General features: G+C 59.6%; 189 protein-coding genes, 4 tRNA genes, 3 rRNA genes and 5 pseudogenes (2 of these 201 only partly in view). 96 read left to right on the top strand and 105 right to left on the bottom strand.

The features are described 5' to 3' along the window. From mutL to ACA044_RS02845, 9 genes are all read left to right on the top strand, one after another. Window positions 1-1,845, top strand: partial view of a DNA mismatch repair endonuclease MutL gene (mutL, locus tag ACA044_RS02805; protein WP_429431857.1) — the 3' portion only. The gene continues 66 nt to the left of window position 1, outside the view; 1,845 of the gene's 1,911 nt are visible here — the last part of the coding sequence; the start codon falls outside the window, past its left edge; the stop codon is at window positions 1,843-1,845. Then, window positions 1,845-2,816 carry a tRNA (adenosine(37)-N6)-dimethylallyltransferase MiaA gene (gene miaA / locus ACA044_RS02810; RefSeq protein ID WP_497445066.1) on the top strand — a complete coding sequence of 324 codons (972 nt, stop codon included), beginning with the start codon at window positions 1,845-1,847 and terminating at the stop codon, window positions 2,814-2,816. The genes mutL and miaA overlap by 1 nt, the downstream gene beginning before the upstream one ends. Window positions 2,817-2,910: 94 nt before the next feature. Continuing rightward, on the top strand, window positions 2,911-3,171 hold the full coding sequence (gene hfq, locus ACA044_RS02815; RefSeq protein ID WP_007902656.1) for an RNA chaperone Hfq: 261 nt from the start codon (window positions 2,911-2,913) through the stop codon (window positions 3,169-3,171). Between the two features lie 12 nt (window positions 3,172-3,183). Continuing rightward, entirely contained in the window at window positions 3,184-4,485 is a 1,302-nt protein-coding gene (gene hflX, locus ACA044_RS02820; protein WP_008009827.1) for a ribosome rescue GTPase HflX, read from the top strand. A gap of 96 nt (window positions 4,486-4,581) precedes the next feature. After that, window positions 4,582-5,754 carry an FtsH protease activity modulator HflK gene (gene hflK, locus ACA044_RS02825; protein ID WP_008009825.1) on the top strand — a complete coding sequence of 391 codons (1,173 nt, stop codon included), beginning with the start codon at window positions 4,582-4,584 and terminating at the stop codon, window positions 5,752-5,754. Next, window positions 5,754-6,623 carry a protease modulator HflC gene (hflC, locus tag ACA044_RS02830; protein ID WP_038978712.1) on the top strand — a complete coding sequence of 290 codons (870 nt, stop codon included), beginning with the start codon at window positions 5,754-5,756 and terminating at the stop codon, window positions 6,621-6,623. Before hflK ends, hflC begins: the two co-directional genes overlap by 1 nt. 315 nt (window positions 6,624-6,938) lie before the next feature. Further along, a complete protein-coding gene (locus ACA044_RS02835; protein ID WP_497445067.1) occupies window positions 6,939-8,126 on the top strand; it encodes an ATP phosphoribosyltransferase regulatory subunit in 1,188 nt (395 codons plus the stop codon). 54 nt (window positions 8,127-8,180) lie between these two features. Next, a complete protein-coding gene (locus tag ACA044_RS02840) occupies window positions 8,181-9,473 on the top strand; it encodes an adenylosuccinate synthase (RefSeq protein WP_105340473.1) in 1,293 nt (430 codons plus the stop codon). Window positions 9,474-9,622: 149 nt separating this feature from the next. After that, window positions 9,623-11,557, top strand: coding sequence for a methyl-accepting chemotaxis protein (locus ACA044_RS02845; protein ID WP_497445068.1), 1,935 nt, complete (start codon window positions 9,623-9,625; stop codon window positions 11,555-11,557). A 96-nt stretch (window positions 11,558-11,653) separates the two neighbouring features. Here ACA044_RS02845 and ACA044_RS02850 read toward each other — a convergent pair whose 3' ends face one another. The 4 genes from ACA044_RS02850 to ACA044_RS02865 form a co-directional block, all read right to left on the bottom strand. Beyond that, entirely contained in the window at window positions 11,654-13,219 is a 1,566-nt protein-coding gene (locus tag ACA044_RS02850) for an ABC transporter permease (RefSeq protein ID WP_497445069.1), read from the bottom strand. Then, window positions 13,219-14,229 (bottom strand): iron ABC transporter substrate-binding protein, encoded by a 1,011-nt coding sequence (locus ACA044_RS02855; RefSeq protein WP_497445070.1) that lies wholly within the window; start codon window positions 14,227-14,229, stop codon window positions 13,219-13,221. The genes ACA044_RS02850 and ACA044_RS02855 overlap by 1 nt, the downstream gene beginning before the upstream one ends. A gap of 252 nt (window positions 14,230-14,481) precedes the next feature. Next, window positions 14,482-14,568, bottom strand: a tRNA-Leu gene (locus ACA044_RS02860). Window positions 14,569-14,734: 166 nt separating this feature from the next. Then, window positions 14,735-14,821, bottom strand: a tRNA-Leu gene (locus tag ACA044_RS02865). 226 nt (window positions 14,822-15,047) lie between these two features. Here ACA044_RS02865 and rnr point away from each other — a divergent pair. The 7 genes from rnr (at window position 15,048) to dnaB (ending at window position 22,353) form a co-directional block, all read left to right on the top strand. Then, window positions 15,048-17,678: a ribonuclease R gene (gene rnr / locus ACA044_RS02870; RefSeq protein WP_497445071.1), complete on the top strand. Its 2,631-nt coding sequence runs from the start codon at window positions 15,048-15,050 to the stop codon at window positions 17,676-17,678. Next, window positions 17,675-18,436, top strand: coding sequence for a 23S rRNA (guanosine(2251)-2'-O)-methyltransferase RlmB (gene rlmB, locus ACA044_RS02875; RefSeq protein ID WP_237884316.1), 762 nt, complete (start codon window positions 17,675-17,677; stop codon window positions 18,434-18,436). Before rnr ends, rlmB begins: the two co-directional genes overlap by 4 nt. Window positions 18,437-18,755: 319 nt before the next feature. After that, complete coding sequence (gene rpsF / locus ACA044_RS02880) at window positions 18,756-19,178, top strand: 30S ribosomal protein S6 (protein WP_095052890.1); 423 nt, start codon at window positions 18,756-18,758, stop codon at window positions 19,176-19,178. Window positions 19,179-19,206: 28 nt separating this feature from the next. Beyond that, complete coding sequence (gene rpsR, locus ACA044_RS02885) at window positions 19,207-19,437, top strand: 30S ribosomal protein S18 (protein WP_002551829.1); 231 nt, start codon at window positions 19,207-19,209, stop codon at window positions 19,435-19,437. Between the two features lie 36 nt (window positions 19,438-19,473). Continuing rightward, window positions 19,474-20,367: a hypothetical protein gene (locus ACA044_RS02890; protein WP_497445072.1), complete on the top strand. Its 894-nt coding sequence runs from the start codon at window positions 19,474-19,476 to the stop codon at window positions 20,365-20,367. A 19-nt stretch (window positions 20,368-20,386) separates the two neighbouring features. Next, window positions 20,387-20,833 carry a 50S ribosomal protein L9 gene (gene rplI / locus ACA044_RS02895; protein WP_003197251.1) on the top strand — a complete coding sequence of 149 codons (447 nt, stop codon included), beginning with the start codon at window positions 20,387-20,389 and terminating at the stop codon, window positions 20,831-20,833. Window positions 20,834-20,955: 122 nt separating this feature from the next. After that, window positions 20,956-22,353 carry a replicative DNA helicase gene (dnaB, locus tag ACA044_RS02900; RefSeq protein ID WP_019691515.1) on the top strand — a complete coding sequence of 466 codons (1,398 nt, stop codon included), beginning with the start codon at window positions 20,956-20,958 and terminating at the stop codon, window positions 22,351-22,353. Between the two features lie 119 nt (window positions 22,354-22,472). On the opposite strand, the gene ACA044_RS02905 is transcribed toward dnaB, so the two are convergent. Further along, a complete protein-coding gene (locus tag ACA044_RS02905) occupies window positions 22,473-25,070 on the bottom strand; it encodes a hypothetical protein (RefSeq protein WP_497445073.1) in 2,598 nt (865 codons plus the stop codon). Between the two features lie 198 nt (window positions 25,071-25,268). After that, on the bottom strand, window positions 25,269-27,842 hold the full coding sequence (locus ACA044_RS02910; RefSeq protein ID WP_497445074.1) for a hypothetical protein: 2,574 nt from the start codon (window positions 27,840-27,842) through the stop codon (window positions 25,269-25,271). A 230-nt stretch (window positions 27,843-28,072) separates the two neighbouring features. Here ACA044_RS02910 and ACA044_RS02915 point away from each other — a divergent pair, with 230 nt between their 5' ends. The 8 genes and pseudogenes from ACA044_RS02915 (at window position 28,073) to ACA044_RS02950 (ending at window position 40,465) form a co-directional block, all read left to right on the top strand. Next, window positions 28,073-30,376, top strand: coding sequence for a YgiQ family radical SAM protein (locus tag ACA044_RS02915; RefSeq protein WP_497445075.1), 2,304 nt, complete (start codon window positions 28,073-28,075; stop codon window positions 30,374-30,376). Window positions 30,377-30,586: 210 nt separating this feature from the next. Continuing rightward, window positions 30,587-31,497: pseudogene (gene ssp4 / locus ACA044_RS02920) on the top strand (Ssp4 family T6SS effector). Beyond that, the gene (locus ACA044_RS02925; RefSeq protein ID WP_497445076.1) at window positions 31,494-31,955 is read left to right on the top strand and encodes a hypothetical protein; all 462 of its coding nucleotides are present in this window, start codon (window positions 31,494-31,496) and stop codon (window positions 31,953-31,955) included. Before ssp4 (ACA044_RS02920) ends, ACA044_RS02925 begins: the two are co-directional and overlap by 4 nt. 216 nt (window positions 31,956-32,171) lie before the next feature. After that, a complete protein-coding gene (gene ssp4 / locus ACA044_RS02930; RefSeq protein WP_497445077.1) occupies window positions 32,172-33,092 on the top strand; it encodes an Ssp4 family T6SS effector in 921 nt (306 codons plus the stop codon). Continuing rightward, window positions 33,089-33,538, top strand: coding sequence for a hypothetical protein (locus ACA044_RS02935; RefSeq protein WP_497445078.1), 450 nt, complete (start codon window positions 33,089-33,091; stop codon window positions 33,536-33,538). Before ssp4 (ACA044_RS02930) ends, ACA044_RS02935 begins: the two co-directional genes overlap by 4 nt. 186 nt (window positions 33,539-33,724) lie before the next feature. After that, window positions 33,725-37,000 carry a transglutaminase family protein gene (locus ACA044_RS02940; protein ID WP_497445079.1) on the top strand — a complete coding sequence of 1,092 codons (3,276 nt, stop codon included), beginning with the start codon at window positions 33,725-33,727 and terminating at the stop codon, window positions 36,998-37,000. Window positions 37,001-37,088: 88 nt separating this feature from the next. Further along, window positions 37,089-39,575, top strand: a complete 2,487-nt coding sequence (locus ACA044_RS02945) for a circularly permuted type 2 ATP-grasp protein (protein WP_497445080.1) — start codon at window positions 37,089-37,091, stop codon at window positions 39,573-39,575. Then, entirely contained in the window at window positions 39,575-40,465 is an 891-nt protein-coding gene (locus tag ACA044_RS02950) for a transglutaminase family protein (protein ID WP_497445081.1), read from the top strand. The genes ACA044_RS02945 and ACA044_RS02950 overlap by 1 nt, the downstream gene beginning before the upstream one ends. 221 nt (window positions 40,466-40,686) lie before the next feature. On the opposite strand, the gene ACA044_RS02955 is transcribed toward ACA044_RS02950, so the two are convergent. Further along, window positions 40,687-40,875 carry a hypothetical protein gene (locus ACA044_RS02955; RefSeq protein WP_007902706.1) on the bottom strand — a complete coding sequence of 63 codons (189 nt, stop codon included), beginning with the start codon at window positions 40,873-40,875 and terminating at the stop codon, window positions 40,687-40,689. Window positions 40,876-40,943: 68 nt separating this feature from the next. Continuing rightward, entirely contained in the window at window positions 40,944-41,531 is a 588-nt protein-coding gene (locus ACA044_RS02960) for a cytokinin riboside 5'-monophosphate phosphoribohydrolase (protein ID WP_497445082.1), read from the bottom strand. Window positions 41,532-41,875: 344 nt separating this feature from the next. On the opposite strand from ACA044_RS02960, the gene azu reads away from it, so the two are divergent. Continuing rightward, window positions 41,876-42,322 carry an azurin gene (gene azu, locus ACA044_RS02965; RefSeq protein WP_497445083.1) on the top strand — a complete coding sequence of 149 codons (447 nt, stop codon included), beginning with the start codon at window positions 41,876-41,878 and terminating at the stop codon, window positions 42,320-42,322. A 190-nt stretch (window positions 42,323-42,512) separates the two neighbouring features. Here the strand turns inward: azu and nadE are convergent, their stop codons facing one another. From nadE to ACA044_RS02990, 5 genes are all read right to left on the bottom strand, one after another. After that, window positions 42,513-43,340 carry an NAD(+) synthase gene (nadE, locus tag ACA044_RS02970; protein ID WP_497445084.1) on the bottom strand — a complete coding sequence of 276 codons (828 nt, stop codon included), beginning with the start codon at window positions 43,338-43,340 and terminating at the stop codon, window positions 42,513-42,515. Window positions 43,341-43,344: 4 nt separating this feature from the next. Further along, window positions 43,345-44,580 carry a nicotinate phosphoribosyltransferase gene (gene pncB / locus ACA044_RS02975; protein ID WP_497445085.1) on the bottom strand — a complete coding sequence of 412 codons (1,236 nt, stop codon included), beginning with the start codon at window positions 44,578-44,580 and terminating at the stop codon, window positions 43,345-43,347. Between the two features lie 149 nt (window positions 44,581-44,729). Next, window positions 44,730-44,915, bottom strand: coding sequence for a hypothetical protein (locus ACA044_RS02980; protein ID WP_497445086.1), 186 nt, complete (start codon window positions 44,913-44,915; stop codon window positions 44,730-44,732). Continuing rightward, a complete protein-coding gene (locus ACA044_RS02985) occupies window positions 44,908-45,177 on the bottom strand; it encodes a hypothetical protein (protein WP_497445087.1) in 270 nt (89 codons plus the stop codon). The genes ACA044_RS02980 and ACA044_RS02985 overlap by 8 nt, the downstream gene beginning before the upstream one ends. Window positions 45,178-45,314: 137 nt before the next feature. After that, window positions 45,315-46,775, bottom strand: a complete 1,461-nt coding sequence (locus ACA044_RS02990) for an alanine/glycine:cation symporter family protein (protein ID WP_497445088.1) — start codon at window positions 46,773-46,775, stop codon at window positions 45,315-45,317. A gap of 175 nt (window positions 46,776-46,950) precedes the next feature. On the opposite strand from ACA044_RS02990, the gene ACA044_RS02995 reads away from it, so the two are divergent. Then, entirely contained in the window at window positions 46,951-47,760 is an 810-nt protein-coding gene (locus ACA044_RS02995) for a helix-turn-helix domain-containing protein (RefSeq protein ID WP_497445089.1), read from the top strand. Between the two features lie 127 nt (window positions 47,761-47,887). Here ACA044_RS02995 and ACA044_RS03000 read toward each other — a convergent pair whose 3' ends face one another. Continuing rightward, window positions 47,888-48,799: a LysR family transcriptional regulator gene (locus tag ACA044_RS03000; RefSeq protein ID WP_497445090.1), complete on the bottom strand. Its 912-nt coding sequence runs from the start codon at window positions 48,797-48,799 to the stop codon at window positions 47,888-47,890. A 184-nt stretch (window positions 48,800-48,983) separates the two neighbouring features. Here ACA044_RS03000 and amaB point away from each other — a divergent pair, with 184 nt between their 5' ends. From amaB to ACA044_RS03040, 8 genes are all read left to right on the top strand, one after another. Beyond that, window positions 48,984-50,474 carry an L-piperidine-6-carboxylate dehydrogenase gene (gene amaB / locus ACA044_RS03005; RefSeq protein WP_497445091.1) on the top strand — a complete coding sequence of 497 codons (1,491 nt, stop codon included), beginning with the start codon at window positions 48,984-48,986 and terminating at the stop codon, window positions 50,472-50,474. A gap of 156 nt (window positions 50,475-50,630) precedes the next feature. Beyond that, window positions 50,631-51,914: an L-pipecolate oxidase gene (gene amaA, locus ACA044_RS03010; protein WP_497445092.1), complete on the top strand. Its 1,284-nt coding sequence runs from the start codon at window positions 50,631-50,633 to the stop codon at window positions 51,912-51,914. A 362-nt stretch (window positions 51,915-52,276) separates the two neighbouring features. Continuing rightward, a complete protein-coding gene (locus ACA044_RS03015; RefSeq protein ID WP_497445093.1) occupies window positions 52,277-53,410 on the top strand; it encodes a branched-chain amino acid ABC transporter substrate-binding protein in 1,134 nt (377 codons plus the stop codon). Between the two features lie 168 nt (window positions 53,411-53,578). Continuing rightward, window positions 53,579-54,493: an ABC transporter permease subunit gene (locus ACA044_RS03020; RefSeq protein WP_008068915.1), complete on the top strand. Its 915-nt coding sequence runs from the start codon at window positions 53,579-53,581 to the stop codon at window positions 54,491-54,493. Between the two features lie 3 nt (window positions 54,494-54,496). Then, the gene (gene livM / locus ACA044_RS03025; protein WP_497445094.1) at window positions 54,497-55,780 is read left to right on the top strand and encodes a high-affinity branched-chain amino acid ABC transporter permease LivM; all 1,284 of its coding nucleotides are present in this window, start codon (window positions 54,497-54,499) and stop codon (window positions 55,778-55,780) included. Continuing rightward, entirely contained in the window at window positions 55,777-56,652 is an 876-nt protein-coding gene (locus ACA044_RS03030) for an ABC transporter ATP-binding protein (RefSeq protein WP_497445095.1), read from the top strand. The genes livM and ACA044_RS03030 overlap by 4 nt, the downstream gene beginning before the upstream one ends. Then, window positions 56,649-57,365: an ABC transporter ATP-binding protein gene (locus ACA044_RS03035; RefSeq protein WP_497445096.1), complete on the top strand. Its 717-nt coding sequence runs from the start codon at window positions 56,649-56,651 to the stop codon at window positions 57,363-57,365. Before ACA044_RS03030 ends, ACA044_RS03035 begins: the two co-directional genes overlap by 4 nt. 831 nt (window positions 57,366-58,196) lie before the next feature. Then, entirely contained in the window at window positions 58,197-58,964 is a 768-nt protein-coding gene (locus tag ACA044_RS03040; RefSeq protein WP_497445097.1) for an SDR family oxidoreductase, read from the top strand. Window positions 58,965-59,084: 120 nt separating this feature from the next. On the opposite strand, the gene ACA044_RS03045 is transcribed toward ACA044_RS03040, so the two are convergent. From ACA044_RS03045 to ACA044_RS03075, 7 genes are all read right to left on the bottom strand, one after another. Beyond that, on the bottom strand, window positions 59,085-60,212 hold the full coding sequence (locus ACA044_RS03045) for an AGE family epimerase/isomerase (RefSeq protein ID WP_497445098.1): 1,128 nt from the start codon (window positions 60,210-60,212) through the stop codon (window positions 59,085-59,087). Between the two features lie 201 nt (window positions 60,213-60,413). Next, window positions 60,414-60,986 (bottom strand): HupE/UreJ family protein, encoded by a 573-nt coding sequence (locus ACA044_RS03050; protein ID WP_497445099.1) that lies wholly within the window; start codon window positions 60,984-60,986, stop codon window positions 60,414-60,416. A 34-nt stretch (window positions 60,987-61,020) separates the two neighbouring features. Next, a complete protein-coding gene (ureG, locus tag ACA044_RS03055; RefSeq protein WP_053116815.1) occupies window positions 61,021-61,635 on the bottom strand; it encodes an urease accessory protein UreG in 615 nt (204 codons plus the stop codon). A gap of 23 nt (window positions 61,636-61,658) precedes the next feature. Further along, window positions 61,659-62,333 carry an urease accessory protein UreF gene (locus tag ACA044_RS03060; RefSeq protein WP_497445100.1) on the bottom strand — a complete coding sequence of 225 codons (675 nt, stop codon included), beginning with the start codon at window positions 62,331-62,333 and terminating at the stop codon, window positions 61,659-61,661. After that, on the bottom strand, window positions 62,330-62,830 hold the full coding sequence (ureE, locus tag ACA044_RS03065; RefSeq protein ID WP_497445101.1) for an urease accessory protein UreE: 501 nt from the start codon (window positions 62,828-62,830) through the stop codon (window positions 62,330-62,332). The genes ACA044_RS03060 and ureE overlap by 4 nt, the downstream gene beginning before the upstream one ends. Before the next feature lie 273 nt (window positions 62,831-63,103). Then, on the bottom strand, window positions 63,104-63,736 hold the full coding sequence (locus tag ACA044_RS03070) for a TetR family transcriptional regulator (protein ID WP_497445102.1): 633 nt from the start codon (window positions 63,734-63,736) through the stop codon (window positions 63,104-63,106). A 158-nt stretch (window positions 63,737-63,894) separates the two neighbouring features. Beyond that, window positions 63,895-64,323, bottom strand: coding sequence for a hypothetical protein (locus ACA044_RS03075; protein WP_497445103.1), 429 nt, complete (start codon window positions 64,321-64,323; stop codon window positions 63,895-63,897). 447 nt (window positions 64,324-64,770) lie between these two features. Between ACA044_RS03075 and ACA044_RS03080 the strand changes: the two genes are divergently transcribed. Then, complete coding sequence (locus tag ACA044_RS03080) at window positions 64,771-66,846, top strand: AsmA family protein (RefSeq protein ID WP_497445104.1); 2,076 nt, start codon at window positions 64,771-64,773, stop codon at window positions 66,844-66,846. A 101-nt stretch (window positions 66,847-66,947) separates the two neighbouring features. On the opposite strand, the gene ACA044_RS03085 is transcribed toward ACA044_RS03080, so the two are convergent. Beyond that, window positions 66,948-67,478 carry a ferritin-like domain-containing protein gene (locus ACA044_RS03085; protein ID WP_497445105.1) on the bottom strand — a complete coding sequence of 177 codons (531 nt, stop codon included), beginning with the start codon at window positions 67,476-67,478 and terminating at the stop codon, window positions 66,948-66,950. Window positions 67,479-67,737: 259 nt separating this feature from the next. After that, window positions 67,738-68,649, bottom strand: a complete 912-nt coding sequence (locus ACA044_RS03090; protein ID WP_497445106.1) for a LysR substrate-binding domain-containing protein — start codon at window positions 68,647-68,649, stop codon at window positions 67,738-67,740. A 122-nt stretch (window positions 68,650-68,771) separates the two neighbouring features. Between ACA044_RS03090 and ACA044_RS03095 the strand changes: the two genes are divergently transcribed. From ACA044_RS03095 to ACA044_RS03105, 3 genes are all read left to right on the top strand, one after another. Further along, the gene (locus ACA044_RS03095; protein ID WP_497445107.1) at window positions 68,772-69,410 is read left to right on the top strand and encodes an FMN-dependent NADH-azoreductase; all 639 of its coding nucleotides are present in this window, start codon (window positions 68,772-68,774) and stop codon (window positions 69,408-69,410) included. Further along, entirely contained in the window at window positions 69,411-69,716 is a 306-nt protein-coding gene (locus tag ACA044_RS03100) for a DMT family transporter (RefSeq protein WP_497445108.1), read from the top strand. Between the two features lie 106 nt (window positions 69,717-69,822). Then, window positions 69,823-70,713: an alpha/beta fold hydrolase gene (locus tag ACA044_RS03105; protein ID WP_497445109.1), complete on the top strand. Its 891-nt coding sequence runs from the start codon at window positions 69,823-69,825 to the stop codon at window positions 70,711-70,713. A 101-nt stretch (window positions 70,714-70,814) separates the two neighbouring features. Here ACA044_RS03105 and ACA044_RS03110 read toward each other — a convergent pair whose 3' ends face one another. Continuing rightward, window positions 70,815-71,690 carry a DMT family transporter gene (locus tag ACA044_RS03110; protein ID WP_497445110.1) on the bottom strand — a complete coding sequence of 292 codons (876 nt, stop codon included), beginning with the start codon at window positions 71,688-71,690 and terminating at the stop codon, window positions 70,815-70,817. Window positions 71,691-71,787: 97 nt separating this feature from the next. On the opposite strand from ACA044_RS03110, the gene ACA044_RS03115 reads away from it, so the two are divergent. From ACA044_RS03115 to ACA044_RS03125, 3 genes are all read left to right on the top strand, one after another. After that, window positions 71,788-72,576: an AraC family transcriptional regulator gene (locus ACA044_RS03115; RefSeq protein WP_497445111.1), complete on the top strand. Its 789-nt coding sequence runs from the start codon at window positions 71,788-71,790 to the stop codon at window positions 72,574-72,576. A 72-nt stretch (window positions 72,577-72,648) separates the two neighbouring features. After that, window positions 72,649-72,954 carry a PsiF family protein gene (locus tag ACA044_RS03120; protein WP_038978747.1) on the top strand — a complete coding sequence of 102 codons (306 nt, stop codon included), beginning with the start codon at window positions 72,649-72,651 and terminating at the stop codon, window positions 72,952-72,954. Window positions 72,955-73,187: 233 nt separating this feature from the next. Beyond that, window positions 73,188-74,201, top strand: coding sequence for an AI-2E family transporter (locus tag ACA044_RS03125; protein ID WP_497445112.1), 1,014 nt, complete (start codon window positions 73,188-73,190; stop codon window positions 74,199-74,201). Between the two features lie 131 nt (window positions 74,202-74,332). Here the strand turns inward: ACA044_RS03125 and ACA044_RS03130 are convergent, their stop codons facing one another. Continuing rightward, the gene (locus tag ACA044_RS03130; protein ID WP_497445113.1) at window positions 74,333-75,607 is read right to left on the bottom strand and encodes an Hsp70 family protein; all 1,275 of its coding nucleotides are present in this window, start codon (window positions 75,605-75,607) and stop codon (window positions 74,333-74,335) included. Between the two features lie 296 nt (window positions 75,608-75,903). On the opposite strand from ACA044_RS03130, the gene ACA044_RS03135 reads away from it, so the two are divergent. Further along, window positions 75,904-76,851, top strand: coding sequence for a DnaJ C-terminal domain-containing protein (locus ACA044_RS03135; RefSeq protein ID WP_497445114.1), 948 nt, complete (start codon window positions 75,904-75,906; stop codon window positions 76,849-76,851). Between the two features lie 24 nt (window positions 76,852-76,875). Beyond that, window positions 76,876-77,181, top strand: a complete 306-nt coding sequence (locus ACA044_RS03140) for a chaperone modulator CbpM (RefSeq protein ID WP_497445115.1) — start codon at window positions 76,876-76,878, stop codon at window positions 77,179-77,181. A 155-nt stretch (window positions 77,182-77,336) separates the two neighbouring features. Here ACA044_RS03140 and ACA044_RS03145 read toward each other — a convergent pair whose 3' ends face one another. The 26 genes and pseudogenes from ACA044_RS03145 to cbiE form a co-directional block, all read right to left on the bottom strand. Then, on the bottom strand, window positions 77,337-78,464 hold the full coding sequence (locus ACA044_RS03145) for a sensor histidine kinase (protein WP_497445116.1): 1,128 nt from the start codon (window positions 78,462-78,464) through the stop codon (window positions 77,337-77,339). A 213-nt stretch (window positions 78,465-78,677) separates the two neighbouring features. Next, entirely contained in the window at window positions 78,678-80,378 is a 1,701-nt protein-coding gene (gene ureC, locus ACA044_RS03150; RefSeq protein ID WP_497445117.1) for an urease subunit alpha, read from the bottom strand. 140 nt (window positions 80,379-80,518) lie between these two features. Then, window positions 80,519-80,824 carry an urease subunit beta gene (locus ACA044_RS03155; protein ID WP_497445118.1) on the bottom strand — a complete coding sequence of 102 codons (306 nt, stop codon included), beginning with the start codon at window positions 80,822-80,824 and terminating at the stop codon, window positions 80,519-80,521. Then, on the bottom strand, window positions 80,824-81,357 hold the full coding sequence (locus ACA044_RS03160) for a GNAT family N-acetyltransferase (protein WP_497445119.1): 534 nt from the start codon (window positions 81,355-81,357) through the stop codon (window positions 80,824-80,826). The genes ACA044_RS03155 and ACA044_RS03160 overlap by 1 nt, the downstream gene beginning before the upstream one ends. A 6-nt stretch (window positions 81,358-81,363) precedes the next feature. After that, a complete protein-coding gene (locus tag ACA044_RS03165) occupies window positions 81,364-81,897 on the bottom strand; it encodes a GNAT family N-acetyltransferase (protein WP_497445120.1) in 534 nt (177 codons plus the stop codon). A 9-nt stretch (window positions 81,898-81,906) separates the two neighbouring features. Beyond that, window positions 81,907-82,209 (bottom strand): urease subunit gamma, encoded by a 303-nt coding sequence (ureA, locus tag ACA044_RS03170; protein WP_007937143.1) that lies wholly within the window; start codon window positions 82,207-82,209, stop codon window positions 81,907-81,909. Between the two features lie 158 nt (window positions 82,210-82,367). Next, window positions 82,368-83,207 carry an urease accessory protein UreD gene (locus tag ACA044_RS03175; protein WP_497445121.1) on the bottom strand — a complete coding sequence of 280 codons (840 nt, stop codon included), beginning with the start codon at window positions 83,205-83,207 and terminating at the stop codon, window positions 82,368-82,370. A gap of 30 nt (window positions 83,208-83,237) precedes the next feature. Beyond that, window positions 83,238-83,936 carry an urea ABC transporter ATP-binding subunit UrtE gene (gene urtE, locus ACA044_RS03180; protein ID WP_007907370.1) on the bottom strand — a complete coding sequence of 233 codons (699 nt, stop codon included), beginning with the start codon at window positions 83,934-83,936 and terminating at the stop codon, window positions 83,238-83,240. A gap of 142 nt (window positions 83,937-84,078) precedes the next feature. Continuing rightward, the gene (gene urtD / locus ACA044_RS03185) at window positions 84,079-84,948 is read right to left on the bottom strand and encodes an urea ABC transporter ATP-binding protein UrtD (RefSeq protein WP_497445122.1); all 870 of its coding nucleotides are present in this window, start codon (window positions 84,946-84,948) and stop codon (window positions 84,079-84,081) included. Continuing rightward, window positions 84,945-86,024 (bottom strand): urea ABC transporter permease subunit UrtC, encoded by a 1,080-nt coding sequence (gene urtC / locus ACA044_RS03190; RefSeq protein WP_497445123.1) that lies wholly within the window; start codon window positions 86,022-86,024, stop codon window positions 84,945-84,947. The genes urtD and urtC overlap by 4 nt, the downstream gene beginning before the upstream one ends. Further along, window positions 86,024-87,526, bottom strand: coding sequence for an urea ABC transporter permease subunit UrtB (gene urtB / locus ACA044_RS03195; protein WP_497445124.1), 1,503 nt, complete (start codon window positions 87,524-87,526; stop codon window positions 86,024-86,026). Before urtB ends, urtC begins: the two co-directional genes overlap by 1 nt. Before the next feature lie 246 nt (window positions 87,527-87,772). After that, a complete protein-coding gene (gene urtA, locus ACA044_RS03200; protein WP_497445125.1) occupies window positions 87,773-89,038 on the bottom strand; it encodes an urea ABC transporter substrate-binding protein in 1,266 nt (421 codons plus the stop codon). Window positions 89,039-89,551: 513 nt separating this feature from the next. Continuing rightward, window positions 89,552-89,800, bottom strand: a pseudogene (locus ACA044_RS03205) (DUF6124 family protein); the annotation flags it as partial. Between the two features lie 539 nt (window positions 89,801-90,339). After that, entirely contained in the window at window positions 90,340-91,350 is a 1,011-nt protein-coding gene (locus ACA044_RS03210) for a FecCD family ABC transporter permease (protein ID WP_497445126.1), read from the bottom strand. After that, window positions 91,347-92,306 (bottom strand): ABC transporter substrate-binding protein, encoded by a 960-nt coding sequence (locus ACA044_RS03215; protein ID WP_497445127.1) that lies wholly within the window; start codon window positions 92,304-92,306, stop codon window positions 91,347-91,349. Before ACA044_RS03215 ends, ACA044_RS03210 begins: the two co-directional genes overlap by 4 nt. After that, window positions 92,303-93,091, bottom strand: coding sequence for an ABC transporter ATP-binding protein (locus ACA044_RS03220; RefSeq protein WP_497445128.1), 789 nt, complete (start codon window positions 93,089-93,091; stop codon window positions 92,303-92,305). The genes ACA044_RS03215 and ACA044_RS03220 overlap by 4 nt, the downstream gene beginning before the upstream one ends. Before the next feature lie 190 nt (window positions 93,092-93,281). Further along, window positions 93,282-94,661, bottom strand: coding sequence for a PepSY-associated TM helix domain-containing protein (locus ACA044_RS03225; RefSeq protein WP_497445129.1), 1,380 nt, complete (start codon window positions 94,659-94,661; stop codon window positions 93,282-93,284). Between the two features lie 127 nt (window positions 94,662-94,788). Then, the gene (locus ACA044_RS03230; RefSeq protein WP_497445130.1) at window positions 94,789-96,906 is read right to left on the bottom strand and encodes a TonB-dependent copper receptor; all 2,118 of its coding nucleotides are present in this window, start codon (window positions 96,904-96,906) and stop codon (window positions 94,789-94,791) included. A gap of 279 nt (window positions 96,907-97,185) precedes the next feature. After that, entirely contained in the window at window positions 97,186-97,665 is a 480-nt protein-coding gene (locus ACA044_RS03235) for a DUF2946 domain-containing protein (RefSeq protein WP_497445131.1), read from the bottom strand. 21 nt (window positions 97,666-97,686) lie between these two features. Continuing rightward, the gene (locus ACA044_RS03240; protein ID WP_497445132.1) at window positions 97,687-98,166 is read right to left on the bottom strand and encodes a copper chaperone PCu(A)C; all 480 of its coding nucleotides are present in this window, start codon (window positions 98,164-98,166) and stop codon (window positions 97,687-97,689) included. A 48-nt stretch (window positions 98,167-98,214) separates the two neighbouring features. Further along, window positions 98,215-98,613 (bottom strand): DUF2946 domain-containing protein, encoded by a 399-nt coding sequence (locus ACA044_RS03245; RefSeq protein ID WP_497445133.1) that lies wholly within the window; start codon window positions 98,611-98,613, stop codon window positions 98,215-98,217. 115 nt (window positions 98,614-98,728) lie between these two features. After that, window positions 98,729-99,052 (bottom strand): helix-turn-helix domain-containing transcriptional regulator, encoded by a 324-nt coding sequence (locus ACA044_RS03250; RefSeq protein WP_030128266.1) that lies wholly within the window; start codon window positions 99,050-99,052, stop codon window positions 98,729-98,731. A gap of 4 nt (window positions 99,053-99,056) precedes the next feature. Continuing rightward, a pseudogene (locus ACA044_RS03255) lies at window positions 99,057-99,393 on the bottom strand (type II toxin-antitoxin system RelE/ParE family toxin). Window positions 99,394-99,449: 56 nt separating this feature from the next. Beyond that, the gene (locus ACA044_RS03260) at window positions 99,450-100,175 is read right to left on the bottom strand and encodes a cobalt-precorrin-6A reductase (RefSeq protein WP_497445134.1); all 726 of its coding nucleotides are present in this window, start codon (window positions 100,173-100,175) and stop codon (window positions 99,450-99,452) included. Continuing rightward, entirely contained in the window at window positions 100,172-101,269 is a 1,098-nt protein-coding gene (locus tag ACA044_RS03265) for a cobalt-precorrin-5B (C(1))-methyltransferase (protein ID WP_497445135.1), read from the bottom strand. Before ACA044_RS03265 ends, ACA044_RS03260 begins: the two co-directional genes overlap by 4 nt. Next, the gene (cbiE, locus tag ACA044_RS03270) at window positions 101,262-102,473 is read right to left on the bottom strand and encodes a precorrin-6y C5,15-methyltransferase (decarboxylating) subunit CbiE (RefSeq protein ID WP_497445136.1); all 1,212 of its coding nucleotides are present in this window, start codon (window positions 102,471-102,473) and stop codon (window positions 101,262-101,264) included. Before cbiE ends, ACA044_RS03265 begins: the two co-directional genes overlap by 8 nt. 144 nt (window positions 102,474-102,617) lie before the next feature. Here cbiE and cobG point away from each other — a divergent pair, with 144 nt between their 5' ends. The 5 genes from cobG to ACA044_RS03295 all read left to right on the top strand — a co-directional run bounded on the left by cobG (window position 102,618) and on the right by ACA044_RS03295 (window position 114,447). Next, on the top strand, window positions 102,618-103,919 hold the full coding sequence (gene cobG, locus ACA044_RS03275; RefSeq protein ID WP_497445137.1) for a precorrin-3B synthase: 1,302 nt from the start codon (window positions 102,618-102,620) through the stop codon (window positions 103,917-103,919). Beyond that, complete coding sequence (locus ACA044_RS03280; RefSeq protein ID WP_007937188.1) at window positions 103,912-104,538, top strand: precorrin-8X methylmutase; 627 nt, start codon at window positions 103,912-103,914, stop codon at window positions 104,536-104,538. The genes cobG and ACA044_RS03280 overlap by 8 nt, the downstream gene beginning before the upstream one ends. Beyond that, on the top strand, window positions 104,538-105,269 hold the full coding sequence (locus tag ACA044_RS03285; RefSeq protein WP_497447156.1) for a precorrin-2 C(20)-methyltransferase: 732 nt from the start codon (window positions 104,538-104,540) through the stop codon (window positions 105,267-105,269). Before ACA044_RS03280 ends, ACA044_RS03285 begins: the two co-directional genes overlap by 1 nt. Then, window positions 105,269-106,972: a precorrin-3B C(17)-methyltransferase gene (cobJ, locus tag ACA044_RS03290; protein WP_497445138.1), complete on the top strand. Its 1,704-nt coding sequence runs from the start codon at window positions 105,269-105,271 to the stop codon at window positions 106,970-106,972. Before ACA044_RS03285 ends, cobJ begins: the two co-directional genes overlap by 1 nt. A 383-nt stretch (window positions 106,973-107,355) precedes the next feature. Beyond that, window positions 107,356-114,447, top strand: coding sequence for a TcdA/TcdB pore-forming domain-containing protein (locus ACA044_RS03295; protein WP_497445139.1), 7,092 nt, complete (start codon window positions 107,356-107,358; stop codon window positions 114,445-114,447). A gap of 104 nt (window positions 114,448-114,551) precedes the next feature. On the opposite strand, the gene ACA044_RS03300 is transcribed toward ACA044_RS03295, so the two are convergent. From ACA044_RS03300 to gcbA, 14 genes are all read right to left on the bottom strand, one after another. Further along, window positions 114,552-115,148 carry a MarC family protein gene (locus ACA044_RS03300; RefSeq protein ID WP_497445140.1) on the bottom strand — a complete coding sequence of 199 codons (597 nt, stop codon included), beginning with the start codon at window positions 115,146-115,148 and terminating at the stop codon, window positions 114,552-114,554. 63 nt (window positions 115,149-115,211) lie between these two features. Beyond that, window positions 115,212-117,989, bottom strand: a complete 2,778-nt coding sequence (locus tag ACA044_RS03305) for a hybrid sensor histidine kinase/response regulator (RefSeq protein ID WP_497445141.1) — start codon at window positions 117,987-117,989, stop codon at window positions 115,212-115,214. Between the two features lie 98 nt (window positions 117,990-118,087). Then, window positions 118,088-119,383 (bottom strand): phosphoribosylamine--glycine ligase, encoded by a 1,296-nt coding sequence (purD, locus tag ACA044_RS03310; protein ID WP_497445142.1) that lies wholly within the window; start codon window positions 119,381-119,383, stop codon window positions 118,088-118,090. 189 nt (window positions 119,384-119,572) lie between these two features. Further along, complete coding sequence (purH, locus tag ACA044_RS03315) at window positions 119,573-121,180, bottom strand: bifunctional phosphoribosylaminoimidazolecarboxamide formyltransferase/IMP cyclohydrolase (protein ID WP_497445143.1); 1,608 nt, start codon at window positions 121,178-121,180, stop codon at window positions 119,573-119,575. 81 nt (window positions 121,181-121,261) lie between these two features. After that, window positions 121,262-121,582: a DNA-binding transcriptional regulator Fis gene (fis, locus tag ACA044_RS03320; protein WP_007945216.1), complete on the bottom strand. Its 321-nt coding sequence runs from the start codon at window positions 121,580-121,582 to the stop codon at window positions 121,262-121,264. Further along, window positions 121,579-122,589, bottom strand: a complete 1,011-nt coding sequence (gene dusB, locus ACA044_RS03325; protein ID WP_497445144.1) for a tRNA dihydrouridine synthase DusB — start codon at window positions 122,587-122,589, stop codon at window positions 121,579-121,581. Before dusB ends, fis begins: the two co-directional genes overlap by 4 nt. Window positions 122,590-122,774: 185 nt before the next feature. Next, window positions 122,775-123,995: a DUF3426 domain-containing protein gene (locus tag ACA044_RS03330; RefSeq protein WP_497445145.1), complete on the bottom strand. Its 1,221-nt coding sequence runs from the start codon at window positions 123,993-123,995 to the stop codon at window positions 122,775-122,777. Between the two features lie 30 nt (window positions 123,996-124,025). Beyond that, window positions 124,026-124,904, bottom strand: coding sequence for a 50S ribosomal protein L11 methyltransferase (gene prmA, locus ACA044_RS03335; RefSeq protein ID WP_497445146.1), 879 nt, complete (start codon window positions 124,902-124,904; stop codon window positions 124,026-124,028). 280 nt (window positions 124,905-125,184) lie between these two features. Beyond that, complete coding sequence (gene accC, locus ACA044_RS03340; protein WP_454845170.1) at window positions 125,185-126,543, bottom strand: acetyl-CoA carboxylase biotin carboxylase subunit; 1,359 nt, start codon at window positions 126,541-126,543, stop codon at window positions 125,185-125,187. 17 nt (window positions 126,544-126,560) lie between these two features. Beyond that, complete coding sequence (gene accB, locus ACA044_RS03345) at window positions 126,561-127,022, bottom strand: acetyl-CoA carboxylase biotin carboxyl carrier protein (protein WP_497445147.1); 462 nt, start codon at window positions 127,020-127,022, stop codon at window positions 126,561-126,563. A 48-nt stretch (window positions 127,023-127,070) separates the two neighbouring features. Next, window positions 127,071-127,523 carry a type II 3-dehydroquinate dehydratase gene (aroQ, locus tag ACA044_RS03350; RefSeq protein ID WP_007937215.1) on the bottom strand — a complete coding sequence of 151 codons (453 nt, stop codon included), beginning with the start codon at window positions 127,521-127,523 and terminating at the stop codon, window positions 127,071-127,073. A 132-nt stretch (window positions 127,524-127,655) separates the two neighbouring features. Continuing rightward, complete coding sequence (locus tag ACA044_RS03355) at window positions 127,656-129,395, bottom strand: protein-disulfide reductase DsbD (RefSeq protein ID WP_497445148.1); 1,740 nt, start codon at window positions 129,393-129,395, stop codon at window positions 127,656-127,658. Window positions 129,396-129,575: 180 nt separating this feature from the next. Next, a complete protein-coding gene (locus ACA044_RS03360; RefSeq protein ID WP_497445149.1) occupies window positions 129,576-131,522 on the bottom strand; it encodes a methyl-accepting chemotaxis protein in 1,947 nt (648 codons plus the stop codon). A 51-nt stretch (window positions 131,523-131,573) separates the two neighbouring features. Beyond that, entirely contained in the window at window positions 131,574-133,244 is a 1,671-nt protein-coding gene (gene gcbA, locus ACA044_RS03365) for a diguanylate cyclase GcbA (protein ID WP_497445150.1), read from the bottom strand. A gap of 463 nt (window positions 133,245-133,707) precedes the next feature. On the opposite strand from gcbA, the gene ACA044_RS03370 reads away from it, so the two are divergent. The 6 genes from ACA044_RS03370 to ACA044_RS03395 all read left to right on the top strand — a co-directional run bounded on the left by ACA044_RS03370 (window position 133,708) and on the right by ACA044_RS03395 (window position 140,480). Continuing rightward, window positions 133,708-134,775: a DUF2333 family protein gene (locus ACA044_RS03370; protein WP_497445151.1), complete on the top strand. Its 1,068-nt coding sequence runs from the start codon at window positions 133,708-133,710 to the stop codon at window positions 134,773-134,775. 3 nt (window positions 134,776-134,778) lie between these two features. After that, a complete protein-coding gene (locus tag ACA044_RS03375) occupies window positions 134,779-135,348 on the top strand; it encodes an NUDIX hydrolase (protein ID WP_497445152.1) in 570 nt (189 codons plus the stop codon). 274 nt (window positions 135,349-135,622) lie between these two features. After that, entirely contained in the window at window positions 135,623-135,994 is a 372-nt protein-coding gene (locus tag ACA044_RS03380; protein WP_105340398.1) for a translation initiation factor Sui1, read from the top strand. 222 nt (window positions 135,995-136,216) lie between these two features. Continuing rightward, on the top strand, window positions 136,217-138,130 hold the full coding sequence (speA, locus tag ACA044_RS03385) for an arginine decarboxylase (RefSeq protein ID WP_497445153.1): 1,914 nt from the start codon (window positions 136,217-136,219) through the stop codon (window positions 138,128-138,130). 233 nt (window positions 138,131-138,363) lie between these two features. Continuing rightward, complete coding sequence (locus tag ACA044_RS03390; protein ID WP_497445154.1) at window positions 138,364-139,686, top strand: contractile injection system protein, VgrG/Pvc8 family; 1,323 nt, start codon at window positions 138,364-138,366, stop codon at window positions 139,684-139,686. Continuing rightward, on the top strand, window positions 139,683-140,480 hold the full coding sequence (locus ACA044_RS03395) for a DUF4123 domain-containing protein (protein ID WP_497445155.1): 798 nt from the start codon (window positions 139,683-139,685) through the stop codon (window positions 140,478-140,480). The genes ACA044_RS03390 and ACA044_RS03395 overlap by 4 nt, the downstream gene beginning before the upstream one ends. Before the next feature lie 24 nt (window positions 140,481-140,504). Here ACA044_RS03395 and ACA044_RS03400 read toward each other — a convergent pair whose 3' ends face one another. Beyond that, a complete protein-coding gene (locus tag ACA044_RS03400) occupies window positions 140,505-141,845 on the bottom strand; it encodes an MATE family efflux transporter (protein WP_497445156.1) in 1,341 nt (446 codons plus the stop codon). A 234-nt stretch (window positions 141,846-142,079) separates the two neighbouring features. Next, entirely contained in the window at window positions 142,080-142,373 is a 294-nt protein-coding gene (locus ACA044_RS03405) for a hypothetical protein (RefSeq protein ID WP_008011267.1), read from the bottom strand. A 191-nt stretch (window positions 142,374-142,564) separates the two neighbouring features. On the opposite strand from ACA044_RS03405, the gene ACA044_RS03410 reads away from it, so the two are divergent. From ACA044_RS03410 to ACA044_RS03430, 5 genes are all read left to right on the top strand, one after another. Then, a complete protein-coding gene (locus ACA044_RS03410; protein ID WP_305423773.1) occupies window positions 142,565-142,867 on the top strand; it encodes a MazG-like family protein in 303 nt (100 codons plus the stop codon). Beyond that, a complete protein-coding gene (locus tag ACA044_RS03415; protein WP_497445157.1) occupies window positions 142,867-143,616 on the top strand; it encodes a methyltransferase domain-containing protein in 750 nt (249 codons plus the stop codon). Before ACA044_RS03410 ends, ACA044_RS03415 begins: the two co-directional genes overlap by 1 nt. Before the next feature lie 12 nt (window positions 143,617-143,628). Continuing rightward, window positions 143,629-144,267 carry a DUF4136 domain-containing protein gene (locus ACA044_RS03420; protein WP_497445158.1) on the top strand — a complete coding sequence of 213 codons (639 nt, stop codon included), beginning with the start codon at window positions 143,629-143,631 and terminating at the stop codon, window positions 144,265-144,267. Between the two features lie 53 nt (window positions 144,268-144,320). Beyond that, window positions 144,321-144,878, top strand: coding sequence for a DUF4136 domain-containing protein (locus ACA044_RS03425; RefSeq protein ID WP_497445159.1), 558 nt, complete (start codon window positions 144,321-144,323; stop codon window positions 144,876-144,878). A 311-nt stretch (window positions 144,879-145,189) separates the two neighbouring features. Then, window positions 145,190-147,172, top strand: coding sequence for a pilus assembly protein TadG-related protein (locus ACA044_RS03430; RefSeq protein WP_497445160.1), 1,983 nt, complete (start codon window positions 145,190-145,192; stop codon window positions 147,170-147,172). Here the strand turns inward: ACA044_RS03430 and ACA044_RS03435 are convergent. Both ACA044_RS03435 and ACA044_RS03440 read right to left on the bottom strand, forming a co-directional pair. Then, window positions 147,142-149,910 carry an ATP-binding protein gene (locus tag ACA044_RS03435; RefSeq protein WP_497445161.1) on the bottom strand — a complete coding sequence of 923 codons (2,769 nt, stop codon included), beginning with the start codon at window positions 149,908-149,910 and terminating at the stop codon, window positions 147,142-147,144. The genes ACA044_RS03430 and ACA044_RS03435 overlap by 31 nt on opposite strands. Continuing rightward, on the bottom strand, window positions 149,907-150,347 hold the full coding sequence (locus ACA044_RS03440; protein ID WP_497445162.1) for a TadE/TadG family type IV pilus assembly protein: 441 nt from the start codon (window positions 150,345-150,347) through the stop codon (window positions 149,907-149,909). Before ACA044_RS03440 ends, ACA044_RS03435 begins: the two co-directional genes overlap by 4 nt. A 75-nt stretch (window positions 150,348-150,422) precedes the next feature. Between ACA044_RS03440 and ACA044_RS03445 the strand changes: the two genes are divergently transcribed. From ACA044_RS03445 to ACA044_RS03455, 3 genes are all read left to right on the top strand, one after another. After that, the gene (locus ACA044_RS03445) at window positions 150,423-150,893 is read left to right on the top strand and encodes a prepilin peptidase (protein WP_497445163.1); all 471 of its coding nucleotides are present in this window, start codon (window positions 150,423-150,425) and stop codon (window positions 150,891-150,893) included. A gap of 114 nt (window positions 150,894-151,007) precedes the next feature. Continuing rightward, a complete protein-coding gene (locus tag ACA044_RS03450; protein WP_497445164.1) occupies window positions 151,008-151,796 on the top strand; it encodes a response regulator in 789 nt (262 codons plus the stop codon). An 804-nt stretch (window positions 151,797-152,600) separates the two neighbouring features. Next, the gene (locus ACA044_RS03455) at window positions 152,601-152,876 is read left to right on the top strand and encodes a DUF6124 family protein (RefSeq protein WP_497445165.1); all 276 of its coding nucleotides are present in this window, start codon (window positions 152,601-152,603) and stop codon (window positions 152,874-152,876) included. A 186-nt stretch (window positions 152,877-153,062) separates the two neighbouring features. On the opposite strand, the gene ACA044_RS03460 is transcribed toward ACA044_RS03455, so the two are convergent. From ACA044_RS03460 to cpaB, 5 genes are all read right to left on the bottom strand, one after another. After that, complete coding sequence (locus tag ACA044_RS03460) at window positions 153,063-153,953, bottom strand: type II secretion system F family protein (protein WP_497445166.1); 891 nt, start codon at window positions 153,951-153,953, stop codon at window positions 153,063-153,065. Beyond that, window positions 153,950-154,834, bottom strand: a complete 885-nt coding sequence (locus ACA044_RS03465) for a type II secretion system F family protein (RefSeq protein WP_497445167.1) — start codon at window positions 154,832-154,834, stop codon at window positions 153,950-153,952. Before ACA044_RS03465 ends, ACA044_RS03460 begins: the two co-directional genes overlap by 4 nt. 11 nt (window positions 154,835-154,845) lie before the next feature. Beyond that, window positions 154,846-156,126, bottom strand: coding sequence for a TadA family conjugal transfer-associated ATPase (locus ACA044_RS03470; RefSeq protein ID WP_497445168.1), 1,281 nt, complete (start codon window positions 156,124-156,126; stop codon window positions 154,846-154,848). Continuing rightward, entirely contained in the window at window positions 156,123-157,328 is a 1,206-nt protein-coding gene (locus ACA044_RS03475; RefSeq protein ID WP_497445169.1) for a CpaE/TadZ family protein, read from the bottom strand. Before ACA044_RS03475 ends, ACA044_RS03470 begins: the two co-directional genes overlap by 4 nt. A gap of 89 nt (window positions 157,329-157,417) precedes the next feature. Further along, window positions 157,418-158,347: a Flp pilus assembly protein CpaB gene (cpaB, locus tag ACA044_RS03480; RefSeq protein ID WP_497445170.1), complete on the bottom strand. Its 930-nt coding sequence runs from the start codon at window positions 158,345-158,347 to the stop codon at window positions 157,418-157,420. Window positions 158,348-158,672: 325 nt separating this feature from the next. On the opposite strand from cpaB, the gene ACA044_RS03485 reads away from it, so the two are divergent. Beyond that, window positions 158,673-158,870, top strand: coding sequence for a Flp family type IVb pilin (locus tag ACA044_RS03485; RefSeq protein WP_497445171.1), 198 nt, complete (start codon window positions 158,673-158,675; stop codon window positions 158,868-158,870). Between the two features lie 85 nt (window positions 158,871-158,955). Beyond that, a complete protein-coding gene (locus ACA044_RS03490) occupies window positions 158,956-159,366 on the top strand; it encodes a response regulator (RefSeq protein ID WP_497445172.1) in 411 nt (136 codons plus the stop codon). Between the two features lie 166 nt (window positions 159,367-159,532). Here ACA044_RS03490 and ACA044_RS03495 read toward each other — a convergent pair whose 3' ends face one another. Together ACA044_RS03495 and ACA044_RS03500 are read right to left on the bottom strand one after the other, a co-directional pair. After that, window positions 159,533-160,387, bottom strand: a complete 855-nt coding sequence (locus ACA044_RS03495) for a MaoC family dehydratase (RefSeq protein WP_497445173.1) — start codon at window positions 160,385-160,387, stop codon at window positions 159,533-159,535. A gap of 2 nt (window positions 160,388-160,389) precedes the next feature. Continuing rightward, window positions 160,390-161,742 (bottom strand): 3-oxoacyl-ACP reductase, encoded by a 1,353-nt coding sequence (locus tag ACA044_RS03500; RefSeq protein ID WP_497445174.1) that lies wholly within the window; start codon window positions 161,740-161,742, stop codon window positions 160,390-160,392. A 184-nt stretch (window positions 161,743-161,926) separates the two neighbouring features. Between ACA044_RS03500 and ACA044_RS03505 the strand changes: the two genes are divergently transcribed. Next, window positions 161,927-163,204 (top strand): acetyl-CoA C-acetyltransferase, encoded by a 1,278-nt coding sequence (locus tag ACA044_RS03505; RefSeq protein WP_497445175.1) that lies wholly within the window; start codon window positions 161,927-161,929, stop codon window positions 163,202-163,204. A gap of 15 nt (window positions 163,205-163,219) precedes the next feature. Here ACA044_RS03505 and ACA044_RS03510 read toward each other — a convergent pair whose 3' ends face one another. Continuing rightward, complete coding sequence (locus ACA044_RS03510) at window positions 163,220-164,248, bottom strand: bile acid:sodium symporter family protein (RefSeq protein WP_497445176.1); 1,029 nt, start codon at window positions 164,246-164,248, stop codon at window positions 163,220-163,222. A gap of 84 nt (window positions 164,249-164,332) precedes the next feature. Between ACA044_RS03510 and ACA044_RS03515 the strand changes: the two genes are divergently transcribed. Then, the gene (locus ACA044_RS03515; RefSeq protein WP_497445177.1) at window positions 164,333-165,124 is read left to right on the top strand and encodes an AraC family transcriptional regulator; all 792 of its coding nucleotides are present in this window, start codon (window positions 164,333-164,335) and stop codon (window positions 165,122-165,124) included. A gap of 162 nt (window positions 165,125-165,286) precedes the next feature. Here ACA044_RS03515 and ACA044_RS03520 read toward each other — a convergent pair whose 3' ends face one another. Beyond that, window positions 165,287-166,054: a methyl-accepting chemotaxis protein gene (locus ACA044_RS03520; protein WP_497447157.1), complete on the bottom strand. Its 768-nt coding sequence runs from the start codon at window positions 166,052-166,054 to the stop codon at window positions 165,287-165,289. Window positions 166,055-166,144: 90 nt separating this feature from the next. Further along, window positions 166,145-167,233 (bottom strand): annotated as a pseudogene (locus ACA044_RS03525) (cache domain-containing protein); the annotation flags it as partial. A 447-nt stretch (window positions 167,234-167,680) separates the two neighbouring features. On the opposite strand from ACA044_RS03525, the gene ACA044_RS03530 reads away from it, so the two are divergent. Further along, window positions 167,681-168,574 carry a PA4780 family RIO1-like protein kinase gene (locus ACA044_RS03530; protein WP_497445178.1) on the top strand — a complete coding sequence of 298 codons (894 nt, stop codon included), beginning with the start codon at window positions 167,681-167,683 and terminating at the stop codon, window positions 168,572-168,574. Window positions 168,575-169,021: 447 nt separating this feature from the next. Here the strand turns inward: ACA044_RS03530 and cueR are convergent, their stop codons facing one another. The 3 genes from cueR to ACA044_RS03545 all read right to left on the bottom strand — a co-directional run bounded on the left by cueR (window position 169,022) and on the right by ACA044_RS03545 (window position 172,380). Further along, window positions 169,022-169,435, bottom strand: coding sequence for a Cu(I)-responsive transcriptional regulator (cueR, locus tag ACA044_RS03535; RefSeq protein ID WP_320392347.1), 414 nt, complete (start codon window positions 169,433-169,435; stop codon window positions 169,022-169,024). Then, window positions 169,432-171,825 carry a heavy metal translocating P-type ATPase gene (locus ACA044_RS03540; RefSeq protein WP_497445179.1) on the bottom strand — a complete coding sequence of 798 codons (2,394 nt, stop codon included), beginning with the start codon at window positions 171,823-171,825 and terminating at the stop codon, window positions 169,432-169,434. Before ACA044_RS03540 ends, cueR begins: the two co-directional genes overlap by 4 nt. A gap of 171 nt (window positions 171,826-171,996) precedes the next feature. Then, entirely contained in the window at window positions 171,997-172,380 is a 384-nt protein-coding gene (locus ACA044_RS03545) for a hypothetical protein (protein ID WP_497445180.1), read from the bottom strand. 159 nt (window positions 172,381-172,539) lie between these two features. Here ACA044_RS03545 and ACA044_RS03550 point away from each other — a divergent pair, with 159 nt between their 5' ends. Together ACA044_RS03550 and ACA044_RS03555 are read left to right on the top strand one after the other, a co-directional pair. Beyond that, window positions 172,540-172,737, top strand: a complete 198-nt coding sequence (locus ACA044_RS03550) for a heavy-metal-associated domain-containing protein (RefSeq protein ID WP_497445181.1) — start codon at window positions 172,540-172,542, stop codon at window positions 172,735-172,737. A 107-nt stretch (window positions 172,738-172,844) separates the two neighbouring features. After that, on the top strand, window positions 172,845-174,041 hold the full coding sequence (locus tag ACA044_RS03555) for a multidrug effflux MFS transporter (RefSeq protein ID WP_497445182.1): 1,197 nt from the start codon (window positions 172,845-172,847) through the stop codon (window positions 174,039-174,041). 8 nt (window positions 174,042-174,049) lie between these two features. Here ACA044_RS03555 and ACA044_RS03560 read toward each other — a convergent pair whose 3' ends face one another. Then, complete coding sequence (locus ACA044_RS03560) at window positions 174,050-174,220, bottom strand: hypothetical protein (protein WP_497445183.1); 171 nt, start codon at window positions 174,218-174,220, stop codon at window positions 174,050-174,052. Between the two features lie 128 nt (window positions 174,221-174,348). On the opposite strand from ACA044_RS03560, the pseudogene ACA044_RS03565 reads away from it, so the two are divergent. From ACA044_RS03565 to ACA044_RS03575, 3 genes and pseudogenes are all read left to right on the top strand, one after another. After that, window positions 174,349-174,558: pseudogene (locus ACA044_RS03565) on the top strand (LysR family transcriptional regulator); the annotation flags it as partial. A 315-nt stretch (window positions 174,559-174,873) separates the two neighbouring features. Continuing rightward, window positions 174,874-175,608 carry an ArsR/SmtB family transcription factor gene (locus ACA044_RS03570; RefSeq protein WP_497445184.1) on the top strand — a complete coding sequence of 245 codons (735 nt, stop codon included), beginning with the start codon at window positions 174,874-174,876 and terminating at the stop codon, window positions 175,606-175,608. 136 nt (window positions 175,609-175,744) lie between these two features. Next, entirely contained in the window at window positions 175,745-177,124 is a 1,380-nt protein-coding gene (locus ACA044_RS03575; protein WP_497445185.1) for an MFS transporter, read from the top strand. Window positions 177,125-177,231: 107 nt separating this feature from the next. On the opposite strand, the gene ACA044_RS03580 is transcribed toward ACA044_RS03575, so the two are convergent. The 6 genes from ACA044_RS03580 to ACA044_RS03605 all read right to left on the bottom strand — a co-directional run bounded on the left by ACA044_RS03580 (window position 177,232) and on the right by ACA044_RS03605 (window position 183,411). Continuing rightward, the gene (locus tag ACA044_RS03580) at window positions 177,232-178,185 is read right to left on the bottom strand and encodes an adenosine deaminase (RefSeq protein WP_497445186.1); all 954 of its coding nucleotides are present in this window, start codon (window positions 178,183-178,185) and stop codon (window positions 177,232-177,234) included. Window positions 178,186-178,266: 81 nt separating this feature from the next. Further along, window positions 178,267-179,232 carry an isopenicillin N synthase family dioxygenase gene (locus tag ACA044_RS03585; protein ID WP_497445187.1) on the bottom strand — a complete coding sequence of 322 codons (966 nt, stop codon included), beginning with the start codon at window positions 179,230-179,232 and terminating at the stop codon, window positions 178,267-178,269. Between the two features lie 143 nt (window positions 179,233-179,375). Continuing rightward, window positions 179,376-180,458, bottom strand: a complete 1,083-nt coding sequence (locus ACA044_RS03590; RefSeq protein ID WP_497445188.1) for a BMP family ABC transporter substrate-binding protein — start codon at window positions 180,456-180,458, stop codon at window positions 179,376-179,378. A 277-nt stretch (window positions 180,459-180,735) separates the two neighbouring features. Beyond that, the gene (locus tag ACA044_RS03595; RefSeq protein ID WP_497445189.1) at window positions 180,736-182,094 is read right to left on the bottom strand and encodes an 8-oxoguanine deaminase; all 1,359 of its coding nucleotides are present in this window, start codon (window positions 182,092-182,094) and stop codon (window positions 180,736-180,738) included. Window positions 182,095-182,348: 254 nt separating this feature from the next. Continuing rightward, a complete protein-coding gene (locus tag ACA044_RS03600; RefSeq protein WP_497445190.1) occupies window positions 182,349-183,035 on the bottom strand; it encodes an SDR family oxidoreductase in 687 nt (228 codons plus the stop codon). Between the two features lie 25 nt (window positions 183,036-183,060). Continuing rightward, window positions 183,061-183,411 (bottom strand): MerR family transcriptional regulator, encoded by a 351-nt coding sequence (locus ACA044_RS03605; RefSeq protein ID WP_497445191.1) that lies wholly within the window; start codon window positions 183,409-183,411, stop codon window positions 183,061-183,063. Between the two features lie 82 nt (window positions 183,412-183,493). Here ACA044_RS03605 and ACA044_RS03610 point away from each other — a divergent pair, with 82 nt between their 5' ends. Next, a complete protein-coding gene (locus ACA044_RS03610) occupies window positions 183,494-183,958 on the top strand; it encodes a hypothetical protein (protein WP_497445192.1) in 465 nt (154 codons plus the stop codon). 54 nt (window positions 183,959-184,012) lie between these two features. On the opposite strand, the gene ACA044_RS03615 is transcribed toward ACA044_RS03610, so the two are convergent. The 6 genes from ACA044_RS03615 to ACA044_RS03640 all read right to left on the bottom strand — a co-directional run bounded on the left by ACA044_RS03615 (window position 184,013) and on the right by ACA044_RS03640 (window position 190,541). Further along, window positions 184,013-184,939, bottom strand: coding sequence for an ABC transporter permease (locus ACA044_RS03615; protein ID WP_497445193.1), 927 nt, complete (start codon window positions 184,937-184,939; stop codon window positions 184,013-184,015). Further along, the gene (locus ACA044_RS03620; protein ID WP_497445194.1) at window positions 184,939-186,045 is read right to left on the bottom strand and encodes an ABC transporter permease; all 1,107 of its coding nucleotides are present in this window, start codon (window positions 186,043-186,045) and stop codon (window positions 184,939-184,941) included. Before ACA044_RS03620 ends, ACA044_RS03615 begins: the two co-directional genes overlap by 1 nt. An 11-nt stretch (window positions 186,046-186,056) precedes the next feature. Then, entirely contained in the window at window positions 186,057-187,622 is a 1,566-nt protein-coding gene (locus ACA044_RS03625; RefSeq protein WP_497445195.1) for an ABC transporter ATP-binding protein, read from the bottom strand. Between the two features lie 546 nt (window positions 187,623-188,168). Continuing rightward, window positions 188,169-188,750: an IMPACT family protein gene (locus tag ACA044_RS03630; protein ID WP_497445196.1), complete on the bottom strand. Its 582-nt coding sequence runs from the start codon at window positions 188,748-188,750 to the stop codon at window positions 188,169-188,171. Window positions 188,751-188,757: 7 nt separating this feature from the next. Further along, a complete protein-coding gene (locus tag ACA044_RS03635; protein ID WP_497445197.1) occupies window positions 188,758-189,408 on the bottom strand; it encodes a TetR/AcrR family transcriptional regulator in 651 nt (216 codons plus the stop codon). Between the two features lie 212 nt (window positions 189,409-189,620). Next, window positions 189,621-190,541 (bottom strand): LysR family transcriptional regulator, encoded by a 921-nt coding sequence (locus ACA044_RS03640; RefSeq protein WP_461968381.1) that lies wholly within the window; start codon window positions 190,539-190,541, stop codon window positions 189,621-189,623. A gap of 140 nt (window positions 190,542-190,681) precedes the next feature. Here ACA044_RS03640 and aptA point away from each other — a divergent pair, with 140 nt between their 5' ends. The 13 genes from aptA (at window position 190,682) to yfiB (ending at window position 211,304) form a co-directional block, all read left to right on the top strand. Then, a complete protein-coding gene (aptA, locus tag ACA044_RS03645) occupies window positions 190,682-192,031 on the top strand; it encodes an omega-aminotransferase AptA (protein WP_497445198.1) in 1,350 nt (449 codons plus the stop codon). A gap of 64 nt (window positions 192,032-192,095) precedes the next feature. Next, window positions 192,096-193,589, top strand: coding sequence for a CoA-acylating methylmalonate-semialdehyde dehydrogenase (locus ACA044_RS03650; protein ID WP_497445199.1), 1,494 nt, complete (start codon window positions 192,096-192,098; stop codon window positions 193,587-193,589). A gap of 637 nt (window positions 193,590-194,226) precedes the next feature. Beyond that, window positions 194,227-195,765: ribosomal RNA gene (locus ACA044_RS03655) — 16S ribosomal RNA — on the top strand. A gap of 82 nt (window positions 195,766-195,847) precedes the next feature. Then, a tRNA-Ile gene (locus ACA044_RS03660) sits at window positions 195,848-195,924 on the top strand. 30 nt (window positions 195,925-195,954) lie between these two features. Next, a tRNA-Ala gene (locus ACA044_RS03665) sits at window positions 195,955-196,030 on the top strand. A 236-nt stretch (window positions 196,031-196,266) separates the two neighbouring features. Further along, a 23S ribosomal RNA gene (locus ACA044_RS03670) occupies window positions 196,267-199,158 on the top strand. A 161-nt stretch (window positions 199,159-199,319) separates the two neighbouring features. Further along, window positions 199,320-199,435, top strand: a 5S ribosomal RNA gene (gene rrf, locus ACA044_RS03675). Together the 16S, 23S and 5S rRNA genes with 2 tRNA genes alongside form the textbook arrangement of a ribosomal RNA operon. A gap of 156 nt (window positions 199,436-199,591) precedes the next feature. Then, window positions 199,592-203,041: an exodeoxyribonuclease V subunit gamma gene (recC, locus tag ACA044_RS03680; RefSeq protein WP_497445200.1), complete on the top strand. Its 3,450-nt coding sequence runs from the start codon at window positions 199,592-199,594 to the stop codon at window positions 203,039-203,041. After that, window positions 203,041-206,730: an exodeoxyribonuclease V subunit beta gene (recB, locus tag ACA044_RS03685; protein WP_497445201.1), complete on the top strand. Its 3,690-nt coding sequence runs from the start codon at window positions 203,041-203,043 to the stop codon at window positions 206,728-206,730. The genes recC and recB overlap by 1 nt, the downstream gene beginning before the upstream one ends. Continuing rightward, window positions 206,727-208,835, top strand: coding sequence for an exodeoxyribonuclease V subunit alpha (gene recD / locus ACA044_RS03690; RefSeq protein WP_497445202.1), 2,109 nt, complete (start codon window positions 206,727-206,729; stop codon window positions 208,833-208,835). The genes recB and recD overlap by 4 nt, the downstream gene beginning before the upstream one ends. 119 nt (window positions 208,836-208,954) lie before the next feature. Further along, complete coding sequence (gene yfiR, locus ACA044_RS03695; protein WP_497445203.1) at window positions 208,955-209,530, top strand: regulatory sequestration protein YfiR; 576 nt, start codon at window positions 208,955-208,957, stop codon at window positions 209,528-209,530. Beyond that, a complete protein-coding gene (gene dgcN / locus ACA044_RS03700) occupies window positions 209,527-210,795 on the top strand; it encodes a diguanylate cyclase DgcN/YfiN (protein WP_497445204.1) in 1,269 nt (422 codons plus the stop codon). Before yfiR ends, dgcN begins: the two co-directional genes overlap by 4 nt. 5 nt (window positions 210,796-210,800) lie before the next feature. Further along, entirely contained in the window at window positions 210,801-211,304 is a 504-nt protein-coding gene (gene yfiB / locus ACA044_RS03705; RefSeq protein WP_497445205.1) for an outer membrane lipoprotein YfiB, read from the top strand. On the opposite strand, the gene ACA044_RS03710 is transcribed toward yfiB, so the two are convergent. After that, the gene (locus tag ACA044_RS03710; protein WP_497445206.1) at window positions 211,301-212,248 is read right to left on the bottom strand and encodes a LysR family transcriptional regulator; all 948 of its coding nucleotides are present in this window, start codon (window positions 212,246-212,248) and stop codon (window positions 211,301-211,303) included. The genes yfiB and ACA044_RS03710 overlap by 4 nt on opposite strands. A gap of 162 nt (window positions 212,249-212,410) precedes the next feature. Between ACA044_RS03710 and ACA044_RS03715 the strand changes: the two genes are divergently transcribed. Beyond that, entirely contained in the window at window positions 212,411-213,928 is a 1,518-nt protein-coding gene (locus tag ACA044_RS03715) for a CoA-acylating methylmalonate-semialdehyde dehydrogenase (protein WP_497445207.1), read from the top strand. A gap of 10 nt (window positions 213,929-213,938) precedes the next feature. Continuing rightward, window positions 213,939-214,826, top strand: coding sequence for a 3-hydroxyisobutyrate dehydrogenase (mmsB, locus tag ACA044_RS03720; RefSeq protein WP_497445208.1), 888 nt, complete (start codon window positions 213,939-213,941; stop codon window positions 214,824-214,826). 268 nt (window positions 214,827-215,094) lie between these two features. On the opposite strand, the gene ACA044_RS03725 is transcribed toward mmsB, so the two are convergent. The 4 genes from ACA044_RS03725 to ACA044_RS03740 form a co-directional block, all read right to left on the bottom strand. Continuing rightward, complete coding sequence (locus tag ACA044_RS03725) at window positions 215,095-215,439, bottom strand: cupin domain-containing protein (protein WP_046038617.1); 345 nt, start codon at window positions 215,437-215,439, stop codon at window positions 215,095-215,097. A gap of 107 nt (window positions 215,440-215,546) precedes the next feature. Continuing rightward, on the bottom strand, window positions 215,547-215,918 hold the full coding sequence (locus ACA044_RS03730) for a MerR family transcriptional regulator (RefSeq protein ID WP_497445209.1): 372 nt from the start codon (window positions 215,916-215,918) through the stop codon (window positions 215,547-215,549). Window positions 215,919-215,967: 49 nt separating this feature from the next. Next, entirely contained in the window at window positions 215,968-216,543 is a 576-nt protein-coding gene (locus ACA044_RS03735) for an NAD(P)H-dependent oxidoreductase (RefSeq protein ID WP_497445210.1), read from the bottom strand. A gap of 45 nt (window positions 216,544-216,588) precedes the next feature. Further along, complete coding sequence (locus tag ACA044_RS03740; RefSeq protein ID WP_497445211.1) at window positions 216,589-217,473, bottom strand: LysR substrate-binding domain-containing protein; 885 nt, start codon at window positions 217,471-217,473, stop codon at window positions 216,589-216,591. A gap of 226 nt (window positions 217,474-217,699) precedes the next feature. On the opposite strand from ACA044_RS03740, the gene ACA044_RS03745 reads away from it, so the two are divergent. Then, on the top strand, window positions 217,700-218,464 hold the full coding sequence (locus ACA044_RS03745) for a sulfite exporter TauE/SafE family protein (protein ID WP_497445212.1): 765 nt from the start codon (window positions 217,700-217,702) through the stop codon (window positions 218,462-218,464). Here the strand turns inward: ACA044_RS03745 and ACA044_RS03750 are convergent. Then, a complete protein-coding gene (locus ACA044_RS03750) occupies window positions 218,454-218,768 on the bottom strand; it encodes a putative quinol monooxygenase (protein ID WP_497445213.1) in 315 nt (104 codons plus the stop codon). The genes ACA044_RS03745 and ACA044_RS03750 overlap by 11 nt on opposite strands. A 160-nt stretch (window positions 218,769-218,928) precedes the next feature. On the opposite strand from ACA044_RS03750, the gene mdaB reads away from it, so the two are divergent. From mdaB to ACA044_RS03765, 3 genes are all read left to right on the top strand, one after another. Beyond that, on the top strand, window positions 218,929-219,519 hold the full coding sequence (mdaB, locus tag ACA044_RS03755) for an NADPH:quinone oxidoreductase MdaB (protein WP_497445214.1): 591 nt from the start codon (window positions 218,929-218,931) through the stop codon (window positions 219,517-219,519). Between the two features lie 210 nt (window positions 219,520-219,729). Continuing rightward, window positions 219,730-220,641: a LysR substrate-binding domain-containing protein gene (locus tag ACA044_RS03760; RefSeq protein ID WP_497445215.1), complete on the top strand. Its 912-nt coding sequence runs from the start codon at window positions 219,730-219,732 to the stop codon at window positions 220,639-220,641. A gap of 211 nt (window positions 220,642-220,852) precedes the next feature. Continuing rightward, the gene (locus tag ACA044_RS03765; RefSeq protein ID WP_497445216.1) at window positions 220,853-221,470 is read left to right on the top strand and encodes a Fic/DOC family protein; all 618 of its coding nucleotides are present in this window, start codon (window positions 220,853-220,855) and stop codon (window positions 221,468-221,470) included. 34 nt (window positions 221,471-221,504) lie between these two features. Here the strand turns inward: ACA044_RS03765 and ACA044_RS03770 are convergent, their stop codons facing one another. Continuing rightward, complete coding sequence (locus ACA044_RS03770; RefSeq protein ID WP_497445217.1) at window positions 221,505-221,666, bottom strand: hypothetical protein; 162 nt, start codon at window positions 221,664-221,666, stop codon at window positions 221,505-221,507. 207 nt (window positions 221,667-221,873) lie between these two features. On the opposite strand from ACA044_RS03770, the gene ACA044_RS03775 reads away from it, so the two are divergent. Then, a complete protein-coding gene (locus ACA044_RS03775; protein ID WP_497445218.1) occupies window positions 221,874-223,319 on the top strand; it encodes a SulP family inorganic anion transporter in 1,446 nt (481 codons plus the stop codon). Between the two features lie 140 nt (window positions 223,320-223,459). Next, window positions 223,460-224,194, top strand: coding sequence for a hypothetical protein (locus tag ACA044_RS03780; RefSeq protein WP_497445219.1), 735 nt, complete (start codon window positions 223,460-223,462; stop codon window positions 224,192-224,194). Between the two features lie 99 nt (window positions 224,195-224,293). Here the strand turns inward: ACA044_RS03780 and ACA044_RS03785 are convergent, their stop codons facing one another. After that, entirely contained in the window at window positions 224,294-224,431 is a 138-nt protein-coding gene (locus ACA044_RS03785; protein ID WP_497445220.1) for a hypothetical protein, read from the bottom strand. Between the two features lie 29 nt (window positions 224,432-224,460). Between ACA044_RS03785 and ACA044_RS03790 the strand changes: the two genes are divergently transcribed. Together ACA044_RS03790 and ACA044_RS03795 are read left to right on the top strand one after the other, a co-directional pair. Next, the gene (locus ACA044_RS03790; RefSeq protein WP_497445221.1) at window positions 224,461-225,918 is read left to right on the top strand and encodes an N-acyl-D-amino-acid deacylase family protein; all 1,458 of its coding nucleotides are present in this window, start codon (window positions 224,461-224,463) and stop codon (window positions 225,916-225,918) included. 187 nt (window positions 225,919-226,105) lie between these two features. Next, window positions 226,106-226,474 carry a glyoxalase superfamily protein gene (locus ACA044_RS03795; RefSeq protein WP_497445222.1) on the top strand — a complete coding sequence of 123 codons (369 nt, stop codon included), beginning with the start codon at window positions 226,106-226,108 and terminating at the stop codon, window positions 226,472-226,474. Window positions 226,475-226,518: 44 nt separating this feature from the next. Here the strand turns inward: ACA044_RS03795 and ACA044_RS03800 are convergent, their stop codons facing one another. Together ACA044_RS03800 and ACA044_RS03805 are read right to left on the bottom strand one after the other, a co-directional pair. Then, window positions 226,519-229,329 (bottom strand): RHS repeat-associated core domain-containing protein, encoded by a 2,811-nt coding sequence (locus tag ACA044_RS03800; RefSeq protein ID WP_497445223.1) that lies wholly within the window; start codon window positions 229,327-229,329, stop codon window positions 226,519-226,521. Beyond that, window positions 229,326-230,686, bottom strand: partial view of a SpvB/TcaC N-terminal domain-containing protein gene (locus ACA044_RS03805; protein WP_497445224.1) — the 3' portion only. It continues 3,142 nt past the right edge of the window; only the last 1,361 of its 4,503 coding nucleotides appear in the window; its start codon lies beyond the right edge, outside the window — the gene reads right to left on this strand; the stop codon is at window positions 229,326-229,328. The genes ACA044_RS03800 and ACA044_RS03805 overlap by 4 nt, the downstream gene beginning before the upstream one ends.

Genomic DNA, 230,686 nt, shown 5'->3' on the forward strand with positions numbered 1-230,686 from the left:
GCCGCCGGTGAGGTGGTTGAACGCCCGGCCTCGGTGATCAAGGAGTTGCTGGAAAACAGCCTCGATTCCGGCGCCAAACGCATTGATGTCGATGTGGAGCAGGGCGGCGTCAAGCTGCTGCGGGTGCGCGACGATGGCAGCGGCATTTCTGCCGATGACCTGCCCCTGGCCCTGGCCCGTCACGCCACCAGCAAGATTCGTAATCTGGAAGACCTCGAACAGGTGATGAGCCTGGGGTTTCGCGGTGAGGCGCTGGCGTCCATCAGCTCCGTCGCGCGCCTGACCCTGACGTCCCGCACTCGCGATGCCGATCAGGCCTGGCAAGTGGAAACCGAAGGCCGGGACATGGCGCCTCGCGTGCAACCGGCGGCCCATCCGGTGGGCACTTCGGTGGAAGTGCGCGATTTGTTCTTCAATACCCCGGCGCGACGCAAATTTCTCAAGACCGAAAAAACCGAATTCGATCACCTGCAAGAAGTGATCAAGCGTCTGGCGCTGGCGCGGTTCGATGTGGCGTTCCATCTGCGCCACAACGGCAAGACCATCCTCAGCCTGCACGAAGCCCATGACGACGCGGCCCGCGCCCGACGTGTGGCGGCGATCTGCGGGGCGGGTTTTCTGGAGCAGGCGCTGCCGATCGAAATCGAACGCAATGGCTTGCACTTGTGGGGCTGGGTCGGGTTGCCGACCTTCAACCGCAGCCAGGCGGACTTGCAGTACTTCTTTGTGAATGGCCGCGCTGTGCGCGACAAACTGGTGGCCCACGCGGTGCGCCAGGCTTATCGCGACGTGCTGTTCAATGGTCGGCATCCGACGTTCGTGCTGTTTTTCGAAGTCGATCCGGCAGGCGTCGACGTCAACGTGCACCCGACCAAGCACGAAGTGCGCTTTCGCGACGGGCGCATGGTTCACGACTTCCTTTATGGCACCTTGCACCGTGCCCTCGGCGATGTGCGACCGGAAGACCATCTGGCCGCGCCTGTCGCGACGGCCATGGTCCGGCCGACCGGCATCGAGGCCGGCGAGTTCGGCCCTCAGGGCGAAATGCGTCTGGCGGCCAATGCGTTGCTGGAACAGCCTCAGGCACAACCGTCGTTCAATACGCCGGCTGGCTCGGGTGCTGGCGCCGGTTATCAGTATCAATACACGCCGCGGCCTCAGTCCGGCGTGCCCGTCGCCGAAGCCCAGGCGGCCTACCGCGAGTTCTTCGCGCCGTTGCCCGAGGCCAACGCGGTTGCGCTGCCGGCCGGGCAGGACGACATTCCGCCGCTGGGTTACGCGTTGGCGCAGCTCAAGGGCATTTATATTCTTTCGGAAAACGCTCAAGGCCTGGTGCTGGTGGACATGCACGCCGCCCACGAGCGAATCATGTACGAACGCCTGAAAATCGCCATGGCCAGCGAAGGCCTGAGCGGCCAGCCGTTGCTGGTGCCGGAATCCCTGGCGGTCAGTCAGCGTGAAGCCGATTGCGCCGAAGAGCACGTCGCCTGGTTTCAGCGTCTGGGCTTTGAGTTGCAGCGCCTTGGCCCGGAATCCCTGGCGATCCGGCAAATCCCCGCCTTGCTGAAACAGGCTGAGGCCAATCGACTGGTCAGCGACGTTCTGGCGGATTTGATGGAATACGGCACCAGCGACCGGATTCAGGCACACCTGAACGAACTGCTCGGCACCATGGCTTGCCATGGTGCGATTCGCGCGAATCGGCGTCTGGCCTTGCCGGAAATGAACGGTCTGCTGCGGGACATGGAAAACACCGAACGCAGCGGTCAATGCAACCATGGCCGACCGACCTGGACCCAATTGGGCCTGGACGATCTGGACAAACTGTTTTTGCGCGGTCGTTGATGAGCCAGTTCCCTCCTGCGATTTTCCTGATGGGGCCGACGGCTGCCGGCAAGACCGACCTGGCCATCGAACTCACCAAGGTCCTGCCCTGCGAGCTGATCAGCGTCGATTCGGCGCTGGTTTACCGTGGCATGGACATTGGCACCGCCAAGCCTTCCAAAGCGTTGTTGGCCGAATTTCCGCATCGGTTGATCGATATTCTCGACCCGGCCGAGAGTTATTCGGCTGCGGATTTTCGTCGTGATGCGCTCGAGGCCATGGCCGAGATCACCGCGCGGGGCAAGATTCCGCTGCTGGTAGGCGGCACAATGCTCTACTACAAGGCTTTGCTGGAAGGTCTGGCCGACATGCCGGCGGCCGATCCGGACGTGCGTGCGCAAATCGAAGAAGAGGCTGCACGCCTTGGCTGGCAAGCCCTGCACGATCAATTGGCGGTCATCGATCCGCAATCCGCAGCGCGAATTCATCCGAACGATCCGCAGCGCCTCAGTCGCGCGCTGGAAGTTTATCGTGTCAGTGGTCAGAGCATGACTGAGCTACGCTTGCGACAATCTGCGCAAAGTACTGAAGCAGCCGCTTCGGGACTGCAACAATTGCCCTATACTGTCGCGAACTTGGCTATCGCCCCGGCAAATCGCCAGGTACTGCACGAGCGTATTAAACAAAGATTCACAAATATGTTGGAACAGGGATTCATCGAAGAGGTCGTAGCCCTGCGAGATAGAGGTGACCTGCATTCAGGGTTGCCGTCTATACGTGCTGTGGGTTATCGACAAGTCTGGGATTACCTGGATGGCAAGCTGACGCAAGCCGAGATGCAGGAGCGTGGAATCATTGCCACGCGCCAATTGGCAAAGCGCCAGTTCACCTGGCTGCGCAGTTGGGCTGATTTACACTGGTTGGACAGCCTCGATTGCGACAATCTGCCGCGCGCCTTGAAATACCTTGGGACCATCTCCATATTGAGCTGAGTCCTTGCAATTGCCGTCTATCCTTGGGGGTGTGACGGCCCCAAGCCATCTGTTTACCTATTTTTTATATTGAATCCTTAAAGGAGTGCGGCACATGTCAAAAGGGCATTCGCTACAAGACCCTTACTTGAATACTTTACGTAAAGAGAAAGTGGGGGTTTCCATCTACCTGGTCAACGGGATCAAACTGCAAGGCACGATCGAGTCTTTCGACCAGTTCGTTATCCTGCTGAAAAACACCGTTAGCCAAATGGTTTACAAACACGCTATCTCTACAGTGGTGCCGGTTCGTCCAATTCGTCTGCCTAGCGCAACCGAATCCGAAGCAGGTGACGCTGAGCCAGGTAACGCCTGATAGGAGTCTCCTTTGTTCTTTGAGCGCCACGGTGGTGGTGAACGGGCAATTCTCGTTCACTTGGATGGTCAGGACCCTGAGGCGCGCGAAGATCCGCAGGAGTTTCAGGAGTTGGCAATTTCGGCTGGCGCCGAGACCGTCGCGTTTTTTAACGTGCCGCGTCATCGGCCAACCGCCAAAACCCTGATTAGCAGTGGCAAGGTCGAAGAATTACGCGACCTGGTCAGCGCCGAACAGGTCGATCTGGTGATTTTCAATCACATCCTCACGCCCAGTCAGGAGCGTAACCTCGAACGTATTTTCGAGTGTCGCGTGATTGACCGCACGGGTTTGATTCTCGATATCTTCGCCCAACGCGCCCGCACCCATGAAGGCAAGCTCCAGGTCGAACTGGCCCAGCTTGAACACATGAGTACGCGGCTGGTTCGTGGCTGGACTCACCTTGAGCGGCAGAAGGGCGGTATCGGTCTGCGCGGCCCGGGTGAAACCCAGCTGGAAACCGACCGGCGCCTGTTGCGGGTTCGCCTGCGGCAGATCAAGGGGCGCCTGGAAAAGGTCCGCAGCCAGCGCGAGCAATCTCGTCGCGGGCGCAAACGTGCTGACATCCCGACGGTTTCACTGGTGGGTTATACCAACGCCGGCAAATCGACGCTGTTCAACTCGGTCACCGATTCCGACGTCTTCGCCGCCGACCAGCTATTCGCTACCCTCGACCCGACCCTTCGCCGACTCGAACTCGATGACCTCGGGCCGATCGTACTGGCTGACACCGTGGGTTTCATTCGCCACCTGCCGCACAAACTGGTCGAGGCATTTCGGGCTACGCTCGAAGAGTCGAGCAACTCCGACTTGTTGCTGCATGTGATCGATGCGCATGAGCCTGAGCGGATGGCCCAGATTGAACAGGTCATGGTGGTGCTCGGGGAGATCGGGGCACAAGACTTGCCGATCCTTGAGGTATACAACAAACTCGATTTGCTCGAGGGTGTTGAGCCGCAGATCCAGCGCGATGCCGATGGCAAACCGCAACGGGTCTGGTTGTCGGCCAAGGACGGTACGGGTCTGGACCTGCTCAAGCAGGCTGTGGCCGAACTGTTAGGCAGTGATTTGTTTGTTGGCACCTTGCGCTTGCCGCAACGTTTTGCTCGACTGCGTGCGCAGTTTTTCGAACTCGGTGCGGTGCAAAAAGAAGAACACGACGAAGAAGGCATCAGCTTGCTGGCCGTTCGTTTGCCACGGATCGAATTGAATCGACTCGTGAGTCGCGAAGGTCTGCAACCGATGGAATTCATCGAGCAACACACTTTGCAATAAAAGCCTGAGAAAGCGGTTGTGCCGCGGTGACAGGCATTCTGTAGCATTGGTCGGCGCGCCGTGGGTGCGTCTTTGCTTTATCAGATGGAGAGCGCTATGGCTTGGAATGAGCCGGGTGGCAACTCGAATAATCAGGATCCTTGGGGTGGCAAGCGCCGCAATAACGGCGACCGCAAGGGACCACCGGATCTCGACGAGGCCTTCCGAAAGCTGCAGGAAAGCCTGAACGGGTTGTTCGGTGGTGGTAAAAAACGCGGTGACGAGGGCGGTGGTTCGGGCAAGAGTGGCGGCTTTGGCGGCCTGCTCGGCATCGGCTTGGTCGTGCTGGCGGCTGTGTGGCTGTACAGCGCTGTCTACGTGGTCGACGAGCAGGAGCAAGCCGTAGTGCTGCGCTTCGGCAAATACTATGAAACCGTCGGCCCGGGCCTGAACATCTATTTCCCGCCGATTGATCGCAAGTACATGGAAAACGTCACGCGTGAGCGTGCCTATACCAAGCAGGGTCAAATGCTGACTGAAGACGAGAACATCGTCGAAGTACCGCTGACCGTGCAGTACAAGATCAGCAACCTGCAAGACTTCGTGCTGAACGTCGATCAGCCGGAAATCAGCCTGCAGCATGCGACCGACAGTGCCTTGCGTCACGTGGTGGGTTCTACCGCCATGGATCAGGTGCTGACCGAAGGTCGTGAATTGATGGCCAGCGAAATCAAGGAGCGTCTGCAACGCTTCCTCGATACCTATCGCACCGGTATCACCGTCACCCAGGTCAACGTACAGAGCGCAGCTGCACCGCGCGAAGTTCAGGAAGCCTTCGACGACGTGATCCGCGCCCGTGAAGACGAGCAGCGTTCGCGCAACCAGGCTGAAACCTACGCCAACGGCGTCGTGCCGGAAGCCCGTGGTCAGGCCCAGCGCATCCTCGAGGATGCCAATGGTTACCGCGACGAGACCGTCTCCCGCGCCAAGGGTGAGGCCGATCGCTTCACCAAGCTGGTGGCCGAGTATCGCAAAGCCCCTGAAGTCACCCGCCAGCGTCTGTACCTGGACACCATGCAGGAAATCTTCAGCAACACCAGCAAGGTTCTCGTGACCGGCAACAAGAATGGCCAGAACAATCTGCTGTACTTGCCGCTGGACAAGATGATCGACAGTGGTCGCAGCCCCGGCGCTCCAGTGACCGGCGCAGCAGCCAGCAGCAATGAAGTGAATGCGCGTGCGGCAGCTGATCTGCAGCAACAGCAAGCACGTACCAGGGAGAGTCGCTGATGAGCAATAAATCGCTGATCGCCCTTATTATCGGCGTCGTCGTGGCGATCGTTGCCTGGAACTGCTTCTACATCGTGGCTCAGACCGAGCGCGCGGTGATGCTGCAGTTCGGTCGCGTGGTCCAGGCCGATGTTCAGCCGGGCCTGCACGTGAAAGTGCCTTATGTGAACAAGGTGCGCAAATTCGACGCGCGCCTGATGACACTGGATGCACCGACACAGCGCTTCCTGACGCTGGAAAAGAAAGCCGTAATGGTCGATGCCTACGCCAAGTGGCGCGTGAAAGATGCCGAGCGCTTCTACACCGCGACTTCCGGCCTCAAGCAGATTGCCGACGAGCGTCTTTCCCGTCGTCTGGAATCGGGCCTGCGTGACCAGTTCGGTAAGCGCACCCTGCACGAAGTAGTGTCCGGTGAGCGTGATGCGCTGATGGCAGACATCACCAATTCGCTGAACAAGATGGCGGAAAAAGAGCTGGGCATTGAAGTTGTCGATGTCCGGGTCAAAACCATCGACCTGCCGAAGGAAGTGAACCGCAGCGTGTTCGAACGTATGAGCACCGAGCGTGAGCGTGAAGCTCGCGAGCACCGCGCCAAGGGTAACGAGCTGGCTGAAGGCATCCGTGCCGACGCCGACCGTCAACGCCGCGTGTTGCTGGCTGAAGCCTATCGTGAATCTGAAGAGGTTCGCGGTGACGGTGATGCCCAGGCTGCTGCGATCTACTCCAAGGCATACGGTCAGGATCAGGAGTTCTACGCGTTCTACCGTAGCCTGCGTGCCTACCGTGAAAGCTTCGCGAACAAATCCGACGTCATGGTCCTGGACCCGGGCAGCGACTTCTTCCGTTACCTGGAAAAAGCCAAGCCTTGATACAGCGTTGACCTGAATCATCCCCCGCCTGGCGGCTAAAACCTCGGGCGGGGTGATCCTTTGGGAAAACGTGTGTATGATGCGGCAGCCGGGAAATTCCCGGCTTTTTTGCGTCTGCACGTTTGATTGCTGTTTTTATGCAGGCGCCCGAGTTGAATGACTCGACAGGTTTTTCGAGGAAAGTGGTTGGCGAAGCCGATTTCAGGCTTTTCGCCCCGTTGTTCATGCGCGTGGTTTGCACATGAGCCGATCATTTTCTGCTTCACTCAAGGCTCGCCCAAAGGCTTGTCGCCCGGATCATAGGGGAATGGCGTAATGGCAACGGTAGACCGCTGGCTGCTGCCAGATGGCATCGAAGAAGTACTGCCACCAGAAGCTGCGCGCATCGAAGTGGCGCGTCGCCAGGTGTTGGATCTGTTCCAGAGCTGGGGTTACGAGTTTGTCGTGACTCCCCATATCGAGTACCTGGAATCCCTGCTGACCGGCGCGGGCTCGGACCTCGATCTGCGTACCTTCAAGGTCATCGACCCGCAGTCGGGCCGGCAGATGGGGTTCCGTGCCGACATCACGCCGCAAGTGGCGCGCATCGATGCGCACACCCTGCGTCGCGAAGGCCCGAGTCGTCTGTGCTATGCCGGTAGCGTGCTGCATGCTCAGCCACGTGCCTTGTCGTCCTCGCGCAGCCCGATTCAGCTGGGTGCCGAGCTGTACGGTGATGCCAGCCCGAGCAGCGACGTGGAAGTCATCAGCCTGATGCTGGCCATGCTGCAACTGGCCGATGTGCCGGATGTGCACATGGACCTCGGTCATGTCGGTATCTATCGCGGCCTGGCCCGCGCCGCCGGTTTGTCCGGCGAAGTCGAACAACAGTTGTTCGATGCGTTGCAACGTAAAGCCATCGATGAGGTCATTACCTTGACCGAAGGCTTGCCTGCCGATCTGTCGGGCATGCTGCGGGCACTGGTCGACCTGTGTGGCGGTCGTGAAGTATTGAATGCTGCCCGCGAGCGTCTGGCCAATGCGCCGGCCCCCGTGCTGGCGGCCTTGGACGATGTGCTGGCGATTGCCGAGCGTTTGTCCGCGCGTTTCCCGGAATTACCGCTGTACTTTGACCTGGGTGAGTTGCGCGGTTACCACTACCACACCGGTGTGGTATTCGCGGTGTTCGTGCCGGGTGTTGGCCAGTCCATTGCTCAGGGCGGTCGTTACGACGACATCGGCGCCGACTTCGGTCGCGCTCGTCCGGCAACCGGTTTTTCTACCGATTTGAAAACCCTGGTGACCCTGGGGCGTGCTGAGATCGAGCTACCGACTGGCGGTATCTGGATGCCTGACAGTACGGATGCAGCACTCTGGCAGCAGGTTTGCCAGTTGCGCAGTGAGGGTCAGCGTGTCGTTCAGGCATTGCCTGGGCAACCTTTGGCCGCCGCCCGTGAAGCGGACTGCGACCGGCAATTGATTCAGCAGAACGGGCTTTGGCAAGTATTGCCGCTGGCTTCTTGAGTTTTCCTGCCGGCCGCCGCCGGCACCAAGTTTGCGCGAATGAGGACAAGTGTTATGGGTAAGAATGTCGTAGTCCTGGGCACCCAATGGGGTGATGAGGGCAAAGGCAAGATCGTTGATCTGCTGACCGAACATGCTGCCGCCGTAGTGCGCTACCAAGGTGGCCACAACGCTGGCCACACCCTGGTGATCGACGGCGAAAAAACCGTCTTGCACCTGATCCCGTCGGGCGTGCTGCGCGAAGGCGTGCAGTGCCTGATCGGTAACGGCGTGGTGGTTGCACCCGACGCCCTGCTGCGGGAAATCATCAAGCTGGAAGAGAAAGGCGTACCGGTGCGCGAGCGCCTGCGTATCAGCCCGTCCTGCCCGCTGATCCTGTCCTACCACGTAGCGCTGGACCAGGCCCGTGAAAAGGCCCGTGGCGAGCTGAAGATCGGTACCACCGGTCGCGGCATCGGCCCGGCTTACGAAGACAAGGTTGCCCGTCGCGGTCTGCGCATCGGTGACCTGTTCCATCGCGAGCGTTTCGCCGCCAAGCTGGGCGAGTTGCTGGATTACCACAACTTCGTACTGGTCAATTACTACAAAGAGCCAGCGATCGACTTCCAGAAGACACTCGACGAGTGCATGGAATACGCCGAGCTGCTCAAGCCGATGATGCTCGACGTCACCGCCGAACTGCATAACCTGCGTCGCGACGGCAAAGACATCATGTTCGAAGGCGCCCAAGGCTCCCTGCTGGACATCGACCATGGCACCTACCCGTACGTGACCAGCTCCAACACCACTGCGGGCGGCATCGCCACCGGTTCGGGTTTTGGTCCGATGTACCTGGATTACATCCTCGGCATCACCAAGGCTTACACCACTCGCGTGGGTTCGGGTCCGTTCCCGACTGAGCTGTTCGATGACGTGGGTGCTTTCCTGGCCAAGCGTGGCCACGAGTTCGGTGCTACTACCGGCCGTGCCCGTCGTTGCGGCTGGTTCGACGCCGTCATCCTGCGTCGCGCCATCGACGTCAACAGCATTTCGGGCCTGTGCCTGACCAAGCTGGACGTGCTGGACGGTCTGGAAACCATCAACATCTGTGTTGGCTACAAGAACCAGGATGGTGCAGTGATCGACGCACCGACTGACGCCGACAGCTACATCGGCCTGGAGCCGGTGTACGAGCAAATGCCAGGCTGGACCGAATCCACCGTCGGTGCCAAGACCCTGGAAGAGCTGCCTCAGGCTGCACGCAATTACATCAAACGCGTCGAAGAGTTGGTCGGTGCGCCGATCGACATTATTTCGACGGGCCCGGACCGCAACGAAACCATCGTTCTGCGTCATCCGTTCGCTTAATAAGTCGTTGATGTAAAACACAAAGGCCCCTTCATCGGGGCCTTTGTCGTTTATGCCCGTGGGCCGGCATGACCTTTGCAGATAACATTAAAAAAAGCATCGCTTCTGGCGTGCTATCAATTTAATGGCGCAAAGCAGAGGGATTTCCAGTGTCGGCCGTTCTCTCACTGTTACAAAGCCGTCTCTTGCGGCCTGTGTTCGTTACCCTTGGTATCGCTCTTTTGGTGCAGGTGCTGGTGGCCGTCGCTCTGACGCGGAGCACGGTGACTGCGCTGGAAGCCGATTTGGGTGTGCGGCTGGATGCCGATAGCCAAAAGCTCTCCGGTGAGCTTGAGCAGGCAGGGCGTGAAGTCACCTCGAGCCTGGATAACCTGTCCGCCAGTACCCGTCAGCGACTGACCGCCGGGCTGTCTTCACGTCTGAAGGACGAGCAGGCACAGCTGCGTGCGACGCTGGAGAAGGGCCTGAAGGATTCTGCCAACGAGATGGCGCAACTTCTGGCCTCGGTCGCACCCCGCGCCATGTGGGACAGCGACATTCCCACCCTGTCCGAATTCGCCCGTCGTGCCCAGCGCAATCCCAACGTGTTGTTCGTGATCTACGACGACGCCACGGGCCAGCACCTGACGCGCTACCTCAACCGGGAGAACCCGATCAACAAGGCGCTCCTGGAGAAAGGTCAGGGCGAACGGGCGCTGGACAAGGTGCTGGATGCGGCGAAGAACGATCCGTCGGTCTACTACCTCGAAGCCTCGATCAACCCCAATGGGGTGGAGATCGGTAAGGTACTGATGGGTGTCTCGACCGCCTCCGTGGAAACCGATCTGGCGGCGCTGGACAAGCGTTTCTCGGCGCTGATCGCCAGCAGCGATCAATTGGTGGGTGACAGCCTCAAAGGCGCGGCGGCTGATAGCGCAACGGCGATGCGTGGGCGTCTGCAATCGGCGCAGTCCACCGCCTCTGAAATGAAATCCAACACCACCGGCGCCGTGCAGGAGGCCGCGGGGGCTCTGCGCTGGCGCATCGGCATGGGCCTGGCGGTGGTGGGTTTCGGTGTGCTGCTATTGCTGGCAGTGGTGTTGGGGCGTCGAGTGGTCAATCGCCTGAAAATGCTGATCGCCGCCATGGATGACTTGGCGGCAGGTGAGGGCGATCTGACCAAGCGCGTGCAGATCAACAGTCAGGATGAGATCGGCGACATGGCCTCGGCGGTGAATCGCTTTGTGGATAAGTTGCAGCCGATCGTCCGTGAAGCGGGCGATGTGGCCCAGCGTACCGGCGTGGAAATCGGCGCCATGACCTTGCGCAACGCCGGTGCCGATGCCGCGGCTGGCATGCAGCGCGATGAAGTGGCTGAAAGCTTGCGCGCGTTGTCGCAGATGGCTGACGAAGCCCAGTCTGAGAGCCACGCCATGCAGGCCGCTTTGCAGCAGGTGGTGGGTATTCGCCAGGCCACGGATGAGAACACTCGGACCTCGGCGAAAGTCGGCAGTCTCATCGAGGCATTGGCCGGACAAGTCGACACCGGCGCGAAAGTCATCGAGCGTCTGGCGCAGCAGAGTGAACAGATTGAAGTGGTGCTGACGGTGATTCATGGGATCGCCGAGCAAACTAACTTGTTGGCGCTGAACGCGGCCATTGAGGCTGCGCGTGCCGGCGAGACCGGTCGCGGGTTTGCCGTGGTGGCGGACGAGGTGCGGGCGCTGGCGAGCAAGACTCAGAGCTCGACCGGCGATATTCAGGCGCATATCGTTGCGTTGCAGCAGGGCGCGCGCGAGGCCGTCGCGGCAATCGGGCAGGCCGGACGTCAGGCCAGCGAAGGGTTGCTGGTGTTGCGCGACAGTGCGCGGTTGCAGCAGTCAATGCAGGCGTCCGTCGAGCAGGTGCATGCGGCGATCGGTCTGGCGACCCAGGCGGCGGCACATCAGGCGCAAGGTGCACAGGCAGTGCGTGGACGGGTTGAGACCATTCATGCTCAGGCTGAGAAGGCTGCTCAGGCGGTGGTGGAAACCACGGCCAGCGGCAAAGTGCTGGATGGTTTGGCGGCGCAGTTGAAGGCGAGCCTGGGGCAGTTCAGGGCTTAGGTTTCTCGTTCGCAGGTCTGGTGCCTTCGCGGGCAAGCCTCGCTCCTACAGGAATTGCGCAATCCTTGTAGGGGCGAGGCTTGCCCGCGAAGCTTTTCAGCGGCTCAAATACATCCGCGTCGTCAGCAGATACACCGGCAACCCCGACACTAATATCAACAACGCCGCATAAGGTGCCGCCGCCGCAAACTCCACGTTCGCGGTGTGTGCCCAGACTTGCGTCGCTAACGTATTGAGCCCGGTCGGACTCAGCAACAGCGTCGCGGTCAGTTCCTTCATGGCATCCAGAAACACTAGCGCAAACGCGGCACCCAGCGCCGGGAAGATGATCGGCAGTGTCACCCGGCAAAACGCGCTGAAGGACGACGCTCCCAGCGTGCGTGCAGCCTCTTCCAGCTGCGGTGCAGCTTTGTTCAATGCCGTACGAATCGGCGCCTGAGCCAGTGGCAGAAACAACAGCGCATAAGCGATCAGCAGCAACGCCGACGTCTGATACAGCACGGGTACATAGTGCAGGGCGAAATACACCAGCGTCAGGGCTATCACCAGCCCTGGCAGCGCATGCAGCAGATACGGCAGGCGCTCGGCCCAGATTGCCAATTGACCTTTGTAGCGAACCACCAGCAATCCCACCGGAACGGCCAATACCAGACACAACGCTGCGCCACCCAGTGACAACGCCAGGGAAGAGAGCAGCGCCTCGCTGATCGCGGCCACTGGGAATGCCGCCGATGAGCCTACGGCAAGCCAATACACCAGCATGCCCAGCGGAATGCCGCTGCCAATAATCGCCAGTATCAGGCAGTAAACTTGTCCAGCGACTGTCCATGGTCCCAGACGAACCTGTTCCGCATGTCGTGCCGCGCCTTGGCCGGTGCGCACATGTCGGCCCTTGCCGCGCACTCGCAACTCCAGCCATAGCAGCACCAGGCACAGCGCCAGCAGCACCGCCGAAAGCATCGCTGCGTTAGCGTTGCTGAATTCCAGCTCGAACTGTTGGTAGATCGCTGTCGTGAAAGTCTGCAGGCCGATGATCGACAGCGCACCGAACTCCACCAGCATGTGCAGCGCAATCAGCAGCGAACCGGCCAGCAGTGACGGCCAGAGCAGGGGCAGAGTAATGTTGAAGAACACGCCCCAGCGATTCTGCCCCAGAGTCCGTGCAGACTCCTCCAGGGATGAATCGAGATTGCGCAGGGTTGCCGCCACCGGCAGAAAAATCAGCGGATATTTGGACAGGGTCATCACCAGAATTGCCCCGCCCAGGCCTTCGAAGTGAGCACTCAGGGAGACCCAGGTAAAGCTGCTGACAAATGCCGGCACTGCGAACGGCAGGCACAGGATCACGCCCCATAACCGTCGCCCCGGCAGATTGCTGCGTTCCAGCAGCCAGGCGAGTGACAAACCAATCACACCGCAAGCCAGCGTGACGCCCGCCATCAGCGCCAGCGTATTGCGCAGCAGGCCAAACACGTAGGGCCGCCACAACAGATGCAGCGCCTCGGCCCAGCCGGCTTGCCAGGTCTTGAGGCCGACATAGGCCAGTGGCAGGAGGCTGAGCAATACCAGCAGCAACACTGGCAGCAGCAACCAGATCGACGGCCGCTTGCGCCGAGGCATGTAGCCCCCGCGCAAAGCGGGGGCGGATAACGATGCGCTCATCAGTTCAAGCCAACGTCACGTTCCAGGTCCAGGGCTTCTTCGGCGTTGCCGAGGTCGGCTGGCGTGACTTTCGGCGCTTGCAGCTCATTGAATGGCTTGAGGCCGCGATCCGATTCCATGCCTTTATGCAGCGGGTATTCGGCGGTGGTCTGGGTGATCACGCGCTGACCTTCTTCGCTGGCCATGTAGGCAAGCAATTGCTGGGCTTCTTTTGGATGTTTGCTGGATTTCAGTACGGCGGCGCTGGAGACGGTGATCAGTCCGCCGACGTCGCCATCGGTGAAGTAATGCAGTTTCGAGTCGAGTTGGCCTTTCTCACGCTGCAAGGCGAACCAGTAATAGTTGTTCACCAGCACGGTGGCAACTTCGCCGTTTTCCACGGCTTTCAGCGCGACCATGTTGTTGCTGTAGGTCTTGCCGAACGCCCGCAGGCCGGTGAGCCATTCTTCGGCGGCGTCCATGCCATGGAGCTTGATGATTGCTACGGCCTGTTCCTGGAAGGCGCCGCTGGTCGGCACGAAGCCGACTTTGCCTTGCCATTTCGGATCGGAGAATTCCATCACCGACTTGGGCAAGTCTTTTTCATCGATCAGCTTGGGGTTGAAGGCGACGACGCGGACCCGTGCAGTGATGCCGATCCAGGTGCCGTTGCTGGCGACGTAGTCTTTGGGCAGAACGGCGAGAGTGGCGGCATCGGTCTGTGCCAGCAGGCCTTGTTCGCCAAGTTTGTTCAGTGGTGGAGATTCTTCGGTGTAGATCACGTCGGCGGGGGAGCGATCGCCTTCTTCGACGATCTGGCTGGCGAGCTGATTGCTGCTGCCCTTGCGCACATTGACGTGAATCCCGGTCTTGGCTTCGAAGGCTTGGGCAACGGCGTCGCCGACTTCCTTGTGTTGACCGTTATAGAGTGTCAGGGGGGCCGGGTCGGCGGCTTGGGTGAGGGAGGTGGCGAGTGTCAGGCCGAGCAGGGTGATGGTCAGGCCGCGGCGCAGGGTATTTCGAAACATCATTCGCAGGGTTCCTCACTGTCGCATTGCAAAAACTTGTAACAATGATAAACGATATTGTTTCTCAAGTGCGTCTTGCGGGGCTGGGGAGGGTTTGCTAGAGCGGCTCCTGTAGCAGCAGGCTTCGCCAGCTGCTACAGGGGCGCGTGGACTTTTTGAGTGGGGAGGTGGTTCTGGTTTTTAAGAAGCCAGAAACGCAAAAACCCGCTTTCGCGGGTTTTTGTGAAATTCAAGATCGTGACCTTGAATTTGAATTGGTGCCCAGAAGAAGACTCGAACTTCCACGACCTTGCGGTCACCAGCACCTGAAGCTGGCGTGTCTACCAATTTCACCATCTGGGCAGTATCTTCAGCGTTGCCGCTGTTGATGTGGCGCACTATACGGAGAGCATTTTGATCTGTAAACCCCTGATTTAGTTTTAATAAATCAGATGTTTAGAATGCAAAAAACCCGCTTTCGCGGGTTTTTGTAAGAGCTTTGAAATTGATCTAATCTCAAGCTCGAAATTGGTGCCCAGAAGAAGACTCGAACTTCCACGACCTTGCGGTCACCAGCACCTGAAGCTGGCGTGTCTACCAATTTCACCATCTGGGCAGTATCGGCGCCGCTAGTGCGTCGTCGATGGCGCGCACTATACGGAGCGTCTTTTTAACTGTAAACCCCTGTCGTCAAAAAAACCTGGAAAATTTCACCGACGGCATTCAAATCAGCTTTGCTCTGTCGATAAAGGGCTTTAGATGGGCTGTCATAGCCTGAAATTTCCCGTTTCATGACGCCTATGCCAAACTAACCCGCATATAGACAAGGTGAAAACTCTCTAATGGCCGATTGGCAGTCCCTCGATCCCGAGGCCGCTCGTGAAGCGGAAAAATATGAAAACCCTATTCCTAGCCGCGAACTGATCCTTCAGCACCTTGCTGATCGAGGTTCGCCTGCTAACCGCGAGCAGCTGGTCGAAGAGTTTGGTCTGACCACAGAAGACCAGATCGAAGCCCTGCGCCGCCGCCTGCGCGCCATGGAGCGCGACGCTCAACTCATCTATACCCGTCGTGGCACCTATGCGCCGGTGGACAAGCTCGACCTGATCCTGGGCCGCATCAGTGGTCACCGTGACGGCTTCGGCTTCCTGGTTCCGGACGACGGCAGTGACGACCTGTTCATGAGCCCGGCGCAAATGCGCCTGGTGTTCGACGGCGACCGTGCCCTGGCGCGTGTTTCCGGCCTCGACCGTCGCGGTCGCCGCGAAGGCATGATCGTCGAAGTGGTGTCCCGTGCCCACGAGACCATCGTCGGCCGCTATTTCGAAGAAGGCGGTATCGGTTTCGTCGTCGCGGACAATCCGAAGATCCAGCAAGAAGTGCTGGTGACTCCGGGCCGCAACGCCAACGCCCAGATCGGCCAGTTCGTCGAAGTGAAGATCACCCACTGGCCGACGCCACGCTTCCAGCCGCAAGGCGACGTGGTCGAAGTCGTGGGTAACTACATGGCGCCGGGCATGGAAATCGATGTCGCCCTGCGCACCTACGATATTCCTCACGTCTGGCCTGAAGCGGTACTCAAAGAAGCCGCGAAGCTCAAGCCTGAAGTCGAAGAGAAAGACAAAGAGAAGCGCATCGACCTGCGCCATCTGCCGTTCGTGACCATCGACGGCGAAGATGCGCGCGACTTCGATGACGCGGTCTACTGTGAAGCCAAGCCGGGCAAGCTGCGCCTGTTCTCCGGTGGCTGGAAGTTGTACGTGGCGATCGCCGACGTTTCCAGTTACGTGAAAATCGGCTCGGCGCTGGATAACGAATCCCAGGTTCGTGGCAACTCGGTGTACTTCCCCGAGCGTGTCGTGCCGATGCTGCCTGAGCAATTGTCCAATGGCCTGTGCTCGCTGAACCCGCATGTCGATCGCCTCGCCATGGTCTGCGAAATGACCATCTCCAAATCCGGCGAGATGACCGACTACTGCTTCTACGAAGCGGTGATTCACTCCCATGCCCGCCTGACCTACAACAAGGTCAGCGCCATGCTGGAGACGCCGAAAGCCACCGAGGCGCGTCAGCTTCGTGGCGAATACACCGACGTCCTGCCGCACCTCAAGCAGTTGTACGCGCTGTACAAGGTTCTGCTGGCAGCCCGTCATGTGCGCGGCGCAATCGATTTTGAAACCCAGGAAACCCGGATCATCTTCGGTTCCGAGCGCAAGATTGCCGAAATCCGTCCGACCGTTCGCAACGATGCGCACAAGCTGATCGAGGAATGCATGCTGGCGGCCAACGTGGCCACCGCCGAATTCCTGAAAAAGCACGAAATTCCTGCGCTGTATCGCGTCCACGACGGCCCGCCACCGGAGCGTCTGGAAAAACTGCGCGCCTTCCTTGGCGAACTCGGCCTGTCCTTGCACAAAGGCAAGGATGGTCCGTCGCCGAAGGATTACCAGGCCTTGCTGGCAGGTATCAAGGATCGTCCGGATTTCCACCTGATCCAGACCGTCATGCTGCGTTCATTGAGTCAGGCGGTGTACAGCGCCGATAACCAGGGCCACTTCGGCCTGAATTACGAAGCCTATACCCACTTCACTTCGCCGATTCGCCGCTACCCGGACTTGCTCACGCACCGGGCGATTCGCAGCGTCATCCATTCGAAAATGGACACCCCGCACGTTCGCCGTGCCGGCGCGATGATCATTCCGAAAGCGCGCATCTATCCGTACGACGAAGCGACCCTGGAGCAGCTCGGCGAGCAATGCTCGATGAGCGAGCGCCGTGCCGACGAAGCGACCCGCGACGTGGTGAACTGGCTCAAGTGCGAGTTCATGAAAGACCGCGTGGGCGAATCGTTCCCGGGTGTGATCACCGCCGTGACCGGTTTCGGCCTGTTCGTCGAACTGACCGATATTTACGTCGAAGGCCTGGTGCATGTCACCGCGTTGCCGGGTGATTACTACCACTTCGATCCTGTGCACCACCGCCTCGCCGGTGAGCGTACCGGTCGTAGCTTCCGTCTGGGCGACACCGTTGAGGTGCGCGTCATGCGCGTCGACCTCGACGAGCGCAAGATCGACTTCGAGATGGCTGAAAAGACCATCAGCGCGCCGATCGGCCGCAAGAAGCGTGGCACTGAAACCGCTGCTCCTGCTGCGAAAACGGCTGCTGAGCCGGCACCAGCGAAAACCGGCCGTCGTCCTGCCAAGGAAAAGGCCGTCGAAGCCTATCGTCCGAGCGATGCCGCGGCGAAAAATGCCGAGTTGCGTAAAAGCCGTGAAATGAAACAGGCGTTGCTGTCTGAAGCGAAAAGCGGCGGTAAAGCGGCGTCTGGGGGAAAGACCGGGCGGTCGGCGCCTGACAAGGCTTCCGGCGGCAAGCCAGCCAAACCGAGCAAACACCGTAAAGGCCCGCCAAAAGCGGGTTCCGCTCCAGCCGCCAGAAGCGGCGGGGCGCGTAAACCTAAGGCCAAGTCATGAGTCAGTTGGAAAAGATCTACGGCGTGCATGCGGTAGAAGCGTTGCTGCGTCACCACCCAAAACGCGTCAAGCAGATCTGGCTGGCTGAAGGCCGCAGCGATCCGCGGGTGCAGACGCTGATCGAACTCGCTGCCGAAAATCGCGTAGCGGTCGGTCAGGCTGAGCGTCGTGAGCTGGATGCGTGGGTAGAAGGCGTGCACCAGGGCGTGGTCGCGGACGTCAGTCCGAGTCAGGTCTGGGGCGAAGCGATGCTCGACGAATTGCTCGATCGTACCGAAGGCGCGCCGCTGCTGCTGGTGCTCGACGGCGTGACCGATCCGCACAACCTCGGTGCTTGCCTGCGTTCGGCCGATGCGGCGGGTGCGCTGGCGGTGATCGTGCCAAAGGACAAGTCAGCGACCCTGACCCCGACGGTACGGAAAGTCGCCTGTGGCGCGGCGGAAGTGATTCCGTTGGTGGCCGTGACCAATCTGGCGCGCACCCTGGAAAAACTCAAGCAGCGAGGCTTGTGGGTCGTCGGTACGGCAGGTGAGGCTGAGCAGGACCTGTATCAGCAGGACCTGACCGGCCCGACCATCTTGATCATGGGCGCGGAGGGCAGCGGAATGCGCCGCCTGACTCGCGATCTTTGCGACTACCTGGTGCGTCTGCCGATGGCGGGCAGCGTCAGCAGTCTCAACGTGTCCGTGGCGACTGGCGTGTGCCTGTTCGAGGCCCTGCGCCAGCGCGGCGTCAAAGCTGCTGCCAAAAAGTCCTAAGTCGTACACGATCCAAAATGTGGGGGCGGGCTTGCTCGCGAAAGCGGTGTGTCATTCAGCAAAAGTGTTGAATGTCAGGCCGTATTCGCGAGCAAGCCCGCTCCCACATTGGTTCTGCGTCATGGCAAGGATTGGTGAGTTGAGCAAGCTGTTCAAATAATCACCAATTGCCTTGCACCTCTTCTGTCCCTTCTCTACAATTGCGCCCCTTGCTGTGACGGCAGGCACGCATGTGTCTATCGCAAGCAAGTCCATAAGTGTCATTCACTCCTTGTCTGACCGCTTTTGAGCGGCAGGCTACAACCCGTAAGGAGCATTCATGCGTCATTACGAAATCATCTTTTTGGTCCACCCGGATCAAAGCGAGCAAGTCGGCGGCATGGTTGAGCGTTACACCAAGCTGATCGAAGAAGACGGCGGCAAAATCCACCGTCTGGAAGATTGGGGCCGTCGTCAACTGGCCTACGCAATCAACAATGTTCACAAGGCTCACTACGTGATGCTGAACGTTGAGTGCACTGGCAAGGCCCTGGCCGAGCTGGAAGACAACTTCCGCTACAACGATGCAGTGATCCGTAACCTGGTCATCCGTCGCGAAGAAGCCGTTACCGGCCAATCCGAGATGCTCAAGGCTGAAGAAAACCGCAGTGAGCGCCGTGAGCGTCGCGACCGTCCTGAGCACTCCGACGCTGATAGCGTTGATGGTGATGACAGCGACGCCAGCGATAACGCTGACGAGTAATCCACGGACCTTTTGAGGAGCCTATTACATGGCACGTTTCTTCCGTCGTCGTAAATTCTGCCGCTTCACCGCTGAAGACGTGAAAGAGATCGATTACAAAGATCTCAACACTCTGAAAGCTTACGTATCCGAGACCGGCAAAATCGTTCCAAGCCGCATCACCGGTACCAAAGCACGTTATCAGCGTCAGCTGGCCACCGCTATCAAGCGCGCCCGCTTCCTGGCCCTGCTGGCCTACACCGACAGCCACGGCCGCTGAGACCGGGCAGTCGACACGTAGCAAAGGATTGAATGCATGCGCGCCTTAGCTGAGTTCATCATGCGCGGCCGTATGCAGGCCACTCTGGTAGTGGCCGGATGCGCAACATTGCCGTTGTTGTATTGGTTGGGTGCTGCCGCCGGATGCCTTGTGCTCCTGCGGCGCGGATTGAAGGACGCCTTGGGCGTTCTTGCTCTGGGACTGCTGCCGGCGTTGATCTGGTGGCTTTACTCCGACGACCCACGGGCACTTCTGGTGCTACTGGGGTCTTCGAGCCTTGCGTTGGTTTTGCGCGCAAGCGAGTCCTGGAACCGCGTGCTGCTGGTCAGCATAGCGATTGGGTTGGTGTTTTCAGTGGTGCTGGGGGCGGCTTTTGCGCCCCAGATCGAGATGCTGGCGCAGGCGTTGATAAAAGTCATGCCGTCGCTACTCGGTGATGTCTACCAGCAATTGTCGGTAGACGAGCAAGCGCGTTTCGCGTCCCTGATTGCACCGGTCCTGACCGGCCTGATTGCGGCCTTGTTGCAAATCGTCAGTGTGCTGAGCCTGATTGTCGGGCGCTACTGGCAGGCGTTGTTGTACAACCCGGGTGGTTTTGGTCGCGAGTTTCGCGCCATCCGAATCCCGCTTTTGCCGGCGATGTTGCTGCTGGCGTTAATGCTTCTGGGGCCTAACTTAGGTTCGCAGATGGCCATGTTGACGCCGTTGTGCAGCGTACCGCTGGTGTTCGCCGGGCTGGCCCTGATTCACGGGCTGGTGGCGCAAAAGCGACTGGCCAAATTCTGGCTGGTGGGGTTGTACGTCACGCTGTTGCTGTTCATGCAGCTGATCTATCCGTTGCTGGTGGTCTTGGCCATCGTCGACAGCCTGATTGATTTTCGCGGTCGTTCGGCGCCGAAAGATGCCGATAACGCGAACGGTGAAGGTTAAAAGTTAAGAGGATTTTCACATGCAACTGATCCTTCTGGAAAAAGTCACCAACCTGGGCAACCTGGGTGACAAAGTGAACGTTAAGGCTGGTTACGGTCGTAACTACCTGCTGCCTTACGGCAAAGCTACCGCTGCGACCGCTGCCAACCTGGCTGCGTTCGAAGAGCGTCGCGCTGAGCTGGAAAAAGCCGCAGCAGACCGTAAAACTTCGGCTGAAAGCCGTGCCGCCCAACTGGCTGAGCTGGAAGTGACTATCACTGCCACCGCTGGTGACGAAGGCAAGCTGTTCGGTTCGATCGGCACCCACGACATCGCTGATGCACTGACCGCCTCTGGCGTTGAAGTTGCAAAAAGCGAAGTTCGTCTGCCGAACGGCACCATCCGCAACGTAGGCGAATTCGACGTAGCCGTGCACCTGCACGCCGAAGTTGAAGCCACCGTACGCGTTGTCGTGGTAGCAGCTTAAGCAGCACTTGTCGGCTGGCACCCTCGGGTGCTTGCCGGTAACATCGGGCACGATCCTGTTTACAGGTCGTGCCCTTTGTCTTTCTGTAATCCCTGCTTTTTATCACCAAGAATCAAGTGGCCATGAACGATATCTCCGCTCCCGAGCAATACGATCTGCAAACCGCTGCCCTGAAGGTGCCGCCGCATTCCATCGAGGCCGAACAGGCCGTGCTCGGTGGTCTGATGCTGGACAACAACGCCTGGGAGCGTGTGCTCGATCAAGTCTCCGACGGCGATTTCTATCGGCATGACCACCGCCTGATCTTCCGGGCGATCGCCAAACTCGCCGACCAGAACTCACCGATCGACGTAGTGACCCTGGCCGAGCAATTGGACAAGGAAGGTCAGACCTCACAAGTCGGTGGCCTCGGTTACCTCGGTGAACTGGCGAAAAACACGCCGTCCGTCGCCAACATCAAGGCCTATGCCCAAATCGTTCGCGAGCGGGCGACCTTGCGCCAACTGATCGGCATCAGTACCGAAATCGCCGACAGCGCCTTCAACCCGGAAGGCCGCACCGCCGCCGAAATCCTCGATGAGGCCGAACGGCAGATCTTCCAGATCGCCGAGGCCCGTCCGAAAACCGGCGGCCCGGTCAGCGTCAACGACCTGCTGACCAAGGCCATCGACCGCATCGACACTTTGTTCAACACCGACAACGCCATTACCGGCCTGTCTACCGGCTATACCGACCTCGATGAGAAGACCAGCGGCTTGCAGCCGTCGGACCTGATCATCGTCGCCGGCCGTCCGTCCATGGGTAAAACCACCTTTGCGATGAACCTGGTGGAAAACGCCGTGCTGCGCAGCGAGAAGGCTGTTCTGGTTTACTCCCTCGAGATGCCAGGCGAATCGCTGATCATGCGTATGCTGTCGTCCCTCGGTCGGATCGATCAGACCAAGGTCCGGGCCGGTCGCCTGGAAGACGACGACTGGCCACGCCTGACCTCGGCGGTCAACCTGCTCAACGATCGCAAGCTGTTCATCGACGACACCGCCGGTATCAGCCCCTCGGAAATGCGTGCGCGGACTCGTCGTCTGGTGCGTGAGCACGGTGAGATCGGTCTGATCATGATCGACTACCTGCAACTGATGCAGATCCCGGGTTCCAGTGGTGACAACCGGACCAACGAGATTTCCGAGATATCCCGGTCCCTGAAAGCCCTGGCCAAGGAATTCAACTGCCCGGTGGTGGCACTGTCCCAGCTCAACCGTTCCCTGGAACAACGGCCGAACAAGCGTCCGGTGAACTCCGACTTGCGCGAATCCGGTGCGATCGAGCAGGACGCCGACGTGATCATGTTCGTTTACCGGGATGAGGTGTATCACCCGGAAACAGAGCATAAAGGCATCGCCGAAATCATCATCGGCAAGCAGCGGAACGGCCCGATCGGTTTTATCCGGCTGGCGTTCATCGGTAAATACACCCGTTTCGAGAACCTCGCGCCGGGCAGCTATAACTTCGACGACGACGAGTGACGACTGGCTGAAAACACTCTGCCAGCCGCACTTAATAGTCATTGCCTGGTTAGTCGTCCTGTTGCCGCAAAGCCCGGTGTTCGGGGGCGTGTGTTGACCTGCAGCCCACTGGCGCAGCTTCAAGCAGCCAGCGCGAATATTTTTCGCGCCGTTTTGCCATCGAAGGTTTCACGCCAGATGGGGATGTGCGGTAATCCGGCCTGTGCGTCCCGGCGCTGGGATGAGAGACCTCGTCCGCCCTGTTCGAGCGTTTTGAGATGAGCACCTTTGTCCTTGAAGTTCAGCGCAGCGTTGTCCTGCCGCTCATATTTAAAATGGGCCTCCCACAACGGAGCTCCGCTGGAACGGTCGTTGATTAAATAAACGTCCAGAAAATATCGGTTATCGCCCTTGCCGCTTGGCTTGCGATCAACGGCCTTGGTCACAGTGAGCTCAGCGTGATCCAGCAGATAATTCAGGCGCAAGATGTCCAGCACGTCCCTGTTTTTGTACGTCCGCACCAACACTTTCTGCCCTTCGGCGGTCAATGAATCGCCAGCGGTTCGCAAGCGTCCGATCAGTCCGATGATCTCGGTATCCTCGGCAGCGTTTTCGTGATTTTTCAGCAGTCTTGCCTGGTCGTGGAGCAGGTCGGCCTGGTCATCCAGAAACTCGAGAATTTCCGTTGGATTGGTCTTTTGCGCTTCTTTGGCTCGCGCTTCGACAAGCCGTTCTCCAACCCCGGCAAGTAATCGGTTGGCATCGTTGATCAGTTGTGGTCTCGACGTGCCGGGAGCGAGGGGGCGAACGGGCCGCCACTCACCTTGCCTTTTTTCATAGCGCTGGGGCGCAGCGTTGGGCCTGAAGAGATCGGCAACCTTGAGCGTGACATTGCCATCCGGCGCGGTTTCCTTTTCCCCCACCAAAACCCGGTCAGTACCGTGCTGACGGGTACGGAACATTTTCTTCGGGGCAGGGGGTAGCACCGCATCCACATAGACGGGCTGCTGCGGAATAAAGTCGAAATCCACATCCTGATCGAGACTGGGCAACTCGGTATTACGGCCGAACGTGTCAAAGATCTCGCTCAGTCTGCTGTCGATTTTCTTCTCGAATGGATCGATCAGAGCAATGATTTCCTTGATGTACCCGGCCTTGTCGGGGCTTTCGGAGGTCAGCAGCGATTCAAACCGATTCTTCTCCTCCCTTATTTGATCAACGGCCAACAGCAGCGCTAGCGGATGCGCTCGTTCGGGAACACTTTTCAGATCCTCCGTAAACATGTCGATAGCCCGAAGCGATTGCATGCCCGTAGCGGGTGCATGCTCGGGGTTATCCGAAAGCAGGCGCATATAGAGCGTCAGCTTGTTGTAGTTGATTCGATCAGTCCCGGGAATATTGTTGCTGATTTCAGCGAGTTCAAATGCAGCTCCGGGAGAAGCTTTTTTAATTTGATCAATCACAACCTGACGGTCGTCGAGAAACTTGAGCTTCTTGTTCAGGTGAGCAATGGTTTTCTTGCAGTTCTCGACGGTTGCCCCTGTTACGGTGGGCATGACCCTGAAATCCATGATCGCCATGAGTTTGTTGAGGTAATCCACTCTTTCCATTTGGAAGGTGTGCAGTTCCACCTTGTACTGCCCGCCGGCCTTCAAGTGGATCAGCCAGTCCTTGTTGTCGATGAGCGACTTGACGAAGTCAGCTTGCATTTTGATGTGCTTGAGAAGGTGTACTTCAAGCGCTACCAACGCCGCAGTCTTCGCTGCACTTGCCTCAGGCAGTGGGCGTGCCGCACTCCAGAGTTCGTCATACCGCCTGGATGACAGGGATAGGGCATTGTGAGCATTCTTGATGGGCTCGTACCTTTGCAGCAGGATGGCTTTGGTTATTTGAGTCGACTCATTGCGACGCATGCCTCCCGCCAGACCTGCGACGATAGAAACCCAGGTGTTTGTTCCGTTTCGAGTGATGGCCAGGCTTTCGCCCATCCGACTGGCGTGGTAGATGTTCCCGTTGTCGGTCGCGACGGGATCCCCGGGTTTAACGATGCGCCATACCTTTTGCGCCGGGGTAGACGCATCGAGGTCATGCATTGCCTGATACGCGTGGCTCTGGATGACCACGTAGTGTTTGCCATCGTGCCGAAACAAACCATCGCTGCCGGGTTCAACACCGCTGAAGTCCAGATCGGTGCGGAAGGCTTCCAGACGGCTCTCGGTCAACGGGACAGTGATCGGTTCGAAGCCTTCCAGCGTGTGCCAGAGCCCGCTGTCGGTGTCGCGCAGCAGCACGGGCCCGGAGGCGGTCAATTCGCTCGGTAGTCTGGCACGGTACAGTCCCGTGTCCGGATCCGTCCCGACCAGTACGAGGCCGCCATCGGGTACGTCGACGTACCGGCGTCCCTTGTGAATCCTGAAGCCATCGGCGTCAGCGTCCGGCAACGCAGCCAGTGTGCCGAGCCAGTAACGCTCCAGCGGCTGATAGCCAGTCGTCGGGGGTTCAGCGGTGGAAATTGTCTCGTGAACGGTTACCACCGGTGCCGGCCTGATTGCATCGAGGTCGGCATCCCCGGCTGTTCTGCCCGGCCGCGCCGGATTTCCATCAGGGCGGGAGGTCGGCGAGCCAAAGTCGACACGGTGCGGAGTGTCGGGGCGCGGTGTGTTCACGTCCGACGGCGGGTTTGGGCGAGTGTGGACGTCGACGGAGATGTTGCCACGGGTGGGCGTTTTTGCTGCCACGTTTTTTCATCCTTGAAAAGTTACCCCTCAGCAGCCGCTCAGGGGGATGTTTTGTTTGGCATCGTGCCGGTTTACAGGTTTACAGGTTTACAGGTTTACAGGTTTACAGGTTTACAGGTTTACAGGTTTACAGGTTTACAGGTTTACAGGTTTACAGGTTTGCGCAGGCGGCGTTGCTGCCTGCCTTCCGCGATAGGTTTACGACACCAGGTTGAAGATTCTCTGTGCCGTCCTGCTGTCGATGTCTTCACGCCAGATACGGACGTGTGCTCGACCCGCCTGTTCATCCCTGCGTTGGGATGAGGTGCCCAACCTGCTTTGCTCGAGGGTTTTGAGATGGCCGCCCTTCACCATGAAGTCCAGAGCAGGACTGTTCTTCTCTTCGTAGTGAAAATGGGCATGCCACAGCGTCGTGCCGGTTTGCTTGTCGTTCAGCTCGTAGACGTCGAGAAAGTGTTTTTTATTGCCTTTACCCTGTGACAACCGAGTGTGGGTCTTCGTGACGCTGAGATGTCCATGGCTGATCAGAAACGCCACCCGGTCGACGCTCAGATAGGATTTGTCCTTGTAGAGTCGCAAGCGGATGTCTTCACCCTCATTGAGCAAACGCTGACTGTCGTGTTTCAGACGTTGAACCAGAGGGTCGATATCAATGGCGCCCGGATTCGGGGCTCGTCCGATCTGCTGGGCTAGGTCATCAAGATGTTCGGCCCTGTCAGCCAAGAATTCGACGATGCTGGTGGCGTTGCGTTTTGCCCTCTCATCCTGCCAGGCAGTGTTCAAATGTGCGTCGGATTGATCCAGAAGTCGCTTGGCTTGTGTGGTCAACGTCGACAGATTTCTTTCTTGCCTGGCAACCAGTCGGCGCCATTCTCCTTCCCGGCGCTCATAGGTTTGCAAGACTTCTGTCGGATTGTGGGGATTCATGACATCGATCACGTCTTCGCCTGAGGCAGTACGGCGTGGCCGACCGACATGGATCTTGTAGACGCCGTGGTGTTTGCTGCGGAACATTTTTCTCGGTGTCGATGCTTGATGGTTTTGACCTTGCGCAGGGATGAAGTCGAAATCAATGGGTTGCTCGTGCGGCGGCAGCGCTGAAGTCTTTGCCTGCTCTTGGTGATAGCGGTTCAAGAGTTCATCCAGCGTGTTCTCGAAGTCCTGTATGGCCTCGGTGATTTCGCCTCGTGAACTGACATGTTGCAGGCCGGGAGGCAGTTCCAGATTTTCGTACGACACCCTGATTGCCGACGTTTGATCCAGCAGATCACTAAGTACCGGGATGCGCGCGTCAGGGGGAATGTTCTCGAGTGCCCGGAACGCAAACGTTACCTGACCAAACGAGAACGCAAGATATCTGGCGTTGGCGTTGACTGCAGTGTCGATATCGATCAGTAGCCTGCTCTTGGCATAGATCCAAAAGGCAACGGTTTCATGCATTTCTATCTGGTCGAAGGCTGCTTCCTTCAACTCGCTTTGCGACAAGCGCCACTTTTTCACCAGCTCATCTGCAATTTGCTGACGTTTTTTCATGATGACCAGTTTGCTCGACAGATGTGCTGCGACCGCGAGATGTTCTTCGGCGGGACCTCCGAAAATCGGGCCGTCCAGTAATTTGCGCGAATCGCTGGCTATCATGAGCTGGCTGTAGGTCAGGATTCGCCCTTTTTGCAGCATGACTATTTTGTTTCTGTAGGCGATGCGGCCTTTGATAGCGACTATCGCCTCCTTTTGGTCTGTGTGCAGGTTGACTGTTTTCTCCAATATCGCCAGTTCCCGCTGATGTTGTTCTTTGAGTAGTTCGAGTGCGTTTCGCTCGCCTTCTGTGCCCTTTGCTGCCTCCCATCTGGTTTCCAACTGCCCAGCCGTTGCCATCGCCTGTTCAAATTCCAGATCCAGTACCCGAAGCTCGAATGCCAGATCGGCCGTTCGAATGGCTTCAACCGGATTCGCTCTTCGCCGCATTCCACCCGCACCGCCCACCAGGGTTCCCATCCAGCCGTGCTGTACATCGAAAACAATCGGCTCCGATCTTCCAGCGCGTGTACCGACATAAATGTTGGCGGCGTCGCCAGCCACATGATCTTCGGGCCGGACGATGCGCATCACGGGCACTGGCGGCGAGGAGGCGTCAAGATCGTGCAGAGCCTGATAGGCATGTTTCCCGATCACCACGTACAGTTTGCCGTTGTGGCGATACAGCCCGTCACGGTCGGGTTCGACGCCGGTGAAATCCAGATCAATGCTGAAAGCTTCCAGGCGGGTGTCGGACAAGGGGAAAGTGATCGGCTTGAAGCCTTCCAGCGGATGCCAGAGCCTGCTCTCGGGATCGCGCACGAGCACGGGCCCGGAAGGGGCCAGCTCGCTCGGCAGTCTGGCCCGGTACAGGCCGGTTTCCGGATCTGTCACGACGTGCACGATGCCGCCGTCCGGCACATCGACGTATCGGCGTCCTTTAAAAGTCCTGAAACCCTGAACATCGGGATCCGGAAGTCGGGTTTCGGCGCTGACCCAGTAATGTTCCAGTGGTTGTTTCTCAGACATGGGCCGGGCAATAGAGGCGGAGGGTGACAGACTGATCGTGACCGGCGGCGCCGGGGTGATTTCATCCAGGTCAGCGCCCGTCGGGGTTCTGCCCGGCGTTTGCAGGGCGCGCGCAGGCACATCGCCTGATAGAACAACCGGGCGCGGCGTATGCCCGATCGTTGGGTCAAAGGGGCGTGGATGGACATCGACGGTGGCGATGCCCCTGGAGGGTGGTTTCGGTGACATTTCTTCATCCTTGAAGGGTTGTCACATCAGCCACCGCAAACGGTGGACTGATGAGTGTTTGGTTTTATTGCCGTTTTTGCGTCTTGCGGTTCTGTGAAACGTGCACGGCGCGGACAGGGCACAGCAGCAGGCGCAGTCTCAAAGAGAAACCGACCACCACCGTCGGAATTGGTCAAAATTTGTGCTATATTCCGCGCCCGCGATTTTTCACTTCAACACCGGTCATCGACATGCAAGCAGCCAAGCCGTTATTTGACTATCCAAAATATTGGGCCGAATGTTTCGGGCCAGCGCCATTCCTGCCGATGAGCAGGGAGGAGATGGATCAGCTTGGCTGGGATTCATGCGACATCATCATTGTTACCGGTGATGCCTACGTCGATCACCCGTCGTTTGGCATGGCGATCATTGGCCGACTGCTGGAGGCCCAAGGCTTCCGCGTCGGGATCATCGCGCAGCCGAACTGGCAGTCCAAAGACGACTTCATGAAGCTCGGTGAGCCGAACCTGTTTTTCGGTGTCGCGGCCGGCAACATGGACTCGATGATCAACCGTTACACTGCCGACAAGAAAATCCGCTCCGACGACGCTTACACCCCGGGCGGCATGGCCGGCAAGCGTCCGGACCGTGCGAGCCTGGTTTACAGCCAGCGCTGCAAGGAAGCCTACAAGCACGTGCCGATCGTGCTGGGTGGCATCGAAGCCTCCCTGCGCCGCATCGCCCACTACGATTACTGGCAGGACCGGGTGCGTAACTCGATCCTGATCGATGCCTGCGCCGACATCCTGCTTTACGGCAACGCCGAGCGTGCGATCGTCGAAGTCGCCCAGCGCCTGTCCTACGGTCACAAGATTGAAGACATCACCGACGTGCGCGGCACCGCGTTCATCCGTCGAGATACGCCAAAAGACTGGTACGAAGTCGACTCCACGCGTATCGACCGTCCGGGCAAGGTCGACAAGATCATCAACCCGTATGTGAACACCCAGGACACCCAGGCTTGCGCGATCGAGCAGGAAAAGGGGCCGGTTGAAGACCCAGGCGAAGCCAAGGTCGTGCAGATCCTGGCCAGCCCTCGGATGACTCGCGACAAGACCGTGATTCGTCTGCCGTCGGTTGAGAAAGTCCGTGGCGACGCGGTTCTTTACGCTCACGCCAACCGCGTGCTTCACCTCGAAACCAACCCGGGCAACGCCCGCGCGCTGGTGCAGAAGCACGGCGAAGTCGATGTCTGGTTCAACCCGCCTCCGATTCCGATGACCACCGAAGAAATGGACTACGTGTTCGGCATGCCTTACGCACGTGTTCCGCACCCGGCGTATGGCAAGGAGAAGATTCCTGCCTACGACATGATCCGCTTCTCGGTGAACATCATGCGTGGCTGCTTCGGTGGCTGCACGTTCTGCTCGATCACCGAGCACGAAGGCCGGATCATCCAGAACCGTTCCGAAGAGTCGATCATTCGCGAGATCGAAGAGATCCGCGACAAAGTCCCAGGCTTCACCGGCGTCATTTCCGACCTCGGCGGCCCGACTGCGAATATGTATCGCATCGCCTGCAAGACCCCGGAAATCGAATCCGCGTGCCGCAAGCCTTCGTGTGTGTTCCCCGGCATTTGCCCGAACCTGAACACCGACCACTCGTCGCTGATCCAGCTCTATCGCAGCGCCCGTGCCTTGCCGGGTGTGAAGAAGATCCTGATCGCGTCCGGCCTGCGTTACGACCTCGCTGTCGAGTCGCCGGAGTATGTGAAAGAGCTGGTGACCCACCACGTCGGTGGTTACCTGAAGATCGCCCCGGAACACACCGAGGAAGGTCCGCTCAACCAGATGATGAAGCCGGGCATCGGCAGCTATGACAAGTTCAAGCGCATGTTCGAGAAGTACACCAAGGAAGCCGGGAAAGAGCAGTACCTGATTCCGTACTTCATCGCCGCTCACCCGGGTACCACCGACGAAGACATGATGAACCTGGCCCTGTGGCTCAAGGGCAACGGTTTCCGTGCCGATCAGGTGCAGGCGTTCTATCCGTCGCCAATGGCCACTGCCACCGCGATGTACCATTCGGGCAAGAACCCGCTGCGAAAGGTCACTTACAAGAGTGACGGCGTGACCATCGTCAAGAGCGAAGAACAGCGTCGTCTGCACAAGGCGTTCTTGCGTTATCACGACCCTAAAGGCTGGCCGATGCTGCGTGAAGCGCTGACCCGCATGGGCCGCGCCGACCTGATCGGGCCGGGCAAAAACCAGTTGATCCCGCTGCATCAGCCGGCGACCGACAGCTACCAGAGCGCCCGTCGCAAGAACTCGACACCGGCCGGCAGCCACAAAGTGGCAGGGGAAAAGACCACCAAGATCCTGACCCAGCACACAGGCCTGCCACCGCGTGCCAGCGATGGCGGCAACCCGTGGGACAAGCGGGAACAGGCCAAGGCAGCGGCGTTCGCCCGCAACCAGCAGGCGGCCAAGGAGCGCAAGGACGCGGCCAAAGGCAAAGGGCCTAAACCGGCCCGCAAGCCAGTCGTGCCGCGTTAGTCTGCGTGCCATATCGCAAAACGCCAGCCTCAGTGCTGGCGTTTTGTTTTCTAGCGAGTGTGCGGGTGCGGCCTGTTTGCTAAGGTGACGCGCGCTTCGATGGCTGCCCGGGACAACCGATTTCCCTGTACAACGCCAAATATTGTGGGAGCCGGAACTCGCCTGCACAGGCAACAAGGATCTCACCCCCGATTCTCAAGGACGATTCACATGAGCAACCCCTTACCGGGCATCGGCATGGACTACAGGCCCGCCAACGCATCGAAAGCCAGCTCAACCTGCCACGCCTGTTCGCCGCCATCGACGCCGACCCCGGAATCGTCGGCGCGGGCGTGGTGTACATCGACGCCGAATTCAACGTAGTGACCCTGCGCGAGTTCAAGCCGATTTGTAGTATCGCACCCAAACGCGTGATTCTGCGCGAGGCCAAAAAGTACCTGGCTCCGCAGCAATTTATCGAGCAAGTGAAAAGTAGCCCGCGCGAGTCGCAGCTCGGAATCGAAGTCACTAATGCAGGCTTATCCTGTGTCGCCGCGGTGATCGGTTGGGTGGTGGTTTTCAGCGGCAGCGTTGCCGTGCCCTTTACTGCAGGAGCAAGTGTCTGGATGGTCGCTCTCGGCGCATCGGCTGCCATGGCGGGAACCGGACAATGCATAATCGGTGGTATGCGAGTTGTTAACGAGCTGACCAATCCTGCTGACAACGATGAGATGAATGATGCCGATTGGTACAACACGGTATCGCCAATTCTTGACACAGTTTCCCTGCTGGGTGCCGGCGGGTCGGCTTTGACCACCGTTCGCCTGCTCAAGGCCAATAAAGCGTCCGACACTGGCAAGAGTTGGTATCAGTTGCTTAAGGGGTTGAACCGACAAGAACGAGGGAAGCTAACCAAGGAGTTGCTGACGCTCCGGGACCCAAGCCTGACCCCTAAGCTGCTTAAATTACAACAACGAGCGGGGACATTACCCAAGCGCTACTCCTCGGCTGAAATCAAGCACGCTACCTTGACTCAGATTAAAGACTCCTTGGGTGCAGCTCTCGGTGTGACTGGTAGTTACACGGGGAATGGGCATGTGAAAACCGTCGCCGTTGGATTGTACGAGGAGTTCACAGAATGATTGGCGGAGGATCACTGAAAAGCTTTCTCGCTCGGTATTTTCCGGTCTTCATGGGCACTATCCTGCTCGGGTGCTTTTCTGCGTCAACGCTTCTTTCTCTGGCTGGGACTACTTATTGGCGTGTTCTGGAGCCTTCCGTCAGGATCGACTATGCAGGACTCGGCGCGTTGGTATTGGTGCTTATTCTGGTTCTGGGCAACTTCATGATTGCCCGTGGACGCGCCTGGGCGGTGTGGTTGGTTACAGGCTATTTCCTGGGATGTCTGGCGGCGGTATTGCCGATGTTTGCGTATCGGCCGCATCAGGGGGTGTACGTATTCGCCGTGCTGCTGCCATTGATGGGCCTGCTGCTGCTCAACAGCAAACGCCATCGGGAAATGCGCGCACGGCTTCTGGAAATTCGCCACGAACGCCAGCGGATCAAGCGCGAGGCCAAGCGACAGCGTAAAGCCCGCTGAGAAGGCCAAGTTTCATGGGCCTGTTAATCGCCTTATCGCGTCGCAAACGCCCTCGGAGTTGTGCAGCCTGTTTGCTAAGGTGACGCGCGCTTCAATGGCTGCCCGGGACAACCGATTTCCCTGTATAACGCCAAATCCTGTGGGAGCCGGGCTCGCCCGCGATGACGGCGGCACAGGCAACAAAGATCTCACCCCCGATTCTCAAGGACGATTCACATGAGCAACCCCTTACCGGGCATCGGCATGGACTACAGCCCCTCCCAGTTCATGGCCCGCCAACGCATCGAAAGCCAGCTCAACCTGCCACGCCTGTTCGCCGCCATCGACGCCGACCCCGGAATCGTCGGCGCGGGCGTGGTGTACATTGACGCTGAATTCAACGTAGTGACCCTGCGCGAGTTCAAGCCGATTTGCAGCATCAAGCCCAAGCGGATCATTTTGCGCGAGGCGCAGAAGTACATTGCGCCTGCTCAATTCGCCCAGCAGGTGCGGGACAATCCGCGTGAATCGCGCCTGGTTGGTGAGGCAGTCAACACCAGCTTATCGTGCGCGGGTGCAGTGATCGGCTGGATCGTAGTGCTCAGTGGCTCCGTGGCTATTCCGTTTTCGGCAGGGGCAAGTACGGTGGTCGCTGCGCTCGGTTATACCGCTGCGGCTGCCAGCTCAGTGCAGTGTTTTGCCAGCGGCTATCGGACCCGCAATGAGATCGTCAACCCTGCCCGTAACGATGAGCTCGACAGCGAAGAGTGGTACCAGTACACCATGATTGCGCTGGATGCTGCGTCCTTGGTCGGGGTAGGCGCATCCACGCTGACAACACTCAAACTGGTCAGGCTGAATAAGGCCACGACCGGGAAAAGTGTCAGGGAAGTGCTCAGGGGGCTGAATCGACAGGAACGTGCCAAACTGACCAAAGAACTATTGAGCATCAACGACCCGCGCTTGACGTCGAAGATGATCAAGTTGAAGCAGTTGTCGGGTGAATTGCCCAAGCGTTTCACACCCTCCGAGGTCAAGCATGCAACGGTCACTCAGATAAAAGACGCCTTGGGCGCCGCTATCGGTTTTACCGGCAGTGCAATTTCGGGGAATGTCCGCACCATTGCCGTAGGCCTGTACGAGGAGGCTGAGCAATGAATGAGCTGCCCAGCATTCGCAATTTTCTATCGAAGTATTTCCCGGTCTTTATGGGGTCAATATTCGCGTCAATTTTTACCCTGGTCTTTGCGGTGCCTTTGTTTTTCGAAAGCTATTTTCGAAACCTTCCGTTGGCTGACAACGCCAAGTACTCTTTTTTCGGGGGGATCGCGCTGACCCTCATCGTCGTGCACTGCAATTTCATGGTCGCGCGCGGTCGCCCGCAATGGGTGCGGCCTCTGGTCGTACTCCTGGCCCTTTGTTTTCTTGGGGTATTGCCCACCATTGCATATGAGGTGCATCCCCTGATTTATGCTGTGACGTTGCTGTTCCCACTGCTGGCGCTATTGCTGCTCAACAGCAAACGTCACCGCGAGATGCGCCAGAAGCTGCTTGAAGTACGTCACTTGCGCCAAGCTGTTATTGCAAAGCACAAAGCCCGTTAGTTGGGTAGATTCAGCACCCGCCCCTCACACGTGCGCCACAAATATGTGCAGCCCTCGCACTATAACCGCAGCCACGGCGCCGTTTTGGTGCTGTACTGCACCGGGGTCTGTTGATAAAGCGCAATGACCGCTCTGGCATAAGTCTTGCGCGCTTTGTGTCTATGCCCTGGCTCGCAGGAGGCCGCCGTGTCGATTCATGTCGCGTTGCACCACGTTACGCATTACCGCTACGACCGCGCTGTCGAGCTCGGTCCGCAGATCGTTCGGCTGCGCCCGGCTGCCCACAGCCGCACGCGGATACTGTCCTATGCGCTGAAAGTCTCGCCCGAGCAACATTTCATCAACTGGCAGCAAGACCCCCAGGGCAATTACCTGGCGCGGTTGGTGTTCCCGGAGAAAACCGATGAGCTGCGGATCGAGGTCGACCTGCTGGCCGAGATGGCGGTCTTCAATCCGTTCGATTTCTTTCTCGAGCCCTACGCTGAGAAGATCCCTTTCGCCTATGCCGCTGATGAGCGCAAAGAGCTGGCGCCGTACCTGGAAACTTTGCCCCTGACGCCGAAATTCAAGGCCTATCTGGATGGCATCGATCGCACGCCGCTACCGAGCGTGGATTTCCTGGTCGCGCTCAACCAGCGCCTCAGCGATGACATCGGCTACCTGATCCGTATGGAGCCAGGCGTACAGACCCCGGAACACACCCTTGAGCATGCCTCCGGCTCCTGCCGCGACTCGGCGTGGTTGCTGGTGCAATTGCTGCGCAACCTCGGCCTGGCGGCGCGTTTCGTGTCCGGTTACCTGATTCAGTTGACCGCCGATGTCAAAAGCCTCGACGGTCCTTCGGGGACCGAAGTGGATTTCACTGACCTGCATGCCTGGTGCGAGGTCTATTTGCCCGGTGCTGGCTGGATCGGCCTGGACGCGACTTCAGGGCTGTTTGCCGGTGAAGGACACATTCCGTTGGCCTGTAGTCCCGATCCGTCCTCTGCGGCACCGATCAGTGGCTTGGTGGAACCGTGCGAGTGCGAATTCACCCACGAAATGTCCGTGGAGCGGATTTGGGAAGCGCCGCGAGTCACGAAGCCCTACACCGAAAACCAATGGCTGGCGATTCAGGCACTGGGTCGGCAGATCGATGCCGACTTGCTCGAAGGCGATGTGCGCCTGACCATGGGGGGCGAGCCAACTTTCGTTTCTATCGATGACCCGGACGGCGCCGAGTGGAATACCGCTGCGCTCGGGCCGGACAAACGTCGGCTGTCGGCCGAACTGTTCCAGCGCATGCGCAAGCATTACGCGCCCAAGGGGCTGGTGCATTTCGGTCAGGGCAAGTGGTACCCCGGCGAGCAACTGCCGCGCTGGTCGCTGAACTGCTACTGGCGCCGCGACGGCGTGCCGATCTGGCACAACAGCGCGCTGATCGCCGATGAGCAGGAAGATTACGTAGCAGATGGCGAACTGGCCGGACGCTTTCTGGCGAGTGTCGCCGAGCGTTTGAAAATTCCGACACGCTTTGTGTTTCCGGCCTACGAAGACAATTTTTATTACCTCTGGCGCGAAGGCGCGTTGCCGCAGAACGTCAGCGCCGAAGACTCACGTTTGGAAGAACCTTTGGAGCGTGCGCGACTGCGTAAAGTCTTCAGCCAGGGCCTGGACAAGGTGATCGGCCAGGTCTTGCCATTGGCGCGCACCGCCAAGGGCGATCAGTGGCAGAGCGGTCGCTGGTACCTGCGTGAGGAGCACTGCCGACTGGTGCCAGGGGATTCGCCGCTGGGGTATCGCTTACCTCTGGCGTCGCAGCCCTGGGTGAAAGCGGCGGAGTATCCGTTTATCCATCCGACGGATCCGAATCAGGATTTCCCTGAGCTGCCGGACACCGACCAGCTAAAGAATCACGCTCAACCGAAAACGGCCGACGAGCGTGCGCCAAAGATCGACGAATCCGCCGACTGGCTGACCCGTACCGCGTTCTGCGCCGAAGCGCGAGAAGGACGGTTGTACCTGTTCATGCCACCGCTGGAACGGGTCGAGGACTATCTGGAACTGGTCGCCGCCATCGAAGCCACCGCCGAGGAACTGCATTGCCCGGTACTGCTGGAAGGCTATGAACCGCCGAGCGATCCGCGCCTGAGCAATTTCCGCATTACCCCGGATCCGGGTGTGATTGAGGTCAACGTACAGCCGTCCGCCACGTGGGATGAGTTGGTGGAGCGTACCGAATTTCTTTACGAAGAGGCGCGCCAGACCCGACTGACCACCGAGAAGTTCATGATCGACGGCCGGCACACCGGCACTGGCGGCGGCAACCATTTCGTATTGGGTGGCGCGACCCCGGCTGACTCACCGTTTCTACGCCGTCCCGATCTGTTGCGCAGCCTGATCAGTTACTGGCATAACCACCCGTCCTTGTCGTACCTGTTTTCCGGACTGTTCATCGGCCCGACGTCCCAGGCGCCGAGGGTGGATGAAGCGCGCAACGATTCGCTATATGAGCTGGAAATCGCCTTCGCACAGATGCCGAAGCCGGGCGAAGAATGTCCGCCCTGGCTGGTGGATCGCTTGCTGCGCAATTTGCTGATCGATGTGACCGGCAACACCCATCGCGCCGAGTTCTGCATCGACAAACTCTATTCGCCGGACGGCGCCACCGGACGCCTCGGATTACTGGAGCTGCGAGCCTTTGAAATGCCGCCCCATGCGCGCATGAGCCTGGCTCAGCAGTTGTTGCTGCGGGCACTGGTGGTGCGGTTCTGGCGTGAGCCTTATGCACCGCCGAAACTGGCGCGCTGGGGTACAGAGCTGCACGACCGGTTCCTGTTGCCGCACTTTATCGAGCAGGATTTCGCTGATGTCATCGTCGACCTCAATGGCGCCGGTTATCCCGTGCGCTCCGAGTGGTTCGCGGCGCACCTGGAATTCCGTTTTCCCAAGGTGGGTGACTACGCCGTCAGTGGCATCGAACTGGAATTGCGTCAGGCGCTGGAGCCTTGGCATGTACTGGGCGAGGAAGGCGCGGCGGGTGGCACGGTGCGTTATGTGGATTCGTCACTGGAACGCTTGCAGGTCAAACTCAGCGGCCTGCCGCCCCAGCGTTATCTGCTGACCTGCAATGGCATCCCGGTGCCGTTGCAACCTACCGGTCGGGTCGGCGAGTTCGTCGCCGGTGTACGTTTCCGTGCCTGGCAACCGTTCAACTGCCTGCAACCGACCATCCCGGTCCACGCGCCGCTGGTGTTCGACTTGCTCGACACCTGGATGGGGCGTTCGCTGGGCGGCTGTCAGTACCACGTCGCCCATCCGGGCGGGCGCAACTACGACAGTCTTCCGGTGAACGCCAATGAAGCCGAGAGCCGACGGATGGCGCGATTCTTCCGTCTCGGACACACACCTGGGAAACTTCCTATACCGAATCTGGAAATTAACGACGAGTTACCCATGACTCTCGATTTACGACGTTTCTAAACCGTACGCGACGCTCGGATTTTTCGTCTATCCGGGCGTCATGAGCCTGCGTTAGTCTGACCGTTCTTTGCTGTCTGCCGAGCTTTCCATGCCTGACCTGCTTGACCGCTACCCGCTGACCGCGGGCACCTACCACGAACTGCTCGACGACAGCGGCGCCGTGCGCCCGCACTGGCGGCGGCTGTTCGATCAATTGCAACGCAGCACGCCCACGCAACTGGCGCAGCGTCAGGCGCTGTTGACCCGGCAGATCCAGGAAAACGGCGTGACCTACAACGTCTACGCCGATCCCAAGGGCGCCGACCGGCCTTGGGAGCTGGATCTGCTGCCCCATGTGATTGCCGCCGATGAGTGGGAGCAGTTATCGGCCGGGATCGCTCAGCGGGCGCGCTTGCTCAATGCTGTGCTGGCGGACCTGTACGGCCCTCAGCGCTTGATCGCCGAAGGCCTGCTGCCGGCTGAGCTGGTCTTCGGTCACAACAACTTCCTCTGGCCTTGTCAGGGCATTGCGCCGCCCGACGGGGCTTTTCTGCATTTGTACGCCGTGGATCTGGCGCGTACGCCTGACGGCCGTTGGTGGGTCACCGCGGACCGGACTCAAGCGCCGTCCGGTGCCGGCTACGCCCTGGAAAACCGCACCATCGTGTCCCGGGCCTTTCCCGAGTTGTACCGCGATTTGAAGGTGCAGCACCTGGCCGGATTCTTCCGTACCCTTCAGGAAACCCTGGCCCGTCAGGCGCCGAGCGATGAGGAAGTGCCGCTGGTGGTACTGCTGACGCCGGGGCGTTTCAACGAAAGCTATTTCGAACATCTGTACCTGGCTCGTCAGCTCGGTTATCCGTTGGTGGAAGGTGGGGATCTGACGGTCCGGGATGCCACGGTCTATCTGAAAACCTTGAGCGGCCTGCGTCGGGTTCACGCGATCATGCGTCGGCTCGATGATGATTTCTGCGACCCGCTGGAGTTGCGCACCGACTCGGCCCTCGGCGTGCCGGGGTTGCTCGAAGCGGTGCGCCAGGGTCGGGTGCTGGTGGCCAACGCCCTCGGCAGCGGCGTGCTGGAATCGCCGGGGCTGCTGGGCTTCCTGCCGAAGATCAATCAGTTTTTGTTCGCAGAAGAGCTGATCCTGCCGTCCATTGCGACTTGGTGGTGCGGCGAAGCGCCGGTGCTGGCCCAGGCCCTGGAAAAACTGCCGGAACTGTTGATCAAACCGGCGTTTCCGTCGCAGAGTTTCGTCCCTGTGTTTGGTCGTGATTTGAGTGAAAAGCAGCGCCAGGCCCTGGCCGAACGCATGCAGTCACGGCCTTATGCCTATGTTGCGCAAGAATTGGCGCAGCTATCCCAGGCGCCGATCTGGCAAGCCGAAGGTGGTCAGTTGCAACCGCGAGCCATCGGCATGCGCATGTATGCAGTGGCCAGCCGGGACGGCTATCGAGTGCTGCCCGGTGGCTTGACCCGGGTTGCCGCCGAGGCCGACGCCGAAGCGGTGTCGATGCAACGCGGCGGCGCGAGCAAGGACACCTGGGTGTTGGGCGATCGTCCGCCCAGCGGCGAACAATGGAAAGCCCAGCGCAACATTGGCGTTCACGATCTGGTGCGACGCGACCCGTATCTGCCGTCGCGGGTGGTCGAGAACCTGTTCTGGTTCGGCCGTTATTGCGAGCGCTGCGATGACAGCGCGCGACTGCTGCGGATCATGCTGGCCCGCTATGTCGATGGCGATGACCCGCAAGCCCTGGAGGCGGCGGTCGATCTTGGTGAACGCTTGAATCTGTTGCCGGAGGAGGGCGAGTTGCCGGAGCGTTTGCTGGCGGCGCTGCTCGGCGATGATTGGCCGTTCAGCCTGCGCTCCAACCTGCAACGCTTGCAGTGGGCGGCCTCACAAGTACGTGGCAAGCTTTCACGGGAAAACTGGCAAGCGTTGGTGGAGTTGCAGCGCGAAGCCATGGAACTGGAAACCGAAGAGCCGGATTTCGGCGAGTTGCTGGATTTCCTCAACCGGTTGGTGATGTCGCTGGCGGCGCTGTCCGGTTTTGCCCTGGACGACATGACCCGGGATGAAGGCTGGCGTTTCCTGATGATCGGTCGGCGGATCGAACGGCTGCAATTTCTCAGCGGCAGTCTGGCGGCGTTTCTGCGTGGTGCCGCGGCCTTCGATCAGGCCGGGCTGGAATGGCTGCTGGAGCTGGGCAACAGCAGTATCACCTACCGCTCGCGGTACCTGGCGGTGGCGCAATTGATCCCGGTGCTCGACCTGTTGCTGCTCGACGAGCAGAACCCTCATGCGGTGTTGTTCCAGTTGAAACTGGTGACTCGCACATTGAAGCGCTTGAGCGACGACTTTGGTGCGCCTCGCGAAACCGGCCTGCCGCAGTTGGTGGAGCGACTGGCGCGCTTCGATCTGGGCTGCCTGGAAAACTCACTGTTTGGCGAGGCCAGTGTTCGCGCTGCCATCGAAGGGCTGGCCGATCTGCTGCAGGAGATCGCAGACGCCAGCGGACAAGTATCGGATCGCCTGGCCTTGCGCCATTTCGCCCATGTCGATGATGTCAGCCAACGCACGGTGTCCGTCTGATGAATGCCCATTACCAGATTTTCCACGACACCCATTATCACTATGACAGCCCGGTATCCCTGGCCCAGCAGCTGGCGCATCTGTGGCCGCGGCTCTGTGCCTGGCAGCGCTGCACCGAGCAACAATTGCAGATCAGTCCCGAGCCGACTTCACGCCGGGATGAGCTGGATGTGTTCGGTAATCCGTTGACCCGGCTCGCGTTCGAGCGGCCCCACGATGAATTGCTGGTCAATGCCCGGCTCACCGTCGAAGTGCTAGCCCGGCCATCGCTGGACTTCAATCAATCGCCAGCCTGGGAAAATACCTGCAATGCACTGACCTACAGCAGTCAGCCGCTCTCTCCTGAACTGCTGGAAGCCTGCCGTTATCGATTCGAATCGCCCTATGTGCATTTGAAGCGCAGCTTCGTCGAGTTCTCCGAAAGTTGTTTTCCTCCTGGCCGGCCATTGTTGCTGGGGGTTCAGGCGTTAATGGAGAAGATCTTCAGCGAATTCACCTTCGACGCCGAAGCGACTCAAGTGGCAACACCGCTGGTGGAAGTGCTGGAGAGGCGGCGCGGGGTTTGCCAGGACTTTGCGCATTTGATGCTTGCTTGTGTGCGCTCCCGTGGATTAGCGGCGCGGTACATCAGCGGCTATCTGCTGACCCAGCCACCCCCGGGCCAGCCACGGTTGATCGGCGCCGATGCGTCGCATGCGTGGGTGTCGGTGTTTTGTCCGGTGCTGGGTTGGGTGGATTTTGACCCGACCAACAATGTGCGGCCAGCGCTGGAGCACATCACCCTGGCCTGGGGCCGGGACTTTTCCGATGTGTCGCCGTTGCGTGGGGTGATCCTGGGCGGTGGCAGCCACGACCCGGAGGTTCGGGTTACCGTGATGCCATTGGAGTGACGCAGATCCAGTGTGTGCGGGCTTGCTCGCGAAGGCGGCGGCACATCCAACATCTATGTGGCTGACTGGCCGCTTTCGCGAGCAAGCCCGCTCCCACATGGGGATGTGCAAGTCAGTTCTGGAGGGGTATTTTCAGGTGGGACTGTGAGGGTCAGCAACATCGTTGCTGACCCTGGACACAGATCCGGTGGGCCTGATCAGATCATCGGGCCCTGAGGGTCTCAGGCGTCGGGCGCCTGATCTTTCGGTGCTTCAGTTTCATCTGTAGCCACTTCGCCTTCGGTATCCGGGTTCAGTGCTGCTGCTTCTTCTTCAGCTGTAGCTTTCTTGCGCTGAAGCTTTTCCTCTTTCTTCTGCTCCTTGGCCAAGTCTCTCTGACGTTTGGCGAAGGAATAATTAGGTTTAGCCATGGGCGATCCTCTGGGGTCGAAGGTGAGGTTGAGCGGCGCATATTCTGCCCTGTATCGGTGTCGAGCCGTTAGCTGGGTTTTTGCTCGGTCCATTTTGGTGGCACCGAAGGTTGCCAGGCGTCCAGTGCATCGAGCAGGGTTTGCGGCGATTCGCTCATTTGCAGCATGTCACGGTGCTGCCCGCGAACGAAGCCTTCGCCGACGATATGATCAAGAAAAGACGTCAATTTGCTGTAGAAACCGTTCACTTCCAGCAAGCCCAGCGGTTTGCCGTGATAGCCGAGCTGGCCCCAGGTCCAGACTTCGAACAGCTCTTCCAGTGTGCCCAGGCCGCCAGGCAGGGCGATGAAGGCATCGCTGAGCTCGGCCATTCGCGCCTTGCGAGCATGCATGCCGTCAACTACTTCCAGTCGGGTCAGGCGACTGTGGCCGATTTCCTTGTCTTTGAGGCTCTGCGGGATAATCCCGATCACTTCACCGCCGGCCGCCAGTGCGGCGTCGGCCACGATCCCCATCAGCCCTACGGCGCCGCCGCCATAGACCAGGGTCAGCTTGCGCTCGGCCAATGCTCGCCCCAAGGCGACAGCCGCTTCACGATAGGCCGGATTGGTGCCGGTGCTGGCACCGCAAAATACACAAACGGACGCTAAAGACATGCCTTACTCCATGGTCATCAGGGCCACAGAGTAAAGGCAGGCTTGCATCGTTCCAAGGACTAAACTTCGTGTTGAGGTGTTTCGTAAGTACCGCTGGCACCACAGGCATAGGCGGCGAGCAAACTGCTCAACAAGCTGTTGAAAGACATGACAGACGCTCCAGATGTGAGATGACGGTCCTGATGATAGGGCCGTACCAGACGTCTGGCTGGTAGATTGTTTCGATGAGTGTCATAGCTCGAAAGTTGTATACAATTTTTGATTCAAGTCATATGAACTTGCGAAGATTTCAGGCAGTCTTCTGCCCATTCGCACTTTTGTTAACCCTGCCTTGGAGATTCACCATGTTTGCCAAACTTGTTGCGGTATCCCTGCTGACACTGGCCAGCAGCCAATTGATGGCTGCCGAGTGCAAGACCACCATCGACTCCACCGATCAGATGTCCTTCAACACCAAAGCCATTGAAATCGACAAGAGCTGCAAGACCTTCACCGTTGAGCTGACTCACTCCGGCAGCTTGCCGAAAAACGTCATGGGTCATAATTGGGTGCTGAGCAAAGAGGCAGACATGCAGCCGATCGCCACCGACGGCCTGGCCGCTGGCATCGACAAGCACTACCTGAAAGAAGGCGATGCCCGCGTCATCGCCCACACCAAAATCATCGGTGCCAAGGAAACGGATTCGGTGACTTTCGATGTGTCGAAACTTGATGCTGCCGAGAAATACGGCTTCTTCTGCTCGTTTCCTGGCCACATCTCGATGATGAAAGGCACTGTTACGCTGAAGTAATCGATTCAAACGCATAAAAAAGCGTCCGCTCGGGACGCTTTTTTTGTGCCTGACGATAGACCGAGTCATCGTTCTTCGCGGGCAAGCCACGCTCCCACAGGATTTGCGTCGTGCCCATTACCGGCGTCCGACACAAAACCTGTGGGAGCGTGGCTTGCCCGCGAAGGCGTCGGTACAGACGCCGACGTCCTTATGGCGCGAACGGCATCACCCGCTTGTGATGAGTCTTCTTGTACGTATCACAGATGATCTTGAACGCTTCCTCGCGCACCGGCTCGCCATGCAGGAAGGCGTCGATCTCGGCGTAGGTCACGCCGTGGGACGCTTCGTCCGGTTTGCCCGGCGAGAGGTCTTCGAGGTCGGCGGTCGGGATTTTTTCCACCAGCGCCTCCGGTGCGCCGAAGCTGCGGGCAATCGCCCGGACCTGATTTTTTACCAGGCCGCTCAGCGGTGCGAGGTCGCAGGCGCCGTCACCGAACTTGGTGAAGAAGCCCATCACGGCTTCCGCTGCGTGGTCGGTGCCGATCACCAGGCCATGAGTCGCGCCTGCGATGGTGTATTGCGCGACCATGCGCATCCGCGCCTTGGTATTGCCCAACACGAAATCCACCGAGACCGCGTGCTTGCCTTCGAAAGCTGCCACTTCACTGGCCAGGGATTTGACCGCCGGGCCGATGTTCACCGTATGGCGCTCGTCCGGAGCGATGAAATCTACCGAGGCCTGGGCGTCGTGTTCATCGAACTGCGTTTCGTACGGCAGACGCACGGCGATGAATTTGTAGCTGCTATCACCGGTGCGTTCGCGCAATTCCCGCATGGCGCGCTGGGCCAGCAGGCCGGCGGTGAGGGAATCGACACCGCCGCTGATACCCAACACCAGCGTCTTGAGCCCGGCATTGACCAGGCAGTCCTGAATGAAGGTGATACGCCGGGCGACTTCAGCCTCGAGGGCGAGTGGGTCCGCGAAGGGCGGTTGGACCTTGAGCTGCTCAGCAATCTCACGCTGTACGGCTTGCATGAATTCACTCCTTGCTTGATGGGCTTGATGTACTGGAAATGGCGGCAGGTACTTGGAAAACATGTCGCAAATAGGCGACGAAATTCGGGTCTTTGCAGTGAGTCTTGCCAGGCTCATCAGAAATCTTGGCCACCGGCTGGCCGTTGCAGGCCGTCATTTTAAGCACGATGCTCATCGGTTCGACACCCGGAATATCGCAGGTCAGGTTAGTGCCGATACCGAAGCTGACATTGATCCGACCGCGCAATGCCCGAAAAATCTCCAGAGACTTGGGCAGCGTCAAACTGTCGGAAAACACCAGGGTCTTGCTCATCGGGTCGATGCCGAGTTTGTGATAGTGGGCGATGGCTTTTTCCGCCCAGAGCACCGGATCACCGGAATCGTGGCGCAAGCCGTCGAAGAGCTTGGCAAAGAACAGGTCGAAATCGCTGAGGAAAGCATCGGAGGTGATGCAATCGGTCAGGGCGATCCCCAACAGGCCACGGTATTCGCGGACCCAGCAATCAAGGGCGGCAATCTGGCTGTCGATCAGCCGTGGACCGAGTTGCTGGTGGGCCATGATCCATTCATGGGCCATGGTGCCCAGCGGCTTCATGTCCAGCTCCCGGGCCAGGTGCACGTTGCTGGTACCGACGAAACGCCCGGGGAAGTCGTGCTTGAGCACGTTCACCACTTCCTCCTGCACGCGGTACGAGAAGCGACGGCGGGTGCCGAAATCGGCTACTTGCAACTCGGACAATTCGTCCACGCTGGCATTGGCGGTCAGCCAGTCGAACTTGCGATAGAGCTGCTCGCGGGCCTGTTCCAGGACGATTTCCCGGTAGCGATAGCGGTTGCGCACTTCGCTGACGATCGCCAGCAACGGCACCTCAAACAGAATCACATGCAGCCACGGCCCGCGCAGGCGGATGAACAACTCGCCGTTTTCAATGCCGGTATGGATGTAGCGCAAGTTAAAGCGAAACAGCCCGAGAAAACGCAGGAAATCCGGTTTCAGGAAACTGATGTGCTCCAGGAAACTCAACTGATCGGCACTCAGGCTCAACTCGGCCAGGCGCTCGATCTGGAAGCGGATCTCCGCCAGGTAAGGGCGCAGATCCTCACTGTTACGGCAACGAAACTCCCATTCGACTTCCACGTTCGGGTAGTTGTGCAGCACCGCCTGCATCATCGTCAGTTTGTAGAAGTCGGTGTCGAGCAGGTTCTGCACGATGCGATCGGCAAACACACTCTCGCTCATAACGGGGTTCTCCAGGCTGGCCGCGGCCCGTGGCAGCGACGTTGCAGCTGTTTCAATGAATGGGGCTAGTGGCGCATATCCAAGGTGTGGATTGCCAGCGATTTTTTGCTTTCGCGGTGGGCTCCTCCCTACTGTGCCTCTGGTGCTTTCTATACATCCCGGCCAATAGCCTCATCTGCTTCGCGATACACCTCAAGCGCGGCTTGAATGACTAGCTCAAGACGCTCCCAACTTTTTAAATACTCTTCAAGATACGAGTGCCGAGGAACGAGGCTGGTTTCAACAGCTTTAATCATCGCCGCTTTGAGCATGTCATGGGTTGCTGTTTTAGACATGAATGACCTCTCCCTTGAAAGTGATCTGTTCCAGTGCGTCGACACCATCCTGTAGCAATACATAAGCTGGAAGTATCAGCCGATAGAAGTCTGAGTCGTTGGTATGTTTGATAGTGACAGATGTTAATGTCTCTAAAAGGCTGGCAGCGGCGCGAATTCTGAAACAGGCATCTTCAAATAACTGATTGGGTGCTGCATGTGAGTCTATAAAAAAGGTCGGGATATTGGTTGCATTGGCTTTAAGAGGGTAATAGCGATCCATGGGATAAAGTCCTTCAGAAAATTGTAGGCGTGACAGGTCGAAGAGTGCTTTGTTCTTTTAGTTTGGTTGCAAAGGTATTGTTGCTGTATGTGCTGCTGAGCCATTACTGAATTGAATGGCTCAGTATCTGTTCTGTTTTAAGCGGGCTGTGTGCTAGCCCCGGAGGAAGGAGAGGGCACGCTACGATTCATTGTGCTTGGGTCGCTGGGCTGCGGTGGCCACGCCAAAGGATCGAGATCTAGGTCAAGGAACTTGCTTGAATCGAAAACAGGTGTCTTGATCCCGGCGCGACGTTGTTCATCATAGTCATGCAAGATGCGCATGCAGATTTTGAAGAGCAGGGCCATGGCTATAAGGTTGACCAATGCCAGTAGCGTCATGGTGATGTCTGCAAAAGCAAGTACGGTGGACAGATCCTCGACTGATCCCCAGAACACTAGAATCAACACTAACGCACGATAGAAGATCAACGTTTTATGAGGCTCGCCGAACATGAACCGTAAGCTGTTTTCTCCCAGGTAATAGTTGTAAAGCATTGCTGTGAATACGAACAACGCAAGCACCACACTTATGAACATTCGTCCCCATTCGCCGACCACGGCGGCTAGCGAGTTTTGTGCCAGGGCAATGCCGTCGCCCTCGAAACCTGGCGTGTAGAAACCTGAAAGTAAAATGAGTAATGCGGTACACGTGCAGATTACAAAGGTATCGATGAAGACACTGAATGCCTGCACCACGCCTTGTGCCACCGGGTGGTCGATCTTGGCCACCGATGCAACATTGGGTGCGCTACCCAGTCCAGCCTCATTGGAGAACACTCCACGCCTCACGCCCATAACGATTGCGCTGCCGACTAGCCCACCAAAAGCCTGATCCAGTCCAAACGCACCTTTGACAATAGTCATGAACATTGCCGGGACTTGGTCAAATTGCAGCACGATTACGTAAGACGTCACGCCGATGTAAGCGAGGGCCTTGAGGGGCACTAAAAGATCGGCAACCGCCGCTATCCGCTTTATACCGCCAATAAACACTATTCCCAGCATCAGCGATAGCGCGAGCCCAGACCAAGTGGTCGACAGACCAAATGCATCGTTGAGCGAGTGCGATACGGCATGAGACTCCAGACCGTTGATAGCAAAGCCGAAGGTGACCAGAAGCAGGAGAGCGGCAATGGTTCCGAGCCAGCGTTTGCCCAAACCATGCTGGATGTACCAGGACGGGCCTCCACGATATAGGCCATTTCCATCGCAGCGCTTATAGAGCTGGCCCAGTGCGCATTCGAAGAAGCTGCTCGACATACCCAAAAGAGCTGTCATCCACATCCAGAACACTGCGCCGGGCCCTCCCATGCTCACGGCAATGCCGACGCCAACGATATTGCCGGTTCCGACCCGGCCGGCAAGGCTGAGCGTCAATGCCTGCAATGAACTCAAGTGATGATTGCTGGTATGCCAACTGCCGCGTAATACCGAGATCATATGTATGAAGTATCGGAGTTGGACAAATCTTGACCTGATTGTGAAGTAACTTCCCAGTCCAAGAACTAAAGGTATCAAAACCTTGCCGGAGAGAAAGTCGTTGATGATGTCAAGCATTCAAAGCTCCTTGCTATTTAGAGTGCTGGCGGATTGAAGGTGTAGCGAGTCCAGAAAGCTTTTAGGGCCCGTAATATCCGGTCATCTATCGCTGTGCGCAATTTCGCAAGTTGGTTAAAAACGATGTGAGTTGATGCTATGTTCGAGTCTTCTGACACTATTGTGATGGACTTGTATGCGTGATTTTCTTCCTGCTAACTTAAGGCTGCTGTGTAGTCACTACCGATCTGTCGCTGAAGTCTGTAGGAGGCTTCGGATTAATCGTGGACAATTTAATAAGTACCTGTGCGGAAATAGCCTTCCCACACCCTTTAATCTTAAGAGGATCTGCGATTTTTTCGGAGTCGAAGAATTCGAAATAGGTTTGCCGACAGAGCAATTCACTATTCTTATTGGCGCTAAAGCGAGGCGAATTAGTCCTTCCAGCGAGGCGACGGCACCACAGCGGATGCTTGATCACCTTCGTCAACAGTCTTCGTCGCAGCTAAAAGCCCACACGGGTTACTACTACGAGTACTACCATGCAATGACAGAGCCCGGTTTCATTCTGTGTTCCCTGGTGCATATACGCGAGGAAGGGCAGCATTTCGTATACGAACGAAATGAGCGCTTACAGATAGCCGGGGCGGATGGGGAGTTTGAGCGGTATCGATACGTGGGGATTGCCTACTACCTACAGGACCGCTTGTTCCTCATTGATTATGAATCGCTGACGTCCAACGAGATTAGCCAAACCATTCTTATCCCGAGCTTCAAAAGCTGTATTACTCGACTCAATGGCTTGAAGATGGGCGTTTGCGCAGCTGACCATCGTACTCCTGCGTGTTCGAGGGTGGTTTGGGAGTATCTCGGGCTGGAGATCAATCGAATCAATGCGTATCGCAGGGTGCGCCTATACAGCATGGATGATCCCGCCATCGATGATGATTTGCGCGGGCGTCTCGCTCAAACCAAAGTCGTCGATGGCCGCTTTGTTATTGCGTGACGCCACGATGAGCCTGACAAACCGTGTTGCTGGATTTGGGGCCGCTACGCAGCTCAGCGGGGCGGTGCGGCGCTCCGACAAGCCCCCTCGCCACAAATGTCATTTGCCACAGTTGATGTGTGAGGCTTCAAATCGGCGGCGCATCCGGACTATCAATCTGCTCCAGCATCCACTTCACAAAATCCCGCACCTTGGGCACTTCCGCCGAATGCTCCGGATACGCCAGGTAATAGGCGTCAGTGCTGGGCATTGCATGCTGCCAGGGAATGACCAGTTTGCCGTCGGCCAATTCCTCTTCCACCAGAAACCGTGGCAGCAGCGCCACGCCGCAGCCGACCTGGGCGGCGCGGATGCACATGTAGAAGGTTTCGAAACGCGGGCCGTGATAGCTGTGCTCGGTGTGGTAGCCCTGACTGTCGAACCAGTCGTGCCAGGCCTGGGGCCGCGAAGCATTTTGCAGCAGGACCAGGTCGGTGAGTTGCGTAGGGTCGGTGAACGGCGTGTCCGGCAGGCTGCCCGGCGCGCAGACCGGCACCAGCTCCTCGCCAAACAGCTTCAGGCATTCGGTGCCGGGCCGTGAACCCTGGCCAAAATAGAACGCCAGGTCGCTGCGACCTTGCAGCAGATCGTCGGCTTCCTGTTCGCTGCACAGGTCCAGATGGATCGACGGATGACGCAGGCGCCAGCCTTTCAAGCGTGGCACCAGCCAGCGCGCACCGAAGGTCGGAGGTGTGGAGACGCGCAGGACTTCAGTATCACCGCCGTAGGAGCGCAGGTAATGGGTCGACATTTCGACCTGGGTGAGGATTTTTCGCACCTCCACCAAGTACAAATCGCCGGCGGGGGTCATTTGCAGGCGTCGACGCACCCGGCGGAACAGCAGGTGTTGCAGCAATTCTTCGAGTTGTGCGACTTGTTTGCTCACGGCGCTCTGCGTCAGGTTCAGCTCTTCGGCGGCACGGGTGAAGCTCAAATGCCGGGTGACGGCTTCGAAGCATTGCAATGCAGTGATCGACGGCAAGTAGCGTTTATTCAGCATGGGTGGTCCTTTTTCTTGTTTCTCTATGCTCTTTTTTACCGGCAGATTCGCAGCATGAATAAACGGAATGATATCTCTCTTAAAGGTCGTTTGTTGGGTAACCTCGACAGCGCTAAAACTACAGGTCTGATCAGCCGGATAAATCCGGCTGCACGATTTCTGTTTTTTGCTTGAGGAGTGACCCATGGTTGCCGCATTGCTTGATCGTCTTGGTGTGAACCCGGCCCTGTACCAGAACGGCAAAGTGCCTGTGCATTCGCCGATTGATGGCAGCCAGATCGCTGCCGTGAACTGGGAAGGCGCCGCTGAAGTCGAGCAGCACATCAGTCGCGCAGATCATGCGTTCGAATTGTGGCGCAAGGTCCCGGCACCGCGCCGTGGCGAATTGGTGCGCCAATTGGGCGACATCTTGCGTGAGTACAAGGCCGATCTCGGTGAGCTGGTTTCCTGGGAGGCTGGCAAGATCACTCAAGAAGGTTTGGGTGAAGTTCAGGAAATGATCGACATCTGCGACTTCGCCGTCGGTCTGTCCCGTCAGCTGTACGGTTTGACCATTGCCTCCGAGCGCCCTGGCCACCACATGCGCGAAACCTGGCACCCGCTGGGCATCGTTGGCGTAATCAGTGCGTTCAACTTCCCGGTCGCCGTCTGGGCCTGGAACGCGACGCTGGCGCTGGTCTGCGGTAACCCGGTGATCTGGAAACCGTCGGAGAAAACCCCGCTGACCGCGCTGGCCTGCCAGGCGCTGTTCGACCGTGTCCTGAAAAACTTCAGCGACGCTCCGCCGCACCTGAGCCAGGTGATTATCGGTGGTCGCGATGCTGGCGAAGCCCTGGTCGACGACCCGCGTGTCGCGCTGGTCAGCGCCACCGGCAGCACCCGCATGGGTCGTGAAGTGGCGCCGAAAATTGCTGCGCGTTTCGCCCGCAGCATTCTGGAGCTGGGCGGCAACAACTCGATGATCCTCGGCCCAAGCGCCGACCTGGACATGGCCGTACGGGCGATTCTGTTCAGCGCCGTCGGCACCGCCGGTCAACGTTGCACCACCTTGCGTCGCCTGATCGCCCACGAGTCGGTGAAAGAAGAAATCGTCACTCGCCTGAAAGCCGCTTACTCCAAGGTGCGCATCGGCCATCCACTGGAAGGCAATCTGGTCGGGCCGCTGATCGACAAGCACAGCTTCGACAACATGCGGGACGCGCTGGAGCAGGCCTTGAGCGAAGGTGGCCGGGTGTTCGGCGGCAAGCGTCAGCTGGAAGACAAGTTCCCCAATGCTTACTACGTCTCGCCAGCCATCGTCGAAATGCCGGAGCAGAGCGATGTGGTACGCGACGAAACCTTCGCGCCAATCCTGTATGTGGTCGGTTACAAGGATTTTGACGAAGCATTGCGCCTGAACAACGCCGTGCCACAAGGTCTGTCGTCATGCATCTTCACCACCGACGTGCGTGAAGCCGAGCAGTTCATGTCGGCGGTGGGCAGCGATTGCGGCATCGCCAACGTCAACATCGGCCCGAGCGGCGCGGAAATCGGCGGGGCGTTTGGCGGCGAGAAGGAAACAGGTGGTGGCCGAGAGTCCGGTTCGGATGCATGGCGTGGGTACATGCGCCGTCAGACCAACACCGTGAACTATTCGCTGGAGTTGCCGTTGGCTCAAGGGATTACGTTTGACTAAACCTCAAGTCGAATAGTGATCCAATGTGTGTGCGGGCTTGCTCGCGAATGCGGTCTGTCAGTCACATCAATGTTGGATGTGCCGCCGTCTTCGCGAGCAAGCCCGCTCCCACACTGGGAACTGTGTGTTGGTTAGGTTTCGGATTGGAGTCTGGCAATGCCGTTACGCGAAGAGTGTCTGTGGGAAAAACTGACGCCGCAAAGGCCCGACAACGGGTTGCTCAAGGGCGAGGTCAGGGCGGATGTCTGCGTCATCGGTGCCGGTTTTACCGGTCTGTCGGCGGCGGTGCATCTGCTGGAACAAGGTAAAAGTGTTTGTGTGCTGGAAGCGCATCGCGCCGGGCATGGCGGTTCGGGTCGCAACGTCGGGCTGGTCAACGCCGGGATGTGGATTCCACCGGATGAAATCGAAGCCGGTTTCGGCGAGGCGGTCGGCAGTCAGCTCAACCGTATGCTCGGTGCGGCGCCGTCACTGGTGTTCAGCCTGGTCGACAAATACAACATCGATTGCCAGTTACGCCGCGAAGGCACGCTGCACATGGCGCACAACGCGCGTGGCGAGGCGGATCTGCGCAGTCGCGAAGCACAATGGAAGCGTCGCGGGGCACCGGTCGAGCTGTTGACCGGGGAGGCCTGCGAACAAGCCACGGGCACCAAAAGGATTGCCGCCGCGTTGCTCGATCGGCGTGCTGGCACGATCAACCCGATGGCCTACACCACGGGGCTGGCCAACGCGGCCCTCGGCCTCGGCGGCCAGTTGTTCGATCATTCCCCGGTGACCCGACTCGAACGTCAGGGCCAGCGCTGGTCGGTGCAGACCGCTCAGGGTTCGGTGCTGGCCGAGCAGGTGGTGATTGCGTCCAACGCCTACACCGAAGGTGACTGGACAGAGCTGCGGCGTAACTTTTTCCCCGGTTATTACTATCAAGTGGCCTCGGTGCCGCTGACCGAAGACGCCGCGCAGCAAATTCTTCCCGGTGGCCAGGGTTCCTGGGACACCCGGCAGGTGCTCAGCAGCATTCGTCGCGATGCCGAAGGGCGGTTGTTACTCGGCAGCCTCGGCAATGGCAACCAGAAACCGACCTGGTTCCTGAAGGCCTGGGCCGACCGTGTTCAGCAGCACTATTTCCCTTACCTGAAACCAGTGGAGTGGGAGTGCACCTGGACCGGTTGCATCGCCTTCACCCCCGATCATTTGATGCGCCTGTTCGAGCCGGCACCGGGTCTGGTGGCCGTTACCGGCTATAACGGTCGAGGCGTGACCACCGGCACAGTGGTCGGCAAAGCCTTCGCCGATTATTTGTGTAACGGAAATCCTCAAGCCCTGCCGATTCCCTTCGCCCCCATGCAGCCATTGGCGGGCGTGGGGCTGCGAAGCTGCCTGTATGAGGCCGGTTTTTCGCTGTATCACGCGGGCCAGTGCCTGCGGATCGTGATCTGATTGTTGAAATATGTTGCTGGAAGCGGCGCTTTTCGGCGAAGCGGCTAGCCTGTAGTGGTGCGGGTTGTAGCAGTTGCGCACCAGCAGTGTGCAGTTCGGTGACGCAGGCTGTTACAGGCTGGTTGCACATCGTTTGACGCTGCGGTTGCAATGATGGCGCGCGTGGGTTGCGCCTTATGAGATAAAAGGTTTCACCTCTCGCGGTTTAGACGGTTGCACGCCCAATGAAAAAGGGCCCGAAACAGTCGAAATAACAATAAAGCAGCGACTTTTTTCAGAATAAAAAACCGATGGCACGGCCCTTGCTCTGAGCATCAGTGAAGTCGCAGTGCCAACTAAAAAAAACCTTGGAGCACCACCTCATGTCCCAGACGTTTTACAAGAAAGGCTTTCTGGCCCTCGCAGTGGCAGCTGCGTTGGGTGTTTCTGCGTTTGCACAGGCTGATGTGAAAATCGGTGTGGCGGGTCCGATGACAGGCGCCAACGCCGCATTTGGCGAGCAGTACATGAAGGGGGCGCAGGCAGCCGCTGATGCGGTCAACGCGGCTGGCGGTGTCAACGGGGAAAAAATCGTACTGGTCAAAGGCGATGACGCCTGCGAACCGAAGCAGGCTGTGACGGTCGCCAAGGACCTGACCAACCAGAAAGTCGCTGGCGTGGTCGGTCACTTCTGCTCCTCGTCGACCATCCCGGCCTCCGAGATCTACGACGAAGCGGGCATCATCGCGATCACGCCAGGTTCCACCAACCCGGCTGTTACCGAGCGCGGCCTGAGTGCCATGTTCCGTATGTGCGGGCGTGACGACCAGCAAGGCATCGTGGCCGGCGACTACATCGTCGACGTGCTCAAGGGCAAGAAAGTGGTGGTCCTGCACGACAAGGATACCTACGGTCAAGGTCTGGCGGATGCTACCAAGGCTCAGTTGGCCAAGCGCGGCGTAACGCCGGTCCTGTACGAAGGCCTGACCCGTGGCGAAAAAGACTTCAGCACCATCGTCACCAAAATCCGCGGCGCTGGCGCCGACGTCGTTTACTTCGGCGGCCTGCACCCGGAAGCCGGTCCTCTGGTTCGTCAACTGCGTGAGCAAGGTCTCAAAGACGTCAAGTTCATGTCCGACGACGGCATCGTAACCGACGAACTGGTGACCACCGCTGGCGGTCCGCAATTCGTTGACGGCGTGCTGATGACCTTTGGTGCCGACCCACGCATGCTCCCAGAGAGCAAGACCGTAGTGGACGAGTTCCGCAAGAAAGGCACCGAGCCTGAAGGCTACACCCTGTACGCCTATGCTTCGGTCCAGACCCTGGCCGCAGCCTTCAATGGCTCCAAATCCAACAGTGGCGAGAAAGCCGCTGAGTGGCTGAAGAAAAATCCGGTCAAAACCGTGATGGGCGAGAAGACCTGGGACGCCAAGGGCGACCTGAAAGTCTCCGACTACGTGGTTTACCAGTGGGACAAGGATGGCAAATACCACCAGCTGGAAAAACAGAAGTGATATGACTTGCTGATTGCCCGGCGCCTTGCGCCGGGCAATCAAAGAACATGTCCGTGCTGTACCTGTCTTTTCTCGTAGAGCTGCATATAACCGTGTTGCGTCGGCGGCTGAACTCCGGTCCGGCGCACCCGGTTTTTGTGCAGTCTCTCAAGTGCGTGAGATTGCGTTATGGATGGTATTTTCCTGCAGCAACTGGTCAACGGCCTGACCCTCGGGTCGGTCTATGGCCTGATCGCCATCGGCTACACAATGGTCTATGGCATCATCGGCATGATCAACTTCGCCCACGGCGAGGTTTACATGATTTCCGCTTACCTCGCGGCGATCAGTCTGGCTCTGCTGGCATACTTCGGTATTGAATCCTTCCCCCTGCTGATGCTTGGCACACTGGTATTCACCATCATCGTCACCGCGGTGTATGGCTGGGTCATCGAGCGCGTCGCCTACAAACCGCTGCGCAACTCCACCCGACTGGCACCGCTGATCAGCGCCATCGGTATTTCGCTGATCCTGCAAAACTATGCACAGATTTCCCAAGGCGCCCGTCAACAGGGCGTACCGACATTGCTGACCGGTGCATGGCGAGTTGAAGTCGGAACTGGCTTCGTCCAGCTTACCTACACCAAGATCTTCATTCTGGTCGCAGCGTTTGTCGGGATGGCCCTGCTGACCTACGTCATCAAGTACACCAAGCTCGGCCGTATGTGCCGCGCCACCCAGCAAGACCGCAAGATGGCCTCGATTCTGGGGATCAACACCGATCGCGTCATTTCCTACGTGTTCATCATCGGTGCCGCGATGGCGGCCCTGGCCGGCGTGCTGATCACCATGAACTACGGCACATTCGACTTTTACGCGGGCTTCATCATTGGCATCAAGGCGTTCACCGCCGCGGTGCTTGGTGGGATCGGCTCGCTGCCTGGGGCGATGCTCGGCGGGATCATTCTGGGGATCTCCGAGTCGCTGTTCTCCGGATTGGTCAACTCGGACTACAAAGACGTTTTCAGCTTCTCGCTGCTCGTTCTCGTTCTGGTCTTTCGGCCCCAAGGCCTGCTCGGCCGTCCTCTTGTGTCGAAGGTGTAAGCGATGTCTTCAACCACTAAAAAAACCATTGATCTCAAAAGAAGCCTGGTTGACGCGATTCTTGCCGGCCTGGTGGCCCTGATTGTGTTCGGCCCGATTGTCGGCGTAGTCCTCGACGGCTACGGCTTCAACCTGGAAGCGACCCGGGTGGCATGGATTGTCGCCATCGTCATGGCCGGCCGCTTTGCCTTGAGCCTGTTCCTGCAAACCCCCAAGGGCCTGAGAATTCTTGAAGGCTTTGAAAGTACCGGCTCCGGGGTTCATGTACTGCCGCCTGATTACAAATCCCGCTTGCGCTGGATTATCCCGGTGATGATCGTTATCGCCGTGGTGTTCCCGTTTTTCTCCAACTCCTACCTCCTGGGCGTGGTCATCCTCGGGCTGATCTACGTATTGCTGGGCCTGGGGCTGAACATCGTGGTCGGCCTGGCCGGCCTGCTCGACCTGGGTTACGTGGCGTTCTACGCCATCGGTGCCTACGGGCTGGCGCTCGGTTATCAATACCTGGGGCTGGGTTTCTGGACGGTGCTGCCGCTGGCGGCAATCATTGCCGGGTTGGCAGGTTGCATCCTGGGTTTCCCGGTGCTGCGCCTGCACGGTGACTACCTGGCGATCGTGACCCTGGGATTCGGTGAAATCATCCGGTTGATCCTCAATAACTGGTTGTCCCTGACCGGCGGCCCGAACGGTATGGCGGCTCCGTTGCCGACCTTCTTCGGCCTCGAGTTTGGCAAAAGAGCGAAGGAGGGGGGCGTCCCGTTCCATGAGTTCTTCGGCATCGCCTATAACCCGGACGTGAAGTACTACTTCATATACGCGGTGTTGTTCCTGGTGGTTCTGGCCGTGCTGTACATCAAGCACCGCTTGACCCGCATGCCGGTCGGTCGCGCATGGGAAGCCTTGCGTGAAGACGAAATCGCCTGTCGCTCCATGGGCCTGAATCACGTACTGGTCAAGCTGTCGGCGTTCACCATCGGCGCATCGACTGCCGGTCTGGCGGGCGTGTTCTTCGCTACCTATCAGGGTTTCGTCAACCCGACCTCGTTCACCTTCTTCGAATCGGCACTGATCCTCGCCATCGTGGTGCTCGGCGGCATGGGCTCGACCATCGGCGTGGTGATTGCGGCGTTCGTGCTGACCGTCGCCCCGGAACTGCTGCGCGGCTTCGCTGAGTATCGCGTGCTGCTGTTCGGCATCCTGATGGTGTTGATGATGATCTGGCGACCGCGTGGCCTGATTCGGATCAGCCGCACCGGTGTGACCCCGCGTAAAGGAGTGGCGCCATGAGCGAAGAAATCGTTCTCTCGGTCGAAAATCTGATGATGCACTTCGGCGGCATCAAAGCCCTGAGTAACGTCAGCCTGCAAGTCAAACGCAACTCTATTTTTGCGTTGATCGGCCCCAACGGCGCGGGCAAGACCACGGTGTTCAACTGCCTGACCGGGTTCTATAAAGCGTCCGGCGGGCATATCGAACTCAACGCCCATGGTGTGAAAACCGACGTCATCAAAATGCTCGGGGAACCGTTCAAGGCAGTTGATTTCGTTTCGCCGAAAAGCTTCGTCAGCCGGCTTCACTACAAGATGTTTGGTGGCACGCACCTGATCAACCGTGCCGGTCTGGCGCGGACTTTTCAGAACATTCGCTTGTTCAAGGAAATGTCGGTGCTGGAAAACCTGCTGGTGGCCCAACACATGTGGGTCAACCGCAACCTGCTTTCGGGCATCCTCAACACCAAGGGTTACCGCAAAGCCGAAAGCGATGCACTGGAACACGCGTTCTATTGGCTGGAAGTGGTGAACCTGGTGGACTGCGCCAACCGCCTGGCTGGTGAGCTGTCCTACGGTCAACAACGCCGTCTGGAGATCGCCCGGGCCATGTGCACCCGGCCACAGATCATCTGCCTCGACGAACCGGCCGCCGGCCTCAACCCTCAGGAAACCGAAGCGCTGAGCGCGATGATCCGGCTGCTGCGCGACGAGCATGATCTGACCGTGGTGCTGATCGAACACGACATGGGCATGGTAATGAGTATTTCCGACCACATCGTGGTGCTGGACCACGGCGTTGTCATCGCCGAGGGCGGGCCTGAAGCGATTCGACACGATCCGAAAGTGATTGCCGCCTACCTGGGCGCAGAAGAAGAGGAAGTGGTATGAGTGCACCCATCCTCGAACTCAAGGATCTGGACGTGTTCTACGGGCCGATTCAGGCCCTGAAGAAAGTCTCGTTGCACATCAATGAAGGTGAAACCGTCAGCCTGATCGGCTCCAACGGCGCCGGCAAATCGACCCTGCTGATGTCGATCTTCGGCCAGCCGCGGGCCGCTGACGGGCAAATCATCTATCAGGGTGTGGATATCACTCACAAGTCGTCGCACTACATCGCGTCCAATGGTATCGCTCAGTCGCCGGAAGGCCGGCGGGTGTTCCCTGACATGACCGTCGAGGAAAACCTGTTGATGGGCACCATTCCGATCGGTGACAAGTACGCCAAGGAAGACATGCAGCGCATGTTCGAGTTGTTTCCACGGCTCGAAGAGCGGCGTACCCAGCGCGCCATGACCATGTCCGGCGGCGAACAGCAAATGCTCGCCATCGCCCGGGCGCTCATGAGCCGGCCAAAGCTGTTGTTGCTCGATGAACCGAGCCTGGGGTTGGCGCCGATTGTGGTGAAACAGATCTTCGCAACCCTGCGGGAACTGGCCCGCACCGGCATGACCATCTTCCTGGTGGAGCAGAACGCCAACCACGCGCTCAAGCTGTCGGATCGGGCATACGTGATGGTCAACGGCGAGATTCGCCTTAGCGGCACCGGCAAGGAGCTTCTGGTGAACGATGAAGTGCGTAACGCCTACCTCGGCGGGCACTAAACCGAAGAGGCAAAAAAACGCCCTGACGCACTCAACGTCAGGGCGTTTTTTTATGCCCGAAAATCCCTCGTAGGAGCTGCCGAAGGCTGCGATCTTTTGATCTTGCTTTGAGGTGTCTGTGGAAAAGATCGCAGCCTTCGGCAGCTCCTACACAGGATGGTGCTTTGAGGTAAAGGGAAATTGTGGAAAACAATATTCATGACCTCTCAAAGCGCGACATAAAGCCGCTGCAAATCGCTGTTTTGTCACGGTTTTGACTTGTCCCCGTTTGCTGTGGAGCTGGCTGTGAATAACGTGGGAGTAGCTGGCTGCAAGCCTTTAAATACGTGGCTTACAGAGAGGTGGTTGTTTTGTGATCAGGTGTTTTTGCAAGACCTGAAGCAGGCTTTGTCAACCTTTTTGTTATGGGCGAACAGGCTATGAATTGAGGTGGACAAGCCTGTGGATAAGTCTGTGGTTAAACTCTGGAAAGACTCGGCGGAGGGCCGTAGTTGCTGGCTTGGCGCCATCGTCGGTTTGATCGCTCGGTCGTGCAAATTGCCCGGGGTTACACTGCCGACACCCGAGGGTCAAGCAAAAAAATTTCTAATCTGCCCGCAAAGCCTTGTGGACAGCGGCTTGCAGCTTTTCCACTTGCCCCCGGAAACTGTGGACCGGCCTGTGGATAAGGTGCGCGTACATGGCTGCAAGCCACGGGGCATATGGCGTTGCCAGTGTTGATCATTTTTTGTACGGTTTTTGTGACAGTTGCCGGTGTGGGCAAGGCCGGGCATGCTGGCACCTGATTTTCTATTCCAAGGGCTGTCGATCAGCCGAAGCAAGGAGAACACGATGTCCAACACCCTGTTTATTACCGGCGCGACCTCCGGTTTTGGTGAAGCCTGTGCCCGTCGTTTTGCCGAAGCCGGCTGGAAACTGGTGCTGACAGGTCGTCGTGAAGAACGCCTCAATGCCCTGTGCGCCGAGTTGTCGAAGCAGACCGAGGTTCATGGCCTGGTGCTCGACGTACGGGATCGCAAAGCCATGGAGGAGGCGATTGCCGACCTGCCGCCGTCCTTCACCAAGCTGCGCGGGCTGATCAACAACGCCGGCCTGGCCCTGGGCGTGGACCCGGCCCCCAAGTGCGATCTTGATGATTGGGACACCATGGTCGACACCAACATCAAAGGCCTGATGTACAGCACTCGCCTGCTGCTGCCGCGTTTGATCGCTCATGGCCGTGGCGCCAGCATCGTCAACCTCGGCTCCATCGCCGGCAACTACCCGTACCCGGGCAGCCACGTGTATGGCGCCAGCAAGGCGTTCGTCAAACAGTTCTCCCTGAACCTGCGCTGCGACCTGCAAGGTACGGGCGTGCGGGTCAGCAACATCGAGCCGGGTCTGTGCGAGAGTGAGTTCTCGTTGGTGCGTTTTGCCGGTGACCAAGAGCGGTACAACGCCACTTACGCCGGCGCCGAGCCGATCCAGCCGCAAGACATCGCCGAGACTATTTTCTGGGTGCTCAACGCGCCGGCCCACATCAACATCAATAGCCTCGAGCTGATGCCGGTGAGCCAGACCTGGAGCGGGTTTGCCATTGAGCGTAATACGAAGGCTTAAGACCGCGTAACGGCTATTCGCGGGCAAGCCTCGCTCCTGCAAGTCATGTGTCGTTCGCAGAATCGCGATTCAACATCAAACCTGTAGGAGCGAGGCTTGCCCGCGAAAGCAATCTCCCAATCAGCGCAAATACTCCGCCAACCCGCGATAACAGGTCGCCAAGTGATAAGGCGTGGTCGAAGGCATGTCCTTGCGGCTCACTTCACCCTGCTCGTCACGACACTCATACCAGCCGCCCGCATGTAAAAAGCGTTGTTGCAACGCCTGCAATTGGTGCTGCACCGATGCTTCGTTACCCGGGCGCAAGGTCAGGGCGCGCAGGTACTCGGCCTGGGCCCAGATGCGTTGGGTCGCATCACGAGGGCGGTCGTTCAGTGCAAGCATCGCTCGCACAGCACCGGTCTGCTGATCGACACCCCGTTGTTCAGTGAACGCAAACGCGCGTTCCAGCGAGGTGTGCAGTTTCGAGCCATGCAGCAATGGCGAGGACTCCAGCAGGAAATACCATTCGAACTGATGCCCTGGCTCGAACCAGTTATCCACAGCTCCCAACGGCTTTTCCATCAACACCGCGTGTTGCGGGTCGATGAAGCGTTTTTGCATGGCTGTGCATAACTCGATGAGCGCGCTCTGCACAACAGCGTCTTCACGTACCGAAAGGGTGGCGAGGAAGGCTTCGGCCAGGTGCATCAGAGGATTCTGTAGCGGCCCGGCGTTGAGCGAGGACCAATCTCGGTCCAGGCTCGCTTCGTACAGGCCGTCACCCGTGGCGAAACGCTGCGCCACGACTTCCAGCGCGGCGTTGAGCACCGACTCCACCAGCGGTTCGCGAACCTTGTCCCAATAATGGGCGCAGGCGAACAGGATGAAGGCGTGGGTGTAGAGGTCTTTACGCTGATCCAGCGGCGCACCTTGCGGGTCGATGCTATAGAACCAGCCGCCATGCTCGGCATCATGGAAATGTCGCTGCAAGGAACGGAACAGCGCCGCCGCCCGTTCTTCGGCCTGGGGAACTTGGCCGACCAGGCTGGAAAACAGGTACAGCTGCCGCGCACAGGCCATGGCCCGGTAGCGCTGAGGTGGCAGCGGTCGATGCTCGGCGTCCAGCGCTTCATAAGGCAATGCCATGTCGGCGTTCCAGCCGGGGCCTTGCCAGAGCGGCACGATCACGTCCTGGAAGTGCTGTTGCACCGAGGCAAACAGGGCGGTCAATTCAGGCTGGGAAGCAGAGCGGGAAACAGGCGGCATTGGCTGGCGTCGTCACGGCAGGGGCGATTGCGCGACATGGTAGCAGAGAGGCAGGCTTGAGAGAGGCGGTGTCTGATCGGACGCTATCGCGGGCAAGCCCGCTCCCACAGGGATCATCGGTATTCACACGATCTGTGCGGGCGGCGAATATCCTGTGGGAGCGGGCTTGCCCGCGAAGAGGCCGGTTCAGGCGCTAGAGAATCAACCCGTCAGCAACCACACCCCAGTCGCCGCCGAAGCCGCGCCCGCGAGCCGAACCAATGGTGCCGCCGCTTGAGGCAACATTCGAACCACCGCATAACCCGCTGCATGCAAAGTCGCCGTCGCCACCACAAACCCTGCGGCATAGGCCCACGGGCTCGACATGTCCGGCAACTCCAGACCATGCGCCACGCCGTGGAACAACGCAAACAACGCGGTCGCACCCACTGCCATGCTCAACGGTGGACGCACCGCCAATGCCACCGCCAGGCCCAACGCCAAAACCGATGCCGCAATCCCGCTTTCCAGCGCCGGCAGGTTCAGCCCTTCAAAGCCCAGCAGCCCGCCGATGAGCATGGTGCCGACGAACGTGCATGGCAGCGCCCAGCGCGCGGCGCCTTTGTGCTGCGCTGCCCACAACCCCACGGCAACCATCGCCAGCAAATGATCGAGGCCGCCGATCGGGTGGCTGATGCCGGCCATCAGGCCATTGTCGCCATGGCCCGGATGAGCGAAGGCGATGGTCGGGGTCAGCAGCAGGGCCATGGCGCCCAGAATGCGTTTCAGTGTCATGGATAAGCTTCCTTGTTGATAAGTGTGATCGTGGTCAGGCCGCAGTCAGCAAGCCCTGGCGTTCGATGAAGGCGATGATTGCTTCCAGACCCTGGCCGGTTTTCTGGTTGCTGAAGACGAACGGTTTGCCGTTACGCATGCGCTTGGTGTCGCTGTCCATCATCTCCAGCGAGGCGCCCACCAACGGTGCGAGGTCGATTTTGTTGATCACCAGCAAATCGGATTTGCAGATTCCCGGCCCGCCCTTGCGCGGCAGCTTGTCGCCGGCCGAAACGTCGATCACGTAGATAGTCAGGTCGGACAGTTCCGGGCTGAAGGTCGCCGAGAGGTTGTCGCCACCGGACTCCACCAGAATCAGGTCCAGCCCTGGAAAGCGCCGGTTCAGTTGATCCACGGCTTCGAGATTGATCGAGGCGTCTTCGCGGATCGCCGTGTGCGGGCAGCCGCCGGTTTCCACGCCGATGATCCGCTCTGGCGCCAGGGCTTCGTTGCGCACCAGGAAATCGGCGTCTTCTCGGGTGTAGATGTCGTTGGTCACTACCGCGAGGTTGTAGCGCTCGCGCAGGGCCAGGCACAGGGCCAGGGTCAGGGCGGTTTTGCCGGAGCCGACCGGGCCGCCGATGCCGACGCGCAGGGGTTGTGTGTTCATGTGACTCTCCAAATTAAAAGGCCCTAGGAACGGAACAGACGGCTGTACTGGCGCTCATGGGCCATGCACGCCAGGGACAGGCCGAAAGCGGCGCTGCCAGAGTGTTCGGGGTTGATTCGGGTGGCGTTTTGCTGCGCCTGTTGCAGCAATGGCAGCAGTTCGCTGGTCAGGCGCTGGGCGGCTTGCTGACCCAGGGGCAGGGTTTTCATCAGCACTGCCAATTGATTTTCCAGCCAGCTCCAGAGCCAGGCGGCCAGCGCATCTTGCGGGCTGATTTGCCAGGCGCGAGCGGCCAGCGCCCATCCGAGGGCCAGGTGCGGTTCAGGGCATTGCTCGAGAAAGGTCCGGGCTGGCGCATCCAGTTCCGGCAAGCCGTTGAGCAGTTGCTTCAACGAATAACCCATCTGCCGGCTTTCTTGATGCAGCTCGCGAGTTTCGCGGCTGGCGCGATGTTCTTCGCAGCGTTGCAACAGTTCGGCCCAGTTTTCTTCGGCCGCAGCGGTGCAATGAGCGAGCAGCAGTGGGGCTTCGAAACGCGCCAGGTTCAGCAGCAACTGGTCGCTGATCCAACGCCGCGCGCTGTCGGGATCGTTCACGCGAGCGTTATCCACAGCCATCTCCAAACCCTGGGAATAGCTGTAGCCGCCAATCGGCAGCTGCGGGCTGGCCAGACGCAACAGCGCCCAGGCTGGGTTCATAAACGTACGCCGAATTGGTGCAGTTTCGGCGGGTAGTTGAAATCCTCGTCGCCATGCCGCGAATGGTGATGGCCACCGCCATAGGCGCCATGTTCCGGCTGGAACGACACTTCGATGTTCTCGACCTTGGCACCAAGCTGTTCGAGCATGGCCTTGAGTACGTAATCGTCGAGCAAGCGCAACCAGCCATCACCGACCTGCAAGGCCACATGCCGGTTGCCCAGGTGATAGGCCGCGCGGGTCAGTTCAAAGGCGTTGGCGCAAGTGACATGCAGCAGTTGTTCGGGGCGAGCGCAGACGCGAACGACGCGCCCGTCTTCGGCTTGCAGGCATTCGCCGTCATACAGCGGCGGCTGACCGCGCTCCAAAAACAACCCGACGTCTTCACCCTCGGCACTGAAACAGCGCAAGCGGCTTTTGCTCCTGGCTTCGAAGGTCAGGTGCAACTCGGCGGCCCAGACGGGTTGAGGGTCGATTCTGCGATGAATCACCAGCATCGGAAGGCTTCCAGCAATGAACAATGTTCAGGCTAGAGCAAGGGGCTTGCCAATCGGGTGATACGTGGGAAATGCCTGTCGGCGCGAAGGGGGTGATTCAGGATGTTGCATGATATTGATTGAAGTTGGTGCGAGAGGGGTTGTTGCGCACCAAAATGCAGCGCGACTGATTGGGTGGGAGCGGGCTTGCTTGCGAAGGCGGTGTGCCAGGCAACATTGATGTCGACTGACACTCCCTCTTCGCGAGCAAGCCCGCTCGCACAGGGGAATTGTTTACTCGGTACTGCCGAGTCCCTGCCAATGCTTCAATCCAATGAAGATAAACCGCAATTGCTGGGTAATTTTCGCCTGAGGCGTCAGATGTTCCGGCAACGCCTGCGCGGGCGGATCGATGATGTCCGGCAAGGTCGCGAACACGCTTTTGACGATCAGATCAGCAATGACGCTCAATCCGTCGATGTCCAGGTGTTGCAGCTTCGGCATCAGCGACAAGTCGGCCGCCAGGTCCGAGCTGATGTCTTCGCGCAAGCGGCCAATGGCCTGGCGCACTGGCAGCGAACCGCCGTACTGCTCGCGGGCAAGAAACAGAAATTGCGAGCGATTGGCCGTGACCACGTCGAGAAAGATTCGTACCGAGGCATCGATGATGCCGCCCATGACGAACTCGTTATGGCGTACCAGGCGGATGGTTTCGCGGAAGGTCTGGCCGACTTCGCTCACCAGCACCAGGCCCAGTTCGTCCATATCGGCGAAATGCCGGTAGAAACCGGTGGGCACGATCCCGGCGGTTTTGGTCACTTCGCGCAAGCTCAGGCTGCCGAATCCTCGGCCGCTTTCCATCAGGTGTCGGGCAGCGTCCATCAGGGCGTTGCGGGTCTGTTGTTTCTGTTCGGCGCGGGGCAGCATCGCAAGGGTGTTTTCTGGACAGGGACAGCGGCGCACTCTAACAAATCGGCTTCGCTGGCGTCGAACGACTATCGGGGGATCTCGCGGAGAAATGCAGCTTCTATTAAAGTCAAAAGCCCAATCCGAGGATTGGGCTTTTTTTCAGGGCCGCCATGGGCTTAGCTCACAGCGCTGTTGCGTTCGATCACACGGTCACCACCACCTTCAGCCAGGGTTTGGCCTTGAGGGGTACGGTCGGAACCGTCAGCAGCCAGGGTTTGGCCTTGAGGGGTACGGTCGGAACCGTCAGCAGCCAGGGTTTGGCCTTGAGGGGTACGGTCGGAACCGTCAGCAGCCAGGGTTTGGCCTTGAGGGGTACGGTCGGAACCGTCAGCAGCCAGGGTTTGGCCTTGTGGGGTGCGGTCGGAACCGTCAGCAGCCAGGGTTTGGCCTTGTGGAGTGCGGTCTGAACCATCAGCAGCAACGGTTTGGCTGAGTACAGATTGGTTGTCTTTCACTTGTGGAGTGGCTTGATCAGCGGCCGGCAAAGCAAAAGCGGTGCTGGCTAACATCGAGAGGGTCAGGCTAAGCAGTAATTCGCGTTTCATGATGAGTTGCTCCTTGGGAGGGCGGTAAAGTGGGTACGAGAACAATGCTACTCCCGATAAGTCGATATAAAAGTTCATAAACGCAATGGTAATAATCAACAGAATTGATTGTTCAGTTGAAAGGCTCTAGAACGGGCGTTTCCGGCGGGGGTTTTTGCACTGAGGTGGGTATTTTTGACTCACTTTTGCCTCCCGAAAGTGCGGAGTCGGTAACGCCCAAAAGGATGAGGCGGGGCTAATCTCAGTCAGTTAAGGCGCGGAACCTGTGGGAGCGCTTAACTGACTGGCATTAGGGGGCGGGTCGGCTTATTTGCGTCCGAATCGGCCTTTGGGTTAAACCTGCGGGCCATTTTCCAGTCGTACATTTCATGGCAGGCCCGTTCTGGCCTAACGTTTCATAGATGCGTCGCTGTCGGGGCGCTCAGTCGTATTCAGGAGCCCTGTGCAATGACGCGCACTCGTAAAATTCTCGCCTGGACCTTCGCCAGCCTCGTTGTCCTGCTGGCCATCCTGGTGCTGATCATCGCGTTCTTCGATTGGAACCGGATCAAACCGCCCCTGAACGCCAAAGTATCCGAAGAACTGCATCGCCCATTCGCCATCAATGGCAACCTTGCGGTGGTCTGGCAGCGTGAGCCCGACGAGGGTGGCTGGCGGGCTTGGGTGCCGTGGCCGCACGTGGTGGCCGAGGACCTGAGCCTGGGCAACCCGGACTGGTCGAAGCAACCGCAGATGGCCGGCCTCAAGCGCGTCGAACTGCGTATTTCGCCTCTGGCCTTGCTGGCGCAGCGGGTGGTGATCCCGCGCATCGACCTGACCGAACCCAATGCTGACCTGCAGCGTCTGGCCGACGGTCGCGCCAACTGGACGTTCAAGTTCGACCCTAAAGACCCGAACACCGAGCCTTCGAACTGGGTGCTGGACATCGGTGCCATCGGCTTCGACAAGGGCCACGTCACGCTCGATGACCAGAGCCTGAAGACTCGGCTCGACTTGCTCATCGATCCGTTGGGTAAACCGATTCGGTTCAGCGACATCGTCGGCGACAAGGCAGCAAAAACCGCGTTTGAGAAGGGCGGCTCGCCGCAGGATTATGCGTTCGCGTTGAAGGTCAAAGGCCAATACCACGGCCAGAATCTCGTGGGCCAGGGCAAGATTGGTGGCCTGCTGGCATTGCAGGACGCCACCAAGCCGTTCCCGCTTCAGGCGCAAATAAAGATCGCTGATACCAGCGTCGAACTGGCCGGCACGTTTACCGATCCATTGAACCTCGGCGCCCTGGACTTGCGCCTGAAACTGGCTGGTGCCAGCCTGGGTAATCTTTATCCACTGATCGGTGTAACGCTGCCGGATACTCCACCTTATGCCACCGACGGGCATTTGATCGCCAAGCTGCATGAGCCGGGCGGGGCGGTGTACCGCTATGAGGGCTTCAACGGCAAGATCGGCGAGAGTGATATCCACGGCAATCTGACCTATGTCGCGAGCCAGCCACGGCCCAAGCTCAGCGGGGCGCTGGTGTCCAATCAATTGCTGTTTGCCGACCTGGCCCCGCTGATCGGCGCCGACTCCAATGGCAAGCAAAAGGCCCGCGGTGGTGAAAGCAAGCAGCCGACGGACAAGGTGCTGCCGGTCGAGGAGTTCAAAACCGAGCGCTGGCGCGACATGGACGCCGACGTTGAATTCACCGGCAAGCGCATCGTCCACAACGAAAAACTGCCGTTCAACGATCTCTACACTCATTTGGTGCTGACCGATGGGGTGCTCAGCCTCGAGCCCCTGCGTTTCGGCGTGGCTGGGGGCAATCTGGATGCACAGATTCGTCTGAACGGGCGCACCGAACCTTTAGAGGGCCAAGCCAAACTGACCGCGCGCAAGTTCAAGCTCAAGCAGCTGTTTCCCACTTTTGAAGTCATGAAAACCAGTTTCGGTGAGCTCAACGGCGACGCCGACCTGACCGGTCGGGGCAACTCGGTGGCCAAACTGCTGGGCACTGCCGACGGCAATCTGAAGATGCTGATGAATGACGGCGCTATCAGTCGCGAGTTGATGGAATTGGCGGGGCTCAACGTCGGCAACTATGTGGTCGGCAAGATATTTGGCGACAAGGAAGTGAAGATCAACTGCGCGGCGGCGGATTTCGGCATCAAGGCCGGTCTGGCGACCACGCGGCTGTTCGTCTTCGATACCGAGAACGCGATCGTCTACATCGATGGCACCGCGAACATGGCGACCGAGCAACTGGACCTGACCATCACCCCGGAATCCAAGGGCTGGCGCTTGATTTCGTTGCGTTCGCCGCTGTATGTGCGGGGCAAGTTCATCAAACCGGATGCCGGCGTGAAAGCGGTACCGCTGATGCTGCGTGGGGCCGGGATGGTGGCATTGGGTGTGATTGCCGCGCCGGCGGCGGGCTTGCTGGCACTGATAGCGCCGAGCGGTGGCGAGCCGAATCAGTGTGCGCCGTTGCTGGAGCAGATGAAGGCGGGCAAGGCGCCGGTGACGGTCAAGCCTACAAAGTAATCGGGTGTCTGTGATGACGCCTTCGCGGGCAAGCCCGCTCCCACATTAGACCGCGATCAAATGTGTGTGCGGGCTTGCTCGCGAAAGCGGTCTGGCAGGCGCTACAAATCTTTCAGAAGGTCGGCCATGTCATCGGCATGCTCTTCTTCCTGAGCCAGGATGTCTTCGAAGATGCGCCGGGTAGTCGGGTCTTTTTCGCCGACGTACTGGATGATTTCACGGTAGCTGTCGATGGCGATGCGCTCGGCGACCAGGTCTTCATAGACCATCTCTTTGAGCGTATTACCGGCTACGTATTGGGCATGGGACATCGTGGACAGCAGGTCAGGGTTGAATTCCGGTTCTCCACCCAGTTGCACGATGCGTGCGGCCAGTCGGTCGGCGTGTTGGGCTTCCTGGGTCGCGTGTTCGAGGAACTCGTCGGCGGCGACATGGGCTTTCAGGCCGTTGGCCATGAAGTAGTGACGCTTGTAGCGCAACACGCAGACCAGTTCGGTGGCCAGCGATTCGTTGAGCAGGCGCAGCACTTCTTCGCGGTTAGCGCCGTAGCTTTCGGTCACGGCGCCGTTCTCGACGTTCTGGCGGGCCCGTTCGCGAAGGGTGGTTACATCAGACAAATGCATGTCGCTCATCTCGGTCTCCTGGAGGCTGATCCGGTTTGCGTCACTCTCTGGAGAAGTGATCGCTACCAGGTTGTGAGTGATGAGCTCGGTGAAAAGTTTTATGTAATTTGCCAATCGCCGGCAGGGCTTGAGCGATCAAGCCAATGCATGTCAGTTAACGCAATCCATGTGGGAGCGGGCTTGCTCGCGAAGGCGGTGTGCCAGGCAACATTGATGTCGACTGATACTCCCTCTTCGCGAGCAAGCCCGCTCCCACAGGTTTTACGCCCTAACTGACTGGCATCAGGGCATGCCCGGACAGCAACGCCTCCTCCTGCAACCACACAAAAAACGCCCGCACCGGCGGATGTCGTTCACGGCCCGGTACGCACAGTGCGCTGTATCCGGCCCCATTCACCTGAATGTCACCCCGATAAGCCACGAGCAAACCGTTGGCCACACTCTCCGACACCAGAATATTGCTCGCCAGCATCAGGCCTTGCCCGGCGATGGCGGCTTGCAGGGCGTAATGCTCTTCGTCGTATTCGCGCACCGCTGGCTGCCCGGTCAGCCAGGTTTCGCCGGACTGTGCACACCAGGCCTCCCAGCCGTGGGCGTAAAGTTTGGAGTTGTGCCAGCGCACGCTGATCAGGGTCGGTACCCGACTGGCCGCCAGGGCCACTTGTTCGGGCGAGCCATAGACCCCGAACGATTCGTCGAACAGGCACAGACCATACAGGTTCGGGTAATCGTCGAGGCTGTAACGCACCGCCAGATCGACACTGGCGTCCTGATGCAGATCGATGACTTCGCAGTGAGTGTCCAGCCGCAGGCTGATATTTGGATGTCGGGCATAAAACCGCCCCAGTCTCGGCACAAGCCAGAGGGCTGCGAAGGCGGCCGTGGTGGAGATCGTCAGGCTCGTGCCGCTGCGTTGCGGGCGCAAGGTATCGACACTCTGCGCCACTTCCAGCAGGGCGCCGTGAAGACTGCGGAACAGACGTTCGCCGCACGCGGTGAGACGCACTTGCCGTGGCAGTCGTTCGAACAGCGGCACGCCGAGCCAGTTTTCCAGGGCGCGGATCTGGTGGGAAACCGCCGTTGGCGTCACGGAGAGTTCTTCGGCGGCGGCTTTGAAGCTCAACAGGCGCGAGGCGGATTCGAAGGCGCGCAGTGCGGTCAGCGGCAACGAGGCAAACATTTAAAACTCCATGGATGAAATAAATTCATCCAGACTGATTTTTGTTCATTTGAAGAAGTGAGGCTGGCAGCTTCAAGCTGCAAGCCACAAGCAGTTTGAGTTTAGTCTTCAAGGAGATTCAGATGAACAGAATTCTTTCCATTCACGCCAGCCCCCGTGGCGAACGTTCTCATTCGCGGCGTTTGGCCGAGGTGTTTCTTTCGGCCTGGCAGGTCCGCCACCCGCAATCGCAACTGACGCGCCGTGAAGTCGGCCGGGCGTTGATCCCGCCCGTTAACGAAGCGTTTGTGGCGGCCGCTTTTCATCCGGAACCTGAAGCACGACCACTGTCGATGCAGGCCGATCTGGCATTCAGCGATGAGTTGGTGGGGGAATTGCTCGGCCATGATCTGTTGGTGATTTCCACGCCGATGTACAACTTCAGCGTGCCCAGCGGCCTCAAGGCCTGGATCGACCAGATTGTGCGACTCGGGCGGACGTTCAATCACACCCTGGACAATGGCGTCGCTCAGTACGAACCGCTGGTGCAGGGCAAGAAGGCGTTGATCGTCACCAGCCGCGGCGGGTTCGGCTTCGGGCCGGGTGGTGAACTTGAAGCGATGAACCATGCCGATCCGTTTCTGCGCACGGCACTGGGGTTTATTGGCATCACTGACGTCACAGTCATTGCGGCCGAGGGCGAAGAGTCCGCCGAGCGTACCTTTCGGGTTTCCGTGGCCGAGGCCGAGCAGCGTTTGCTGACGCTGGCCAGGGCGTTCTAGATGGCCTGGTTGTTCTTGCTGATCGCCGCCGGGTTCGAGATCACCTTCGCCATGGGCATGAAGTACGCCGAAGGTTTCACCCGGCTCTGGCCTTCGGTGATGACGGTGGTGGCCGCGGTGGGCGGGATTTACTTCCTGACCCTGGCCATGCGCGACTTGCCGGTGAGCATCGCCTATCCGATCTGGACGGCCATCGGTTCACTGGGCACGGTGTTTCTCGGCTTTGCGTTGCTGGGCGAAAGCCTTACCGCGCTCAAGCTGGTGTCGGTCGGGTTGATTGTGGCGGGCCTGGTGGGGTTGAAGTAAGCGATGTCATAGACTGGTCGTTGAGTTGTCATCTTGGGTGACGATGCTTGGCCGGTGCCTTGCATCCGACCTTGCTTCATCTCACCGATCACAAGGATGTTCACCCATGTCGCAAGGTTCCGCCACGCGTTACCCCTTGGTGCTGGTCCCGGGAATGCTCGGGTTTATCCGTCTGCTGCTCTATCCCTATTGGTACGGAATCATTTCGGCGCTGCGCCGGGATGGGGCGACCGTGATTGCGGTGCAGGTCTCGCCGCTCAACTCCACCGAGGTGCGCGGCGAGCAATTGCTGGCACGGATCGAGGAGATTCTGCACGAAACCGGGGCCGAGAAGGTCAACCTGATCGGCCACAGCCAGGGCTCGCTGACCGCCCGTTACGCCGCGGCAAAACGCCCGGACCAGGTGGCCTCGGTGACCTCGGTGGCGGGGCCGAATCATGGTTCGGAGCTGGCGGACCATCTGCACACCCATTACCCGGCAGACAGCGTCAAGGGCCGGCTGCTCAGCTTTTTTCTTTGGCTGATCAACGCGTTGATGTGCCTGCTGGAAACCGGCTATCGCGGGCCGAGACTGCCGGTGGATATCCCGGCTTCGCACCAATCGCTGACCACGGCAGGCGTGGCCCTGTTCAACCAACGTTATCCCCAGGGCCTGCCTGACACTTGGGGCGGGCACGGCCCGGAAGTGGTCAATGGCGTGCGCTATTACTCCTGGTCTGGAACCTTGCAGCCGGGCAAAACCGATCGCGGGTGCAACCTGTTCGACGGCACTAATCGCAGTTGCCGGTTGTTTGCCAGGACCTTTGTGCGTGAAGCGGGGCATTGCGACGGGATGGTCGGGCGTTACAGCTCGCATCTGGGGACGGTGATTGGTGATCAATACCCGATGGACCACTTCGATATCGTCAATCAATCGCTGGGGTTGGTGGGCAAGGGCGCCGAGCCGGTGCGGTTGTTTGTCGAGCATGCGGCGCGGTTGAAGGCGGCGGGAGTTTAGTCCCCTGTGGCGAGGGAGCTTGCTCCCGTTGGGCTGCGAAGCAGCCCCATATTGCGACCGCTTCGCGCTCGAGCGGGAGCAAGCTCCCTCGCCACAAAGGGTTACGCGCGGCCAAGCACGGTGGTCCACCGCTCGGACAAAATCACCCCGCCCAACGTCAATACCCCACCCACCAGGTGATACAGCGCCAACTGCTCATGCAGCACCACCGCCGCAATCAGCGCCGTAATCAACGGCAGCAAATTGAAAAACAGCGTGGTCCGGCTCGGCCCCAGGCGCACCACGGCCTGCATCCACGCCAGCGGCGCAAGCATCGAGGCCAGCAGGCAGGCGTAGAGCACCAGTGGAATGTTGTGCAGGGTCGGGCCGATTTTCGGTGAGGCGAGAAACAGCGGAAACAGCACCACCACCGCGACCAGCACCTGCAAATACAACAACACCAGCGGCGGCAAGCGCAGCTGCCATTTTTTTAACAGAGTGCTGTAAATCGCATAAGCCAGCGTGGCGATCAGCATCATCGCGTCACCCAGGTTCACCCCGTGTTCCAGCAACGCGCCAAGGCTGCCGGACGACACCACCACCAAAACACCCGCAAACGACAGCACCGCACCGGCCAGTGCGCCGGCGGTCAGGCGTTGGCCGAGGCTGACCATCGCCATGGCCAGCGACATCAACGGCATCAGCGACAGAATGATCCCCATATTGGTGGCCGAAGTCAGCGTTGCAGCAAAGTAGGCCAGGCTCTGATAAACCGCCATGCCGAGCACGCCGAGGATGAAAATCCTGCCCAGGTTCGGGCGGATCAACGACCAGTGGGCGATCACCGGTTTAAGCATGAAAGGTGTGAACAGAATCCCGGCCAGCAGCCAGCGGTAGAAACCGATTTCGGCGGGGAAAATCGCGCCGACCGCGAGTTTGTTGATTACGGTGTTGCCAGCCCAAATGAAAATGGCCAGCAGGGGATAAGCGTATTGCATCGGGAAAAACCAGAACGTTGATGAAGGGTGATTATCCACCTGTCTGGATCAAAGCTTATACTTTGATCCAGACAATCTGCCTCTGATGCCGGACAGCATGAACAGTAAACACATCGACCTGCTGGATTTCAGCGAACTGCCGGCCCCGGTCTATTTTCGTTATGCCGACTTCAACGCCCACGAATACGCCTCGACCCACCATCACCCTTGGGGCACCCTCGAGTATTCGGCCAATGGGGTCTTGCACATGGAAATCGGCAGCCGCCGCTTCATGTCGCCGCCGCAATACGCGGTGTGGGTGCCGCCCGGGACCGAGCACAGTTTCTATAGCAATCAGCCGATCAACTATCGCGCGGTCTGCCTCGCGCCGACGTTGTGTCGCGATCTGCCGCAGCAGGCCTGCACCCTGGCGATCAGCGACATCCTCAAGGCGATCCTCAAGGACTTCGCCGCCCGCGATGTGAAAATTCCCGAGCACGATGCAGACAAGCGTCTGGCTCAAGTGCTGGTGGATCAACTGCAACAGGCGCCGGTGCATGAGTGTTACCTGCCCTACGCCAGCAGCCCCGGGCTGCTCGCAATCCTTGAAGCCTTGCAGACCGAGCCTGGGGATAACCGGCCGTTGGCGCACTGGGCCGCGCAAATTCATGTCAGCGAACGCACGTTGGCCCGGCAGTTTGTCCGCGAGCTGGGCATGAGTTTCGGGGAGTGGCGGCAACGGTTGCGGTTTCTGGCGGCGATCGAAGCGCTCGATAGCCAGCGCAGCATTCAGGAAATCGCCTTCGACATGGGCTACAGCACCGGCTCGGCATTCATTGCGATGTTTCAGCGTCAGGCCGGGTGCACGCCTGAGCAATATCGACGCAGCCACCTCGATAGCAGGTGAAGGTGTAACAGGCTTTGTCTACACTCCGAAACAAGGCCACATCCATCGGTGCGGTAACAAGGAGAAGATTCCATGAAGATGTTGCGTGCCCCGTTGTTGATGGTCGGTTTGCTGCTCTGCTCCCAGGGTTTCGCCGCCACTGCCCAACAGAACAAAATGACCACCTGCAATGCCGACGCTACCGCAAAAAGCCTCAAGGGTGACGAGCGTAAAGCCTTCATGAGCACCTGCCTCAAAGCCGCGCCGGCCGCCGATGCCGCCAAGCCCATGACACCTCAACAAGAAAAGATGAAAACCTGCAACGCCACCGCCGCCACCCAGGCGCTCACGGGTGATGCGCGCAAAACCTTCATGAGCGATTGCCTGAAGAAAAAATAAGCAGAGAGGTCAGATCGGGACGCTTTGTGGCGGTTGTGCTGGCCCCCTTCGCGAGCAAGCCCGCTCCCACACTGGATCTACTGTGAACACACTATCTGTGTGCGCCAGAGAATAAATGTGGGAGCGGGCTTGCTCGCGAAGGGGCCGGCAAAGTCGACCGACACAATCCCTAGTGCTCGCCCCGGAACGCTGGCAGACTGCCAATCCTTTTACGTCGTTCGTTTTGAGGCTGTATGTCAGCGTTTTCTCAGCGTCACGTCTTGTTGCTTATCAGTTGGCTCATCATTTTTGGCGGTTTACTGCTGGTGATCCCCCTGCGATTGCTACCCAGCCTGTTGGCCGGATTGTTGGTGTTCGAGCTGGTCAACATGCTCACACCGCAATTGCAGCGGCTGATCGAGGGGCGGCGTGCGCGCTGGCTGTCGGTGGCGTTGCTGGGGACATTGGTGGTCAGTGTGCTGACGCTGATCTTTGCCGGTGCGATCAGTTTTCTGCTGCACGAGGCGGAAAACCCCGGTGCTTCCCTCGACAAATTCATGGGTGTGGTCGACCGTGCGCGCGGGCAGTTGCCGCCGTTCATCGACGCTTATTTGCCGGCCAGTGCCGCCGAGTTTCGGGTGGCCATCGGCGAGTGGGTGAGCAAGCACCTCAGCGACTTGCAACTGGTGGGCAAGGACGCGGCGCACATGTTCGTGACGCTGCTGATCGGCATGGTGCTGGGGGCAATCATCGCCTTGCAGCGTGTACCAGATGTGACCAAACGCAAGCCCTTGGCTGCGGCGCTGTTCGACCGTTTGCACCTGTTGGTTCAGGCGTTTCGCAACATCGTGTTCGCCCAGATCAAGATTTCCCTGCTCAACACGTTCTTCACCGGGATTTTCCTCGCGGTGGTCCTGCCGATGTTCGGGATCAAGCTGCCGCTGACCAAAACCCTGATCGTGCTGACCTTCCTGCTCGGCTTGTTGCCGGTGATCGGCAACCTGATGTCGAACACCTTGATCACCATTGTCGGCCTGTCGCTGTCGATCTGGGTGGCGGTGGCGGCGTTGGGTTACCTGATTGTTATCCACAAGCTTGAATACTTCCTCAACGCGCGCATCGTCGGCGGGCAGATCAGTGCCAAGTCGTGGGAGTTGCTGCTGGCAATGCTGGTGTTCGAAGCCGCGTTCGGCCTGCCGGGGGTGGTGGCGGGACCGATTTACTACGCGTATCTGAAGAGTGAGTTGAAGCAGGTGGGGATGGTTTGATTCGGTGTTGATCTAATTGTGGCGAGGGAGCTTGCTCCCTCTGGGCCGCGAAGCGGCCCCCCTTTATCCCCAAAAAGAGGGGACTGCTACGCAGTCCAACGGGAGCAAGCTCCCTCGCCACAGGGTTTCGGTCAGGCCAACGTGCCGTAGCGCTTCATCGCCTCGATCGCCAACCCACTACCGATGCTGCCGAAGATGTTCCCTTCCACATGCTGCGCATTCGGCAACATCGCCGAGACGCTGTTGCGCAACGCCGGAATCCCGCTCGAACCGCCGGTGAAGAACACTGTGTCCACCTGATCGACCCGCACATTGGCGTCGTTCAACAATTGGGTGACGCTGTTGCGCACGCGCTCCAGCAGGTTGTCGATGGCCGATTCGAACAGTGCCCGGCTCAACTCCACGCTCAAACCCGGCTCGATACGGTCCAGCGGCACATGGCGGCTGTCGGCGTGGGTCAGCTGGATCTTGGTTTCTTCCACTTCCATGGCCAGCCAGTGCCCGGCGCGTTGGTCGATCAGCTTGAACAGGCGATCGATGCCGCCGGTGTCTTCGATGTCGTAGCGCATGCTGCCCAGCGCCAGGGTCGACTTCTGCGAGTACACAGAGTTGATGGTGTGCCAGGTCGCCAGGTTCATGTGGTGGCTGGTTGGCATATAAGCGCCGCTCTTCATCCGGCTGCCATAGCCGAACAGCGGCATCAGGCCTTGCAGGCTCAGCTGCTTGTCGAAATCGGTCCCGCCGATGTGCACGCCGCCGGTGGCGAGAATGTCGTCGTGACGGTTGTCGTGGTTACGACGCTCAGGGGACAGGCGCACCAGCGAGAAGTCAGACGTACCACCGCCGATGTCGACGATCAGTACCAGCTCTTCCTTTTCGATGGTCGACTCATAGTCGAACGCCGCCGCAATCGGCTCGTACTGGAACGAGACCTCCTTGAAGCCGATGGCGCGGGCCACATCCACCAGGGTGTTTTCCGCTTCCTGGTCGGCCAGTTCGTCGTCATCGACGAAAAACACCGGGCGGCCCAGCACCACTTCCTCGAACTCCCGACCGGCGGCAGCTTCGGCGCGCTTCTTCAACTGGCCGATGAACAGCCCGAGCAGGTCCTTGAACGGCATCGCCGTGCCCAGGACGCTGGTGTCGTGCTTGATCAGTTTGGAACCCAGCAGGCTCTTGAGCGAGCGCATGAGCCGGCCTTCATAACCTTCCAGGTACTCGTGCAGCGCCAGCCGGCCGTACACCGGGCGGCGTTCTTCCATATTGAAAAAGACCACCGAGGGCAGGGTGATCTTGTCGTCCTCCAGCGCGATCAGCGTTTCCATGCCGGGGCGCAGCCAGCCGACGGTGGAGTTGGACGTGCCGAAGTCGATACCACAGGCACGGGCTGGAGATGCGTTTTTCATGTCTTTCGAGTTCCGGTTAAAAAACGGCCGCGCAGTGTATGTCAGTGCGGCGAAGATTCGAAGGCCGACTATCTGTTAAATCGCAGCGATCAGCGCTTGAAAGATGGCCCATCACCCCCAAACTCCCCTGCATAGGCTTGGCAGCCCTCAGGGCGACTGCAAGAACCGCGCCCGCTGCCGATAAACTTCTGATGCGCTGCCCGGTCTCAAAATTGAGATTGGTCAATCCAGACGCTGCAAACAAGAGCATGCTGTGCCGAGCTGCGCGATTTCGATAATGGATGGTGATTCCCTCGATGGACTTCAAAGACTATTACAAGATTCTCGGTGTGGAGCCGACCGCGGACGATAAGGCGATCAAGGCCGCCTATCGAAAGCTGGCGCGCAAATACCACCCCGACGTCAGCAAGGAAAAGGACGCCGAGGCCAAATTCAAGGATGCTTCGGAAGCCTATGAAGCGCTGAAAAGCGCCGATAAGCGCGCCGAATACGACGACTTGCGCAAATACGGCCACCACGGCCAGCCCTTTCAGGGCCCGCCGGGTTGGCAGAGCCGCGGTGGTTTCGGTGGCGGTGGTCAGGACACGGGCGATTTCTCGGACTTTTTCAGTTCGATTTTCGGCAACCGTGGTCCGGGTTTCGGTGGTGGTGGGCGGTCGGGCCATAGCGCCGGGCGTCGAGGGCAAGACGTGGAAATGGAATTACCGGTTTTTCTGGAAGAAACCCTCTCGACCGAATCGAAGAAGGTCAGTTTCCAGGTGCCGCAGTACAACGCTGCCGGCCAGCATGTCAGCAACACCAGCAAAAGCCTGAACGTGAAGATCCCCGCCGGCGTGACCGACGGCGAGCGTATCCGCCTCAAGGGCCAGGGCGCGCCAGGCATCGGTGGCGGGGCCAATGGCGACCTGTACCTGACCATTCGTTTTGCGCCGCACCCCAAATTCGACGTCGAAGGCGAGAACCTGATCATCACCTTGCCGCTGGCGCCGTGGGAGCTGGCCCTGGGAACTGAAGTCGCGGTGCCGACCCTGACCGGCAAGATCAACCTCAAGGTTCCGGCCGGCAGCCAGAATGGCCAACGTATGCGCGCCAAGGGCCACGGTCTGCTGCACAAGGCCGGCCATCGTGGCTACCTGTTCGTGCAGCTCAAGGCAGTGATGCCGAAAAAACTCGACCATGACGTCAAAGAATTGTGGGCGGAACTGGCGAAGAAAGCCGCTTTCGATCCGCGAGAGAACTTTTGATTTTGAGATAAGGAGTAGCCAATCATGAGCGACCCCGTGATCGTTCTACTGGACCTGGCAGAATTCTGTGAGGCGACCGAGTTGTCGGACGTGCACGTGTTCGAGATCGTCGAACACGGCATCCTCGAACCACAGGGAGCACTGCCCGAGGATTGGCGCTTCACCGACTATGAACTGGCGCTGGCCAAGCGCGCCGCCAAGCTGCGGCGGGACCTGGAGCTGGAATGGGAAGGCGTCGCCCTGGCGCTGGACCTGCTTGAAGAGGTCCGGCAACTGCGGGCCGAGAACCGCATGCTCAAGCAGCGGTTGGGGCGGTTGGTGGTCGAGTAGCTGTAAACACTACCTGTGGCGAGGGGGCTTGCCCCCGTTGGGTTGCGAAGCAGCCCCAAAAACTAATGCCCCCGCATTTCATCAAGCCCATCTCATTCTCAGGAATTGCGACCGCTTCGCGGTCGAACGGGGGCAAGCCCCCTCGCCACAGGGCCTCACACCTTCCTGGGCAACACCACGGTAAACAGCGTGCCATCGGTCTCATTGGAACTGACTTCAATCGTCCCCTGATGGGCCTTGACCACTTCCTTGACGATGAACAGCCCCAGACCGAGGCTGGTGGTCGGCCCGCCGAGCGCTTCGTCGGCACTGCGTACCAGCGGATCGAAAATCGTGGCGATCGCTTCGGGTGGAATCGGCGCACCGTCGTTGTGCACCGTGAGCCGAACGCTGTCCGCTTCGCCCCTGAGAGTCAGTTTGACCGAGCTGTTGTCTGAACCGTGCTGCAAAGCATTGCCAATCAGATTTTGCAGCATCTGATCGAGCCTTCGGCTATCCCACACACCTTGGGTATCGCCTTCGACGCTCAGTGTCGGATCGCATTGCGGATGAGCGGCGCAGGCGTGGGTAATCGCTTCACGCGCCGCATCGGCCAGATCCATGGGCGCGGGTTCGATCGGCAGGCTCTTGCCCAGGCGACTGCGGACCAGCTCCAGCAAATCGCTGACCATCACCGCCATGTGGCGAGTACCACGCTTGATGTGGAGCGCACAGGTCAATGCGTCGCCCTCAAGGGTGGTTTTGCGCATCAGCATTTCGGTGGACATGCTCACCGCTTGCAGCGGTGCGCGCAGGTCATGGCCCAGGATCGCCAGAAAGATGTCCCGGGAGTGATTGACCTGCTCGGCATAGGCCGCGGTAGATTCGGCCAGGGCTTCGTCGATGGCTTCGTTGAAGCGGATCATGTCCTGGAAGTAGGCGATGTCGGGGGATTCCAGACTGTCGACCCACAAACGGATCACACAAGCGCGCAAATGGCGAAATTCGCTGGTCATCTGCACCAGGTCGAAACCCACGGTATGCCGCAGCTCGCCATGGCTGGCACCGGCTTCGTCCAGGCTCGGGTTCTTCTCCAGACCTTTGCCCCTGGCTTTTGCCAGTTGTTCGCTGGCGGACTGGGGGGTGCTCATGTCCCGTGCGGCGGCCAGCAGGATCGCTTTTGAGTGATCGCGCAGGGCCATGCTGTCCATGTTCTCGGCGGCTGGGGTAATGGTTTTGGCGAATTGCTCCCATTCATCGACGATACGGTCTACGTTCTGAACGATGAAATCACTGAGGCGCATGGGCGATTACCTTAAGCGCAAAGGGCAGGGGGCGCATCTTAGCCCCATATGGACGATAGCAAATACTCGGGCAGACGCGCGGGGCTGTATGCATTTGTGGTGAGGGGGCTTGCCTTAATGCCAGTCAGTCAAGCCGCTCCCACATGGACTTCGCTTAACTGACTGGCATCAGGCTTGGCTTGGGCAGCCCTTCGCCACAGGGTTTCAGAGAATCTAGAACAGGAAGTAACGCTGCGCCATTGGCAATACATCCGCCGGCTCACACCAGAGCAACACACCGTCGGCCTTGACCTGATACGTCTGCGGATCGACATCGATGTTCGGCAGGTAATCGTTGTGGATCAGGTCGGTTTTCTGCACGTCGCGACAGCCTTTGACCACGGCGATTTTCTTCTTCAGGCCCAGGGCTTCGGGCAAACCGGCTGCCTGTGCCGCCTGGCTGATAAACGTCAGGCTGGTGGCGTGCAGTGAGCCGCCGTAACTGGCGAACATCGGGCGGTAATGCACCGGTTGCGGCGTCGGGATCGAAGCGTTGGCGTCGCCCATCAGACTGGCTGCAATGGCACCGCCCTTGAGGATCAGCGTCGGTTTTACCCCAAAGAACGCTGGACGCCAGAGCACCAGGTCGGCCCATTTGCCCACCTCCACCGAGCCCACTTCATGGCTGATGCCGTGGGTGATCGCCGGGTTGATGGTGTACTTGGCGATGTAGCGTTTGGCGCGGAAGTTGTCGTTGCCTTCACCATCCTGAGGCAGCGGGCCGCGCTGTTTTTTCATCTTGTCGGCGGTCTGCCAGGTGCGCGTGATGACTTCACCGACCCGGCCCATGGCCTGGCTGTCGGAGCTGATCATCGAGAACGCGCCGAGGTCGTGAAGGATGTCTTCGGCGGCGATGGTTTCGCGGCGGATGCGGCTTTCGGCGAAGGCCACGTCTTCGGCAATGCTCGGGTCCAGGTGGTGGCAGACCATCAGCATGTCGAGGTGTTCGTCGATGGTGTTGCGGGTGAACGGCCGGGTCGGGTTGGTGGAACTCGGCAGTACGTTGGCAAAACCGCAGGCCTTGATGATGTCCGGGGCATGGCCGCCACCGGCACCTTCGGTGTGGTAGGTGTGAATGGTGCGACCTTTGAAGGCGGCGAGGGTGGTTTCGACGAAGCCGGACTCGTTGAGGGTGTCGGTGTGAATCGCCACTTGCACGTCGAACTGGTCGGCCACGGTCAGGCAGTTGTCGATGCTCGCCGGGGTGGTGCCCCAGTCTTCGTGCAGCTTGAGGCCGATGGCGCCGGCCTTGACCTGTTCGATCAACGGCTCCGGCAGGCTGGCGTTACCCTTGCCGGTGAGGCCGATGTTCATCGGGAACGCATCGGCGGCCTGGAGCATGCGCGCCAGATGCCAGGGCCCGGAGGTGCAAGTGGTGGCGTTGGTGCCGGTGGCCGGCCCGGTGCCGCCGCCGATCATGGTGGTGACGCCGCTCATCAGCGCTTCTTCGATCTGCTGCGGGCAGATGAAGTGGATGTGAGTGTCGATGCCGCCCGCGGTGAGGATCATGCCTTCACCGGCGATCACTTCGGTGCTGGCGCCGACCGCAATGGTGACGTTGGGCTGGATGTCCGGGTTACCGGCTTTGCCGATGGCGGCGATGCGCCCGTCCTTGAGGCCGACGTCCGCCTTGACGATGCCCCAGTGGTCGATGATCAGGGCGTTGGTGATCAGGGTGTCGACCACTTCCGCGGCCAGTAACTGGCTTTGACCCTGACCATCGCGAATGACTTTGCCGCCGCCGAATTTCACTTCTTCGCCGTAGGTGGTGAAGTCCTGTTCCACTTCGATCCACAGCTCGGTGTCGGCCAGACGGACCTTGTCACCGACGGTGGGGCCGAACATGTCGGCGTAGGCTTGACGGGAGATCTTCATTCGTTCGCCTTGAGATTCAATTGGATTTGAGACCGCTCGCATAGCTCGCTTTTCGCGAGCAGGCTCGCTCCCACAGTTGATCGCATTCCAATGTGGGAGCGAGCCTGCTCGCGATGGGGCCAGTGCAGACACCGCATTAGTTACAGATCACCCATGATCCTCCCGGCAAACCCGAACACCCGGCGATGCCCGGCCAGGTCCACCAGCTCGACCTCGCGGCTCTGCCCCGGTTCGAAGCGCACGGCGGTGCCGGCGGGGATGTTCAGGCGCATGCCACGGCTGGCGGCGCGGTCGAAGGTCAGGGCGTCGTTGGTTTCGAAGAAGTGATAGTGCGAGCCGACCTGGATCGGCCGGTCACCGCTGTTAGCCACGTTCAGGCTGAGGGTACGGCGGCCGACGTTGAGTTCGATGTCGCCGGGCTGGATCTGATATTCACCGGGAATCATCAATGGGCTCCTTGGAGAATCTTGTAGTAAAGGGCGGTCGGTTTGTAACGGCCGCTCGGGTCGCAGGCGTAGTCGGGGATTTCGCCGGCGCGGGTGTAACCCAGGGCCTTGTAGAAGTCTTCGGCGGGGGAACCGGCCTCGGTGTCGAGGTAGAGCATGCCGCGCTTGTGCTGGCGGGCCGCGAGCTCCAGGGCATGCATCAACTGTTGGCCCAGGCCGCGACGACGGGCGTGCTCACGCACCAGCATTTTCTGCACTTCGGCGCGGTTCAGCCCATTGGCTTTCTGGCACAACGTCAGTTGCACACTGGCCTGCACCTGTTCGTCCTTGACCACCACCCACAGCAGCACGTTGCCTTTGTTCAGGTTCTCCTGGACTTCATCGAAATGGGCTCGGGCCTGGGTGGCATCCAGATCTGCCATGAACCCGACGCTGGCGCCATAGCCGACGGCGTCGAGCAGCAGATCAATCAAACCCTGACGATAGTGCGCAAAGCTTTCAACATTGACGCGGCGCAGTTGGGCGGCGTTCATGGGGTATCACTCCTTGTGGGCCCCGGGCGGCATGACGCCCGGGTCGAGAATCAGTTGCATGAAGGTCAGGTCCAGCCAGCGGCCGAACTTGGTACCCACCTGCGGCATTTGGCCGGTGACGACAAAACCGGCCCGATCGTGCAACCGGATCGAGGCGCCGTTACCACTTTCGATGGCGGCGACCATCACGTGTTTGTTGCAGCCTTTGGCGCGCTCGATCAGCGCTTCCATCAGTTGCGGCCCGAGGCCATTGCCCCGCTGGTCGTTGCGCACGTACACCGAATGCTCGACCGTGTGGCGGAAGCCGTCGAACGGCCGCCAGTCACCGAATGAAGCGTAGCCGAGTACGCTGTTATCGCCGTCGACGATCACCAGCACCGGATAGCCCTGGGTTTGCCGGGCGCTGAACCAGGCCTGGCGGTTGTCCAGGTCCACGGCCTGTTCGTTCCAGATCGCCGTGGTATTGAGCACGGCGTCGTTGTAGATGTCGCGGATCGCCGGCAGGTCGGCGTGCAGCGCATCGCGGATGTGGAAAGTCATGGCGCGGCCTCAGGCGATCGGTTGGTGAACGGTGACCAGTTTGGTGCCGTCGGGAAACGTCGCTTCGACCTGGATCTCCGGGATCATTTCCGGGATGCCTTCCATCACTTGTTCGCGGCTGAGCAGGGTGGTGCCGTAATGCATCAGCTCGGCCACGGTCTGGCCGTCACGCGCGCCTTCGAGCAGCGCCGCGGAAATGTAGGCCATGGCCTCCGGGTAATTGAGTTTCACGCCGCGAGCCAAACGCCGCTCGGCCACGAGGCCGGCGGTGAAGATCAGCAGCTTGTCTTTTTCGCGTGGGGTCAGGTCCATTGTTTGGAATCCATCTGGGCAGATAAAAAGGTATTCGGATTTGTGAACGAGTTACCTGTGGGAGCGAGCCTGCTCGCGATGAGGTCATCACATCCAGCGAAGATGTTGACTGTGCGATCGCCATCGCGAGCAGGCTCGCTCCCACATAAAAGCATCATTCAGGTGGCCCATATTCTGGGTGGGACGGCTTCTCGCCCCAGCAACGCCGGACGCAGCAACCGCCACAAATCAATCAGCCAACCACGTGCCAACAGCGCCTCACTGGCCAGGCATCGGGCGACCAAAAGCCCTGGCAGCTGCGTCAGATCTCCGCGCACATCATTGGGCAGCGAGCGGCACTTCTCCAGCAATTCGCTATCAATGTCACCCGTCACCAGCAACGTCGCAAACACCGGTTGGCCATCCAGCCCTATCGGCGAATCCAGCAAACCATCATTCCCGACAATGCGCTGGCGTTCGTGCCAGAGCAACTGGCCGTCGCGGCGGATATCCAGGTGCGCCTGAAAATGCCCGAGGTCGAAGCGCTCGCCACTTGCAGGGCGACCCAGCGCCACCACGTCCCAGTAGAACAGCCGGGCATCGCCCTCAAGGTCAATACTGGTGCTGAGTTCCGCCTGAGCGTCGCTGAAGATAATCGTCTCTTGCGGCAGCCACTCCAACGTAGCACCGGCGGCCACGCGCAGGTCGAGTTTCTGATAAGCCGGCCCGGCCGCGCGATACCACTTGGCGGCGCCGGGGCTGGTGATTTGCGCCCAGGCATCAGGGCCGACACTGGCCGAGATGTCCAGCCGATCACCCCCGGCAATCCCGCCCGGCGGGTGGACGATGATGTGCTGACACACCTCGGGGCCTTCGGCATACAGATGCTTCTGCACCCGCAGCGGGCCTTTGTGGCGGCGCTGCACCGGGCGCGTGCTGTCGCCGAAACGGGCGTAGCCGAGTTCCAGCTCGGCATGCCAACTGGGGGTGAACAGCGTGATGGGGGCAGGTAAATTCATGATTTCTATTTATCGTCAGAAGGCTGCAGGTTAGATCGTAACCAGTCCACGGACACCCTCGGCTTCCATATTTTCGCCGCGACCCTGTTGCACGATCTCGCCCCGGGACATTACCAGGTACTGATCGGCCAGCTCGGCGGCGAAATCGTAGAACTGCTCCACCAGCAATATCGCCATGTCGCCACGCGCTGCCAGCTGCTTGATCACCGCGCCGATTTCCTTGATCACCGACGGCTGAATGCCTTCGGTGGGCTCGTCGAGAATCAGCAGCCGTGGACGACTGGCCAGTGCTCTGCCGATCGCCAGTTGCTGTTGCTGACCACCGGACAAGTCACCGCCGCGCCGCTGTTTCATTTGCAGCAGCACCGGGAACAGCTCGTAAATGAACGCCGGGACTTCCTTCGCTTCAGAGCCGGGAAACCGCGACAGGCCCATCAGCAGGTTTTCTTCCACTGTCAGTCGGCCAAAAATTTCCCGGCCCTGAGGCACGTAAGCGATACCGGCATGCACCCGTTGGTGTGGCTTGAACGTGGTGATCGGTTTGCCTTCCCAGTTCACTGCGCCTTCTTTGGCCGGCAGCAAACCCATCAGGCATTTGAGCAGGGTGGTCTTGCCCACGCCGTTGCGCCCGAGCAGGCAGGTGACTTCGCCGACCTTCACCTCAAACGTCAGGCCCCGCAGAATGTGACTACCGCCGTAGTACTGGTGCAGCTTGTCGACTTGCAGCATGTTCAAAATTCCTTCTGTGTGACACGGCCGCCTTTGCCCTTGTAGGAGCGAGGCTTGCCCGCGAAGAACGATGACGCGGTCTCGCAGGTGAACCGAGGCGTCCCTTTCGCGGGCAAGCCTCGCTCCTACAGAAGCGCGAGAATCATCGGCCGAGGTAAACCTCGATCACCCGCTCATTGTCCTGCACCTGTTCCAGCGACCCTTCGGCCAACACGCTGCCCTGATGCAACACGGTGACGTGGTCGGCGATCGAGCCGACGAAGCCCATGTCGTGTTCCACCACCATCAGCGAATGCTTGCCAGCCAAACGCTTGAACAGCTCGGCGGTGAATTCGGTTTCGGCATCGGTCATACCCGCTACGGGTTCGTCGAGCAGCAGCAGTTGCGGGTCTTGCATCAGCAGCATGCCGATTTCCAGAAACTGCTTCTGACCGTGGGACAACAAACCCGCCGGGCGATTGACCGAGGCGCTCAGGCGAATGGTTTCCAGAACTTCAGCGATGCGATCTTTCTGTTCGCCACTGAGACGAGCCCGCAGGCTGGCCCATACCGACTTGTCGGTCTTCTGCGCCAGCTCCAGGTTTTCGAACACGCTCAAGGCTTCGAACACCGTCGGCTTCTGGAATTTGCGGCCGATACCGGCCTGGGCGATCTGTACTTCACTCATCTGCGTCAGATCGAGGGTTTCACCGAACCAGGCCTTGCCGTGGCTTGGGCGAGTCTTGCCGGTAATCACGTCCATCAGCGTGGTCTTGCCTGCGCCATTGGGACCGATGATGCAACGCAATTCGCCGACGCCGATGTACAGGTTCAGATCGTTCAGCGCCTTGAATCCGTCGAAGCTGACGCTGATGTCTTCGAGCGTCAGGATAGTGCCGTGACGAGTGTTCAGGCCTGGGCCGACGCGTTGGCCCAGGCCAATGGCGTCGCGGCTGCTGCCGGCGTCCTTGTTGGGTTCCACGGGGAAAAAGGCCGGTTCGAGCATGAATTCAGCCGTTGCAGTCACTCTCATTGCTCACCCCTTTTCTTCAGCAACCCGATCACGCCCTTTGGCAGGTACAAAGTCACGACGATGAACAGCGCGCCGAGGAAGAACAGCCAGTATTCCGGAAACGCCACGGTGAACCAGCTCTTCATGCCGTTGACCACACCGGCGCCGAGCAGCGGACCGATCAGCGTGCCGCGTCCACCCAGCGCGACCCAAACGGCGGCTTCGATAGAGTTGGTCGGCGACATTTCACTCGGGTTGATGATCCCGACTTGCGGCACATACAACGCACCCGCCAAGCCACACAACACCGCGCTCAACACCCAGACAAACAACTTGAAACCGCGCGGGTCGTAGCCGCAGAACATCAAGCGGTTTTCCGCATCCCGCAGAGCGGTCAGCACCCGGCCGAACTTGCTCTGCGCCAACCGCCAACCGATGAACAGGCTCGCCACCAGCAACGCCACGGTGGCGAAGAACAGCACCGCACGCGTCCCCGGTTCGGTGATGCCGAAACCGAGAATGGTGCGGAAGTTGGTGAAGCCGTTGTTGCCGCCAAACCCGGTTTCGTTGCGGAAAAACAGCAGCATTCCAGCGAAGGTCAGGGCCTGGGTCATGATCGAGAAATACACGCCCTTGATCCGCGAGCGGAAAGCGAAGAAACCGAACACCAGCGCCAGCAATCCCGGCGCCAATACCACTAGGCACATGGCCCAGAGGAAGCTGCTGGTACCGGTCCAGTACCACGGCAGTTCGGTCCACGACAGAAAAGTCATGAACGCCGGCAAGCCATCGCCCGAGGCCTGGCGCATCAGGTACATGCCCATGGCGTAACCGCCGAGGGCGAAGAACAGACCGTGGCCCAGCGACAACAGGCCGGCGTAACCCCAGACCAGATCCAGGGCCAGGGCGACGATGGCGTAGCAAAGAATCTTGCCCACTAGCGTCAGCGTGTAAGCCGAGACGTGGAACGTGCTGTCCGGCGACAACAGCGACAGCAACGGCAACGCCAGCAACAGCACGAGAATCACCGCGCCGACAGCGATGGTGACCTTGGGGCCGGCCTTTTGGCTGGCCGTGAGCATCAGGGGCTGGTTCATCAGTCGATCACCCGTCCTTTCAGTGCGAAGAGGCCTTGCGGACGTTTCTGGATGAACAGAATGATCAGCGCGAGGATCAGGATCTTGCCCAGCACCGCACCGATCTGCGGTTCGAGAATTTTGTTGGCGATGCCTAAGCCGAACGCGGCCAGCACACTGCCAGCCAATTGACCGACACCGCCGAGCACCACCACCAGGAACGAGTCGATGATGTAGCTCTGGCCGAGGTCCGGGCCGACGTTGCCGATCTGGCTCAGCGCCACGCCACCGAGGCCAGCAATGCCGGAGCCGAGGCCGAAGGCGAGCATGTCGACGCGCCCGGTGGGTACGCCGCAGCAGGCGGCCATGTTGCGGTTTTGAGTAACGGCACGCACGTTCAGACCCAAGCGGGTCTTGTTCAGCAGCAGCCAGGTCAGCACCACCACAAACAAGGCAAACGCGATGATCACGATGCGGTTGTAAGGCAACACCAGATTCGGCAGCACCTGAATCCCGCCCGACAACCACGCCGGGTTGGCCACTTCGACGTTCTGCGCACCGAACATCAGGCGCACCAACTGGATCAGCATCAGGCTGATGCCCCAGGTGGCGAGCAGGGTTTCCAGCGGACGACCGTAGAGATGACGAATCACCGTGCGTTCCAGCGCCATGCCGATGGCGGCGGTGACGAAAAACGCTACCGGCAGGGCAATCAGTGGATAGAACTCGATGGCTTGTGGCGCGAAGCGCTGGAACATCAGCTGCACCACGTAAGTCGAGTAAGCGCCGAGCATCAGCATCTCGCCATGGGCCATGTTGATCACGCCGAGCAGGCCGAAGGTGATTGCCAAACCGAGGGCCGCCAGCAGCAGGATCGAACCCAAAGACATGCCGCTGAAGGCCTGGCCGAGCACCTCGCCGATCAGCAGTTTGCGTTTGACTTGGGCCAGGCTGGTTTCGGCGGCGGTGCGCACGCTGGCGTCGGCTTCGATGCCGGGTTCGAGCAAACCTTCGAGGCGAGTGCGGGCCAGCGGGTCGCCGGTTTCGCCGAGCAAGCGCACGGCGGCGAGGCGCACGGCCGGGTCGGTGTCCACCAGTTGCAGATTGGCCAGCGCCAGGCTCAGGGCGGCGTGAACGGTTTCGTCTTTTTCGCCAGCCAGTTGCTGGTCGAGGAATTTCAACTGCGCGGGCTTGGCGCTTTTCTGCAATTGCTGCGCGGCGGCCAGACGGGTTTTGGCGTCGGCGGCGAGCAATTGGTGGCTGGCGAGCGCGGTGTCGATCAGACCCCGCAGGCGGTTATTCAAGCGCAGGGTTTTGGGCTCGCCATCGATGGTCAATTCGCCTTGTTGCAGGGCGTTGATCAGTTCGATACGAGCCGGATCGGGCTGCGCGGCCCAGTCTTGCAGAAGTTTTGCTTGTTGCACGGGATTTGCTGCGACGAAGTCTTCGGCGTCGCCGGCGTGGGTGGCCATCGGCAATAGCAAGGCGATGGCGAGGATCAAGCGGTAAAAAACAGTGGGCATGTCAGTGTCCTTGCGCGGACTTAATGTGGGAGCAGACCATGTGGCGAGGGGGCTTGTCGGAACGCCGCATCGCCCCGTTCGGCTGCGAAGCAGTCGTAAAACCGATGCGCGCGGTGTACCTGATACACCGCAGTTGCAGGTCTTGGGGCCGCTTCGCAACCCAACGGGGGCAAGCCCCCTCGCCACAAAATCTCGCTCCCACAGGAGTTGTGTCGGGCTCGAGCTCCATGCTCAAGCCCCAGTGACTCAGTTGCTCTTCACCGCATACTCCGGCTTCTTGTCGTTGCCCGGGATGAACGGGCTCCACGGCTGGGCGCGGATCGGCCCTTCGGTTTGCCATACCACGTTGAACTGACCGTCGGCCTGGATCTCGCCGATCATCACCGGCTTGTGCAGGTGGTGGTTGGTCTTGTCCATGGTCAGGGTGTAGCCGGACGGCGCGGCGAAGGTCTGGCCGGCCAGGGCTTCGCGGACTTTGTTGACGTCGGTGGACTTGGCTTTCTCCGCCGCTTGCGCCCACATATGGATACCGACATAGGTGGCTTCCATCGGGTCGTTGGTCACCGCTTTGTCGGCGCCCGGCAGGTTGTGTTTCTTGGCGTAGGCTTTCCAGTCGGCCACGAATTTCTTGTTCTGCGGGTTCTCGACGGACTCGAAGTAGTTCCACGCCGCGAGGTTGCCCACCAGCGGTTTGGTGTCGATGCCGCGCAGCTCTTCTTCGCCCACGGAGAACGCCACGACCGGCACGTCGGTGGCTTTCAGGCCCTGGTTGGCCAGCTCTTTATAGAACGGCACGTTGGAGTCGCCGTTGACGGTGGAGATGACCGCAGTCTTGCCACCGGCGGAGAATTTTTTGATGTTGGCCACGATGGTTTGATAGTCGCTGTGGCCAAACGGGGTGTAGATCTCTTCGATGTCTTTATCCGCCACACCTTTGGAGTGCAGGAACGAGCGCAGAATCTTGTTGGTGGTGCGTGGGTAAACGTAGTCGGTGCCGAGCAGGAAGTAGCGCTTGGCGCTGCCACCTTCTTCGCTCATCAGGTATTCCACCGCCGGAATTGCCTGCTGGTTGGGCGCAGCGCCGGTGTAGAACACGTTCGGTGACATCTCTTCGCCTTCGTACTGCACCGGGTAGAACAGCAGACCGTTGAGCTCTTCGAACACCGGCAACACCGATTTACGCGACACCGACGTCCAGCAACCGAACACCACGGCAACCTTGTCCTGAGTCAGCAACTGCCGGCCCTTTTCCGCGAACAGTGGCCAGTTCGACGCCGGGTCGACCACCACCGGTTCCAGCATCTTGCCGTTCACGCCGCCCTTGGCGTTGATTTCGTCGATGGTCATCAGCGCCATGTCTTTGAGCGAGGTTTCGGAGATCGCCATGGTGCCGGACAACGAATGCAGAATACCGACCTTGATGGTCTCGGCGGCCTGGACAGTCCAGGCCATGCCCATCGCGGCGATGCTTGCCGATAGTGTGAAAGCCTTGATCAAACTGCGACGCTTCATTGTGCGATCTCCATGAACGTTAAAGTTTTTTATGGTTGGCAGATGCGGACGGCTGAAGGGTCTTTAGCAAGGGCTGTGCCCGGTCGGGGAAGGGCAAGCAAATGTCGTATTAGAGCGGTTGCGCGGGTTTGGCGGCGCACCATGAAAGACCGCGTTTGGCGCACTGGTGCGAAGAGGTGCGCCACATTGGGGCGCGGATATTGTCTCGCACTGTAGGAGCGAAGCTTGCTCGCGAAGACGGTGTGTCAGTCACAGGGATATTGGATGTGCTGCCGTCATCGCGGGCAAGCCCGCTCCCACAAGGGGAGCGGGCATATACAAAATCTGTGTACGACACAAATCCTGTGGGAGCGGGCTTGCCCGCGAAAGCGGTGTGTCAGTCACAGTGATGTTGGATGTGCCGCCGCCATCGCGAGCAGGCTCGCTCCCACAAGGGGAGCGGGCATATACAAAATCTGTGTACGACACAAATCCTGTGGGAGCGAGCCTGCTCGCGATGAACGATAACGCGGTCTACGCCGGGTCGACGTTATCCAGCGCCCGGTTCACCGCCAAATCTGCCAGCATGATGACCTGTTGAATCGCCAATGCCGTGTGGCGCTGCGGGCCGATCAGATTGTTGGCGAAATCGCTGGTCAGGACACTCGCTGAGGCCAACGATTCGTAGGCATAGGCCAGCAGGCTTTCGGTGTCGGCATCCGGGGCGACCATGAACAGGGTGCTGGGGCGACGGGGTTTTTCGGTGTATTGATCCGGGGGATCGGGTACGGATTTCTTATTCATAGAGGGCCTTTGATCAATTGGAGCCCCCCACTTGTCGTTTCTCACGCGACGAAGGGGTGGCAGCTATGTGCGGAGTGAGAAACCGGTCAGAGCCCCAAACCCGGCCGGACCGAAGTCCGCCCGCACACAGCCGCCATAGAACATCGCAGGCAGCGGATAAGCTGGCGGCAATTATGGTGGTACTGGTGTTGGATTAACAGGGTTTACCGGGTTCTCACACCCGATCGCTGAGTTTTCAGCGACAGCCCAAGACTAGAGGGCTCGCGTCCGACGAACAACCTGAAAAAGGCGTGGGAAAGTTCCATGTTTTGACACATCCGTTAAACATTCAAAAGCGGAACGCGGAGCGTCCCTGGCGGCATTCCCACGCGGGAGCGTGGGAACGATCATCCGGGTATGCGGGGTCGCAAATCCCTGTGGGAGCGAGCCTGCTCGCGATAGCGGTTTGTCAGGCGCGGTGATGTTGGATGTGCCGCCGCCATCGCGAGCAGGCTCGCTCCCACAGGTTCGGTGGTGTGTCAGCGACGGCGCATCAGGCCGATGAAGAACAACCCGCCGATGGCGGCGGTGGCGACGCCGATGGGCAAGTCTTCCGGGGCAATCAGGGTGCGTGCGGCCACGTCGACCCAGACGAGGAACAGGCTGCCCAACAACACGCACACCGGCAGCAAGCGCCGGTGTTCAGCCCCGACCAACCGCCGCGCAATGTGGGGCACCATCAACCCGACAAAACCAATCGAGCCGCTGATGGACACCAACACCCCGGTCATCAACGAGGCAATCAAAAACACCCGCAACCGAACGGTACGAGCATTGAGGCCGAGGGTCACGGCCGTCTGTTCACCGGCCATTAACGCATTCAACGGACGGGCCATGCCCAACAACAACACCAACCCGAACAACACACTGGCGGCTGGCACCGCGAGCAATTCCCAGCGTGCCAACCCGAGGCCGCCGAGCATCCAGAACATCACCGCCGAACTGGCGCGGTGATCACCGAGAAACAACAGCAAATTGGCGATCGCCATCATCACGAACGACACCGCCACGCCGCACAGCAGCAGTCGATCACTGTCCAGCCGACCGTTGCGGTTGGCGATCATCAGCACGATCAACATGCTCAGCAGCGCGCCGATAAACGCCGCGATGGGCAAGGTCAGCAGGCCGACGATCTCACCGACATGCAGCACCACAATCACTGCGCCGAGGGTCGCGCCGGAGGTCACGCCCAACAAGTGTGGATCCGCCAGCGGATTGCGCGTCACCGCTTGCAGCACCGCGCCAATCAGTGCCAGGCCGGCGCCCACCAACGCGCCGAGCAACATACGCGGTACACGGATCAGCCAGACGATGTGTTCCTGGCCGGCAGACCAGTGCGGAACACCGAAACCAAAAATCTTGTGCAGCAATATTCGCCACACCACCTCCACCGGCACCCGCGCCGGGCCAAAGCCCAGCGACACCACACACGACGCCAGCAACAGCGCGCCGAGGGCGATCAGCAACAAGGCATAGCGACGGTCGATCATTCGCCGTGGAAACCCTTGGCCAGGGTTTCGACCGCCAGCACGTTATCGATCCCGGGCGTGGCCTGCACGTACGGAATGACGATGAAGCGCTGATTCTTGATCGCGTCCACCGATTGCAGGGCCTGGTTGTTCAGCAGGAATTGCTCCTTCTGCTCAGCGGTGACTTCGCCATAGTCGACGATCACGATCACCTGCGGATTGCGCTCGACCACGTTCTCCCAATTCACCCGCGTCCAGCTCGCCTCGACGTCGTCGAGAATATTGCGCCCGCCGGCAGCGTCGATCAGCGCCTGAGGCATGCCGAGTCGCCCGGAAGTCATGGCCCGGTCCTCACCGCTGTCGTAGAGAAACACGCGAGGCTTGTCCGCCGGCAGATCCTTGCGAACCTTGGCGACTTGCGCCTGCATCTGGGCGATCACGGCGTTGGCGCGGTCCTGCACGTCGAAGATTTTCCCGAGGTTGCGCAGGTCGTTGTAGGTGTCTTCCAGGCTGGCGGGCGGGCGCTTCATGACAAAGGCGCAGGACTCGGTGAGTTCGTAGACGTTGATGCCCAGCGGTTGCAGGGTTTGCGGCGTGAGATCACCACCCACGCGCATGCCGTAATCCCAACCGGCGAAGAAGAAATCGACGTTGGCGTTGAGCAGGGTTTCCACCGACGGGTACTTGGCCGCCAGCTCCGGCAAACCGTCGAGGATGGTCTGCATCTCGGGCGTCACCGATTTCCAGCCGGTCACGCCGCTGTAACCGGCCATCCTGGGCTTGAGGCCGAGGGCGAGCATCATCTGGGTCATGTTGATGTCGTGGCTGACCGCGTGTTTCGGCGCTGCCTTGAAGGTGACTTCGCGGTTGCAGCTCTGAATCGTCAGCGGGTAATGCGTGGCGTCGGCAACCACCTGGGCGCTGCCCAGCAGTAAAGCAATGGTGAAGCTGGAGCGCAGCAGGGAAAGCAACGTCATGGTTGGGTTATCCAGGTGATTCGTGGGTAGCCGTGCAAGGGGTGGTCATCGATCAGGGCGTCGACGCCGAACACGTTGTGCAGAAGGTGCGCGGTCAGGACTTCTTTGGGAGTGCCGCTGGCAACGATGCGACCGTGATGGATCACGTACAACCGATCGCAGAAGGCCGCTGCCAGATTGAGGTCGTGGATGCTCGCCAGTGTGCCGATTTTCAGGCGTTTGACCAGCTGCAACAGCTCCAGCTGATAGCGCGGGTCGAGGTGATTGGTTGGTTCGTCGAGAATCAGCAATTGCGGTTGCTGGGCCAAGGCGCGGGCCAGGATCACCCGCTGCTTTTCACCGCCGGACAGGGTGGCGAAGGCGTGGTCTTCGAAGCCCTTGAGGCCGACCGATTCCAGGGCGTGGGTCGCGAGGTTTCGGTCCTCGATAGTGTCGCCATCAAACAGGCCTTTGTGTGGCGTGCGGCCCATGGCAACCACCTCTTCGACAGTCAGGCCGAAGGCGTCGGGGAATTCCTGCAACACCACCGCAATGCGTTGCGCGCACCAGCGTGAGGACTGCTTCCACACATTGTGATGGTCGAGCTTTACCTCTCCGTGTTCCGGTTTGCTGAAGCGATAGGCGCACCGCAGCAGGCTGGTCTTGCCGCTGCCGTTGGGGCCGATCAACCCGACGAACTCGCCAAAGGCCACATGCAAGGATGCGTCACGCAGCTGGAACTGGTGATGGCAGTGGCCGTGGCCCAGGGGTGTCCAGGCGAGGTTCGTGAGGTTCAGCGAGGTCATGCATTTCTCTTGAGGTTTTCAGTGCGGCTGATGACGCCTTCGCGGGCAAGCCTCGCTCCTACAGGTTTGGAGTGTGCCGCGAAACGCCGCATGACCTGTAGGAGCGAGGCTTGCCCGCGAAGAGGCCCTATGCTTCAGAGATAAGCGCCAGAAGTCTATAGATCCCTCTAAAACGCGCATCTCGTCTGCTTCATGATGAAGCTGAAGTGGATTCAGTTTGCCGGCCCAAGCGCGACAGTAGCACCCAATCCAATACCCACACGACCACCAGCGAAACCCCCACCAACGGAAATAGCACCGCCAGCCCGAACATGATGACCATCGCGGTTTTCCATTTCGGCAGATCGTGACGCAACGGCGGTACACCGAACTTGCCCTGTGGCCGGCGCTTCCACCAGATCACCACACCGCTGACGGCGCTGAGCAAAATCATCAGGCAGATCAGCAGCACGATGATCTGATTGAGCAGGCCGAACATCTTGCCTTCGTGCAGCATCACGCCGACTTCCGTGGCCCGGGCGACGTTGCTGTAATGCTGCCAGCGCACGTCGGCGAGGACGTCGCCGGTGTACTGGTCGACATGCAGGGTGGCGTCGTTACGCGGGTCGTCGGCGAACACCGCGATGGTGAACACGCCGGTGGCTGTGGTGGGGAAGGTGATGCTGTAGCCGGGCTCGACCTTGCGCTGCACGGCGATGTTTTGCACGTCTTGCAGGCTGATGGTCGGTGCCGCCGGGCCGGCTTGCGTGCTGGCGTGGGCCATGTGTTCGGCGTGGTCGCCGGACATCGGCATCGGCGTGTTTTCCATGGCCCATGGCACGGTCTGGCGCGTGGCGCTGTTGAGGCTGCGGGCCTCGACGTCGGACTTCGGCACGTCATTCCACATGGCTACCGGGAAGCGGTTCCAGAGGTCGGCGTATTGCTTGCCCCAGAACCCGGTCCAGGTCATGCCGCTGAGTAGCATCACCAGTAGCCATGCGGCGCCCCAGAACCCGGTTACCGCGTGCAGGTCACGCCAGAGCACTCGACCACGACTGTTCAAGCGTGGCCAGAGAATCCCGGCGGACTGTCCGCGCGGCCACCACAAAAATACCCCGGAGACCACCAGCACGACGCCCCAACCGGCGGCCAGCTCGATCAGTCGATCACCGACGGTGCCGATCATCAACTCGCCGTGAATCGCTCGCGCCACCGCTTGCAGGTTCTTCTTGGCATCCTGCTCGCCAAGGATGTCGCCGTGGTACGGATCGATGAACACGTTCAGTTCATGACCTTCATTGATGACGACAAATTGCGCACTGCGTTCGGCGTTGACCGGCGGCAGGTACTGTTTGATCTGACCTTGTGGATACGCCTCTTTCACCCGCTTGAGCAGGTCATCGGCCGGAACGCTGTGGTGAGCGGCCGGGACGTTCAGCAGGCTGCCATACATCAACGGATCGAGTTGCGGCTTGAACAGGTAGATGATGCCGGTCAGGGCCAGCATCACCATGAATGGCGCGACGAACAGGCCGGCATAGAAATGCCAGCGCCAGGCCAGGTTGTAGAAATTCGGTTTGGGCTGTTTCATCAGGAACGCTCCGCTAGGCTTGGATCTTTTAGTTGTTTGTTGCGGTTGCTGCGCAACCGATCGCGAGCAGGCTCGCTCCCACAGGTTCAACACCGTCCATGTGGGAGCGAGCCTGCTCGCGATGCTTTTAGAAGCTCATATCAACCTTGGTCCAGAGCGTGCGCCCCGGTTCGTTGATGGCTTGCGGATCATTGGCCGGGAAGCCGAAACCGGCGTTGCCCGCCAGGTTCAAATGTTCGGCGTAAGCCTTGCCGAACAAATTGTCGACGCCACTGCTGACCTTCCAGTTTTTGTTGATCCGATACGCGCCATTGAGCGCGAACACGCCGAACCCAGAGCTCGTGTCGAAGTCTTTGCCGACCACGTTGCCCTTGTTCTGGTCGATGCGGTTTTGCGCCGCAACCACCCGCCACAAGGCGCCGGCGCTCCAGTTGTCTTCGCTGTAGGTCAGGCCGAAACGCGCATCCAGCGGCGGCATCTGCGGCAGGGCGCTGCCGTCGCTGCCGTTCTTGCCCCAGGCGTAGGCCAGGGTCGCATCGGCTTTCCAGTGGGCAGTCAGTTTGTAGGCCGCACCGAGTTCGCCGCCCATGATTCGCGCGTCGATGTTTTCGGCTTGCGAGGTCATGCCCATCATCCCCGGCGTGTAGTTGAACAGGATGTAGTCGCGCACTTGGCCGACGTAACCCGAGACCCAGGCTTCGAGGTCTTCGGTCTTGTATTGCAGGCCGAAGTCGAGCTGGGTGGTTTTCTCCGGTTTGATTGAGTCGAAGGCATTCACCGAGCCTGCGGGGCCTGCGTTGGGCGAAAACAGCTCCCAGTAATCCGGGAAACGCTGGGCATGACCGAGGCCTGCATACAAGGTGGTCGGGCTGTCGGCCAGGTCATGCTCGTAACGGACGAAACCGCTGGGCAAGGTGTCGGCGCGGGTGTCGTCGGCCGTCGGGTTTGGGCGGGCCATCATCCCGGAGCCGATGGTCTGCCGATAATCCTTGGCCGACGCGCGATCCAGTCGTGCACCGGTGATCAGCCGATCACGGTCGGCGGCGTACCAGGTCAGTTCGCTGAACACGCCGTAGTTGTGGAAGTCGGCGTCCTTGTTGCGTGGCACATCCTTGTAGGCGTCGACGCCCATGGCGCTGCGTTGGCGGTGTTCGTTGGTTTGCGCATCCAGGCCACTGATCAGTTGCACATCGGCCCAGCGCCAAGTGGCTTTGATCCGCGCGCCGAGGGTCCGGCGGTCGACGTTGGAGCCCATGGGGCCGGCCATCATCCCAGTGCCGGACGGCGTGCGCAGGGTGTAGTTGTCCATCACATGGTCGGCGTAGTTGTAGTAGACCTGCGCCTCGACCTTATCCAGCACCTCACCGATGTTCGACTGCTCGAAACGCAGACCCAGGCTTTCGCGCAGGAACTGCGAACCGTCCATGCCACGCCCGGCGGAACGGGCTTCGCCGTCGCCCTTTCCGGCGGTCAGTTCCAGCAGGGTGTCGGCGCTCGGGGTCCAGCCGACAGCGACGTCGCCGTTCCACTTGTCATAGCGCGAGGGCACGGTGTCGTTGTTGCCGTCCTTGTAGTCGTCGGAATGCACGGTGTTGCCGATCACTCGCACGTAACCCCGCGGCCCGCCGGCAGCGGCGTCCACTACTTTGTCGAAGCGCCCGTTGGAACCGGCCAGCACGCTGGCGTTCACCCGGGTGCCGAGTTCGCCGAAGCTTTCCGGCTCCCGGTCGAACAGGATGGTGCCGGCCGATGCGCCGGGGCCCCAGAGCACGGTTTGCGGGCCTTTGATGACGGTGAGTTTGTCGTAGGTTTGCGGTGATATATATGAGGTCGGCGCGTCCATGCGGCCGGGGCAGGCGCCGAGCATCATGCTACCGTTGGTGAGGATATTGAGTCGCGAGCCGAACATGCCGCGCAGTACCGGATCGCCGTCAGTGCCGCCGTTGCGTACCAGCGCGAAGCCGGGGATGGTTTTCAGATAATCGCCACCGTCGCTGGCCGACATCGGTTGGCGCGAGTCCTTGGGGTTGGTGACGATGGTCAGCGGCGAACTCGGCGCGATGGCGGTGATCACCGTCGGGGTCAGTTCTTCGGTGTGGCCGGCGTGTTCATCGGCCAGCACCATCGGTGTCAGCAATAAGCCGCAAAGGGCGGCGGTGGCATGCCTGAAACGAACGCGAGGTTCGTTCAGGGCAAAAGAAGCCTGGGCAGCACCCAAACGTGTGTCAGCAGAAAACCTGGACATGACAATTTCCATCGAACAGTCGTAAACGACACGGCCGGCAGCCGACGCAATCCCTGTGGGAACGAGCTTGTGTGGCGAGGGGGCTTGTCGGAACGCCGCATCGCCCCGTTCGGCTGCGTAGCAGTCGTAAAACGTTGCACGCGGTGTACCTGATACACGGCGATTGCAGGTTTTGGGGCCGCTTCGCGACCCAACGGGGCAAGTCCTCTCACCACACAAGCTCGCTCTCACAGGTTGCTTTGGCTGTCTTGCGGACCGTGTGAGCGCGCGGGTGGGTGTTTACGCGACGATGGGCGGGGCGCGGGTGCGGGCACCGGGGAAGAAGGTTTGCCGGGCGTGGCCCAGGCGGGTGGCGGGCGTGGTGAAGGTGGTTGTCTGGGGACTGCCGAAGGCGACGAAGGACTGACCGCCAGTGAGCGCCGGGCAATTGAACAGCAGGCTGCAATAGCCGCATTTTTCCCAGAGTGCGTGATGGTCTGCTTTGGGCGGGCAGTACCCGGCGGCGGGTTGTGCGCCGTGGTCGGCGTGCTCCATCGCCGAGTCCGTGCTCATGTCCATCGACATGTCCATCGACATGTTCATGGACATGCTTGTAGCCATGTTTGTAGAAACAGCCGCGCGCGAATCCATCGGCATCGACTGAGAAATCAGCGGGCCGATAAAGATCATCAGCATGGCGAACAGGCTGATCCAGCTGCCGCGGGTCAGGCTCAATGACTGACGGCGGGGCTCGGATGATCTGGCGCTAAGCGGACGCATGGGCGTATTCAGCTTGGACGATTACTGGGCGTGCATGTGCTCTTGCATGCCGTCCGGCGCCTTTTTCTGCACCGTGATATCGACTGTCACATCGCCGGACTTCTCGAAGTGCATCGTCAGCGGGAAGCGCTTGCCATCGCTCAACAGGCTGCGGTCTTTCAATTCCAGCAGCATCACGTGATAGGCCATCGGTGCGAAGGTGACTTCGCCGCCAGCCGGAATCTCGACGCTGGGCACTTGCTGCATTTTCATCAGATCGTTTTGCTTAACGTGCTCGTGCAATTCAGCCTTGCCGGAAATCGGCGAGTCGACGCTCAGCAGTCGGTCGGCAGTTTTGCCGCTGTTGTGAATCACGAAATACGCCGCGACGGTTGGCGCATTGGGCGGCAGCTCTTGCGACCATGGATGGGCGATCTCAAGCTCGCCAGCCTTGTATTCATGGGTATTGGCAAAACAGGCAGGCAGCAGCAATACAGCCAGAACGATGAGTTTGTTCAACATGGCAGTTCTCCAGAACGATTCAAAACGCAGGTCAATTGCGAGAAGGAATCACACCAGAGGGGACGCGCGGGGGTTGAGACTGGGCCATTGCTGACGCGGTGTTAGTGTGTCGAGGGTGGCGGGCGGCAGGCTGCGATTGGCGTCGAAACGCGCGAAATACAACTGTGGAGCATGCCCCGGCAACGCCACCAATGGTGCGGAGCCCGAACAGCACCAGCAATGCTGCATGTTGGAATGTTCGTCGTTCTGTGGGGCTTTCTGCTCGATATCGCCCAGGGAAATCGCCACCAGCTTCGTACCGCTGGAAGAGCAGAAGCTGCCCCATAGCAATTGTTCGGCAGGCGATTTCGCTGTCTGCGCCATCGCTCCGGACATCGGCATGGCGAGCATGTTGAACAGCACTGCAAAGCAGGCGATCCAGGCAAATGCGAGCCGTTGTCGGGACATGGGACAGATCCGGTTGAGTGGGCGATCAGGCGCGGCTATTTAGCCTGATCAGGGGCGATAAGTAAAAAGACTGCGTGCGGTGTGGTGTCGCAGTAAAACTGCTGATTTGCAGCTGTCAGTGTGCAGGTACGGCATGTACTTGCATATCTACCCCTAGCGTAGCTCGAATAACCGCGAATATTGCGGCGAGGTTATCCATGCTTGGGTTGCCCTTGGCAGATAGCATTCGATGGAGACTTTTGCTGGGTTTTGCCGTTTCCTTCGCCAGTTCTTCGAAGCCGACGGTAGCGTTGACGAGGTCGCGCAATATGATCCTGGCCATTTCCGGCTCACCATTGAGAAACAAAGTAGCAGCCTCATCCAGTAATGCCTGCGCGAACTCAGGATCACGCTTGGCACGTTCGGCAATGGTGTGTTTGTAGCTTCGGGTGAGAGCCATGAAGTTACCTCCGGTTCCGTTCAGCTTTTTTTCGAGTTCGAAATTCGGCTATTAGTGTTTTTGCCTGTTTTATGTCGGTTTTTTGAGTGGACTTATCGCCACCGCCGAACAGGATGATCAGGCGCTTTCCCTCTTGCACCAAATAGATTCTATAGCCAGGTCCCCAATTGATTCGGTATTCACCGAGGCCGTCGAACCACTTGATGTTGGAGGTTGTTGCCCAATTCCAATCGAACCATAGCGTTGGATACCTTGAGAGCTGCCTGTGGGCTCAAGGTTGAGAACCAACGTCCGAACGGGCTTGTTTCGTTTTCTTGCAAGTATTCTTCGAGTGTGATCACAGGCGGCCTTGAAGGTAACAAATAGGTTACTGTTCATGCAAGCCAATGATCCTGCCTTACGGAGTGAAGGTCGCCAATGCAACAAGTGTTTCTTCAAGCGTCAGAAACTCCCGCTCAACCCCCGGCAACACCGGCCGCTTCAACACCAGCACCGGCACTCCACGTTCCCGTGCCACTTCCAGTTTCGGTTCGGTGGCGGTGCTGCCGCTGTTCTTGCTGATCAGCACGTCGATCTGCCGACGTTCGAACAATTCACGTTCATCCTCGATCAGAAACGGCCCACGCGCGCCGATCACTTCGCAGCGTTCGTTGCCCGGATAAACGTCCAGCGCACGCAATGTCCAGAATTGCTCCGGCGGGATTTCGTGCAGGTGCTGCAGCGGTTCGCGACCGAGGGTGAACAGCGGTCGGCGGAAGGGTTTAAGCGCTTCGATCAGTTCGGCCCAGTCGCTGACTTCGCGCCAGTCATCCCCGGCTTGTGGTTGCCAGGCCGGACGCCGTAAAGCCCAGCACGCAATGCCGCTCAACTTCGCGGCGGTGGCGGCGTTCTGGCTGATTTGCGCCGCGTAGGGGTGGGTCGCATCCAGCAGCAGGTCAATGCCTTCGTCCCGAATGAATTGCGCCAGACCTTCAGCGCCGCCATAGCCGCCAACCCGAACCTGGCAGTTCAGATCCGTCGGCACGCGACCGACGCCGGCCAGGCTGTAGATGTGTTCCGGCCCCAAGGTCCGGGCGATGGCCAACGCTTCAGTCACACCGCCAAGCAGTAACACGCGCTTCATTGAAAAACTCCCGCATGGCCGACGATCCCGCCCTGGCGATCGATGGCGAATACTTCGACCTGAACCTGCGCCGGCACCACGCTACGGGCAAAGTCCAGAGCGTGCTGGCACACCGCATCGCCAAGAGCGATCCCGGCGGCGCTGGCCATGGCCAACGCCTGCTGACTGGTATTGGCGTCGCGGATCGCCTGTTGCAACCCCTCATCCGCGCCGACCGCCGCCGCCCATTCGGCCAGTTGCGGCAGGTCGATGCTTGAATGCCGACTGTGCAAATCCATGTGCCCGGCCGCCAGTTTGCTGATTTTGCCGAAGCCGCCGCAAAGGCTGAGTTTATCCACAGGCACTTTGCGCAGGTGCTTGAGCACTGCGCCGACGAAGTCGCCCATTTCGATCAGGGCGATTTCCGGCAAGTCGTAGACGCGGCGCATGGTGTCTTCGCTGGCATTGCCGGTGCACGCGGCGATGTGCAGGTAACCGTTGGTTTTGGCGACGTCGATGCCCTGGTGGATCGAGGCGATGTAGGCGGCGCAGGAAAACGGCCGGACGATGCCGCTGGTGCCGAGGATCGACAAGCCGCCGAGAATCCCCAGCCGTGGGTTCATGGTTTTCAGCGCCAGGGCTTCGCCGTCCTCGACGTTCACCGTGACCTCGAAGCCGCCCTGGTAATCCAGCTCCTCGGCCAGCAGCGTCAGGTGCTCGCAGATCATTTTGCGCGGCACCGGGTTGATCGCCGGTTCGCCGACGTTAAGCACCAGCCCGGGCCGGGTGACGGTGCCCACGCCACGGCCGGCACTGAAGCGAATACCCGGCTCACTGTGCAAGCGCACCTGGGAAAAGAGCAGGGCACCGTGGGTCACGTCCGGGTCGTCACCGGCGTCCTTGATCGTCCCGGCTTCGGCGCCGTCGTCCATCAGCCGACAGAACTCCAGGCGCATTTGCACCCGTTTGCCTTTGGGCAGAATGATCTCGACGGCGTCCGCTTCGACGCCACTGAGCAGCAGGCGTGCTGCTGCTAGGCTGGTGGCGGTGGCGCAGCTGCCGGTGGTCAGGCCGCTGCGCAGTGGTGCGGGTTGTTCGGCGGTTTCGTCACGCATCGAGGGGTTTCGTCACGTCCAGCAAGGTAATCGGCAGCGCCTGACGCCAGGTGTCGAACTCGCCCAACGGTTGCGCCTGAGCGACGTGAATGCGGGTCAGTTCACCGCCATGCCGTTCGCGCCAGGCCATCAGCGTCACTTCGCTTTGCAGGGTGACGGCATTGGCGATCAGTCTGCCGCCGGGTTTGAGTTGCACCCAGCAAGTGTCGAGCACGCCCTCGCGGGTGATGCCACCGCCGATGAAAATCGCGTCCGGACGTTCCAGCCCATTTAAGGCTTGCGGTGCCTTGCCGCGAATCAATTGCAGACCGGGGACGCCCAAGGCATCGCGGTTGTGTTCGATCAACAACTGCCGCCCTTCATCCGCTTCGATGGCCAGCGCCCGGCAACTCGGGTGAGCGCGCATCCATTCGATGCCGATCGAACCGCTGCCAGCGCCGACATCCCACAGCAGTTCGCCGGGGACCGGGGCGAGGCGTGCAAGGGTGATGGCGCGTACGTCGCGCTTGGTCAATTGGCCGTCATGCTTGAAGGCAGAGTCTGGCAACCCGGCGAGGCGGGACAGGCGTGGGGTGTTCGGTTCAGCGATGCATTCGATGGCGATCAGGTTCAGGTCGGCGATCACCGGCTCGCTCCAATCGTTGGCGACACCCTCGATGCGTCGTTCAGCTTCGCTGCCCAAGTGCTCCAGCACGGTGAGGCGACTCGGCCCGAAACCGCTCTCACGCAGCAACGCCGCGATGGCCGCCGGACTCTGGCCGTCGTTGCTCAACACCAGCAAGCGCACACCACTGAACACATGGGCGTTGAGCGCGGCGACAGGGCGGGCGACCACCGACAGGGTCACCACATCCTGCAACGGCCAGCCCAGGCGAGCGGCCGCCAGTGACACGGAAGACGGGGCAGGCAGGATCAGCATTTCCGCGCCGGGCAGTTGCCGCGCCAGGCTGGCGCCGACGCCAAAGAACATCGGATCGCCGCTGGCCAGCACACAAACCGGCTCGCCACGCAGTGCCAGCAATGGTTCAAGGGAAAACGGACTTGGCCACAATTGCCGCTCGCCGCGAATGCACACCGGCAACAGATCCAGTTGCCGCTGACCGCCAATGATCCGCGAAGCGCCCAGCAGGGCGTGACGGGCGTTTTTGCCCAGGCCCTTGAAGCCGTCTTCACCGATACCTACTACTGTCAGCCAGGGTGACATCTGCCGTCCTCAAAAAAAGTCCTCAAACGGACTGTTCCGACGGGCAGGCTTTTCATGCCGTCGGACAAAGCAGGCATAATACCGCGCCTTCGCCCGCGAAGCGCCTTTCCCACACAGCCGGTCGCCCCTTTGAACGAACGCCCGATGTCCACCGCCTTACGCCCCTCGGCCTGCCCGGGGTTGCTGCGTATCGTCCCGGCACTGGATGGCGGCATCTGTCGGATCAAATTGAACGGCGGCTCGATCAGCGCCGCCCAGGCTGAAGCGGTGGCCAGTGCGGCCGAACGGTTTGCCGGGGGCGTGATAGAGGCGACCAACCGCGCCAACCTGCAGATTCGCGGAATTGGCAGCGAACAGACGGCACTGATTGGCAGCCTGCTCGCCGCAGGATTGGGCCCGCGTACCGCAGCGGGCGACGATGTGCGCAATCTGATGCTCAGCCCGGCCGCGGGGATTGATCGGCACATGCTTTTCGACACGCGTGCGCTGGCGGAACAGATCCTCACCAGCCTGCAAAGCCATGAGCGCTTTCACGAACTCAGCGCCAAGTTTGCCGTGCAGCTCGATGGCGGCGAAGCGTTGGCGATGCTCGAACACCCCCATGATCTGTGGTTGTCCGCTGCTGAGCGAGATGGCGAGCGGTTGCTGGCGTTCGGCCTGGCGGGTTGCCCCACAGACAGGCCCGCAGGCGCGGTGTCACTTGAGCAAGGGCACGCGCTGGTGGTTGCGGTGCTGGAGTTGTTTCTTGATTTGGCACGTCCCGATCAAACGCGGATGCGTCATTTGCTGGCCGAATACCCGCTCGCAGAACTTCTCGCTCGCCTGGCCGAACGTGTGCCCTTGAAGTGGATCACCGATTGGCAGCGTTCGTTGGCCCCGGACGCTCTGCACATCGGCGCTCATTCACAGGCGCAAGCCGAATACGTTTATGTCGGTGCCGTACCTCCTTTGGGACGGCTCGACCCCACCACGCTCAGAGGTGCGGCGCAATTGGCGGACGAGTTCGGCGACGGGAGTCTGCGTTTCACTCCATGGCAGAGTCTGTTGCTGCCCAATGTTCGAAAACAGCAGGCGCCCGACGTTATTCGGCGTCTGGAACAACTGGGCCTGCTGTGTGAGGCCGATCAGCCCTTGTCACGGTTGATCGCCTGCACCGGTTCCAGCGGCTGCGGCAAAGGCCTGGCCGATACCAAAAGCGACGCCGTGCAATTGGCCGCGCTGTTGCAACGTCACGATCACACGGTGCATGTGTCCGGTTGCCAGCGTTCCTGCGCCGCCGCCCATGTGGCGCCGGTCACGTTACTGGCCGTCGCCCCCGGTCATTACGATCTCTATTTTCGCGATGCGGGGCAGCCGGGTTTCGGCGCCCTGCACGCATGCAACCTTACTATTGAAGCGGTCGCAGCCTTGCTCGACGCCCGCTCACGGAGTTCCCTTGATGCTTGATTACATCCGCGACGGTCAGGAGATCTATCGCAACTCCTTCGCGATCATTCGTGCCGAGGCCAACCTTGCGCGCATTCCGGCCGATCTGGAGAAACTCGCGGTGCGGGTGATCCACGCCTGCGGCATGGTCGAGGCTATCGACGGTCTGCAATTCTCCGAAGGCGCAGGCAAGGCCGGGCGTGATGCGTTAGCCGCTGGCGCGCCGATTCTGTGCGACGCACGGATGGTCAGCGAAGGCGTGACCCGCGCGCGTTTGCCCGCCAACAATCCGGTGATTTGCACCCTGCGCGATGACAGCGTCCCGGAGCTTGCCCGCGAGTTGGGCAATACCCGTTCCGCCGCCGCGCTGGAACTGTGGCGCCCGCACCTGGAAGGCAGCGTGGTGGTGATCGGCAATGCGCCGACCGCACTGTTTTATCTGCTGGAAATGCTCGACGCCGGCGCGCCGAAACCAGCGCTGATCCTCGGCTTCCCGGTGGGCTTCGTCGGCGCCGCCGAATCCAAGGCGATGCTCGCGGCAGACAGCCGTGGTGTGCCTTTCGTCATCATGCAAGGCCGGCTGGGCGGTAGTGCCATGGCCGCCGCCGCCGTCAACGCCCTCGCCACGGAGATCGAATGATGCAGCAACCTGGACGTTTGATTGGCCTGGGCGTCGGCCCCGGTGATCCGGAACTGATTACCGTCAAAGCCTTGCGCCTTCTGCGCGAATCGCCGGTGGTGGCGTACTTCGTCGCCAAGGGTAAGAAGGGCAACGCCTTCGGCATCATCGAAGCGCATCTGCAGGACGCACAAACCCTGTTGCCGCTGGTTTACCCGGTGACCACCGAAGCGCTGCCGGCGCCGTTGTCGTACGAACAAGTGATCAGCGATTTCTATGACGCCGCCGGCGAACAACTCGCCGCGCATCTAGACGCTGGCCGTGACGTGGCGGTGATCTGCGAAGGCGATCCGTTCTTCTACGGCTCCTACATGTACCTGCACGATCGTCTGGCCGAGCGTTATGAAGCCGAAGTGGTGCCGGGTGTCTGCTCGATGCTCGGCGGTGCGTCGGTACTCGGTGCACCGCTGGTGTATCGCAATCAGAGCCTGTCGGTGTTGTCGGGTGTGCTGCCCCACGAAGACCTCAAGCGGCGACTGGCCGATGCCGATGCGGCGGTGATCATGAAACTGGGGCGCAACTTCCCCAAGGTCCGTCAGGTGCTCGAAGAGCTGGGTCTGGCGGGGCGTGCGCTGTACGTCGAGCGCGCGACCATGGCCAATCAGAAAATCGTGCCGCTGGATCAGGTCGAGCCGATGTCTTCGCCGTATTTCTCGTTGATCATCGTTCCCGGTGAAAGGTGGCAAGGCTGATGGCCCATTGCGCTCCAGCGATTGTCATTCTCGGCAATGGCAGCCTCGCCACCGCACGCAAGATTGCGCAGCTATACCCCGGCGCACTGATCCATGGATTGGCCGAACGGGTGGAAGGCGCGGACCGTGTCTATCACGAGTTCGGCGCGACCCTGCGCGAGCTGTATCAACAGGACACGCCGATCATCGCCCTCTGCGCGGCGGGGATTGTGATTCGTACCCTGGCGCCGTTGCTGCTGGAAAAAGGTGCCGAGCCGCCGGTTCTGGCGGTGGCTGAAGACGGCAGTGCGGTGGTGCCGCTGCTTGGCGGCCTCGGCGGGGTGAATGGCATGGCGCGGGAGATCGCTGCCGGGTTGCAGGTCGCTGCGGCGATCACCACCAGTGGTGAATTGCGCTTTGGCACCTGCCTGCTCAATCCGCCCAGCGGTTATGCCTTGGGCGATCTGGAGCTGGGCAAGCGTTTCGTCTCCGACCTGCTCGCCGGGCACAGCGTGCGTATCGAAGGGGGGGCGCCGTGGCTGGATCAGGCGCAACTGCCGGAAGATCCGCAGGCGCAGCGTTCGATCCATGTCGGCAGTGCCGAGCGTGAGGCGAGCGCCAACGAACTGCTGATTTATCCGCGCAGCGTCGCGGTGGCGGTGAGTGCCGAAGTGGCGGATCTACCGAACAGGGTTCGCGCGGCATTGCAGCAGGCGAAAGTGGCAGTGCAAGCGTTGGCGTGCCTGGTGGCGGCTGATGATTTGATAGCCAGTGCGGCATTGCGTGAAGCGGCGCTGGAGCTCGGTGTGCCACTGCGCTTCGTTGCGGCGGCAGCCGATGGCGGTGAGTTGGCGCGCAGCGCGGTGCCTGATGCAACGATCATTGCGGTGGCGCAGTGCCTGGCCATCGCCGTCGCCGCACAGCCATTGGACGTGACACAGATCGGCCGCCCGCGCGGGCGTCTGGCGGTGATCGGTCTCGGACCGGGCGCGGCCGAACTGATGGTGCCTGCCGTGAAGTCCGAACTGGCGCGGGCCACCGACGTTCTGGGTTACGAAACCTACGTGCGCATGGCCGGTCCCTTCCGCTCCGATCAGGTACTGCATTGCACTGACAACCGCGAAGAAATGCAGCGTGCCCGCCACGCCTTTGAACTGGCGGCGCAAGGTCGTTCGGTGATCGTGGTGTCGTCCGGCGACCCGGGTGTGTTCGCCATGGCGGCAGCGGTGCTTGAGGCGTTGCACGAGTCGAGCGATCCGGCCTGGCACAACGTCGATCTGGAGATACTGCCGGGCGTGTCCGCCTCACTGGCCACTGCGGCTCAGGCCGGTGCGCCGTTGGGCCATGATTTTTGCGTGATGTCGCTGTCGGACAACCTCAAGCCGTGGTCGATCATCGAGAAGCGTCTGGATCTGGCTGCGCAAGCGGATCTGGCGCTGGCGTTCTACAACCCGATCTCCCGCGCCCGTCCCTGGCAACTGGGACGCGCACTGGAAATCGTCGCGCAGCACCGCACCCCTGAAACGCCGGTGGTGCTCGGACGGGATATCGGCCGGCCAGGCCAGACCCTGCGTACCACCACGCTGGGTGCGTTGACCCCGGATCAGGTGGACATGCGCACCATGGTGCTGATCGGCTCGTCCACCACCTGCACCTTCCCCCGCGCCGGGGGCGGCGAATGGGTATACACGCCACGCTGGTACGGAGAAAAGCCTGTTTCCTGACAGCGTTTCTTTTCGCCGCAGAGGGGAGTTGTAAGCAACTTCGATTATTTGTGAGCTTTAGTTAACACTGTCGGCTTTAAATGTCTGGGTCAAAAACAAGGCCGCGAACCATTGGGTTCGCGGCCTTGTGCGTTTATAGGTCGCTTATTCCAGTAAACGACTTTGTCGCTGGTGAATTCGGCTGGCTGGATTGAGTGTTTTTCGATGTTTCTTTTGACATTATTTGAATTTCTTCAAGTTTGAATGAGCTGCCTTTGCATAATAGTTTTGTCCGGAACTTAACGTGTCATTGAAATTGAATTTCTTTCGGTTTGAGTTTAATTGTTTTAATGGTTGTTTTGGCTTTTTACGTTATTGTCAGAGCTAATGGGGAGATGTTTTTTATGCAAGATATGGAAGTCGGAAATAATGACAGTTACGTTGATTTTGTTGAGCTTTTCAAATTGGCGGATCTTGAACAGGCATTATTGCCACATAAGGACAGCAAGTTTTACGAGGCGCTGTTGCGTTATTACTTTGCCTGCGTGGGGGGCATGGATTCGCCAAGGTTGCTCGAGCCGTTGGGACTATTCAAACAGACATTGGAGCAATTGCTGGGCAAGCCTCGAGTGAGGCGCGATCTGGAAGAGCAAACGCCTGCGGCGGCGAGTGAAAACCATCCCCCGAATCTGTCGCAGATATACGACAAAGTCGAAGGGTTCGACTCGCGTGTTCAGTTCTGCGTCGAGCAGATGAAAACAGCGGCTACAGAAGTTTCAAAGACGTTGCACTTTGTCTGGCTCGGCGGCGGTGTCGGCGCCATTCAGCGCGATTACCTCAACGTGTGGAAACAAGTGCTGGCCGGGCATGGCTACACACTCAATCTCTGGTACGACAGCGATGCGCTGCTGGCCTATCAAACCAACAAGCTGATTGTTGAGGCCGCCAAGGCAGATGCCCTGTCGCAGGTGGGTGGCAAGATTATCTCTGAAGATGAACTGGCCAGCCTGTACGAGGAGCGTGCCATTGTTCTGAAGCAACAGATGCATGCACACATCAATGCGGCGGTGGCAAAAGGCGAGTCGGCCGATGAGGCCCGAATGGATTTGCTGACCCGCGCCTATGGTCAGGATGCGGCGGAACTGGAAGCGCTGCAGCAACGAAATCATCGCAGTGTGCTGGAGATGGCCGAGGGTGACTTGCAGTTGCGCGACCTTGACGGTGCCGCAGTGCCGTTGCTACTGCAGGACATCTACGAACGGGAAACCCGTTTGCGCGGCAATCTGGCGGCAGCGTCCGATGTTGTGCGCGCCGAAGTCCTGTATGGCGAAGGCGGCAGTTATGCCGATGTCGATAACCTGCCGCCGTTGGTGAAAACCCTGGGCGGCGTCGACATCAGTGTTCTGGGCGTCGATGCCCGCCTGGGGGTTTTGCAGTTGTTGCTCAATCACAATCCCGAATGGATGCCGGGGCGTCAGGCATCCACCCACTATTCCAAAAGCATTCCTTCAGAACACCTGCCGGCACTGGAGGCCTTTGCCAAAAGCCGGCCGGCCCTGAGCCAGGTTTTCCAGCCGCCGACGGATCGGCTGGCTCGACCTTTTATGCTGCGTGCCGTGGCCGAAGGCAGTTCGATGACGAATGCGTTCCTGATGGCGCATCCCCGTTCGGCGACGCTGCAAACCGTGATCGAACGTATGCGGTTCAACTATGACTTGATCGATGCCACGACTCACCTGGCTGCGCAGCGCGGTGTTGCATTGAACGACTTTGCAGGGATGTTGCCGCTAGCGCAGGAAGTGCTGGAAAGAACGTATGGGCCGCTGATCGAACTGCCAAATCAAGAAGAGATCCTCGCGGGATTTCTGGCAAGTGCTGCTGCGAGCTACTTCAGCGACGGCATCCGCCGTCAAAGCGAAGGAACCATCTACCTGACCGGTCCTGGTGCCATACGTGATGGCATGGCCGATTATGCCAAAGCGCACTTGACCCCCTCGGTGGCTGAGAGCGTACGCGAGGAGGCGGCCATTGCGCGCTACGCATCGGTTAACCGCGCCACCGAAGAGGAGCTGGATCATTCCTGGAAAGACAACGCAACCGATCCTGTGGAATGGGTCGAAGACGAGCAGAAGCGTTGGCAAGAGGGCCAATACAAAACCCGCTATCAAGGCGATATCGCACAACTGCTCAAGGGCTCGACGATTGAGTTCGAACAAGGCTGGCCATTGATCGAAGGGCGAGCGGTGCTGCTGACCGACGTCTTGCAGCGTCTGGTCGACGGGCTTGGCGAGCCGTTCATCCAGGCGATGAGACAGGGGCATGATGGCGCGATTGTCTTCGAGGAACCGCTACCGCTGAGCTTTGCTGACCGTCAGGCCATCAAGAATCAGGCTGCCGACGCGCGGCCTTCGGCCTTCCTCAGCGATGCGCGGATCCAGACCCTGGGCCTGGATGAGGTGCTGAGCGGGATGGCCCATGGCGAACTTCATCTCGTTGAGACAAGCCCACTGCAAAAGCTGTCGCTGGGCGTGTTGTTGGGGATGGATTCACTGCATAGCCAGAACTTCGCGACATTCACCGGCGAATTGGACAATCTGGCCAACAGCGTTCGTGAATTGGGTACCTCCAGTCGTTACGCCGTCATTGAACGGTATCTGTACAAGCGCAGGGCTCCGGCATTCATGGCCGGCCTGGTCAGCGATTTCGATGAGCCGTCGGCATTGTCCGGTAGTGCACTGGATCTGAAAAAAGCGGCATTAGTGAAAGCGCAGACCCAGCATCAATGGGGCCGCCATGTGGCGCGGATCGAGCAGGTGGCCACCCTTGAGCATCGCCTGCAGATCAGTGAGCGGCTGGATCAAGTGCTCGGCCAATTCGAAGCCAGCAGCGTAAAACTGGTGCCCCAGGATCTGTTGCTCAACGGCGACGGAGAAACGATCGGTGGGCGCTGCTACCCGTTGGCGCTGATGATGAGTGCGGCCTTTGCGCAGGGTGAGATGGCCTCCCATCGTCTGCGCGAACGCTTCTACCTGGCCGCCATCGAACCGGAACAAAGTGAGTCAGTAGCCTTTGTGCAAGCGCTGGAGGAACTGCGGGGTACTCAATTGAGTGAGGTGGGGACGCCGCTGAGCCGCGCCGATCTGGGGCAGGTCACTGCTGCACTGGAGAACCATGCCGACACCCGTACGCTGATGCTCAACTCTGACAATCACTCGATGCTGGTGGCGAAAACCGTCGCTGGCGAACACGTCCTCTATCATTTTTATGACCCCAACTTCGGTCTGTTCGAATTCGAGAATGCGCCCATGTTCACGCGGGCGCTGGAGCACTTTTTCCTCAAAATGGGCATGGCCAGATTTTATGCCGCTTACGGTGCCGGGGGCCGGCCCATGTTCGATCTGATCGAACTGCAGGGGGAGCGGGTGTCTGCCTTGCCACTGTCCGCCGGGTTTGATGTGGCGAGAGTGCTGACGTCGGATCCATTGTCGGGACAACCCGCGCGTCCGCTTCGCCAGCGCCTCAATAGCGCCCATGGACGATCACTGGTCGACAATTCACATTTGGGCATGAGCCTGCTGGGGCTGGACAGCCATTGGTGGGGGCAGCAGATCGCACAGGCTACGGTCGGGCTGCAGGAGTTGCATCCGTCGGCCACGCCGCTGGTGCCGTTGTTCGAAACCCTGGAGATTACGCCCGAGGGCAAATATCGGCTGAGTCTGATCGATCCGTCCGTGCCTGAACATGTGGTACAGGTGGTCAGCGATGACCATCGCCTGCTGCGGATCAAAAACTGGCTGACGGAGCAATTTTCGACCCTGGCACGCAAATCTGCCGAGACGGGCAGCCCGCTGAGTCCGGAGGAGGCCGGCAGTGTCCACACCCTCAATGCGGGATTCACGATTCAGGCGCTGATGAACGCGTTGCGGGGGCGAGAAGGGGGCGACCGGACGTTGACCACCGCCGTGCGCCTGCACGCCTACGTCAACTATGCGCAGTTGGTACATGGCAACGTCATCGATGTGGTAGGCCTGGTTCAATTGGTTCGAGCCGCACTGGGTGAAGAAAAGCTCATTGCACGCACTTGCGCACCAGTGGTCGGCGAAGCGTTGGGGCATGCGGCCAATGAGGGTGTTGGTGCCCTATTGGGCCTGGCCAATGTCGGCTTTGATGTCTATCAGCTGTCGACCGCGCAAAGTGAAGTCGAAAAGGCGCAGTTCGGCACTCAATTGACATTCGACTCCGCCAGCCTGGCGTTGATGGCGGGTGGCTTCGGTGCGGCGTGGGCCGGCGCATCGACCGCCGCTGCGGTGCTCGGTGGCGCTGGTGTGATTCTCGGTGGATTGGCCGTCGGTGTCGCGGCACTCGCGCAGGGGTTTGCCAGCATCGCGCGTGATGCGCAGGAAGTCGGGAAGTTTTTCGACGACCTGGAACATGCCTATCGTGGGATCGGCTACCGATTCGATCACACTCTGGCCGCGTGGGTCGTGCAACCGTCGCTGATTGTCAAAAGCATTGATCTGGCTGCCGGGAAGTTACTGCTCGACAGCCCGAAGCTGTATCCGTTGCGCGACCATTTCGGTGTGCCGGACTTCGATCCCGATTACGCTCGGGCGATCGATATCCGCCAGCAATTGAACCTGCCCGATCAGATCGGATTTGCTCCGCCGGGGGGGCAACCCATCGTGCTGCCATGCACGCCGCAGACTTGTTACGGCTATGAGTACAAGGCGCTGCCTTTTGCCAGTTCACGTCACGATCGCGGTTTCGACACCGCCCGGCGCCTGGAAAAAAAGAAAGCGGACGGCCAGTGGCTGTTTCTATTTTCGTTCTATTCCTTTCCTTCCCACTACATCCTTCATCGACGGTTTCCGGTGTATCGGGAAACGGTCATCGAGGTACAGCTCGATGAGGTCGAACGCGCCCTGGCGATACCGGTTCTTCCGGCAGCCTGGCAGGGCAAGGTATCGTACAAAATTACAGGCGCCGGAGATTCCTGTTCGTTGACGCTCAACCCTGGAGTGAGCATTGGACTGCAAGCACCGAGCCTGAGGCGTTGCCGCTGGGTCTTACAGGCAACCTGGGCCAGCGAAGGTGACATCCGGGTCGAGCCCTTCGGCGAGCTGTACATCGGCACCGTACAGGTAACCTTTTCTGGCAAAGGTCACCATGAGGTGCTGATCAGGACGGCGGATCAGCAACTGTTCAGCGTCGATCGCGGCAAACGCCAGTTGAACATTCTTGAGCAGACCGCATCTGCCGGACTCGATGAGCAAACGTTGCTGGGGCATTACAAGACCCTCGCCCAAGAGCATCGTCTGGTACTGCCGTATACGCCGGTTCATGACTGGCTGATTCCGTTCGAATCGCCGCAGAAACCGCGTTACACCACGGCCTGGTATGACGCCGGCGAAGACCGCTTCCTGTACATCCGCAACGAGAACGTCGGTGACACCGACGATGCACGGCTGGCGCTGGTCGCCGATGGTTTTGCGTACTTCTACGATCCGGACAGCTACGACATCTGGCAGGTCGACGCCGTCAGCGGCTTGCTCAAGCATCGATACCGTTTACTGCTGGCGGAAGGCAAGAACACGATTGGCGCTATCGAAGCGGATGCCCATGGGGTGATTCATGTCGTGCAAAACATCATCAGCCCTCACGGCGCCAGGCGGTTCAATTACCTGATTCACGAGGGGCTGCTGCTATTGAGTTCCGTAACCCACGACATGGCGCGCGAGCTACAGGCGATCGTGTTTGCCGGCGAGACGCTGGCCGATTGGTCATTGGTGCTGGGCAAGTATATAACTGCCCGCCCTGTACCTGTCAGGGAGGGCGTCACAACGGTCGACTGGCAGCCGGCATCTTACGTTTCGATCAGTTGGAAGTTCGATCCGGACAAACGAGATATGGTGTGGGTTCGCAGCCGCGATCATTTGCTGATCCATCCGCTGCCCCTTCCACGTCACGCGCGTGGCTGGCACGACTCCATCAAGAACCTGAGCGATCTGGTGCTGCTGCCGATGGCGGACGAAAGCGGCGTGTTTTTCATCTACAACCGGCTCGACCAGACGCTTTGCCGGCTGCAGCGAACCGTGGCGCAGGACAAGGCGCAATGGTCGCACCGATGGGTAGAGCCCGAAGGGCTCACGCAGGTCGTAGCCGTTGAGAACGGCTACCTGATACTTGATGAAGAGGGGCTGTTCTTTAATCTGACCGAACAAGGCGAAGTGCAACTGGGTGGCCTGGGCGAGCAGTGGCTCAAGGATCGCGCTCAGTGGTGGCAGGCGCTGGAGCCGATTGCCAAGCGTTACCCGGTCAAGAGTTTTGCCATCGTCGGCTTGCGCAACGTCAAGGGTGACGGCAACTTGTGCGCCTGGTTCGTGGACAACCGTCTGCTGTTGTGCGATCCGGGGCGCGACAAGGAAGTGCGCTTGCTCGAGGTTACCCCGGACAAGCAGGCGGTCTGGTTGTTTGATCTTTCGAGCGGCGAGATCTGGAGCCAGAAGTTCATCGATCCGCAGCAGCTCGACCGGGCGTTTGGCAAGGGCTCGCAACTGTTGCTGAGCGACGTGTTGCCGGCTCCTGAACATGAATGGGCGGACTGGCGGTTTGCCGATGTGGCGATTGAGGGGGCCGGTTTGCAAGGGACAACCGTTGATGGCGTATCGCTGCAGCTTCGCTATCAGGAGCCGGAGGTGATCACTGGCGTCAACCACGCTTGGGTGACTGCGCAGGGCGAACATCTGACCGAATGTCTGCAGGTGCTACTGGACGGTTCGGATCATGATGAGTTTGTATCCGTGGAGTCCGGCCCTGACAGCTTGCAATGGTATGACCTGCAAAGCGCCCGGCTGATCCGGATTGCCGGTAAAACCCTGCCCACGGATTTTGCGATGCTGGGCACTCAAAAGGCCAATGTGTTGTTGCATGAACGCCAGGAAGGGAAAGTGCAGGTTTATCCGGGTATGCAAAGCATCGGGCCATTCGACTACATCCAGCGCAATGCCCAAGTGCTGGTCGTGGAGGGGCACAGCAGAATGGATGATTTGTTGCCGCTGATTCCCGATGACGTCAACACGTTGATCCTGCGCCTGGGGCAGGGGGCCGTGACGTGTCATCTGTCGAAGGCCGCTTGGTTGAGACTGGACTCGGTCATCGTTGACTGCCGGCATGCGTTGGATGAAGTGCCCACCGTTCCGGGCAAGTTGATCTGGGAATTCGATGCACCGGAAAAACTGCTGTTCGAGATTGTCCAGCAACATCTGGTCATTGTTGATCCGGACAGTGAGCACAGCCTGATTTTTCGTGATGTCTGCTCCACTGATCCGGCATTGCGCGGTGATGTGTTCCTTGCATTTGAAAATCAGCAGTCACGGCCGGTATCGAAGTTCGTGGAGCGGTTGCTGGGAAGGAAAGGGCTGACTGGCAGCGCGACCCTTCAGGCGTTGCTGGAAGAGTCGGTTTTCCAGAAAGCAAACCAGACGCTGACATCGTGAACAAACACCGATCAGACTTCACTGATTGAAAAAACAAGGCCGCGAATGATTCCGTTCGCGGCCTTTTGTTGGCTGGGTGCGGCTCCAGGACTTTGACGGGGCGTTCAGGGCACGAGGTATCCCTTCACTCCCGTGAAGATGATCTGCGCCGCCAGTGCGCACACGAACAACCCCATCAGCCGACTGACAATCTGCAAACCCTGATCACCGAGAATCCGCTCGATGCGGTTCGACAGATACAGCACCACGCCGACGGTAAAACTGGCCAGGGCAATGCTGATGATGGCCATGAGTTTGTCGTCCCAGTGCGGCTGGCTCACACCCATGACCAGCAGGGCACCGATGGTGCCGGGGCCGACGGTCAGGGGAATCGTCAGCGGGACGATGGTCACGTCCTGCTGCACGTTGTCGGTCTGCACCGCCGACTTGCCTTGGGCCATGCCCAGTGCCGAGATGAACAGCACGCTGCCAGCGCCGATGCGGAACGCATCCACGGTGATCCCGAACACGCTGAAAATCACTCGCCCGAATAAGTACAGCAAGACGCTGGAGACCAGTGTGGCAATCGCCACTTTCCAGGCCAGGCGACGTTGTTCCTTGCGCGAGTAACCGCGGGTCAGGCTGATGAAGCAGGACAACACGAAGAATGGGCTGTAGAGCACCAGCATCTTCAGGTAAACGCTGAACAACACATGGAGCATCGTGCAAGCTCACTGGCGAGGGAAGTCGTGGGGAGTCTATCAGGCGCTAGCGGGGCTGTCGGCTCACGACGGTTGTGTCGTGGCGCGATTTTGCTGATCACGCTGGGCAACCCAATGCTCGATCAGGTCGCGCAGTTGCGACAACTCGACCGGCTTGGCCATGTGCCCGTCCATGCCAGCCTGACGCGCGCGTTCTTTGTGTTCGGCGAGGATGTGCGCGGTCAACGCTACCACAGGGGTGCGAGTCCGTTGGTTGCCGACTTCCCAGGCACGCAATTGCTGGGTGGCGGAGAAGCCGTCGAGGATCGGCATTTCACAGTCCATAAGCACCAGGTCGTACCGCTGGGCCTTCATCGCCATCAAGGCTTCTTCACCATTGCTGGCGGTGTCCGGTTGCAGGTTGAGTTTACCCAGCATTCCACGAATAACCTTGGTCGAGATGCTGTTGTCTTCGGCCACCAGGATGCGGAAATCGCTGGGCACCTTGACCGGAAGGGTGGGGTCTGTGGGCAGATGCTGTGAGGTGGCCGGGCCTTTGTTGCGCTGATTCAGTTCGTCCGCCAGGGTGGTCTTGAGGGTGTAGCCGGCCACCGGTTTGGCGAGAATGCGTTTGATCCCGCAGTTGCGCGCGATGATCTTGCTCGGAGCGTTGCTGATGCCGGTGAGCATGATCAGCAGAATGTCGTGGTTCAGGCTAGGGTCTTCCTTGATCTTGGCGGCCAGTTGCATGCCGGTCATGCCAGGCATGTTCTGGTCCAGCAGGACCACGTCGAAGTAGTCGCGCAGGTGGGCCTTGGTGCGCAGCAACGCCAGAGCCTCCTTGCCGGACGGCACGGCGCTGACGTTCAAGCCCCAGGCGCTGCACTGCTGCACCAGTACCTTGCGACAGGTGTCGTTGTCGTCCACGACGAGTACGCGCGCGCCTTGCAATGGGCTGTCGAGGTCCGAAGTCGGATGTTCGAGACGGTCGGGGTCCAGCGGCAGGGTCAGCCACAATGTGCTGCCTTGGTTGGTGCCGCTCTTGATGCCGAATTCACCCTGCATCAACCGGATCAGCTGACGGGCAATCACCAGCCCCAGATTGCCCCCCAGGCTGGTGGCCGAGAGGAAGTGTTTGCTGTGCAGTTCGGCGTGCATCAACGCATCGCGTTCTTCCGCCTCCATTGGCTGGCCGCTGTCCTGCACGGCGATGCGCAGCCGCGGTTTGGCGCTGCGTTCATCCAGAGCGACGACGATCAGGATCTCGCCTTCGTCAGTTTTCTTCAGGGCGTTTTCCAGCAGGCTCAGCAGGGTCTGGCGTAGACGCGTCGGATCTCCGCTGATGACGCGCGGTACCTGCGGCTGGATAAAGCTGATCAGCTCGACGTCCTGCTGTTCGGCCTTGGCGCGGAAGATACTCAGGCAGTCTTCGATCAGGGCATTGAGATCGAACTGCACGTCGTCCAGTTCGATCTGCCCGGACTCGAGTTTGGAGATGTCGAGAATTTCGTTGATCAGCGTCAGCAGTTCGTTGCCGGCGCTATGGATGGTCTGCACATAGTCGCGCTGCTTGACCGACAACGGAGTGCCCAGCAGCAGTTCGGTCATGCCCAGCACGCCATTCATCGGGGTACGGATTTCATGGCTGATCTTCGCCAGAAATTCGGCCTTGGCGTTGTTCTCGGCGTTGCTGGCGGCCAGGTCGCGACTGATACTGAAGCGGTTTTCGGTGATGCTGCGCTGTCGCTCGCCCAGGGCAACACTCATCAACAGGCCACTGATACAGATAAACGCCAGCAGCGTGATGATCAGGCCCTGCGGAGCGACAAGGGTCAGCCCCTGCAGCGCCGGCAGGATAATCAATGTGCCGAGGTTGAATACCACCATGGCCGCCACGAACAGGCGCGCCGGGCGATAACCTTTTTGCCAGTGATGGACACCGACGAACAGCATGCTCAGGCCGGCCAGGGCTACCAGCGCGTACGTGATGAGGTTAAGCGGCAGCGTATTGACGAACAACAGCAGCAAGCCGCAGACCACGATGATCAGGATGTCCCCCAGCAGCAGCTTGTTCAGCGGGTGTGGGCCGAGCGGGGCGAAGAAACGGTAGGCGAACATCAGACCGCAAGGCGCGGTCAGCAGTAAGGCGAGGTAGGCACCGGGTGTCTGCACAACAGGCCAGTTCGGCAACCATGGCCCGGCCAGGTTCAACAGCAGCACCAGGCTGAGCAGCAACAACCCTTCGCACGCTGCCAACCAGAGGCAGCTGCGCGAGCGGGTATAAGCGTAGCGGGTCAGGTTATGCAGAATCAGCATCCCGATGCAGCCAAAGAGCAGGCCGTAGATCAGCGTCTGGTTCTGAGCGGCCGCGGTCATGACCGCTGATTGCAGGGTGATGTAAGGCCGCAGCTGGTGTTCGGAGACCAGTCGCAGGTAGACGTCGAGGGTTTTGTCGCTTTGCGGCAGCGGCAACATGAAGTCGCTGCTGGGCAGGGGGCGCTCAGCCTGGGGCTTCCCGGTACCGGTATTCAATTGATCGATCAGCTGGTCGCCGTCGAGCACATACAGATTGAGGTACGACAGGTCCGGGGCGAACACTCGCAGTAACTGTTCGTGCTTGCCGGGCGCGAGCCTGAAACGCAGCCATAGCGCACCCTCGGGCTCGGCTGCGGTGAGGCGGTCGAGTTCGATGGGGCTGAATTGATTGGTGTAGCGGCTGGAGCGGATGTCGCTCAGCTGCAGGTCGCCCTGTTCGTCGAGCAATACCGCCCAGCCACTGCCTTGCGTGGCCTGGGCCGGGAGCATGCAGAGCAAGGTCAGCAGAGTGACGGTAAAGCCTATGGCAATCCTGAGCCAGCGCACGGCGAAATCCCTTCGTAGGTTAATGCCAGATTATAACTATGCGCGGCGCCGGAATAGTCCGGCAAGGGCCGCAAGCCCTTGCCTGGCCGAATGATGGCTTATTCCTGATTTTCGCCACGCTCGCGGGCAATGGCGCGGTAGCCAATGTCCTTGCGGTAGAAGCAGCCTTCCCAGTCGATTTTAGCCGCCAGTTTGTAAGCCTGCTGCTGGGCTGCGTCGACGCTGGCGCCCATGGCGGTTGCGCACAGCACCCGACCACCGGCCGTGACCACCTGAGCGTCCTTGAGCGCAGTACCCGCGTGGAAGACTTTGCCTTCCAGTGCCGCGGCTGCATCGAGGCCGTTGATGGCAACGCCTTTGGCGTAGTCACCCGGGTAGCCGCCAGCGGCCAATACGATACCGACGCTCGGACGTGGATCCCATTGTGCTTCGACTTTGTCCAGCGCCTGAGCCAAGGCTGCTTCGACCAGCAACACCAGGCTCGACTGCAAACGCAGCATCACCGGTTGGGTTTCAGGATCGCCGAAACGGCAGTTGAACTCGATAACTTTTGGGTTACCAGCCTTGTCGATCATCAAGCCGGCATAGAGGAAGCCGGTATAAACGTTACCTTCCTCGGCCATGCCGCGCACGGTCGGCCAGATCACCAGATCCATGACCCGCTGATGGACTTCGGCCGTGACGACCGGTGCCGGAGAGTAAGCGCCCATGCCGCCAGTGTTCGGACCGGTGTCGCCGTCGCCGACGCGTTTGTGGTCCTGGCTGGTGGCCATCGGCAGCACGTTCTTGCCGTCGACCATGACAATGAAGCTGGCTTCTTCGCCGTCCAGGAACTCTTCGATCACCACCCGGGAGCCGGCGTCGCCAAACGCGTTGCCAGCGAGCATGTCGCGCACCGCGTCTTCGGCTTCAGTCAGTGTCATGGCCACGATCACGCCTTTACCGGCGGCCAGGCCATCGGCCTTGATCACGATGGGTGCGCCTTTTTCACGCAGATAAGCCAGGGCCGGCTCGATCTCGGTGAAGTTCTGATAATCGGCGGTCGGGATCTTGTGGCGAGCCAGGAAATCCTTGGTGAAGGCTTTCGAACCTTCCAGTTGCGCGGCACCAGCGGTCGGACCGAAGCAATCCAGGCCCCGGGAGCGGAACAGGTCGACAACGCCAGCAACCAGCGGCACTTCCGGGCCGACGATGGTCAGGGAAACGTTCTTCTCGGCAAAGTCTGCCAGTTGCTCAAGGGCCAGCACGTCGATAGCGACGTTCTCGCACTTGGCTTCAATGGCGGTGCCGGCGTTGCCTGGGGCAACGAACACTTTCTGCACGCGCGGATCCTGAGCCACTTTCCAGGCCAGGGCGTGTTCACGGCCACCGCTGCCAATGATCAAAACATTCATTTCAAAAACCTCGGATGACGCTAATTCTGTTTTAGAGCCTAAAGCGCTTCACGCCATAGGAGGTCGCAATGAAGCCGGTAGATGCAAGGCGGAGTCGACCTCGATGAGCGGAGTTGCCTTTTGGCAATGAGCATCATCGAGGTCGGCTCCAACGCAGCAGATGCCGGGTTCAGTGCGGCCGCTGTCTTATCAGTGACGGAAGTGGCGCATGCCGGTGAAGACCATGGCGATGCCGGCTTCATCAGCAGCAGCAATCACTTCGTTATCGCGCATTGAACCACCCGGCTGGATCACCGCGGTGATACCGACCTTGGCCGCGTTGTCGATGCCGTCACGGAACGGGAAGAACGCATCCGACGCCATGACCGCGCCCTGCACCTGCAAGCCTGCGTGTTCTGCCTTGATCGCGGCGATACGCGCGGAGTTCACGCGGCTCATCTGGCCGGCGCCGACACCGATGGTCTGACGGTTCTTGGCGTAGACGATGGCGTTGGACTTGACGTACTTGGCGACTTTCCAGGCGAAGATCAGATCATTGATTTCCTGTTCGGTCGGCGCGCGCTTGGTCACGACTTTCAGGTCTTGGCTGCCGATCATGCCGATGTCGCGGCTCTGCACCAACAAACCGCCGTTGACGCGCTTGTAGTCCCAGGCCGGAACGCGATCAGCCGACCACTCGCCGCAGGCCAGCAGGCGCACGTTGGCTTTTGCAGCCACAATGGCGCGGGCTTCTGCACTGACGGACGGGGCGATGATCACTTCGACGAACTGACGCTCGACGATGGCTTTTGCGGTTTCAGCATCCAGCTCACGGTTGAACGCGATGATGCCGCCGAACGCCGACTCGGTGTCGGTGGCGTAGGCCAGTTCGTAGGCCTGACGGATGCCGCCTTCGGCGTCCGGGCTCACGGCCACGCCGCACGGGTTGGCGTGCTTGACGATCACGCAGGCCGGTTTAACGAAGCTCTTCACGCATTCCAGCGCGGCGTCGGTGTCGGCCACGTTGTTGAACGACAGCTCTTTGCCTTGCAGTTGGGTCGCGGTGGCGATGCCGACTTCGGCAGGCTTGGCTTCAACGTAGAACGCCGCGCTCTGGTGCGGGTTCTCGCCGTAGCGCATTTCCTGAGCCTTGATGAACTGGCTGTTGAAGGTGCGCGGGAATTCGCTGCGACCTTCTGTGCTGAGGGTTTCAGCCGCCTGGTTCACGGTGCCCATGTAGTTGGCGATCATGCCGTCGTAGGCAGCGGTGTGTTCGAAGGCCTTGAGCATCAGGTCGAAACGCTGTGCGTAGGTCAGGCCGCCGGCCTTGAGGCTTTCCAGGACATTGGCGTAATCGCTGGCATTCACCACGATGGCCACATCTTTGTGGTTCTTGGCAGCCGAACGAACCATGGTCGGGCCGCCGATGTCGATGTTCTCGATCGCGGTCGGCAGGTCGCAGCCTGGTTTGTTGATGGTGGCTTCGAACGGGTACAGGTTGACCGCTACCAGATCGATCGGCTTGATGCCGTGTTCGTTCATGATGGCGTCGTCGATACCGCGACGACCGAGGATCCCGCCGTGGATTTTCGGGTGCAGGGTTTTCACCCGGCCGTCCATCATTTCTGCGAAACCGGTGTAATCCGCGACTTCCACTGCGGCAACGCCGTTGTCGCGCAGCAGCTTGAACGTCCCGCCGGTGGAGAGGATTTCGACGCCCAGGGCTTCGAGCTCTTTGGCGAATTCGAGGATCCCGGTCTTGTCGGAAACGCTGATCAAGGCGCGGCGGATCGGCAGGCGGGTAGTCTGGTCGGTCATTTCAATGTCCATCAAAAGCAAAGGAGTCAGCAAAAAAGGCGACCGGTTTTACGCGGGCGCCTTTCTGGTTTGATTGAATGCTTACAGCAAATCGTACTGCTTGAGTTTCTTGCGCAGGGTGCCCCGGTTCAGCCCGAGCAGCTCACTGGCCTTGGTCTGGTTACCCTTGACGTAGTTCATCACGCATTCGAGCAGGGGAGCCTCGACTTCGGAGAGCACCAGGTTGTACACATCCGTGACGGCAGCGCCCTCAAGGTGGGCGAAATAATTGTGCAGCGCCTTCTCGACACTCCCGCGAAGGGTCTGACCTTCTTCGCTTGGCGTATTGAGGTGCTGTTTCAAATTCACGTTGTCGCTCACGGGTGCAGTTCCACTCACTAAAGTCTCGGTCATCATCGTCATGCGGCCACCCCTTCTCCGTCCCCTGTCAGGCTCTTGTAACGTTCGGCGAAGAAGCCCCGAACGTAGGCGCATTGTGCTTCCGTCTCTTGCAAACGATTGAAGTGGGCGCGGAACTCCCTGGCGCCCGGCAAGGTTGCGAGATACCAGCCCACATGCTTGCGCGCTATGCGCACGCCCATGACGTCGCCATAGAAGGCATGCAGCGCGGCCAGATGCTCAAGCAGAATACGTTCCACCTCGATCAGTTCCGGTGCCGGGAGTTTTTCGCCGGTACGCAGATAATGGTCGATCTCACGAAAAATCCATGGCTGCCCTTGAGCAGCCCGACCCACCAACAGGCCATCGGCACCGGTCGCGTCGAGCACGTACCGGGCCTTCTCGGGCGAATCGATATCGCCGTTGGCAAAGACCGGAATCGACACCGCCTGCTTGATCGCGGCAATGGTGTCGTACTCGGCTTCACCGGTATACAGATCGGCACGGGTGCGGCCATGCACCGCCAACGCCGTAATGCCTGCCTGTTCGGCGATCTTCGCCACGGTCAGGCCGTTCTTGTTCGCCCGGTCCCAGCCGGTGCGGATCTTCAGGGTGACCGGCACATCGACCGCGGCCACCACGGCCTGCAGGATCTCGGTCACCAATGCTTCATCCTTCAACAGGGCGGAACCGGCGGCCTTGTTACAGACCTTCTTCGCCGGACAGCCCATGTTGATGTCAATAATCTGTGCACCCAGTTCGACGTTGGCCCGGGCCGCATCCGCGAGCATCTGTGCATCACCACCGGCGATCTGTACCGAGCGTGGCTCGGGATCACCTTCGTGGATCATGCGCATCCGCGATTTGCGGGTGTTCCACAAGCTCATGTCGCTGGTGACCATTTCCGAGACTACAAGGCCCGCGCCCAGTCGCTTGCACAGCTGGCGAAAGGGCTGATCGGTGACACCCGCCATGGGGGCGAGGATCAAACCGTTGTGCAATGTATACGGACCGATGCGTACCGCCGACATAGGACTTCCCTGTTGTGGGGCCGGATCATGAGAGTTCGAAAAAGGGTTGGCATGATACCCGCTCTCGATGACTGGATAAAGGCTGAATTGAACAAAATCTGAACAGTTAATTCGTTATCGCCAGCGGTTTGGTTTGAACGGTCAACGTCAGGAAACTGCCGTCAAGCCCGTAACGGTGAGCCGTTTCACTCGGGCGAGTGGAAGCTCAGGCTGTAGTTCACCGCTTTGGGGCCTGGATCGAGAATGTCCAGGGCGATGTGGATCGGCGTTTGCGGTGGCATTTCCGCCAGGCCTTCGAGGTCGCCGTTGAGGTACTCGCCGGGCTTGAAGCGACGGCTGGCGATCAGGTGGCCGTTGAGGTCGGCAAAGCGCAGCTCCAGTAGCGGGAAGGGCTGGGAGAAGGGCGCGCGGTTGTAGATGATGGCATCGACCACCAGTGCGCCGTTGAAGTCCGGGTGGCTGCGGACCACCAGGTTGCTGCTTTTGACTTTCGCGATGTCGACCTTGGACGGCACGGTGCAGCCGATGTGCGGGCACAGTTGCTGGAACCAGGGGCGGTACTGGTCCTGGCGCGCCAGTTCGTCGAAGTGGTAGGCGACGTACTGGCCGACGAGGCCAGCGGCACCGAGCAGGATCAGCAGTAACCAGAAAAAGCGCCGGCCCCAGGGGGAGCGACGTTTTTGCCAATCCAGTTGCAATGGGTCGTCAGTCAGGTCCTCCAACACTTCCGCGCGCAGGGCCGGTTCGCCGCGTTCCCGTCGCTTGCGCAGGGGCTCTACCGAGGGTAGGTCGTCGTCGATCTCATCGGTAGTCGCCGACAGGCCTCCAAAGGGGATCGGGGTGTCGAGCGGGTCATGCAGGCGCAGCTGTTGTATCTGGGGTTCGTCGCCCAGTTCCACGGGCTCCAGGGGCAGCGAAGGCTCAGTGCGCGAGTGTTTGCCCGGCTCGATTGTCGGTTCTGGCGTAGGCGTGTCGGCGGCTTGTGCACGATCGGCGGCTGACTCACTGAAGAGGCTGTCGGACCAAGGGGCTTGGTCGTGCTCGGCGCTATCGCGGTGAGCGCTGAGGCTGTCTTCGCGAGGTCGAGCAAGTTCCGTCGTCGGCTGGATTTCCCGCTGTTCGAGCCGGGCGAGCTCTTCGTCCAGGTCCAGGCTGTCCAGATCCATTTCGGCAGCGGTCCATTGCTTCTGGCTGATGGCTCGCTGCGCCGGCGGTTCGACGGGCGCCGGTGCAACCGGTTTGAGGGTTTCCTTGCCGGCCCGTTGCTCAAGCAGCTGTTTGGCGGCGTTGAATACCTGCAGACACGAGCCGCAACGAACCACTCCGCGGGCCACGCTCAACTGAGCATGGCTGACGCGGAAGCTGGTTTGGCAATGCGGGCACTGGGTGACGAAGCTGTCGGTCATGCGGTAATCCGATTTATGCAGGCGTTCATTCTAGCGCCGACGGCCAGTGATGCGTACCCAGCCGTCGCGATTGGCAATCGGGTCCAGATCGAAGTCCTGGGCGTAGGCGGCGGCGACTTCTTCACCTTGTTCGGCGAGGATGCCCGACAGCGCCAAACGCCCGCCCGGCTTGACCAGGCTGGACAGTTGCGGGGCGAGGGAAACCAGCGGGCCGGCAAGAATGTTGGCCACCAGCACGTCGGCCTGAACCTGCGGCAAGTCTTGCGGCAGATACAGCGGGAACAGCGATTCGGCAATGTTGTTGCGCCCGGCGTTGTCGCGGGAGGCTTCCAGCGCTTGCACATCGATATCAGTGCCGATGGCTCGCCTGGCGCCCAGCAACAGCGCGGCAATCGCCAGAATCCCCGAGCCGCAGCCGAAGTCCAGGACGTTGCAGTCCTTCAGGTCCTGGCCGTCGAGCCATTCCAGGCACAACGCTGTGGTCGGGTGAGTGCCGGTGCCGAACGCCAGGCCGGGGTCCAGCAGCAGGTTCACCGCGTCAGGCTCAGGCGCCGCGTGCCAGCTCGGGACTATCCACAGGCGCTGGCCGAAGCGCATCGGTTGGAAACCGTCCATCCAGCTGCGTTCCCAGTCCTGGTCTTCGATCACTTCGCTGTGATGCTCGGGCAGCGGGCTGCCGGTCAGCAACTCGAGGTGAGCCAGTACGCTGGCGGCTTCGGTGCCTCCTTCGAACAGGGCCAACAGGTGCGTGTGCGACCACAGCGGGGTGGTGTTGAGTTCCGGCTCGAAGATCGGCTGATCTTCGGCGTCCATGAAGGTCACCGACACGGCGCCCACTTCAAGGAAAGCGTCTTCGTAGGTTTCGGCTTGTTCTGGGCTGATGGCGAGACGGACTTGCAGCCAAGGCATGGCGGGCACCTTTGAAAAATATTGATTGCAGCCTAGCGGGCTGCGAGAAGCGCGCAAGTTTACGCGAGCGCGAGGCAGAAGACGACAAGGCCGATACGTGCATGCTCTTTGTAGGAGCGAGCGGTGTGGCGACCCGACTTGCCCGCGAACCAGGCGCCGCGGTGCATCAGCGGTACCGATGCGCGTCCTTCGCGGGCAAGCCTCGCTCCTACAAGGGCTGGGGCGATCTCCAGAAACAACAAAGCCGCTCGAAAGCGGCTTTGTTGGTATGGATCACTGCTTAATGCTTTTCGCCAGCCAGCTTGTGTTCCAGGTAGTGGATGTTGATTCCACCTTTGCAGAAGCCTTCATCACGGACCAGATCGCGGTGCAGCGGGATGTTGGTCTTGATCCCGTCGACAACGATTTCGTCCAGCGCATTGCGCATGCGCGCCATGGCTTCGTCACGGGTTGCGCCGTAGGTGATCAGCTTGCCGATCAACGAATCGTAGTTCGGCGGAACGGCATAGCCACTGTACAGGTGCGAATCGACGCGAACGCCGTTGCCGCCTGGCGCATGGAAATGCTTGACCGTGCCTGGGCTAGGCATGAACGTTTTCGGGTCTTCGGCGTTGATCCGGCATTCCAGCGCGTGACCGCGGATAACGACGTCATCCTGGGTGTACGACAGCTTGTTGCCAGCGGCGATGCTGAGCATCTCCTTGACGATGTCGATGCCGGTGACCATTTCCGAAACCGGGTGCTCAACCTGAACGCGGGTGTTCATTTCGATGAAATAGAACGCGCCGTTCTCGTACAGGAACTCGAAAGTACCCGCGCCACGGTAGTTGATGTCGATGCAAGCCTTGACGCAGCGTGCGAGGACTTCAGCCCGTGCCTTCTCGTCGATGCCCGGTGCCGGCGCTTCTTCGAGAACCTTCTGGTGACGACGTTGCAGCGAGCAATCGCGGTCGCCCAGATGGATGGCGTGGCCCTGGCCGTCGGAAAGTACCTGAACTTCCACGTGACGTGGGTTGGTCAGGAATTTTTCCAGATAGACCATCGGGTTGCCGAACGCTGCGCCCGCTTCGGAGCGGGTCAGTTTCGCCGAGGAAATCAGGTCTTCTTCTTTGTGCACCACGCGCATGCCACGACCACCACCGCCGCCAGCAGCTTTGATGATCACCGGATAACCGACTTCGCGACCGATGCGCAGAGCGGTTTCTTCGTCTTCAGGCAGTGGGCCGTCGGAGCCTGGAACGGTTGGAACGCCAGCAGCGATCATGGCGTGCTTGGCCGATACCTTGTCGCCCATCAGGCGGATGGTGTCGGCTTTCGGGCCAATGAACGCGAAGCCGGAGTTCTCGACCTGTTCGGCAAAGTCGGCGTTTTCCGCGAGGAAACCGTAGCCTGGGTGAATGGCAGTAGCGCCGGTCACTTCAGCCGCGGCGATGATGGCCGGAATGTGCAGGTAAGAGTGCGCGGCCGAGGCCGGACCGATGCAGACCGATTCGTCTGCCAGGCCCAGGTGCATCAGCTCTTTGTCGGCCTTGGAGTAAACGGCGACAGTTTTGATGCCCATCTCTTTGCAGGCACGCAGAATCCGCAGGGCGATCTCACCGCGGTTGGCGATCAGAACTTTTTCCAACTTCGCAGTCATCAAAGTTTCTCCGCGGTTCAAACGATGGTGAACAGTGGTTGGTCGTACTCAACCGGCTGGCCGTCTTCGACGAGGATGGACTCGATCACACCGCTGGCTTCAGCTTCGATGTGGTTCATCATCTTCATGGCTTCGACGATGCACAGGGTGTCGCCTTTTTTCACGGTCTGGCCGACTTCAACGAAGGACGGCGAGGACGGCGAAGATTTGCGATAGAAGGTGCCGACCATCGGCGAACGGGCAACGTTGCCGTTCAGCGCAGGCGCAACCGGAGCTGCAGGAGCAGCGGCAGCAACGGGAGCTGCAGCAACAGGCGCAGGGGCCGGAGCATGCATAGGCGCTGGAGCGTAGTACTGCTGAGCCGGCGTCTTGCTGTGACGGCTGATGCGTACGGACTCTTCGCCTTCCTTGATCTCGAGCTCGTCGATACCGGACTCTTCCAGCAATTCGATCAGTTTCTTAACTTTACGGATATCCATGAATCATCAACTCCCAAGGGTCGGTCAGGGGCGTTTAACGCTTGTTGTTCAAGCCGTTGCCTGTCTTTCAAGCTGCTCTAGTGCGGCCTCCAGGGCCAGTCGATAACCGCTGGCGCCAAGGCCGCAGATCACTCCCACCGCTACATCGGAGAAGTAAGAGTGATGGCGGAAAGGTTCGCGTTTGTGCACGTTAGACAAATGCACTTCGATGAATGGGATGCTCACCGCCAGCAGCGCGTCACGTAATGCGACACTCGTATGCGTAAAAGCTGCTGGATTGATCAGAATGAAGTCCACACCTTCACCGCGAGCAGCGTGGATGCGGTCGATCAATTCGTACTCGGCGTTACTTTGCAGGTAAAGCAAATGGTGGCCGGCATTGCGCGCCCGCTGTTCCAGATCCTGGTTGATTTGCGCCAGGGTCGTTGCACCGTAGACGCCCGGTTCCCGGGTGCCGAGCAGGTTCAGGTTAGGGCCGTGCAAAACCAATAGGGTCGCCATCTGCTGCTCCTTTGTGATCTGTGTGCAATTGTCAGAACCCGGCGACTATGCCGCAAAGCCTTTGTGACTGTCCAGTTCTATGCAATAGCCCGCACGATGGCCGATGTTTGCGCGAAATATGTGACCGGCTGATTAAATCCGGTCATTTGCTTTCGCAACACGTTCGGCGAAGTCCGCGGCATTGATCTCGCCGATCACCCGCACATCGGTGCGTTCGACGCCGTTCTTGCCGAAAAACATCAGCGCCGGAGGGCCGAACAGTTTGTAACGGTCGAGCAGGGCGCGCTGTTCGGTGTTGCTGGCGGTGATGTCGAAGCGGATCAGCCGATAGCCTTTGAGGCGTTCGACGACGTTGGCATCGTTGAGGACTTCGTGTTCGATGACTTTGCAACTGATACACCAGTCGGCATACCAGTCGAGCAGCAGCGGCGTGCCGGCGGCTTTGGCGTCGGCGAGGGCGCGATCCAGTTCCGCCGGGGTGCTGATGGTTTGCCAGTTGCTGGCGATTTGCGGTTGATCGCTGCCTGTGACAATGCGCGGCTGGCCGATGGGGTTGAGCGGGTCGGTCTGACCGCTGAACGCGCCGTACCAGCAGGCCAGCGCATAAAACAGCAGAAACATCCCCAGCAATTGCCCCAGGCGTTTTCTCGGCGGTTTATAGACAAATTCCAGCGCGCCCATGAACAACCCGACGCCACCGGCGAGCAAACCGATCAACAGCAAGGTGATTTGGCCTGGTAATACGCGGCTGAGCAAAGCGATCGCCAGCCCTAGCAACAGCACCCCAATCGCGTTTTTCACGTAGATCAGCCACGGGCCGCTTTTAGGCAGCCAGGCCGCACCGCCGGTCGCCACCAGCAACAGCGGAGCACCCATGCCCAGGCCGAGCATGAACAATTTCAATCCGCCGCCCAGGGCATCGCCGCTGGCGCTGATGTACAGCAGTGCGCCGGCCAAGGGGGCCGAGACGCAGGGCGAAACCAGCAGGCTGGACACCACGCCCAGCACCGCCGCGCCCCACAGCGAGCCTCCCTCGGTACGCCCGGCGATCCGGTCCAGACGGCTGCTGATGGCGTGGGGCAGTTTCAGTTCGAATACGCCAAACATGGCCAGGGCAAACACCGCAAAAAACAGCGCGAAGGGCACCAGCACCCAGGCCGATTGCAGGCGCGCCTGAAGATTCAGCTGTGCGCCGAACATGCCCATCAAGGCACCGAGCAGGGCGAAACAAACGGCCATCGGCAGCACGTAAGCCAGCGACAGGTTGAAACCGCGTAAGCCGCCGACTTGCCCGCGCAGGACCACGCCGGAGAGGATCGGCAGCATCGGCAGCACGCAAGGGGTGAAGGTCAGGCCAACACCGGCGAGGAAAAACAGCACCAGTTCGCGCCAGCTCCACGCTGTGCTCGTGGCGCCACTGCCATCAATATTCAGGCGCTCGGTCTCGGGCGGGTAACACAGGCCTTTGTCGGCGCAGCCCTGATAGGTCACGGCCAGCGTAAAGGCGCGGGAATCGGTGCGCGGCAGTTCTACATCGAGAATCCCGTGATAAACCTCGACATCGCCGAAGTACTCATCGTGCTTTTGTTCGCCCTTGGGCAGTTGCGCCGCACCGAGGCCAACGTCGACCGGGTCGGCGCGAAACTGGAAGCGATGGCGATAGAGGTAGTAACCCTCGGTGGCGACGAAGCGCAGCTTGATCGATTGCGGCGTGCTTTCTACCAGGCTCAACTGAAAGGCTTCGCGCACCGGCAGGAAGTCGGCGCTGTTGTTGATCGTGCCCAGGGTGGAACTGGGCCGACTGTCCAGCAACCCGGCGGCAGAGGCCGGCAGGGCGAGCACTAAAAACAGCAGGCAGAGCAAACGGCGCATGACAATCTCGCGTATCGAAAGTGTAGGCATGATAGCGGACAGTCGCGGGGTGTGCAGGTCGGGGCGTCCTGTGGTGAGTTCCGACGTCTTCGCGAGCAAGCCCGCTCCCACATTTAACCGAGTTCGCTCAGGGGGAATGCGATCAAATGTGGGAGCGGGCTTGCTCGTGAAGGCGGTCTGTCAGACGCGGAACGCCTGAACGGCTGTATGCAACCGCCCGCCCAGCACCAACAAATTCTCCCCTTGTTCACGCCCCTCGCCGATGCGCAGCAAGTTATCCCCACCCAATTGATGAATCCGCTCACTGTGGTCGCGGATTTCGCTGACAGCGCCGCTCTGTTGGGCGGTGATATCGGCGATGCGCACTGCGGTGTCGGAAATGGTCTGGATCGCCCCGACAATCTTATCCAGCGCGCCGTCGGCCGCCTGGGCCTGATTGGCCGTGGCTTCGGCGTGTTCGACCTGGGCGCGCATGCCTTCGACCGATTTCCGCGCGGCGGTTTGCAGGCCGGCGATCAGCGTCTGGATCTCGGCTGTGGCACCGGCGGTGCGTTGCGCCAGTGAGCGAACCTCTTCGGCCACCACCGCAAACCCTCGGCCCATTTCTCCGGCGCGGGCCGCTTCGATGGCGGCGTTCAGGGCCAACAGGTTGGTCTGGTCGGCAATCGAGCGGATCACCGTCAGCACGCCGCCGATGGTCGCCGACTCTTCGGCCAGATGTTCGATCATCTGCGCGTTGCCTTGCACTTCACCCACCAACGCATGCAGCCCGGTGAGGCTAAGGCCAATCACTTTCTGGCCGTGCTCCACCGCAAGCCCGGCGTGGCGACTGGCGTCAGCCGCCTGGCTGGCATCACCGGCGACTTGTTGAATCGTCGCCTCGAGTTCACCGAGAGAATCGCGGATCAACGCGGTATCGCCGGCCTGATGCTCGGCACCGCTGTGCAGGTCATTGCTCAAATCGGCTAGCGTTCGGCTGCTGCCAGCGACCTGCTCGGCGTTGAGTCGAATGGTGCCTACCAGGTCGACCAGATACGCGCGCAAACGATTAAGTGAGGCTTGAATGTCATGCAATTCGCGGTTGGTCGCGCCCAGTTGAATGTCGCGGCTGAAGTCACCCTCGGCCCAGGTCGACAGCGCCGGGGCGAGGTTGGTCAGGGTTCGGGCCAGGCGTCGTTGCAAGGTATCGATGAGCAATGCGATTAGCAGGATCAGCCCGATCATTACCCCTTGCATCAACCGCACTTCGCTCTGGATCTGTCCGTGCTGGGCGCGCACCACCGGCTCCAGCCCGGCGATGGCCTGTTGTACGGCGGTGATTTTCAGGTGAGTCGCGGTGCTGAGGTCGGCGCGTTTCTGGATCTGTTCGCGAGTGCGTGCCAGTTCCGAAGGGTAGCGGGTGAGCAGGCTGTTGAGTTCGCGTTTGAGGCCGACGCCGGCATCTTCGGCGACGGCTTTTTCAGTGTTCTCCAAACCCATCATCGCGGCGAAATCATCGGTGTTCGATTCGGTGCTGGCTGTCACGCCAAGCAGAGGTAAAGCGTCCAGTTGCTCGGCTTGAGTGCGGATGTTAGCGACTTCGCGCTCGACATCGGCAGCCAGTTCGCTGCGCCCGCTGCTGACCAGTTTGTCCCGGGCCAGGGACAGTTTGCCCAGGTGCTGGGAGGCAACGAGCAAGGGTGCCAGGTATGCCGCATTACCGCTGGCGTACTGGCTGAGCTGATCGAGGCTGGCGCCGAGCTCACGTTCGGCCTGCAGCAACAGTGCTTGTGGATCACCGGCGAGTTTGCCGGCGGCCAGCAGGTCAGTCTTGCTGAAGTCATTCAGGTTCGACAGGCTTGGGCGCAAGGTCTCGGCCAGGGCCGGCGGCAATTCACCGAGTTGCTTTTGCAGGCTGTCGATGGCCTGGCTGGCGCTGCTCAGGCGCAAGGCATCGCCGCTGGCCAGGTAATCCTCGACGTTGCGCGCCACTTCATTTTGAAACTGCTGGGACAGGCCCAGGTAGCGCTCCATCAACAGATAGGGGCGTTCCAAGGCTTTTTGCGACCACCAAAGCGTGGTGCCGAGGGCCACGCACACGGCGACCAGAAGGAGGGTATTGAGGTTGGTCAGCAGCTTCAGGCGCATCGTGGTCTACCAACGGCAGAATGGTAAGTGCCTGAAGTTATTGCGGTTCTGTTACAGGGTTATGACAGAATCGGTCGATTCCGATGAAAAAGTGGCACTTTGCTTTGATTCCCGCGCGGCCTGCACGCGGTTACGTCCGGCGTCTTTGGCGCGGTACAGCGCCTCGTCCGCCTGGCTGGCCATCAGCAGGCTGTCGGAGTCTTCGCGCAGTTCGACGATGCCGGCGCTAAAGGTGCACCAGAGGTCTTGAGGCTGAGCCGGGTAGTGAATTTCGGCAAAGCGCTGACGGATTTCATCGAGCACCTTATAGGCCGATTCCAGATCGGTGTCTGGCATGACGATGGCGAACTCTTCACCGCCGTAACGGCCGATGAAGTCGGTCTTGCGCAACCGCTGCTTGAGGAACAGCGCCAGGCTCTTGATCACCCGGTCGCCCATGGGATGGCCGTGGCTGTCGTTGACCCGTTTGAAGTGGTCGATGTCGAGCATCGCAAAGCTCAGCGGCTTGTTCTCGCGACGGGCGCGGAATGAACAGTCTTCGAGCAATTGCAGAATGTGGGTGTGGTTGTACAAGCCGGTCAGGCTGTCGCGCACCATCCGCGCTTTCAGATTGCGCGCCCGCGCTGCGCGGTTGCGCACGGTGGTAATCAGGTGCCGTGGCTTGATCGGTTTGGTCAGGAAATCGTCGCCGCCCTCGCTCATGGCATCGAGCTGCTTGTCCAGGTCATCTTCGGCTGAAAGATAAATGATCGGCACGCTGACATAGCGGTCGTTATGGCGGATCACCTTGGCCAGTTCAGTGCCGGTGCAGGCCGGCATGTACATGTCGAGGATGATCAGGTCTGGCTGGAAATCCGCCAGTTCGGCCATGGCCTGGATCGGTTCGATCAAGGTCCGCGTGACGATCCCGGCGCTGTTGAGCAGGCGTTCGGTGTGTAAGACCTGGGCGCGGGAGTCGTCGATGATCAGCACTTTATAGGGTTCGTACTGGGCGACGCAGGTCAGGACTTCGATCTTTTCCAGCAGGCTCGAGGCTTCGAGGGTGCCAGTGAGAAATTCCTGGCCTCCGGCGCGCACGGCGGCGAGGCGGGTCGGGGTATCGGTTTCGTGCAGGCTGAAGAAAAGTAGCGGTAACGGTTCATCCAGACCGATTTGGGCTTCAGCTGCCAGTTTCAGACCGATGCCGGCGCCACTGAAGTCGACATCCATGACAATCGCTGCCGGCAAGCGCTCGACCATCGAGGAGCGAAACGCCGCAACGCTGTCCAGGGATTGGGCACTGAGCCCGAAGAATTCAAGTTGCTTGGCCAGCCGCTCGGCCCGGTCATGATCCTGCAACATCACGTAGATCGGTTTGCGCAGCGGCGGCAGAAAGGTTTGTTCGAGCTGATCGCCATGGCGCAGGCCGGTGCGGGACAGACGCTGCATCAGGCGATTGAGGTCGGTGATCAGTCCGCTGCTCAGGCGTCCGCGGTTGGCGTCGACCGCCTCCAGAGACTGGCCGATGTGGCGTGCCAACTGGGAGTGTTCCGGTTGTTCGAACCGCTCGGCAAAACGCAGCAGGCGCAGGTTGGCCTCACTCAGCTCCGACAAGTCGGTGGTGGACCATTCGTTGCGTTGCAGGCGTTGCCATATCTCAAGAATCTGACGTGCCTGATGAATTACCCGCTGGGCAAAGTGGTGCTTGAGGCGCTCACGGCTGGGGTCTTCTGGCTCGGTCATATCCTGACTACTAGTTAGGGTGCATGCTGAGATCGACTGATGGCTCTATGCTAGCACCTCTTTTCGATTGCATGAGTGTCGTATGTCAATAATCTGCAAAGCGACTTCATTCAGTTTTCGACCGACTGGTCCTATAGACATCAGAACTGTGCGCTATACATGTAGCAGCTGGCGAAGCCTGCGTTCGGATGTTCGGCTGTTCGGCTGTTCGGCTGCGCAGCAGTCGTAAAACCTGAGCGCGAAGTCTTCCTGAAACACCGCATGGTCTGATTTCACGACTGCTGCGCAGCCGAACGCAGGCTTCGCCAGCTGCTACAAGGGGCGTGCTTCATTTATAGTGGCACCTCGACGATGCGATTGTGTGGCTCAGTGCTCCGCGCAGATTAATGCGCGGCAAAATGAGGCACGATGGCGTAGGGTTGTGGTCGAACCGATGAACTCAAGTGATTGAAAGGATATCGCCATGCTGGACTGGAAGAACCGTACGGGCAGCGCGCCTGAACGTGCCGCTGAACCGAAATCGGCCACCCGCAGTTATTTTGGCGGCCTGTTGTTCAGCCGGGCGCTGGCCACTCTGATTGGCCTTTACCTGCTGGTGGCGATCGCGCTGGGCTGGTACTGGAGCCAGGAGCCGGCGCTGTTCCCGGTTCAGCAGAATGCCCAGGTGGCGGCCGAGAAAGAAGGCAAGCAGATGGTTGTCGGGTACACCACGGTGGAAACCCTCAAGACCGTCGCCGGTACCTTGCTGACCAAGCCGGGTGGCTATATTTCCAACGACCGTTTCCCGCCGGGCCTGTGGATGGACAATATGCCGAGCTGGGAATATGGCGTGCTGGTCCAGGTCCGCGATCTGAGCCGCGCGCTGCGTAAAGACTTCGCCCGTTCCCAGTCGCAGTCCGCCGAAGACGCCGACCTGGCCAAGGCCGAGCCACGATTCAACTTCGACAACAAGAGCTGGGTGCTGCCATCCAGTGAGTCCGAGTATCAGGAAGGCATCAATTCCCTGAGCCGCTATCAAGCACGTCTGTCGGGGCCTGACCAGAAAAGCGCGCTGTTCTATGCCCGCGCCGACAACCTGAACAACTGGCTGGGTGATGTGGGGACCCGTCTGGGTTCGCTGTCGCAACGGCTGTCGGCCAGCGTTGGTCGGGTCAAGCTCAATACGGCACTGAAAACCGAAGTCCCGGCGCTCGGTCAGGTGCCGCAGGTTGACGAAGAAGTCGTCGAAACCCCGTGGATGCAGATCGATAACGTGTTCTACGAAGCCCGCGGTCAGGCTTGGGCGTTGTCCCATCTGCTGCGCGCCATCGAAGTCGACTTCGCCGATGTGCTGGCGAAGAAAAACGCCACGGTCAGCGTGCGCCAGATCATTCGCGAGCTGGAGGCTTCGCAAGAGCTGGTCTGGAGCCCGATGATTCTCAACGGCAGCGGCTTCGGTGTGCTGGCCAACCACTCGCTGGTCATGGCCAACTACATCTCCCGGGCCAACGCCGCGGTGATCGACCTGCGTCAACTGCTCAATCAGGGCTGAGTCATGGTCGATAGCTCCGTCGATGACATGCGTGAGGCCGCCCATCGCGCGGCCTCCGACGCCGAGCAGATCGCCTGGGTCGACGAGCAGGACAACCTGCTCGGCGCTCTGGTCCGCTCCGACCTGCGCGAACGCGGGCTGATCGGGCGCGGCACCTACATCATGCTGTTCAATTCTGCCGGTGAACTGTGCGTACATCGGCGCACCCTGAGCAAAGCGATTTATCCCGGTTTTTGGGATGTGGCGGCCGGCGGCATGGTGCTGGCTACCGAGACTTACGCCGAATCGGCAGCCCGTGAGCTGGAAGAAGAGTTGGGCGTGAGCGGTGTGGAACTGACCGCTCATGATCACTTTTTCTTCGAGGACACCGGCAACCGGCTCTGGTGTTCGGCGTTTTCGGCAGTGTGGGATGGCCCCTTGGTCCTGCAGCCAGAAGAAGTGCTTGAAGCACGCTTCATCCCGATCGATCAGGTCCTGCTGGAAATCCAGCAAAAGCCGTACTGCCCGGACTCTTTGGCGGCCTTGAAGCGGTATCTTCGCGCCCAAGGGGATAACGTCGCAAAAGAGCTATAAATTGGCGCCGATTGGCTCTTAGCAAGTCGGCTTTTTGCCGTTACACTGCGCGACCTTTTCAAGCTGAACCGGCATGGCTTTCTGTAGGAGCTGCCGCAGGCTGCGATCTTTTGACTTTAGCTTTTGAGTCAAAATCAAAAGATCGCAGCCTCGTTGCACTCGTCAGCTCCTACACTGGGTTTTCCGTTTCAGTAGCGCTGCCCCTGCCTGAGTGGGGCTTCGCGGTCGATGGCATCTGCCACGACCAGTCTTTGTCCTCCCAAGAGGATTGCCGGTGGCCAAAAAAGCCGCATCCTTCGCCGCCCTTGGTGGCCTGGTATTTTCCACCGACGCAGGTCGTCATTGCCCCGATTGCCGTCAACCGGTGGATGCCTGCATCTGCAAACAAACCGTTATCCCGGCCGGCGACGGCATCGCTCGCGTGCGTCGCGAAAGCAAGGGCCGTGGCGGTAAGACGGTGACCACCATCACCGGAGTGCCGTTGGCCGAAGACGCGCTCAAGGAACTGGCCACGACGTTGAAGAAACGTTGCGGGACGGGTGGGGCGTTGAAAGACGGGATCATCGAAATCCAGGGCGATCATGTCGAGCTACTCTTGGCTGAACTGATCAAACACGGTTTCAAGGCGAAGAAGTCCGGCGGCTAGCAGCCTCTGTGAAAACCACCCGCGGCTTGATCCAGTCCTGACTTCTATTGCGGTCTGGCGTCGTCTCCATGGTTTTCACAGAGCCTGTTCATGACCGGTTTCTAAACTCACTGCGGTCAGCGAGGTCTACCCCCTCGTTGACGAACCGTCATTTTCATTCTTTAGACTGCGCCGGCCTGAACTCAAGGCGACGCTCTATGACTTCATTTATAGGGGACTTCGATGTCCGTACGACGCACACGCAAAGACGATGGCAGCCAATGGACAGTTGCGGACAGCCGCAGTGTTTACGGGATTCGCCATTGGGGGGCCGGGTATTTCGCGATCAATGACGCCGGTCGCGTCGAAGTTCGTCCGAACGGCCCGACCAGTTCGCCTATCGACCTGTTCGAGCAAGTCGACCAACTGCGCAAAAGCGGTTTGTCCTTGCCGTTGCTGGTGCGTTTCCCTGACATCCTGCAAGACCGCGTGCGTCAGCTGACTGGCGCGTTCGACGCCAACATCGAGCGCCTGGAATACCAGAGCAAGTACACCGCGTTGTACCCGATCAAGGTCAACCAGCAAGAAGCGGTGATCGAAAATATCATCGCCACTCAGGACGTTTCGATCGGCCTTGAAGCCGGCTCCAAGCCGGAACTGCTGGCGGTGCTGGCATTGGCGCCGAAGGGCGGCACCATCGTCTGCAACGGTTACAAGGACCGCGAGTTCATCCGCCTGGCGCTGATGGGCCAGAAGCTCGGTCACAACGTGTTCATCGTGATCGAGAAAGAATCCGAAGTCGGTCTGGTGATCGAAGAAGCGGAGTCGCTCAAGGTCAAGCCGCAGGTCGGCCTGCGCGTGCGTCTGTCGTCCCTGGCGTCGAGCAAGTGGGCAGACACCGGTGGCGAAAAATCCAAGTTCGGCCTGTCGGCGGCGCAACTGCTGTCGGTGGTCGAGCGTTTCCGCGCGGCGGGCCTGGATCAGGGCATCCGCCTGCTGCACTTCCACATGGGTTCGCAGATCGCCAACCTGGCGGACTACCAGCACGGCTTCAAGGAAGCGATCCGTTACTACGGCGAGCTGCGCAACCTCGGCCTGCCGGTGGATCACATCGATGTCGGCGGTGGCCTGGGTGTCGACTACGACGGTACTCACTCGCGTAACGCCAGTTCGATCAACTACGACATGGACGATTACGCCGGTGTCGTGGTCGGGATGCTCAAGGAGTTTTGCGACGCGCAGAGCCTGCCGCACCCGAACATCTTCTCTGAAAGCGGCCGCTCTCTGACCGCCCACCACGCCATGCTGGTGGTGCAGGTGACCGACGTCGAGAAACACAACGACGACGTGCCGAAGATCGATAACAAGGAAGAACTGCCGGAAACCGTGCAGTGGCTGGTTGACCTGCTCGGCCCGACCGACATTGAAATGGTCACCGAGACCTACTGGCGCGCCACGCACTACATGAGCGACGTGGCCACTCAATACGCCGATGGCAAGCTGACCCTGGCGCAAAAAGCCCTGGCCGAGCAATGCTACTTCGCCGTGTGCCGCCGCCTGCACAACTCGTTGAAGGCTCGTCAGCGCTCCCACCGTCAGGTGCTCGACGAACTCAACGACAAACTGGCCGACAAGTACATCTGCAACTTCTCGGTATTCCAGAGCCTGCCGGACACCTGGGCCATCGGCCAGGTCCTGCCGATCCTGCCGTTGCACCGTCTCGACGAAGAGCCGCTGCGCCGTGCCGTGCTGCAAGACCTGACCTGCGACTCCGACGGCAAGATCAAGCAGTACGTCGACGAGCAGAGCATCGAGACCAGCCTGCCGGTGCACGGTCTGAACGAAGGAGAGGACTACCTGTTGGGGATTTTCCTCGTCGGTGCCTACCAGGAAATTCTTGGCGACATGCACAACCTGTTCGGTGACACCGATTCGGTGAACATCTACCAGAACGCGGACGGCAGCGTGTACCACGCCGGTATTGAAACCCACGACACCATCGAAGACATGTTGCGTTACGTGCACTTGTCGCCGGAAGAGCTGATGACCCACTACCGCGACAAGTGCGCCAGTGCCCGCATCAGCGCCGCCGAGCGCACCCAGTTCCTCGATGCCTTGCGTCTGGGCCTGACCCGTTCGTCTTACCTGTCTTCTTGAGGTAAGGCTCCGTTCTCATCAGGTTGTCTGAAAATTCTCTGTACGTTGCGGAAATTTCAGATGACCTGGTGCGGCACTTCTTTTTTTTCAAGCGAAATCACCCACATGCTGGGCTATCCAAGCGATGTGGTCTTCTTTTCGCGTAGGTCATTTCCTAAGTTGTACTTCGGCACTCTACTCGGCCATGTCTCTCAGCGAGAATCCCCGGCCGCCCCTCCTTTAGAGAATCGCCGATGTTCGATCCAGTCAACGAGCCGTCATTTCGTCTGGATGTAGCGGGTCTGCCCGACCCCTTTGAAGTCTTGGCCTTTACCGGTAGTGAAGCCATCAGCGAGCCTTTTGTGTTCGACGTGGAACTGCTGAGCGATGACCCGACGCTGGACCTCGCAAGCCTGCTGTACCGCTCGGCCTTTTTGCACTTCGGGCCCGAGGGGCAGGGTATTCACGGGCAGTTACTTGGCCTTGTTCAGCACAGCCATGGCGGTGAACCCAGGCTATGTCGTGTGCGTCTGGGACCCCGGCTGGCTTGTCTGGCGCAGCGCTTCAATCAACGAATTTTCAGCCATCGCTCGGTGCCGGAGATTCTCGCTCAGGTGCTCAAGGAGCATGGCATTGCCGGCAAGGATCACCGCTTCGACCTGAGCGGCGATTACCCGCCCCGTGATTTCTGTACGCAGTACCGGGAATCGGATCTGCACTTTCTCCAGCGCCTGTGCGCCCAGGAACGGCTTCATTACTACTTCGAGCATCGCGCACGCGGGCACTGTCTGGTTTTCGGTGATGGCCTGGGGCAGTTTCGTCGTGGCACAGAGAGCGTCTTCGAGGATGGGGGCGAGCGGCCCGGTGTGCATCAGTTCAAGCTTCACGGCTGCGGGCAGATTGCCGAAGGCCGGACGAACCTGGCAACGCTGCGCAGCGGTCAGCTGATGCCGCTGTCCAGCCATCCGTGCGCGAACTGGAATCGTCTCTGGCTTCTGACCCATGTCGAGCATCAAGGCGGGCAGGGGCCGGGGCTTGCCTATAGCAACCAGCTGCGCGCCATTACGCAGGGAATGCCTTTCGTGGCGGCTCATTCGCTCGTGAAACCCAGGATGCACAGCCTGCAGCGGGCGTGGGTGGTCGACGTCGGTGAGTCTCGACCCGATCCCTCCAAACCGGTTGCCGTGCAGTTTGACTGGCTTTATCAAGGCGAAGGCGCAGCCCCCAGTCACTGCTGGTTGCCGTTGGCTCCCGAGTTGGAAGGCTCGGGTGTCTTGCCGTTGAGTGAAGGCGCGCAAGTGCTGGTGAGCTTTCTCGAAGGCGATCCTGATCAACCCTTGATCAGCGGGTTTCTTCCCGGACCATCGTCCAGCGCAGAGTCCGTCATGCCCGACCTGCTATCCGCCTCGACGACTGAAGCCAGCCGCGTGGTTGATGGTTTATTGAGCTTGCTGCAATCCAGCGAACCCTTGGTGCTCCTGTGTCTGCTGCCCGGCGGGGGCAGTTTCAGTCATTGCGCGCAATCTTTTTGCACTTGCCGGGCAGCGACGCTGCTTGGCCAGAGCGGTGCGGCATGATCGCCGCTCAGGCGCCCGACTCGACCCCGCAATGGCTGTTGCTCGATGTACCGGGCGTGCCTGGGGCCGGTGCGATGCTGCGGCAACAGTTTGCTCATGCCCGATGGTTCTGGCTGTTCGAAGGCACCGAGTTTCACCCGTTGCGTGAGCACGGGCCGGCGTTGGTGGACCTTAGCGAATGCCCCGCACTGGCTGAGTCGTACCCAAGTGAGGCACCTGTCTGGAGCGGGTTGCTGTTGGTCAGTGACGCACCGCCATCGCAGTTGCTGGAGCATTTGCGACGCATGCTCACAGTCACCTTCAGTCTGCATCACCGGGCCTTGTTGAGTTACTACAACCCTCAAACGGCGAGTTATTTTTTTGATGCCTGCGATGCGCAGGAACTCAGTCGCTGGCTCGGTCCGATCGACCAGTTGCGCTGGTTCGGCGGTACCTGGGCCGACCGGGCCGTGGGCTGTCAGGGCTGGCAGCAGCTGTTCAATCCGCGGCTTGCCGTCAGGCCGCTGGCCATCGAAGAGAACCTCAGCCCGCGTCAGCGAGACACCTTGCAAACCTGCCTGCTGGAACAACACGCCTGGCGCTGGAGCCGATCCACCGGGACCGACTACAACTGTTTGTGGGCCTATCTGCAGGAAGGGCTGGCGCTGGATTTCAGCGAACGCCCGGTGCTCGATGGCTGGTTATGGCTGCGCTTGCAGCACCCCGACGCCGTGCCCCGGTTACCGTTGCCGGGAATCACCCAACAGGAGCGTCTCGATAGCCTGCGCAGCCTGTGGCAGAACGATCAACCCTGAACGAGCTGACGACCCGTCCCCTCGTCATCCTTTGAACCAACTGTCGTTCTTGCGCAAATACCAGGCGAATACGCCAAGGGTCAGGCTGCGTAGCAACATGAACAACAGGAAGGTTATCCAAAGTCCATGGTTACCCAGGCCTTGCAGCGCCCAGGCGAAGGGCAGCAGCAGGATCACCGTCAACAGCATGCCATTGCGCATTTCCCGGGCGCGGGTGGCGCCAATGAACAGGCCATCGAGCAGGTAACTCCAGACGGCAATCAGCGGCAGTGCGGCAAGGTAAGGCAGGTAGATGAACGCGGTCTCGCGTACGCTTTGAATGTTGGTCTGCATCTCGATGAACAGGTGCCCGGCGAACAGAAACAGCAAGGCAAACCCCAGACTCGCCAGCAACGACCAACCGCACGCCACCACCAGTGAGCGCCGCAGGGCCTCTCGATCGCGGGCACCGATGGCGTGTCCGCACAGGGCTTCCACGGCGTGGGCCAGACCGTCCAGCGCGTGGGCGGTCAGCAGCAAGCCGTTGAGCAGCAAGGCGTTGGCGGCGACCGTGGCATCGCCCAGCCGCGCACCCTGGACGGTGATCAGGAAAAACACTGACTGCAATGCCAGGCTGCGGATGAAGATGTCGCGGTTGACCGCCAGTAATGGGCGCCAGCTCTGCCACAACGCCAGCGCAGCCCAGGCGATATGGCCGGGATAGGCGCGCAGGGCTTTGCGAGTCATGAACAGGCCGATCAGCGCGCCGGTCCACTCGGCGATCACCGAGGCCCGCGCTGCGCCGACCACGCCCCACTCCAGGCCGAGCACGAACCACAAGTTCAGCGCGATGTTGACCAGGTTGGTGCCCAGCAGAATCGCCAAGGGTGCCCGAGCGTTCTGGGTGCCGAGAAACCAGCCGACCAACGCATAGCTGGCCAGCGCCGCCGGCAAGCCGAACAGTCGCGTGTGGAAGAAGTCGCGGGTCAGTTGATCCAGCTCTGCCGACGGTTGCATGAAGTGCAACGCGACCCCGCTCAACGGCACGCCCAGCGCGCCCAACAGAATGGCCAGGCCCATGGCCAACAACAGACCTTGCAGCAAAATCTGCCGCAACGCTGCGCCATCCCCGCGTCCGGCAGCCTGAGCGGCGAACCCGGTGGAACCCATGCGCAGAAACCCCATGGCCCAGGCGAGAAAGGTATACAGGCTGGCGCCCACCGCGACGGCGCCGAGCTGATGAGCATGAGGCAGATGGCCGATGACGGTACTGTCGACCAGCGCTACCAGCGGTACGGAAATGTTCGAGAGAATCATCGGGGCGGCGAGCGCCCAGACTCGACGATGGGTCGGACGGTCGCGCCAGTCGGCAATCAGGTTGGGCATGCAGGCTCCTTGGGGGCGCCTGCATTGTAGCGACACATTCGCAATCTACATCGATCCAATGTGGGAGCGAGCTATGTGGCGAGGGGGCTTGCCCCCGTTCGGCTGCGAAGCAGTCGCAAAATCGGCGCATGCAGTGAACTGAAGAACAGCGATGACCGCACTTGGGGTCGCTACGCAACCCAACGGGGGCAAGCCCCCTCGCCACATAGCTCGCTCCCACAGGGGATGGTGGGGTTAGTGAACGATCCAGCTCAGCAACCACAACCCCAGCAGCAACCAGATAATCCCCATGATGATCGATGCGTTCATGAAGGCGCGGATCGCTGCCCACAGCAGCATCAGCCCGATGATCAGCGTGATGATGCTGACGATCGAAGTGTCCATGCCCAGGGCCTGGGCCAACCCTTCGACAAAATTGCTGCCGGCGTTGCTCAACAGGTTGAACAGACCACTGAGGGCATCAATGATGAACCGGATGGCCGAACCGATTATCTGGCCGAGCCATTCGAAAAAGCTTTCTACCTGCATGTGTACGTCCTGATGGAATGGTGGCGTAGTTGCCGGATCCGAGCCTTGGGCTATTGATCGTGCTGTCGAGTTCCCGTAGGAGCTGCCGAAGGCTGCGATCTTTTTGAGTATGGCGCAAGTGCGCAGGCACAACGCTGCCACTTGCCTTCACCCGCCATCCCCCTGAAGCTATACGCCTTCAGGAGAGCCCGATGAACCTTGTTGAACTGACCGAACGCCTGCACGCCATTCGCGACCGCAATGACTGGCGGCAATTTCACAGCCCGAAAAACCTGGCCATGGCCGCGAGCGTGGAAATGTCCGAGCTGGTGGAGATTTTCCAGTGGCTGACCGAAGCCCAGTCGCGCGAGTTGCCGGCGGACAAGCTCGCTCATGTCGGGCAGGAAGTCGGCGACATCGTGCTGTATCTACTGCTGCTGTGCAGCGAGTTGGGGTTGGACATGAATGAAGTGGTGCGCAGCAAACTCGCGGACAGCGAACGGCGGTTCAGCTGATGAGCGACCGTCATTTCGATCAACTGGCGACTCGCTTCGCCGAAAAAATCTACGGCGGCGCCAAAGGTGCGATCCGTCTCGCCGTGCTGCAGGCCGATCTGGCCGAAACCCTGCCGGACCGCCCGTTGCGCGTACTGGACATCGGCGCCGGCCTGGGCCACATGTCGTTGTGGCTGGCCCAGCGCGGTCATCAGGTGACCCTGGCCGAACCCGCCGAACCGATGCTTGAAGGCGCCCGCCAGCGCTTCGCCGAAGCAGGGCAGACGGCGACGTTCATTCAGGCGCCGTGGCAAGATTTGCTCGGTCAGCTCACCGAACCCTACGATCTGGTGTTGTGCCACGCCGTGCTGGAATGGCTGGCCGAACCCCATGCGATTTTGCCGGTGCTGCATCAGTTGACGAAACCTGACGGCTGGTTGTCCCTGGCGTTCTACAACCGCGATGCGTTGATCTACCGCAACCTGCTCAAGGGTCATTTCCGAAAGATGCGCAAGAACGACATGGCCGGCGAGAAGCAGAGCCTGACTCCGCAGCAGCCACTGGATCCACGGGAACTGGCGGCGCAACTTGAGAGCATGTGGCAGGTCGAAACCCAGAGTGGGGTGCGGGTTTTTTACGACTACATGCCGGTGGAATTCCAGGCCCGCGTCGAGCTGTCGGACTTGCTGGAAATGGAACTGGCCCACCGCCGTCACCCAAGTTTCGCCGGGCTTGGGCGCTATTTGCACTGGATCTGTCGGCCGATCTGACCGGAGCGCGAAATGAAATGTCGTTCAGGGTTACTGGTGATCTGTCTCGGGTTGGCGGCCTGTCAGGGCCGCAACCCTTATGTCGCGACGTCCAATCCCCTGCCACCGGCACCGCCCCAGGCCGCCGCCACCTTCGACCGCAGCGCCTACCCGGCGCCGCCACGGGACTACGGCCGCTACCGCAGCTGGGCCTGGCTCAACGGGCGTCTGCCTCCGGGCACGGCCTGGGCCGACTCGGCGCAAGTGGCCGAAGCCGTCAGCAATGCCCTCGATCAACGCGGCTTGCGCCCGCTGCACGACAATCGCCCGGCCGACCTGTTGGTCAGCGCCGACCTGCACGTGGAAACCCGCTTGCGTCAGGTGCAGGACGGCTCTGGTTACGGTGGCGGTTACGGCGGGGGGTATTACGGCGGCGGTTATGGCGGTTACAACCGCTACGGCAACGGTTACGGCATGTACAACACGGTGCCGGTCATCCGTACTTATCAGGTCCAAGTCGTGGTGGTGCGGGTCGATCTGTTCGACGCAAGCACCGGGCAACCGGTGTGGAGTGCCAGCGCCGAAACCAGCAGTCAGGGCACCCAGAGCGAGCGTGCCGATGCCATTCGCGAAGCTGTCGAAAAGGCTATGTCGGCGTATCCTCCTAATTAGCTTCCTGTTAAGGAGGCATCCCGCTGGATCATGTCTTCAATCGGAGAAAAATCATGTTCCGCCGTCTCGCTTTACTGGCCATGGCCGCGCTGCTCACTGCCTGCGCCGCCAACCAGGTCAATCATGACTTCGATGCCAGCCGCGACTTTGCTGCCTATCGTAGCTGGAGCTGGAAAGAGCCCGCCGTGCAATACCGCCCCGATGACCCGCGGATCAAGAGTGACCTGACCGAACAACGTATCCGCCAATCCGTTGCCGATCAGCTGGACCAGCGTGGCTTGCGTCCGTCCGCCGCCGGTGCCAGGTCGGATCTGAAGGTGCAGACCTACCTGATCGTCGAAGATCGTCAGCAACAGGTGACCACTCACTATGGCGGTGGTTGGGGTGGCCCATGGAATGGCTATTGGGGCGGGCCGATGTACAACGAAACCCGCAACGTCAGCTACAAGGTGGCGACCATCCAGGTCGACCTGCTCGATGGCAAGGACGGCAAACTGGTGTGGCGCGGCAGCGACGAGCAGACGCTTAGTCGCACACCGAATCCGCAGGACCGCAGTAATACGATCCGCGAGACGGTCGGACGGATATTGGCTAACTATCCACCGCGCTAAAATAACGCCGCAGATCCACTGTGGGAGCGGGCCTGTGGCGAGCGAGCTTGCTCGCGTTGGGCTGCGTAGCGGCCCCAAAAATCTGACAACCACTGCCGATTTTTGTGAGTGCTACGCACTCAAGCGGGAGCAAGCTCCCTCGCCACAGGTTTCTCTGATTCAAGACTCTCTTTTGTGAACAGTATTGCCCTCCCACATTGGGTTTTTGTTGTCCGGAATGGCGTGTTGCCAGCAATCTGGCGGACCCGTGTCTACACTGCTTCTCACCAATGGAGGTAGCCCTCGGCGGTTTGCCGGCAAAGGAGTGCGCCATGTCTCCCTGCTTGCAGTTTCGTAGCCCGGCCCGGCAACGGGGAGCTATCGGTTTGATGGCGGTGCTGACGCTGGGCATGGCCTTGGTGTTCCTGCTGATTGTGGTCGACAGTGGCCGTCTGTACCTGGAAAAACGCCAGTTGCAGCGGGTGGCGGACATGGCCGCGCTGGAGGCCGCCACGCGCAACGGTGATTGCGCCGTGGGTGCCACCGCTACCGCTTATGCCACCGCCAGCGCAAACCGTAACGGCTTCACCCTTCCTGACGCCACGCGCAGCCTGGCGGTAGCCTGTGGCACCTTGAGCCTGGACGCCAACAATCTTCGGGTATTTGTTGCCAATCCGAGCAGCAGCGAAGCCATTCGGGTGATCGTCAGCCATTCGATCCTGCAGAGTTTCGCCAGTGGCATTGGCGCCCTGTTCGGCGGTGCTCCAGCCGGGGCGACCCTCAACCTGACCGCCACCGCCGTCGCGGCGTTTCCGCCACCGCTGGCATCGCTGACCATTCGCACTACGGTGCTGACAATCGATACCAGCAAGTCGGCCACCCTCAATGGGTTGTTCGGCGGTTTACTGGGCAGCAATCTGAACCTCTCCGTGGCAGGCTGGAACGGTTTGGTGAGCACCAACATCAGCCTGCTCGGTTACCTCGATCGGCTGAAGGTTGACCTGGGCCTCAATGCCGCCGGGTATGACCAGGTGTTGGGCACTTCGGTGGCTGTCAGCCAGCTGATCCAGACCGCGGTCAATGTGCTGGACCCCGGCGGCACCCTCGGCGCGACGGCGACCATCGTCGGTCTGCAAGCACTCAAGGTTGCCGCTGGCTCAACCACCGTGGTGCTGGGCAATATGCTGCACGTCGAGAACGGCAGCAACATGTCGGCGTTGGCGACAAACGTGAGCGTGTTCAACCTGATCGAAGGCATCGTGCAACTGGCCAACAAGAAAAACGGTCTGGTGGCAACGCTGCCGATCAATCTGGCGGGGCTGGCGCAAATCACGGCCCGGGTGCAGGTTCTGGAGCCGCCGCAACTCTCCGCGATCGGCAATCCGAAAAACGCTGCGCTGGATCCACTGGGCCCCAATCGGATCTACGTGAGAACCGCGCAGGTTCGCACATTGCTGTCGATCGACTTGCCAGCACTCGACGCCATTGTGGCACTGGTCAATGCGGTGACCGATCTGGCAGGACCGCTGACCAACACCCTCAATGCCTTGCTCAATCTCAACCTGGTGGCGGTGCTCAATTCACTGACCTGTGCCTTGGGCGTGCCCTGCCAGACACCCGACATCATCGTGTTGCCGGGGCCGATACGGCTCGATGTGGCGCTGGAGGTCGCCAGTGCCAGCAGTTACGTCACGGCCTACAGCTGCGTCAGTAACACCAACAAAACCCTGACCACCAACACCAGTACATCGCTGGTGAACCTGAAAATCGGCCGGATCGATGCGGCCAGCATGTTCGGCAGCAACACCACACCGCCGGCGGTCACGGTGCAGCCGTTGAAGGTGATCGATATCGGGATCAAAACCTGTCGCAGGATTCTGTTCTTGCCCATCACCTGCGATCCGCGTGTGCCCGGCGTCGGTGGTGGCATTGATATCGTTGCCGACACCAGCGTGGCGGCGAACGCCAACATTTCCCACGTCTACTCCGCACCACCCGCCACCAGCCTGCCGGAAATCAATCAGCCACCGTTCTACTACTCGTTTTCCACCAGCAGTATTGTCAGCAGTCTGCTCGACACGCCGCTTAACATTCACGTGGACATGTATGGCCCGTCGGGCAGTCTTGTCAGCGGTTTGGGGATGATCCTGAGCAGCGTGACCACTTTGCTGGTCAGCGCAATCAACAGCGTGCTCAGTCCGTTGCTCGACAGCCTGATCAACACCTTGCTGGTAAGCCTCGGAATCGATTTGAACAAGGTCGACGTCGGTGCCAACCTCAGCTGTCACTCGGGGCGCGCGACGCTGGTGATCTGATCGCCCGTGGCAATCGGCAACTCAATACAAAACCGCGCGCCCTCGGTCGAGTTTCTGACACTCAACTTACCGCCCATGTTTTCGACGATGCCGTAACTCACCGACAATCCGAGCCCGGTGCCGACGCCCACCGGTTTGGTGGTGAAGAAGGGCTCGAAAATACGCTCCAGCAGCCGTGGATCGATACCGCCGCCGTTGTCCTCGACCCACAGTCGCACCGAGTGTTCATCACGTTCGGCATACACCGAAATCCACGGTTTGAACTCCCGGTCGGCCTCGCGTTTGCTCAGCAGCGCATCCCGCGCATTGACCATCAGATTGATCAGCACCTGTTCCAGCTGATCGACGTAACCGCGCACCTGCACTTCAAATCCGGTCTCGCTGACTCGCAGATCGACGCCTTTGCCGCGCATGCCTTCGGACAGCAGTGACAGCGTGCCCTCGATGGCTTGAGCCGGATTGAACGGGTGCTGCTCGATTTCCGAACGCCGACCGAACACCCGCATGTGATCCACCACCCGCGCCGCGCGCTGGACTTGCGCGTCGATGCGGTTGAGCTTGTCTGTCAGGTAATCGATTTGCGCATCGCCGTTACTCAGGCGCTTGAGCACATTGACGATGGCCATGCGTATCACGTTCAGCGGTTGATTGATTTCATGGGCCAGCCCGGTGGCCATTTCGCCGAGGGTGGCCATCTTCGCGCTCTGGGTGAGTTGCTGCTGGGCACGCCGGACCTCGGTGTTGTCGCGGCCCACGGCCTGAATCTCCAGCAAGCGGCCCTGCTCGTCGAATACCCCGCGATCCGACCAGACCCACCAGGCGTGTTCCCGTCCCGGTAGTTGCAGGTTGATTTCCGCGGTGCTGACCGGGAACTCCGGGCTCAGCCGACTGAGCCGCTGGAGGAACGCTTCGCGCTGTTCCGGTGACATCCAGCTGCCCAGGTTCACCCCCGGCAATTGCTCGGGCTGGCATTCCAGGTAGGTCGCCAGCGGGCGGTTGCCGAAGGTCAACGTCAGGTCTGGAAGGTAGCGGCAGATCATTGCCGGGGAATCTTCCACCAGGATCCGATAGCGCTCTTCACTCTGTTTTACTTGCTCGGCGGCCAGGGTCGCCTCGGTGACATCCAGCCACAGCCCCACGGCTTCCACCGGCAGCCCGAGGTCATCGCGTAGCAGTTTGGCTTCGTCGAGCAGCCAGTGGTAATCGCCACGACTGTCGCGCAGCCGATAACGGGCGCGCACCGAACCTTCGCGCAGCAGTTGCCGGGTGCGCTCGAAATAGCAGTCGCGGTCCTCGGGGTGGACCCGTTCCACCAACGTGCCGGCGGCGCAATCGGCGAGCGACCAACCGAGCAGCGGCAACAGGCTGTCGCTGAAAAACGTCGGTTGCAGCGCACCTTCGACATAGCGCTGCACATAGATCACTGCCGGTGAACTGGCGATCAGGTTGTCCAGCCGGGCATGGGCGGCGGCAGCGTCCTGCTCCTGATTTTTGATGTCACTGATGTCGAGCATGAAACCCACCAGCCGCCGGTTTCTGCCGATGCCCAGTGCTTGCCCTTGCAGTCGATACCAGATCGGCGTTTGCGCCGCGTCGGGGCGATGCAGGCGCACGCACAGCAGCAATGGCGCGCCTTCGTCCTGCAAGGTTTGCAGGCGAATCGTCAGTTCTTCACGGTCGGCGGGGTGGATCTGTTCGAGCCAGTCGTGCAGCGGCAAACGAGTACTCGCAAGGTTCAGCGTGCTGGCCAGCGACGGCGCCAATTGCACCTCGGACTGGTCGCTGAAGACCTCCCACCAGCCGGTGCCGAGCAAGGCTTGCAGAGACACCAGCCGCTCCAGTTGCAGATGGTGCTGATGCTCGCGCAAGCGCTCAAGCAGCGGCCCGGCCAGGGCGGCGGAGAGTTGCAGCCAGTCACGCTCACTCAGGTCGGGGGCACGCTGTTGCACCGGGTAGAAACCACAGAGCAACCAGGCGACCACGCCCTGGGCATTGTGATAGGGCACCGCGAACCCTTCGGCATTGCCGAAGATGCTTTGCAGGCGCGGATATTCGCTGGGGGGCAGTTGTTGGGGGGCGGAGCCATTCAAACTGTCGAGGCCGGTGCCCAGGCGTTGATTGATTTCCCACAATAGGGGCGCATCGAAGGCCGCGTAATGCTGGTGGATCAGCCAACCCTCTGCCTGTTCGTCGAGCAAGGCCATGGCCATGCACGGGATCTGAAAGCGCTGGGCCAGACCTTGCAGTTGCTCCGCCAACACCTCGGGCAGGCGCGTCAGGCTGCACAGTCGCAACTGTTCGCTGACCTGCACCGCGAGCAACTGGCATTGTTCGCGGCTGCGCGCTTGTCGGCGTTCGAGCAACAGGTCGCCGATGTCGATCAACTGCAACAACCACTTTTCGCCCAACGGCTGCACCCAGCCACGCAAATGCAGCGGTTGTTCGCCGAGGCTGAAAAAGTCCAGGTCCAGGCTTTGTCCCTGCCAATCGGCAGGCGCGCCTTCGACCGACAGGCCGCTATGGGGCATGAGGTAATCAAGCAAATGCGGTGCCTGCGCGTCGGGCATTTGTTGCGCCAGCAGATGCCGCAGTGGGCCGGTCAGCTGAATCACTCGGCCTTCGTCATTCAGATGCAGCTGCAAACCGACACGTTGCACGCTCGGAGTGTCCGCACTGTTCGAGGGCTGCGGCGGTTGGCGATTGAGCAGGCGCCCGAAGAGCTTGTCCCCGGAACTCAAAATTGCAGGCTCGATCGGGCGGTAAGGGTCGCCGGCAGATTGGGCACCGAGCCGATCCCCGGCAGCACCAGGAACGGCAGGACTTGATTCAGTTTACTGGTGGGGTAGTTGATGGTGACCGTCAGCACGCCGCCGGTGTAGGTGGTACTGGCGTCGGTGGCTACATTGAAGTCCAGCGCGGCGGGAATCCAGGCCAACTGCCGGGTCAGTTCGGTGGTCGCTATGTTTCTGACAGCGGTGTCGTAATTGGCGGTGCTCGGGTCCAGCGCCACACTGCGGCGCACCGCTTCGGCCGTCGATTGATTGAACGATTGCATCAGCAACAGCGGCAGGCTGTAACTGACCAGCCCATAAAACACGGCGAAAAAGATGATGAACACCAAGGCGAACTCGATCGCCACGGCACCTTTTTGTTTGCGGGGGAGGCCTGTTTTCATGAGTGCGTCTACCCTGACCATCACTGCGTAACATCAGCATAGAATCATTCAGCCAAAACGGACGTTTTTTACCGGATGCAGAACTTTGTCCTACTTATCTGGCTGACGCTTTGCGCAGCACAGGATGTCCGGGAGCGGCACATCGCCAATGGCCTGACCCTTGGCGCGGGTGTGTTGGCGCTGGCCTATCTGTTGTGGACGGGCACCACGTGGCTGGGGGCCGAGGCGGTGCAGGGCGGCTGGGCTTTTTTGTTGGCATTGGCCTTCACCTTGCCCGGTTATGCATTGAGGCGTCTGGGGGCAGGGGACGTGAAACTGATGGCGACGCTGGGCCTTGCGACGGACGGTATGCACCTGCTCGGCGGTTTCATCGGCGCCGGATTGGCCAGTGTGTTCTGGCTGCTGCTGGCGCCAAGAGTCTGGCTGTATATGGGCCAGAGGCTTAGGAATCGTCTTCGCTATCTGGGGCCTGGAACGTCAAAAAAGCAGCCTTTTGCACCGTTCGTATTGGTGGGCATGTTGCTCACACTGGCCTGGATGCATTAGTCACCGGGCACCATTCGTTCTATGTACATAGTTGGAAAGTGCGTCTACTTTCAACACAGTAGTTGTGGCTGTCGGTACAGGAGCGGTCAAGCCTGACCAGGCATGGAGTGACACGTGAACAAGCTTACCTCGGCAGTAAAAGTCCTTGTGGTCGATGATGAGCCGTTGATTGTCGAAGAGCTTTGCGAGTTCATCGAGCGCAATGGTTATCGCTGTGTTCCTTGTCGGTCCGGCAAACAGGCGATCGAGCGTTTCAATGAATACGTGGATGTCGGCCTGGTGCTCTGTGATTTGCAGATGCCTGACATGGATGGCATTCAGCTCGTGCAGGCGCTGCAACGATTGTCCGGTAAGCACCGGGTGTTCGAGGCGATCATGCTCACCGGGCGTGCAGACAAGCAGGATGTGATCAAGGCATTGCGCGCCGGGTTTGCCGATTACTATCAGAAACCGATTGATCTGGCTGAGCTGCTCGAAGGTTTGCAGCGCCAGGAAGTGGCCTTGCAGGAGCGGCAGAAAAACCTGCAGTTGGGGCATTTGAGTCAGAAGTTGCAGTACCTTTGTGAGTCGATCGATGAGCTTTATCAGGATCTGGACAAGGTTCGTCGGGGGCCATCCTCGGTGCCTGTGTCAGATTCGGCTGACGGTGCGCTCAGTGAGACAGAGCAGGTGGCGATGCCGGCGGTTTTCAATCAGCTGTCGCCGCGGCAGTTGGAGGTGGCGCGGTTGGTGGGCAAGGGGCAGACCAATTATCAGATTGCCTGTGAGTTGGGGATTACCGAGAACACGGTGAAGCTTTATGTGTCGCAGGTGTTGCGGTTGACGCATATGCATAATCGCACGCAAGTGGCGTTGGCGTTGTCGCCTGGTAATGCCGCTGCGCGGCGGCTTACTGCGCACTAGTCGAGTACGCCGATCAACTGTGGGAGCGGGCTTGCTCGCGAAGGCGGCCTGACAGCCGACCTGTATTTTGTTGACTGAGTACATATCCATTTCTGCGGTAACGGCGGCTTATGGTTTCGCCCTTACGGCGAGTCCCTTTTGGCAAACGCCCCAAAAGGAACCAAAAGGTCTCGCCCCAAGCGTCCGGCCCCTCGCTAAGGCTCGGCGTTCCTTCGCTCCGGTATCCATCTGGGGGCATCGCCCTACGGTCTGCTTCGCTACGACCTACATGCGATGGGTTCGACTGCGTCGAACGGCGCTGCGCGCCAATCCCCAGATGAACACCTCCACTCAGCCTCCCGAAGGGGCGGGTGGATCAAAATCAAAAGCCAGATCAAAAGCTGCAGGCGAGCTAACGTTCGGCCTGTTGAGTGGTGAGGGGCGGGTGTACGCCGCTCCACTGTGGGAGCGGGCTTGCCCGCGATGGCGGCCTTACAGGCAACGATGTTTATCGATCGGTAAAAACATCAGAACCTTCCCACATGTTTTTCAGGTTGTCCGTCGGAGGCTGCGTCTCTAGCCTTTGTCCGTCGCTGACAATTCAGCGTCCGGGCGTCGCGGCTCGATTCTTGAGGCATAATCGTTCCACCGAACAACAACACTTTTGGGTGTCTGTCGTTTCGTGTCATGGCGACTGTGCGCGGGATACCTTCGGGTATGCCGAGCAAGCCTCAGGGATCGGTCCGCGAACCCGCGTACAGCTGCCACCCCAAATTGCGTCGCGGCAATTTGGAAGTGGTTCCATTTCATCCCAGAGGTGTAATCATGTTCAAACCAACCCCGAATCCCCCAGAAACCGTGGCCCGCAAGCCAAGCACGATGTTTGTCGTCGCGCCCGAAGTTGATAATGAAAGCCTACTGGCCCATGTCTGCGAATCACTGGCCTCGGCCAGCGTCATGACCAGCGACATTGCCGCGTATGTCGAAGCCCCGCAGCGGCATACGATCCTGGCGATTCAGCAGGTCATCATGCTGGCGGAGCTGGCAGTGAATCGCGTGCTGGATAACGTCGACGTACCAAAACCCGCGCCACACAGCTGATCCCTTGTAGGAGCGAGGCTTGCCCGCGAAGGCGATTTCGCATTCAACATGGATGTCGACTGACACACCGCTATCCCGAGCAGGCTCGCTCCCACAATTGAATCGAGTGCATCTGCGAGGGATTGCTTGGCTGTCAGGTCGCCTTCGCGGGCAAGCCTCGCTCCTACAGGATCGCCGTTGTGCTTTTTAATGAGCAAAGGCCCGGGCCAAAGCGGTGAAGCCGGGGCCGGCCAGCACGATCAGCAACGCCGGGAAGAGAAACAACATCATCACGACGGACATTTTGGCGGACATCTTGGAGATGTATTCCTGCAGGCGAGTCAGGCGTCGGTCATCGAGCAGCAGTTTGAGTCCCAGCAGTGATTTCATGGCGCCGCCGCCCTGGTGGATCAACTGCTGAAGAATCACGCAGGTGTCGGTGAACTCGTCCACCGCCAGTAGTTGGGTGGCCTTGTTCAGTTCTTCGCCCAGTTCCAGACCGGAATCGACCCGGGCCAGTACCAGGCGCAGCTCGTGAGTCAGGGCCGGCATTAATTGTTTGCCCTCGATGCTCAGTACCCGCAGTGATTGTTCTACCGCCATGCCGGATTCGAACAGGATGCGCAGCAGTGGAATGAAGGTTGAAATCTCGATCGCCAGTTGTTTTTGTCGACGGTTCGCGGCGGCGGCCAGCAAGCGCTTTGGCAGCAGGTAGCCCAGGGCGGTGGCGAAGGCCGGGGTGATCCAATGGTTGTTCACTTGCGGGAAGAACACGCTCTGGATCAACAAACTCAGGGCCAACGCAAGCACCGGTATGCCGATCTGACAGGCCGCGAATAGCGAGCGTTGCCGGGCGCTGCGCCAGCCGAGACGGTTGAGCAGCATCTGGGTTTCGTTGTCCAGTTTGACCGAGCGCTGACCGATACGGCTGTCGCCCAGCACTTGCAGCCAGTGACTGACGCGATGGTCGCTCAGCGGTTTACCGTCCAGTCGTTGGGCCACCTGACGAGCACGCCGGTGCTGGTCCAGCAGACCACTGAGCAGCAACAGCGTGGCCGCCAGAAACAGCAGTGCGCTGATCAGCAGGGCTATTTTCATACGCTACGCAACATGCGCCACAGCGCCAGGCAGCCCACGATCTGCAGGCCGAACGCGGTCGCGAGCATCATTTGCCCCGAGCTGCTGTTCCACATGGCGAGCAGGTATTTCGGATTGGACAGCAAGAAGTAAGCTGCGAGCCCCACAGGCATCAGGGCCAGCACCACCGCTGTGATGCGGGTTTCGCCCGTCATGGCGCGCAGTTGGCGCGCAGCCTGGTCTCGTTCACGGATCATTTTGATCAGGTTCTCAAACAGCTCACTGGCATTGCCGCCGTAGCGGTGATTGACCTTCAGGCCCAGCGCGAACAAGCGAAACTCGTCTTTCTCGTACAGTTCGGCGAAGTCCGTGACAGCATCAGGCAGGCTGACGCCCAGGTGCACGTTGCGTTGAATCCGGCCCATGGCGTTTTTCAGTGGGTCTTCGGCGGCGTCGATGGCGACCAGCACCGCATCGGCCAGGGTGCGTCCGGACTTCAGACTGCGCACCGTGTGATCGAGCAACGGCGGCAGTTGTTCGATCATGCGCTTGAGCCGGCGCTGATAACACCAACTGATGTACAGTCGCAGAGCCAGGGGCGGCGCCAGCAACAACACCAGCAAACCGATCCAGCCCGCGAGGGTAACCCCCAGCAAGACGCCCAAGGCCCAGAGCAACAGCCACGATCCGAGGCGCTCGGTGGGACGACCGAGGCCTGCGCGTAGAAAGGCCCGTTCCAGGCCGGTCCAGGATGATTTTTCCACCGTCAGTTGCGGTTGCCCCTGCGTCAGGCGACCGAGGGTTCGATCGATGCCGGTCTGGCGCAGACCGTTGTAGAACAAACGGATCGACAGGCCCAGCAACGTCAGGCAAATCAGGATGAGCAGCGTCGGTTTGAGCATGCCGTGATCCTTCAGTGCGATAAGGGAGAGAGCGCCGACTCGCGACGCAGTTTATCGCCGGCGGGGTTGACCGCCTCGCGCAGAAAACCGAAACCGGTGCGTCGGTCGAAGCGGAACAGCGTATTGGTCACATAGATGTCATCACGTATACCCACGACTTCCACCACTTCGCTGACGCAGCGGCGGCCATCGGGCAGGCGCGTCAGTTGAATCACCACGTCCAGCGCCGCACAGATCATTTGCCGCAGGGTGCGTTCGGCGATGGTCCGTCCGGTCAGGCCCACCAGGGTCTCCAGGCGCAACAACGCATCCTGGGCGTTGTTGGCGTGCACGGTGCTCATGGAACCGTCGTGCCCGGTGTTCATCGCCGTGAGCACGTCGACCACTTCGACGCCGCGAATCTCGCCGAGGATGATCCGGTCCGGGCGCATCCGCAGCGCATTGCGAATCAGATCGCTGGCCTTCACTTCGCCGTGGCCTTCGGCATTCGGCGGTCGGGTTTCCAGGCGCACCACGTGAGGATGGCCCAGTTGCAGTTCGGCGACGTCTTCGATGGTGACCAGCCGTTCGTGAGGGGCAATCAACTGGCTGAGAATGTTCAGTAGCGTGGTCTTGCCGGTGCCGGTACCGCCGCTGACGAGGATGTTGCAACGCTTGCCCACAGCCTCCTGAATGAACTCGAATATCGCCTGATCGATGGTTTGCATCGCCATCAGGTCGGTGCTTTTGAGCATGTCCTTGCGGAACTTTCGAATCGACAGGCACGGGCCGTCGAGGGCAATGGGCGGGATGATCGCGTTGACCCGGCTACCATCAGGCAGGCGCGCATCGACCATTGGCGAAGATTCGTCGAGTCGTCGGCCCAGGGGCGCGAGAATTCGTTGCATCACCCGCTCGACGTGGTGGTCGTCGATGAATCGCAGGTCACTCAGGTGCAACACACCCTCGCGTTCGACGAACACCCGGTGCGGGCCGTTGACCAGGATTTCGGTCACCGTCGAGTCACGCAGCAACACCTCCAGCGGGCCGAAACCGGTGAGCTCGTCGACGATTTCCTCAGCCAGCCGCTCCATCTCATAACGGGAAATCGCCAGGTGCAGACGGGCGATGTACTCGGCGACTTTGTCGATGACGAACTGCGACAGCATAGGCCGCGAACCTTCCAGCAGGTTTTTCCCGGACTCTTCGATGGCGTCGATGATGTAGCGGTGCAGCACCAGTTTCAGGCCTTCGTGGTCGGTATTGCCGGCCGGCCCGTGGGAGGGCGCGCCGAAGAGTTTTTCCCCGATCATTGCGCGCCCCTCAATCGGTCAAACCAGCCGGTCTTGGGTTTGTCCAGGTCATCGGAGCGTTTGGCCAGTCGTTCGCCGAGGGCGCGCAGGCTTTGGGTCAGGTTTTCGCGCGGGGCCAGCTCGAACAGGCTCACCCCCTGATTTTTGGCGTTGAGCCGCACTTCCGGGCTGTAGACAAGGACCGCGATGACTTCCATCCCGTAGCTTTTGCTCAAGGTGTCGGAGTCCGGCGCGACGTTGCGCAGGTAGCGGTCCACCAGCAGCCTGGCGTGGTCGAGCTTCAAGCCTTTTTCGCGCCAGCGGCTGAGTACTTCAAGGTTGCGTCGGCAGTCGAGCACGTTCTGATCGGTGTACCACAGCAACTTGTCGCAATGGCTGACGAAGGTGCGCAACGCTTCGCTGTCCGACTGGCCGGTAAGGTTCACCACGATGTGCTGGAAATGTTGGCGCAAGGCGCTGAGCAGCATGTACAGCTCGGCGGCACTGGTCTGTTCCAGCGGTTCGTCGTTGCTGGCGTAGGCGAGAATCCGCAGCCCGGCATCACAGGTAGTGAAGGCGCTGTCGATTAACGTCGCGTCGAGGCGCCTCAGATGTCGCAACGCATCGCCAAAATGAAACGAGCTCTCCAGCCCCAGCAACGCAAGGCTGTCGCCACGCGGCAATCCCAGATCCAGCAACAGCGTCTGCTGACCGCTCTTTTGCACCACGTGGGCCAGGTGGTTGGCGAGCAACGCTCCGTCGGCATTGCTCTGCGCGCCATAAAGCACGGTCAGTCCTCCCTGTTGACTCTGTTGCAGGTTCGGCGCCACGGTCGGCAGGCGTTTGCTCAGGCGCCGCACCAGGCCGGCAACTTCACTGGAGCGTGAGCCGTAAGAGACGAAATCCCGCGCGCCGGCACGCATGGCATTGAGCACGAGTTGGTTGTCCATGCCGTCGCCCAAGGCAACGATCGCCAGCATCGGTTTGGCTTCCAGGGCACCCTCGATCAACGCGCTCTGGGCCACCACATGCTCACGGTCCAGACCCACGAACACCAGGCTGGCGAACGTCACGTCCACCAGCGTCAAGAGTTCATCGAGGTTGCCGCCACCGGCGCTGATCACTCGGCCCAAAGGGGCAAGCGCACCTTGCAGCCACTCGAAGTCGGTGCTGTTACGCGTGATCGCGAGGAACGTCTGACTCAGGTTCTGGGGCTGGCTCATTGCGATAACCCGCTGCATTTATCGAAGCAGCCGTTGTCGAGCAAGTACTGCGTGAAACGTCTGCGCATGGAGAAGCGTCCTCGCTCGATTCAGGGCGTTTGTTGGGTGACTTCATTGCCGCGGATGACTTCCACGCTCTGCTTGCGCGGTGCTGCGCCGCCGGTGGCGGGTTTGGGGGTGCCGGCCAGGGCCAGTTGACTGAACTGCACCAGTTCGCGATTGGCACTGGCCAGGCTCGCCTTTGAATCGCGGTTGCCGGCCCAGTATTGGTTCAGGCGTTTTTCCTCGGCGCTGCGCACGGCCAGGCGCAAAACCCCAACCTGAGCCGCGAGCATCAGGCGACTCAATAGGGGTTCGGGGACGGCGAGCAAAACGGTGCGGGCGCTGGCGCGCTGCTGTTCCTGCTTGAGTCTTTCTTCGTTGCTGCGCGCCGGGTTGGCAGGCTGCCCATCGTTCATCAGACCCAACTGGTCGCCGACACCGAGCACCCGCAACGCCGGAATCACCACCTGGGCCGATTGCTGAAGGTTGTTGGTGTCCATGCGCAGAAACAGCAAGACGTCGACATAGTCGCCGGGGCTCAGTTGACCACCGACATTGACCACGTCATCCGCCGCCACGGCGAGGGCACGCTCATCGGGGCGGATCATTCGCGCCAGCGCCCCGCCGGTTTCGAAACTTTCATCATTGAGCCAACTGCCGGCAGTAAGCGTGCGCCAAGGCGTACGGCCAATGGCTTGATCGAGACGGGACAGGCTGCCGGCCGGGGCGGTACGGAGCTTTTCCAGGGTCACGTCGGCGGCGGTGATTTGTTCGAACGGTGCTATGTCACGCAGCAACACAACCACCGGCTGGCGGGTCGGGTCGTCCGCCGACGCCAGTATTGGGGCCGATGATGTGCCGGGTTGCGCGACGGATTCGGGTGCCGGTTGGCGACTCAACGCCAGCCCCCAATAACCGGCAATGATGGCGCCTACCAGAAACAGCCCGGCCAGGCCCATGGTGACGCGACTGTTCATGAAGGCTCTCCCTTTCCTGCTGCGTAACGCCCCCCAAGAGTTCTAACGAGATGACTTCGCAATCAGGCAGCAATGAACATGAAACTATTTCGCTATTTGACGGTAGCGCAGGTAGAGCAAAACGCCATTACAGAGCGGGAAATATCTGACAAAAGTAACGGGTTTAAGCCAAAAGCGCTGTTTTGTGACGTCAATGAACGGGTTACTACTTAAGTATTAATAGGTTCTTACAGTTGTTGGTCTGGGGTTTGCCGACAATGCTGATGCTGGCATAGGGGAATCATGTTGCGGCCGTGCAACACCCTCCTGTCATAGGAGACACATCATGTCCTTTACTAAAGTGGTTCAGAAGATCAAATCCGAATGCGTTTTTTACAAAGATCTGGCCAAAGAGACTGAAGGTGCTTCGGGTATCGAGTACGCGATTATTGCGGGTATGGTAGCTGTCGCGCTGGCGGCGTTTGCGGGACCCATCGCCACGAGTGTCACCGCAATGTTCACCACAATTGCAGCTGCGCTTTGATTTGAAGGCTGGTAACAGGCAGTCATTTGCCAATCCCGCAAAGGGCTTCTAACGTCAAGGCTTAGTCCATTGCAGGTGTTACCCCATGAACGCTCCAGCGCTCCCTCGGCAACAGCTCCTTCTGGTCGACGATGAGGAGGATGCGTTACTGGAACTGGCCGAGTTGCTGGAGGGCGAGGGCTTTAGTTGTTTTACGGCAACGTCGGTCAAACTCGCCCTTCATCATTTGACTTGTCATCCTGATATTGCACTGGTGATTACTGATTTGCGGATGCCGGAGGAGAGTGGCATGTCGTTGATCAAGCGGTTGCGTGAGCATACGGCTCGTCAGCATTTACCGGTAATTGTGACGTCGGGGCATGCGGATATGGATGATGTGAGTGATATGTTGCGGTTGCAGGTGCTGGATTTGTTTCGCAAGCCGATTTATCACGTGCGGTTGTTGGAGACGTTGAATAATTTGTTTCCGCAGCCGCGGGGGCTGGTTAATTCCTGATCTAAAGCCAGACAGCCGACCAGCCTTTCCCAGATGTACGCCGCCCCACTGTAGGAGCGAGGCTTGCCCGCGAAGGCGGCGTGTGGGGCAACATCAATGTTGAATGTTAGACAGCTTTCGCGGGCAAGCCTCGCTCCTACAGTGGAGCCGCGTATGTACCGGATAATCAGGCAACAGGCCGCCACTGCCCAACCATGTGTTCCAAATCCACCGCCCCCATCAACTGAAAATCCCCGCTGGACCCCGCCGCGCTGGACATCAGCGTCACGTCACTGGGAAGGCGTACCGGTTTCCTGAACTGCACCGCAATCTCGACGTTTGCCGTCGGCAAATGATCGGTCAGGGCTGCCAGCGTACGCGCCTTGTTCCACAGGCCATGGGCGATTGCGCTAGGGAAACCGAAGAGTTTCGCGCTGATCGCACTCAAGTGGATCGGGTTGTAGTCCCCGGACACCTTGGCGTATCGGCGGCCAATGTCCGCCGGCGCTTTCCAGTGGGCCACTTCGGTCAGCGACAGTGTTGATGCAAAAGCTTCCTCGACGGGCTCGCCTTCCAGTTTGACGCTGCGACAGAGCATTTGGCTTTCAGCCTCCCACAGCGGCCCCAACTGATCGTCGAGCGTCGTCACCAAATCGAACGTCGCCCCCTTGGCATGGGGTTGCAGATTCTGCACTTTCACGCTGACCCGCACCCGGTGCACACCACCCAAGGGGCGCAAGACGCGGATGCGATTGCTCAAGTGAATCAGCCCCAACAGCGGGAACGGAAACGCTTTGGCGGTAAGCAATTGCATCTGCAAGGCAAACGCCAGGATGTGTGGATACGTCGGTGGTAGCAGCCCGTTGTCGGCGAAACCACAGACTTTTCGATAAGCCTCCAGGCGTTTTGGATCGACATTGACCCAGCAGTGATAACCCAGGTCAGGCAAGGTGGTGCCGGTGATTTTTCGTCGCGTTGCCGCCTTCACATACAGCGTTTGCAGGCCCGGTTCGCTATTGAGTGTTTGCCAGTTGGTGGTCATGGCTAGGCTCCCAAAGCGCTTTGCCCACACACGCGCAACGCTTGCCCGGTAAACGCTCCGGTGCCCGGTTGTGCCAGCCAGGCCACGGCTTCGGCGACATCTTGCGGCAGGCCGCCCTGACCCAACGAACTCATACGCCGCCCGGCTTCGCGCAGGCCGAAGGGCAGGTGCGCGGTCATTTGGGTTTCGATGAACCCTGGAGCCACCGCGTTGATGCTGATGCCGCGCTCACTCAGCAGCGGCGCCCAGGCTTGGGCCAGGCCGATCAACCCTGCCTTGCTCGCCGCGTAATTGGTTTGCCCGCGATTGCCGGCGATGCCGCTGATAGACGCCAGCAGGATCACTCGGCCGTCGTCGCGCAAGGTGCCGCTGTCGAGCAAGGCCTTGGTCAGCACTTGCGGCGCGTTGAGGTTGACCGCCAGCACCGCGTCCCAGAATTCCGGGGTCATGTTGGCCAGGGTTTTGTCCCGTGTGATGCCCGCGTTGTGGACCACGATGTCGATGCCGTCGGGCAAGTGTTCGATCAATTGTGTGGCGGCGTCTTCGGCGCAGATGTCCAGCGTGATGCCGCGCCCGCCGAGGCGTGCGGCCAAGGCCTCGAGATCGCTTTTGGCCGGTGGCACGTCGAGCAGGATCACCTCGGCGCCGTCGCGGGCCAGGGTTTCGGCGATCGAGGCGCCGATGCCGCGAGCAGCGCCCGTCACCAGTGCCTTGCGTCCCGACAAGGGACGACTCCAGTCCATCACCTGCGCCTCACACGCCTTCAAGCGAATGACTTGTCCGGAAATGAACGCGCTTTTGGGCGAGAGGAAAAACCGCAACGGGCCTTCCAGTTGATCTTCGGCACCTTCACCCACATAGATCAGCTGCAAAGTGCCGCCGCTGCGCAGTTCCTTGGCCAGCGAACGGCTGAAACCTTCCAGGGCTCGTTGGGCGCTGGCGGCGAACGGGTCGCTCAAGGTCTCTGGCGCCCGGCCAAGAATCACCAGGTGCGCATGGTGATCGAGGTTTTTCATCAGCGGCTGGAAGAACTCGCGCAGTTGTTTCAACTGATCGACCTGCACCAGGTCACTGGCGTCGAACACCACGGCTTTGAGTTTCTGCCCGTGGCCGGGAATCCATGCGGTGGCCAGGCTCGGATCGGTGCCGTAGCTGTAAATCGTGTCGGTCAGGCGGTTGGCGAGGGCGCTGATTTTTTCCGCCAGCGGGCCACCGCCAATCAACAGCGCCCCCTCGATAGGCCGCAGCCGGCCTGCTTGCCAGCGTTCCAGTCGTACCGGCGACGGCAGACCCAGGGCACCGACCACACGATGGCCGATGGACGAATTGGCGAAGTCGATATAGCGGTCAGACATGGATCACGCTCCAGTAGCTGGGGTTAAAAGTGTGGACCAAGAATGGCAATTAGTCGTTCGATCCACGAGATACGGCCTACGCTTGAACATTGCAGGTTGGTTTGGGATTGGGTTTAGCAGGACTTTCAGGAAATGCAGCCCCCTGTGGGTTTGGTGTTCATATTTGATTAAAAGGAGCTTTTTCATGACTCAGCTGCGCCGCGTCGCGATTATCGGTGGTAACCGTATCCCCTTTGCCCGGTCCAACGGGCCGTACGCCACTGCCAGTAACCAGGCGATGTTCACCGCAGCGCTGGAAGGCCTGATCGAGCGCTATAACCTGCACGGTGTGCGCATGGGCGAAGTGGCGGCTGGTGCGCTGCTCAAGTATTTGCGGGACTACGGCCTGACCCGCGAATGCGTGTTGGGCTCGCGGTTGTCGCCGACGACACCGGCCTACGACATCCAGCAAGCCTGCGGTACGGGGCTGGAGGCGACGTTGTTGGTGGCGAACAAAATTGCCCTGGGTCAGATCGAATGTGGCATTGCCGGCGGCGTCGACACGGCCTCGGACGTGCCGATCGGCGTCAACGAAAGTCTGCGCAAGATCCTCTTGCAAGCCAACCGCGCCAAAAGCACTGCGGACAAACTGAAAACCTTTCTGCAACTGCGCCCCCGACACTTGATGCCCGACTTTCCAAGCATAGGCGAGCCGCGCACCGGCCGGTCGATGGGCGAACACTGTGAAATGATGGCCCAGACCTGGAGCATTCCGCGTGCCGAGCAGGATCAGCTGACCCAGGAAAGCCATCAAAAACTGGCCGCGTCCTACGCCGAAGGCTGGCACAACGATTTGATGACGCCGTTCCTCGGCCTGACCCGGGATAACAACCTGCGCCCGGAGCTGACTCTGGAAAAACTCGCCTCACTGAAACCGGCCTTTGAGAAAAGTGCCAAGGGCACCCTGACCGCGGGCAACTCCACGCCACTCACCGATGGCGCGTCGGTGGTGCTGCTGGGCAGTGAGGAATGGGCGAAGGAGCGCGGCTTGCCGATCCTTGCCTATTGGCGTGACGGCGAGGCGGCGGCGGTGGATTTCGTCAACGGTGCCGAAGGGCTGCTGATGGCGCCGGTCTATGCGGTGCCGCGTTTACTGGCACGTAATGGCTTGACCTTGCAGGACTTCGATTACTACGAAATCCACGAAGCGTTCGCCGCGCAGGTGCTGTGCACGTTGAAGGCCTGGGAAGACCCGGAGTACTGCAAAACCCGACTCGGCCTCGATGCGCCACTGGGCTCCATCGACCGCAGCCGCCTCAACGTCAAGGGCAGTTCACTGGCTGCCGGGCATCCATTTGCCGCCACCGGTGCGCGCATCGTCGCCAACCTGGCGAAGCTGCTGGACGCGGCGGGCAAGGGCCGAGGGTTGATCTCGATCTGCGCCGCGGGCGGGCAGGGCGTGACGGCGATTATCGAGCGCTGATTATTGATGCCGTGATTATTGAGCGTTGAGCACTGCCGCGCGTTGCTGCGCGGCCAGTTCCCGGTTGCGGTTGGCGTAACCCTCGGCCATCACCGAGCAGACGATCAGCTGCAATGGGTGATAGATCATGATCGGCAGCAGGATCAACCCTAGGCCGGGGTTGGCGCCGAAGATCAGCGCCGCCATCGGCGCGCCGGCCGCCAGGGACTTCTTGCTGGCGCAGAACACCGCGGCAATCTCATCGGCGGGGCTGAACTTCAGTGCGCGAGCGGTGCGGGTGGTCATCCACAAAATCATCGCCAGCAGCATCGCACTGCCAATCAGCGCAGTGAGAATCACGCTGTTGCCCTGTTGCTGCCACATCCCCGAGAGCATCGAGTTGCAGAACGCCGAGTACACCAGCAGCAGAATCACCAGTTTGTCGGCGATGTTGGTGTAGCGCTTGTGCCGAGCGAAAAACTTGCCCAGCAACGGCCGCAGCAATTGCCCGAGCACCAGCGGCAACAGCAGCATGGCGCACAGGTCGAGCAGGGTTGCACCCAAGTCGATGCCGCCAGCGCCGCTGCCGACCACGAAACTCACCAGCAACGGTGTCAGGGAAATCCCCAGTACGCTGGACAGGCTCGCATTGAGAATCGCCGCCGGTACGTTGCCGCCCGCGCTGCCGGTCAGGGCCACGGATGAGGAAATGGTCGAGGGCAGGGCGCAGAGGTAGAGGAAACCGAGCATCAGCAGCGACGGAATGTGCGAACCCAGCAGCTTGTCGCTCAGCAGCCAGATCAACGGAAACACCGCAAAGGTGAAGACTTGAACCATCACGTGCAGCTTCCAGTTTTTCAGCCCGTGGCTGATCTGTTCGCTGGAGAGGTTGACCCCGTGCAGGAAGAACACCAGAAACACGCCGATGTTGATCACGTACTCCGCGTGCATCCCGCCGCCGGTGGCGCCGAAGGTCGGGAAAAAATACGCCAGCAGCGTGGCGATCAGCATGCCGCACAAGAACCAGTCGGTGACCACGCGTTTGAGGTGTTTGAAGGCATGCATAACCGGCACCGAATACATTTGTAAGAATTGATGGCTTAGCCTAACGTCGGCCCATCAGCCCGTCTTGCGACACAAGGCCAATCAATGCCGACTAACGGACAACTTTCCCTTGAGCGGACCATCCCGGCGCTGACGACGTTGCCGCGTCCGTTGTATGCGCGGGCGGAAAGTCTGAACGCCGGCTCGTGGACGCTGCCTCATCGTCACGATTGGGTGCAGTTTTCCTACGCCATCAGCGGCGTTCTCGGTGTGCATACCGCCGAGGGCAGTTTTTTTGCGCCGCCGCAGTGGGGCATCTGGATTCCGGCAGATCTCGAGCACCAGGTCGTGACCTCGATGCGTGCCGAAATGCGCAGCCTGTACGTGCGCCGCGAGGACTGCCAATGGGCGGATGGGCGTTGCCGGGTGCTGGAAGTCACGCCATTGGCCCGGGAGCTGATCAAGCGTTTTTGCCTGCTTCCCGTGGAATATCCACCGGGCGACAGCCAGGAGGCGCGATTGGTGGGCGTGCTGCTGGATCAGTTGGCGAGTCTGCCAGAGGTGGGGTTTTCCTTGCCGCTGCCCCGGCATGAGCGTTTGCTGGGCTTGTGCAACGAGCTGATCGAAAGCCCTGAGTGCACTGTGACTCTGCAGGAATGGGCCGAGCGTTTGGGCACGTCGGAGAAAACCTTGATGCGCTTGTTTCAGCGTGAAACCGGGTTGAGCTTTCGTGGCTGGCGGCAGCGCATGCGGCTGCTGTCGTCGCTGAGTTTGCTGGAGGAGGGGAACAGCGTGACCAATGCCGCGCTGTCTTGCGGGTATGACTCGACGTCAGCGTTTATTGCGGCGTTCAAGGGATTGTTCGGGTTTACCCCCGGCGAGTTGTTCAAGCAGTAATTGTGGCGAGGGAGCTTGCTCCCGCTGGAGCGCGAAGCGGTCCCAATTCAGCCAACGCGGTGCATTAGATATTCTGCGTTGCCGGTTTACGACTGCTTCGCAGCCGAGCGGGAGCAAGCTCCCTCGCCACAGGTATCGGTTTCGACCAGTTAGATCAGTGACTCAGGTTCTGAACCGCCGAACCAACCCGTCCAGTTCATTCGACAACCCCGCCAGGCTCTGCGAGTCCAGTCGCGCCGAGTTCGCCAGTTCCGCCACCAGCTGCGCATCGCCATGAATCTGGCTGATATGCCGATTGATGTCTTCGGCCACTTGATGCTGTTCCTCAGCCGCCGTGGCGATCTGAGTGTTCATGTCGCGAATCACATCCACCGACTCACGAATCTGTCCGAAGCTGCTGCGAGCCTCACCGATGCGGGTCACCGATTGCTGAGACACCTCCAGGCTCGCATGCATCTGCTGCGTCACCTGGCTGGTGCGCTTGGCCAGGTTGCCCAGCAGTCCGTCGATTTGCGCCGTGGAATCGGCAGTCCGTTTGGCCAGTGCCCGAACTTCATCCGCCACCACCGCAAAGCCACGGCCCTGTTCACCGGCCCGGGCCGCTTCGATGGCAGCGTTCAGCGCCAGCAGGTTGGTCTGTTCGGCAATGGAACGAATGGTCCCGAGGATCGACTGAATGTCGTTGCTATCGCGCTCAAGCTGTTGCATCGACTGCGCCGATTGTTCGATTTCCTGGCTCAAGCGATCAACGCTGGTGACGGCTGCATCAATCTGCTGCTGACCTTCACGCGCCTGGCGCTGGCCGCTGTCCGCCGACTCGGCGGCCTGGCTGCAAGAGCGTGCAACTTCGTTGGCCGTGGCGACCATTTCGTGGAACGCCGTGGACACCATGTCCACCGCTTCACGCTGGCGCCCGGCCGCTTCGGCCATGTCGCTGGACACCTGGGTCGAGCTTTTGGAGGTGGCGAGGATCTTGGTCGCGGCACCGCCGATGCTCTGAATCAGGTTGCGAATCGCCGCCAGAAACTGGTTGAACCAGTTGGCCAGTTGCGCAGTTTCGTCGCTACCCCGGATTTGCAGGTTCTTGGTCAGGTCGCCTTCACCCTGGGCGATGCCTTCCAGACCGCTGGCCACGCTGCGGATCGGCCGCACGATCAGGCTGGCGAAACTGGCGCCGACGATGGCGAAGAACACCGCCAGTACCGCCGCGATGATTGCGATCAGCCAGGTCAGTTGAGTGGCCGAACTCATTACGTCGGTCTGCTTGATCAGGCCGATAAAGGTCCAGCCCAGTTGCTCCGACGGCCAGACGTTGGCCATGTAGCGCTCGCCATTGAGCTCGACTTCCACCAGCCCTTTACTCGCCTTGGCAAGTTGCGCGTAGCCGTCGCCGAGGCTATTGAGCGCTTTGAAGTTGTGTTCCGGTTGCTTCGGATCGACCAGCACCGTGCCGGTGTTCTCCACCAGCATCAGGTAGCCGGTTTCGCCGAGTTTGATCTGTTTGACGATTTCGGTGAGCTGTTTGAGAGAGACATCGATGGCGAGCACACCGCCCTGAGCCCCGAGCTGATTGGCCACGGCACGCACGGTGCTGACCAGCACGGCGTCATCGCCGGCCCAGTAATAGGCCTCAGTGCGTAACGTCTTGCCAGGGTTGGCCATGGCTGTCTTGTACCAGGGGCGAACACGTGGGTCGTAATTGGCCATCTTCGGGTCAGCCGGCCATGTGGCATAACCACCGCTGGACAAGCCGTAAGACACATAGGAATAGGCCGGGTGGCTGCTGGCCAGCCCGGTGAACAAATCCAACAGCTTTGTGTCCATCTCACTTTCGGGAAGTTGCGCTGCGTCGGCACTGACCCTGCTTTTTACGCTCGCGTCGCCTGCTTTGATCAGCGGCTGGCCGGCCAGGTAATCGACGTTCTGGCTGATGCCGTCAAAGAACAGTTGCATGGCATTGCTGACCTGACGAATCTCGCGGCCGCTGCCGTCGACAAAATTGTCCTTGGCATCACTGCGCAAGTTCAGCACCACGAGGGTGGCGACCAGCACCACGGGCAGGCAGGCGATGATTGCAAACGCCCAGGTCAACTTCTGTTTGATGTTCATCCGCGCTCCAGTTTTTTCTTGTAGGCCCACGCAGTGCAGATGACTCGCGGATTATTGGCAGCCGAAAACGTTTGATCCACCCGGTTCCGTGAGTGCGCCCTCGTGATGGTTGTCGGGGCGATTGTCGGACAATTCCTTTTCTCTCTAATGACTTCGGCCGGGGAGCGTGGAAATTGAGGCCTGTTGAGAAAAATCCGCCGAAGGGTAGGGATATACGTGTCAGATTCTGTCGCAAATGCCCTTGTAGCCCTTCGTCAACAAGTGGCGCAGGCTCAGCTATGATCCTGGGCGGTCGATGAGTTTTGCCTGATTAATCCGGCACATTGTGTGCTTCTTGATGTTCATGGGTACGTTCATAGGTCGGCAACCCCTCCCGCGAATGAGAGGATTGCCGTATAACGAATGACTTTCGCGTGTTTGGTAATAAAGGACCCACAATAAAAGCTGATGAAGACTCCAAAACGCATTGAACCCCTGATCGAGGACGGTCTGGTCGACGAGGTGCTGCGCCCACTCATGAGTGGTAAAGAAGCAGCTGTTTATGTGGTGCGCTGCGGCAACGAGCTGCGTTGTGCCAAGGTCTACAAGGAGGCGAATAAACGCAGTTTTCGTCAGGCGGCCGAGTATCAGGAAGGCCGTAAGGTGCGCAACAGCCGGCAGGCTCGAGCGATGGCCAAGGGATCCAAGTTCGGCAAGAAAGAAACCGAGGATGCCTGGCAGAATGCCGAAGTGGCGGCGTTGTTCCGGCTGGCTGGTGCTGGTGTGCGGGTACCCAAGCCGTATGACTTCCTCGAAGGCGTGCTGCTGATGGAGCTGGTGGCCGACGAGTACGGCGATGCCGCGCCGCGTCTGAACGATGTGGTGCTGGAGTCGGACCAGGCGCGCGAATATCACGCGTTTCTGATTTCGCAAATCGTGCTGATGTTGTGTACCGGTTTGGTGCACGGTGACCTGTCCGAGTTCAACGTACTGCTGACGCCGACCGGCCCGGTCATCATCGACCTGCCGCAAGCGGTGGATGCGGCGGGCAACAACCACGCGTTCAACATGCTGGAGCGGGACGTGGGCAACATGGCGTCCTACTTCGGTCGCTTTGCACCGGAGTTGAAACGCACCAAGTACGCCAAGGAAATGTGGGCGTTGTATGAAGCCGGCACTTTGCACCCGGCCAGTGTGTTGACCGGCGAGTTCGACGAGCCGGAAGAACTGGCGGACGTCGGCGGGATCATGCGCGAGATCGAGGCGGCTCGCCTCGATGAAGAGCGTCGTCAAGCGGTTCGGGCGGCGGACGATGCGCCACCGAGCAAGACCGAAGAACCGCCTCCGCCGTGGATGCAGTGATCGGTTGACGAAAAACCCGGCGTTGGCCGTAATGCTGTTCACTTAAGCCGTGATGCGATCTGTAGCAGCTGGCGAAGCCTGCGTTCGGCTGCGAAGCAGTCGTATAGTCAGTCATTGCGGTGCGTCAGGTACACCACGGCAGCCGGACTCACGACTGCTGCGCAGCCGAACGCAGCCTTCGGCAGCTGCTACAAAAAATGCGTCGCGGCTGAAATTGCTTAAGTGAACAGTATTACGGCGTTGGCCGGGTTTTTCGTTCAGACGGTCACCGAAAGCCAGAATTTGGCGAAGATCCAATGTGGGAGCGGGCTTGCTCGCGAAGGCGGCGTGTCAGTCAACGGTGATGTCGACTGAAATACCGCCTTCGCGAGCAAGCCCGCTCCCACAGTAGATTGTTGGTGTAAGTGAAGCCGTGTTCACGCCATTCCCCGGTGAAGGGGTTGGCGCTCAGGAAAGGGCGGGCTCGGCGCAGCAGCCCGACGCCAGTTCCTTGAGGATCGGGCAGTCCGGGCGGTGGTCGCCATGGCAATGTTCTACCAGGTCTTGCAGGGTGTCGCGCAGTTGGCCGAGTTCGCGAATCTTCTGGTTCAGTTCGTCGATGTGCTGACGGGCCAGAGCCTTCACATCGGCACTGGCTCGCTGACGGTCCTGCCAGAGGGTCAGCAGTTTGCCGACCTCTTCCAGTGAAAAACCCAAATCCCGAGAACGCTTGATGAACGCCAGGGTGTGCAGATCGTCGTCGCCATAGACCCGGTAGCCGCTGTCGGTGCGATGGGCTGCCTTGAGCAGGCCGATGGACTCGTAATAACGGATCATCTTCGCGCTCAAACCACTCTGCCGGGCCGCTTGGCCAATGTTCATCGGTTGTCCTCCAGGTCTTTGGGTTTCCAGGTTTTCAACAGTAACGCATTGCTGACCACGCTGACGCTCGACAACGCCATGGCCGCGCCGGCCAGCACCGGGTTGAGGAAACCGAACGCCGCCAGTGGCAGGCCGATCAGGTTGTAGACGAAGGCCCAGAACAGGTTTTGGCGAATCTTCGCGTAGGTCTTGCGGCTGATCTCCAGCGCCGCGGGTACCAGCCGTGGATCGCCGCGCATCAGCGTGATTCCGGCAGCGTGCATGGCGACGTCGGTGCCGCCGCCCATGGCGATGCCGATGTCTGCCGCGGCAAGGGCCGGCGCGTCGTTGATGCCGTCGCCAACCATCGCCACCACGCCGGTTTTTTTAAGTGTGGCGACGGTGGCTGCTTTGTCTGCCGGCAGTACTTCTGCGTGGACATCACTGATGCCCAGCGCCTCGGCGACCACCTTGGCGCTGCCGCGGTTATCCCCGGTCAGCAGGTGGCTGCTGATGTTCCGTGCACTCAGTTGTTGCACCGCTTGCAAGGCGCCGGGTTTGAGCGTGTCACCGAAGGCAAACAGGCCGAGCACCCGTGGTTCAGGGCTTTGTTCGATCAGCCAGGACAGGGTCCGACCTTCGGTTTCCCAGGCGATTGCGGAGTCTGTCAATGGCCCGGCGCTCAAGCCGCTTTCTTCCAGTAGACGCCGATTGCCCAAAGCCAATCGCCGACCATCGAGATTGCCGGCAATGCCGCGCCCGGTCAGCGATTGACTGTCGCTGACATCAGCCACGGTCAAGCCGCGCTCGGCGCAGGCATCCAGCACAGCCTTGGCCAGCGGGTGTTCACTGCCGCGTTGCAGCGCACCTGCCATTTGCAGCAAAGCAGCTTCGTCACCTTCGATGGCACTCAGATGAGCGATGCGCGGCGTACCCGAAGTCAGCGTTCCGGTCTTGTCGAACACCACCGCGCTGACTTCATGGGCGCGCTCCAAAGCTTCCGCGTCCTTGATCAGAATCCCATAGCGCGCCGCCACACCGGTGCCCGCCATGATTGCCGTCGGCGTAGCCAACCCGAGTGCGCAAGGGCAGGCGATCACCAGCACCGCGACCGCGTTGATCAACGCGGTTTCCAGCGCCGCGCCGTACAGCCACCAACCGATCAGGGTCGCCAGCGCAATCAGCAGAACCGCAGGCACGAACACCTGGCTGACTTTATCCACCAGTTTCTGGATCGGCGCTTTCGCCGCCTGCGCGTCTTCGACCAGGCGGATGATCCGCGCCAGCACGGTTTCTGCACCGAGCGCCAAGGTCCGAACCAGCAGCCGACCTTCGCCATTGATGGCGCCGCCGGTGACCTTGTCACCCGGCTGTTTTGGCACCGGCAGGCTCTCGCCGCTGATCAGTGCTTCATCGGCGTGGCTCAGGCCTTCGACCACTTCGCCATCCACCGGGAAGCGTTCGCCGGGTTTGACCATGACCAGATCGTTGAGACGCAAGGCGTTGATGGCAACCTCCTGCTCGCGGCCATCGATCACCTGAATGGCTCGCTCCGGACGCAAGGCTTCGAGGGCGCGGATGGCGCTGGCGGTCTGGCGCTTGGCGCGGCTTTCCAGGTATTTGCCCAGTAACACCAAGGCGATCACCACCGCCGAGGCTTCGAAATACAGGTGCGGCAAGCGGCCGGTGGCGGTGGCCCATTCGTAAACGCTCAAACCATAGCCGGCGCTGGTGCCCAGGGCCACCAGCAGATCCATGTTGCCGGCGCCGGCGCGCACGGCTTTCCACGCAGCGACATAGAAACGTGCGCCGAAGATGAACTGCACCGGCGTGGCCAACGCAAACTGCACCCACGCCGGGAGCATCCAGTGCACGCCGAAAGGTTGCAGCACCATCGGCAGCACCAGCGGTAAGGCGAGGGCGATGGCCGTCAGCAAGGCCCAGCGTTCGCGGTGCAGGCGTTGCTGTTGATTATCGGCTTGCGGGTGTTCGACTTCCCAGACGCGGGCGGCGTAACCGGCTTTGGTCACGGCGCCGATCAAGGTCTGCGGGTCGACCTGGCCGAGCAATTCGAGGTGCGCCCGTTCGTTGGCCAGGTTGACGCTGACACTTTTGACCCCCGGTACCTTGGCCAGCGCCCGTTCGACGCGGCCGACGCAAGACGCACAGGTCATGCCGTCGATGCTCAATTCAAGGGTCTGCTGCGGCACGCTGTAACCGGCCTGATGCACGGCGTCCATCAAGGCCGGCAGGCTGTCGCTGGACGCTTGAACCCGGGCCTGTTCGGTGGCCAGGTTGACGCTGACGGCCGTGGCGCCGGTGACTTTGCTCAAGGCCCGCTCGACACGCCCCGCGCAACTGGCGCAGGTCATGCCGGCAATCGGCAGATCGAAAGTGGTGGATTCGGACATCGGTCACGCTCCCTGTAGAAATTACCTACAGGATCAACCTTGCCATGCGGGCAAGGTCAAGCGCCATGTCTCAGATCAAAAGATCGCAGCCTGCGGCAGCTCCTACATTGACCGCGTGTTAACCCGATCCCGTAGGAGCTGCCGAAGGCTGCGATCTTTATTACAGGCGGCTCAATATTCGAGGGCGGCAGGCTTGAGGTACATCCCTTCCTGCGTCATCGCAATCCGGAACTTCAACACATCCCCGGCCTTGAGCGTGATGTTCTGCGACCCTGGCGCGAGCATGCCCGGGTTGCAACCGGGGGCCTGGCCCGGCAGCAGTTTGAGGCGCAGGGACACATTGCCCGGCGGCAGGTTGAACGAGGTGCTCTGTTCCTGGAACAGCCGCGCCGATAACTGATCCTGGATGTACACGCCGATTTCGCAGGCCGTCGACACTTCCAGACGCTCGCGGGAAATGATCAGCACGCCGTAGTCCTCCCCGGCGGCTTGAACCGAAGGTGTCGCGGCAAATAGGCTGAGGAAGCCAAACAGGCTGAGAGCTGACCAGCGCATGGCTGAATCTCCTGATGTCGAGTCATAGATGGACGCAGCTTGGCCGAGCACGGCGCCGATTGCCAGCCCGGCAGCTTGCTTCAGAACTTGACCTTGCCATGGTGGCAAGCTCGAGACTGCCCTCAACCCTATTAAAGGGCCCCATTAAGGAGACGTCCCATGCAAGTGTTCAACGTTGAAGGCATGTCCTGCGGTCATTGCGTCAAGGCCATCACTCAGGCGCTGCAAGCCAAGGATCCCGCGGCCAGCGTGCGCATTGATCTGGCGACAAAAGAAGTCGGCGTAGACAGTGCGCTGACGGCCGATCAGGTGATCGCGGTAATCACTGAAGAGGGTTACGGCGTAAAACAGGTCTAAACTTTTTAATAGTTAGCGACCTAACGGAATGTTCAAGGCGTCCACGCCCGGCTAGACTGTCAGCCTGCCGATCCATGGCTAACCTGCATGCCCAACCTGGACGCCTGATGAACCTTCGCACAATCCTGATTCTCGGCGCCTTGAGCGCTTTCGGTCCGCTGGCGATCGATTTTTACCTGCCGGCATTTCCGGCGATGGCGCTCGCTTTCGGCACCGACGAAAAACACGTTCAACTGACCCTGGCCGCCTATTTCCTTGGTTTGTCCATTGGCCAACTGGCGTACGGCCCGGTGGCAGATCGCTTTGGGCGACGGATTCCCTTGCTGACAGGCGTCGGCTTGTTCACCGCGGCCTCGTTGGCGTGTGCTTACGCGCCGACTCTGGACTGGCTGATCGGCGCACGTTTCGTCCAGGCGTTGGGCGGTTGCGCGGGCATGGTGATTGCCCGGGCGGTGGTCAGCGATAAATGCGATGCGGTGGGTTCGGCGAAAGTCTTTTCGCAACTGATGCTGGTGATGGGTCTGGCGCCGATTCTTGCGCCGATGCTGGGCGGGTTGCTGGTCAACACGACTGGCTGGCAATCGATCTTTCTCGTGCTGACCGGTTTCAGTGCGCTGGCAGGGTTGGCAGTGGCCCTCGGGCTGCCGGAAAGTCTGCCGGCCCATGTGCCGCGCCAACCGTTGTCGGGCGCGCTGCGTCAGTACGGTCGGTTGTTGGCGGACCCGATCTTCCTCGGCCATGCCCTGACCGGCGGTGTCGCCATCGCCGGGATGTTTGCCTACATCGCCGGTTCACCGTTCGTCTTCATCAAACTCTATGGCGTGCCGGCCGAGCATTTCGGCTGGCTGTTCGGCATTAACGCGGCGGGTTTCATTCTGGTGGCTCAGGTAAATGCCCGGATGCTGGCCAAACGCGGTCCGGCTTTTTTACTGGCGCGTACCGTCTGGTTCTATCTGGCGGGCGGCCTGGCCCTGTTGGCGGTCTGCGCGTTGCATACCGCGCAGTTGTGGCCGTTGCTGATTCCGCTTTTCCTCTGCATCGCCAGCCTGGGTTGTATTGTGCCCAACGCTTCGGCCTGCGCCATGAACGGTCAGGGCGCGCGGGCGGGCAGTGCCTCGGCGATGCTCGGTTGCCTGCAGTTCAGCGTCGCCGCCGGGGCCGCAGCATTGGTGGGGGTTTTGCATGATGGCAGCGCCATGCCGATGGCCATGGTCATCAGCCTGTGCGGGATTCTGGTGGTGAGCGCGGCGACGCTCACCCGACGTTTGCAAAATGCCCGGGCGCTGACGCAAGCCCAGGTCTGAGGACGGACTCAGCCAGCAGCGCGATGCTGACGGTCGGGAATCTGATGGGGCGCGTGCAAGCGCGCTTCAAGCGTTTTAGTGAAGGCTAGCGCTTCGGCTTCACTGCGGAACGTCACAGCGTGCTGATCCAGGCGGACCTGCCAGCGGGACTTTGCCAGTTCTTTTATCAGGATCTTCATTGCTGAGCTCCTTTCGTAAAAGACGTCTCGTAAAAGACATCACGTGGATGATTGTTCGCAGAGTTTTCGATTGTAGACCTGAATACGATCGCAATTGTGACAACGGTCAATTCTCTGACTGACGGCAAAAGTCCTGGCTCGACGTCGCTGCCGATGTGCTTGCCGGTCGGTTGAAAGTGCTGATGCCGGAACTGCTCTGTGAGCGCGCACCGCTGAATTTGCTGTGCGCCCATCGCGCACAATTGAGTAAGCCAGTGAACCTTTTGCGAGAAATGCTTGCCAGCCGATGCGCTCGGATAGGCAGTCAATTTCCGACGATATCGGGTGTCGATCATTAGTCGCAGGCAAATAGAGAAAATTCTGTCAGGAACTATCACCACCGATGGATTCCCAAGGGCAGGAACCGGCGGTTAACCCGCTTATACTAGCGCTCGCCACATGTGCGCACCGTCGACCTCGCAATGGCGAGTTCGCGTTCGATTCGGTCAGCCCCATGGTCATCACCGAACCTGCGTTGCACCCGCGAAGCAATAGCCTGGGTGAGTGGGTGGCTTTGCCCGGTTCATGGTGGTTTTCGCGTCTTGGCCGACGACACATTACTGGTCAAGATATCTCTGAGCAGTAGACGAAACGATTCAACAGGGAGTGAATACATGGAACATGCACCTTGCATCAGCCAGATCGCCACGTTGCTGGCTGACCCAAAGCGCAGCGCAATGATGTGGGCTTTGATGGACGGCTCGGCGCGGCAAACCGAGGAGCTGGCGTTGTTGGCCGGTCTGTCGCCGTCTTCGGCCAGTGCGCATTTGGGGCGTTTGTCCGCCGGGGGGCTGTTGAAAGTCGAAATCCGTGGACGCAAACGGTTTTTCCGGCTTGCCGCGCCCGAAGTCGGTGCCGCGATAGAAGCACTGGCCAGCGCTACCCTGGCCAGCACGCCTCGGGACATTCCAGATGTTTTCAAACGCACGAGCTCTATCGCCAAACCTCAGACGGCCCCTTCATCCCTGTTGCGGGCCAGACTCTGCGACGACCACCTGGGAGGCACTCTGGCCGCCGACCTCTATCAGCGTCTGCTGGATGCGGGCTGGATCGAACAGTTCGATCAGCGGGTCATGATCACTCACAAGGGTTCCACACAGTTGGCAACACGCGGAGTGTTCATCCAAGCGCTGGCTCATCGCGACAGCCGGGTCGCCTGCGCTTGCCCGGACTGGAGCGAAAGACGCCCGCACATGGGCGGCTCATTGGGCGCGGCTTTGTTGCAATTGTTCATGCAGTCCGGCTGGTTGAGCCTGCCCAACGATTCGCGAGCCTTGCAAATCACGGCCGCGGGGCAGCGTGAAATCCATCGTTTCGCCAAGGAGACCGAGCTGGAAATGGCGCTTTAGGGCCATTGAGGTGCGACGTCCGGGATCTTGGGGTTCAGGCGTCGTTCAGAGCTGTGGACAGGTCGCATCCAGCAATAACCTCCATCCGCTATCGCGCACACTCGATCCGGGGACTTTCGGATTGGGGGAATGTGGCATGGAAACACACAGCTTCAGCGCGGCAGAACGACTGGAACGACTGCCCATCAGCGGTTATCACCGCATCATTTTCATCATCATTGCCCTGGCGTTTTTCTTCGACTCCATGGACTTGGCGATGATGACCTTCCTGCTCGGCTCGATCAAAACCGAGTTCGGCCTGAGCACGGCGCAGGCAGGGTTGTTGGCCAGTTCGAGTTTTTTCGGCATGGTCGTGGGTGCGTCGCTGTCCGGCATGTTGGCCGACCGCTTCGGGCGCAAACCGGTGTTCCAGTGGAGCATTGTGTTGTGGGGCATCGCCAGCTATCTGTGCTCCACGGCGCAGAATGTCGAAACGCTGACGCTGTTCCGAATACTGTTGGGGATCGGCATGGGCATGGAGTTTCCGATTGCCCAGTCGATGCTGTCGGAGCTGATTCCGGCCAAGCGCCGTGGGCGTTACATCGCGTTGATGGACGGTTTCTGGCCGCTCGGTTTCGTCGCGGCCGGAGTGTTGTCGTACTTCCTGTTGCCGGTGATTGGCTGGCGCGACATCTTTTTGGTGTTGGCGGTGCCGGCGGTGTTCGTCCTGGCGATTCGTTTTTTCATTCCCGAGTCACCGCGCTGGCTGGAGCAGGCCGGCCATCATGACGCGGCGGACAAGGTCTTGCTGGGTATCGAAGGTCGGGTCCGGGCTTCATTGGGGCGTTCGGATCTTCCTCAGCCTATTCGCCTGCCGCGAGTGGCCAGCACGCCAGGCAACTTCTTTTCGGCTTTACGAGAGATCTGGTCGCCGCTGTATCGCCAGCGCACGATGATGATCTGGAGCGTGTGGTTCTTCGCCTTGCTGGGTTTCTATGGCCTGACGTCCTGGCTCAGTGCGCTGCTGCAACAGTCGGGTTTCGCCGTGACTCAATCGGTGTATTACACGGTGCTGATTTCCCTCGGCGGGATTCCCGGTTTTCTCATGGCCGCCTGGCTGGTGGAGCGCTGGGGGCGTAAACCGGTGTGCGTCGTGACATTGCTCGGCGGCGGGGTGATGGCGTTTCTTTATGGCCAGAGCGCGGTGTTCGGCGGCAATGTCAGCCTGTTGATCGCCTCGGGGCTGCTGATGCAATTCTTCCTGTTCGGCATGTGGGCGGTGCTCTACACCTACACCCCTGAGTTGTACCCGACGTCGGCACGGGCCACGGGTTCGGGGTTCGCTTCGGCCGTCGGCCGCGTGGGGTCGTTGCTCGGGCCGTTGGTGACCGGGCTGGTGTTCCCGATGACCGGGCAGGGCGGGGTGTTTGCGCTGGGGGCGATGTGTTTTGCGATTGCGGCGGGGGTGGTGTGGATGTTCGGGATGGAGACCCGGGGTAAGACGCTGGAGGAGTTGAGTGAGGCGACACCAATCTAATGTGGGAGCGAGCCTGCTCGCGATAGCGGACTGACATTCAACATCGATGCTGAATGTTAGGGCCTCATCGCGAGCAGGCTCGCTCCCACAGGGTTATTGGGCGGCTTTTATGGTTTCACCAGCCGAGCATCCAGGCTGTTCTGCGCCAGGCGCTTGGCCTGATCCTGGGTCATGCCCAGATCGGTATACAGCGCGTGGAAGTTCTCGGTGACATACCCGCCAAAGTACGCCGGGTCATCGGAGTTCACCGTGACCTTCACACCGCGCTCGAGCATGTCGAGGATATTGTGCTGGGACATGTGATCGAACACGCAGAGTTTGGTGTTCGACAACGGGCACACGGTCAGCGGGATCTGCTCGTCGATGATCCGCTGCATCAAGCGCTCGTCCTCGATGGCGCGCACACCATGGTCGATGCGCTGGATTTTCAGCAGGTCGAGGGCTTCCCAGATGTACTCGGGCGGACCTTCTTCACCGGCGTGTGCCACGGTCAGGAAGCCTTCGCTGCGCGCACGATCGAACACCCGCTGGAACTTGCTCGGCGGATGGCCCATCTCCGAACTGTCCAGGCCCACGGCGACAAACGCATCGCGGAACGGCAACGCCTGGTCGAGGGTTTTCTGCGCTTCGTCTTCACTCAAGTGACGCAGGAAACTGAGGATCAAACCGCTGGTGATGCCCAGCTGCTGCTCGCCGTCCTTCAATGCGGCGGCGATGCCGTTGAGCACTACTTCGAACGGGATGCCACGGTCGGTGTGGGTTTGCGGGTCAAAGAACGGTTCGGTGTGAATCACGTTCTGCGCCTTGCAGCGCAACAGGTAGGCCCAGGTCAGGTCGTAGAAATCCTGAGAGGTGTGCAACACGTCGGCGCCCTGGTAATACAGGTCGAGAAACTCTTGCAGGTTATTGAAGGCGTAAGCCTTGCGCAGGGTTTCAACGTCGCTCCACGGCAGGGCGATCTTGTTGCGTTCGGCCAGGGCGAACAGCAGCTCAGGCTCCAGCGAACCTTCCAGGTGCAAGTGCAGTTCTGCCTTGGGCAAAGCGTTCAGCCAGTCGTACATTTTTGAAATCTCATCAGGTGCAATGAGGGCATTCTACAGATGCCCGCAGAAACAATGAGCAAAACCTGACCAGCCGGTTCATTACACGGCTTCCTGTTCCCGTCGATAGGCGTAGGTATCGGCGAAGCGCGACAGCAGGAATTCGGCGCAGGTGGTGGCCGGATACTTCGCCGGATGAAACTCGTCCTGGCAACCGGGCAGGCATTCGATGGGGGTGTCGGGGTGCGGTTCGGCAAAGAACGGCATCGAGTACCGATCTACTCCCAGCGGGCTGATCACTCGGTGTGGCGTCGAGAGGTAACGGTCGTTGCTCCAGCGCGCCATCATGTCGCCGAGGTTGACCACGAACGTGCCTTCGATCGGTGGCGCATCGATCCAATCGCCCCGCACGTTGCGCACTTGCAGACCGCCAGCGGCATCCTGGTAGAGCAGGGTGATGCAGCCGTAATCGGTGTGAGCGCCAGCGCCTTGCTGCTCCGTGGAACTGGCGGTGTGGCGCGGTGGGTAATGAATCATCCGCAACACGCTGACCGGGTCTTTGAAACGGGTATCGAAGAAGTCACGCTCAATACCCAGCGCCAGGGTCATTGCCCGCAGCAGGGTTTGGGCGAGCGCCTGCATGTCGATGTAATGTTGCTCCATCAGCGACTCCCAACCGGGCATCGACGGATGACGGTTGGGCCCGCGCAAGGGTTTTTCCGCCAGCACCTCGGGATGATCGGCCGGTAGATGCAGGCCCATGTCGAAGGTTTCTTTCAGATCGCTGGGTTTGCTCGGGTCGAGTTGTTCGGTGGCAATGGCGCCATAGCCGCGGTGGTGGCGGGACTGGGTGATGTCGATCTTGAGTTTTTCGGCAGTGGGCAGGGCGAAGAAGCGCTGGGCATGGTCGAGCACCGCGTCGATGCGCGATGGGGTGATCGGGTGCCCCTTGATATAGAAAAAGCCCCATTCGCGGCAGGCGCGGTCGATCTGGGTGGCGATCGATTGCCAGGCGTTTTGATCAGCGCTGTAGAGCGGGCTGATGTCGATGATTGGGAGGCTGTTCATGCGCAGTCCTTAAGAACGCTGAAAATCCATTGTGGGAGCGAGCCTGCTCGCGATGAGGCCACTACATTCAGCATCAATGTTGAATGTCAGTCCACTATCGCGAGCAGGCTCGCTCCCACAGGGTTTTGTGTTCGTGGCCGGGATTACTTCGGTATCTCGGCCTTCATGCCTTCGACGTAGTAGTTCATCGACGCCAGCTCCGCATTGGTTGCCGTCGCACCCGCCGGGATTTTCTCGACACCGGCCTGATCCTTGATCGGCCCGGTGAACGGATGCAATGCACCGCTCTTGATATCGGCAATGATTTGTTCGGCTTCGGTTTTTACCGCGGCCGGTACCAGGTCGCTGATCGGCAACTCAACCGTGCCTTCCTTCAGACCGCCCCAGTAATCCTGGGATTTCCACGTGTGGTCGAGCACGCTTTGGGTCGCCTGAATGTAATGCGGCCCCCAGTCATTGACGATAGACGTCAGCACCGCTTTTGGCCCGAAATGCGCCATGTCCGATGCATAACCAACGGCATACACACCGCGCCGTTCGGCCGCCTGGATCGGTGCCGGGCTGTCGGTGTGCTGGAACACCACATCCACGCCCTGGTCGATCAACGCATTGGCGGCGTCAGCTTCCTTGCCCGGATCGAACCAGGAATTGACCCACACCACTTTGATCTCGGTGCCGGGGTTGTACTTGTTCAAGGCCAGTTGAATGGCGTTGATGTCGCGGATGACTTCCGGAATTGGGAAGGAAGCAACGTAGCCGACTTTTTTGGTCTTGGTCATCTTCGCGGCGAGGAAACCACCGACATAACGACCTTCATAAGTGCGCGCCAGGTACGTGCCGAGGTTCTTGTCCTGCTTGTAGCCGGTGGCGTGTTCGAAGGTCACTTTGGGAAATTGCTTGGCGACTTTCAGGGTCGGGTTCATATAGCCGAAAGACGTGGTGAAAATAAGATCGTAGTTGTCCTTGGCCATGTTGCGGATCACCCGCTCGGCATCGGCGCCCTCGGCGACGTTCTCCACGTAGTTGGTGGTGATCTGCTCACCGAACTTCTCTGCCAGCGCCTTGCGTCCCTGTTCATGCTGATACGTCCAGCCGTGGTCACCGATCGGGCCGATATAGACGAAGCCGACTTTCAGCGGGTCGGCGGCGCTGGCAGTCAGGCTGGCGCTCAGACCGATGGTTGCGGCGACAGCGCAAAGCAGTTGCTTCAACGGACGTTTATGCATGAACTGGAACTCCATTTTGTGGTGAGGTTGGAGAGGTCAATGCAAATTGCTGACCAACAGGACAACAAAATGTGGCTCCGTGGTGCGGCCTTCGCGGGCAAGCCTCGCTCCTACAGGTTTTGCGCCGCACCCAATCCCGCGACAGGCACAAATCCCGTAGGAGCGAGGCTTGCCCGCGAAGAGGCCCAAGCGACCACCACAGAGCCATCCCGGTGCGCCCTCACCAATCCACGCCATCCACTGGTGCGGGCGCCTCACACATTGGATTGGTGTTGTATCAGGTGCCGGCGATCAACTGCCGAGCCGCCTGGCTGTGATCGGCAATCAACCCTTTCAGATCCAGCCCCTCAACCTGCCCATCGATCACCCGCCACTGGCCGCCGACCATCACCCGGTCCGCCCGATCCGCGCCGCATAGCAGCAGCGCTGAAACCGGATCATGACTGCCGGAAAAGCGCAGCTCGTCCAGTTTGAACAGCGCCAGATCCGCCTGCCTGCCCACTGCCAGTTCACCGATATCGGTGCGCCCGAGCAACTGTGCCGAGCCTTTGGTGGCCCAGCCCAGTACCAACTCCGGCGTGATCTTTTGCGCGCCATAACGCAGCCGCTGAATGTATAGCGCCTGACGGGTTTCGAGGATCATGTTCGACGCATCGTTGGACGCCGAACCGTCCACGCCCAGACCCAGCAGCGCACCCGCAGCGGTCAGGTCCAGCGTCGGGCAAATGCCGGACGCCAGGCGCATGTTCGAACTCGGGCAATGGCAAATACCCGTGCCGGCCGCGCCGAGGCGGGCGATTTCGTCGGGGTTGAAATGAATACCATGGGCCAGCCATGTACGTGGGCCGAGCCAGCCGACGCTGTCCAGATAATCCACGGTGCGCAGGCCGAAACGTTGCAGGCAGAAGTCTTCTTCGTCGAGGGTTTCCGCCAGGTGCGTGTGCAGGCGCACGTCGAGGCTGTTCGCCAGTTCGGCGCTGGCGGACATGATTTGCGGGGTCACCGAAAACGGTGAGCAGGGCGCCAGGGCGATCTGGATTTGCGCGCCATCGCCGCGCTCGTGGTACGCGGCAATCAAGCGTTGGCTGTCGTCCAGGATCACTTCGCCTTGCTGTACGGTCTGTTGCGGCGGCAGGCCACCGTCCGCTTCGCCGAGGCTCATGGAGCCGCGAGTGAGCATCGCGCGCATGCCCAGTTCGCGAACACTCTCGACCTGCACATCGATCGCGTTTTCCAGGCCTTCCGGAAACAGGTAATGGTGATCGGCCGCGGTGGTGCAACCGGACAGCAGCAACTCGGCCAACGCGACTTTGGTGGCGAGGGCAAGTTTTTCAGGGGTGAGACGAGCCCAGACCGGATAGAGGGTTTTCAACCACGGGAACAACGGCTGATTAACCACCGGCGCCCAGGCGCGGGTCAGGGTTTGATAGAAGTGGTGATGAGTGTTGATCAGCCCCGGCAGGATCACGTGTTCGCGCGTATCGAAAACGTGGTCACAGGGCGCAGACGGTTGCTGGCCAGCGCTGAGCACTTCGACGATCAAACCGTCTTGCAGCACCAGACCGCCACGGGCATCGAGCGCGTTGGCCGTGAAAATGGCGAGGGGATTTTTTAACCAGGTACGGGTCGCAGGCATGGTGGCCGGCTCCTCTGAAAGTTGGGTTCAGGGTTGCCAGCTCAGTGTTGCCCTGTCTGCTGATCCAGGGTCGCCGCGGGGGCGAGGTGCGGAGTTTCGAACAAAAAAGCTTCGCGGGCAAGCCCGGTCCGACAGGACAACGCGAAACCCCTGTGGGAGCGAGCCTGCTCGCGATGGGGCCATTGCATTCAGCATTAATTTTGAATGTCAGACCGCTATCGCGAGCAGGCTCGCTCCCACAGGGGAATGTGGTGTTACCAGGGAATGGTCTCACCCCTGTAATTCACAAAATGATGCCCGCCCTTACCGGCATACGCATTCACTTGATCGATCAACCCGCGGGTACTGGTTTGCACATCAATGTCCGCACCTTCACCGCCCATATCAGTCTTCACCCAACCCGGATGCAGCGACAGCACGGTGAGTGTCTGCTCGCCCAGTTGCGTGACGAAGCTGTTGGTCATGGAGTTCAGCGCCGCTTTGCTGGCCTTGTACAGCGCCAGCTCCGGCGCGTCGGGCATGGTCACGCTGCCCAGCACCGAACTCATGAACGCCAGCACACCGCTGTCTTCACGAATCTGCCCGACGAAACGCTGGGCGAGGTTGATCGGCGCCACGGCGTTGGTGAAGAACAGCTGACCCACCTCGGCCAACGTCGCGCCACCCGGCGTTTGGACCTCCGGGCCCTTGACTCCGGCATTCACGAACAACAGGTCGAACACCTCGCCCTTGAGTTGTTGGCTAAGGGCGATGACCGCTTGCTGATCGTCCATGTCGAGTTTTTCGATCCGCACCTTGCCCAGCGCTTGCAACGCTTCGGCGCTCTGTGGGTTGCGCACGGTGGCGGTGACTTGCCAACCGTCGGCCAGCAGGGTTTTCACCAGACCGAGGCCCAAGCCTCGGGAGGCACCGATGATGAGTGCGGTTTTTGCCGTAGACATGAATGGCTTCCTTGATAGATGAGAATCACGGATTTAATGGACAACGTTGGCCGAGCCGTTGTTGCAATTCCTGACGCAAGACATCGAGTTCGGCGATGCGGGTTTCGATCAGGTTCAGTTTGTCTTGCAGCAGCTGGGTAACGGCATTAGCTGGGTCGGGCGCCTGCCACAGCGCGGCGACACTGCTGCCGATCTCGCCGAGGGTAAAGCCCAACCGCTGAGCGGTCTTGATGTACAGCACCAGTTGCACCATCTCCGCCGGATAGTTGCGATAACCATTGGCGCTACGTTGCGCGGCGATCAACCCGCGCTGCTCGTAAAAGCGCAACGTGTCGCGGCTGACGGCGCTGGCCTGAGCTAATTCACCGATGCGCATCTTGATGTCTCGAGAGGGCTTGACCCTGGAGCATACTCCAGGCTTTAGCCTTGTTGCTCCCTGAATTTATGGAGCAATACCGATGTGGACTTCAACGCAATATCGTCAAGTGGTGCGGGGCAGTGCGTGGTACGACCTGATCGTGACCGCTGCTTTTGTAACGCCGTGGAGTTTTGCGGCGTTGCATGGCGTGTTGTTGAGTCTGAGTCAGACTTTCAATTTGCCTGGCGAGCTACCGCCGTTCGAGCCGATGCATATGCTGATGGCGAATTTGTTGGGTTCGATTGTGTGCGTCTGGGCGGTGCTGCGGATTCGTGATCCGCAGCAGATGTTTGGGCGGTATGACGCGGTGGCCAGGTTTCTGTTTTCGGCTTGGCAGCTGTATGCCTTGCTCCATGGCGCCAGCTCACTGCTGGTTGTTTTCTTGATCTTTGAATTGGCGTGGGGCGTTGTTCAAGTGTTGCCTGTTCGGGCGCCTTCGCGGGCAAGCCTCGCTCCTACGGATTTGAGTCGTTCACATCATCGGCGAACCACACAAAACCTGTAGGAGCGAGCGATGCGGCGATCCGACTTGCCCGCGAAGAGGCCCTGATGGCCAACCCTAATGCCCGGCCTGCCACGGCTGCCCCAACGACACCGGCGCATACAACCGTGTGCGCACGGCATCCCGGGACAACAGCACCAACACCACAATGGTGGCGACATACGGCAGCATCGCCAACAGGCTAGACGCAATCGCCAGCCCCAACCCCTGCGCCACCAAATGCAGGATGCTGGCGAGACCGAACAGATACGCCCCGAGCAGCAATCGCCACACCCGCCAACTGGCAAACACCACCAGCGCCAGGGCAATCCAGCCGCGACCGGCGCTCATGTTTTCCGCCCACATCGGCGTGTAGGCCAGGGACAAATATGCCCCGGCCAACCCCGCCATTGCCCCGCCAAACAGCACCGCCAGCGTACGCACGCGCAACACTGGCAAGCCCATGGCACTGGCCGCGTCCGGGTTTTCGCCGACCGCCTGAATGATCAGGCCGACACGACTTTTCAGGATCACCCAGGCCACTAACGTGAATAGCGCGAACGATAGATACACCAGCAAGTCCTGGGCAAACAGCATCCGCCCGATCAGCGGGATTTCACTCAACAACGGAATCGCCACCGGCTCAAAACCCGCCAGCGGTTTGCCAACCCACGCTGCGCCGACAAAGGTCGACAGGCCCACGCCGAAGATCGTCAACGCCAACCCGGTCGCCACCTGATTGGCGTTGAACACCAGTGCCACCAAGGCAAACAGCGACGACAACAGCATCCCGGCAAGCATTGCCAGCAACACGCCAAGCCAGAGGTTGCCGCTGTTCAGCGCGACGATAAAACCGATCACCGCGCCAAACAGCATCATGCCTTCCTGGCCCAGATTAAGGACGCCACTCTTCTCGCAAATCAGCTCGCCCAGCGCCACCAGCAACAACGGCGTACCGCAGCGAACCATGGCGTAGAAAGTATTGCTCAGCAGATCGATATCCATCACAAGGCTCCTGCGTGTACGGCGGTGGTTGAGGTGCGCCGTACCCAGCGCAGGTTCAAACGCGGTCGGTAGAGAATCAGTACGTCACTGGCCAGCAGGAAAAACAGCATCATCCCTTGGAAAAGTTGAGTGATGGCTTGCGGCAGATTCATGCTCATCTGCGCGCTTTCGCCGCCGATGTACAGCAGCGCCATCAACAAGCTGGAAAACAGAATGCCGATGGGATTCAACCGCCCGAGAAACGCCACGGTGATCGCCGCGTAGCCGTAACCCGGCGAGACCTGCGGCACCAGTTGGCCGATGGGCCCGGTGACTTCGCACACCCCGGCCAGCCCTGCCAGGCCGCCGCTGATCAACAGCGCCAGCCAGATCAGCCGCTTCTCGCGAAACCCGACGAAACCAGCGGCGCGCTTGTCCAGCCCAAGCACTTTGATCTGAAACCCGACAAAGCTTTTCTGCAGCAACACCCACACCGCCACCAGCGCGAGCAAGGCGAAATAGACCCCGGCGTGAACCCGGCCGTCCTCCATCAACAGTGGCAGTCGACTGGCATCGCCGAACATCGCCGATTCAGGAAAGTTAAACCCGGCCGGGTCCTTCAGTGGCCCGTGGACGCAGAACAGCAGCAGGTTCAGGGCGATGTAATTGAGCATGATGCTGGTGAGGATTTCATTGGCGTTAAAGCGTGTGCGCAACCACGCCGTCAGCCCGGCCCAAGCGGCGCCGGCCAGAGTGCCGGTGAGCAGGATCAGCACCAGCGCCCAGCGGCTTTGCAGGCCAATGATGTTCACCGCCAATGCACTGCCGGCCAGGGCGCCGAGCAGTAATTGACCTTCGGCACCGATGTTCCAGATCCGCGCCTGATAAGCCACCGCCAGCCCCAACGCGCAGAGCAGAATCGGCAGCGCTTTGACCAACAATTCGGAGACGCCATATAGGTCGCTGATCGGTGCAATCAGCAAGGTGTGCAAGGTCAGCAACGGATCGTGGCCCAGCGCGATAAACAGCAATGAGCCACAGCCCAGGGTCAATACGGCCGCCAGCAACGGCGAGCACCACAACATCAGGCGCGATTGCTGGCCACGGGGTTCGAGAGAAAGCAGCATGTGAAACTCCGTTAGCGCGTTGCGGGGGCAGGTGATTGAGGCGCGTCGAACTGGCCGGCCATCCAGCCGCCGACATCGATCAGGCGGGTGTCGACAGTGGCCTTCAGCGCCGACAGCCGACCACCGCACAAGGCGCCGAGGCGATCGCTGATCTGGAACAGTTCGTCGAGGTCTTCGGAGATCACCAGAATCGCCGCGCCAGCGTCGCGCAAGGCAATCAACGCCCGGTGAATGGTCGCGGCCGCACCGACGTCCACGCCCCAGGTCGGGTGCGCGGCCACCAACAATTTAGGCTGCTGGAGGATTTCCCGGCCTAGAATGAATTTTTGCAAGTTGCCGCCGGACAGGCTGCGAGCCGGTGCCTGGGCATCGGGTGTCTTGACTCCGAAGCGGCGGATGATTTCCTCTGCCAGCGCTTCGACCTTGCCGCGCTGGATCAGCCCTTTGTTGACCAGCCCCTGTTGAAATGCGGTGAGCAGGGCGTTGTCCGCAAGGCTGAGTTCCGGTACCGCGCCATGACCCAGACGCTCGGCGGGGACGAAAGCCAGGCCAAGTTTGCGTCGTGCATCCGGCCGCAAATGGGCGACCGGTTGCCCGCCGAAACTGATCGTCGCGCTGTCATCGCGGGGCAATTGTTCTTCACCACTGAGCAAGGCCAGCAACTCATCCTGACCGTTGCCAGCCACCCCGGCGACACCCACGATTTCGCCGCTGCGCACGTCCAGGTCTATGTCCTTCAGGGAGCAGCCGAACGGGTCAGGGTTGTGCCAGGACAATCCTGTCACGTTCAAAAACGCATCAGCGCCAATGACCTTTGGATAGTCGGTAATCAGCTCGGCGGCTTCACCGACCATCAACTGCGCCAGTTGCCGGTCCGAACACTCGGCCGGCACGCAATGCCCGGCTACCCGACCGCTACGCAACACCGTGGCGCTGTGACATAACGCACGCACTTCGCCGAGCTTGTGGCTGATAAACAGAATGCTGCAGCCTTCGGCGGCCAGTCGGCGCAAAGTGACGAACAATTCGTCGGCCTCTTGCGGGGTCAGTACCGAAGTCGGCTCATCGAGAATCAGCAGACGGATGTCCTGCATCAGGCATCGAATGATCTCCACCCGCTGACGCTCGCCGATGGACAGGCTGTGGACCAGTCGCTCCGGTTCCAGGGCCATGCCGTAGCGTTGGGACACTTCACGAATCTTCGGCTCAAGCTGCTTCGGCGTACCCGCCGCCGCGCCCATTGCCAGCGCGATGTTCTGCGCCACGCTCAGGGTTTCGAACAGCGAGAAATGCTGGAACACCATGCCGATCCCAAGGCCGCGCGCTTGGGCCGGGTTGCGCATGGACACGCGCTGGCCCTGCCAGATCATCTCCCCTGAATCGGCGTGAGTGACGCCGTAGATGATCTTCATCAGGGTACTTTTACCCGCACCGTTTTCGCCGAGCAGGGCGTGGATTTCACCGGTCGCAATGCTCAGGTCAATGGCATCGTTGGCCAGGCAACCCGGGTAACGTTTGCTGATGCTGCGCAATTGCAGGCGGGGTGTTTGATCGGTGATCGGCACGGGGTTGGACATGACAGGCTCGGGTCGACAGAAGTTATGCCTGTGGACAAAGCAATTTCCTGGCCATTGAGTCAGGAATTATGCAAAACCTTGCTGGCATACGCGTTGTGGACGGTGCTTCGCCCGATTCCAATACCAGAATCAGGCACCACTTGAGGGCAAGACCTTTGATCAGGCGCCAGTTTTGCGCGTCATGAGTTGGTCAAAAAACGAGCAACAGGCTGCAAGCTATGCCGGACTTGGGGCTGAGCCAGCCATGAACGGGTTATCCACAGCTTGTTCCACAGTATTTGTGCGCAAGCCGACCGCACGGGTATAAGCACTGAGGGGCTTTCTTCTAAAGGCGATAAACCGCTCTAACTGATTGTTTTTGCGCAGAATAAATGTCATCGCTGACGGGTTGGACGAAAAATGAACAAAGCCCGCAAAGCCGCATGACAGAAGGGTTACAGCGCAATGTGCTCAGGTTATCCACAGCCGGGTGCACAGCAGATGTGGGCAAGTGTCGAGAGTAAAGAAAACCGGGGTGCCCCAAAAGATCGCAGCGATTTTTGATTTCTAATGCCGCAACAGAATGCGCCCGCGACTCAAATCCGCCAGCTGCGTTTGCAGGGTATCTATCTGGCCGTCTCCGATCGCCAATTGCAGTTCCACGCCATTGGCCGTGAAGGTTTCCTCCACCACCAAGCCGCCCAGTTCCGCTACCCGAAGCTTCACCAGCGTCAACTCGCCAAATGCACAGGCACAACTGACCGGCACCCGACTGATCAGTTCGACCTTCGGCGCCCCTTGCAGGCACTTGTTGGCACTGCCGCCATACGCCCGGGCGAGGCCACCGGTGCCCAGCTGAATGCCGCCATACCAACGGATCACCAGCACCGCGACCTGATCGCAATCCTGCGCTTCGATCGCCGCGAGAATCGGCCGACCAGCGGTGCCACCGGGTTCGCCATCGTCACTGCTGCGGTATTGATCGCCGAGCTTCCACGCCCAGCAATTGTGCGAGGCGTTCAAATCACTGTGTTGCTCGATGAACGCTTGAGCATCAGCTGCGCTGGTGATTGGCGCGGCGAGGGCGATGAAGCGGCTTTTGCGAATCTCTTCGCGGTACTCGCAAAAACCGCTGAGGGTAAAAGGCATAAATGTCTTAGATAGCTGGCGTCAGGCCGCAGCCTTTGAGAATGATGCGGATCAGGTTGTTGCCAGCGTCTTCCATGTCTTGCTTGGTCAACTTGGAGCGCCCGGTGAGGCGGCAAATCTGCGTGGCGAAGTCGGCGTAATGCTGGGTGCTACCCCATAACAGGAAGATCAGGTGCACCGGGTCGACGGGGTCCATCTTGCCCGCGTCGATCCAGGCCTGGAACACGCCCGCCCGGCCCTGGAACCAGGCGCGGTAATCCTGGTTGAAATACTCGGTCAGGCATTCGCCGCCGCTGATCACTTCCATGGCGAAGATCCGCGAGGCTTGCGGCTGGCGACGGGAGAATTCCATTTTGGCGCGGATGTAACGCGTCAGCGCTTCGGCCGGATCATCCTCGGCAGTCAGGGTGTTGAAGGTGCTGTCCCACAACTGGAGGATGTTACTCAGCACGGCCACGTACAAACCGAGTTTGTTGGTGAAGTAGTAATGCAGATTCGCCTTGGGCAACCCGGCATTCTGCGCGATGGTATTCATGCTGGTGCCTTTGAACCCGTGACGAGCGAACTCGTCTTCGGCGGCTTTGATGATGGTCTCTTCGTTCTTCTGACGAATGCGGCTGGCGGGTTTGTCGCCGTGGGCTGGGACTTCAAAGGTCATAGGCACTTCCGAACAGGTAGATGGGTGCAACCAGATGCGTTGATAGCGCACCCGCACGCCTCAGACAAGTCCTGTCGCGATAAAACCTTGAGCACCATAACCCCTGTGGGAGCGGGCTTGCTCGCGAAGGCGGTGTGTCAGCCGGAAAAATGTCGACTGACACACCTCCTTAGCGAGCAAGTCGGATCGCCGCACCGCCGCTCCCACAAGTTTCAACGCGTTGCCGCCAGGCTTTCCAAAAAGCTCTCCAGAACCAAATGAGGGCGACGGCCCTTGCGAGTGACCGATGCGAGACTCAGGTCATAAAAACGTGCCTGGGGTTTCAGCGCACGCAAGCGCCCTTGTTGCACCCAGAGGCTGGCGTAGTGGTCCGGCAGGTAGCCGATGTAGCGCCCGGTCAGGATCAGGAATGCCATGCCTTCGCGGTCCGACGCACTGGCGGTGCAGTTGAGCGCCTGATAGTGAGCCTGAATTTCGGCGGGCAAACGGAAGGTCGGCGCAATGGCGTCCTGGCTGTTGAGGCGCTCATCGTCTAGTTGTTTGTCGTCGACATAAAACAACGGATGCCCGACCGCGCAATACAGCAGCGAGCGTTCGCTGTAGAGCGGCTGATATTCCAGCCCCGACAGCGCACTGGCTTGCGGCACCACACCGACATGCAAGCGACCGTCGAGCACGCCTTGTTCGACTTCATTGGGCGCGATCATGCGGATCTGGATCTGCACGTCCGGGCCGCGTTCCTTCAATTGCGCCAGGGCGTGGGTGATGCGCATGTGGGGCAGGGTGACGAGATTGTCGGTCAGGCCGATGGTCAACTCACCGCGCAGGTGTTGGTGCAGGCCGTTGACCTCGGTGCGGAAACTTTCCAGCGCACTTAATAGCTGCAACGCCGATTGGTAGACCTCGCGACCTTCTTCGGTCAGGGAAAAACCGGCGCGACCTCGCTGGCACAGGCGCAGACCGAGGCGTTGCTCCAGATCGCTCATCTGCTGGCTGATCGCCGAGCGACCGATGCCCAGCACCGATTCCGCCGCGGAGAAGCCGCCGCATTCCACCACGCTGCGAAAAATCCGCAGCAGGCGGATATCAAAATCACTGACTTGCGCCAGCGGATCGGGGCGACGGCTGCTCATGCTTCGTTTACTCAAAGTTTAGTAGTGGGCTGACTGAACGTTAGAAGAGTTGGATTTCACCGACTTTATCCCCGTGGCAATTTAGCTGCAAGAACGCTTTTCATCTCCAAGCTGCTTATTGCCCTGCGAGGTTTTTGCCCATGAACGTGCCTGAAAACGCCCCGACTTCCCTGGCCAGCCAACTCAAGCTCGATGCTCACTGGATGCCCTACACCGCCAACCGTAATTTCCAGCGCGATCCGCGTTTGATCGTGGGCGCAGAAGGTAGCTGGCTGATAGACGACAAGGGCCGCAAAGTCTATGACTCGCTGTCCGGTCTGTGGACTTGCGGCGCCGGGCACACTCGCAAGGAAATCCAGGAAGCGGTCTCCAAGCAACTGGGCACCCTCGATTACTCGCCAGGCTTTCAATACGGTCACCCGCTGTCGTTTCAGCTGGCCGAGAAAATCACCGACCTGACCCCAGGTAATCTGAACCACGTGTTCTTCACCGACTCGGGTTCCGAGTGTGCAGACACGGCGGTGAAAATGGTGCGTGCCTACTGGCGCCTCAAAGGCCAGGCCACCAAAACCAAAATGATCGGCCGTGCCCGTGGTTATCACGGTGTGAACATCGCCGGCACCAGCCTTGGCGGCGTGAACGGCAACCGCAAACTGTTCGGTCAGGCGATGATGGACGTCGATCATCTGCCGCACACCTTGCTGGCGAGCAATGCATTTTCCCGTGGCATGCCGGAGCAAGGTGGTATCGCCCTGGCCGATGAACTGCTCAAACTGATCGAATTGCACGACGCCTCGAACATCGCGGCAGTCTTCGTTGAGCCAATGGCCGGCTCCGCTGGTGTGCTGGTTCCGCCGCAGGGTTACCTCAAGCGTCTGCGCGAGATCTGCGATCAACACAACATCCTGCTGGTATTTGACGAAGTGATCACCGGTTTCGGCCGTACCGGTTCGATGTTCGGCGCCGACAGCTTCGGCGTGACCCCAGACCTGATGTGCATCGCCAAACAAGTCACCAACGGCGCGATTCCGATGGGCGCGGTGATTGCCAGCTCCGAGATCTACCAGACCTTCATGAACCAGGCGACGCCGGAGTACGCGGTGGAATTCCCGCATGGCTACACCTATTCCGCGCACCCGGTGGCTTGTGCTGCGGGCCTGGCAGCACTCGACCTGCTGCAAAAGGAAAACCTGGTGCAGAGCGTGGCGGAAGTGGCGCCGCATTTCGAAAACGCGTTGCACGGTTTGAAGGGCAGCAAGAACGTCATCGACATTCGTAACTACGGGTTGGCCGGTGCCATCCAGATTACGCCTCGCGACGGCGATGCCATCGTGCGTCCGTTCGAAGCCGGTATGGCTCTGTGGAAAGCCGGGTTCTACGTGCGCTTCGGCGGCGACACCCTGCAGTTCGGCCCAACTTTCAACAGCAAGCCGCAAGACCTCGATCGTCTGTTCGACGCGGTCGGCGAAGTGCTGAACAAGATCGACTGATTTTCCCCTCTATATAAAGGCGCCCTTTGATGGGCGCCTGTGGACAACTTTCCAGGAGCCCCGCATGAGCCTTATCCCGCATTTGATCAATGGCGAACTGGTGACCGAAGACGGTCGCACCGCTGACGTGTTCAATCCGTCCACTGGCCAGGCGATCCACAAGCTGCCGTTGGCCAGCCGCGAAACCATTCAAAAAGCCATCGACTCGGCCAAAGCTGCGTTCCCGGCCTGGCGTAATACACCGGCGGCCAAGCGCGCTCAGGTGATGTTCCGTTTCAAACAACTGCTGGAGCAGAACGAAGCCCGCATCGCACAACTGATCAGCGAAGAACACGGCAAGACCCTGGAAGATGCTGCCGGGGAATTGAAACGCGGTATCGAGAACGTCGAGTTCGCGTGCGCGGCACCGGAAATCCTCAAGGGCGAGTACAGCCGTAACGTCGGGCCGAACATTGATGCCTGGTCGGATTTCCAGCCATTGGGCGTGGTGGCCGGTATTACCCCGTTCAACTTCCCGGCCATGGTGCCGCTGTGGATGTATCCACTGGCAATCGTCTGCGGCAACTGCTTTATTCTCAAGCCGTCCGAGCGTGATCCAAGCTCGACGCTGCTGATCGCTCAACTGTTGCTGGAAGCGGGCCTGCCTAAAGGTGTTCTGAGCGTAGTGCACGGCGACAAGGCTGCGGTGGACGCGCTGATCGAAGCGCCGGAAGTCAAAGCGCTGAGCTTTGTGGGGTCGACGCCGATTGCCGAGTACATCTACGCCGAAGGCACCAAGCGCGGCAAACGCGTCCAGGCGCTGGGCGGGGCGAAGAACCATGCGGTGCTGATGCCGGATGCGGATCTGGATAACGCGGTCAGCGCACTGATGGGCGCGGCTTATGGTTCCTGCGGTGAGCGTTGCATGGCTATCTCGGTGGCTGTGTGTGTCGGTGATCAGGTGGCGGATGCGCTGGTGGCCAAACTGACGCCGCAGATCAAGGCGCTGAAGATCGGCGCGGGTACGACCTGTGGTCTGGACATGGGGCCGCTGGTTTCCGGTCAGGCTCGCGATAAAGTCAGTGGCTATATAGAAGACGGCGTTTCGTCCGGTGCGTCCTTGGTGGTCGACGGTCGTGGTCTGAGCGTGGCCGGTCATGAGGAAGGATTCTTCCTGGGCGGCTGCCTGTTCGATAACGTCACGCCAGAGATGCGCATCTATAAAGAAGAGATCTTCGGGCCGGTACTGTGCGTCGTTCGGGTCAACAGCCTGGAAGAGGCGATGCAACTGATCAACGATCACGAGTATGGCAACGGCACCTGTATCTTCACCCGTGATGGGGAAGCGGCGCGGTTGTTCTGCGATGAGATCGAAGTGGGTATGGTCGGTGTCAACGTGCCGTTGCCGGTGCCAGTGGCTTATCACAGCTTTGGTGGCTGGAAGCGTTCGCTGTTTGGCGACCTGCATGCTTATGGCCCGGATGGCGTGCGCTTCTACACCCGTCGCAAGGCCATTACCCAGCGCTGGCCGCAACGGGCGAGCCATGAAGCTTCGCAATTCGCATTCCCAAGCTTGTAAGTAGAAGGGAGAAGGCCGAGCCCCTTGGGGTTCGGCCTTCGCGTTTTGGGGCTTTTTTGACCTATATGACAGAAATGTGAAAATAGGTGTTGACGGCAGATTCTGGAAGTCTATAATTCGCCCCACTTCCGGCGCAGTCGAAACGGAAAACTCCTTGGTAAACAAAGAGTTACGCAGTTTTTGACAGCGGTTACGCTTCAGTTCATCGAAGCCAGAAGGAGTTGAAAGGGCAGTGTTGTTTGGCTCTTTTAACGGTTCGATCTTCTCGGTCGAAAGCGGAGAAAAAGAGGTGTTGACAGCAGCGAGTAACGCTGTAGAATTCGCCTCCCGCTAACGAGAGATCGGAAGCGCAAGTGGTTGAAGTTGTTAAGGATTTCCAAGCGAAACTTTGAAAACTTCTGAAAATAACCGCTTGACAGTAACAGAGGCTGCTGTAGAATGCGCGCCTCGGTTGAGACGAAAGATCTTAACCAACCGCTCTTTAACAACTGAATCAAGCAATTCGTGTGGGTGCTTGTGGAGTCAGACTGATAGTCAACAAGATTATCAGCATCACAAGTTACTCCGCGAGAAATCAAAGATGTAACCAACGATTGCTGAGCCAAGTTTAGGGTTTTCTCAAAACCCAAAGATGTTTGAACTGAAGAGTTTGATCATGGCTCAGATTGAACGCTGGCGGCAGGCCTAACACATGCAAGTCGAGCGGCAGCACGGGTACTTGTACCTGGTGGCGAGCGGCGGACGGGTGAGTAATGCCTAGGAATCTGCCTGGTAGTGGGGGATAACGCTCGGAAACGGACGCTAATACCGCATACGTCCTACGGGAGAAAGCAGGGGACCTTCGGGCCTTGCGCTATCAGATGAGCCTAGGTCGGATTAGCTAGTTGGTGAGGTAATGGCTCACCAAGGCGACGATCCGTAACTGGTCTGAGAGGATGATCAGTCACACTGGAACTGAGACACGGTCCAGACTCCTACGGGAGGCAGCAGTGGGGAATATTGGACAATGGGCGAAAGCCTGATCCAGCCATGCCGCGTGTGTGAAGAAGGTCTTCGGATTGTAAAGCACTTTAAGTTGGGAGGAAGGGCAGTTACCTAATACGTATCTGTTTTGACGTTACCGACAGAATAAGCACCGGCTAACTCTGTGCCAGCAGCCGCGGTAATACAGAGGGTGCAAGCGTTAATCGGAATTACTGGGCGTAAAGCGCGCGTAGGTGGTTCGTTAAGTTGGATGTGAAATCCCCGGGCTCAACCTGGGAACTGCATTCAAAACTGTCGAGCTAGAGTATGGTAGAGGGTGGTGGAATTTCCTGTGTAGCGGTGAAATGCGTAGATATAGGAAGGAACACCAGTGGCGAAGGCGACCACCTGGACTGATACTGACACTGAGGTGCGAAAGCGTGGGGAGCAAACAGGATTAGATACCCTGGTAGTCCACGCCGTAAACGATGTCAACTAGCCGTTGGGAGCCTTGAGCTCTTAGTGGCGCAGCTAACGCATTAAGTTGACCGCCTGGGGAGTACGGCCGCAAGGTTAAAACTCAAATGAATTGACGGGGGCCCGCACAAGCGGTGGAGCATGTGGTTTAATTCGAAGCAACGCGAAGAACCTTACCAGGCCTTGACATCCAATGAACTTTCCAGAGATGGATTGGTGCCTTCGGGAACATTGAGACAGGTGCTGCATGGCTGTCGTCAGCTCGTGTCGTGAGATGTTGGGTTAAGTCCCGTAACGAGCGCAACCCTTGTCCTTAGTTACCAGCACGTAATGGTGGGCACTCTAAGGAGACTGCCGGTGACAAACCGGAGGAAGGTGGGGATGACGTCAAGTCATCATGGCCCTTACGGCCTGGGCTACACACGTGCTACAATGGTCGGTACAGAGGGTTGCCAAGCCGCGAGGTGGAGCTAATCCCAGAAAACCGATCGTAGTCCGGATCGCAGTCTGCAACTCGACTGCGTGAAGTCGGAATCGCTAGTAATCGCGAATCAGAATGTCGCGGTGAATACGTTCCCGGGCCTTGTACACACCGCCCGTCACACCATGGGAGTGGGTTGCACCAGAAGTAGCTAGTCTAACCTTCGGGAGGACGGTTACCACGGTGTGATTCATGACTGGGGTGAAGTCGTAACAAGGTAGCCGTAGGGGAACCTGCGGCTGGATCACCTCCTTAATCGACGACATCAGCTGCTCCATAAGTTCCCACACGAATTGCTTGATTCATTGAAGAAGACGATAAGAAGCAGCCCGAAATTGGGTCTGTAGCTCAGTTGGTTAGAGCGCACCCCTGATAAGGGTGAGGTCGGCAGTTCGAATCTGCCCAGACCCACCAATTTTGTGTGGGAAACGCCTGTAGAAATACGGGGCCATAGCTCAGCTGGGAGAGCGCCTGCCTTGCACGCAGGAGGTCAACGGTTCGATCCCGTTTGGCTCCACCACTAACTGCTTCTGTTGTTGAAAGCTTAGAAATGAGCATTCCATTGTGATGATGGTGAATGTTGATTTCTAGTCTTTTGCTAGATCGTTCTTTAAAAATTTGGGTATGTGATAGAAAGATAGACTGAACGCCACTTTCACTGGTGGTGGATCAGGCTAAGGTAAAATTTGTGAGTTTAATCGCGAATTTTCGGCGAATGTCGTCTTCACAGTATAACCAGATTGCTTGGGGTTATATGGTCAAGTGAAGAAGCGCATACGGTGGATGCCTTGGCAGTCAGAGGCGATGAAAGACGTGGTAGCCTGCGAAAAGCTTCGGGGAGTCGGCAAACAGACTTTGATCCGGAGATGTCTGAATGGGGGAACCCACCTAACATAAGTTAGGTATCTTAAGCTGAATACATAGGCTTAAGAAGCGAACCAGGGGAACTGAAACATCTAAGTACCCTGAGGAAAAGAAATCAACCGAGATTCCCTTAGTAGTGGCGAGCGAACGGGGACTAGCCCTTAAGTGGCTTTGAGATTAGCGGAACGCTCTGGAAAGTGCGGCCATAGTGGGTGATAGCCCTGTACGCGAAAATCTCTTGGTCATGAAATCGAGTAGGACGGAGCACGAGAAACTTTGTCTGAATATGGGGGGACCATCCTCCAAGGCTAAATACTACTGACTGACCGATAGTGAACTAGTACCGTGAGGGAAAGGCGAAAAGAACCCCGGAGAGGGGAGTGAAATAGATCCTGAAACCGTATGCGTACAAGCAGTGGGAGCCCACTTTGTTGGGTGACTGCGTACCTTTTGTATAATGGGTCAGCGACTTATTTTCAGTGGCGAGCTTAACCGAATAGGGGAGGCGTAGCGAAAGCGAGTCTTAATAGGGCGTCTAGTCGCTGGGAATAGACCCGAAACCGGGCGATCTATCCATGGGCAGGTTGAAGGTTGGGTAACACTAACTGGAGGACCGAACCGACTACCGTTGAAAAGTTAGCGGATGACCTGTGGATCGGAGTGAAAGGCTAATCAAGCTCGGAGATAGCTGGTTCTCCTCGAAAGCTATTTAGGTAGCGCCTCATGTATCACTGTAGGGGGTAGAGCACTGTTTCGGCTAGGGGGTCATCCCGACTTACCAAACCGATGCAAACTCCGAATACCTACAAGTGCCGAGCATGGGAGACACACGGCGGGTGCTAACGTCCGTCGTGAAAAGGGAAACAACCCAGACCGTCAGCTAAGGTCCCAAAGTTATGGTTAAGTGGGAAACGATGTGGGAAGGCTTAGACAGCTAGGAGGTTGGCTTAGAAGCAGCCACCCTTTAAAGAAAGCGTAATAGCTCACTAGTCGAGTCGGCCTGCGCGGAAGATGTAACGGGGCTCAAACCATACACCGAAGCTACGGGTATCACTTAGGTGATGCGGTAGAGGAGCGTTCTGTAAGCCTGTGAAGGTGAGTTGAGAAGCTTGCTGGAGGTATCAGAAGTGCGAATGCTGACATGAGTAACGACAATGGGTGTGAAAAACACCCACGCCGAAAGACCAAGGTTTCCTGCGCAACGTTAATCGACGCAGGGTTAGTCGGTCCCTAAGGCGAGGCTGAAAAGCGTAGTCGATGGAAAACAGGTTAATATTCCTGTACTTCTGGTTATTGCGATGGAGGGACGGAGAAGGCTAGGCCAGCTTGGCGTTGGTTGTCCAAGTTTAAGGTGGTAGGCTGGAATCTTAGGTAAATCCGGGATTTCAAGGCCGAGAGCTGATGACGAGTGTTCTTTTAGAACACGAAGTGGTTGATGCCATGCTTCCAAGAAAAGCTTCTAAGCTTCAGGTAACCAGGAACCGTACCCCAAACCGACACAGGTGGTTGGGTAGAGAATACCAAGGCGCTTGAGAGAACTCGGGTGAAGGAACTAGGCAAAATGGCACCGTAACTTCGGGAGAAGGTGCGCCGGTGAGGGTGAAGGACTTGCTCCGTAAGCTCATACCGGTCGAAGATACCAGGCCGCTGCGACTGTTTATTAAAAACACAGCACTCTGCAAACACGAAAGTGGACGTATAGGGTGTGACGCCTGCCCGGTGCCGGAAGGTTAATTGATGGGGTTAGCTAACGCGAAGCTCTTGATCGAAGCCCCGGTAAACGGCGGCCGTAACTATAACGGTCCTAAGGTAGCGAAATTCCTTGTCGGGTAAGTTCCGACCTGCACGAATGGCGTAACGATGGCGGCGCTGTCTCCACCCGAGACTCAGTGAAATTGAAATCGCTGTGAAGATGCAGTGTATCCGCGGCTAGACGGAAAGACCCCGTGAACCTTTACTATAGCTTTGCACTGGACTTTGAATTTGCTTGTGTAGGATAGGTGGGAGGCTTTGAAGCGTGGACGCCAGTTCGCGTGGAGCCAACCTTGAAATACCACCCTGGCAACTTTGAGGTTCTAACTCAGGTCCGTTATCCGGATCGAGGACAGTGTATGGTGGGTAGTTTGACTGGGGCGGTCTCCTCCTAAAGAGTAACGGAGGAGTACGAAGGTGCGCTCAGACCGGTCGGAAATCGGTCGTAGAGTATAAAGGCAAAAGCGCGCTTGACTGCGAGACAGACACGTCGAGCAGGTACGAAAGTAGGTCTTAGTGATCCGGTGGTTCTGTATGGAAGGGCCATCGCTCAACGGATAAAAGGTACTCCGGGGATAACAGGCTGATACCGCCCAAGAGTTCATATCGACGGCGGTGTTTGGCACCTCGATGTCGGCTCATCACATCCTGGGGCTGAAGCCGGTCCCAAGGGTATGGCTGTTCGCCATTTAAAGTGGTACGCGAGCTGGGTTTAGAACGTCGTGAGACAGTTCGGTCCCTATCTGCCGTGGACGTTTGAGATTTGAGAGGGGCTGCTCCTAGTACGAGAGGACCGGAGTGGACGAACCTCTGGTGTTCCGGTTGTCACGCCAGTGGCATTGCCGGGTAGCTATGTTCGGAATAGATAACCGCTGAAAGCATCTAAGCGGGAAACTAGCCTCAAGATGAGATCTCACTGGGACCTTGAGTCCCCTGAAGGGCCGTCGAAGACTACGACGTTGATAGGTTGGGTGTGTAAGCGCTGTGAGGCGTTGAGCTAACCAATACTAATTGCCCGTGAGGCTTGACCATATAACACCCAAGCAATTTGTTGGCCCGAACGGGCACCAGATTGCGGTGTGTGAAGACGAAACGAACCGAAAGTTTGTGACACTCACGAAACACCAGATCTATCACATACCCATTCGCTGGAGCGTGATCTCGCAAGAGAAAACGACCTGGCTACCGAATTTCTTGACGACCATAGAGCATTGGAACCACCTGATCCCATCCCGAACTCAGCAGTGAAACGATGCATCGCCGATGGTAGTGTGGGGTTTCCCCATGTGAGAGTAGGTCATCGTCAAGATTAAATTCCGAAACCCCTATCTGCGTATGCAGGTAGGGGTTTTGTTTTGCCCGCAGGAAAGTTCGTACAGCAACACCGGACGTCTCCCGGCTGTCACAGTCTCCCGACAATGCTAAGGTTCGGCCCTAGCTTTTGTATTTGCCCAAGGAAGCCGTTATGCCGGACGCTACGTCCCTCAGTGCTGGTTTTATGGTGGTTCATGGCAACCGCCTGGACGAGTTGCGCAGCCTGGTGGTCAGCTGGATGCGGCGCTACCCGCTGGCTCCCTTGGAAAATGAAATTGCCGTGGTACAGAGCAATGGCATCGCCCAGTGGCTTAAGCTGGCATTGGCCGAAGACCCTGAAGATGACGACTTGGGTGGCTGCGGAATCGCCGCAGCCATCGACGTGCAGTTACCGGGCAGCTTCATGTGGCAGCTCTATCGCATGGTGCTGGGACGTGACGAAATCCCGGTCAAATCCCTGCTCGATAAAGCCCCGCTGACCTGGCGTCTGATGCGTCTGCTACCACAGTTGATCAACCAACCGCACTTCGAACCCCTGCAGCGCTTCCTTACGAATGACACCGACTTACGCAAACGCTATCAATTGGCGGAGCGACTGGCGGATCTGTTTGACCAATACCAGGTCTACCGTGCTGACTGGCTCGAAGACTGGGCAGACGGCCGTCATCAGTTACGAAATGGCAGAGGCGAAGCCAAAGCCCTGACCCCGGCCAACTGCTGGCAGGCGGAGCTGTGGCGTGCGCTGTTGCTGGATGTCGGTGAACAAGGCATGGCGCAAAGCCGCGCAGGCGTGCATCAACGCTTTATCGAGCGCATCAATAGTCTTGACGTAGCGCCCAGCGGATTGCCGTCACGGGTGATCGTTTTCGGGATTTCTTCACTGCCTGCTCAGGCCCTGGAAGCGCTTGCCGGGCTTGCTCGATTCAGCCAGGTCTTACTGTGCGTACACAACCCATGTCGTCACCATTGGGCGGACATCGTCGCCGATAAAGATCTGTTGCGACATCAGTACAAGCGCCAGGCTCGCAAGAGCGGCATGCCAGTTGTGCTCGACTCGCAAACGCTCCACCAGCATGCTCACCCGCTACTGGCGGCGTGGGGTAAACAGGGGCGGGACTACATTAATCTGCTCGACAGTTACGACGATCCAAATAGCTATCGCTCGGCGTTTCGCGACGGGCGCATCGACCTTTTCAGCGAAAACCAGCCACAGAACATGCTCAATCAGTTGCAGGACGATATCCTGGAATTGCGTCCCCTGAACGAGACTCGCGAGCGTTGGCCTGCTGTCGATCTGAAAAAGGACGAATCGATCCGTTTTCACATCGCCCATAGCGCTCAACGCGAAGTGGAGATCCTCCACGATCAGTTGCTCGCACGATTCAGTGCTGATCCAGACCTGAGGCCTCGCGACGTAATCGTGATGGTCCCGGACATCGACAGTTATGCCCCGCACATCCGTGCTGTCTTTGGTCAGCTTGATCGCTTTGATCCGCGCTTCATTCCTTTCACGCTTGCGGATCAAGGCCAGCGCGGCCGGGATCCGCTATTGATTGCTGTCGAGCATCTGCTCAAGCTCCCCGATAGTCGCTTCCCCGTCAGCGAAATCCTCGATCTGTTGGACGTTCCGGCATTACGCGCTCGGTTTTGCGTAGAGGAACGTGACCTGCCGACCTTACATCGCTGGATTGAAGGCGCAGGTATCCGGTGGGGGATGAACGCCGAGCAGCGCGCGGGTCTGGGCCTGCCGGAAGAGCTGGAGCAAAACAGTTGGCGTTTCGGTCTGCGACGGATGCTGCTGGGTTATGCCGTGGGCAGCGCCAGTGCCTGCGAGGGGATCGAACCCTACGACGAGATTGGTGGTCTGGATGCCGCGCTCATAGGTCCTTTGGTGGCATTGTTGGATGCTCTGGAAATTGCCCACCAGGAACTCACTCAACCTGCAGCGCCCAAGCAATGGGGCGCGCGCTTGCAAGCGCTGGTGCAGTTGTTCTTCCTGGCCAGTAACGAGCATGACGACTACTTGCTGGCCCAACTCGAAGAGCTGCGAGAGACCTGGCTTGAAACCTGCGAGTCCGTAGGTTTGCAGGACGAGTTACCTCTGACCGTAGTCCGGGAAGCCTGGCTGGCGGGTCTCGACCAAGGTCGCCTGTCTCAGCGTTTCCTCGCCGGGGCCGTTAACTTTTGTACCTTGATGCCCATGCGAGCGATCCCCTTCAAACTGGTCTGCCTGCTTGGCATGAATGACGGCGATTACCCTCGCGCGCAGCCGCCGCTGGACTTCGACCTGATGGGCAGCGACTACCGCCCCGGCGATCGTTCCCGGCGCGAGGATGATCGCTATCTGTTGTTGGAAGCATTGTTGTCCGCACGCGACCAACTCTATATCAGCTGGGTCGGCCGCAGTATTCGGGACAACAGCGAGCGACCTGCTTCGGTGTTGATAGGGCAGTTGCGTGACCATCTCGGCAGCGGCTGGCGACTGCACGATGACAATGATGACCTGCTTGAGTCCATGACTCAGGAACACCCGCTACAACCTTTCAGCCATCGCTACTTTCATGAGGGCGATGATCTATTCAGCTACGCCAGCGAGTGGCAGGTTCTTCATCAAGCCAGTGATTTGGCGATTGATATCGAAGTGCTTGAACCCTACGTCCAGGACGAACCGCTGAGCCTGGGTCAGTTGCAGGATTTTCTGCGCAACCCAGTACGACATTTTTTCAGTCAGCGGCTCAAAGTGTTCTTCGAGGCTGCGGAGGTACCTTTGGCAGATGAAGAGCCATTCGTACTCGATGCACTGCAACGCTATAGCCTCAGCGACAGCTTACTCGAAGCGGCACTGGGGCAATTGGACCAAACCGATCAGGTACTGGAGGCGCAGGCAAAACGCCTGCAAAACAGCGGGCTTTTGCCCATGGCCGGTTTTGGTGAATGTCTTCAGCGAGAGTTGATCGAGCCGCTGCCGGATCTGCTGCTGCGCTATCAGCAACTTCTGGCGTTATGGCCGACCCCGCTCACCAGCGCGTTGCCGGTGAGTCTGGAACTACAAGGATTGCGTCTGGAGGGCTGGCTCAGTGGTCTGCATCAACGCGCTGATGGCGGGTTGTTGTCGGTTACAACGATTCCCAACAGCATCGGTTCGATCAAGGCCCGCAAATGGCATCGCCTGACGCGACCTTGGGTCAATCACCTGGTTGCCTGTGCCAGCGGCATGCCGATGACAACCGCGTTGGTGGCCAGCGACGACAGTTTGCTGCTCGGTCCGATGGAAGAGGCTGCAGCCACCCGGGTTCTGGGCGATCTGTTGTTGGCCTGGCAAACGGGCATGCGCCAGCCGCTGCCGATTGCAGTAAAAACAGCTTTCGCCTGGCTTGCTCAAACCGACCCGGCCAAAGCTGACGCTGCTGCCCGAAAGGCCTATGAAGGCGACGGCCAGACCACTGACGGCGAGCGCCGCGAAAGCCCGGCGCTCGCTCGACAATTCGCCGATTACGATGCACTGATTGCCGACGAGACCTTCCCCGATTGGTGCAACGCTTTGTATCGGCCGTTGTTTGAGGCCTCCTGGCGTTCATCGACCAGCGAGGAGGCGCGCTAATGACCACGAAAACACCGCTGGCCCTGGCATTCCCTCTGCGTGGCAGCCAACTGATCGAAGCTAGCGCCGGGACCGGCAAGACCTTCACCATTTCTGCGCTGTACTTGCGTCTGGTCCTTGGCCACGGCGGCGAATCGAGTGGTTTTGGCCGTGAATTGCTGCCACCGCAAATCCTCGTGGTGACCTTCACCGATGCCGCAACCAAAGAGCTGCGCGAACGTATTCGCACGCGGCTGGCTGAAGCAGCGCGTTTTTTCCGCGATGAGACACCGGCACCGGACGGCCTCATTGCCGAATTGCGCGAGCAGTACCTCCCCGAACAGTGGTCCGGCTGTGCAAACCGCCTGGACATCGCCGCCCAGTGGATGGACGAAGCAGCCGTTTCGACCATCCACAGTTGGTGCCAGCGCATGTTGCGCGAACATGCGTTCGACAGTGGCAGCCTGTTCACCCAGACCCTGGAAACCGATCACAGCGATTTGCTCGGCGAAGTCCTGCGCGACTACTGGCGACTGTTCTGCTATCCGATGCAAGGCGATGCATTGAACTGGGTTCGCGGCAATTGGGGCGGCCCGGCGGCGTTGCTGCCGCGAGTGCGTGGGTTGTTCGCCAGCGAGCGTGACGGCGTTGAAGGTAAAGAGCCTGCCGAGTTGATTGCCGAGTGCCTGCAGGAGCGACGGGCCGCTTTGCTCGAACTCAAGATGCCCTGGCGCCAATGGGCGGATGAGTTGCTTGCCATCTGTCACCAGGGCGTCGCGAGCAAGAGTGTCGATGGCCGCAAAATGCAGCCGCGCTATTTCGAACCCTGGTTCGAAAAGCTCCGGGCCTGGGCCGAAGATGAGTCTCTCGAGCAACTGGACATTGGCACCGGCTTCACTCGCCTGACTCCCGATGGCATGGCTGAAGCCTGGAAGGGTGAAGCCCCCCGTCATCCCGGTCTCGATGCGATGCCCGGTCTGAAGACCAGTCTCGATGGTTTGCCGACCCCCGATGCCGCCGTGCTGCAACACGCCGCTCACTGGGTCGGTGCACGGTTCGAGGAAGAAAAGCGTCGCCGCGCGGAAATGGGCTTCGATGACATGCTGCTGCGCCTTGATGCGGCTTTGCAGTCCGAAGGCGGTGAGCGCCTGGCAACACTGATCCGCGAGCAGTTCCCAGTCGCGTTGATCGACGAATTCCAGGACACCGACCCGGTGCAGTATCGAATCTTCGAGAGCATTTATCGCATCGAAGACAACAATCCTGAAACCGGCCTGTTTCTGATCGGCGACCCGAAGCAGGCGATCTATGCCTTCCGCGGAGCCGACATCTATACCTACCTGCGCGCTCGCCAGGCCACCACTGGCCGCCTGCATACCCTGGGCACCAACTTTCGTTCCAGTCATGGCATGGTCAGTGCGGTAAACCATGTGTTCGAGCGCGCCGAATCTCGTGAGCAGGGACGCGGAGCATTCCTGTTTCGTGAGAAAAATGGCGAGAACCCGGTACCGTTCCTGCCCGTCGAATCCCAAGGACGCAAAGAAGTCCTGCAGATTGATGGTCAGGTTGTACCTGCCCTGAACATCTGGCACCTGTCCGCCGATCAGCCACTGTCTGGCGCGGTGTATCGACAACAACTGGCCGCCGCCTGCGCCAGTGAAATCACCGCGCTGCTCAATGGCGGTCAGCAAGGTCGTGCTGGCTTCACCCAGGACGGTAAGGACTTCAAAGGTCTGCTGCCATCGGATATCGCAATTCTGGTGCGCGACGGCAAAGAGGCCCAGGCCGTGCGTGGCGAACTTTCGGCCCGCGGTGTGCGAAGTGTTTACTTATCAGACAAGGACTCCGTGTTCGCCGCGCAGGAGGCCCATGACCTGCTGACCTGGCTCAAGGCGTGTGCCGAGCCGGATGTCGAGCGCCCCCTCCGTGCCGCGCTGGCCTGCATCACGCTGAACCTTTCGCTGGCTGAACTGGAGCGGCTGAATCAGGATGAGCTGGCCTGGGAAGCACGGGTCATGCAGTTCCGTGGCTATCGCGAGCTCTGGCGCAAGCAGGGCGTACTGCCAATGTTGCGGCGCCTGTTGCATGACTTTCAGTTGCCCCAGTCATTGATCGCGCGCAGTGATGGCGAGCGGGTATTGACCAACCTGCTGCACCTGTCCGAGCTGCTACAGCAGGCTGCTGCCGAACTCGATGGCGAGCAAGCGCTGATCCGGCATTTGTCCGAGCATCTGGCATTGTCCGGTCAGGCTGGCGAAGAACAGATCCTGCGCCTGGAAAGCGACGAGCAACTGGTCAAGGTCGTGACCATTCACAAATCCAAAGGGCTTGAATATCCGTTGGTGTTTCTGCCGTTCATCTGCTCGGCAAAACCGGTGGATGGCAGCCGTCTGCCGCTGCATTACCACGATGCCGCAGGCAAGGCACAAGTGAGCTTGAAGCCGACGGCCGAGTTGATCGCCGTGGCCGATGATGAGCGTTTGGCCGAAGATCTTCGACTGCTCTATGTGGCCCTGACCCGGGCACAACATGCTTGCTGGCTCGGTGTGACCGACCTCAAGCGCGGCAATAACAACGGCTCGGTTCTGCACCTTTCTGCGTTGGGTTATCTATTGGGCGGTGGTGTGCCATTGGCCGAGGCGCCAGGGTTGCGGCGTTGGCTGGAAGATTTGCAGCAGGACTGCCCGGCGCTGAACTACGGTGAAATGCCTGAAGCGAGCACCGAGCATTATCATCCGCCGCGCAATGAAGCGACCTTGCTTGCGCCGTTGATACCCAAGCGCAAGGCCAGCGAAAACTGGTGGATTGCCTCTTACAGCGCCTTGCGCATTGGCGACAGTCTGAGCGTGGGCAGTGACGAAGCCCCGGAGAGCCCGCAAGCACAAAAGCTCTTTGACGACGAACGTCTCGATCCGCAAGCGCCGCGAGAAGTGATTGCTGGCGGCGCTGATATCCATCGATTCCCTCGCGGGCCGAACCCCGGCACTTTTCTCCACGGATTGCTCGAGTGGGCCGGTGACGAAGGTTTTGCCGCTGCACCACAGACTGTGGAAGACGCCATTGCCCGACGCTGCAATCGCCGTGGCTGGGAAGGCTGGATCACGACGTTGAGTGACTGGCTACAGCACTTGCTCAAATCCCCGCTGCACATCGGCGGCGGGCAGGCACCCGTGGTGTTCGAGCAACTGACCCAGTACCGGGTCGAGATGGAATTCTGGTTCGCCAGCCACAAAGTCGATGTGCTCAAACTCGATGAACTGGTGCGCCAATACACCCACAACGGCGTGGCCAGGGTGGCTGCCGAACCGGTGTTGCTCAACGGCATGTTCAAAGGCTTCATCGACCTGACGTTCGAGCACGACGGTCGTTATTACGTCGCCGACTACAAATCCAACTGGCTGGGCGTCGATGACGCGGCCTATACCGAGCAGGCCATGGAGCAGTCGATTCTCGATAACCGTTACGACCTGCAATATGTGTTGTACCTGCTCGCCCTGCATCGCCAGCTGAAGGCGCGGCTGGTCGATTACGATTACGATCGGCATGTCGGTGGGGCGTTGTACCTGTTCCTTCGCGGTACTCGCGCGGCCAGCCAGGGCGTGTATTTCGCCCGTCCGCCACGGGAGCTGATCGAGCGTCTGGACCGGTTGTTCCAGGGCAAGCCAGAGCCCAAGACCGAACCCGCCTGGGAACAGGGAGTACTGCTATGACTCGCACCTTCGCCGATTTGCTGCCCACGCCATTGGCGGCCGAAAGTCTGGCGGATCTGGCGCCCCTGAGTCGCGCAGATGACTTGTTGCTGCTGCTCACGCGCTGGGTCGAACGCGGTTGGCTGCGGGCGCTGGACAAGGCCTTCGTGGCCTTTCTCCACGAACTCGCCCCCGACGATGATCCGCTGGTGCTGCTGGCTGCGGCGTTGACCAGTCACCAGTTGGGTCACGGCCATGTTTGCCTGGATCTGTTCGAAACGCTGAAAGAGCCGGACTTCGCTCTGTCGCTGCCGCCGGAAGGTGACGTGCAAAGTGGCGCGATGTTACTGCCGTCACAATTGCTTGAGGCGCTGGACGGTGCTCATTGGTGCAAGGTCCTGGCGTCCAGCACCCTGGTGGCTCTGGCCGTCGACGGTCGTGAAGCCGCGCAGCACCGGCCACTGGTGCTGTCGGGTAAACGCCTGTACCTGCGCCGCTACTGGGCTTACGAGCGGCGCATCGACAACGCCCTGCGTCAGCGCCTGGCGGCACACGAAACAACACCGAGTGATTTACCTCAACGCCTGACCGGACTGTTCGGTCCAGCCAGGCCTGATGAAGTGATCGATTGGCAGAAGCTCGCTTGCGCCCTGGCTACCCGCAGCGCATTCAGCATCGTCACCGGCGGCCCGGGAACCGGCAAGACTACTACGGTCGTGCGCTTGCTCGCATTGCTCCAGGCTCCCGCGATTGAGGCTGGTAAACCGCTGCGCATTCGTCTCGCGGCACCCACTGGCAAAGCTGCCGCACGATTGACCGAGTCCATTAGCCAACAGGTTCAAACCCTGGAGGTTGCTGAAACAGTGCGGGAGAAGATCCCGTCGGATGTGACCACCGTGCACCGTTTGCTCGGCAGTCGTCCCGGTACCCGGCATTTCCGGCACCACGCCGGCAATCGCTTGCCGCTGGATGTATTAGTGGTGGACGAAGCCTCGATGATCGACCTGGAAATGATGGCCAATCTGCTCGATGCATTGCCGGCCCATGCCCGACTGGTTCTGCTCGGTGACAAGGATCAACTGGCGTCGGTAGAAGCCGGTGCCGTCCTGGGCGATCTGTGCCGCGATGCCGAAGCTGGTTGGTACAGCCCGCAGACACGCCAGTGGCTGGAGGCAGTCAGCGGTGAAAACCTCCGTAGCAGCGGCTTGCACGAAGACATCAACGGAGCGCATCCCCTGGCTCAGCAAGTCGTGATGCTGCGTCACTCACGGCGCTTCGGCGAGGGCAGCGGCATCGGTCAGTTGGCCCGTTGGGTCAACCGGCAGCAACCCGAGGAAGCCCGCAAGTTGTTGGCGGCTGGAAGCCATGACGACGTATTTTCCCTGCCTCTCAAGGGTGAGCAGGACCGGGCGCTGGAGCGGTTGCTGCTCGAAGGTCACGGCGAGGGGCCGCAAGGTTATCGGCATTACCTGAGTCTTTTGCGCAGTCAGCGGCCATCGCTCGGCAGTTCGCTCGACGATCCGTGCTGGACCGATTGGGCTCGTGTGGTACTGCAAGCCTTCGACGCCTTCCAGCTGTTGTGCGCGGTACGCAAAGGGCCTTGGGGTGTGGAAGGCTTGAATCAGCGAGTGACCGACGCGCTGCTCAAGGCTCGGCTGATCGACAGCGACCACCAGTGGTACGAAGGTCGGCCCGTGCTGATGACCCGCAACGACTATGGCCTGGGTTTGATGAACGGCGATATTGGCATTGCCCTCAAGTTGCCGGAGCGTGAGGGCCCCGAGGCTGGTCGGCAAGTATTGCGTGTGGCCTTCCCGCGCAACGATGGCCAGGGCGGTGTGCGCTTTGTCCTGCCAAGCCGACTCAATGATGTCGACACCGTGTACGCCATGACCGTACACAAATCCCAGGGCTCGGAATTTGCCCATACGGCGCTGATTCTGCCGGACGCCCTGAACCCTGTGCTCACCAAGGAACTGATCTATACCGGAATAACCCGGGCCAAACACTGGTTCACCCTGATTGAGCCACGCGCCGACGTATTCGAAGAGGCTGTGCGGCGCAAGGTCAAGCGTTTGAGCGGGTTGATGCTGGAGCTGGAAGAGGGTATCGAACCGGGTCACTGAAAAGAGGGGGGGCAGACGACGGAATCTGTCCGAAGTGCCGTGGCGCGTGGCCTCGCTGGTGTTTCGGTGCTGTGCTATCGTTGCGGCATCATTTCGTTGCGATCGAAGAGAATCCCTGCATGAAGGTGGCTGTCTGGGCGACAGGGCGCGTTGTTGGCTGCAAGCAAATACTGCTTGCCGGCCTTCTCTGTTTGTTGACGGGCGTTGCCTTCGCTCAGCCGGAAACCGACGTGAGCAAGGCCGACCAGCGCGCCAGATTGGTCACTCAGGTGGTGCTCGGGATCCTCAGTTATGCCCGGTGGCCTGTTGAGCCCCAACAGCTGCGTCTGTGCGTGGTCGGCCCTACCGAGTACACCGACGACCTGGTCAAAGGCCCCACCCAGGCCACTGGTCGGCCTGTCACCGTGCGACGGCTTTTGGCCGACAGCCCGGCTATTGCCGGTGAATGCGACGCGGTGTACATCGGCAAACTGACCAGCGATGAACGCAGTCGGCTATTCGCCTCGCTGACGGGGCGCCCGGTGGTGAGCATCATCGAAGGCGGCGATCAATGCACCGTCGGCAGTCTGTTCTGCCTGCGGGTCGGCGATGAACAGGTGTCCTTCGAGGTCAACCTCGACTCGGTCGCCCGCAGTGGTGTGCGCATTCATCCCAGTGTGCTGCAACTGTCGCGCCGCAAGCCGGCGGCGCCATGAGCCTATTCAAACCTCGTACACGTCCGACCCTGGGTTCGGTTATCGGTCGTGGACATTTGATCGTCGCCCTGGTGGGCGTGGCCATGGCCAGTGTTTCGTTGACCCTTCTGGGTGTTCTGGCCTTACGGGTTTATGCCGATCACAACCTGCATCTGATCGCCCGCTCGATTAACTACACCGTGGAAGCTGCGGTGGTGTTCAACGACAAGGCCGCCGCCACTGAAGCGCTGGCGTTGATCGCGTCCACCGAAGAAGTGGCCGATGCACAGGTGATGGACGAGCACGGCGCGTTGCTCGCCCGTTGGCAACGCCCGGAAACCGGGCTGTTCTCCGATCTTGAAATGCAGATTGCCCGGGCCTTCCTGGAAAAGCCCATCAGTATGTCGATCGTCCATCAAGGTCAGGAGATCGGCAGCATCCAGCTCACCGGTCACGGCGGCAGCCTGATGCGCTTTTTGCTCAGTGGTCTGGTGGGCATCGTCTTGTGTACCGCCGTCAGTGCCTGGGTGGCGCTTTATCTGGCGCGTCGGCAGCGGCGAGGGATCATCGGCCCGTTGCGCAGCCTGGCTGCCGTCGCTCACGCCGCCCGTAGCGAGCGAGCCTTCGACCGGCGCGTGCCGCCCGCCGACATTGCCGAACTCGACAACCTGGGCAACGACTTCAATGCCTTGCTCGATGAGCTTGAGTCCTGGCAGACCCACCTGCAAAGCGAAAACGAGACACTGGCCCACCAGGCCAGCCATGACAGCCTTACCGGACTGCCGAACCGGGCGTTTTTCGAAGGCCGCCTGATACGTGCCTTGCGCAATGCCAGCAAGCTGGATGAGCGAGTGGCCGTGCTGTTTCTGGATAGCGACCGGTTCAAGGAGATCAACGATAACTTTGGTCACGCTGCCGGCGATGCGGTGTTGATCGCCGTGGCAACCCGGGTTCGTGCGCAGCTGCGTGAAGAGGATCTGGTCGCGCGTCTGGGCGGCGACGAGTTTGCCGTCCTGCTGACACCGCTGCACAAGACCGAAGACGCCGAGCGGATTGCCGACAAAATCATCGCCAGCATGGAAGTACCCATCCCGTTGCCGGGCAGTACTCAGGTGCTGACTTCACTCAGTATCGGCATCGCCGTGTACCCGGATCATGGGGTCACACCGGGTGCGCTGCTCGATGCGGCCGACGCCGCGATGTACCAGGCTAAACGCCTTTCCCGAGGCGCCCAGCAAACGGCAGGGTCGGAGCTCCCTGTCGCTCATGTTCAAACCAGGAGCTAATTTCTGTGTTCACATCCACTCAGCATTCCCTGCGACTTTTCACGATCACCCTGTTCATGGCCTTGCTGACATTGACCGGTTGCCAGACGGCACCGCAAAAAGGCCTGACCGCGGCGCAGATCGCCGTGCTCAAACAGCAAGGTTTCGAGATGACGGAGGATGGCTGGTCCTATGGCCTGTCCGATAAAGTGTTGTTCAGCAGTGACGTCGAGAGCCTCAACCCTGCCAGTACCGAGATTGTCGAGCGCATCGGCAAGGCGTTGTTGAGTGTAGGAATCGAGCGGCTGAGGATCGATGGTCACACCGATACTTCGGGGCAAGAGCCCTACAACGAACAGCTTTCCCTGCGTCGTGCGAAAAGCGTCGGCATGGTGCTGAGCGCTGTTGGCATTAAAGAAGAAAACATTCAGCTGCGCGGCCTGGGCAGCAGCAAGCCCGTTGCGTCCAACGACACCGCGGCCGGACGCACCGAGAACCGTCGGGTGTCGATCGTGGTGAGCGCGGATTAATCGGCGAACAACATCTCCCGACTTTCCCCCATCAACAGCGCTTGATTCTGCTCGGTGACGGTACGGATGTAATCCCACAGCAACGTGATCCGCTTGAGCTTGCGCAGGTCTTCCCGGCAGTACATCCAGAACTGCCGGGTAATGGTGATCTCTTGCGGTAACACTGGCAGCAGGCGCGGGTCCTGCGCCGCGAGGAAGCACGGCAGAATCGCCAGTGACCGTCCCTGCTGAGCTGCCACAAACTGAGCGATCACACTGGTGCTGCGCAGGTTGGCGCTGGCACCGGGCAGCACATTCGCCAGGTACAGCAGCTCCGAGCTGAATGCCAGATCGTCCACATAACTGATGAATTGATGCTTGCCCAAGTCTGCCGGGCGGCGGATCGGTGGGTGTTTGTCCAGATAATCCTGGGTCGCATACAGCTGCAATCGGTAGTCGCAGAGCTTGCAGCAAACATAAGGGCCGTGCTCTGGCCGCTCCAGAGCGATGACGATATCTGCCTCGCGCTTGGACAGGCTGATGAAGTGCGGCAGTGGCAGGATATCCACCGAGATCGCCGGGTAGGCGTCGACGAAATGGCTCAGCTGCGGGGTGATGAAAAAGCTGCCGAACCCTTCGGTGCAACCCATGCGCACATGCCCGGACAACGCTACGCCGGAACCCGAAACCTGCTCGCAGGCCATGTGCAGGGTGCTTTCGATTGACTCGGCGTAACCCAGCAGGCGCTGGCCTTCAGCGGTCAGGACGAAACCGCTGGTTCGGGACTTCTCGAACAGCAACGTACCCAATGCCGTTTCCAGTGAACTGATGCGTCTCGACACCGTGGTGTAGTCCACCGCCAGGCGCTTGGCCGCGGTGCTGGCCTTGCGAGTGCGGGCAACCTCGAGGAAAAACTTGAGGTCATCCCAGTTCAACGAGCCTAAAGACGTGATGTTTTTTTGCATGATGGACCGGCTTTTATGTGCGTTCTTATTAGAAGTTTGCACATCTATACTCCAAAAACAGTCCGACAACCAATTCGCGACACACGCCTCATCTCAAGGCGACTTTCTCGCCTTGGCTCCCAAGATAGCTCTCTACATAAGAACAACGTCCCGGAGACCAACATGAACGCATCGCTAGAAACCACCGTGCAAAAGGTCAAGTTGTTGATCGATGGCGAGTGGGTCGAATCCCAGACCACCGAATGGCACGACATCGTCAACCCGGCGACCCAACAAGTGTTGGCCAAAGTCCCCTTCGCGACGGCTGCCGAAGTCGATGCCGCCATCAGTGCCGCCCATCGCGCCTTCCAGACCTGGAAGCTGACGCCGATCGGTGCGCGGATGCGCATCATGCTCAAGCTTCAGGCGTTGATTCGCGAGCACTCCAAACGCATTGCCGTAGTACTCAGCAACGAGCAGGGCAAAACCATCGCCGATGCTGAAGGCGATATCTTCCGCGGTCTGGAAGTGGTCGAACACGCCTGCTCCATTGGCAGCCTGCAAATGGGCGAGTTCGCCGAGAACGTCGCTGGCGGTGTCGATACCTACACCCTGCGTCAGCCGATCGGCGTCTGTGCCGGCATTACCCCGTTCAACTTCCCGGCGATGATTCCGCTGTGGATGTTCCCGATGGCCATCGCCTGCGGCAACACCTTCGTGCTCAAGCCGTCCGAACAGGATCCGATGTCGACCATGCTGCTGGTGGAACTGGCCATCGAGGCCGGCATTCCGCCGGGTGTGCTCAACGTCGTTCATGGTGGCAAGGATGTCGTGGACGCTCTTTGCACTCACAAGGACATCAAGGCTGTTTCGTTCGTCGGTTCGACCGCGGTCGGCACTCACGTCTACGACCTGGCCGGCAAACACGGCAAGCGCGTGCAATCGATGATGGGCGCCAAAAACCACGCTGTTGTACTGCCCGATGCCAATCGCGAGCAGGCGCTCAATGCACTGGTCGGCGCTGGTTTCGGTGCGGCCGGGCAACGCTGCATGGCCACCTCGGTGGTGGTGCTGGTGGGCGCGGCCAAGCAATGGCTGCCGGATTTGAAGGCGCTGGCGCAGAAACTCAAGGTCAATGCCGGCAGCGAGCCGGGCACTGATGTGGGGCCGGTGATTTCCAAGCGGGCCAAGGCGCGGATTCTCGAGCTGATCGAAAGCGGCATCAAGGAAGGCGCCAAGCTGGAACTGGACGGTCGCGACATCAGCGTCCCGGGCTTCGAGCAGGGTAACTTCGTCGGCCCGACTCTGTTCTCCGGCGTGACGCCCGAGATGCAGATCTACACTCAGGAAATCTTCGGCCCGGTGCTGGTGGTGCTGGAAGTCAACACCCTCGATGAGGCCATCGCCCTGGTCAACGCGAACCCGTTCGGCAACGGCACGGGGTTGTTCACCCAGAGCGGTGCGGCGGCGCGCAAATTCCAGAACGAGATTGATGTCGGCCAGGTGGGTATCAACATCCCGATTCCGGTACCGGTGCCGTTCTTCAGTTTCACCGGTTCCCGTGGTTCGAAGCTCGGCGACCTCGGTCCGTATGGCAAGCAAGTGGTGCAGTTCTACACTCAAACCAAGACCGTCACCGCGCGCTGGTTCGACGATGACAGCGTCAACGACGGTGTGAACACTACCATTCACTTGCGTTAAGGAGCCGGACATGAAAATCGCTTTTATCGGTCTCGGCAACATGGGCGCGCCGATGGCGCGCAACCTGATCAAGACCGGCCATTCGCTGCGGTTGGTCGACCTGAATAAAGCTGTGCTGGCAGAGCTCGAGCAATTGGGCGGCAGCATCAGCGCTTCGGCGCGTGAAGCGGCTCAAGGTGCAGAACTGGTGATCACCATGCTGCCAGCCGCTGTGCATGTGCGTAGCGTCTGGCTGGGTGAAGACGGCGTGCTGGCGGGGATCGCCAAAGGCGTGCCGGCGGTGGATTGCAGCACCATCGATCCGCAGACGGCGCGCGACGTTGCCGCAGCGGCTGCTAAGCAAGGCGTGGCCATGGCCGATGCGCCGGTCTCCGGCGGTACTGGCGGTGCAGCGGCCGGGACGCTGACGTTCATGGTCGGCGCCACCCCTGAACTGTTCGCCACCTTGCAACCGGTGCTGGCGCAGATGGGCCGTAACATCGTCCATTGCGGCGAAGTCGGCACCGGGCAAATCGCCAAAATCTGCAATAACCTGCTGCTGGCGATTTCCATGGTCGGCGTCAGCGAAGCCATGGCCTTGGGCGATGCGCTGGGGATCGACACGACGGTGCTGGCGGGGATCATCAACAGTTCTACCGGGCGTTGCTGGAGTTCGGAGATGTACAACCCGTGGCCGGGTATCGTCGAAACGGCGCCGGCCTCGCGCGGGTACACCGGTGGTTTCGGTGCCGAACTGATGCTCAAGGATCTGGGGCTGGCCACTGAGGCGGCACGTCAGGCGCACCAACCGGTAATGCTCGGCGCGGTGGCCCAGCAGTTGTATCAGGCGATGAGCCAGCGTGGGGAAGGTGGCAAGGACTTCTCGGCGATCATCAACAGCTATCGCAAACCACAATAACGGGACGGGATTGTGGCTGGTGGGCTTGCCTGTGGTGAGAGGGGTTGCCTGTGTAGAGGGGGCTTGCCTGTGGCGAGGGGGCTTGCCCCCGTTGGAGTGCGTAGCGCTCCCTTCTGCATCCCTTCAGTCATACCGCGTCGGCAGGTTTGACGACGGCTTCGCCGCCGAACGGGGGCAAGCCCCCTCGCCACAAAAGCCCCTCGCCATAGCTTCTGCGTATTCAATATTTTCCGGGAGACCACGTCGGGTGGTCTCTCGGTTTTTTGCATCAGGCAAACACAAAATACTTGCGCACGGTTTCAACCACTTCCCACGTGCCTTTCATTCCTGGCTCGACGACGAAAATATCACCGGCGCGCAGGTGGATCGGCGCCATGCCTTCCGGGGTGATGATGCAGTAGCCTTCCTGGAAATGGCAGTATTCCCACTTCACGTATTCCACATACCACTTGCCCGGCGTGCAGATCCAGGTGCCCATGATTTTGCTGCCATCTTCGCTGGTGTAGGCGTTGAGGTTGACGGTGTGCGGGTCGCCTTCGAGTTTTTCCCATTTGCAGGCGTCGAGTACGGGCAGCGGGTGAGTGTCGCGAAGGACGGTAATCGGTGCGGTCATGGTGACTCCGGGCAGTGGGTTCAAGAACTGAAGTCGCACCCTATAGCGCCCATGCACCGGTCAGTTGTCTGTGTTCGACATCGAGCTGTCCAGAAACGCGCAGGACCTCAAAGACTTTCCAACGGGCAATCGGCTTTGGCCTGTGTGAGGCTGGCTTCGAACTCGACCAATTGCTCGTGTTGATGCCTGAGCGCGGCAATCCTCTCGCTGATTTCGTACTTCTTGGCATCGATGGCCTGCTGCGCCAGTGACCAGGGCATCACCTGGCCTTGATGCCCGGCAAAAATCGCCTGCAACTCCTTGAGCCTGAAACCCAATTGTTGAGCACACTTGATGAAGATCAGCAGGTCGACGCTTTGCTGATCATAGACACGGTATTTTCCTTGCCGTTGAGCGGCAGGCAGCAGGCCGATCGACTCGTAATGACGGATGCTCTTGATCGTCGCTCCAGAGCGTTGTGCGGCTTGGCCGATGTACATGAAAAATCCTTTTTTTGCGGTGGTAACGCCTGGCGCATTATCGGCACACTCAATGGTTGGCGATAGCCTGGGCTTGCCGCAACCAGGCTTCACGCTGACTGTCACTTGCGCCGAGAATCGGGCCGAACGTGAGTGTGCGCCGCGGTTCGATGCCGCAGAAGGCGAGGGTGGTTTTACGGATCTGGTGCAGCCCGGGCATGCGATAGACCCAGCGGTAATACCAGGGTGGCGTGTCCATGGTCACCAGTAAATGCGCGCTGCGCCCGCGCAGGAGTTTGTCGGGGAAGGCTTTGCCTTCGCGGTACTTGAAGGCGAAGCCGGGCAGGAACACCCGATCGAAAAAGCCCTTGAGCAACGCCGGTATTCCACCCCACCAGATCGGAAAAATCAGCGTCACATGCTCGGCCCATAAAATGTCAGCCTGGGCATGGCGCAAGTCGTCTTCCAGTGGCTGAACCTGTTGATACCCTTCACGCAGCACCGGATCAAAATCCATTTTGCCCAGAAGCAACAGACGCACCTCATGCCCGGCACGCAACGCTGATTGCGCATAGCGTTCGGCAAGTGCGCCGCAGAAGCTGTTGCTCGAGGGATGACCGAGAATCACCAGAATTCGTTTGCTCATCGTAGCGGTCCCTGAAGATGAAACCTCAAGGGTAAAGTCTGCCCCTCAAGGGAGAGTCAAGGCGTCCAGCAAGGCCTGGGCATAACCGGGCAGCACGGCGAAGTCCCGGGCGCACAGCAACAGTTTGCGTCGGGCCCATGGCTCTTTTAGTGCGATGCTTTTGAAAGCCGTTCCAGCCGACCAGCGTTCGACTGCCGCCAAGGGTACGATCGCCAGTCCGGCACCCCGGGCGACCATGCGCATCATGCCTTCGAAGCCATCGGCACGGATGCGGATCTGCATCCGCAAGCCGCTATGCAGGGCTTGTTCTTCCAAGTACACCGCCAAGGCGCTGTTGGTGTTCAGACCTACGTAATCGTGGTGCAAGGTGGCGCTGAAACTTAACGGTCCGGTGTCGGCCAAGGGGTGATCGCACGGCAGAATCAGCACCAATGGGTCGTCACGGAAATAGCGGGTCTGAAGGCCGTCGGTATCCACCGCATCGGACACGATGCCCAGGTCTGCCGCACCCTGGCGCAAGGCGTGAGTAATGCGGGCACTGGGCAGCTCTTGCAGGTCGATGTCGAGGTTCGGATGGTCGCGCAGAAAGTCTGCCAGCAACTCCGGCAGGTACTCGGTGATCGCCGTGGTATTGCACAACAGCCGTACCTGACCTTTGACGCCTTTGGCATATTCGAGCAAATCCTGCTGCATGCGCTCAGCCTGTTGCAAAAGGACTCGAGCGTGCTGCGCCAGGGCTTTGCCGGCTGGGGTCGGGCTGACACCGCGGCGACCTCGCTCAAGAAATTCGATGCCCGATGAAGCTTCCATGGCACGGATTCGCGCACTGGCCGCCGCCAGGGACAAATGGCTACGGGCGGCGCCGGCGGTGATGTTGCCGGTGTTGAGGATGTTCAGGTAGAGGCGCAGGTCGGTGAGGTCGAAGTGCATTTGTCACAGCCTCAGGAGGTTTGTTGTCTGGGCGGACGTCTTCGCGGGCAAGCCTCGCTCCTACAGGATTTATGTCGTTCTGGCGATCACAGATCCCCTGTAGGAGCGAGGCTTGCCCGCGAAAGCGTCAGCAGGCGCAACGGAAACTTTAGCCTCTACCAAATCAAGAGGCAGCCTCAGTATATGGCAGATTTTCAAGGCAACCTGCCGGGCTCACCATAGCCCCATGAATACACTCGCCGCGTTTTACCAGAATCTGGGTTTGACCCTGTCCTTGCTGGTCATCGCTACCTTCCTGCTGGCCGGCATGATCAAGGGGGTCATCGGCCTCGGCCTGCCAACCATCGCCATGGGCTTGCTCGGTCTGGCTATGGCGCCGTCGCAGGCTGCGGCGTTGCTGATTGTTCCCGCGACGCTGACCAACGTCTGGCAACTGGCATTCGGCGGTCATTTGCGCGGGCTTCTGAACCGGTTGTGGCCGATGCTGCTGGCGATTTTCATCGGCACGGGTGCTGGCACGCTCTGGATCGGCATGGCCGGTGGGCATTGGGTGGTGCGGGGGCTTGGGGCAGCGTTGCTGATTTACGCCTTGAGCGGGTTGTTCCTGCCGACCTTGCACGTCAGCGGTCGCACCGAGCGTTGGCTCGGTCCGTTGTGCGGTGTGCTGACGGGCGTCATCACATCGGCCACCGGGGTTTTCGTGATTCCGGCGGTGCCTTATCTGCAAGCGCTGGGCTTGAGCAAGGATGAACTGGTGCAGGCGCTGGGCCTGTCGTTCACCGTCTCGACTCTCGCGTTGGCCGCCGGCCTGTTATGGCGCGGCGCCCTCGGCGGTGGCGAATTGAGTGCATCGCTGCTGGCGCTGATTCCGGCGGTGTTCGGCATGCTGCTGGGGCAATGGCTGCGTCAGCGGATCAGCGCCGTGCTGTTCAAGCGCGTGTTCTTCATCGGTCTCGGCGTGCTCGGCAGCCACTTGCTGATCAGCGGCTAGCGGACGATGGGCTGAGCATCTCGATCGGACGGATATCAAAATCCCGTTCCAGATACTCCATGCGCTGATCGAGGAACTGCTGCATGTGCGGCAGATTCGAGTGCACGTCCAGATGGGCCTGGGACTGCCAGATCTCGTAGAAGATAAACAGCGCCGGGTCCTGTTTGTCTCGCAGCATGTGGTACTCGATGCAACCGGGTTCGGCGCGACTCGGTTCGATATAAGCACGGAAGAGCGCTTCGAAGGCCTCGGCTTTTTCCGGGCGGGTCTTGGCATGCAGGATGAAGCCTTGCGGTTCGCTCATCAGGTTGTCCTTGAAAGTCGGAATCGGCGCAAGTCTACGGCAACAATCACCAGTCGATTCGTGCGTATTGGTCAAATGAATTTTGCTGATCGAGCGCTTATTCCGCGCGAGGTTGATCGCTACTCTGCCGGCATCGAATTTCAACCTTGCGAGATTTCTCATGAAAAAAGTCCTGTTGCTCAATGGCGGCAAAAAATTTGCCCATTCCGATGGTCGCTACAACACGACGCTGCACGAAGCGGCGCTGAGCGTGCTGGATCGCGGTGGTGTGGATGTGAAAGCCACGTTCATCGACGAGGGGTACGACGTGGCGGAGGAAGTTGCCAAATTCCTCTGGGCCGATGTGATCATTTATCAGATGCCAGGCTGGTGGATGGGCGAGCCCTGGACCGTCAAGAAGTACGTCGATGAAGTCTTCACCGAAGGCCACGGCAGCCTCTATGCCAGTGATGGCCGTACACGATCCGATGCGTCGCAGAAGTACGGCAGCGGCGGTTTGTTGCACGGTAAAAAATACATGCTGTCGCTGACCTGGAACGCGCCGCAGCAAGCCTTCGACGACCCGACCGACTTCTTCGAAGCCAAGGGCGTGGACGCGGTGTATTTCCCGTTCCACAAGGCCAACACTTTCCTCGGCATGAGCGGTTTGCCGACCTTCCTGTGCGTCGATGTGATGAAACGCCCGAATATCGAAGCCGATGTGGCGCGTTATGAGCAGCACTTGAGCGAGGTGTTTGGCCTTAAGGCATAACGCTCGGCTACTATCGAAAGCTGAACCTGTGACGAAGGGGCTTGCCCTACTGTGGAACCTGTGGGAGCGGGCTCCCTCGCGAAGAGGGCGTGTCAGTCAACATTAATGTTGTCTGGTACATCGCCTTCGCGAGCAAGCCCGCTCCCACATGGATTGCGCAAGCCCCCTCGCCACAGTAGAACGGGGCAGGACTATCGATAAGGGCCACACGTGAAAGCCAGATCCGATGAGTTGCAGATTTTCGTCTGCGTGATTGAATGCGGGTCGATTTCGGCTGCGGCCGAACAGGTCGGGCAAACGCCGTCGGCGGTCAGCCGCACACTGTCGCGACTGGAGGCCAAGCTCGACACCACGCTGATCAACCGCACCACGCGGCGCATGGACCTGACCGAGGAAGGCAAGTACTTCTTCGAACACGCCAAGCTGATTCTCGATCAGATGAACGAGCTTGAAGAGCGCCTGTCCTCACGCCAGCAAACTCCGTCCGGGCGGCTGCGAATCAACGCCGCCTCGCCGTTCATGCTGCACGCCATCGTGCCGCACATCGAAGAGTTCCGCCGTCTCTACCCGGACATCCAGCTCGAACTCAACAGCAACGACCTGATCATCGACCTGCTCGAACAAAGCACCGACATCGCCATCCGCATTGGCACGCTGGCCGACTCGACCTTGCACGCCCGTTCACTGGGTTGCAGCCCGCTGCACATCGTCGCCAGCCCGGCTTACCTGGAACAACACGGCACACCGAGCGCTGTCACGGATTTGACCGAGCACACGCTGGTGGGCTTTACCCAGAATGAAGGCCTCAACCAATGGCCGCTGCGCTATGTCCACGGAGACCGCTGGCCGATCCAGGCGTCGATCAGTGCGTCCAGTGGCGAGACGATCAGACACCTGGCGCTGGCAGGCCAAGGCATTGCCTGTCTCTCGCACTTCATGACCATCGACGACATCCGCGCCGGTCGCTTGCAGGTACTGCTGGCGGAGTTCAACAGCGGATATCGCCAACCCATCAACGCGGTGTACTACCGTAACTCGCAACTTGCCCTACGGATTCAGTGCTTCCTGGACTTCATCCAGGGCAAATTGGCGGCTTACGCGATTGCGGATTTCAAGGGCTGATTTTGGATCCCTGCGTGCCGAAGCGTATTTCGATGGTTGAATGGATTCGTAACAAGATGGGGTGAATGGCGTTGGAGCGAAGCGTAGCTGCGCTATCAGTCCTCAAGCGGCTGCCATCGGGCGGCCGTTTTTGTTTTCTGGTTTGATCAAACACAGTCTCCGGGCCTATGGTTGATTCCATAAATGTGGGCTGGGCCAGGAAGCGTAAAAAATGAACAACCGCTACGATGCCGAAGGATCGCAAAGTACCTATGAACCTGGTTCGGACGAACAGGTATTAGCCAACAAACTAGGTATTACCGATCCGGAGGATATGGACGAGGCGGAGCTGGTGCTGCTGGAAAAGTTGTATCAGTCAGTGTTGCTCGAGGATCTGCCTGATCGACAACTGACTGCTCAGGATCTTAAAGACTGGCATCGAAAATGGCTCGGAAACATCTATCCGTGGGCCGGAGATGTTCGCTCGGTAAATATGGGCAAGGGAGGTTTTTTCTTCGCGGCAGCACCGCAAATTCCCCGGCTGCTCGTTGATTTCGAAAACGAATGTCTTGCCAGATTCACACCTTGCAGTAGCTGTTCGGACGAAGCATTGATCAAGGCGATCGCCTTGATCCACGTGGAGTTCATCCTGATTCACCCATTCCGCGAAGGTAACGGGCGTTTGTCTCGGTTACTGGCGGATGTGATGGCCGTACAGGCAGACCGCACGCCGCTGGATTACAGCAGTTGGGAGGCGAGCAAGGACGCTTACTTTGCAGCGATCAATCAAGGCCTCAACTGCAACTACGAACCCATGGAACACTGGGTTCGGCAAGCATTGTCGGTATGAGCGGTCAAAGCTGCCGAAACACCCGATTTGCGTCCTACTGTGCAAGATTGAGATGCAGGAACTTACTGGTTTTACCTTTTAGCTTGCGTTCGATTACTTCAATATTCTGACCCGTTTCGATTGCTGTAGAGCTGGCGATAGCGCGAATCACAGTATCGGAATTCAGTTTTTTGCCGTTACGGCGTACAGTTGCCATTGATGTGGCTCGATCGGGGGACGAGTGCCGAGTATAGCGCTTATTGTCAGGCTGAAAACTCAATGCCCCGTTACCTGTTATATCCCCCAGCCCTCCCAACCGATCCATCAAGGGCGTGCTGACTTCTGCCGGCCCATTCACTGGCCGGCCCGCCCTCAACTCCGTAACATCCTCCCTCTCTTCTCCCGCCTGCATTTTAGGTAAGCCATGAAACCCAAACGTCTGCGCGCCGATGTCCTGGCCGGACTCACGACCTCTTTCGCCCTGCTACCCGAATGTATCGCCTTCGCACTGGTAGCCCACCTCAACCCGTTGATGGGGCTTTACGGCGCGTTCATCATCTGCACCCTGACTGCGCTCTTTGGTGGGCGGCCGGGGATGGTGTCTGGTGCGGCCGGCTCGATGGCTATGGTGATCGTCGCGTTGGTGGTGCAGCACGGCGTGCAGTACCTGCTGGCGACGGTGTTGTTGGGTGGGCTGATTATGCTGGCGTTTGGCCTGTTGAGGCTGGGCAAGCTGGTGCGCATGGTGCCGCACCCGGTGATGCTCGGCTTCGTCAACGGCTTGGCGATCGTCATTGCCCTGGCGCAGTTGGAGCACTTCAAGAGTGGTGAAGCGTGGTTGAGTGGCTCGCCGCTGTACATGATGATCGGGCTGGTGGCGCTGACGATGGCCATCGTCTACCTGATGCCGCGCCTGACGCGCGCCGTGCCGCCGGCGCTGGTGGCGATTCTGGGTGTTGGGCTGGCGGTTTACCTGCTCGGCCTGCCGACCCGAACCCTGGGCGACATGGCGCGCATTGCCGGTGGCTTGCCGGGTCTTGCCCTGCCAGATCTGCCCTGGAGCCTGGAAACCCTGAGCATCATCGCCCCTTACGCGATATTGATGGCGTTGGTCGGCCTGCTGGAAACCCTGCTGACCCTGAACCTGACCGACGAGATCACCGAGAGCCGCGGCTACCCGGATCGCGAGTGCGTGGCGCTCGGAGCCGCCAACATAGTTTCTGGCGTGTTCGGTGGCATGGGTGGCTGCGCCATGATCGGGCAAACCATGATCAACCTCAGCTCTGGCGGTCGCGGTCGGCTGTCCGGTGCAGTGGCCGGGATAATGATTCTGCTGTTCGTGCTGTTCCTTTCGCCGCTGATCGAGCGCATCCCGCTGGCCGCATTGGTCGGGGTGATGTTCGTGGTGTCGCAGCAGACCTTCGCCTGGGCTTCGCTGCGGGTGCTGAACAAGGTGCCGCTGAACGATGTCCTGGTGATCATCGCGGTGACGGTGATTACGGTGTTCACCGATCTGGCCATCGCCGTGTTGTGCGGGATCATCATTGCGGCGCTCAACTTTGCCTGGCAACAGGCCCGCGAGCTATATGCCGACATTCATCAGGAAGGCGACGGCAGCAAACTCTACCGCCTGCACGGCACGTTGTTTTTCGCCTCTACCACGCCATTCCTCAATCAGTTCGACCCTGCCAATGATCCGGCCCAGGTGACCCTTGATTGTCGCCACCTGAGCTTCGTCGACTACTCGGCCATCGCCGCGCTGAAGACATTGCGCGAGCGCTACACCAAGGCTGGCAAGCAGCTACGCGTACTGCACCTGTCCGAACGCTGTAAGACACTGCTCAAACGCGCCAGCGCGCATCACGACTGAAATCTCTGAGTGATCGTCCCCATGCTCCGCGTCACTAGAGGTGGCGAATTCTGGACAGCCTAATGGCTACTTAGTAGCATCCGCCGCATACGGATCTTTCTCCTGCGCGTCGATCGACGTGGGTCTATCAAGGAATTGAAATGCACAACTTCACCCATGGCGATAAAACCGTTTCTTTCACTGTTTTGAGCGGTGAAGTGGTGGGCAGCGAAAAAATCAGCGAGACCCGTGTGACATCCACGGGCGGCGTTCATGTGAACGGTAACGACGATGATGTGACGCCTGTGCGCATCAGTTCTGTTTCGATCATCAATCATGAGTTCTGGGTCAAAACCCCGGACGGCGTCGAGCACGATGTAAAGCTGCGCGGCGTGGACATTCCTTTGCGCACAGGTCAGGAGATCTCTTTGATCAGTGCCTTGAAAAAGGATGGTTCGCCTCTGCACACCATTTTGCAGAACCACACGGCGTCCAAGCGCTGGGTGCTGCGTGACGCGAGCGTGCTCAATACCGAGCTGGAGCTGTCGCCCTTTAACTGGAAGACAGTGCTGATCGTGCTTGGATTATGCATCGCCGGTCTTGCTACAGCCGGGCTAGGCTTCCTGGCGGCGACGGGCTATTTTTGCTACGCGTGGTATCAGGGCTCCCAGCGCAAGAAACGGCTGATCAGCGATTTGAACGCTTATATAGAGGGGCTGGACAATCGGGTTGCCAGCCGTGGTCAGGCGCCAAGCCCTGTTCAAGTTGAAAGCCCGGTCCAGGCTGAAATCTCTTTTCAGGTCGAAAGTCCTGTACCGCCGCAACCCCCTGCCGAGACTGAAAGCCCTGCGCTGAACAGCGATAGCGTGCGCAGGGCGCTATCGCGCAATCTCTGATGACTTGATCTCGATACAGAACTCGATTTTAGCTCGCTCACTGCATCGTGGCTTTTCAAGGAATAGAGATGTACGACTTCAAATACGACAATGTCGTTGTCAGGTTCTGGACGGCGTAAGCAACGCATGATCAGCGGCCTGAAAACGCACCTTGAGCAATTGCGCGAGCTGTTGTTCCGAGCGGACGACCGGATCGATATCGAGGGTGCACTGGCGCGTGATTTCTGAAAAAGTCATGCCTTGATGGTTCCTGCGCAGAGACTGACATGACGTACGACACGTTGATCCGCAACGCGCTGATTATCGATGGCAGCAACGCCCCTGGTTATCTCGCCGATGTGGCGATTCTGAACGGCCGCATCGAGCGTATCGGCGACTTGCGCGACGCTCGTGCCACCGAAGAAGTCGACGCGGCCGGGAGAGTGCTGGCGCCGGGTTTCATCGATGTGCACGCCCACGACGACACGGTGGTGATCCGCCAGCCACAGATGCTGCCCAAGCTCAGCCAGGGTGTGACCACAGTGATTGTCGGCAACTGTGGGATCAGCGCGTCGCCGGTGAGCCTGCGAGGCGATCCGCCAGACCCGATGAACCTGCTTGGCACAGCCGCTGCGTTCGTTTATCCGCGCTTTCGCGACTATCGCTCAGCTGTCGAAGCGGCGAACACCACGCTGAACGTGGCCGCACTGGTCGGTCACACCGCGTTGCGCAGCAATCATCTCGACGACTTGTTCCGCACCGCGACCGCGGATGAGATCACGGCCATGCGCGAGCAGTTGCGCGAAAGCCTTGAGGCCGGTGCCTTGGGTTTATCCACAGGCCTGGCCTACGCCAGCGCCTTCTCGGCTTCCACCGACGAGGTGATGCAACTGACCGAAGAGCTGACGGCATTCGGTGCGGTCTACACCACCCATTTACGCAGTGAATTCGAACCGGTACTGGAGGCCATGGATGAGGCGTTCCAGATTGGCCGCCACGCGAAAACGCCGGTGATCATTTCCCATCTCAAATGTGCCGGCGCTGGTAACTGGGGGCGCAGTCCGCAACTGCTGGCGTCCCTTGAGCACGCCGCGAAGACCCATGCGGTGGGCTGCGATTGTTATCCCTATGCGGCGAGCTCTTCGACCCTGGACCTCAAGCAAGTCACCGACGCCCATCGCATCACCATCACCTGGTCCACACCGCATCCGCAAATGGGTGGCCGGGATTTGATCGACATCGCCACCGAGTGGAGCGTGCCGCTGCTCGAAGCCGCCCGCCGACTGCAACCGGCCGGGGCGGTGTATTACGGGATGGACGAGGCCGATGTACGAAGAATCCTCGCGCATCCGCTGTCGATGGTCGGCTCCGACGGCTTGCCGGAAGACCCGTTTCCGCATCCGCGCTTATGGGGCGCTTTCCCGCGGGTGCTCGGACATTTCAGTCGCGATGTGGGGCTATTTCCGCTGCACACCGCCGTGCACAAAATGACTGGACTGTCGGCGGCGCGGTTTGGCTTGAAGCAACGTGGTGAAATCCGTGAAGGGAATTGGGCGGATCTGGTGTTGTTCGATCCTGCGACGATTCGTGATGTGGCGGACTTCAACGATCCACAACAGGCAGCGCAAGGGATTGATGGAGTTTGGGTAAACGGTGTCTTGAGTTACCGCGACGGTCAGGCGAATGGAAGAAGGGAAGGGCGGTTTCTGGCGCGGGAAGGGGATTTGCGTAAAGGGTTTTATTGATAGAAAAGATCGCAGGCTTCGCCAGCTCCTACGGGCGCTCACATTTCTCCGTAGGAGCTGGCGAAGGCTGCGATCTTTTGATCTGCGTCTCGTGGTGGCACATTGGGATTAAAGAAAGCCGTTACCAAGCCGAAGCGCTGACATCCAGCCCAGCTACACTGGGCTCATTCAGTCAGGGAGCTACCCCATGAGTTTCGGCAAAACCACCCCGATCCTGCGGATTTTCGATGAAACCAAGGCATTGGAGTTCTACGTCGAGTTCCTGGGGTTCAAGATCGATTGGCAGCATCGTTTCGAAGTGAACTTCCCGCTCTATCTGCAAATCTCCCGTGGCGAATGCGTGCTGCACCTGTCCGAACACCATGGCGACGCGACACCTGGATCAGCCCTGCGCATCGAGACCGATGAGTTGGAGGCGTTCCAGCAGCAATTGCTGGCCAAGGAATATTCTTTCGCTCGCCCACAGATTCAGGCCATGCCCTGGGGGAGCCAGGACATGACCGTGACCGATCCGTTTGGTAATCGGTTGGTGTTTACCAATGCGATCAGTGTTTGAACGGATTAATACTTGGGTCGAGCAGGTTAGTCATGAAAATCCTGTCATCTTCTGTTTCGTCCGGTTGCCTGACGCGAAGCTTGTCCTTGGTTTAATTGCTGTACACGAGCGTTGTATCCCGCATAGTCGAGGGGAGTGCGTCCGGTCGGAATACTGATTCCTTCCGGAAGGATGCCACTACAGTTAATACAGGCAGGGAACGGCTGAGGGGCGTCTCCCCGAGACAATGTGTCTGTGAATACAGTGGTTTCTGAAAGTATCCTTTCCGCTCTATCCGGATAGAGCGCAACAACTGAATTCACCAGTCGGACTTCTGCATGAGTCCCAGGTCCACCGGCGAGCATCGGCATGATCCCCCCCATATTGTTGATATGAGCTGCGATCCAGTCTCGGGTTGGTTGTTGCAGTTCATGGGCGCTATCGGCCAGCCTGCTTAATGTTGGTGCGTCTCTTAATACGTCTTGATCTATTGCTAAATTATGGAACATGTCATTTCCTGCAGCGGTGTACCGATTGGACACATCGGTCACGTAGTCAGCAGTGTTACTGATCTTGTAGGTTCCGTATCTCAAGTAGTACACACCGGGCTCGGCGGCGCTGGCGTTACCTAGGTAACGCCTATCTACCCCCCTGTATCCCCTCATGCTGCCTTGAGGCTTTGGGAGATTAAAGAAGTCGCTGAGCCCAACTTCGCTAGTTTTGATATAGCCATACGAGTGAGCAAGAAATTCCTTACTCAATAAATCTCCATTTAAAAATTGATCGGAGCTTTTATCGAAGTCATCCGGCATTAAGCGATAGCTATAGTCACCTTGAGCTGAATCCATGATTTCCTGTGAGCGGGCTCTACCCCAGTCTTCGAACTCTCTGAGGTCTTCGTCTCGCATCAGGCCCTTATGGTCGACGAATCTCACCGGGTTGTTCCCCACCATGCAATACAGGTTCAACCCATCCACGGGGCCTGCCGGATCCGGACTGATCCAACGCTGTAACCACGGTGCGTAATACCGGTACCCGTAGTAATAAAGGCCACTGGCATCGCGCTCCTTGCCGGAATATCGAATGGTTCGGTAATCCGCTTCCACCTCCGAACGAGACGCCGACCAGGCGGTTCCACCATAAGGCAAATAGCTTTCCTGACTGATCAGCCAAGCCTGGTCGTCGAGTTCCAGTGAGCTGGAGTCCAGATGGTCGTCAAGGCTATAGCGCAACTGGTTTGCCGCGATATCGGACGGCCGACTTTGGGTCCAGTGCAGGTAACGTACCCTACAGCGGCCGGCTTGCAGGGTGATGACTTCCAGATGCTCGTTATTGTGAGTGCGGATTTCGAGCCCCGGCAGATAACGGACTTCCCGGGTGTGAGTCACCGCCGCTGCATAGGTTGTTTGGATCTTGCGTACACGTTGACCGTTGCTGTCATAGCAGTAGCGTTCAATGTCATTGCGCCCATCTTCACGCTGGATCAGCATCACGCTGCCAAGTTGATTGCGGGTGTTCCATTCCAGCGCTTGGCCCAGGTATAGCGCCTGCTGGTTACCGTTGTCATCGAAATTTGCTGCAATGTCAGGCGTTGAGTCGCCTTTGCTCCAGGACAGAAGGCGATTGTTTGCGGCGGCAACGTTCAGGGTCCGGGTGTAGTTGTTGCGGTCGCGAACATGGCGCAATTCGGTCAGGTTGCCGCCGGTGTCGTACTCGTAGTGCTCAGTAAAGTTGAACAGTTTCCGGGCGTCGATCGGTGCCCTGCTGGAGGTGGGAAGGTAGGGTTGGCTGTTTTGTCCCGCCGCTTCTCGGCCCGTCGCGCTGGTCAGTTGGTAGAGGCTGTCGTAGGTGAATGTGCTGACCGCTTCGACCCGTTGGTTACTGCCGAACTGCACCGGCTGGGCCTTGTCCGCGATGCGCATCACATTACCCACCGCGTCGTAGGTGTAGTGCAGATCCTGCAAGGTGTTGGCAGATACGGATGCGGTGAGTGAGGTCAAGCGGCCGCTGGCCGGATCGAACACCGCGCGACTGATAACCCCGTTCCCGGCCGTCTGGGATTCAACCTGGCCAAACGCGTTGTAGACGAGATCCTTCACGATGGTTTTTTCGGTCGCAGCGTCTTTTATTTTCAGGTTCACGGCCTTGAGCTGGCCGGCGACATCAAACGAGAAGCACTGTTGGTGTTGACCGGCATCGATCTGTCGGATGATTTCTCCCTGTGTGTCGTAGTAGCAGATCGTTTTGTAGCCATCACCCACTTCGCGCAATCCATTGCGTTCCAGCTCATCCACTGGCCAGCTCGGCCGTTCAGCGTCCAGGAGGAAGTGTCGCGTCTGGCTCAAAGGTTTGGCGCAGAGTGCGTACTCATTGATGAGCAGGGTACCGGCGTTGTCATCGTGGCGAGTCAGCGCGCCACAGCGGTTGTGTTTGGCGGATTCAGATGAGCTATCGCCATAGCTGAAGCGTTCGACCACACGCAGGTCCTGGCCTGCTGCCTGCTCCTGGATTTCGGTCGGTCTTAGCTGATTGTCGTAGGTTGTTTGCCAATGGTTGCCACGCTGATCCCAGCTGCGCAGTGTCTGCCCGGCGTCGCCAGGCAAACTCAGGCGCCACCCGGCGTCGACGCTGTCCACTAACAGCGCTTTGCCGGACAGGCTGTAGGCGGTCGTCAGATTGGCCTTCTGCGTTTCGGCAAACAGTCGCGGATCCCACTGCGCAATCTGGCGCCCGGCGGTGTCGTACTGCTGACGGGTAATGCGCGCCTGAGCAGCCTTGGCTGCGTCACTACGCCAATAAGCGACATGCCGGACCGTCAGGTCTCGGCTGTCGACTACGCTGATCGTCGGTGTCTTGCAGTGAAGGTGTGCGCTCATGCCTCACCTCCGGTTGTCGGGAGTCGTTCGGACATGACCTCTTGCAGCGTGTCGTTCTCGTCTTCATCCACGGTGTACCAGGGATGACGGGTTTGCCGCCGCATATAGGAAAGATTGCCTTGTTTGGCGAGTCGTGTGTGAGTCGGTCGCCCCAACGCATCGTAAAACTGCAGATCGCAGTGGCCGAACTGCCGCAAGGATGCATCATCGATATAGCGATGCTGATCGGCAAAATAAGGGCGGTAGATCCGGATCGCCAATCCCTTGTTGTTGTATTCCACCCGTTCGCTGATACGCCAGCGCTTTGCTGCGGTCAGCTCCTGTGGTTTTCCATCCTTGAGGTCCAACTCTCCCTTGGCGTTGACGACGTAGGCCGTACCCGACTCGACCTGTCGCTTGCTTTGCCGTGTTCGGCCGAAGCCATCGCAGCAGGTGACGGTGATGCGGATCTGTTTCTGGCTGTCATCGGGGTAGCGATCGGCGACCAGGGTGGCAATGTGTATCGGCTCACGGGCCGAGTTTGCGAGTTCGGTTTTCAGTTTCGCTTCATTGGCCGAGAGTGTTTTAAGGCCTGCCAGGCGACTGCGGACCGAAGCGCAGATGTATCCGGTTGGCAGCACATCACCGTTGGCCACGCAGCGCATCAGCCAGTCACGGTCCTTCAGGGCTGCGTTCGAGACGCGCCCCATCCAGCTAAATGGCGCGTAGTAGATGGCATTGGCGGCGTCCAGCAGAGCGTCTTTTGCATGGTTGATCGCTTCGGTCGGGCTGGTGAACTCCGGACGCTTGTATTGAGCGATAGGTTTGAAACCCATGAGCGTATTGCTCTTGTTGCTGTAAATGCTGGTGGCCAGCACTTGGCCGAAACCATCATAGAGCCCTTCTTGAATGTTCCCGTTCGGGTCAGTGATGCACCGGGGCTGGAGTGAGCAGTAATCGTACGTAGCCTTGGTGATACAGCCATCGGGCAGTTTGAGCGCGGTGATGAGACAGTGATAGTTGTCGTAGCTCACCTCGGTCACACCATGGCTTTTGCTCGACTGCAGGGTCTGTGTTTTGTAAAAGCCCTTCAGTGCGGCGTAGGTTGAGAAACCGCTTTTGACTGACCAGAGTTTTCTGGGAGACGTGGCTACGGGAAGGAAATCGTTCATACGGCGATAGCCGCTTCGTTCGAGCAGTTTTCCCTTGGGGCGAGCCGCTTGCGACAACACGTCGAAGGCTCTCAGGGCTGTTTCGTCCAGCTCGGCGGTTTCCAGATGGTCGGCCAAGGCTTCGAAGTGAGCGACGCCGTCCGGCAGGGTTGCTGCGGTTGAGGTGTGTTTGTAGCGTTGCACGGACAGTCCGGTGAGGACGTGTT

The sequence above is a fragment of the Pseudomonas sp. LBUM1673 genome (assembly GCF_059695645.1).

Coding starts and splice junctions, on each gene's coding strand:
- ACA044_RS03410 (WP_305423773.1), top strand. CDS start 142,565: ATGAACCTTGTTGAACTGACCGAACGCCTGCACGCCATTCGCGACCGC.
- ureE (WP_497445101.1), bottom strand. CDS start 62,830: ATGCTGGTGATTCATCGCAGAATCGACCCTCAACCCGTCTGGGCCGCC.
- ACA044_RS02915 (WP_497445075.1), top strand. CDS start 28,073: ATGCAAGCAGCCAAGCCGTTATTTGACTATCCAAAATATTGGGCCGAA.
- urtE (WP_007907370.1), bottom strand. CDS start 83,936: ATGCTGCAAGTCGACAAGCTGCACCAGTACTACGGCGGTAGTCACATT.
- urtD (WP_497445122.1), bottom strand. CDS start 84,948: ATGAGAGTGACTGCAACGGCTGAATTCATGCTCGAACCGGCCTTTTTC.
- ACA044_RS03235 (WP_497445131.1), bottom strand. CDS start 97,665: ATGCGTCCGCTTAGCGCCAGATCATCCGAGCCCCGCCGTCAGTCATTG.
- ACA044_RS03355 (WP_497445148.1), bottom strand. CDS start 129,395: ATGCGCCGTTTGCTCTGCCTGCTGTTTTTAGTGCTCGCCCTGCCGGCC.
- cpaB (WP_497445170.1), bottom strand. CDS start 158,347: ATGAACAGTCGCGTCACCATGGGCCTGGCCGGGCTGTTTCTGGTAGGC.
- ACA044_RS03015 (WP_497445093.1), top strand. CDS start 52,277: ATGTCCCAGACGTTTTACAAGAAAGGCTTTCTGGCCCTCGCAGTGGCA.
- ACA044_RS03650 (WP_497445199.1), top strand. CDS start 192,096: ATGAGCCTTATCCCGCATTTGATCAATGGCGAACTGGTGACCGAAGAC.
- ACA044_RS03440 (WP_497445162.1), bottom strand. CDS start 150,347: ATGAAAACAGGCCTCCCCCGCAAACAAAAAGGTGCCGTGGCGATCGAG.
- purH (WP_497445143.1), bottom strand. CDS start 121,180: ATGACCGACCAGACTACCCGCCTGCCGATCCGCCGCGCCTTGATCAGC.
- ACA044_RS03765 (WP_497445216.1), top strand. CDS start 220,853: ATGAACAACCGCTACGATGCCGAAGGATCGCAAAGTACCTATGAACCT.
- ACA044_RS03040 (WP_497445097.1), top strand. CDS start 58,197: ATGTCCAACACCCTGTTTATTACCGGCGCGACCTCCGGTTTTGGTGAA.
- ACA044_RS03775 (WP_497445218.1), top strand. CDS start 221,874: ATGAAACCCAAACGTCTGCGCGCCGATGTCCTGGCCGGACTCACGACC.
- ACA044_RS02955 (WP_007902706.1), bottom strand. CDS start 40,875: ATGGCTAAACCTAATTATTCCTTCGCCAAACGTCAGAGAGACTTGGCC.
- ACA044_RS03230 (WP_497445130.1), bottom strand. CDS start 96,906: ATGTCCAGGTTTTCTGCTGACACACGTTTGGGTGCTGCCCAGGCTTCT.
- aroQ (WP_007937215.1), bottom strand. CDS start 127,523: ATGGCGACCCTATTGGTTTTGCACGGCCCTAACCTGAACCTGCTCGGC.
- ACA044_RS03515 (WP_497445177.1), top strand. CDS start 164,333: ATGCCGACTAACGGACAACTTTCCCTTGAGCGGACCATCCCGGCGCTG.
- ACA044_RS03225 (WP_497445129.1), bottom strand. CDS start 94,661: ATGAAACAGCCCAAACCGAATTTCTACAACCTGGCCTGGCGCTGGCAT.
- ACA044_RS03165 (WP_497445120.1), bottom strand. CDS start 81,897: ATGACTTTCCACATCCGCGATGCGCTGCACGCCGACCTGCCGGCGATC.
- ACA044_RS03240 (WP_497445132.1), bottom strand. CDS start 98,166: ATGTTGAACAAACTCATCGTTCTGGCTGTATTGCTGCTGCCTGCCTGT.
- ACA044_RS03500 (WP_497445174.1), bottom strand. CDS start 161,742: ATGTCTGACCGCTATATCGACTTCGCCAATTCGTCCATCGGCCATCGT.
- rpsR (WP_002551829.1), top strand. CDS start 19,207: ATGGCACGTTTCTTCCGTCGTCGTAAATTCTGCCGCTTCACCGCTGAA.
- ACA044_RS02950 (WP_497445081.1), top strand. CDS start 39,575: ATGAATGCCCATTACCAGATTTTCCACGACACCCATTATCACTATGAC.
- ACA044_RS03100 (WP_497445108.1), top strand. CDS start 69,411: ATGGCCTGGTTGTTCTTGCTGATCGCCGCCGGGTTCGAGATCACCTTC.
- fis (WP_007945216.1), bottom strand. CDS start 121,582: ATGACGATGATGACCGAGACTTTAGTGAGTGGAACTGCACCCGTGAGC.
- ACA044_RS03545 (WP_497445180.1), bottom strand. CDS start 172,380: ATGCGCTGGTCAGCTCTCAGCCTGTTTGGCTTCCTCAGCCTATTTGCC.
- ACA044_RS03725 (WP_046038617.1), bottom strand. CDS start 215,439: ATGACCGCACCGATTACCGTCCTTCGCGACACTCACCCGCTGCCCGTA.
- ACA044_RS03115 (WP_497445111.1), top strand. CDS start 71,788: ATGAACAGTAAACACATCGACCTGCTGGATTTCAGCGAACTGCCGGCC.
- ACA044_RS03575 (WP_497445185.1), top strand. CDS start 175,745: ATGGAAACACACAGCTTCAGCGCGGCAGAACGACTGGAACGACTGCCC.
- hflC (WP_038978712.1), top strand. CDS start 5,754: ATGAGCAATAAATCGCTGATCGCCCTTATTATCGGCGTCGTCGTGGCG.
- dusB (WP_497445144.1), bottom strand. CDS start 122,589: ATGTCGGCGGTACGCATCGGTCCGTATACATTGCACAACGGTTTGATC.
- ACA044_RS03095 (WP_497445107.1), top strand. CDS start 68,772: ATGAACAGAATTCTTTCCATTCACGCCAGCCCCCGTGGCGAACGTTCT.
- ACA044_RS03390 (WP_497445154.1), top strand. CDS start 138,364: ATGTTCGATCCAGTCAACGAGCCGTCATTTCGTCTGGATGTAGCGGGT.
- ACA044_RS03745 (WP_497445212.1), top strand. CDS start 217,700: ATGAATACACTCGCCGCGTTTTACCAGAATCTGGGTTTGACCCTGTCC.
- cbiE (WP_497445136.1), bottom strand. CDS start 102,473: ATGTCACCCTGGCTGACAGTAGTAGGTATCGGTGAAGACGGCTTCAAG.
- ACA044_RS03080 (WP_497445104.1), top strand. CDS start 64,771: ATGACGCGCACTCGTAAAATTCTCGCCTGGACCTTCGCCAGCCTCGTT.
- ACA044_RS03605 (WP_497445191.1), bottom strand. CDS start 183,411: ATGCGCATCGGTGAATTAGCTCAGGCCAGCGCCGTCAGCCGCGACACG.
- ACA044_RS03145 (WP_497445116.1), bottom strand. CDS start 78,464: ATGCGCCTCAGTGATTTCATCGTTCAGAACGTAGACCGTATCGTCGAT.
- dnaB (WP_019691515.1), top strand. CDS start 20,956: ATGAACGATATCTCCGCTCCCGAGCAATACGATCTGCAAACCGCTGCC.
- azu (WP_497445083.1), top strand. CDS start 41,876: ATGTTTGCCAAACTTGTTGCGGTATCCCTGCTGACACTGGCCAGCAGC.
- ACA044_RS03470 (WP_497445168.1), bottom strand. CDS start 156,126: ATGATCGGGGAAAAACTCTTCGGCGCGCCCTCCCACGGGCCGGCCGGC.
- ACA044_RS03415 (WP_497445157.1), top strand. CDS start 142,867: ATGAGCGACCGTCATTTCGATCAACTGGCGACTCGCTTCGCCGAAAAA.
- ACA044_RS02890 (WP_497445072.1), top strand. CDS start 19,474: ATGCGCGCCTTAGCTGAGTTCATCATGCGCGGCCGTATGCAGGCCACT.
- ACA044_RS03370 (WP_497445151.1), top strand. CDS start 133,708: ATGCTGGACTGGAAGAACCGTACGGGCAGCGCGCCTGAACGTGCCGCT.
- ACA044_RS02990 (WP_497445088.1), bottom strand. CDS start 46,775: ATGCTTGACATCATCAACGACTTTCTCTCCGGCAAGGTTTTGATACCT.
- ACA044_RS02980 (WP_497445086.1), bottom strand. CDS start 44,915: ATGTCTAAAACAGCAACCCATGACATGCTCAAAGCGGCGATGATTAAA.
- miaA (WP_497445066.1), top strand. CDS start 1,845: ATGAGCCAGTTCCCTCCTGCGATTTTCCTGATGGGGCCGACGGCTGCC.
- ACA044_RS03020 (WP_008068915.1), top strand. CDS start 53,579: ATGGATGGTATTTTCCTGCAGCAACTGGTCAACGGCCTGACCCTCGGG.
- ACA044_RS03735 (WP_497445210.1), bottom strand. CDS start 216,543: ATGAGCAAACGAATTCTGGTGATTCTCGGTCATCCCTCGAGCAACAGC.
- ACA044_RS03715 (WP_497445207.1), top strand. CDS start 212,411: ATGAACGCATCGCTAGAAACCACCGTGCAAAAGGTCAAGTTGTTGATC.
- hflK (WP_008009825.1), top strand. CDS start 4,582: ATGGCTTGGAATGAGCCGGGTGGCAACTCGAATAATCAGGATCCTTGG.
- amaA (WP_497445092.1), top strand. CDS start 50,631: ATGCCGTTACGCGAAGAGTGTCTGTGGGAAAAACTGACGCCGCAAAGG.
- ACA044_RS03495 (WP_497445173.1), bottom strand. CDS start 160,387: ATGACCACCAACTGGCAAACACTCAATAGCGAACCGGGCCTGCAAACG.
- yfiR (WP_497445203.1), top strand. CDS start 208,955: ATGAAGGTGGCTGTCTGGGCGACAGGGCGCGTTGTTGGCTGCAAGCAA.
- ACA044_RS03490 (WP_497445172.1), top strand. CDS start 158,956: ATGAACGCTCCAGCGCTCCCTCGGCAACAGCTCCTTCTGGTCGACGAT.
- dgcN (WP_497445204.1), top strand. CDS start 209,527: ATGAGCCTATTCAAACCTCGTACACGTCCGACCCTGGGTTCGGTTATC.
- purD (WP_497445142.1), bottom strand. CDS start 119,383: ATGAATGTTTTGATCATTGGCAGCGGTGGCCGTGAACACGCCCTGGCC.
- recC (WP_497445200.1), top strand. CDS start 199,592: ATGCCGGACGCTACGTCCCTCAGTGCTGGTTTTATGGTGGTTCATGGC.
- ACA044_RS03395 (WP_497445155.1), top strand. CDS start 139,683: ATGATCGCCGCTCAGGCGCCCGACTCGACCCCGCAATGGCTGTTGCTC.
- ACA044_RS03085 (WP_497445105.1), bottom strand. CDS start 67,478: ATGAGCGACATGCATTTGTCTGATGTAACCACCCTTCGCGAACGGGCC.
- ACA044_RS02835 (WP_497445067.1), top strand. CDS start 6,939: ATGGCAACGGTAGACCGCTGGCTGCTGCCAGATGGCATCGAAGAAGTA.
- ACA044_RS03245 (WP_497445133.1), bottom strand. CDS start 98,613: ATGTCCCGACAACGGCTCGCATTTGCCTGGATCGCCTGCTTTGCAGTG.
- cobJ (WP_497445138.1), top strand. CDS start 105,269: ATGGCCCATTGCGCTCCAGCGATTGTCATTCTCGGCAATGGCAGCCTC.
- ACA044_RS03220 (WP_497445128.1), bottom strand. CDS start 93,091: ATGACCTCGCTGAACCTCACGAACCTCGCCTGGACACCCCTGGGCCAC.
- ACA044_RS02850 (WP_497445069.1), bottom strand. CDS start 13,219: ATGAGCGCATCGTTATCCGCCCCCGCTTTGCGCGGGGGCTACATGCCT.
- ACA044_RS03590 (WP_497445188.1), bottom strand. CDS start 180,458: ATGCATAAACGTCCGTTGAAGCAACTGCTTTGCGCTGTCGCCGCAACC.
- ACA044_RS03560 (WP_497445183.1), bottom strand. CDS start 174,220: ATGAAGATCCTGATAAAAGAACTGGCAAAGTCCCGCTGGCAGGTCCGC.
- ACA044_RS03445 (WP_497445163.1), top strand. CDS start 150,423: ATGCAGAACTTTGTCCTACTTATCTGGCTGACGCTTTGCGCAGCACAG.
- cueR (WP_320392347.1), bottom strand. CDS start 169,435: ATGAACATTGGCCAAGCGGCCCGGCAGAGTGGTTTGAGCGCGAAGATG.
- ACA044_RS03030 (WP_497445095.1), top strand. CDS start 55,777: ATGAGCGAAGAAATCGTTCTCTCGGTCGAAAATCTGATGATGCACTTC.
- ACA044_RS03770 (WP_497445217.1), bottom strand. CDS start 221,666: ATGGCAACTGTACGCCGTAACGGCAAAAAACTGAATTCCGATACTGTG.
- ACA044_RS03175 (WP_497445121.1), bottom strand. CDS start 83,207: ATGAATTTACCTGCCCCCATCACGCTGTTCACCCCCAGTTGGCATGCC.
- ACA044_RS03300 (WP_497445140.1), bottom strand. CDS start 115,148: ATGCTCCATGTGTTGTTCAGCGTTTACCTGAAGATGCTGGTGCTCTAC.
- ACA044_RS03595 (WP_497445189.1), bottom strand. CDS start 182,094: ATGCCTGCGACCCGTACCTGGTTAAAAAATCCCCTCGCCATTTTCACG.
- ACA044_RS03580 (WP_497445186.1), bottom strand. CDS start 178,185: ATGTACGACTGGCTGAACGCTTTGCCCAAGGCAGAACTGCACTTGCAC.
- ACA044_RS03060 (WP_497445100.1), bottom strand. CDS start 62,333: ATGAACCCAGCCTGGGCGCTGTTGCGTCTGGCCAGCCCGCAGCTGCCG.
- ACA044_RS03050 (WP_497445099.1), bottom strand. CDS start 60,986: ATGACACTGAAACGCATTCTGGGCGCCATGGCCCTGCTGCTGACCCCG.
- mdaB (WP_497445214.1), top strand. CDS start 218,929: ATGAAAAAAGTCCTGTTGCTCAATGGCGGCAAAAAATTTGCCCATTCC.
- ACA044_RS03375 (WP_497445152.1), top strand. CDS start 134,779: ATGGTCGATAGCTCCGTCGATGACATGCGTGAGGCCGCCCATCGCGCG.
- hfq (WP_007902656.1), top strand. CDS start 2,911: ATGTCAAAAGGGCATTCGCTACAAGACCCTTACTTGAATACTTTACGT.
- speA (WP_497445153.1), top strand. CDS start 136,217: ATGTCCGTACGACGCACACGCAAAGACGATGGCAGCCAATGGACAGTT.
- ACA044_RS03265 (WP_497445135.1), bottom strand. CDS start 101,269: ATGCGTGACGAAACCGCCGAACAACCCGCACCACTGCGCAGCGGCCTG.
- urtB (WP_497445124.1), bottom strand. CDS start 87,526: ATGCCCACTGTTTTTTACCGCTTGATCCTCGCCATCGCCTTGCTATTG.
- ACA044_RS03460 (WP_497445166.1), bottom strand. CDS start 153,953: ATGAAAATAGCCCTGCTGATCAGCGCACTGCTGTTTCTGGCGGCCACG.
- ACA044_RS02985 (WP_497445087.1), bottom strand. CDS start 45,177: ATGGATCGCTATTACCCTCTTAAAGCCAATGCAACCAATATCCCGACC.
- accC (WP_454845170.1), bottom strand. CDS start 126,543: ATGACTGCGAAGTTGGAAAAAGTTCTGATCGCCAACCGCGGTGAGATC.
- ACA044_RS03795 (WP_497445222.1), top strand. CDS start 226,106: ATGAGTTTCGGCAAAACCACCCCGATCCTGCGGATTTTCGATGAAACC.
- ACA044_RS03285 (WP_497447156.1), top strand. CDS start 104,538: ATGCAGCAACCTGGACGTTTGATTGGCCTGGGCGTCGGCCCCGGTGAT.
- ACA044_RS03140 (WP_497445115.1), top strand. CDS start 76,876: ATGAGCGACCCCGTGATCGTTCTACTGGACCTGGCAGAATTCTGTGAG.
- ureA (WP_007937143.1), bottom strand. CDS start 82,209: ATGGACCTGACCCCACGCGAAAAAGACAAGCTGCTGATCTTCACCGCC.
- ACA044_RS03530 (WP_497445178.1), top strand. CDS start 167,681: ATGAAGACTCCAAAACGCATTGAACCCCTGATCGAGGACGGTCTGGTC.
- ACA044_RS03485 (WP_497445171.1), top strand. CDS start 158,673: ATGTCCTTTACTAAAGTGGTTCAGAAGATCAAATCCGAATGCGTTTTT.
- ACA044_RS03785 (WP_497445220.1), bottom strand. CDS start 224,431: ATGACTTTTTCAGAAATCACGCGCCAGTGCACCCTCGATATCGATCCG.
- ACA044_RS03090 (WP_497445106.1), bottom strand. CDS start 68,649: ATGTTTGCCTCGTTGCCGCTGACCGCACTGCGCGCCTTCGAATCCGCC.
- nadE (WP_497445084.1), bottom strand. CDS start 43,340: ATGCAAGCCGTACAGCGTGAGATTGCTGAGCAGCTCAAGGTCCAACCG.
- ACA044_RS03155 (WP_497445118.1), bottom strand. CDS start 80,824: ATGATTCCCGGTGAATATCAGATCCAGCCCGGCGACATCGAACTCAAC.
- ACA044_RS02855 (WP_497445070.1), bottom strand. CDS start 14,229: ATGATGTTTCGAAATACCCTGCGCCGCGGCCTGACCATCACCCTGCTC.
- ACA044_RS03330 (WP_497445145.1), bottom strand. CDS start 123,995: ATGACCGACAGCTTCGTCACCCAGTGCCCGCATTGCCAAACCAGCTTC.
- ACA044_RS03045 (WP_497445098.1), bottom strand. CDS start 60,212: ATGCCGCCTGTTTCCCGCTCTGCTTCCCAGCCTGAATTGACCGCCCTG.
- ACA044_RS03400 (WP_497445156.1), bottom strand. CDS start 141,845: ATGCCCAACCTGATTGCCGACTGGCGCGACCGTCCGACCCATCGTCGA.
- ACA044_RS03405 (WP_008011267.1), bottom strand. CDS start 142,373: ATGCAGGTAGAAAGCTTTTTCGAATGGCTCGGCCAGATAATCGGTTCG.
- ACA044_RS03130 (WP_497445113.1), bottom strand. CDS start 75,607: ATGAAAAACGCATCTCCAGCCCGTGCCTGTGGTATCGACTTCGGCACG.
- ACA044_RS03615 (WP_497445193.1), bottom strand. CDS start 184,939: ATGGATATCGATCTGCTGAGCAATACTTTCTACGCCATGGTTCGCTGC.
- ACA044_RS03630 (WP_497445196.1), bottom strand. CDS start 188,750: ATGCCTTTTACCCTCAGCGGTTTTTGCGAGTACCGCGAAGAGATTCGC.
- rpsF (WP_095052890.1), top strand. CDS start 18,756: ATGCGTCATTACGAAATCATCTTTTTGGTCCACCCGGATCAAAGCGAG.
- ACA044_RS03540 (WP_497445179.1), bottom strand. CDS start 171,825: ATGTCCGAATCCACCACTTTCGATCTGCCGATTGCCGGCATGACCTGC.
- ACA044_RS03135 (WP_497445114.1), top strand. CDS start 75,904: ATGGACTTCAAAGACTATTACAAGATTCTCGGTGTGGAGCCGACCGCG.
- ACA044_RS03210 (WP_497445126.1), bottom strand. CDS start 91,350: ATGATCGACCGTCGCTATGCCTTGTTGCTGATCGCCCTCGGCGCGCTG.
- recD (WP_497445202.1), top strand. CDS start 206,727: ATGACTCGCACCTTCGCCGATTTGCTGCCCACGCCATTGGCGGCCGAA.
- ACA044_RS03215 (WP_497445127.1), bottom strand. CDS start 92,306: ATGACGTTGCTTTCCCTGCTGCGCTCCAGCTTCACCATTGCTTTACTG.
- ACA044_RS03250 (WP_030128266.1), bottom strand. CDS start 99,052: ATGGCTCTCACCCGAAGCTACAAACACACCATTGCCGAACGTGCCAAG.
- gcbA (WP_497445150.1), bottom strand. CDS start 133,244: ATGACCGAGCCAGAAGACCCCAGCCGTGAGCGCCTCAAGCACCACTTT.
- ACA044_RS03070 (WP_497445102.1), bottom strand. CDS start 63,736: ATGCTGCCCCGCGCCGAACAGAAACAACAGACCCGCAACGCCCTGATG.
- amaB (WP_497445091.1), top strand. CDS start 48,984: ATGGTTGCCGCATTGCTTGATCGTCTTGGTGTGAACCCGGCCCTGTAC.
- ACA044_RS03465 (WP_497445167.1), bottom strand. CDS start 154,834: ATGCTCAAACCGACGCTGCTCATCCTGATTTGCCTGACGTTGCTGGGC.
- ACA044_RS03635 (WP_497445197.1), bottom strand. CDS start 189,408: ATGACCTTTGAAGTCCCAGCCCACGGCGACAAACCCGCCAGCCGCATT.
- ACA044_RS02925 (WP_497445076.1), top strand. CDS start 31,494: ATGATTGGCGGAGGATCACTGAAAAGCTTTCTCGCTCGGTATTTTCCG.
- ACA044_RS03620 (WP_497445194.1), bottom strand. CDS start 186,045: ATGCTGCTTTCTCTCGAACCCCGTGGCCAGCAATCGCGCCTGATGTTG.
- ACA044_RS03160 (WP_497445119.1), bottom strand. CDS start 81,357: ATGAACGCCGCCCAACTGCGCCGCGTCAATGTTGAAAGCTTTGCGCAC.
- ACA044_RS03075 (WP_497445103.1), bottom strand. CDS start 64,323: ATGAAACGCGAATTACTGCTTAGCCTGACCCTCTCGATGTTAGCCAGC.
- accB (WP_497445147.1), bottom strand. CDS start 127,022: ATGGATATCCGTAAAGTTAAGAAACTGATCGAATTGCTGGAAGAGTCC.
- cobG (WP_497445137.1), top strand. CDS start 102,618: ATGTCCACCGCCTTACGCCCCTCGGCCTGCCCGGGGTTGCTGCGTATC.
- prmA (WP_497445146.1), bottom strand. CDS start 124,904: ATGCCTTGGCTGCAAGTCCGTCTCGCCATCAGCCCAGAACAAGCCGAA.
- ACA044_RS03425 (WP_497445159.1), top strand. CDS start 144,321: ATGTTCCGCCGTCTCGCTTTACTGGCCATGGCCGCGCTGCTCACTGCC.
- ACA044_RS03710 (WP_497445206.1), bottom strand. CDS start 212,248: ATGCAAAAAAACATCACGTCTTTAGGCTCGTTGAACTGGGATGACCTC.
- ACA044_RS03730 (WP_497445209.1), bottom strand. CDS start 215,918: ATGTACATCGGCCAAGCCGCACAACGCTCTGGAGCGACGATCAAGAGC.
- ACA044_RS02910 (WP_497445074.1), bottom strand. CDS start 27,842: ATGTCACCGAAACCACCCTCCAGGGGCATCGCCACCGTCGATGTCCAT.
- ureC (WP_497445117.1), bottom strand. CDS start 80,378: ATGAAGATCTCCCGTCAAGCCTACGCCGACATGTTCGGCCCCACCGTC.
- ACA044_RS03280 (WP_007937188.1), top strand. CDS start 103,912: ATGCTTGATTACATCCGCGACGGTCAGGAGATCTATCGCAACTCCTTC.
- ACA044_RS03610 (WP_497445192.1), top strand. CDS start 183,494: ATGTGGACTTCAACGCAATATCGTCAAGTGGTGCGGGGCAGTGCGTGG.
- urtC (WP_497445123.1), bottom strand. CDS start 86,024: ATGAACCAGCCCCTGATGCTCACGGCCAGCCAAAAGGCCGGCCCCAAG.
- rnr (WP_497445071.1), top strand. CDS start 15,048: ATGGCCGATTGGCAGTCCCTCGATCCCGAGGCCGCTCGTGAAGCGGAA.
- ACA044_RS03550 (WP_497445181.1), top strand. CDS start 172,540: ATGCAAGTGTTCAACGTTGAAGGCATGTCCTGCGGTCATTGCGTCAAG.
- ssp4 (WP_497445077.1), top strand. CDS start 32,172: ATGAGCAACCCCTTACCGGGCATCGGCATGGACTACAGCCCCTCCCAG.
- ACA044_RS03585 (WP_497445187.1), bottom strand. CDS start 179,232: ATGAACAGCCTCCCAATCATCGACATCAGCCCGCTCTACAGCGCTGAT.
- ACA044_RS02995 (WP_497445089.1), top strand. CDS start 46,951: ATGCGTGATTTTCTTCCTGCTAACTTAAGGCTGCTGTGTAGTCACTAC.
- ACA044_RS02945 (WP_497445080.1), top strand. CDS start 37,089: ATGCCTGACCTGCTTGACCGCTACCCGCTGACCGCGGGCACCTACCAC.
- ACA044_RS03295 (WP_497445139.1), top strand. CDS start 107,356: ATGCAAGATATGGAAGTCGGAAATAATGACAGTTACGTTGATTTTGTT.
- ACA044_RS03800 (WP_497445223.1), bottom strand. CDS start 229,329: ATGAGCGCACACCTTCACTGCAAGACACCGACGATCAGCGTAGTCGAC.
- ACA044_RS03520 (WP_497447157.1), bottom strand. CDS start 166,054: ATGGCCGAAGCGGCCGGGCGCCAGCGTGAAGCGGTGGACATGGTGTCC.
- ACA044_RS03505 (WP_497445175.1), top strand. CDS start 161,927: ATGACTCAGCTGCGCCGCGTCGCGATTATCGGTGGTAACCGTATCCCC.
- ACA044_RS03510 (WP_497445176.1), bottom strand. CDS start 164,248: ATGCATGCCTTCAAACACCTCAAACGCGTGGTCACCGACTGGTTCTTG.
- ACA044_RS03790 (WP_497445221.1), top strand. CDS start 224,461: ATGACGTACGACACGTTGATCCGCAACGCGCTGATTATCGATGGCAGC.
- ACA044_RS03570 (WP_497445184.1), top strand. CDS start 174,874: ATGGAACATGCACCTTGCATCAGCCAGATCGCCACGTTGCTGGCTGAC.
- ACA044_RS03430 (WP_497445160.1), top strand. CDS start 145,190: ATGTCTCCCTGCTTGCAGTTTCGTAGCCCGGCCCGGCAACGGGGAGCT.
- ACA044_RS02960 (WP_497445082.1), bottom strand. CDS start 41,531: ATGTCTTTAGCGTCCGTTTGTGTATTTTGCGGTGCCAGCACCGGCACC.
- ACA044_RS03475 (WP_497445169.1), bottom strand. CDS start 157,328: ATGAGCCAGCCCCAGAACCTGAGTCAGACGTTCCTCGCGATCACGCGT.
- ACA044_RS03555 (WP_497445182.1), top strand. CDS start 172,845: ATGAACCTTCGCACAATCCTGATTCTCGGCGCCTTGAGCGCTTTCGGT.
- ACA044_RS03780 (WP_497445219.1), top strand. CDS start 223,460: ATGCACAACTTCACCCATGGCGATAAAACCGTTTCTTTCACTGTTTTG.
- ureG (WP_053116815.1), bottom strand. CDS start 61,635: ATGAACACACAACCCCTGCGCGTCGGCATCGGCGGCCCGGTCGGCTCC.
- ACA044_RS03120 (WP_038978747.1), top strand. CDS start 72,649: ATGAAGATGTTGCGTGCCCCGTTGTTGATGGTCGGTTTGCTGCTCTGC.
- livM (WP_497445094.1), top strand. CDS start 54,497: ATGTCTTCAACCACTAAAAAAACCATTGATCTCAAAAGAAGCCTGGTT.
- ACA044_RS03125 (WP_497445112.1), top strand. CDS start 73,188: ATGTCAGCGTTTTCTCAGCGTCACGTCTTGTTGCTTATCAGTTGGCTC.
- ACA044_RS03110 (WP_497445110.1), bottom strand. CDS start 71,690: ATGCAATACGCTTATCCCCTGCTGGCCATTTTCATTTGGGCTGGCAAC.
- ACA044_RS02840 (WP_105340473.1), top strand. CDS start 8,181: ATGGGTAAGAATGTCGTAGTCCTGGGCACCCAATGGGGTGATGAGGGC.
- ACA044_RS03260 (WP_497445134.1), bottom strand. CDS start 100,175: ATGAAGCGCGTGTTACTGCTTGGCGGTGTGACTGAAGCGTTGGCCATC.
- ACA044_RS03750 (WP_497445213.1), bottom strand. CDS start 218,768: ATGAGCGAACCGCAAGGCTTCATCCTGCATGCCAAGACCCGCCCGGAA.
- rlmB (WP_237884316.1), top strand. CDS start 17,675: ATGAGTCAGTTGGAAAAGATCTACGGCGTGCATGCGGTAGAAGCGTTG.
- ACA044_RS03455 (WP_497445165.1), top strand. CDS start 152,601: ATGTTCAAACCAACCCCGAATCCCCCAGAAACCGTGGCCCGCAAGCCA.
- ACA044_RS03600 (WP_497445190.1), bottom strand. CDS start 183,035: ATGTCTACGGCAAAAACCGCACTCATCATCGGTGCCTCCCGAGGCTTG.
- mmsB (WP_497445208.1), top strand. CDS start 213,939: ATGAAAATCGCTTTTATCGGTCTCGGCAACATGGGCGCGCCGATGGCG.
- ACA044_RS03035 (WP_497445096.1), top strand. CDS start 56,649: ATGAGTGCACCCATCCTCGAACTCAAGGATCTGGACGTGTTCTACGGG.
- pncB (WP_497445085.1), bottom strand. CDS start 44,580: ATGAGCGAGAGTGTGTTTGCCGATCGCATCGTGCAGAACCTGCTCGAC.
- ACA044_RS02935 (WP_497445078.1), top strand. CDS start 33,089: ATGAATGAGCTGCCCAGCATTCGCAATTTTCTATCGAAGTATTTCCCG.
- ACA044_RS03360 (WP_497445149.1), bottom strand. CDS start 131,522: ATGCGCCTGAAGCTGCTGACCAACCTCAATACCCTCCTTCTGGTCGCC.
- recB (WP_497445201.1), top strand. CDS start 203,041: ATGACCACGAAAACACCGCTGGCCCTGGCATTCCCTCTGCGTGGCAGC.
- ACA044_RS03000 (WP_497445090.1), bottom strand. CDS start 48,799: ATGCTGAATAAACGCTACTTGCCGTCGATCACTGCATTGCAATGCTTC.
- ACA044_RS03640 (WP_461968381.1), bottom strand. CDS start 190,541: ATGAGCAGCCGTCGCCCCGATCCGCTGGCGCAAGTCAGTGATTTTGAT.
- ACA044_RS03105 (WP_497445109.1), top strand. CDS start 69,823: ATGTCGCAAGGTTCCGCCACGCGTTACCCCTTGGTGCTGGTCCCGGGA.
- urtA (WP_497445125.1), bottom strand. CDS start 89,038: ATGAAGCGTCGCAGTTTGATCAAGGCTTTCACACTATCGGCAAGCATC.
- ACA044_RS03740 (WP_497445211.1), bottom strand. CDS start 217,473: ATGCACTTCGACCTCACCGACCTGCGCCTCTACCTGAACATCCTCAAC.
- ACA044_RS03420 (WP_497445158.1), top strand. CDS start 143,629: ATGAAATGTCGTTCAGGGTTACTGGTGATCTGTCTCGGGTTGGCGGCC.
- rplI (WP_003197251.1), top strand. CDS start 20,387: ATGCAACTGATCCTTCTGGAAAAAGTCACCAACCTGGGCAACCTGGGT.
- ACA044_RS03625 (WP_497445195.1), bottom strand. CDS start 187,622: ATGTCCAACCCCGTGCCGATCACCGATCAAACACCCCGCCTGCAATTG.
- aptA (WP_497445198.1), top strand. CDS start 190,682: ATGAACGTGCCTGAAAACGCCCCGACTTCCCTGGCCAGCCAACTCAAG.